The 230686-nt window shown below is 59.5% G+C and carries 200 protein-coding genes, 2 tRNA genes and 2 pseudogenes (2 of these 204 only partly in view); 123 read left to right on the forward strand and 81 right to left on the reverse strand.

Annotated elements, in window-relative coordinates; translation table 11 throughout:
* Positions 1–56, reverse strand: the 5' end (the start) of a protein-coding gene (locus tag IPP95_04390; protein ID QQS73469.1) for an alpha/beta hydrolase. It extends 775 nt beyond the left edge of the window; the window shows 56 of its 831 coding nt (coding positions 1–56); it begins with the start codon at positions 54–56; the stop codon falls past the left edge of the window.
* A 40-nt stretch (positions 57–96) separates the two neighbouring features.
* The gene (gene yaaA, locus IPP95_04395; GenBank protein QQS73470.1) at positions 97–855 is read right to left on the reverse strand and encodes a peroxide stress protein YaaA; all 759 of its coding nucleotides are present in this window, start codon (positions 853–855) and stop codon (positions 97–99) included.
* A gap of 99 nt (positions 856–954) precedes the next feature.
* Between yaaA and IPP95_04400 the strand changes: the two genes are divergently transcribed.
* Positions 955–1458: a phosphoribosyltransferase gene (locus IPP95_04400; protein ID QQS73471.1), complete on the forward strand. Its 504-nt coding sequence runs from the start codon at positions 955–957 to the stop codon at positions 1456–1458.
* On the opposite strand, the gene IPP95_04405 is transcribed toward IPP95_04400, so the two are convergent.
* A complete protein-coding gene (locus IPP95_04405; GenBank protein QQS73472.1) occupies positions 1446–1961 on the reverse strand; it encodes a shikimate kinase in 516 nt (171 codons plus the stop codon). The two genes, IPP95_04400 and IPP95_04405, sit on opposite strands and share 13 nt — an antisense overlap.
* Positions 1962–2094: 133 nt before the next feature.
* Between IPP95_04405 and IPP95_04410 the strand changes: the two genes are divergently transcribed.
* From IPP95_04410 to IPP95_04440, 7 genes are all read left to right on the forward strand, one after another.
* Positions 2095–3285, forward strand: coding sequence for a hypothetical protein (locus IPP95_04410; protein QQS73473.1), 1191 nt, complete (start codon positions 2095–2097; stop codon positions 3283–3285).
* Positions 3286–3364: 79 nt separating this feature from the next.
* Positions 3365–3437 (forward strand) — tRNA-Lys (locus IPP95_04415).
* A gap of 429 nt (positions 3438–3866) precedes the next feature.
* Positions 3867–4220, forward strand: a complete 354-nt coding sequence (locus tag IPP95_04420) for a hypothetical protein (GenBank protein QQS73474.1) — start codon at positions 3867–3869, stop codon at positions 4218–4220.
* Positions 4221–4364: 144 nt separating this feature from the next.
* Positions 4365–8708 (forward strand): CusA/CzcA family heavy metal efflux RND transporter, encoded by a 4344-nt coding sequence (locus IPP95_04425; protein ID QQS73475.1) that lies wholly within the window; start codon positions 4365–4367, stop codon positions 8706–8708.
* 11 nt (positions 8709–8719) lie between these two features.
* A complete protein-coding gene (locus IPP95_04430) occupies positions 8720–9937 on the forward strand; it encodes an efflux RND transporter periplasmic adaptor subunit (GenBank protein ID QQS73476.1) in 1218 nt (405 codons plus the stop codon).
* A 60-nt stretch (positions 9938–9997) separates the two neighbouring features.
* Complete coding sequence (locus IPP95_04435) at positions 9998–10924, forward strand: class I SAM-dependent methyltransferase (GenBank protein QQS73477.1); 927 nt, start codon at positions 9998–10000, stop codon at positions 10922–10924.
* Between the two features lie 36 nt (positions 10925–10960).
* The gene (locus IPP95_04440; GenBank protein ID QQS73478.1) at positions 10961–11476 is read left to right on the forward strand and encodes a hypothetical protein; all 516 of its coding nucleotides are present in this window, start codon (positions 10961–10963) and stop codon (positions 11474–11476) included.
* A gap of 27 nt (positions 11477–11503) precedes the next feature.
* Here IPP95_04440 and IPP95_04445 read toward each other — a convergent pair whose 3' ends face one another.
* The 5 genes from IPP95_04445 to IPP95_04465 all read right to left on the reverse strand — a co-directional run bounded on the left by IPP95_04445 (position 11504) and on the right by IPP95_04465 (position 15403).
* A complete protein-coding gene (locus IPP95_04445) occupies positions 11504–12310 on the reverse strand; it encodes an FKBP-type peptidyl-prolyl cis-trans isomerase (protein QQS73479.1) in 807 nt (268 codons plus the stop codon).
* A 62-nt stretch (positions 12311–12372) separates the two neighbouring features.
* A complete protein-coding gene (locus IPP95_04450) occupies positions 12373–12897 on the reverse strand; it encodes an FKBP-type peptidyl-prolyl cis-trans isomerase (protein ID QQS73480.1) in 525 nt (174 codons plus the stop codon).
* Positions 12894–13919 carry a DHH family phosphoesterase gene (locus tag IPP95_04455; protein QQS73481.1) on the reverse strand — a complete coding sequence of 342 codons (1026 nt, stop codon included), beginning with the start codon at positions 13917–13919 and terminating at the stop codon, positions 12894–12896. The genes IPP95_04450 and IPP95_04455 overlap by 4 nt, the downstream gene beginning before the upstream one ends.
* Positions 13920–13977: 58 nt before the next feature.
* On the reverse strand, positions 13978–14526 hold the full coding sequence (locus IPP95_04460) for a hypothetical protein (GenBank protein ID QQS73482.1): 549 nt from the start codon (positions 14524–14526) through the stop codon (positions 13978–13980).
* A 4-nt stretch (positions 14527–14530) separates the two neighbouring features.
* Positions 14531–15403, reverse strand: coding sequence for a hypothetical protein (locus IPP95_04465; protein ID QQS73483.1), 873 nt, complete (start codon positions 15401–15403; stop codon positions 14531–14533).
* A 152-nt stretch (positions 15404–15555) separates the two neighbouring features.
* On the opposite strand from IPP95_04465, the gene IPP95_04470 reads away from it, so the two are divergent.
* Positions 15556–15975 carry a nucleoside-diphosphate kinase gene (locus IPP95_04470; GenBank protein QQS73484.1) on the forward strand — a complete coding sequence of 140 codons (420 nt, stop codon included), beginning with the start codon at positions 15556–15558 and terminating at the stop codon, positions 15973–15975.
* Positions 15976–15995: 20 nt separating this feature from the next.
* On the opposite strand, the gene IPP95_04475 is transcribed toward IPP95_04470, so the two are convergent.
* On the reverse strand, positions 15996–16286 hold the full coding sequence (locus IPP95_04475) for a DUF721 domain-containing protein (protein QQS73485.1): 291 nt from the start codon (positions 16284–16286) through the stop codon (positions 15996–15998).
* A complete protein-coding gene (gene recF, locus IPP95_04480; protein QQS73486.1) occupies positions 16283–17413 on the reverse strand; it encodes a DNA replication and repair protein RecF in 1131 nt (376 codons plus the stop codon). The genes IPP95_04475 and recF overlap by 4 nt, the downstream gene beginning before the upstream one ends.
* Before the next feature lie 160 nt (positions 17414–17573).
* On the opposite strand from recF, the gene IPP95_04485 reads away from it, so the two are divergent.
* Positions 17574–18254 (forward strand): tetratricopeptide repeat protein, encoded by a 681-nt coding sequence (locus IPP95_04485; protein QQS73487.1) that lies wholly within the window; start codon positions 17574–17576, stop codon positions 18252–18254.
* A gap of 2 nt (positions 18255–18256) precedes the next feature.
* Complete coding sequence (locus IPP95_04490) at positions 18257–18745, forward strand: 6,7-dimethyl-8-ribityllumazine synthase (protein QQS73488.1); 489 nt, start codon at positions 18257–18259, stop codon at positions 18743–18745.
* A gap of 103 nt (positions 18746–18848) precedes the next feature.
* On the opposite strand, the gene IPP95_04495 is transcribed toward IPP95_04490, so the two are convergent.
* The 8 genes from IPP95_04495 to ffh all read right to left on the reverse strand — a co-directional run bounded on the left by IPP95_04495 (position 18849) and on the right by ffh (position 24733).
* Positions 18849–19502 (reverse strand): carbonic anhydrase, encoded by a 654-nt coding sequence (locus IPP95_04495; protein ID QQS73489.1) that lies wholly within the window; start codon positions 19500–19502, stop codon positions 18849–18851.
* An 87-nt stretch (positions 19503–19589) separates the two neighbouring features.
* Positions 19590–20477, reverse strand: a complete 888-nt coding sequence (locus IPP95_04500; protein QQS73490.1) for a bifunctional 5,10-methylenetetrahydrofolate dehydrogenase/5,10-methenyltetrahydrofolate cyclohydrolase — start codon at positions 20475–20477, stop codon at positions 19590–19592.
* Between the two features lie 66 nt (positions 20478–20543).
* The gene (locus tag IPP95_04505; GenBank protein ID QQS73491.1) at positions 20544–20975 is read right to left on the reverse strand and encodes a PIN domain-containing protein; all 432 of its coding nucleotides are present in this window, start codon (positions 20973–20975) and stop codon (positions 20544–20546) included.
* Positions 20976–21086: 111 nt separating this feature from the next.
* Complete coding sequence (locus tag IPP95_04510; protein ID QQS73492.1) at positions 21087–21347, reverse strand: hypothetical protein; 261 nt, start codon at positions 21345–21347, stop codon at positions 21087–21089.
* Positions 21348–21554: 207 nt separating this feature from the next.
* Positions 21555–21980: an IS110 family transposase gene (locus IPP95_04515; GenBank protein QQS73493.1), complete on the reverse strand. Its 426-nt coding sequence runs from the start codon at positions 21978–21980 to the stop codon at positions 21555–21557.
* On the reverse strand, positions 21965–22552 hold the full coding sequence (locus IPP95_04520; GenBank protein QQS73494.1) for a transposase: 588 nt from the start codon (positions 22550–22552) through the stop codon (positions 21965–21967). Before IPP95_04520 ends, IPP95_04515 begins: the two co-directional genes overlap by 16 nt.
* A 444-nt stretch (positions 22553–22996) precedes the next feature.
* Positions 22997–23332 carry a hypothetical protein gene (locus tag IPP95_04525; protein QQS73495.1) on the reverse strand — a complete coding sequence of 112 codons (336 nt, stop codon included), beginning with the start codon at positions 23330–23332 and terminating at the stop codon, positions 22997–22999.
* Positions 23333–23392: 60 nt separating this feature from the next.
* Positions 23393–24733 carry a signal recognition particle protein gene (ffh, locus tag IPP95_04530; GenBank protein ID QQS73496.1) on the reverse strand — a complete coding sequence of 447 codons (1341 nt, stop codon included), beginning with the start codon at positions 24731–24733 and terminating at the stop codon, positions 23393–23395.
* Positions 24734–24944: 211 nt separating this feature from the next.
* Between ffh and IPP95_04535 the strand changes: the two genes are divergently transcribed.
* Complete coding sequence (locus IPP95_04535; protein ID QQS73497.1) at positions 24945–25328, forward strand: hypothetical protein; 384 nt, start codon at positions 24945–24947, stop codon at positions 25326–25328.
* A 660-nt stretch (positions 25329–25988) separates the two neighbouring features.
* On the opposite strand, the gene IPP95_04540 is transcribed toward IPP95_04535, so the two are convergent.
* Positions 25989–26150 carry a hypothetical protein gene (locus IPP95_04540; GenBank protein ID QQS73498.1) on the reverse strand — a complete coding sequence of 54 codons (162 nt, stop codon included), beginning with the start codon at positions 26148–26150 and terminating at the stop codon, positions 25989–25991.
* A 259-nt stretch (positions 26151–26409) separates the two neighbouring features.
* On the opposite strand from IPP95_04540, the gene IPP95_04545 reads away from it, so the two are divergent.
* Both IPP95_04545 and IPP95_04550 read left to right on the forward strand, forming a co-directional pair.
* Positions 26410–31227, forward strand: a complete 4818-nt coding sequence (locus IPP95_04545; protein QQS73499.1) for a gliding motility-associated C-terminal domain-containing protein — start codon at positions 26410–26412, stop codon at positions 31225–31227.
* Positions 31228–31230: 3 nt separating this feature from the next.
* Positions 31231–32232: a type IX secretion system membrane protein PorP/SprF gene (locus IPP95_04550; protein ID QQS73500.1), complete on the forward strand. Its 1002-nt coding sequence runs from the start codon at positions 31231–31233 to the stop codon at positions 32230–32232.
* 81 nt (positions 32233–32313) lie between these two features.
* Here the strand turns inward: IPP95_04550 and IPP95_04555 are convergent, their stop codons facing one another.
* From IPP95_04555 to nhaA, 4 genes are all read right to left on the reverse strand, one after another.
* Positions 32314–34122 carry an arginine--tRNA ligase gene (locus IPP95_04555; GenBank protein QQS73501.1) on the reverse strand — a complete coding sequence of 603 codons (1809 nt, stop codon included), beginning with the start codon at positions 34120–34122 and terminating at the stop codon, positions 32314–32316.
* 17 nt (positions 34123–34139) lie between these two features.
* Positions 34140–35084, reverse strand: coding sequence for an amidinotransferase (locus IPP95_04560; protein ID QQS73502.1), 945 nt, complete (start codon positions 35082–35084; stop codon positions 34140–34142).
* Between the two features lie 11 nt (positions 35085–35095).
* On the reverse strand, positions 35096–36037 hold the full coding sequence (rocF, locus tag IPP95_04565) for an arginase (protein QQS73503.1): 942 nt from the start codon (positions 36035–36037) through the stop codon (positions 35096–35098).
* Between the two features lie 62 nt (positions 36038–36099).
* Positions 36100–37281, reverse strand: coding sequence for a Na+/H+ antiporter NhaA (nhaA, locus tag IPP95_04570; protein ID QQS74193.1), 1182 nt, complete (start codon positions 37279–37281; stop codon positions 36100–36102).
* 73 nt (positions 37282–37354) lie between these two features.
* On the opposite strand from nhaA, the gene IPP95_04575 reads away from it, so the two are divergent.
* From IPP95_04575 to IPP95_04610, 8 genes are all read left to right on the forward strand, one after another.
* Positions 37355–38344, forward strand: coding sequence for a cation transporter (locus tag IPP95_04575; GenBank protein QQS73504.1), 990 nt, complete (start codon positions 37355–37357; stop codon positions 38342–38344).
* A gap of 309 nt (positions 38345–38653) precedes the next feature.
* A complete protein-coding gene (locus IPP95_04580) occupies positions 38654–42637 on the forward strand; it encodes a response regulator (GenBank protein QQS73505.1) in 3984 nt (1327 codons plus the stop codon).
* Between the two features lie 190 nt (positions 42638–42827).
* Complete coding sequence (locus IPP95_04585; protein QQS73506.1) at positions 42828–43331, forward strand: hypothetical protein; 504 nt, start codon at positions 42828–42830, stop codon at positions 43329–43331.
* A gap of 28 nt (positions 43332–43359) precedes the next feature.
* Positions 43360–43812: an RDD family protein gene (locus IPP95_04590; GenBank protein QQS73507.1), complete on the forward strand. Its 453-nt coding sequence runs from the start codon at positions 43360–43362 to the stop codon at positions 43810–43812.
* 39 nt (positions 43813–43851) lie between these two features.
* Positions 43852–44643 (forward strand): hypothetical protein, encoded by a 792-nt coding sequence (locus IPP95_04595; GenBank protein ID QQS73508.1) that lies wholly within the window; start codon positions 43852–43854, stop codon positions 44641–44643.
* Between the two features lie 79 nt (positions 44644–44722).
* Entirely contained in the window at positions 44723–46468 is a 1746-nt protein-coding gene (locus IPP95_04600) for a T9SS type A sorting domain-containing protein (protein QQS73509.1), read from the forward strand.
* A gap of 148 nt (positions 46469–46616) precedes the next feature.
* Complete coding sequence (locus IPP95_04605) at positions 46617–47039, forward strand: hypothetical protein (protein ID QQS73510.1); 423 nt, start codon at positions 46617–46619, stop codon at positions 47037–47039.
* Positions 47040–47041: 2 nt separating this feature from the next.
* The gene (locus tag IPP95_04610; GenBank protein QQS73511.1) at positions 47042–47743 is read left to right on the forward strand and encodes a hypothetical protein; all 702 of its coding nucleotides are present in this window, start codon (positions 47042–47044) and stop codon (positions 47741–47743) included.
* Positions 47744–47877: 134 nt separating this feature from the next.
* On the opposite strand, the gene IPP95_04615 is transcribed toward IPP95_04610, so the two are convergent.
* A tRNA-His gene (locus IPP95_04615) sits at positions 47878–47953 on the reverse strand.
* Between the two features lie 73 nt (positions 47954–48026).
* Here IPP95_04615 and IPP95_04620 point away from each other — a divergent pair.
* The 10 genes from IPP95_04620 to IPP95_04665 all read left to right on the forward strand — a co-directional run bounded on the left by IPP95_04620 (position 48027) and on the right by IPP95_04665 (position 56767).
* On the forward strand, positions 48027–49181 hold the full coding sequence (locus tag IPP95_04620; GenBank protein QQS73512.1) for a glycosyltransferase: 1155 nt from the start codon (positions 48027–48029) through the stop codon (positions 49179–49181).
* Positions 49174–50814, forward strand: a complete 1641-nt coding sequence (locus IPP95_04625; GenBank protein ID QQS73513.1) for a hypothetical protein — start codon at positions 49174–49176, stop codon at positions 50812–50814. The genes IPP95_04620 and IPP95_04625 overlap by 8 nt, the downstream gene beginning before the upstream one ends.
* 3 nt (positions 50815–50817) lie before the next feature.
* Positions 50818–52077 carry a polysaccharide biosynthesis C-terminal domain-containing protein gene (locus IPP95_04630; GenBank protein ID QQS73514.1) on the forward strand — a complete coding sequence of 420 codons (1260 nt, stop codon included), beginning with the start codon at positions 50818–50820 and terminating at the stop codon, positions 52075–52077.
* Positions 52078–52147: 70 nt separating this feature from the next.
* Positions 52148–52978 carry a hypothetical protein gene (locus IPP95_04635; protein ID QQS73515.1) on the forward strand — a complete coding sequence of 277 codons (831 nt, stop codon included), beginning with the start codon at positions 52148–52150 and terminating at the stop codon, positions 52976–52978.
* Positions 52953–53366: a hypothetical protein gene (locus tag IPP95_04640; GenBank protein QQS73516.1), complete on the forward strand. Its 414-nt coding sequence runs from the start codon at positions 52953–52955 to the stop codon at positions 53364–53366. The genes IPP95_04635 and IPP95_04640 overlap by 26 nt, the downstream gene beginning before the upstream one ends.
* 128 nt (positions 53367–53494) lie before the next feature.
* Entirely contained in the window at positions 53495–53947 is a 453-nt protein-coding gene (locus IPP95_04645) for a hypothetical protein (GenBank protein QQS73517.1), read from the forward strand.
* 17 nt (positions 53948–53964) lie between these two features.
* Positions 53965–54315: a T9SS type A sorting domain-containing protein gene (locus IPP95_04650; GenBank protein ID QQS73518.1), complete on the forward strand. Its 351-nt coding sequence runs from the start codon at positions 53965–53967 to the stop codon at positions 54313–54315.
* An 87-nt stretch (positions 54316–54402) separates the two neighbouring features.
* Positions 54403–55227, forward strand: a complete 825-nt coding sequence (locus tag IPP95_04655; GenBank protein QQS73519.1) for a T9SS type A sorting domain-containing protein — start codon at positions 54403–54405, stop codon at positions 55225–55227.
* Between the two features lie 25 nt (positions 55228–55252).
* Positions 55253–56119: a hypothetical protein gene (locus IPP95_04660; protein ID QQS73520.1), complete on the forward strand. Its 867-nt coding sequence runs from the start codon at positions 55253–55255 to the stop codon at positions 56117–56119.
* Between the two features lie 81 nt (positions 56120–56200).
* Complete coding sequence (locus tag IPP95_04665; protein QQS73521.1) at positions 56201–56767, forward strand: transposase; 567 nt, start codon at positions 56201–56203, stop codon at positions 56765–56767.
* 169 nt (positions 56768–56936) lie between these two features.
* Here the strand turns inward: IPP95_04665 and IPP95_04670 are convergent, their stop codons facing one another.
* From IPP95_04670 to IPP95_04680, 3 genes are all read right to left on the reverse strand, one after another.
* Complete coding sequence (locus IPP95_04670; GenBank protein ID QQS73522.1) at positions 56937–57692, reverse strand: hypothetical protein; 756 nt, start codon at positions 57690–57692, stop codon at positions 56937–56939.
* Positions 57693–57765: 73 nt separating this feature from the next.
* Positions 57766–58737 carry a hypothetical protein gene (locus IPP95_04675; GenBank protein ID QQS73523.1) on the reverse strand — a complete coding sequence of 324 codons (972 nt, stop codon included), beginning with the start codon at positions 58735–58737 and terminating at the stop codon, positions 57766–57768.
* Positions 58738–58796: 59 nt separating this feature from the next.
* The gene (locus tag IPP95_04680) at positions 58797–59168 is read right to left on the reverse strand and encodes a hypothetical protein (protein QQS73524.1); all 372 of its coding nucleotides are present in this window, start codon (positions 59166–59168) and stop codon (positions 58797–58799) included.
* A 411-nt stretch (positions 59169–59579) separates the two neighbouring features.
* Between IPP95_04680 and IPP95_04685 the strand changes: the two genes are divergently transcribed.
* The 9 genes from IPP95_04685 to IPP95_04725 all read left to right on the forward strand — a co-directional run bounded on the left by IPP95_04685 (position 59580) and on the right by IPP95_04725 (position 71591).
* On the forward strand, positions 59580–61916 hold the full coding sequence (locus IPP95_04685; protein ID QQS73525.1) for a TonB-dependent receptor: 2337 nt from the start codon (positions 59580–59582) through the stop codon (positions 61914–61916).
* A gap of 5 nt (positions 61917–61921) precedes the next feature.
* On the forward strand, positions 61922–62287 hold the full coding sequence (locus tag IPP95_04690) for a transmembrane 220 family protein (GenBank protein QQS73526.1): 366 nt from the start codon (positions 61922–61924) through the stop codon (positions 62285–62287).
* Between the two features lie 153 nt (positions 62288–62440).
* Positions 62441–64102, forward strand: a complete 1662-nt coding sequence (locus IPP95_04695; GenBank protein QQS73527.1) for a DUF1800 family protein — start codon at positions 62441–62443, stop codon at positions 64100–64102.
* Positions 64103–64114: 12 nt separating this feature from the next.
* Positions 64115–65701 carry a DUF1501 domain-containing protein gene (locus tag IPP95_04700; GenBank protein QQS73528.1) on the forward strand — a complete coding sequence of 529 codons (1587 nt, stop codon included), beginning with the start codon at positions 64115–64117 and terminating at the stop codon, positions 65699–65701.
* A 71-nt stretch (positions 65702–65772) separates the two neighbouring features.
* Positions 65773–66165, forward strand: a complete 393-nt coding sequence (locus IPP95_04705; protein QQS73529.1) for a hypothetical protein — start codon at positions 65773–65775, stop codon at positions 66163–66165.
* 114 nt (positions 66166–66279) lie between these two features.
* Entirely contained in the window at positions 66280–68571 is a 2292-nt protein-coding gene (gene pbpC, locus IPP95_04710) for a penicillin-binding protein 1C (GenBank protein ID QQS73530.1), read from the forward strand.
* Positions 68561–69082: a hypothetical protein gene (locus IPP95_04715; GenBank protein ID QQS73531.1), complete on the forward strand. Its 522-nt coding sequence runs from the start codon at positions 68561–68563 to the stop codon at positions 69080–69082. The genes pbpC and IPP95_04715 overlap by 11 nt, the downstream gene beginning before the upstream one ends.
* Before the next feature lie 273 nt (positions 69083–69355).
* Positions 69356–70942, forward strand: a complete 1587-nt coding sequence (locus tag IPP95_04720; GenBank protein QQS73532.1) for a PDZ domain-containing protein — start codon at positions 69356–69358, stop codon at positions 70940–70942.
* A gap of 304 nt (positions 70943–71246) precedes the next feature.
* Positions 71247–71591, forward strand: a complete 345-nt coding sequence (locus IPP95_04725; GenBank protein QQS74194.1) for a DUF1573 domain-containing protein — start codon at positions 71247–71249, stop codon at positions 71589–71591.
* Between the two features lie 174 nt (positions 71592–71765).
* Here IPP95_04725 and IPP95_04730 read toward each other — a convergent pair whose 3' ends face one another.
* Positions 71766–73955 carry a S46 family peptidase gene (locus IPP95_04730; GenBank protein QQS73533.1) on the reverse strand — a complete coding sequence of 730 codons (2190 nt, stop codon included), beginning with the start codon at positions 73953–73955 and terminating at the stop codon, positions 71766–71768.
* A 364-nt stretch (positions 73956–74319) separates the two neighbouring features.
* On the opposite strand from IPP95_04730, the gene IPP95_04735 reads away from it, so the two are divergent.
* The 17 genes from IPP95_04735 to IPP95_04815 all read left to right on the forward strand — a co-directional run bounded on the left by IPP95_04735 (position 74320) and on the right by IPP95_04815 (position 104791).
* Complete coding sequence (locus IPP95_04735; GenBank protein QQS73534.1) at positions 74320–81603, forward strand: HYR domain-containing protein; 7284 nt, start codon at positions 74320–74322, stop codon at positions 81601–81603.
* Complete coding sequence (locus tag IPP95_04740; protein ID QQS73535.1) at positions 81600–82523, forward strand: type IX secretion system membrane protein PorP/SprF; 924 nt, start codon at positions 81600–81602, stop codon at positions 82521–82523. Before IPP95_04735 ends, IPP95_04740 begins: the two co-directional genes overlap by 4 nt.
* A 38-nt stretch (positions 82524–82561) precedes the next feature.
* A complete protein-coding gene (locus IPP95_04745; protein ID QQS73536.1) occupies positions 82562–84697 on the forward strand; it encodes an OmpA family protein in 2136 nt (711 codons plus the stop codon).
* On the forward strand, positions 84694–85665 hold the full coding sequence (locus IPP95_04750) for a hypothetical protein (GenBank protein ID QQS73537.1): 972 nt from the start codon (positions 84694–84696) through the stop codon (positions 85663–85665). Before IPP95_04745 ends, IPP95_04750 begins: the two co-directional genes overlap by 4 nt.
* Positions 85662–88802: a SpoIIE family protein phosphatase gene (locus IPP95_04755; GenBank protein QQS73538.1), complete on the forward strand. Its 3141-nt coding sequence runs from the start codon at positions 85662–85664 to the stop codon at positions 88800–88802. Before IPP95_04750 ends, IPP95_04755 begins: the two co-directional genes overlap by 4 nt.
* A 139-nt stretch (positions 88803–88941) precedes the next feature.
* Entirely contained in the window at positions 88942–92463 is a 3522-nt protein-coding gene (locus IPP95_04760) for a gliding motility-associated C-terminal domain-containing protein (protein QQS73539.1), read from the forward strand.
* A gap of 86 nt (positions 92464–92549) precedes the next feature.
* Positions 92550–93542 carry a PorP/SprF family type IX secretion system membrane protein gene (locus IPP95_04765; protein QQS73540.1) on the forward strand — a complete coding sequence of 331 codons (993 nt, stop codon included), beginning with the start codon at positions 92550–92552 and terminating at the stop codon, positions 93540–93542.
* Between the two features lie 383 nt (positions 93543–93925).
* Complete coding sequence (locus IPP95_04770; protein QQS73541.1) at positions 93926–95827, forward strand: hypothetical protein; 1902 nt, start codon at positions 93926–93928, stop codon at positions 95825–95827.
* A gap of 187 nt (positions 95828–96014) precedes the next feature.
* Positions 96015–96722, forward strand: coding sequence for a dipeptidase PepE (pepE, locus tag IPP95_04775; GenBank protein QQS73542.1), 708 nt, complete (start codon positions 96015–96017; stop codon positions 96720–96722).
* A 63-nt stretch (positions 96723–96785) separates the two neighbouring features.
* Positions 96786–97703, forward strand: a complete 918-nt coding sequence (locus IPP95_04780; protein QQS73543.1) for a mechanosensitive ion channel family protein — start codon at positions 96786–96788, stop codon at positions 97701–97703.
* Entirely contained in the window at positions 97684–98739 is a 1056-nt protein-coding gene (gene corA, locus IPP95_04785; GenBank protein QQS73544.1) for a magnesium/cobalt transporter CorA, read from the forward strand. The genes IPP95_04780 and corA overlap by 20 nt, the downstream gene beginning before the upstream one ends.
* Positions 98740–98900: 161 nt before the next feature.
* A complete protein-coding gene (locus IPP95_04790; protein ID QQS73545.1) occupies positions 98901–99674 on the forward strand; it encodes a hypothetical protein in 774 nt (257 codons plus the stop codon).
* Between the two features lie 374 nt (positions 99675–100048).
* Complete coding sequence (locus tag IPP95_04795; GenBank protein QQS73546.1) at positions 100049–101464, forward strand: arginine decarboxylase; 1416 nt, start codon at positions 100049–100051, stop codon at positions 101462–101464.
* Positions 101465–101683: 219 nt separating this feature from the next.
* A complete protein-coding gene (locus tag IPP95_04800) occupies positions 101684–102658 on the forward strand; it encodes a deoxyhypusine synthase family protein (GenBank protein QQS73547.1) in 975 nt (324 codons plus the stop codon).
* A 10-nt stretch (positions 102659–102668) separates the two neighbouring features.
* On the forward strand, positions 102669–103037 hold the full coding sequence (locus IPP95_04805; GenBank protein ID QQS73548.1) for a hypothetical protein: 369 nt from the start codon (positions 102669–102671) through the stop codon (positions 103035–103037).
* 82 nt (positions 103038–103119) lie between these two features.
* Positions 103120–103539 carry a VOC family protein gene (locus IPP95_04810; GenBank protein QQS73549.1) on the forward strand — a complete coding sequence of 140 codons (420 nt, stop codon included), beginning with the start codon at positions 103120–103122 and terminating at the stop codon, positions 103537–103539.
* 307 nt (positions 103540–103846) lie between these two features.
* Positions 103847–104791: a trypsin-like peptidase domain-containing protein gene (locus IPP95_04815; protein ID QQS73550.1), complete on the forward strand. Its 945-nt coding sequence runs from the start codon at positions 103847–103849 to the stop codon at positions 104789–104791.
* 356 nt (positions 104792–105147) lie between these two features.
* Here the strand turns inward: IPP95_04815 and IPP95_04820 are convergent, their stop codons facing one another.
* Both IPP95_04820 and IPP95_04825 read right to left on the reverse strand, forming a co-directional pair.
* Positions 105148–105441, reverse strand: a complete 294-nt coding sequence (locus tag IPP95_04820; GenBank protein ID QQS73551.1) for a type II toxin-antitoxin system RelE/ParE family toxin — start codon at positions 105439–105441, stop codon at positions 105148–105150.
* Positions 105438–105674, reverse strand: a complete 237-nt coding sequence (locus tag IPP95_04825) for a hypothetical protein (protein ID QQS73552.1) — start codon at positions 105672–105674, stop codon at positions 105438–105440. Before IPP95_04825 ends, IPP95_04820 begins: the two co-directional genes overlap by 4 nt.
* 165 nt (positions 105675–105839) lie before the next feature.
* Between IPP95_04825 and IPP95_04830 the strand changes: the two genes are divergently transcribed.
* The 7 genes from IPP95_04830 to IPP95_04860 all read left to right on the forward strand — a co-directional run bounded on the left by IPP95_04830 (position 105840) and on the right by IPP95_04860 (position 112350).
* A complete protein-coding gene (locus IPP95_04830) occupies positions 105840–106715 on the forward strand; it encodes a transketolase (GenBank protein ID QQS73553.1) in 876 nt (291 codons plus the stop codon).
* Between the two features lie 326 nt (positions 106716–107041).
* Entirely contained in the window at positions 107042–108334 is a 1293-nt protein-coding gene (locus tag IPP95_04835) for a VWA domain-containing protein (GenBank protein ID QQS73554.1), read from the forward strand.
* Positions 108335–108429: 95 nt separating this feature from the next.
* Positions 108430–109383, forward strand: a complete 954-nt coding sequence (locus IPP95_04840; GenBank protein ID QQS73555.1) for a transketolase family protein — start codon at positions 108430–108432, stop codon at positions 109381–109383.
* Positions 109384–109447: 64 nt separating this feature from the next.
* The gene (locus tag IPP95_04845) at positions 109448–110020 is read left to right on the forward strand and encodes a sigma-70 family RNA polymerase sigma factor (GenBank protein ID QQS73556.1); all 573 of its coding nucleotides are present in this window, start codon (positions 109448–109450) and stop codon (positions 110018–110020) included.
* An 8-nt stretch (positions 110021–110028) separates the two neighbouring features.
* Positions 110029–110511, forward strand: a complete 483-nt coding sequence (locus tag IPP95_04850; protein ID QQS73557.1) for a hypothetical protein — start codon at positions 110029–110031, stop codon at positions 110509–110511.
* Positions 110508–110981, forward strand: coding sequence for a hypothetical protein (locus IPP95_04855; protein QQS73558.1), 474 nt, complete (start codon positions 110508–110510; stop codon positions 110979–110981). Before IPP95_04850 ends, IPP95_04855 begins: the two co-directional genes overlap by 4 nt.
* Before the next feature lie 184 nt (positions 110982–111165).
* On the forward strand, positions 111166–112350 hold the full coding sequence (locus tag IPP95_04860) for an aspartate aminotransferase family protein (protein ID QQS73559.1): 1185 nt from the start codon (positions 111166–111168) through the stop codon (positions 112348–112350).
* A gap of 49 nt (positions 112351–112399) precedes the next feature.
* On the opposite strand, the gene IPP95_04865 is transcribed toward IPP95_04860, so the two are convergent.
* The 4 genes from IPP95_04865 to IPP95_04880 all read right to left on the reverse strand — a co-directional run bounded on the left by IPP95_04865 (position 112400) and on the right by IPP95_04880 (position 114979).
* Positions 112400–112768: a CoA-binding protein gene (locus tag IPP95_04865; GenBank protein QQS73560.1), complete on the reverse strand. Its 369-nt coding sequence runs from the start codon at positions 112766–112768 to the stop codon at positions 112400–112402.
* A 12-nt stretch (positions 112769–112780) separates the two neighbouring features.
* Entirely contained in the window at positions 112781–114328 is a 1548-nt protein-coding gene (rny, locus tag IPP95_04870) for a ribonuclease Y (protein ID QQS73561.1), read from the reverse strand.
* Positions 114329–114389: 61 nt separating this feature from the next.
* Positions 114390–114671, reverse strand: a complete 282-nt coding sequence (locus IPP95_04875; protein QQS73562.1) for a cell division protein ZapA — start codon at positions 114669–114671, stop codon at positions 114390–114392.
* A 20-nt stretch (positions 114672–114691) separates the two neighbouring features.
* A complete protein-coding gene (locus tag IPP95_04880; protein QQS73563.1) occupies positions 114692–114979 on the reverse strand; it encodes a hypothetical protein in 288 nt (95 codons plus the stop codon).
* A 436-nt stretch (positions 114980–115415) separates the two neighbouring features.
* Between IPP95_04880 and IPP95_04885 the strand changes: the two genes are divergently transcribed.
* The 3 genes from IPP95_04885 (at position 115416) to IPP95_04895 (ending at position 120486) form a co-directional block, all read left to right on the forward strand.
* Complete coding sequence (locus tag IPP95_04885) at positions 115416–116918, forward strand: M23 family metallopeptidase (GenBank protein QQS74195.1); 1503 nt, start codon at positions 115416–115418, stop codon at positions 116916–116918.
* 61 nt (positions 116919–116979) lie between these two features.
* Positions 116980–117690, forward strand: coding sequence for a hypothetical protein (locus tag IPP95_04890; GenBank protein QQS73564.1), 711 nt, complete (start codon positions 116980–116982; stop codon positions 117688–117690).
* A 258-nt stretch (positions 117691–117948) separates the two neighbouring features.
* Positions 117949–120486: a DNA translocase FtsK 4TM domain-containing protein gene (locus IPP95_04895; GenBank protein QQS74196.1), complete on the forward strand. Its 2538-nt coding sequence runs from the start codon at positions 117949–117951 to the stop codon at positions 120484–120486.
* A 104-nt stretch (positions 120487–120590) separates the two neighbouring features.
* On the opposite strand, the gene IPP95_04900 is transcribed toward IPP95_04895, so the two are convergent.
* The 3 genes from IPP95_04900 to IPP95_04910 form a co-directional block, all read right to left on the reverse strand.
* Positions 120591–121817 (reverse strand): glycosyltransferase family 39 protein, encoded by a 1227-nt coding sequence (locus IPP95_04900; GenBank protein QQS73565.1) that lies wholly within the window; start codon positions 121815–121817, stop codon positions 120591–120593.
* Positions 121818–122019: 202 nt separating this feature from the next.
* Complete coding sequence (locus IPP95_04905) at positions 122020–122466, reverse strand: SET domain-containing protein (GenBank protein QQS73566.1); 447 nt, start codon at positions 122464–122466, stop codon at positions 122020–122022.
* A 122-nt stretch (positions 122467–122588) separates the two neighbouring features.
* Entirely contained in the window at positions 122589–123482 is an 894-nt protein-coding gene (locus tag IPP95_04910) for an OmpA family protein (protein QQS73567.1), read from the reverse strand.
* Positions 123483–123648: 166 nt separating this feature from the next.
* On the opposite strand from IPP95_04910, the gene IPP95_04915 reads away from it, so the two are divergent.
* From IPP95_04915 to IPP95_04935, 5 genes and pseudogenes are all read left to right on the forward strand, one after another.
* The gene (locus IPP95_04915; protein QQS73568.1) at positions 123649–125076 is read left to right on the forward strand and encodes a spore maturation protein; all 1428 of its coding nucleotides are present in this window, start codon (positions 123649–123651) and stop codon (positions 125074–125076) included.
* 80 nt (positions 125077–125156) lie between these two features.
* Positions 125157–125648 carry an SET domain-containing protein-lysine N-methyltransferase gene (locus IPP95_04920; protein QQS73569.1) on the forward strand — a complete coding sequence of 164 codons (492 nt, stop codon included), beginning with the start codon at positions 125157–125159 and terminating at the stop codon, positions 125646–125648.
* Between the two features lie 3 nt (positions 125649–125651).
* Positions 125652–126137 (forward strand): annotated as a pseudogene (locus tag IPP95_04925) (SET domain-containing protein-lysine N-methyltransferase).
* A gap of 74 nt (positions 126138–126211) precedes the next feature.
* Positions 126212–126856, forward strand: coding sequence for an outer membrane lipoprotein carrier protein LolA (locus tag IPP95_04930; GenBank protein QQS73570.1), 645 nt, complete (start codon positions 126212–126214; stop codon positions 126854–126856).
* Between the two features lie 164 nt (positions 126857–127020).
* Positions 127021–129006 carry a KUP/HAK/KT family potassium transporter gene (locus tag IPP95_04935; GenBank protein ID QQS73571.1) on the forward strand — a complete coding sequence of 662 codons (1986 nt, stop codon included), beginning with the start codon at positions 127021–127023 and terminating at the stop codon, positions 129004–129006.
* Positions 129007–129117: 111 nt separating this feature from the next.
* Here IPP95_04935 and IPP95_04940 read toward each other — a convergent pair whose 3' ends face one another.
* From IPP95_04940 to IPP95_04970, 7 genes are all read right to left on the reverse strand, one after another.
* Positions 129118–129873 carry a TerB family tellurite resistance protein gene (locus tag IPP95_04940; GenBank protein ID QQS73572.1) on the reverse strand — a complete coding sequence of 252 codons (756 nt, stop codon included), beginning with the start codon at positions 129871–129873 and terminating at the stop codon, positions 129118–129120.
* Positions 129874–129881: 8 nt separating this feature from the next.
* A complete protein-coding gene (locus IPP95_04945; GenBank protein ID QQS74197.1) occupies positions 129882–130685 on the reverse strand; it encodes a TPM domain-containing protein in 804 nt (267 codons plus the stop codon).
* Positions 130686–130687: 2 nt separating this feature from the next.
* Complete coding sequence (locus IPP95_04950) at positions 130688–131119, reverse strand: TPM domain-containing protein (GenBank protein ID QQS74198.1); 432 nt, start codon at positions 131117–131119, stop codon at positions 130688–130690.
* Between the two features lie 14 nt (positions 131120–131133).
* Positions 131134–131721, reverse strand: a complete 588-nt coding sequence (locus tag IPP95_04955) for a LemA family protein (GenBank protein ID QQS73573.1) — start codon at positions 131719–131721, stop codon at positions 131134–131136.
* Positions 131722–131942: 221 nt separating this feature from the next.
* Positions 131943–132488 carry a transposase gene (locus IPP95_04960; protein ID QQS73574.1) on the reverse strand — a complete coding sequence of 182 codons (546 nt, stop codon included), beginning with the start codon at positions 132486–132488 and terminating at the stop codon, positions 131943–131945.
* 145 nt (positions 132489–132633) lie between these two features.
* Positions 132634–133566, reverse strand: coding sequence for an isoaspartyl peptidase/L-asparaginase (locus IPP95_04965; GenBank protein ID QQS73575.1), 933 nt, complete (start codon positions 133564–133566; stop codon positions 132634–132636).
* Complete coding sequence (locus IPP95_04970; protein QQS74199.1) at positions 133566–133913, reverse strand: DUF4920 domain-containing protein; 348 nt, start codon at positions 133911–133913, stop codon at positions 133566–133568. The genes IPP95_04965 and IPP95_04970 overlap by 1 nt, the downstream gene beginning before the upstream one ends.
* Positions 133914–134194: 281 nt before the next feature.
* Here IPP95_04970 and IPP95_04975 point away from each other — a divergent pair, with 281 nt between their 5' ends.
* The 6 genes from IPP95_04975 (at position 134195) to IPP95_05000 (ending at position 142635) form a co-directional block, all read left to right on the forward strand.
* Complete coding sequence (locus IPP95_04975) at positions 134195–136243, forward strand: M13 family metallopeptidase (protein QQS73576.1); 2049 nt, start codon at positions 134195–134197, stop codon at positions 136241–136243.
* Positions 136244–136646: 403 nt separating this feature from the next.
* Positions 136647–137537 carry a T9SS type A sorting domain-containing protein gene (locus tag IPP95_04980; protein ID QQS73577.1) on the forward strand — a complete coding sequence of 297 codons (891 nt, stop codon included), beginning with the start codon at positions 136647–136649 and terminating at the stop codon, positions 137535–137537.
* Between the two features lie 167 nt (positions 137538–137704).
* Positions 137705–139516 carry a DNA mismatch repair endonuclease MutL gene (gene mutL / locus IPP95_04985; protein QQS73578.1) on the forward strand — a complete coding sequence of 604 codons (1812 nt, stop codon included), beginning with the start codon at positions 137705–137707 and terminating at the stop codon, positions 139514–139516.
* A 5-nt stretch (positions 139517–139521) separates the two neighbouring features.
* On the forward strand, positions 139522–140340 hold the full coding sequence (locus IPP95_04990) for a rhomboid family intramembrane serine protease (protein ID QQS73579.1): 819 nt from the start codon (positions 139522–139524) through the stop codon (positions 140338–140340).
* A gap of 254 nt (positions 140341–140594) precedes the next feature.
* Positions 140595–141497, forward strand: coding sequence for a rhomboid family intramembrane serine protease (locus tag IPP95_04995; GenBank protein ID QQS73580.1), 903 nt, complete (start codon positions 140595–140597; stop codon positions 141495–141497).
* Positions 141487–142635, forward strand: coding sequence for an endonuclease/exonuclease/phosphatase family protein (locus IPP95_05000; protein QQS73581.1), 1149 nt, complete (start codon positions 141487–141489; stop codon positions 142633–142635). The genes IPP95_04995 and IPP95_05000 overlap by 11 nt, the downstream gene beginning before the upstream one ends.
* A 14-nt stretch (positions 142636–142649) precedes the next feature.
* Here IPP95_05000 and IPP95_05005 read toward each other — a convergent pair whose 3' ends face one another.
* Positions 142650–143531 (reverse strand): TraB/GumN family protein, encoded by an 882-nt coding sequence (locus tag IPP95_05005; protein QQS73582.1) that lies wholly within the window; start codon positions 143529–143531, stop codon positions 142650–142652.
* A 582-nt stretch (positions 143532–144113) separates the two neighbouring features.
* Positions 144114–146633 carry a T9SS type A sorting domain-containing protein gene (locus tag IPP95_05010; GenBank protein ID QQS73583.1) on the reverse strand — a complete coding sequence of 840 codons (2520 nt, stop codon included), beginning with the start codon at positions 146631–146633 and terminating at the stop codon, positions 144114–144116.
* A gap of 220 nt (positions 146634–146853) precedes the next feature.
* Here IPP95_05010 and mtaB point away from each other — a divergent pair, with 220 nt between their 5' ends.
* The 4 genes from mtaB to IPP95_05030 all read left to right on the forward strand — a co-directional run bounded on the left by mtaB (position 146854) and on the right by IPP95_05030 (position 151108).
* On the forward strand, positions 146854–148278 hold the full coding sequence (gene mtaB / locus IPP95_05015) for a tRNA (N(6)-L-threonylcarbamoyladenosine(37)-C(2))-methylthiotransferase MtaB (GenBank protein QQS73584.1): 1425 nt from the start codon (positions 146854–146856) through the stop codon (positions 148276–148278).
* A 29-nt stretch (positions 148279–148307) separates the two neighbouring features.
* A complete protein-coding gene (locus tag IPP95_05020) occupies positions 148308–149504 on the forward strand; it encodes a prolipoprotein diacylglyceryl transferase (GenBank protein ID QQS73585.1) in 1197 nt (398 codons plus the stop codon).
* The gene (locus IPP95_05025) at positions 149479–150279 is read left to right on the forward strand and encodes an inositol monophosphatase (GenBank protein ID QQS73586.1); all 801 of its coding nucleotides are present in this window, start codon (positions 149479–149481) and stop codon (positions 150277–150279) included. Before IPP95_05020 ends, IPP95_05025 begins: the two co-directional genes overlap by 26 nt.
* Before the next feature lie 100 nt (positions 150280–150379).
* The gene (locus tag IPP95_05030) at positions 150380–151108 is read left to right on the forward strand and encodes a hypothetical protein (protein ID QQS73587.1); all 729 of its coding nucleotides are present in this window, start codon (positions 150380–150382) and stop codon (positions 151106–151108) included.
* A gap of 165 nt (positions 151109–151273) precedes the next feature.
* Here the strand turns inward: IPP95_05030 and IPP95_05035 are convergent, their stop codons facing one another.
* Entirely contained in the window at positions 151274–152260 is a 987-nt protein-coding gene (locus IPP95_05035) for a hypothetical protein (GenBank protein QQS73588.1), read from the reverse strand.
* 146 nt (positions 152261–152406) lie between these two features.
* On the opposite strand from IPP95_05035, the gene IPP95_05040 reads away from it, so the two are divergent.
* Together IPP95_05040 and IPP95_05045 are read left to right on the forward strand one after the other, a co-directional pair.
* Positions 152407–153201 carry a TIGR02757 family protein gene (locus IPP95_05040; protein QQS73589.1) on the forward strand — a complete coding sequence of 265 codons (795 nt, stop codon included), beginning with the start codon at positions 152407–152409 and terminating at the stop codon, positions 153199–153201.
* A 53-nt stretch (positions 153202–153254) separates the two neighbouring features.
* On the forward strand, positions 153255–154157 hold the full coding sequence (locus tag IPP95_05045) for a hypothetical protein (protein QQS73590.1): 903 nt from the start codon (positions 153255–153257) through the stop codon (positions 154155–154157).
* 43 nt (positions 154158–154200) lie between these two features.
* Here IPP95_05045 and guaB read toward each other — a convergent pair whose 3' ends face one another.
* The 3 genes from guaB to IPP95_05060 form a co-directional block, all read right to left on the reverse strand.
* Positions 154201–155730, reverse strand: coding sequence for an IMP dehydrogenase (guaB, locus tag IPP95_05050; GenBank protein QQS73591.1), 1530 nt, complete (start codon positions 155728–155730; stop codon positions 154201–154203).
* A gap of 78 nt (positions 155731–155808) precedes the next feature.
* Positions 155809–157938 carry a gliding motility-associated C-terminal domain-containing protein gene (locus tag IPP95_05055; protein ID QQS73592.1) on the reverse strand — a complete coding sequence of 710 codons (2130 nt, stop codon included), beginning with the start codon at positions 157936–157938 and terminating at the stop codon, positions 155809–155811.
* Positions 157939–157961: 23 nt separating this feature from the next.
* Positions 157962–158912, reverse strand: a complete 951-nt coding sequence (locus IPP95_05060) for a nitronate monooxygenase (GenBank protein ID QQS73593.1) — start codon at positions 158910–158912, stop codon at positions 157962–157964.
* A gap of 142 nt (positions 158913–159054) precedes the next feature.
* On the opposite strand from IPP95_05060, the gene IPP95_05065 reads away from it, so the two are divergent.
* On the forward strand, positions 159055–159984 hold the full coding sequence (locus IPP95_05065) for a hypothetical protein (GenBank protein QQS73594.1): 930 nt from the start codon (positions 159055–159057) through the stop codon (positions 159982–159984).
* 303 nt (positions 159985–160287) lie between these two features.
* Here the strand turns inward: IPP95_05065 and asnB (IPP95_05070) are convergent, their stop codons facing one another.
* From asnB (IPP95_05070) to IPP95_05090, 5 genes are all read right to left on the reverse strand, one after another.
* A complete protein-coding gene (gene asnB, locus IPP95_05070; protein ID QQS73595.1) occupies positions 160288–162174 on the reverse strand; it encodes an asparagine synthase (glutamine-hydrolyzing) in 1887 nt (628 codons plus the stop codon).
* A 9-nt stretch (positions 162175–162183) separates the two neighbouring features.
* Positions 162184–163122 (reverse strand): NAD-dependent epimerase/dehydratase family protein, encoded by a 939-nt coding sequence (locus IPP95_05075; protein QQS73596.1) that lies wholly within the window; start codon positions 163120–163122, stop codon positions 162184–162186.
* A 31-nt stretch (positions 163123–163153) separates the two neighbouring features.
* The gene (locus IPP95_05080; protein ID QQS73597.1) at positions 163154–164527 is read right to left on the reverse strand and encodes an O-antigen ligase family protein; all 1374 of its coding nucleotides are present in this window, start codon (positions 164525–164527) and stop codon (positions 163154–163156) included.
* Positions 164528–164694: 167 nt separating this feature from the next.
* Positions 164695–165732 (reverse strand): glycosyltransferase family 4 protein, encoded by a 1038-nt coding sequence (locus IPP95_05085; protein QQS73598.1) that lies wholly within the window; start codon positions 165730–165732, stop codon positions 164695–164697.
* Between the two features lie 13 nt (positions 165733–165745).
* Entirely contained in the window at positions 165746–166756 is a 1011-nt protein-coding gene (locus IPP95_05090) for a GDP-mannose 4,6-dehydratase (protein QQS73599.1), read from the reverse strand.
* A gap of 78 nt (positions 166757–166834) precedes the next feature.
* On the opposite strand from IPP95_05090, the gene IPP95_05095 reads away from it, so the two are divergent.
* Entirely contained in the window at positions 166835–168112 is a 1278-nt protein-coding gene (locus IPP95_05095) for a glycosyltransferase (GenBank protein ID QQS73600.1), read from the forward strand.
* Between the two features lie 18 nt (positions 168113–168130).
* Positions 168131–169420, forward strand: a complete 1290-nt coding sequence (locus IPP95_05100; protein ID QQS73601.1) for a glycosyltransferase — start codon at positions 168131–168133, stop codon at positions 169418–169420.
* Here IPP95_05100 and IPP95_05105 read toward each other — a convergent pair.
* The 11 genes from IPP95_05105 to IPP95_05155 all read right to left on the reverse strand — a co-directional run bounded on the left by IPP95_05105 (position 169401) and on the right by IPP95_05155 (position 178935).
* Positions 169401–170552, reverse strand: coding sequence for a glycosyltransferase family 4 protein (locus tag IPP95_05105; protein ID QQS73602.1), 1152 nt, complete (start codon positions 170550–170552; stop codon positions 169401–169403). The genes IPP95_05100 and IPP95_05105 overlap by 20 nt on opposite strands.
* Positions 170553–170559: 7 nt before the next feature.
* Positions 170560–171489, reverse strand: a complete 930-nt coding sequence (locus tag IPP95_05110; protein ID QQS73603.1) for a GDP-mannose 4,6-dehydratase — start codon at positions 171487–171489, stop codon at positions 170560–170562.
* A 351-nt stretch (positions 171490–171840) separates the two neighbouring features.
* Positions 171841–172959, reverse strand: coding sequence for a hypothetical protein (locus tag IPP95_05115; GenBank protein ID QQS73604.1), 1119 nt, complete (start codon positions 172957–172959; stop codon positions 171841–171843).
* The gene (wecB, locus tag IPP95_05120) at positions 172956–174041 is read right to left on the reverse strand and encodes a UDP-N-acetylglucosamine 2-epimerase (non-hydrolyzing) (GenBank protein ID QQS73605.1); all 1086 of its coding nucleotides are present in this window, start codon (positions 174039–174041) and stop codon (positions 172956–172958) included. The genes IPP95_05115 and wecB overlap by 4 nt, the downstream gene beginning before the upstream one ends.
* Positions 174042–174345: 304 nt before the next feature.
* Positions 174346–174708, reverse strand: coding sequence for a DUF559 domain-containing protein (locus tag IPP95_05125; protein QQS73606.1), 363 nt, complete (start codon positions 174706–174708; stop codon positions 174346–174348).
* 206 nt (positions 174709–174914) lie between these two features.
* Positions 174915–175277 carry a DUF559 domain-containing protein gene (locus IPP95_05130; GenBank protein ID QQS73607.1) on the reverse strand — a complete coding sequence of 121 codons (363 nt, stop codon included), beginning with the start codon at positions 175275–175277 and terminating at the stop codon, positions 174915–174917.
* 231 nt (positions 175278–175508) lie between these two features.
* The gene (asnB, locus tag IPP95_05135; GenBank protein QQS73608.1) at positions 175509–176933 is read right to left on the reverse strand and encodes an asparagine synthase (glutamine-hydrolyzing); all 1425 of its coding nucleotides are present in this window, start codon (positions 176931–176933) and stop codon (positions 175509–175511) included.
* A 436-nt stretch (positions 176934–177369) separates the two neighbouring features.
* The gene (locus tag IPP95_05140) at positions 177370–177519 is read right to left on the reverse strand and encodes a hypothetical protein (protein QQS73609.1); all 150 of its coding nucleotides are present in this window, start codon (positions 177517–177519) and stop codon (positions 177370–177372) included.
* A gap of 128 nt (positions 177520–177647) precedes the next feature.
* The gene (locus IPP95_05145; protein QQS73610.1) at positions 177648–178169 is read right to left on the reverse strand and encodes a hypothetical protein; all 522 of its coding nucleotides are present in this window, start codon (positions 178167–178169) and stop codon (positions 177648–177650) included.
* A complete protein-coding gene (locus IPP95_05150) occupies positions 178166–178693 on the reverse strand; it encodes a hypothetical protein (GenBank protein QQS73611.1) in 528 nt (175 codons plus the stop codon). Before IPP95_05150 ends, IPP95_05145 begins: the two co-directional genes overlap by 4 nt.
* A 23-nt stretch (positions 178694–178716) precedes the next feature.
* Complete coding sequence (locus IPP95_05155) at positions 178717–178935, reverse strand: hypothetical protein (protein QQS73612.1); 219 nt, start codon at positions 178933–178935, stop codon at positions 178717–178719.
* 224 nt (positions 178936–179159) lie between these two features.
* On the opposite strand from IPP95_05155, the gene IPP95_05160 reads away from it, so the two are divergent.
* From IPP95_05160 to IPP95_05190, 7 genes are all read left to right on the forward strand, one after another.
* Positions 179160–181577 carry a polysaccharide biosynthesis tyrosine autokinase gene (locus IPP95_05160; protein ID QQS73613.1) on the forward strand — a complete coding sequence of 806 codons (2418 nt, stop codon included), beginning with the start codon at positions 179160–179162 and terminating at the stop codon, positions 181575–181577.
* A gap of 56 nt (positions 181578–181633) precedes the next feature.
* Positions 181634–182461 (forward strand): ABC transporter permease, encoded by an 828-nt coding sequence (locus IPP95_05165; GenBank protein ID QQS73614.1) that lies wholly within the window; start codon positions 181634–181636, stop codon positions 182459–182461.
* Positions 182462–182613: 152 nt separating this feature from the next.
* The gene (locus IPP95_05170; GenBank protein ID QQS74200.1) at positions 182614–183858 is read left to right on the forward strand and encodes an ATP-binding cassette domain-containing protein; all 1245 of its coding nucleotides are present in this window, start codon (positions 182614–182616) and stop codon (positions 183856–183858) included.
* A gap of 75 nt (positions 183859–183933) precedes the next feature.
* Entirely contained in the window at positions 183934–184701 is a 768-nt protein-coding gene (locus tag IPP95_05175; GenBank protein QQS73615.1) for a sulfotransferase, read from the forward strand.
* Between the two features lie 31 nt (positions 184702–184732).
* Entirely contained in the window at positions 184733–185836 is a 1104-nt protein-coding gene (locus IPP95_05180; protein ID QQS74201.1) for a DegT/DnrJ/EryC1/StrS family aminotransferase, read from the forward strand.
* A 1-nt stretch (position 185837) separates the two neighbouring features.
* Entirely contained in the window at positions 185838–186446 is a 609-nt protein-coding gene (locus tag IPP95_05185; GenBank protein QQS73616.1) for an acetyltransferase, read from the forward strand.
* Positions 186443–187387: a glycosyltransferase gene (locus IPP95_05190; GenBank protein ID QQS73617.1), complete on the forward strand. Its 945-nt coding sequence runs from the start codon at positions 186443–186445 to the stop codon at positions 187385–187387. The genes IPP95_05185 and IPP95_05190 overlap by 4 nt, the downstream gene beginning before the upstream one ends.
* Before the next feature lie 458 nt (positions 187388–187845).
* On the opposite strand, the gene IPP95_05195 is transcribed toward IPP95_05190, so the two are convergent.
* Positions 187846–188886, reverse strand: a complete 1041-nt coding sequence (locus tag IPP95_05195) for an IS5 family transposase (GenBank protein ID QQS73618.1) — start codon at positions 188884–188886, stop codon at positions 187846–187848.
* 202 nt (positions 188887–189088) lie between these two features.
* Between IPP95_05195 and IPP95_05200 the strand changes: the two genes are divergently transcribed.
* The 5 genes from IPP95_05200 (at position 189089) to IPP95_05220 (ending at position 192791) form a co-directional block, all read left to right on the forward strand.
* Positions 189089–189775 carry a hypothetical protein gene (locus IPP95_05200; protein ID QQS73619.1) on the forward strand — a complete coding sequence of 229 codons (687 nt, stop codon included), beginning with the start codon at positions 189089–189091 and terminating at the stop codon, positions 189773–189775.
* Between the two features lie 121 nt (positions 189776–189896).
* Positions 189897–190700 (forward strand): hypothetical protein, encoded by an 804-nt coding sequence (locus IPP95_05205; protein ID QQS73620.1) that lies wholly within the window; start codon positions 189897–189899, stop codon positions 190698–190700.
* Between the two features lie 320 nt (positions 190701–191020).
* Positions 191021–191416, forward strand: a complete 396-nt coding sequence (locus IPP95_05210) for a hypothetical protein (protein ID QQS73621.1) — start codon at positions 191021–191023, stop codon at positions 191414–191416.
* Positions 191413–191667, forward strand: a complete 255-nt coding sequence (locus IPP95_05215; GenBank protein ID QQS73622.1) for a hypothetical protein — start codon at positions 191413–191415, stop codon at positions 191665–191667. Before IPP95_05210 ends, IPP95_05215 begins: the two co-directional genes overlap by 4 nt.
* On the forward strand, positions 191664–192791 hold the full coding sequence (locus tag IPP95_05220) for a glycosyltransferase (GenBank protein ID QQS73623.1): 1128 nt from the start codon (positions 191664–191666) through the stop codon (positions 192789–192791). Before IPP95_05215 ends, IPP95_05220 begins: the two co-directional genes overlap by 4 nt.
* A 679-nt stretch (positions 192792–193470) precedes the next feature.
* On the opposite strand, the gene IPP95_05225 is transcribed toward IPP95_05220, so the two are convergent.
* Positions 193471–194088, reverse strand: a complete 618-nt coding sequence (locus IPP95_05225) for a fibronectin type III domain-containing protein (GenBank protein QQS73624.1) — start codon at positions 194086–194088, stop codon at positions 193471–193473.
* A gap of 217 nt (positions 194089–194305) precedes the next feature.
* Between IPP95_05225 and IPP95_05230 the strand changes: the two genes are divergently transcribed.
* The 16 genes and pseudogenes from IPP95_05230 (at position 194306) to IPP95_05305 (ending at position 214883) form a co-directional block, all read left to right on the forward strand.
* Positions 194306–194632 carry a hypothetical protein gene (locus IPP95_05230; protein QQS73625.1) on the forward strand — a complete coding sequence of 109 codons (327 nt, stop codon included), beginning with the start codon at positions 194306–194308 and terminating at the stop codon, positions 194630–194632.
* Positions 194633–195268: 636 nt separating this feature from the next.
* Positions 195269–196705: an MBOAT family protein gene (locus tag IPP95_05235; protein QQS73626.1), complete on the forward strand. Its 1437-nt coding sequence runs from the start codon at positions 195269–195271 to the stop codon at positions 196703–196705.
* Complete coding sequence (locus IPP95_05240) at positions 196705–197646, forward strand: hypothetical protein (GenBank protein QQS73627.1); 942 nt, start codon at positions 196705–196707, stop codon at positions 197644–197646. Before IPP95_05235 ends, IPP95_05240 begins: the two co-directional genes overlap by 1 nt.
* A gap of 85 nt (positions 197647–197731) precedes the next feature.
* On the forward strand, positions 197732–198748 hold the full coding sequence (locus IPP95_05245) for a glycosyltransferase family 2 protein (protein ID QQS73628.1): 1017 nt from the start codon (positions 197732–197734) through the stop codon (positions 198746–198748).
* A complete protein-coding gene (locus IPP95_05250; protein ID QQS73629.1) occupies positions 198745–199752 on the forward strand; it encodes a glycosyltransferase family 2 protein in 1008 nt (335 codons plus the stop codon). Before IPP95_05245 ends, IPP95_05250 begins: the two co-directional genes overlap by 4 nt.
* A gap of 3 nt (positions 199753–199755) precedes the next feature.
* Positions 199756–200976 carry a glycosyltransferase gene (locus IPP95_05255; GenBank protein ID QQS73630.1) on the forward strand — a complete coding sequence of 407 codons (1221 nt, stop codon included), beginning with the start codon at positions 199756–199758 and terminating at the stop codon, positions 200974–200976.
* 121 nt (positions 200977–201097) lie between these two features.
* Entirely contained in the window at positions 201098–201982 is an 885-nt protein-coding gene (locus tag IPP95_05260) for a sulfotransferase (GenBank protein ID QQS73631.1), read from the forward strand.
* Between the two features lie 50 nt (positions 201983–202032).
* Positions 202033–203501, forward strand: a pseudogene (locus IPP95_05265) (MBOAT family protein).
* The gene (locus IPP95_05270) at positions 203501–204496 is read left to right on the forward strand and encodes a hypothetical protein (protein ID QQS73632.1); all 996 of its coding nucleotides are present in this window, start codon (positions 203501–203503) and stop codon (positions 204494–204496) included. Before IPP95_05265 ends, IPP95_05270 begins: the two are co-directional and overlap by 1 nt.
* 245 nt (positions 204497–204741) lie before the next feature.
* Complete coding sequence (locus IPP95_05275; GenBank protein QQS73633.1) at positions 204742–206211, forward strand: MBOAT family protein; 1470 nt, start codon at positions 204742–204744, stop codon at positions 206209–206211.
* The gene (locus tag IPP95_05280) at positions 206211–207143 is read left to right on the forward strand and encodes a hypothetical protein (GenBank protein ID QQS73634.1); all 933 of its coding nucleotides are present in this window, start codon (positions 206211–206213) and stop codon (positions 207141–207143) included. The genes IPP95_05275 and IPP95_05280 overlap by 1 nt, the downstream gene beginning before the upstream one ends.
* Positions 207144–207232: 89 nt before the next feature.
* Entirely contained in the window at positions 207233–208537 is a 1305-nt protein-coding gene (locus IPP95_05285; GenBank protein ID QQS73635.1) for a serine hydroxymethyltransferase, read from the forward strand.
* A gap of 108 nt (positions 208538–208645) precedes the next feature.
* Positions 208646–209458 carry a hypothetical protein gene (locus tag IPP95_05290; protein QQS73636.1) on the forward strand — a complete coding sequence of 271 codons (813 nt, stop codon included), beginning with the start codon at positions 208646–208648 and terminating at the stop codon, positions 209456–209458.
* A 104-nt stretch (positions 209459–209562) separates the two neighbouring features.
* Entirely contained in the window at positions 209563–211161 is a 1599-nt protein-coding gene (locus IPP95_05295) for a glycosyltransferase family 39 protein (protein ID QQS73637.1), read from the forward strand.
* Positions 211162–211284: 123 nt separating this feature from the next.
* A complete protein-coding gene (fahA, locus tag IPP95_05300; protein QQS73638.1) occupies positions 211285–212568 on the forward strand; it encodes a fumarylacetoacetase in 1284 nt (427 codons plus the stop codon).
* Positions 212569–212657: 89 nt separating this feature from the next.
* Positions 212658–214883: a bifunctional (p)ppGpp synthetase/guanosine-3',5'-bis(diphosphate) 3'-pyrophosphohydrolase gene (locus IPP95_05305; GenBank protein QQS73639.1), complete on the forward strand. Its 2226-nt coding sequence runs from the start codon at positions 212658–212660 to the stop codon at positions 214881–214883.
* A gap of 127 nt (positions 214884–215010) precedes the next feature.
* On the opposite strand, the gene IPP95_05310 is transcribed toward IPP95_05305, so the two are convergent.
* Positions 215011–215421, reverse strand: coding sequence for a hypothetical protein (locus IPP95_05310; GenBank protein ID QQS73640.1), 411 nt, complete (start codon positions 215419–215421; stop codon positions 215011–215013).
* A 110-nt stretch (positions 215422–215531) separates the two neighbouring features.
* Between IPP95_05310 and IPP95_05315 the strand changes: the two genes are divergently transcribed.
* The 3 genes from IPP95_05315 to IPP95_05325 all read left to right on the forward strand — a co-directional run bounded on the left by IPP95_05315 (position 215532) and on the right by IPP95_05325 (position 218123).
* The gene (locus IPP95_05315; protein QQS73641.1) at positions 215532–216563 is read left to right on the forward strand and encodes a tetratricopeptide repeat protein; all 1032 of its coding nucleotides are present in this window, start codon (positions 215532–215534) and stop codon (positions 216561–216563) included.
* Positions 216564–216611: 48 nt separating this feature from the next.
* The gene (locus tag IPP95_05320; protein ID QQS73642.1) at positions 216612–217490 is read left to right on the forward strand and encodes an SDR family oxidoreductase; all 879 of its coding nucleotides are present in this window, start codon (positions 216612–216614) and stop codon (positions 217488–217490) included.
* A 180-nt stretch (positions 217491–217670) separates the two neighbouring features.
* The gene (locus IPP95_05325) at positions 217671–218123 is read left to right on the forward strand and encodes a hypothetical protein (GenBank protein ID QQS73643.1); all 453 of its coding nucleotides are present in this window, start codon (positions 217671–217673) and stop codon (positions 218121–218123) included.
* A 106-nt stretch (positions 218124–218229) separates the two neighbouring features.
* Here IPP95_05325 and IPP95_05330 read toward each other — a convergent pair whose 3' ends face one another.
* The gene (locus IPP95_05330; GenBank protein QQS73644.1) at positions 218230–219078 is read right to left on the reverse strand and encodes a hypothetical protein; all 849 of its coding nucleotides are present in this window, start codon (positions 219076–219078) and stop codon (positions 218230–218232) included.
* A gap of 145 nt (positions 219079–219223) precedes the next feature.
* Here IPP95_05330 and IPP95_05335 point away from each other — a divergent pair, with 145 nt between their 5' ends.
* The gene (locus IPP95_05335) at positions 219224–220063 is read left to right on the forward strand and encodes a hypothetical protein (GenBank protein ID QQS73645.1); all 840 of its coding nucleotides are present in this window, start codon (positions 219224–219226) and stop codon (positions 220061–220063) included.
* On the opposite strand, the gene IPP95_05340 is transcribed toward IPP95_05335, so the two are convergent.
* A complete protein-coding gene (locus IPP95_05340) occupies positions 220053–220439 on the reverse strand; it encodes a DUF1987 domain-containing protein (GenBank protein ID QQS73646.1) in 387 nt (128 codons plus the stop codon). The two genes, IPP95_05335 and IPP95_05340, sit on opposite strands and share 11 nt — an antisense overlap.
* Before the next feature lie 130 nt (positions 220440–220569).
* Here IPP95_05340 and IPP95_05345 point away from each other — a divergent pair, with 130 nt between their 5' ends.
* The 3 genes from IPP95_05345 to IPP95_05355 all read left to right on the forward strand — a co-directional run bounded on the left by IPP95_05345 (position 220570) and on the right by IPP95_05355 (position 222525).
* Complete coding sequence (locus IPP95_05345; GenBank protein ID QQS73647.1) at positions 220570–221370, forward strand: universal stress protein; 801 nt, start codon at positions 220570–220572, stop codon at positions 221368–221370.
* Between the two features lie 68 nt (positions 221371–221438).
* The gene (locus IPP95_05350; GenBank protein ID QQS73648.1) at positions 221439–221795 is read left to right on the forward strand and encodes a DUF1883 domain-containing protein; all 357 of its coding nucleotides are present in this window, start codon (positions 221439–221441) and stop codon (positions 221793–221795) included.
* Positions 221796–221817: 22 nt separating this feature from the next.
* Positions 221818–222525, forward strand: a complete 708-nt coding sequence (locus IPP95_05355; protein QQS73649.1) for a hypothetical protein — start codon at positions 221818–221820, stop codon at positions 222523–222525.
* Here IPP95_05355 and IPP95_05360 read toward each other — a convergent pair.
* From IPP95_05360 to IPP95_05405, 10 genes are all read right to left on the reverse strand, one after another.
* Complete coding sequence (locus IPP95_05360) at positions 222518–222739, reverse strand: hypothetical protein (protein QQS73650.1); 222 nt, start codon at positions 222737–222739, stop codon at positions 222518–222520. The two genes, IPP95_05355 and IPP95_05360, sit on opposite strands and share 8 nt — an antisense overlap.
* A 146-nt stretch (positions 222740–222885) precedes the next feature.
* Complete coding sequence (locus IPP95_05365) at positions 222886–223326, reverse strand: Hsp20/alpha crystallin family protein (protein QQS73651.1); 441 nt, start codon at positions 223324–223326, stop codon at positions 222886–222888.
* Between the two features lie 333 nt (positions 223327–223659).
* Positions 223660–224115: an IS200/IS605 family transposase gene (gene tnpA, locus IPP95_05370; GenBank protein ID QQS73652.1), complete on the reverse strand. Its 456-nt coding sequence runs from the start codon at positions 224113–224115 to the stop codon at positions 223660–223662.
* Positions 224116–224400: 285 nt separating this feature from the next.
* On the reverse strand, positions 224401–225141 hold the full coding sequence (locus tag IPP95_05375; GenBank protein QQS73653.1) for an energy transducer TonB: 741 nt from the start codon (positions 225139–225141) through the stop codon (positions 224401–224403).
* 33 nt (positions 225142–225174) lie between these two features.
* The gene (locus IPP95_05380; protein QQS73654.1) at positions 225175–226536 is read right to left on the reverse strand and encodes an rRNA cytosine-C5-methyltransferase; all 1362 of its coding nucleotides are present in this window, start codon (positions 226534–226536) and stop codon (positions 225175–225177) included.
* 9 nt (positions 226537–226545) lie between these two features.
* A complete protein-coding gene (locus IPP95_05385; GenBank protein ID QQS73655.1) occupies positions 226546–227823 on the reverse strand; it encodes an adenylosuccinate synthase in 1278 nt (425 codons plus the stop codon).
* Positions 227824–227826: 3 nt separating this feature from the next.
* Complete coding sequence (locus IPP95_05390) at positions 227827–228201, reverse strand: STAS domain-containing protein (GenBank protein QQS73656.1); 375 nt, start codon at positions 228199–228201, stop codon at positions 227827–227829.
* Positions 228198–228659 (reverse strand): transcriptional repressor, encoded by a 462-nt coding sequence (locus tag IPP95_05395; protein QQS73657.1) that lies wholly within the window; start codon positions 228657–228659, stop codon positions 228198–228200. The genes IPP95_05390 and IPP95_05395 overlap by 4 nt, the downstream gene beginning before the upstream one ends.
* Positions 228660–228767: 108 nt before the next feature.
* Positions 228768–230267 (reverse strand): sigma 54-interacting transcriptional regulator, encoded by a 1500-nt coding sequence (locus tag IPP95_05400; GenBank protein QQS73658.1) that lies wholly within the window; start codon positions 230265–230267, stop codon positions 228768–228770.
* 49 nt (positions 230268–230316) lie between these two features.
* Positions 230317–230686, reverse strand: the 3' end of a protein-coding gene (locus IPP95_05405; GenBank protein QQS73659.1) for a VWA domain-containing protein. Its footprint extends 719 nt past the window's final position; 370 of the gene's 1089 nt are visible here — the last part of the coding sequence; the start codon falls outside the window, past its right edge; its stop codon occupies positions 230317–230319.

Raw genomic sequence — 230686 nt, forward strand, 5'->3', positions numbered from 1 at the left:
ATCCCCGAGTAGGCCAGCAACAGCAGGCCAAGGGCGGAAAGGATGAAGAGTGCCACGCTGCAAAATTACCCTACCAAGGTCCGGAACGCTAAAAACTCACCGCACAAAAAGCCAATCATTGGCCGAGCCGCCCTTCGGATCGAACCTATAACCGTCGCCATCGTAGTGTTTGAGGCCCTCCGGCTCCACCAGCCGGTGCTTGATGATCCAGCGGCACATCGCCCCGCGCTGGTGCTTGGCGTAGACCGCCACCATCTTCAGCCCTTTGACCGTATGCTCTTTGAATACGGGCGTGATCACCCGGGCAGCGAGCTTTTCGGCCCGCACACTTTTGAAGTATTCGGCCGAGGCGAGGTTCACCAGCACCTTCTCCCCGTTCTTCCGCAAGGTCGCGTTCAATTCCTCAGTGATGCGATCCCCCCAGAAGGCATAAAGGTCCTTCCTGCCCCGGCCCATCGAAAGCTTCGTGCCCATCTCCAGTCGGTGAGGGGCGATGATATCCATGGGCCGCAGAACCCCGTACAGGCCGCTGAGCATGCGCAGGTGGCGCTGTGCGAAACGCAGGTCGGCGGTATCGAGCGTCTTCGCGTCCAGGCCGCGGTAGGCTTCGCCATTGAACAGCAGCGCTGCAGGTTTCTTCAGCGGTGCGGAAGCCCATTCCTGATAGCGCGCATTGTTCAACGCGGCCAGCTCCGGGCTGATGTCCATGAGCTTTTTCAGCCGTGCCGGGGAAAGGGTTTTCAGCTTCTCCGCCAATAGCGCGCTTTCCGACGCAAAGACGGGCGTGGTCGTAGCGCGCATGATTGAAATGGGCGTTTCGTCCAAACTCTTAGCGGGGGAAAGAACAATGAGCATGACGGATGAAGCGAGGGTTTGCTGAAAGTACAAAGGACGCTTCACGCGCGATGTCCACCAAATCACCGCCGGTGCGCACTTGCCATTTACTTTCGGCCCATGGCCGCCGAACGCACCGTGGTATTGGAACACGACCGGATCCAGCGCAAACTGCGCCGGATGGCGTTCCGCCTGTACGAGGACAATGTGCATGAGACCGGTTTGGTGCTGGTCGGTGTGGCACCACGGGGAGCCAAGCTGGCCGTGCGTATCAAATTGCTGCTTGAGGAAATATCCCCGTTGAAGATCGACCTGCTCGAGCTCGCGCTGGATAAGGACGATCCGTTGAACAAGCCCGTTCGGTTCAACGTGAAGGACGGAGAGCTGGACGGCCGGGTGGTAATACTCGTGGATGATGTGCTGATGAGCGGACGCACATTGATGCATGCGGCGGCACATCTGGTGAAGTCCCCATTGAAGCGGCTGACCACCGTGGTGCTGGTGGACCGGCTGCACCGGGCCTACCCCATCCGTGCGGACATCGTGGGCCTCACGCTCAGCACCACCTTGCAGGAGCACATCAGCGTGGAACTGGGAAAGAAGGACACCGTCTACCTTTCCTGAAGGCCGAGCATCTCCGCCATCTGCTTTGCGGTTTCGGCAGGCGTGCCACCGCCCGGCACATGCACCGGGGCCCGCCGGTATTTCGGCTCCCTAACCAGCATCAGCTCCTTGATCCGATCGCTCAGGGCATCGTCCTTCAGTCCGAAAAGCAAGGGCCTGTCGCCACCGGAGCGCCGCGCACGTTCCACCAGGATCTCATGTGGCACGTCCAGATACACCACGGTGCCCGCAGCGAGCATCCGTTCCATGTTGTCCGAGGCCATGGGCGTTCCTCCCCCGCACGCCACCAGCACATCCTCCTCCTGCAAGAGCTCGGCGAGCACTTCGCTTTCCACCTCCCGGAATTTGGCCTCTCCGTGCTGCTTCATCCACGGCAGGATCGGGCCGATGCGCTGCTCGATCACCCGGTCGATATCCGCGAACCGGCGCCCCGTCATGGTGGCCAACTCGCGCCCCACGATGCTCTTGCCGCTGCACATAAAGCCGATGATGAACACGCGCATGGGGACAAGGTAGGAACGGTATCGGGTACTGAGTACAGGGTCTGGGGTACTCCAGCCGTACTGCCGGCACCCTGTACTCGGTACTCAATTCTACCCAGTACCATTCCAACCAGCAACACCGATCTTCGCGCCGATGAAAATTGTTGAGGCCACTGAAGGAAAGGCTCTGCACGACTGGATGCGCGTGCCTTGGAGGATCTACGCCGACGACAGCAATTGGGTGCCGCACCTGAAGCAAGACGTGGAGAAAGTCTTCGACCCCGGGAAGAATAAGCTGCTGCAAGCCCGCAAGGACCGCAAAGCCGGTGCGATCAAGCGCTGGGTGCTGTGTGATGATGCCGGTAAGGCCGCAGGGAGGATCGCGGCGTTCATTGACCCCAAAACGGCTTGGACCGACAAGCAGCAACCCACCGGCGGCTGCGGCTTCTTTGAGTGCATCGACGACCAAAAAGCCGCCGACCTGCTGTTCGACACCGCCCGCGATTGGCTGAAGGCCCAAGGCATGGAGGCCATGGACGGCCCGGTGAACCTCGGCGAGCGCAACATGTTCTGGGGCCTGCTGACCGAGAATTTCACGGACCTACCCATCTACGGCACCAACTACAACCCGCAGTATTACGTGAAGCTGTTCGAGGCCTATGGCTTCCAGATCTACTTCAAGCAGCTCTTTTTCAAGCGTTCCGCCATCACCCCGGTGCAACCCATCTTCCATCGCAAGTACCAGCAGTTCGAGGATGACCCGGACATCACCGTGCGCGATGTTCGGGGCATGACCCCGGAAAAGCTCGCGGAGGATTTCCGCACCGTGCTCAACGCCGCCTGGGTGGACCACGAGAACTTCAAGCCCATGCCGAAGGAGGTGGCGTTGAAGACCATCAAGCAGATGAAGCCCGTGATGGACCCACGCATCGTCGTGTTCGTCTACCACAAGGAAAATCCCATCGCCTTCTTCGTGAACCTGCCGGAGCTGAACGAGATCTTCCGCTACGTGGACGGCGACTTGAACTGGCTTGGCAAACTGAAATTCCTTTGGCACAAATGGAAGGGCACGGCCAAGACCATGACCGGGATCGTGTTCGGCGTGGTGAAGGAATGGCAGGGCAAAGGCGTGGAGGGCGTGATGATCGTCCACCTGAGCAAATGGTTGATGGAGACGGGCCGCTACGATGACACGGTGCTCACCTGGATCGGTGATTTCAACCCGAAGATGCTGCGGGTCTGCGAGAGCCTTGGCGCCACCAACTACAGGACTTTGGCCACGTTCCGCTACCTCTTCGACCGATCAAAGCCCTTCGAGCGGCTGCCCTTGATCGCGAAGAATTGAACAGGTGTTTGCCGAAGTGGACCGGATGTTTACCTTCGCGCCCTCAAATCGCAGAACACCCTTGGTGGGAAGCGTTTTTGATCCTGTAGCTCAGCTGGTAGAGCATTACACTTTTAATGTAAGGGTCCTGGGTTCGAGCCCCAGCGGGATCACAGAAACCTCGGCTTTTCGCCGGGGTTTCTTCTTTTCAACAGGGGGCAAGAAGTTTATCCCGGGCGACGAAGGAATCGGGAAGCCCCAGCGGGATCACAAAGACCTCGGTGAAAGCCGGAGTCTTTGTCGTTTATGGAGAAACCGCTGACCTTGCTTCGCCGAAGCGGCAACGCGAAGGCGCGTGGACGCGGATGAACGCAGGTCCAGACGTGATTTTTTGACAGGATTACAGGATTGACAGGATTGGATCCGCCTTGCGGCGGAGTGACTTCGCCTGATCCACTTCATATCTGGTGCGAGAGTTAGGCGCCAAAAAGCATCTCCGCCAAAGAAGCGCCGTCCTCTCGTGCCTACCCTTCGATCCAACCGCCTTGTGACATCCATCACCATTCAACCCGACCAACACGGGTTACATTTGCGCCACCATCATGCGCACCGTCCTCTTTTCCCTCGTTCTCGCTCTCTATGGCTTCAGTGCCTTGGAGCTGCATGAATGGGTGCGCGTGCCACAAGCCGTGCTGCACGTGCTGGAGCACCACAGCGATCTCGGCCATCACGATAAGCAGGTACACGGACACGATGAACACGATGGTGACCACAATCCCTTTGATGACGGCTGTGACGAGCTGCTTTGTGCGTGTGCTTCACCGGCATTTTTCCCGGAGTGGCCAACAGAGTTCGTGCTATTGAACCCGGCTGTACAGGTCTTGGCCTGCCCGGATGTTCCGATGGCACTGAGCGCGTTTTCCGGGAATATTTGGAACCCGCCAAAGCGGGCATAGGGCGGCTTTCCGCCCGGCACGGTGTGGCTTTGCCCCGTGCATTTTCCATGTAATTGCATCCAGTCGCGCCAATGGCTCGACGCTACGGATGCCCTGCACGGGCCGATCGCCAAAATTCATCCTCAATAGAATTAGATCCATCGCATGATCGATCGCATCATCACATTCAGCGTCCGCAACAAGCTCATCATCGGCCTGTTGCTTTTGGCCTTCATCGGCTGGGGCGCCTGGTCCGTAACGCAATTGCCCATCGACGCGCTGCCGGACGTCACCAACAACCAGGTGCTGGTGAACACCATCGCGCCCAACCTCGCCACGCAGGAGGTGGAGCAGTTCATCACCTTCCCGCTGGAGCAGGCCTTCAAGAACCTGCCCGACGTGGTGCAATTGCGCAGTGTTTCGCGCAGCGGCCTCTCGGTGATCACCGTGGTGTTCAAGGACGAGGTACCGCTCTACCTCACGCGGCAGTTGGTCGCGGAGCGCATCACGGAGGTGCAGGCGCAGATCCCGCCCGGTTACGGTACACCGGAGATCGCCCCGCCCACCACCGGTACGGGTGAGATCTTCCAATACACCCTCGCCGTGGACAGCGCTCATAAGGACAAGTACGACCTGTTGGAACTGCGTACGCTGCAAGATTGGGTGGTGCGCAAACACTTGCTGGGCGTACCCGGGGTGATCGATGTGAGCAGCTTCGGCGGCCTGTTGAAACAGTACGAGGTGAGCGTGGATGCGCGCCGCTTGGCCGGTGCAGGGTTCTCGCTGATGGACGTGTTCAACGCCCTGGAGAACAACAACGCCAACACCGGTGGCAGCTACATCGAAAAAGGACCGAACATCTATTTCATCCGTGGCGAAGGCGTGATCTCCTCGCTGAAGGACGTGGAGAACATCGTGATCAGCGCGCGCGGCGGCAGTCCGGTGCGCGTGCGCGATGTGGCCGAAGTGCGCTTTGGGCATGCGGTGCGCTACGGCGCGATGACGCGCAACGGCGAGGGCGAGGCCGTGGGCGGCGTGGTGTTGATGCTGAAGGGCGCCAACGCCATGGCCACAGTCACCGCCGTGAAGGAACGGGTGAAGGAGATCCAGCACAGCCTGCCGAAAGGCGTACACATCGATGCTTTCGTCGACCGCTCGAAACTGGTGGACCAGACCATCGGCACCGTGGAGCACAACCTGCTGATGGGCGCGCTGATCGTGATCGCGGTGCTGGTGCTGCTGCTGGGCAACTGGCGCGCGGGCCTCATCGTGGCCAGTGTGATCCCGCTCGCACTGCTCTTCGCCATTGGCTGCATGGTATTGGCCGGGCAAAGCGCCAACCTGATGAGCATGGGCGCGCTGGACTTCGGTCTGATCGTGGACGGCGCGGTGATCGTGGTGGAAGGCATGATGTTCGCCTTGCACCAACGCTACGCGGGCCAGCGCATAACCGCTGAGAACATGAACGATGAGACGATCCGTGGCGCAGGCGGCATCATGAAGAGCGCGGTGTTCGGGCAGGTGATCATCCTTATCGTCTACGTCCCCATTTTCGCGCTGATCGGCGTGGAGGGCAAGATGTTCCGCCCCATGGCCTTTACCGTGAGCTTTGCGATCATCGGCGCCTTGATCCTGAGCCTCACCTACGTGCCGTGGGCTGTCTCCATTTTCATGGGGAAAAAGATCCCGAAAGGTGAGAGCTGGAGCGAACGCATGATCCATCGCTTGCAGAACTGGTACGCTCCGAAGTTGCGCGGGCTCCTGCATCATCGGCGCATCGCCATCGGCGGCGCGTTGGTACTGATGGTAGCGGCGTTCTTTGTCTTCAGCCGTTTGGGTGGCGAGTTCATCCCGGAATTGGATGAAGGCGATTTCGCCACCAATGTCACCATTAGGCAGGGCAGCAACCTCAGTCAAAGCATTGAAGTGAGCGACCAACTGGCCCGTATCCTGCTGAAGGACTTTCCCGAGGTGAAGGAGGTGGTCGGCAAGATCGGGAGCAGTGAGATACCCACGGACCCCATGCCCATCGAAAGTCAGGACCTGATCATCGTGATGAAGGACCGGAAGGATTGGAAAACGACGAAGGACAGGGAGCAGATGGCGGAACTGATGAATGAGAAGCTCAGTGTGATCCCCGGCATGAACCTCAGCTTCGAGCAGCCGATCCAGATGCGCTTCAACGAGCTGATCGCCGGGGTGAAGAGCGATATCGCGTTGAAGATCTACGGCGACGACCTTGACGAACTCTTCAAATCGGCCAATGCCGCCGCCGCGTTGATCGCCACTGTACCCGGTGCCACGGACATCAAGGTGGAGCAGGTCACCGGCATGCCGCAGCTCGTGGTGAAGTACGACCGGGCGCGCATCGCACAGTACGGCCTGAACATCGCCGACCTGAACCGGGTGCTGAACACCGCGCTGGCCGGCGGAACGGCGGGCGTGGTCTACGAGGACGAGCGACGTTTCAATCTCGTGGTGCGCATGGCCGACATGCGCGACGCCGACCCGGATAAGTTGAAGAACCTCTTGGTGCCGTTGCCGAACGGTTCACAGATGCCGATGGGCCAACTGGCGGAGATCGGTTTTCAAAGCGCCGCCGCACAGGTTAGCCGCGAGGACGGTGCCCGACGGATCGTGGTGGAGACGAACGTCCGGGGCCGCGACATCCAAGGCGTTGCGGAGGACATCCAAGCCTTGATCAAACAGAAACTGCCCTTGCCAACAGGCTACTTCGTTGCCTACGGCGGGACCTTCAAGAACCTGCAGGAAGCCAGCGCGCGGCTGATGATCTCCGTGCCCTTGGCGCTGGCGCTGATATTTGTGCTGCTCTTCTTCGCATTCAAGTCTTTCGCCGAGGCGCTCATCATCTTCAGCGCGGTGCCCATGGCGGCCGTGGGCGGCGTGTTCGCCCTGTGGATGCGCGGGCTGGACTTCAGCATTAGCGCGGGTGTGGGCTTCATCGCGCTCTTCGGCGTGGCGGTGCTGAACGGCATCGTCCTCATCAGCTATTTCAACCAGTTGCACCGTGAAGGCATCTCGGATGTGACGGACCGTGTGGTAAGTGGCACGCTTGCCCGCTTGCGCCCCGTACTGGCCACGGCGGCGGTGGCCTCGCTCGGCTTCCTGCCCATGGCGATCAGCACCAGTCCGGGAAGTGAGGTGCAGCGTCCTTTGGCCACGGTGGTCATCGGTGGTTTGATCACTTCGACGTTGCTCACGCTGGCTGTGCTTCCGGTGCTTTATCACTTGGTGTTTTCGCGCAGGAGGAAAGAGGAAGGAGGTGATGGAGGTAAGGGTGGTAATGGAGGTAAGGGAGGACGTGGGATCGGTACGGCTTCCGTGATCGCACTGCTGTTCCTCGGAAACTCCGTGCAGGCGCAGGCTCCGGTGCTTTCACTTGATAGCGCCGTGGCCCGGGCGTTGCGCACACATCCTGCGATCACAGCGGCTGAGTTGGAAGTCCGGCAACAGGAAGCGCTTCGGAAAACCGCCTTTCAGCTGGAACCGCTCGGTGCACAACTGCAAGGTGGACAGATCAACAGTTCCGTCCATGACATCAGTATCCAGGCCACCACGGGCATTCCCTTCCCCACTGCCATCGCGCATCGCGCCCGCTACTTGAAGGAAAGTGTGCTGTTGGCAGAGACCGGAAGGACCGGCACCCGTGCGCTGGTGAAGGAGAGCGCGGCCAGTGCCTACCTGCAATGGGCCATGGGCATGGAAAACCTGCGCCTGATGCAGCTGATGGACAGCTCCTACTCCACCCTCGCGGCCTTCGCGGCACACAAATTCGAAGCAGGTGAAAGCGGCCGCTTGGAAAAAGTGAGCGCACAAAGCACCGCCGATGAGGCCCATGTGCAACTGAAGAAGGCACAGGCCGACATCGCCATCTACGCCACTGAACTGGAGCAATGGACCGGTCCCTTGGGCGGTGCGGCGCCGGACACTTCGGCGCTCAGCGCATTGTCCCGCGCACCGGACCCCGGCGGCGGAACGGACCCGCTGCTGGCGCAGGAACAGCAACGGGCATCGCTCGCGGAAGAAGCCTGGAAAATGGAGCGCAGCCAATGGGCGCCAACGCTTCAAGGCGGTGGCTTCTACCAGACCATCGACGGGGCTTCACCCTTCACTGGCTACCTCATCGGCACTTCGATCCCGTTACCCGGCAGCGGGCAGGGCGCACGCACCAAGGCCGCTCGCATTCGCAGCAAGATCGCGATGCAGCGGCTGGAGGAACTGCGCCGTAGCCGCGCCACTGAACTGGCCCGCACACAGGCACGCTCGGCACAACTTCGCGAAAGCTTGGCCTACTACGAAAGCTCAGGTGCCACGCTCGCCACCACTTTGCGCAATGATGCGCAACGCGCCTACCTCAACGGCGACGCAGGCTATCTCGAGTTCATCCAAGGCATCGACCAGGCCCGCCGCATCGATGCGGAACACCTCCGCATCCGGTATGAACTCGGCCTCACCATGATCCACCTCAACGCCCTGATTGGGCTTTAATGCACTTGCAGATGAAGAACGAAAATGCGGATCAGATGATCATGCTCCATGAAGGCCTCGCGAAGCGGACATTGATGCCATCAGCCATCGTGCTGATACTTTTCGCTTTGGTCGCCTGTGGCGGAGGAACAACCGCTCCTGCTGCCGATGAACACGCACATGAAGCACCCGGCGCACACGGTCCCGAAGTGGCGCTCACCACTGAGCAGATCAAGGCCATTGGGCTGGTTACCGGCACGATGGAAAAGCGCGGACTGAGCACTTCATTGAAAGCCAATGGGCGACTTGTGCTTCCTCCGGACAAGAGCGCACAGGTGAGCGTGCTGGCCGGTGGCTTAGTACGCGGGATCCCTGTGCGTGAAGGACAGGTCGTCAGTAAAGGGCAAGTGCTGGCTACCGTTGAGAACATGGAATTCCTGCAACTACAGCAAGACTACTTGGAGACCAGCGCCGAACTGCGCGCGCTGAACGCGGACCTTAAGCGGCAACAGGATCTGCACGACGAGCGCATCAATGCCACCAAGACCTTGGAGCGGGCAGAGGCCGATGCCGACGTGGCCCGCGCTAAACAGGCCGGGATGGCAGCGAAGCTGCGCGTCTTCGGCACGGACCCCGCTCGGCTCTCAGCGCAAGACATCAGCTCCACGTATTCCGTTCGTTCGCCGATCGCAGGAACCTTGCAGCACATCGCGATCACCTTGGGCCAGTTCGCGGAGCCGAACACTCCGCTCTTCATGGTGGTGGATAATAGCGGCCTGCACATCGACCTCAATCTCTTTGAGCAGGACGTGGCCCGGGTGCATGCCGGGCAGAAGGTGGTCTTCGGCCATGCCGGCGAACCCGTAGGGCAACACAGCGCTACGATCTACGCGGTGAACAAGGCCTTCGAGCGCGATCAGCAGGCCGTGCTGGCCCATGGCAAACTGGATGACAACGGCGAGGAGCTTATGCCCGGCATGTACATCGAGGCGTTGATCATGACCGACAGCACCTCGGCCTGGAGCCTGCCTAACGAGGCCGTGGTGAGCAATGGCGACGAGCACTACATCTTCGTGGAGGCAGGGCCGAACACGTTTAAACAGGTGGCGGTGCGCATCGGCGCCAGCGAGTTGGGCTACACGGAAGTGGTGCCTTTGGAACCCGTGGATCCAATAGCACGGATAGTAGTGAAGGGTGCCTACTACCTGTTGAGCGAGCTGACGAAAGGAACCGGGGAACACGATCATTGATGCCAAAGCCCTGAACGTGCGTCCCCCAGCGCCTACATTCGCCACCCGAAAAACATCCACATGGCAGATCAGCAGGACCTCGACGCGCACTACACCACGATGGACAAGATCTTCCGGCTCAGCCTGGGAGAGAAAGGCGGTTACAGCGGCGCGCGTTTCGATGGCGACTTCAGCCTAACGCTGGAGCAGGCCCAGGAGAAGAAGCACAAATTCATCTGGGACAATCTGAACATCAAGAAGGGTGACAAGGTGCTGGACATCGGCTGCGGCTGGGGCGCTTTCGTAAACTACCTCGGTGAGCATGGCGCGGATGCGTACGGTGTGGTGCTCGCGCAAGGGCAGGCCGATGCTTGCAAGAAGAACGGCTTGAACGTCCACCAGATGAATTCCAAGGACATCACGCCGACCACCTTCGGGAAATTCGATGCGGTGGCGGCCATGGGCAGTCCGGAACACTTGTGTTCCATCGAGGAATACAAAGCCGGCAAACAGGAGGAGATCTATAAGACCTACTTCAAGCAAATGAGCGACCTGCTCCCGGTGGGTGGCCGTTTCTATTGCCAGACCATGGTCTTCGGCCCCAACATGGTGAAGTTCGAGGACATCAAATTCGGGCAGACCAACGTGTACAAGAAGAAGTACGACTACAGCAATGAGGAGCTGATGGACCTCGTCTGCGACGTCTTCCCCGGCTCCTGGCTGCCCTACGGAAGCGAAGGCATGATCGAACCGGCGAAGGAACACTTCAAGCTCGTCTCCATCGACAGCGGCCGCTTGGACTACATCGAGACCATCGACCGGTGGACCAAGGCTTTCAACAAATTCCAGTGGGAGAAGTACATGCTCTACGGCACCCTACTACCGAAGCTCTTCAGCAGCGATTTCCGCAAGTGGGTGCGCCGCTACCGCATCCAGCCCAACCTGCAGGTGTTCGAGAAGGAGGTGTTCGAGCATTACCGCATGGTGTTCGAGAAGGTGAAGGATTGACCCTGCGGAGCCGTTCAACGCAATAACCGATCGGTGATGTTCGACGATGATGATTTTAACGCGGATGCCTTCGGGGACGAAGCGTTCGAGGACCGCAAAGACCACCGCGACACGCCTTTGTTCAAAAAGGCCATGGAGATCACGGAACTGGCCTTGGCCATCGTAACGGCCGCTCCCGACGAGATCAAGGACAAGCAAAAGGAGCACGGCGGTTTCGAGGACGAAATGCTCGAGGGCACAAAGCGTGACATGGTTGAATATGCCTATACCATTTCAGGAAAACTGGCAGGGGCACAAAGCATGAACATGTACGACCTGCAGATGGAATACGCTGCATTGGTCCGCCGGGCATGCCGGGAACTGGTGACCTGTTTGCGCGGCTTGGAGATCGCCGGGCATTTGGAGGAAGACCATTTCAACCTGCTGCGCCAAGCGGTGAGCGAATTCCAACCCCTGTTCGCGGAATGGGTGGCCACTTTCAAGGATTCCGACTACTTCTGGGACGATTGGGGGCTGTTCAACCCACCGGGCGCGATCCGGGACAATAATTGAAAGGGGACAGCCCCAAAGTCGATAGGACTAGGATGGCCCCGCTGCACTCAATTCCACCGTCACCACCCGCACCTCGTACAACACTGGTGTCCACGGCGGAACGATGCCCGATGTTGAACCCTTCGGCCCGAAAGCCAAATTGGAGGAAATGACGAAACGGCCCTTCCCCCCATTGCGTGGCAACAGGTGTGCCGCGGCCTCCAACCCCTTGATCACTTGATCGGGGTCGCCCAAGCGGAACGTGAGCCCATCTTCTTCCTCATCAAAGACCCTCCCATTGTCCAGGAAGGATGCGGTGTAGGCCAAGGTCACTAGTTGGCCGCTTTGGATGCGCGGCCCCGCCTCATTGGTGGAGTCCAGAACGTAGTACACACCCAAGGCCTGCTTCCATTCGGCATTGGATCCCGAGAAGAAATCCGCAAGTATCCGCTGTTCATCGGACCCGGTCCGTGCCATCAGCACGGCCCGTTGCAGTTCACGGGATCCCGCCATCGAGCGGAGCTTCAGCATGGACAGTTCCATGGTGACCCAACCGGTGTCCTTTCCTGATCCCGGCGAAGTGGCCCCGAGGTCTTTCCAAGGTGTGGCACCGGAAAGGAGCATCACGGTGGCACTGTCGCCCTCTCTCAAACGCGCGAAATACTTCGACGTGCCTTTCTCCCCGCCCATGCCGTACCAACGTTCCGTGCTGTAAACTGAGCCTGCGAAAGCACCTGGCCTGGCCACGCGTACGCGCACCAACACACTATCGCTGTCCGTCGGGGTCCGCTCGCCATCGCCCAGCGCGTTCAAGCGCCAATAGACATCCTCCGCGATCTTGCTCCCTCCGCGCAAGGGTGAACGATCGCAGCCTGCGAGCAAGGCCAGAATTAATAAGCTTCCGAAGCACGCACGGATCATTTTTCCAGCGCCACCAGGCCGATGTGATACACCACGGTGCTCCTCATGGGGATCTTGTTCCGATCGCCCAGCAGGCCGAACGCAAGCGCACTGGGGATCACCAGCACGGCGCTATCGCCCACGGAAAGATGCTGCACACCTTCCTGCAGGCCGCTTTCCACGTCGGCATGCTCGATGCGGAACGAGCTCGGAGTGCCCGGTGTGGAGGCGTAGCACGTATCGCCGTTCAGCAGATAGACGGCGTAGTTCAGCACGGCTAATTGGCCCGGTCTCGCCGTGTCCCCCGGCATGTCACGCACCAGCTTGTACCGCAGTCCGGTCCCGGTAGAGACCATGGGGACGCCTTGCCGCTCCACCCAATCGCGGATATCGTTCTCCTCGCGTTCTGCCATGCGCTTGTTCTCGTCCAACAAGCTGTTGTCGGGTGGGGCAATGCGATGTCCAATGCGTGCCGGTGGCGGCGTGCGGCCTTCGCCGCAGGCGACGAACAACAATGCAAGAATGAAGGCCGGATGCTTCATTCCGGATGCTTGGCCAAGAAAGCCGGAAGTTCCCGGACGAGGGTGGCTACGGTTTCTTCCAAGGATGAGGTTGATCGTCCACCGGCGGCATTGGCATGCCCACCGCCTTCGAAATGGGCGGCCAAGAACTCATTCACGGGCAAATTGCCTTTGGAGCGCAGGCTGATCTTGATGAGGTCCTTACGCTCTGCCAGGAAGGCGGAAAGACGGACACCCCGTACACCGAGCCCATAATTCACAAGTCCCTCCGTATCGCCGGGGACATAGTTGAACCGGTCCAGATCGGCCATGGAAAGCGCGATCACCGTTGCTGTTCCTCCGTCCAGAACCTGCAACCGTTCGCTGAGCGCAAAGCCCGTCAACCGAAGCCGGTCCACGGTATTGTCCTCCATGATGGCGGCATGGATCAAGTGGGGAACGGCCCCCCGATCCAAAAGATCGGCGGCCACACGCAACGTGTGCGGCGTGGTACTGGAGAATCGGAAGGAGCCGGAATCCGTCATGATTCCGGCATACAAGCAGTTGGCCGTATCCCTGTCGATCAGATCACCATGGCCCATCGCCATGATCACGTCATGCACCATCTGGCAGGTGGAAGATGCCGTGATGTCGCTGAAGTTTACCCTGAAGCATGTGTCCGGGTCGCGGTGATGATCAATAAGGACCTTCACCGGGGCCGCACGTACAACCTGTTCCAATCCTTGCACGCGGTCAGGCCTGTTGAAGTCCAGACAGAACAGGATCTCCGCTTCCCGCACGGCCGTTTCGCTCGCTTCCTTGGCCGTATCATGGTCGATCGCCAGATCATGGCCGGGCATCCAACGCAGATTTCCAGGTGCAGTATTGGGCAGGACCACCTGGACGGAATGGCCCAGTGCTTTCAGGACATGCGACAAACCAAGGCTGCTGCCCATGGCGTCGCCGTCCGGATTGAAGTGCGTCGTGATGGCGATGCGCTTCGGGGCATCGAGCAGTGCGACTAATGCGGCAATGGCCGCCGGAGGAGCCGAGGGGAACTTCATTGGCACCAAAAGTAGCCCGGTCCGCTCCATACGGCCCTGACCTTCCTCCTAAGTCTTCTCAGAAACCGATGGCAGGCGTCGGCATATGCTCGATCAAGATCCCCAAGCAACCGATATCGGTCATCTTCTTCCCGCTATTCTTGCTCTTGGGATCCTCCGGTATGCCCGGGGCGGTGACCTCAATGGCGATCCGCTTGGTGGAGGTGGCGGTGAACTCCACAGCATCGGTCATTTCATGGTCCTGATTGTCCCAGATCACCTTGGTGTTGTCCTCGAAGACGGGCTTCCCCTGATCAGCTTGCCCATGAGCGTCCTTCACGGGCTTGGGCTGGCGCACCTTTTCAATGATGCGGGCGATCACATGGTCCCCGATGATCTTTTCATCATAGACGAAGGATACCCGATAGTCCTGCCCTTTGTAGATGATGACGTTGAGCTCGGTGGGCACCCCCACTTGGATACTGGCCCCCCTGCTTTGCCCATTCACCGTGAATCGGCTGTCCCCGGAGCGCGGGGCCGATTTCCAGTATTCGGAACATTCACTTTGTGCCATGCCCAAGGTGACCAAGGTGATGGCGGCGGCGCTAAGAATGGATCGCAGTTGCATGAGTTCAGGAATTGGGCTGGGTGTCGACACTGTCCTCCGGCTTGATGATGTTTTCCCGCATGGTCTCCAATGTATCGACCAGGTCGTTGAATCCCTCGGGGGTAATGATCACAGTGACATCGTCCCCCAGGATCTGCCTGCCGCTCGGGGACGCACCTTGGTGCTGGCTGCGGATCACCGGGAAGGTATCATAAATGTCCCGCAACTGGATCAGGTCGTTCCTTGTTCCGGCCACACCGGGATCGTTCTTGTACTGTTCCATCAGATCGATCAAGTGGTCCAAGCTGGTCTTTTGCTCAGCCACGCGCATCACCAAGGGGTCGGCGGCATCGAAATGAAGCACCTGCCGGGTGACGAGGTGCATGCTCTCCATCCATCCACCGGCCAGTACCAAGGCCAAGGTCGGTCCCATGCGATCGTCCTGCATGCGGCGGTAGGCTCTTTCGTAGGCGTCATTGCTGATCACGTCCAAGGAATCACCGTGGGTAAGATTCCGCTCCAAACGGGAAAAATCGGTATCGCTGAACGCTCCACCAAGTCCAAGGTCGTCCCCCAGTTTTTTGCACGTGAGGTAATAACGCACCACCTCACTGGTGACCTTGTAATTGCTGGCATAGACCAGATCCGTGGCATACACCCCGAAATTCAGGGCCTTTTTCTGCATCGTGGCATAACGGTCCACGTTCTTGGCCGGGCTCATCATGCGCTTCTGCCCCTCCCCGGACATGGTCTTCACGATCTGGAACAGCTCGTTCGGCGTCGGCATCTGGTAGAGGTTCTCGGTAAGGTCCGAGGCATCGTCCCCTCCGATCACGAGGGTGTCGGGCTTACTTTCATCCTTGTTGGCCGGTGAGCCGCAGGAGCAAAGGGTTGCCACAAGGGCAATGAGAACATATCTGGGTTGCATCATCAGGCTGGTGTCTCCGCTGCGGCGGGGCTGTCGCAGGATCCCGCGAAGAAAACAAGGGTCGGGGTCAATTTGAACGGCACGAGCGGCTACTTTTGCGCTCGATTTTCAACGATCATACGATGGCAAGCAACAGAACGTTCACCATGATCAAGCCTGAAGCGATGGCCGCAGGGCACGCCGGCAAGATCCTGGACATGGTCCTTTCCCGCGGATTCCGCCTGGTCTCCCTGAAGTACACGCAACTTTCCGAGCAGGAAGCGGGCCGCTTTTATGAGGTCCACAAGGAGCGCCCCTTCTATGGAGAACTGGTGAGCTACATGGCGAGCGGCCCCGTTTTGGCCGCGATCCTGGAGAAGGACAACGCGGTAAAGGACTTCCGCGACCTGATCGGCGCCACCGACCCCGCCGAGGCCGCGGAAGGCACACTGCGAAAGCGCTTTGCCGAGAGCAAGGCGAAGAACGCGGTGCATGGCAGCGACAGTGATGAGAACGCCGCCATTGAAGGGGCCTTCTTCTTCACCGGTCGCGAGCAGTACTGATCTCAGGCCGGTGCCCGGCCTCAGTCCAAGTGGACCTGGTCCACCACTTTCCGGCCCAACTTCTCGTTGATGGTGTTGGCCAGGCCCTCGCGCATAAAAGTGAGTTCCTGCCGCAGTGGTGCGCTGTCCACCTTGATGTGCAGTTTTCCCCGGCGCAGCTTCACGGCCACCGTGTGCTTGGCCACCATGCCCCCGGCGAGCTCGTCCCAAAGGCTGGCCACGGCCTGTTCATCCAGCTTTTCCCGTAGGCCGTAAGCGTCCACCAGCCGGTCCACGGCCTCTTTCATGGTCTGGTCGTTCTTGCGCTTCATGCCTTTTGCATGGTCTGTTGCGGGCCTTGGGCAACAATGCCCTGATGGTCCAGGAGGAAGAATCGGGTGTCAAGGTCAAGGCCGTCCAGTGCGCGGTGCATGCGGGGGGCGTCCGTATCGGTGATGATGACCTGGCCGAAGCGTCCATCACCCAACAGTTTTAGCAGGTGGCGCATGCGCTGCGGATCGATCTTGTCGAAGATGTCGTCCAGCAGAAGGATCGGCTTGGTACCGGAGCGATCCGCAGTAAGGTCGAACTGGGCCAACTTCAGCGCGATGAGGAAGGTCTTTTGCTGGCCTTGGCTGCCAAAGCGTTTCAACGGCCGACCGTCGATGGCGAATAGCAGGTCGTCCTTGTGGACCCCGCCCGTGGTGTATTGCGCCATGAGGTCGCGCTGCCATTGCCGGTCCAGCACCTCGGCCATCCGTGCCTCCCCCAGTTCGCTGCGGTAGTTCAGATCCACCTGCTCCGGGCCACTCGTAATGCCTGCGTAGTGCCGGACGAGCAAAGGTGCCATGTCCGCCATGAAGGCTTTGCGTACTGCGTGTACCGCTTCTCCATGGGTGATCAGTTGCTCGTCCCAAGGCTCGGCCATGCTCCGGGAAAGTGGGCCGTTCATCTGTTTCAACAACAAATTCCGCTGTGCCAGCGCCCGATTGTAGCGCATCAGGTGCTCCAGATAGGCCCGGTCGAACTGGGCAATGAGGCCGTCCAGGAACCGGCGGCGCACCTCGCTCCCTTCCAGCACCAATTGGCCGTCGTACGGTGTGATCATCACAGCGGGATAGCGCCCCACATGATCGGCCAGGCGTTCATACTCCTTGCGGTTCCGTGTGAAGACCTTTCGCTGGCCCTTGCGCACCGCGCATGAAAGTTCATCATCGCCGGAGGGGGTCTCCATAGTCCCCTTTACCATGAACCACTCCTCCCCGTGCAGCACGTTGTGCATGTCCTGCGGCTCGAAATAGCTCTTGCACATGGACAGGTAGTACACCGCGTCAAGCAGGTTCGTCTTGCCCGCGCCATTGGGCCCGATGAGGCAATTCACCTGCTTTCCCAGTTCCAGGCCTGCCTCGCGGTGATTGCGGAACTGGAGCACGGAAAGGCGACTGAGCAGGACGTCCATGGGAATGGACCAAAGATAGGACCGGCCATCCCGTGCATCCTCCTCTCTCCCTGAAGAGTGCGCCCTGAAACCGTACGCGTGCCGGTCGTTGACGGGCGATGTCGCGGGTTCGCCCTGAACACCTACTTTTGCGCACCACAAAAAAATCGGCTGATCGCACATGTCGAAGGAAGTAAACGAGGGCAAGGACCTGGATATCGGTGAGATCTACACCAAGAGCGAATTGTTCCTGGAGAAGAACAAGACCCCGGTCACCATTGCGGTGGTGGCCGTGCTAGTGATCGTCGGCGGCCTGTTGGGCTACAAGAAGTTCGTCTCGGAGCCACGTGCCAAGGAGGCCCAGGACATGATCTGGAAGGCCCAGTACTATTTCGAGATCGATTCGTTGGACCTCGCGCTCAATGGTGACGGGAATTTTCTCGGCTTCGCACAGGTGGCGGACGAATATGGTTCCACCACCACCGGCAACTTGGCCAAGTTCTACGTTGCGGTGATCAACCACCAGAAGGGCGAGTACGAAGCTGCGTTGCAGTATTACAAGGACGCAGACCTCGGCGACGACGTGCTTCGCGTGATGGCCACGGGCAACCAGGGCGATGTGCTGGTGGAACTCGGCAAGCCTGTTGAGGCTGCCACGCAGTTCATGAAGGCCGCCGACATGGTGAAGAGCGATTACACCACCCCGATGTTCCTGATGAAGGCCGGCATCGTGTACCAGCAGCAGAACGATTGGAAGAACGCGGCGAAGTGCTTCGGGCGCATCGCCTCCGACTACCCCGGCTCGCCGGACGCCAACACGGCGAAGAAGTATGCGGCCCGTGCCAAAGCCATGGCGGGTTAGGCATGGCGACCACGGACCTGTCGAACTATGACGCTGCCGGTGTCCCTCGGGGCACCGGTCTGCGTTTGGGGCTGGTGGTGAGCGCTTGGAACCCGGAGATCACCGGGGCCATGCGCGACGGCGCGGTGGAGACCCTGCTCAAACACGGCGTCACCTTGAAGGATATTCATGAGGAACTCGTACCTGGCAGTTTTGAGCTGGCCTTGGGCGCACAGTTACTGCTGGAGCACCGTCCGCTGGACGGCGTGATCTGCATCGGCAGCGTGGTACGCGGCGAAACCCCTCACTTCGACTTCGTATGCCAGGCCACCGCCCAGGGCATCATGGACGTGGGTTTGAAGACCGGTCGCCCGGCGGTCTTCTGCGTGCTCACGGATGACAACATCGAGCAGGCCCGCGCACGAAGCGGCGGCAAACATGGCAACAAGGGCGTGGATGCCGCAGTGGCCCTGCTACGGATGGCGGCTTTGCGCCGGAAGCTTTCGGCGTAGTTGTCCATCATTCATTGCCGGGGGACTCGCCCAACGGTATTGCCCGGACATCACTTTTCGGTGGAATGCCGAGATCATCCGCCCGCAATACCGGCATTTCCCCTCAAACCTCCGCCCCTAGGTCATAGATCTGTCGGACCTCCTCCAGTTTTCCCGGGAAATCGAAGTGCAGGTCAACCAGCTCACCGGTACGCATGTCGAACACCCAGGCATGTACCGTGGGCGTCTTGTTGCGCAGGTATGACTTCTGAAGCACTGCGGTCTTGATCACGTTGATGCATTGCTCCTCTACATTCAATTCCACCAGTCGTCGATAGCGTTGTTCATCGTCTTTGATGGCGTCAAGCTCCACCCGGTGAAGGCGGTACGCGTCCCGGACGTGTCGGAGCCACGGATTTAACAGGCCCATGTCTTTCGCCTCCATGGCCGCCTTTACCCCTCCGCAACCATAATGGCCGCAGACCACCACATGCTTCACCTTCAGCGCACTGATGGCAAAATTGATCACGCTCAGCGCGTTCAGGTCGGCACTGCCCACAATGTTGGCGATGTTGCGATGGACGAAAACCTCGCCCGGACCTGCTCCCATGAGTTCCTCCGCCGTGGCGCGGCTATCGCTGCAACCGATATAGAGGATCTCCGGGTTCTGGCCCTCGGCCAACCGGGTGAAATAATCCTTGTCGACGGCCTTTTTCTCCGCGATCCATTTCCGGTTGTTTTCAAAAACTCGCTTGTAGAAATGATCGTTCTCAGCCATGTTGCAGGTCCAGTTTGGTTCAGTACGTGATCGCGCCCAAAGATCGGGGAAATGCCGTTGGGTTCCTCCAAATCGTCCCAAGGGGATCTAGGAGCGTGCGGCCTTCAACGTGTTCAGGAGAAGGCTGGTCACCGTCATGGGTCCTACACCGCCGGGGACGGGTGTGATCCATGCACACTTTGGGGCCACCTCACTGAAGTTCACGTCGCCGGAGAGGCGATAGCCCCGTTTCCGGGATGGATCGTCGACCCGGTGGATGCCTACGTCCACCACCACTGCGCCCTTCTTCACCATATCCGCCGTGATGAAGCCCGGCTTACCGATGGCCACGATGAGTATGTCCGCTTGGCGGGTGATGGAAGGCAGGTCCTGGGTACGGCTGTGGGTGATGGTAACAGTACAGTTGCCTGGGTCGGCATTACGGCTCATCAGGATGCTCATGGGCGTGCCCACGATGTTGCTCCGCCCCACTACCACGCAATGCTTGCCCGAAGTGGGGATCTCGTAAAACTTCAGCAATTCCACGATGCCGTTAGGCGTGGCGGGCAGGAATCCCGGGAGCCCGAGCATCATGCGGCCCAGGTTCTGCGGATGGAAACCGTCGACGTCCTTCGAGGGGTCGATGGCCAAGGTGACGCGCTCCTCATCAATGTGCTTGGGCAGTGGCAATTGCACGATGAAGCCATCAACTTCCGCGTCCGCGTTCAGTTGCGCCACCAGTGCAAGCAACTCTACTTCGGTGGTGTCTACAGGCTTACGCAGCAATGTGCTCCGGAAACCCACTTCCTCGCAGGACTTCACTTTGCTGGACACATAGGTCTGGCTGGCGGCATCCTCACCCACAAGTACGGCGGCTAAGTGCGGTGACCTATTGCGCTTCCTCGTCACAAGGACCGCTTCGATCTTGATCTGTTCACGGATCGCGCTCGATGCACGCACGCCATCGAGGAGTTGATGGGTTTCCACTTCATTCATGGCCCGCGAAGGTATGTGTTGCGGCCTCCGTTAGCCCGGGATCGACCTCCATCAGCCTCCGAACCCTCAAAGCTTCACCGCATGCTTCAACAGAAATTCGCGAGCACCCAGCACTTCCATTTCCGAGAAGTGGAAATCGTTCTTGTCGTAGGTCACGATGCAGGTACACTTCGCATCAACGGCCGAGTAGTACTCAAGGCCGTCCTCAAAGTCATGTACCTTCTTGTTCGCGATGGTCCGCTTGGCCGAAGTGCCGTCCACTTTGGTGATCTTCAGCTTCTCCAACAGCAACGCGATCTTTTTCTTGGCCAACTGCTTGCCGTTCTTCTTCTCCGCGAAATAGGCTCCGATGGCGAGGCAAAGCGGCGACGTGTAGACCTCGAAGCGGTTATCGTCCGCCAAGCTCAGCACACGGGCAGATTCCGTGAATCGCGGGTACTCGTTGCAGAGCACCGTGACGAGGATGTTGGCGTCAAGAAAGATGCGTTGGGTTGGCATGGGGAAGAATTTACCGCCACGACGCAAAGGCGCAACGGGAACGCCACGTTGGTATTTGAATTTGTGTTGCGACCTCATTGCGTTCGTTGCGTCGTGGCGGTGAAGTGAATTTCAACGCCGCTTCCGGCTTTCGAGGTAATCCTTCTTCACGCTCTTCGCGCTGTTCTTGCGCACGTATTCCACCTCGCCTTCGCTGACCATGTTCACCCAATCGGAAACGGGCAGGTCATCCAAGCTGCGGTACTGGCGATCGACCACCTTGCTGAGCAGGAACTCAGTAAGCCGTGAGAGGCTGATGTTATTGGCTTCCGCAAAGGCCTTCGCTTGCGCGATGACCTGCTGATCGAAGCTGAGGGTGATCTTGGAATCCATGGCTGCGGTGTTTATACGGCGAATGTATACATTTAATACGTATAAAATGCTAAACCGAACGAGCGCAAATATTTCGTCAGAACGCAGGTACTGTGTTAACATGCAAGTGTCCTGTCGATTTATTTTCAACTATCTTTAAACCTCCAAAGGAAGTTGCTGCAAAGCACTATCCTGTGTAGCCTGGGCATTGTTCCGGGCTACCTTTTTTTAGTGGTAGTCCTTCTCATAGACCAAGTCGTTTTTCCAGAGGGTGTACATCAGGATCAGTAGTTTACGCTGGACGGCCACCTGCGCCTTCATCGGTATCCCCGTTTTGGCCTTAATGCGCTCTTTCAACGCTTTGAACTCGGGAATGTGCTTGGATGCGCTCAAGGCGGGCATGTGCATGTGGTGGCGCATGTACCTGTTGCCCTTCTTGGAGATACGCGTCTTGCTTAGCACTGATGTGCCCGATTCATTGTGTACGATGTCGTAGCCAGCATAGCTGGTGAGCTGCTTGGCGCTTTTGAACTCTTTGAACCCGTTGGTCTCCGCCACTATGGCCGCCACTGTGGTGATGCCGCATCCCGGAATGGTGCGAAGTTTGTTCACCTTGGCTTCAATTTCCGGATCGCTCTTCACCACTTTCTCCATTCCTTACTGAGTATCGCGATTTCCTTTTCCAGCACGGCAATGACCTTCTTGCTGCTCTTCTTGATATCCGCTGGTACACCATGCGCATAATCCTTGCTATGAAGGATGTTGGTGATGGCCGTCTTCTGTTCTTGTAGCTGTACCCGGTAGCGACTGAAATCGCGCATCCGCTTGATGACGAGTTCAGCCGGATTCCATGGCCGATGCTCTCGCTCCACACCGAAGCGGGCCAACAACTTGGCATCGATCGCATCGGTCTTCGACTTCGAATTCAGGCTTGCTGCGAAGTGCTTGAATTTGTTGGGCAGCACTACATGCACCTGCTTGCCGGCACGATGAAGGTGATGTGCCAGCTTTTCATGATACACTCCTGTGGCCTCCATCAGGAACACCAATGGTGCATTTTTGTCCATCTCACTGGTTGCCCATCTCACCAGTTGGTTGAAGCCTGTCTTCGCATTGTCGAACTTCTTCGCCGTGGTACAGGACAGCTTGTTATCTTCTCCTTTGGTGGCAAAGGCCACTTTGAAGTCATTTTTGGCGATGTCTACTCCTACGCATTGTACTTTCATCGTGTTGGGGGTTTGAACTGTGATCGAACGGATCCACGACATGTCACCCATCTCCCTATCGAAATTCCTTTTACTTTATTCGGGCTCGATCGCTCGGCCTTAAGTACTGTTCCTTCTCTTGAAGATGCCAAGCGTGCAGGCCATTCCTGCGTCACGGTGTAGCGGAGTGCTCACCTAGGGTCCCATGGCCTTACACGCCGAGGCGGCACATCATGTATGAACATCAATGTAACCACCCGGATCGGACTGAACGGAGAACTCCGTCGTCTTCACTTCGGCAAACATAAAAGGGTCCCGAAACGGAGACCCTGCGAGAGGGTAAAGGCAGATGGCACACTGACGAGGCCCCGTCTTAAGGCCGGGGTGAGTATGCACCCAACTCCCGCGTTCCTCGAACTGCTATCAGCTTGTTCACTGCCTCCGCATGTTGCCACAACCCTTGGATCAATGCTTTGGCTTGCGCATCACCCAGACGTATTCTGTGGTGCCATAGGTGGACGTGCTGTAGACATATACATCCGTGTCAAAAAGCGACCATCCCTGTGCTTCCATTTCCTGGACTCGCTTGAAGAACTCCTGCAGGTCTGATGAGAAGTCCTTCGACTCCGTCTTCTTCATGTCGATTGCCTCCGTGGGCATTCCATTGGAAGTAATCGTGATCTGGCGCACTTTCAACGCGTAGTTGTTGCTGTAGTTCACGGTCAAGTAGTCGTACACCGTGTTCTGTGCGGAAGCGTAGCATGCGAAAAGCGCAAACGCTAGAGTCAAGATGGTCTTCATTCTGTTCCAAGGATTGCGTTTAGGGATTTGAGCAACACCGTCTCGACCTCGAAGATACAATCACCTCCGCATCCCTTGCGCCTGTTGCATCCGTTGCATCATCGCTTGCATTTTGCTCTTGTCGCCCATCATCTTCATCATCTTGCGGGTCTCGTCGAACTGCTTCATCAGCTTGTTCACCTCGGCCACATTGGTACCGCTGCCTGCCGCAATGCGCTGGCGGCGGCTGCCGTTGATCACGCTCGGAGTGTTCCGCTCCGTGGGCGTCATGCTGCGGATGATGGCCTCGATGCCTTTGAACGCGTCGTCGGGGATGTCCAAATTCTTCATGGCCTTGCCCACGCCGGGGATCATGCCCATGAGGTCCTTCATGTTGCCCATCTTTTTGATCTGCTGGATCTGCTCCAAGAAATCATCGAAGCCGAACTGGTCCTTGGCGATCTTCTTCTGCAGCGCCCGCGCCTGCTGCTCATCGAACTGCTCCTGTGCGCGTTCCACCAACGACACCACGTCACCCATGCCGAGGATGCGCCCCGCCATACGGTCCGGGTGGAACTCGTCCAGCGCTTCCATCTTCTCGCCGGTGCCGATGAACTTGATCGGCTTGTCCACAACGCTACGAATGGTGAGTGCCGCACCACCGCGGGTATCGCCGTCGAGCTTCGTCAGCACCACACCGTCGATATTCAACCGGTCATTGAACGCTTTGGCCGTGTTCACCGCGTCCTGACCCGTCATGGCATCCACCACGAAGAGCGTCTCCTGCGGATCGATCGCCTTCTTGATCGCGGCGATCTCGTCCATCATCTTCTCATCGATGGCCAACCGGCCGGCGGTGTCGATGATGACGGCGGTGAAACCGTGCTGCTTGGCGTGCGCGATGGCGTTCTTCGCAATGCTGACAGGGTCTTTGTTCTCGCGCTCGCTGTACACTTCGATCTCCAACTGCTTGCCTAATGTTTCCAACTGGTCAATAGCGGCCGGGCGATACACGTCGGCTGCGGTGAGCAATACGCGCTTGCCCTTCTTTCGGATATAGTTGCCGAGCTTTCCGCTGAAGGTGGTCTTCCCCGATCCTTGGAGGCCGCTCATCAAGATCACTGTGGGGTTTCCACCGAGGTTGATGCCAGCGTTCTTGCCGCCCATCAGCGCGGCCAGCTCGTCGTTGGTGATCTTGGTGAGGAGCTGCCCCGGGCTCACGGACGTCAGCACGTTCTGCCCCAGCGCTTTGGTCTTCACACGGTCGGTGAAGTCCTTGGCGGTCTTGAAATTCACGTCGGCGTCCAATAAGGCGCGCCGCACCTCCTTCATGGTCTCGGCCACATTGATCTCCGTGATCTGCCCGTGGCCCTTCAGTACTTTGAAGGCACGCTCCAACTTGTCACTTAAATTCTCGAACATCGGCTTGCTTTTCTAAAGGACCGCGAAGATAACCGGTGGAATGGCGAACATCCTTCCCCAGCAAGGTCTTCGCTTCAGGACCTTGCGCCACCTCTATTTCATGGAACCTCTCCATGACCGAGAACGTCCGCGCGCGCATGCCGAAGGAGATCTGTGCTACTTTCGTATAGCTTGACCGTCCACTGAGCTATACACCTCCAGTCGAACACCCATGAAGACCTTTGCTCTCCTCGCAGCCGTCCCTGCCCTCTTCTGTCTTTCGGCCAGCATACCTGGCAGTGATGTATCCACCTCCACCTTCCAACCCGGCATCTACGGTGTTTGTGGTTGTGCGGAGGATGCGCAAAGGGCCGCGCAAGTGGCGCTCACCATCAACGCGGACGGCACGTTCCGTTTCGTGGATGCTTCCGACCCCGCGCGTCCCACGGACAGGAGCGGCCAATGGGAGTTGAACGGTCGCAAGTTGACGTTGCATGCGGTAGCGGCCAACGGCACGAAGGAGTTCACGTGGACCACGGACAAGAACCATCCTTGCGTGCGCACCCGCACCGGGATGAAGTTCACGCGCCTCTGCCAATTGGAGGCGTGCAAGTGATCCAAGGCCCGTGATGCATCCGTGGTTGAACCCATTGTTCCTTCGCGTGTAACGCGTCACAAGCGCATCACAAGCGCATCACCATTCTTTCTTTCCTTCATTTTCGCCGCCAGTGTCGCCATCGCCCAATGCTGCTGTGCCGACCTCAAGATCGGACTGCGCACCCCAGTGCCCGCGTACGACGGTGAAAAATCGCATCGTCCTCGGGGCGCCACGCCCGACCCGGGCATCGGTCGCTACCGAGACTTCGAGGTGGGCCAATGATAGCAGCCTAACATTGGATAGCTGTGCGGTTCTTGGCATCTGCATTCGAAATGATCAACGGCGCTGACCTTGATCGCAGTGTGAATCACCTCAGGAGTGTCTCGGCCCATACATAGATGCACGTTCGGTGCGTTAATATGAACATGAGACGCTTCCTCCTGCTCGCATTGTTATTTGCGCTGCTCACCTCCTGCGCCTCCTCGCATGGCATGGTGCGCAAATGCGATGGCCATATGGGCCAGCGAGTGCCGATGGGCGTGCTGTGAGCGGTACGCACAGCTGAAGTTCGTGATCGGGAACAAGCAGGTGATGCCTACCGGTTGACCGGCCCCGGGCGCGTGGTGATCCAACGGTGATCTTACCCCGTATGAGAAAGCCTTTCCAAGGTGCCTGACCCTACCCCATCATCGCCGCTTGCATCGAGAGCAAAGTGACCATGGTCGCCACGGCCAGCACGACCTTCCACCACGTCTCGCTGAGGATGTTGGCCACCACCCCTTCGCATAGGAACACCTCTACCACCCCGGCTGCCAGAACAAACAGTTGCGCGGCGGCCACCAAAGGCGGGACCTTGGATTTGCTCCAAGCGGAAGAATTCGCCGAGACAACGTAACAGTGCGAGGAACTGTACGCCAAGCCCTCCCCACGCACAGCGAAGGGAACTTGTGCTCAAGGATGGCAGCTCAGGTAGATGTTGACAGTCCGTGCCGTTGATCTAAGAAATACCTGTCATGAAAGATGGAGTTGGCGGCGATCGGCATTGAAACCTCCCGGCCAGTGACCCGTAGGAGTGTCGGGGAAGCCAAGTTCCGCCCACATGCTTCGAAATCTCCTCATCTCCGTCCTGTTGTGCCTGCTGATCGCCACCACGGCGCGCGCCACGCACATCTCCGGGGGTGAGATCTATTACGATTGCTTGGGTGGGAACCAGTACCGGATCACCTTGGTGGTGTACCGGGACTGTGCGGGGATCCAACTGGACAACTCCTACCCGTTGGACATCCAAAGTCCGTGCGGCCCTCCCACCACCATGACGGTGACCACGCCCGGAGGCGTGGAGATCTCCCAACTGTGCGACCTGGAACTGCCGAACAGCACATGCAACGGCGGAAGCCTTCCCGGCATCCAACAATTCATTTACACCGGCACGGTAACCCTTCCGCAATGCGACTCCTGGACGATCTCCTGGACCAAGAACTGGCGGAACGGCGCGATCGCGAACCTAGTGCAACCCGGTAACAAGAACGTGTACATCGAGGCAAAGCTCAACAACCTGATCGCGCCCTGCGACGATTCCCCGCAGTTCACCAACACGGCGATCCCTTACGTCTGTGCCGGATATCCGATATCGTACAGCTACGGTGCATACGACCCGGCAGGCGATTCCTTGACCTACACGTTCATCAGTGCGATGAACACCGGTGCAGTGAACCTGCCCTATGTCGCGGGTTTCAGTGGCACTGAGCCCATCACCGGCATCACGCTGGACCCACATTCGGGGCAGGTGAACTTCACCTTGAACCAGACGGGTAACTGGGTGGTGGTGGTCCGCGTGGACCAATATGACGAGAACGGGAACTGGATAGGATCCGTGATGCGCGACATGCAGTTCATCGCGTATCCCTGCACCAACATCCCTCCCGATCCCGCGACCGGCATCGTAGACAACCTCAGCGGGCTGGCCACCCAGACCGGTCCACGTGCGATCGAGATCTGTGAATCTGGTGATTTCTGCTTTGATGCGGTGATCACCGATGCGAACGCCAACAATGTCATCACGGCGACCTCGAACGTGACCCAGAACCTTCCGGGCGCGACTTTCTCCTACACCGGCACGAACCCGATCACCGTCCACGTCTGCTGGACCGGTATCGCAGGCACCTCCGGCTTCTTCCCGTTCATCATCACTGCGAACGACGGCGCATGCCCGATCCCTGCTCAACAGACCTACGTTTATTCGATCCACGTATTGCCCGGTATCAGTTATTTCGGCCCTGACATCATCGACGAGTCCTGTGCAGGGAACGGGGACGGCAGCGCGTCCGTCAGCGTCGACGTGGGCACGGAGCCCTTCCATTTCTTATGGAACACCGGCGATACCACGCCCTACATCGTAGCCGGTGCAGGCGATTATACGGTGACGATCAGCGATGGCAACGGCTGCGTGAACGGGCCGATCGACGCCACCATCGGCGAAGCCAACCAAGCCAGCACAGCCCTTGCCGGGCCCGATCTGGTGGCCTGTCAGGGTGCATTGCCCGTAGCCCTCCATGGAGCGGTGACCAACGCGCCCGGAGGCACATGGTCAGGTGGCCTTGGCACCATCACGGGCATGGACGTGGATGCCACCTACATGCCGACCCCAGCGGAGATCGCCAGCGGTGGAGTGGATCTTTACTTCACCACCACGGGTGAATCGCCGTGCGGACCGGCACAGGACACCGTGCACATCGTCTTCTCGAGCAGCTTCAATAACGCCAGTATCGGTTCCACGGACATTCTTTGCCTCGGCAACGCCAACGGCACGGCCACTTTCACCCCGAACAGTGCAGCGCTCACCTATCTCTGGGATGATCCCGCCGCCCAGGCCACAGCCACAGCATCGGGGCTTTCGCCGGGACCGTACAGTGTCCTGGTGACGGACAGCTACGGCTGTGACACCACCATGAGCGTGTCGATCTCGGCACCTGCCGCGCTGGCCATCACGAGCCTGGACGTAGTGGACGAGCAATGTGCCGGCAACGGCGATGGCAGCATCACGGCGAACGTGACCGGAGGAACGGCTCCCTACCACTATAGCTGGAGCAATGGGGACACTACCGTAATGATCCAAGCGGGCGCAGGCAACTACACGCTCGACGTTACGGATGCCAATGGTTGTGCCGCCGCGCAAAGCAGCGCGACCATCGATGCGCTGGGACAGCCCAACGTGGCCGATGCGGGCGCGGACTTGACCGGCTGCTTCGCCTCCTTGCCGGTGCAGCTCAACGGCAGTGTTACCAATGCTACCGGCGGTACTTGGGGCGGCGGGACCGGCACGTTCGCCGGTACCGGGCTCGAGCAGACCTATATGCCAACGTCTGCGGAGATCATGGCGAACGGCGTGGACCTTGTGCTCACCACCACCGGTAACACCACCTGCCCGCCCGATCAGGACACCGTCCACATCACCCTGCCCACCAGCTTCTTCAGTGCCGGCGTGGCTTCCGTAAACGCAACTTGTAACGCTACTGCGACCGGTTCTGCCAGTTTCACGCCGAACGACCCCGGCTTCACCTATCTCTGGAGCGATCCCACCGCGCAGTCCACCGCCAATGCCACAGGACTGGTCGCCGGCGGTTACAGCGTGCTGGTGACGGACAGTTACGGTTGTGATACCAGCATGAGCGTATCGATCAAGGCACCCGACGCGATCGCCATTGCCGACCTGAGCGTGGTGGATGAGCAATGCGCGGGCAATGGTGACGGCAGCATCACCGCGACGGTGACAGGCGGAACAACACCCTACCACTACACTTGGAGCAACGGGGATACCACGGCCATCCTTCATGCCGGCGCTGGCACCTATACGCTCAGCGTGACCGACGCCAACGGTTGTGTTGCGGCGCAAAGCAGTGCCACCATCCAAGCGCTTGGGCAGCCGAATCTGGCCAATGCAGGCGCGGACCTGATCGGCTGTTTCTCCTCCCTGCCTGTGCAGATCAACGGCGCGGTTACCAATGCCACGGGTGGAACGTGGAGCGGCGGGAACGGGACCTTTAGCGGTGCTGGCCTCCAGCAGAACTACATGCCCAGTCCGGCGGAGATCATGGCCAATGGCATCGATCTCGTCCTAACCACCACGGGCAATACCACCTGCCCCGCCGACCAGGACACGATACACATCACCTTGCCCACCAGTTTCTTCGGGTCAGCCGTGAGCAGCAGCGCACTGGCCTGCAACAACGATCATTCAGGGAGCGCACAGTTCAGTCCGAACGATCCCGCGTTCATCTATCTCTGGGATGATGCTTCAGCACAAACCACGGCAACGGCCAGCGGCCTCGCGGCAGGGACCTACACGGTGCATGTGACCGATAACTACGGTTGTGACACCACGGCATCGGTCGTGATCACGGAGCCTTCCGCCTTGAACGCGGCCAATGCTTCCGGCACTCCGCCTTCATGCTTAGGCGGGGTCAACGGCTCGGCCACCGTGCAACCCATGGGAGGAACACCGGGTTACAGCTATCAGTGGAGCAGCAATGCAAATTCACAGACCACGCCGACAGCGTACGGGCTTCCTTCGGGTGCCTACACCGTTGTGGTGACGGACGCGAACGGCTGCCACGCGCAAGCCACCACCACCTTGGCAGCTCCGACAGCGATAACGCTAACGGCACAAGTGGCAGATACTGTCTGCGTGAACACACCGGTCCTGCTCACCGCACAAGCTTCCGGCGGGGCAGGTGGCTACACCATCACTTGGGCAGGCATCGGCACGGGGGATACGGTCCAATTCTCCTTCCCCGCTTCGCAAGTGGTGAATGTATCGGTAGTGGACCAAGCGGGATGCCCCGGTCCCATGCTGGAATTTCCCGTGACGGTGCTGGACCTCTCGCAGGCCGTCCTGCACACGTATGGCGACACCGCGTTCTGCCCGGGAGGAACAGCCACCGTGGGTGCTTGGCTCACGGGCTATCCCGGCAACGCATCGATCTCCTGGCCGCAGCTTCCCGCCACGGGGAACGGGCCTTTCAGCGTGCCGGCTAATTCCAGCAGGAACTTGACCGTGACGGCAACGGACGCTTGCGCGAACACCCTACAAGGCAACGTCGCCATCACCGTGGAAACACCACCGGCCATCACATTGCCTCCGATCATCGCGGAAGGCTGCGCCCCGGTCACCGCGCACTTCCCTGCGGGCCTCACGAACCAGCCCGTCTCCTACCTCTGGCACTTCGGTGACGGCAGCACCAGCACCTCGATCTCACCCGTCCACGTCTATCCCGCCGGTGATTATACCGTTTCTCTGACCGTGACCACGCCGTTGGGCTGCATCGCGGATGCCCAGAACACGAGCATGGTCCATTCGTATTCGCTTCCCGTAGCCGCTTTCACCGCAGACCCCTGGGAGACGGACGCCGACCATGCCGACGTGCAATTCACCGACCAATCCACTGGGTCGATCAGCACATGGGACTGGACCTTCGGTGATGGCGGCATCAGCATCGATCCCGATCCGGCTTATCACTACATCGAGCCGGGGACCTGGCAGGTCGTGCTGTACGTGACCGATGAACACGGTTGCACGGCCAATGTTGATCACACCGTGAAGATCAACCCCATCTATGACGTGACCATACCGAATGCGTTCACGCCGGACCCGAACGGTGGTGGCGGAGGAACGTTCAACCCCACCGACCTCAGCAATGACGTGTTCTACCCCTTCATCCGCTTCGTGAAGGACTTCCGCATGCGGGTGTTCAACCGCTGGGGCGAGCTGGTGTTCGAGAGCCACGATATCAAACAGGGCTGGGATGGTTACTACAAGGGCAAGATCAGCCCGCAGGACGTCTACGTGTACCAGGTCTGGGTGCGCTTCACCGACAACAAGGAGGTCCAACGCACCGGTGACCTGACGCTCTTCCGGTAGATCATGAGCTTGCGTTCACATATCCTGTTCACCACCGCCATGCTCTCGGGCCTGGGCGCGATCGCGCAGGATCCGCAGCTCTCGCAGTTCTATGCGGCACCGCTGTATTTGAACCCCGCGCTCACCGGCAACACGTACCAGGACCGTATCGGATTGAACTACCGCTTACAGTGGCCTGCCATCGGACCCGGGTACAAGACCTACGCAGTAACCTACGACCATCGCAGTCCGGCCATGAACAGCGGCATCGGGGCGATGGTGATGCGCGACCAGGCCGGTTCTTTCGGGCTTTCATTCACCCAAGCGGCCGTGAGCTACTCCTATGAAGCCCGGCTGAACAGGCGGCAAGCCTTTCGTGGCGGCGTCCGGATGGGGTATACCATGCGCTCCTATGATCCCAAGAACTTGCTCTTCGCCGACCAAGTGATCAGGGACAACGCCCCCACGTCCATCGAGCCGACCATGCTGCAAAGTGTCTCCTACATCGACTTCTCGGCAGGTCTGCTCTACTACTCGGAGCAATTTTGGGCCGGTGCGTCAGTGAACCATGTGAACCAGCCACAAGAGACCTTCTTTCTGGACGGAGATGCCAGGCTACCCATGCGCATCAGCGTACATACAGGCTACCGTTTCGCCTTGGACGGCCGTTCCTTCCGCCACAGCGAGACGCAGATGACCCTTGCCGCGCACTATAAGGCCCAAGACAAGTGGGACCAGTTGGACATCGGCGGGTACATCGATCACAGCTCCATCACCTTCGGAATGTGGTATCGCGGCCTGCCGGGCCTGAAAGCCTACCAACCGGGATACCCTAACGATGACGCAGTGATCTTGATGTTCGGGTATGAGACGCCCTATCAATTGCGGATGGTCTACAGCTATGATGTGACGGTGTCCAAACTGACGATGAAGAGCGGCGGCGCGCACGAGATCTCCGTGATCTACGAGTGGCCGAAGCACAATAAGAACCGTAGGTACAGGGCGGTGCCCTGCCCGAAGTTCTGACCAGAAGAAGTACCACGAAGAACACGAAGGGCGCAAAGGGTCATGGATGCCCATGCACGGATGTTTCCGGTGAAACGGTCCTCACATCCGCTCGGGCACCTCGATGCCCAAGCACCACATCGCTTTCTTCACGGCCGTTCCCACCGCAGCGCTGAGGGCCAAGCGGTAGTCCCGTTTCGCGGGATCCTCCTCCTTCAACACCGGCACCGTCTGGTAGAAGCTGTTGTAGGCCTTCACCAGTTCATAGGCGTGGTTGGCCAGCGAGGAGGGATCGAGCCTTGTTGCCGCCTCGTTCAGCACCGCCGGGAGCTGATGCAGCAGCTTGATCACTGCGCGTTCCTCTTGGAGCAGTTGATAGTTGTCCCGATATTCATCGGGAGTTGTCAGTTGTCCGGGAGCGCCCGTCCCATCCGATTTTCGTAAGAGACTCCGGATCCGCGCATAGGTGTATTGAATGAACGGCCCCGTATGCCCTTGCAGATCGATGCTCGCAGCGGGGTCGAAGAGCATGCGCTTCTTCGGGTCCACCTTCAGGAGGTAGTATTTCAGCGCCGCGAGACCGATCATGCGGAACAGCTCCTTCTTCTCGTCAGCACTGAACTCATCGAGCTTGCCCAATGATTCCGTGGCCTTGCCCGCGTCCGAGATCACTTCGGCGATGAGGTCGTCTGCATCCACCACGGTCCCTTCCCGGCTTTTCATCTTCCCGGTGGGCAGGTCCACCATCCCGTAACTGAGATGATGAAGCTCGTCCGCCCAGGTGTATCCGAGTTTTTTCAGGATCAGGAAAAGCACCTTGAAGTGGTAGTCCTGTTCGTTGCCCACGGTGTAGATCAAGCGCTTCAGGTCGGGATATTCCTCGAAACGGCGGATGGCCGTGCCCACGTCCTGGGTCATATACACGCTGGTGCCATCACCGCGTAGCAGGAGCTTTTCATCCAATCCGTCCGGGGTAAGGTCCACCCAAACTGAGCCGTCCGGCTTGCGGAAGAAAATGCCTTTCTCAACACCGTCAAGCACGTCCTGCTTGCCGAGCAGATAGGTCTGGCTTTCGTAGTAGAGCTTGTCGAATTCCACGCCCATGGCGGCATAGGTGGCATTGAAGCCCTCGTACACCCAGGCGTTCATCTTCTCCCACAAGGCACGCACCTCTGGGTCGTTGGTTTCCCACTGGCGAAGCATTTCCTGGGCCGCCAGCATGATCGGCGCCTGCTTTGCGGCCTCGTCCTCTTTCTTTCCAGCAGCCATCTGCTCCGCCACTTCGGCCTTGAACGCTTTGTCGAAGGCCACATAATACTTTCCTACAAGCTTGTCGCCTTTGAGGCCGGTGCTTGCAGGGGTCTCGCCATTGCCGAACTTCTGCCAGGCCACCATGCTCTTGCAGATGTGGATGCCCCGGTCGTTGATGATCTGCACCCGCACCACCTCATTCCCGGCGGTTTCCAGGATCCGGCTCACGGAATGCCCGAGGAAGTTGTTCCGAAGGTGACCGAGGTGCAAAGGCTTGTTGGTGTTGGGGGAAGAGTATTCCACCATCACTTGGTCGCCGGTGGAAGCGAAATGCAGAATGTCCCGTACTCCCGCTTCCCGCAGAAAGCCATGCCAATAGCTGTCCGCGATCACGACATTGAGGAAGCCCTTCACCACGTTGAAGCGCTCCACCACGTCCACATTGGCCTGCAGGTACTCCCCGATGGCCGTAGCGGTCTGCTCAGGTCCCTTGCCAGTGATCTTCAGGAACGGGAAGACGTTGATGGTGACATCGCCCTCGAACTCCGGGCGCGTGGGCTGGAATGCGATGACATTGGGATCCAGCGTATGCTGGAACAGGTCCTGGAAGGCAGTCTGTAATGCTGGCAGTAACTGCGCTTGAAGGCGGTCTTGGAACATGAGGTGCGATGGATCGGCTATGAGCGCAAAGGAAGAAAGTTCTCCGCAAGCATGCAGCGGACGCTCCCTCCACCGATGGTTTCAATGGTCGGGATGGCCACGGGCACCAGTTCCCCGTGCTTTCCCAATTGGCGGACCTGGTCGGGCCGCAATGACCGCTGGGCCTGCTCTGAAAGAAAAATGAAGTCGCCCTTCCCGCTTCGGAGTTGCAGGATATTCCCCGCGAAGGCATGCATTTGCCCGAGGGTGATCTGGATGAGCTCCCTGCCGGACTTCGCCAGCTCGGCTGCTGCGTGGTGCCGCTCATTCAGGTCCGGGAGGGCCTCCATGCAGATCAGTGCAAAGCGCTCCCCGATGCTCATCAGGACATTAGTGTGGTAGATGGGCTGGCCCTCAGGGGTGCCGTCCATGGTAGCGGTAAAGGTGATGGGGGCATACTGCATCTCCTTGCACCACGCATCCAGTACCTGCTCCGATGTCCGAGGCGAAAGCGCAGCGTAGGCCGTATGTGATTTCCGGTCCAGTACCATGCTCCCGGTCCCTTCCAAGGCTTGGCCCTGCGCTTCCCAGCCGCTCAGGTCGAACGTTCCCTTGTTCTCAAATCCGAGATCGGCCAACGCGACACCCAAGCCCGGATCTCGTTCTGTCCGCCGGGATCCCGTGGCCATGGGATAGAGCACAATTCGTCCATCCTCATCGGTACTGAACCAGTTGTTGGGAAAAACCGCATCCGGGGCTGAAGGGTCTTTGGGATCGAGCACCGTAAGGCCAATTCCACAGGCGGTCAACGCCTTGATGAGCGCATCGAACTCCTGTTCCACCTTGTGCTGCACATCCGGTGCGGAAAGATCCTGTTGGAATCCATTGCTGGCCGCGGTTTCCTTGGAGTACCGGAAGCCTACCGGCCTTACCAGGATCACGTTCCGGGCAAGCTGTTCATGAGGTTTGACAGGAGCGCGCACGAGGTTTCCGATCAGCGGGCGCGAAGGATGGGGAACAGCGGTTCCATGACGGTGAGCACGTTCTCGGCCATGGAGTTCTTGGTATCCAGCGCGGGGTTGATCTCCACCACGTCCAAGGTCACGGTTTTGGGGTCGGAGCAGAAGCCGGTGAGCAGTTCGCGGGCCTCGTCCAAGAAAAGCCCGTCGGGCACCGGGGTACCGGTACCGACGGAAATGGAGGGGTCGAGGCTGTCCACATCGAAGCTCACATGGACCTTATCGCAGGTGCTGAGGTGCGCCAATGTCTCCGCCACCACGGCTTTGGCTCCCTTTTCACGCAATTCCTTCACTGTGATCACCTTGATGTTGTGCTCCTCGATAATGGCCCTTTCCTCCTCCTCATAATCCCGGAGTCCGATGAAAACCAGGTCCGAAGGGAGCACTTTGGGGCCGCTTGAGCCGATCTTCCGAAGCCGGTCCCAAACGTCCAGAGTGAACATCTTGGGCCGGTTCTGGCCCTTCATTTCGATGTTCATCAGCAGGGACAAAGGCATACCGTGGACATTTCCGCTGGGCGTGGTCCAAGGGCTATGGAGGTCGGCATGGGCATCGATCCAAACCACGCCGACACGCTCGTTCGGGAAGGCCATCTTGGTGCCGGAAACAGACCCGATCGCGATCGAATGATCACCTCCGATAACAATAGGAAATATGTTGTTTCTCAGAAACTTGTACACTTCATATGCGAGATCTGATTCAAAGCGGATCAAGCCGTCGATATGGTGGGCATTGGGTGACTCCTTATCGTCCTCGTAAAGCACATCGTTCTCATCCCGGAGGATGCTTTCCTCGGCATGGCCGAAGAGTTCGCTGCCCTTTTTCCAAGCGGCCACGCGCAGTGCACACATGCCCATGCTGGTCCCCCTCGTTCCCGCCCCGATCTCCGAGGCGGCTTCGATCAATCTGACTTCCATCTGTCCTGTTTTCGGCTATGGCCTCAAAGGTAAAGGGTACCGAGGACCGAGGACCAAACAAGTCAACTCTGCGCTTCCTCCACGTCCTCGTATCCGCCTTCCTCCGGGGACAGATGCGGGAGCACCGACCTAAGCCAAACATAACCGAGGATACCCGCAACAAGTGATGACAGCAGGATGGTGGTCTTCGACATCAGGATATGCTCGGCATCATCGAACGCCAGGGTGGTGACGAAAATGCTCATGGTGAAGCCGATGCCGGCCAAGCACGCGACACCAAAGAGTTTCTTCCAACTGATACCTGTAGGCAGGGTGCATAGGCCAAGGCCGATGGCAGCCGCACAGAATAACGTGATCCCAAAAGGCTTACCTACCACAAGGCCGAGGAAAATGCCGTAGCTGTTCAGGGTAAGGAGATGTTCATACCAATCGGATCCCAGCACGATGCAGGTATTCGCCAAGGCGAAGAGCGGCATGATGATGAAGGCCACGGGCTTGTGGAGAAAGTGCTGAAGCTTCCAGGAAATGGTATCGGGCTTGCCATCGCCGAACGGTATCGCAAAGGCCACCAGCACGCCGGTGACCGTGGCATGGACGCCGGAATGGAGCATGAACCACCACATCACTGCGCCCAAGGTCAAGTAAGGTATCAGATTGAACACCTTGAGCCGGTTGAGTGCCAACAGCACCGCAAAGATCCCCATGGCCCCGCCGAAGTAGGCCCACTGGATGCCGCCGGAATAGAAGACCGCGATGGTGAAGATGGCCCCGAGGTCGTCGATCACGGCCAATGCGGTGAGGAAGACCTTCAAGGAAAACGGGACGCGGTCCCCCAGTAGTGAAAGGATGCCGATGGCAAAGGCGATGTCCGTGGCCATGGGGATGCCCGCCCCGGCCTGCGTGGGCGTACCGTGGTTGAAGAGCAGGTGTATCCCTGCCGGAACGAGCATTCCGCCGAAGGCCGCGATCACCGGCAGGGCGGCCTTCTTCATGTTCGAGAGCTCGCCGATGTAGACCTCCCGTTCCAGCTCCAGGCCGATCATCAGGAAGAAGATGGCCATCAGACCATCGTTGATCCAATGCGTTACCGAGTGGCTGGCGAATTGCTGATCCCAAAAAGCCACGTATTCGGGGCCCGCAGGCGAATTGGTGAGCCACAGCGAGATAGCGGTGCATATCACAAGCAACAGACCTGCGGTCCGCTCGTTGTTGAGCAGGTCGAGGAAGAGGTTGACCGGCTTCATCAGCACCGGTTTCTTGGCTTTGGTCATTGGGGTCGCAAGTTTACGGCTTGCTCCGGTCTGCTACCTTGGCCGCATGTCCGAAAAGATCGGAAATATCCGGTTGCAGGCGTGGGTGCTGGTAGCCGGTGTGCTGTTGATGGCCGTGAAGTTCGTCGCTTGGCGGATCACCCATAGCAACACGGTGCTGAGCGATGCCATGGAAAGCATCGTGAACGTGGCCGCAGGTTCCTTCGCGCTGTACAGCCTGATATTGGCGGCCAAACCCCGCGACAGGGAGCATCCGTACGGCCATGGCAAGGTGGAATTCATCAGCGCGGCGATCGAGGGGACCTTGGTGGCAGTAGCGGGCACGATCATCATCTACCGCGCCACGGTTGCGCTGTTCCAAGGGGTGGAGATCCATCATTTGGGCCCCGGCACCGCATTGATCGCCTTCACGGGCGTAGCCAATCTGGCTCTTGGGCTGTTGTTGCGCAACAAAGGGAAACGGACGCATTCATTGACCATGGAGGCCGGGGGCACGCACCTGCTCTCCGATGCATGGAGCAGCGCCGCTTTGGTATTGGGCCTCCTAGTGATACAGGCCACGGGGCTGAACTGGTTGGACAGCCTGTTCGCGGTCGGCTTCGCGGCCTTCATCATCCGGCAGGGCGTGCAGGTGGTGCGGCGCAGCATCGGCGGCATCATGGACGAGACCGATATGGCGGTGGCCTCGGACCTGGTGCGGATCATCGAAATGAATCGTCGTCCCGCATGGATCGACATGCACAACTTCCGTGTGATCACCTTCGGCAGCACCCTGCACATCGACTGCCACGTCACCCTGCCCTACTACTATTCCTTGGATAAGGCCCATTCGGAGATCTCCGCACTGGATGAGCTTGTGAACCAGCGCTCAGGGCGCGAAGTGGAGTTCTTCATCCACATGGACCCTTGTATCCCGGCGTCGTGCCCCGTATGCCAGATCATGGATTGCCCGGTGCGCCAAGCCCCGTTCGTCAAGCGCATCCCGTGGACCTTGGCCACGGTGCTGAAGAATGCGAAGCACGGGGCGGAAGGCTGAAGGAGAGGGCGAAACGAGTACAGGTACAGCGAAGTACCTCTATATCAACTTAAGAATTCCATCGCCGCGTGATCATCCTCGTGATGATCGGGTCTGGCAATATCAATGCCTCCTGCGAAGACGATCCAAACATATTCCATTCAAAGATCCGTATTCCGGAACAGAACTGTAATTTCCACCTCGGTTGAATTAACCCAACAAGAACCTGCCATGTCCGCGCTGCTCAGAGCGATCTTATACGGGACGTTTTTATTGAGCAGCATGCTATCCAGTACGCCGGGACATGCTCAAACCGGTCCGCGGCAATGGATGACCCGAAACTGGTCCGCACGGGACGGGCTTTCTCAAACAACTGTTTCAAGTGTTGTCCAAGACGATCTTGGATTCCTCTGGATCAGCACGGAAGATGGCGTGGACCGCTTTGACGGGAAGGAATTCAAGGTTTTCAGGCGGTTCCTACGGGACACGACCGAAGTGGGGGTCGCACGTATTTACAAGCTGATCTATACATCCGGAGGGTATCTGCTGGGAGGGACCGATGAGGCCGGGATCATCCTGTTCGACCGTGATCGGGAATTGTTCAACGTACTTCCGCTATACCCTGATCATGCCAATGATCCAGGAGCAAACACAGTGCGCTTCCTGTTCGATCGCGGGAATGGGACGGTGCTGTTGGGAACGGACGCGGGGCTCTATCAGTTCGACCCCGTTTCCCGGTCCATCGTCAACATACATTCACTTCTTCACGTCGTCCCTGAGAAGGCGCAAGTGGTCAGTATCGCCGGAACAGGCGACAACGTGATGTTCACCGCCAGACTGGCACCGGATACGGGGATGCTGTTCGAGCTTTCCGATGATCTGGGAACGGCCACATTACTGGACCCGGCCCGAATGGGCCTGCCTGATATAAGAAGGGAGTACCTTCAAATGAGCGCAGGAATGGACATGGAGGTCTATGCCGCCACTCCTGATGCCTTTTTCAGACGCCATGGACACGAGGACCGATTCAGCAAGATGAGCCTGCTGGACGGCCAGGTCATCCGAAAAATGTTCCCGCTACCGCATGGTCACTTGGGGATGACAGCCACCGGCCTGTATTTCATGGACCCCGACGGCTCGTCAGAGCGGATCAAATTGCCCCTTCCACGGCATTCGGACGTGAACATCCAGTTGACCGATCTTACCGAAGGAACGGACGGGGCCATCTGGGTCGGCAGCTACGAAGGCCTCTTCCAGATCGATCCCATATCGGCGAAATTCCACCACTTCGGCCCAGGCGGTGATCACGACCTGCCATTCTGTGACACCAAGATCCGCTCTATACTGAAAGATCCATTGGGCAGGATCTGGGTCGGAATGCAGCGGGGCTTGGACTTGATACAGCCTGATCTGAGGTCGGTGATGAACCTTGTGCCGAACCGGCCCAATTCCGAAGAGGTCGCCTTTCAGGGACTTGCCTTGGACCACAGGGGGAATGTGTGGGGAAGAACCCGTGCGAACGGCTTGTTCTGCTGGCACCCGGACCTGTCACGACCAAGACCATACGAAGCCGGTCCGGAACGATCCGTAGCATGGGGCAAATCGCTTTGCGTCAACCCGGATGGAAGCATGTTCACGGGTCACCGGATGGACCTGATCGCGCCGGACGGGATGCTTTTGTCCACGAAAGAGCTATCGGGGTCCGTTTTGCGGCTAGAACTCGACGACCCCTTCAGCACATACAGGGATAGGACCGGCACCTATTGGTTCGGGACGATGAACAAGGGGGTGTACACGTTCACCTTCAACGCAAAGGAGCGTTCGATCGCGGACCTGAAGGTGCATTCGCCTGACCCGGATGTTCCCGGAAGCCTCTCCAATGGCTTCGTCACCTCTGTTCGGGAAGACGGCCGGGGCATGATCTGGCTGGGGACCTATGGTGGTGGATTGAACCGGTACGACCGGGCGACCGGCCTGTTCTCGGCACTGACCACCAAAACCGGTCTACCGAACAACGTGATCTATGCCATCGAAATTGATCGCCTTGATCGGGTCTGGTTCACCTCGAACGCAGGGATCGGTTGTTTGGACCAACGTGACGGGGGCATTCGCACGTATGATGAACGTGACCGGGTGCAAAGCCTGGAATTCAACGCAACGGTGTCCTTCCAGGCCGCCGACGGCGAGATCTTCTTCGGCGGTGTCAACGGGTTCAACTCCTTCTACCCGGATTCGATCCAATTGAACCCGCATCGCCCACGGATAGCCTTCACCGGATTGATGGTGGGCAACACCGCTATGGGGGTCGGTGCGCCGGGTTCGCCTCTGCACCGTTCGATCGTTTATCAGGATTCGCTCGAACTGAGCCATGAGCAGAACGACCTCACGGTACAATTCGCAGCGCTCAGTTTCATCTCGCCGGAGAAGAACCGCTTCGCGTACATGTTGCACGGATATGCCGATGAGTGGGTGCAGCTCGGCACGCAGAACCAAGTGTCATTCACCAACCTCGATCCCGGCAGGTACGAACTGCGGGTGAAAGCCGCCAATAATGACGGTGTATGGAACGACCAGTATCGCTCGCTCCATCTGATCATCGCGCCACCGTGGTACCGTACCTCCACGGCCACGGCCCTGTTCATCGTGTGCGGCGCATCCTTCCTGTTCGGTCTGGGCTGGATCGTCCTGAGCCGGATCCGCCTGCGTTATCAAGTCGGCTTCGAACACGATGAGGCGGTCCGGGCAAAGGCCGAGGATCAACGCAGGGCCCGTTTCTTCATCAACCTCGCACACGACCTACGGACTCCCTTGACGCTGATCAAGCAACGCGTGGAGCAACTCGCCAGCCATCCGAACGGGCACATGGATGAACCCACCACACAAGTGTTGCGCCGCAGTGTGGACAAGCTCACGGGCCGGATCACCGCGTTGTTGGAGACCGCCCGCCTGGAGCGCGACCACATCGCACTGGACACCCGACCGACCAGTATCAATGAACTGGTACACGTCATCCTGGCGGACTTCCGGCCGATGGCCGCCGATCGTTCCATCGAACTCTCATTCGTGCCCGCACCGGGCGATCCGATCGCGGAGCTCGATCGCACCAAGATCACCATGGCCGTGGAGAACCTGTTGACGAACGCGTTCAAGTTCACCCCGGACGGCGGGAGGATCACCGCCTCTGTTTCGAGCATCCACACAGGCGACGGTGCCGATGCGGCAAGGATCACCGTGCAGGATACCGGCCCGGGGATCGCAGCGGAGGACCATCAACGCATTTTTGAATTGTACGAGCGCACCGACGGCCCGCAAGTGACCGGGAAGGTGGGCGCAGGCGTCGGACTCTTCCATGTGAGGCAGATCATGGAAATGCACGGTGGAAAGTGGTCCGTGGAAAGCGCCGTCGGGCAGGGCACGTCCATTCATCTGGAGCTTCCCTTGAAGGTCGGCCGGGACGTGGTCGCGACGCCCGTAAATCCAATTGCTGCGGCCAACCCGGCTTCAAGCGAAAGGACGATCGCGGACGAGGAACCCACCGACAACGGTCCGGACGGCAGGCCGATCGCTTTGGTGATCGAGGACGACCACGACCTGAACGCCGCCATCGCCGAACTGCTCCGGACGGAGTTCCGCACCTTCAGCGCGTTCAATGGCGAAGAAGGTATAGCGAAGGCGTTCGACCTGGTGCCCGACGTGGTCATCACGGACGTGATGATGCCGCTGAAGGACGGTTTCGAGGTCTGCCGCACACTGAAGAACGACATACGCACCTCGCACGTGCCGGTGATCATGCTCACCGCGATCACGGACATGGAGGAGCGCATCCGCGGGCTGCATGAGGGAGCGGACGACTTCCTGCCCAAGCCCTACGAGCCGCGCGAATTGCTGGCCCGCGCCCGCAACGCCATCCTGCGCACGCGGAAAGTGATGGACCTGAACCGGGCAGCGATCGGCACCGTGCCGGCACAAGCACTGGACCCCGTGCGCGACATGGACCGGATCTTCCTTGAACAGGTCCATCATTTGATCGGGCAACACTTCCACGAGCCGGGCCTGAGCGTGGAAAGCTTGGCCGACATGGTGGCGATGAGCCGGGGCAACTTGAGCCGCAAGCTCACCGCCCTGATCGACCGGCCGCCGAAGGACCTGATCCGCGAGAAGCGCATGAAGGCCGCGCGCGAGCTGCTGGAACGCGGCGTATGCAACGTGACCGAGGCCATGGAGCGGTCGGGCTATGAGAACCCGTCCTCGTTCTCCAATGCCTTCAAGGATTTCTGGGGGCAGCCGCCCAGCTCCTTCCTGCGGCGCACCTGACAGCGCAACCGCCTGAACGACAGGCTGTTACTTTTTGCGACAAAATCGAATTCTTGCGCCATTTCCGCAAGTGCTACATCGTCGCAAGTCTTTGCGACGAACTCGAAAACACGATGGTGCGGCATGCCCCGAACCTTGCATCGCCGACGGATCGGACCCCGGCGAAACCACCAACAAACCACCATCGACCATGAAAGCATTTGCCGCCCTCCGCCTCGCCACTCTGCCCTTGCTGCTTTTGCCCCTGCTCGCCACCGCCCAGCAGAAGCAGCAGTTCAACGTCACCGACCCGCTCAAGCACAGCACCTACGGCGAGCGCCCCGTGTTCGGGATGAAAGGAAAGGAGCTCAAAGCGATCTTCATGGCCACGGGCGATGAGCAGATCGTGCGGAACATGCGCAAGATCTCCACGAAGCGCGCAGTGAGCCTGACGGGCATCATCATCGGCGACCTGGTGATGGCCGGCGGCCTGGCGATCACCCTCTCCGGCAACGACGGAGGCACCGGGCTGCTCGCGGGCGGGGCCGGCATCCTGCTCATCGGCGCCATCGCCGGGTCCGGCCAAAAAGGCCTTATCAAAAGGTCCATGCTCCGCTACAATGAAGTGACGGGCGGCAGCACGTCGTTCCTGCCCGGCACCACGACCATCAATGGCCAGACCGCCCTGGGCGGAACACTCTCCTTCACATTTTGAGATCAGGACCAACAGCATCATTCCGACCATGAACAACCCAGCGATCATCCATCAGGCAGCCCGACCTTACGCCGGGTTCTGGAAGCGATTCGCCGCCCTGATGATCGATCTGGTGGTGCTGATCGGCGTCGGCGCGATGATCAAACTTGCCGGTGGCGAGGCGCTGATAAGCCTCTCGCGCCCCGATGCCCCGGTGGCCGGCATGGTCGCCGCGCTCACCTTCCTGCTCGCCGTGTGCTGGAGCTACTGGAGCGGCTTCGAATGTTCGCCCCTGCAGGCCACGCCCGGGAAACTCGCCGTGGGCATCTACGTCACCGACCTCCACGGCGACCGCTTGGATTTCATGTCCGCATCCGCCCGGTTCTATGGCAAGGCCCTCTCCACGCTCACCCTCGGTATCGGCTACCTCATGGCCGGAACAACAAAAAAGCATCAAGCGCTTCACGATCTCGTGTCGGGCTGCTTAGTGCTCAGCCACTGATCGAACCATTCCCCAAAGACCAAACAAATACCGACCTCCATGACCTTCCCGAACATCCGCACCTGGTACATTCTTCTGGCGACGTTGGCCACCCTCAACATGGCCGCACAAACCACCGTCGACGTGGTGGAACTGAAGAACGGGTCCATACTGCGCGGCACGATCATCGAACAGGTACCCAGCGAAAGCCTGAAGTTGAAGACCGCCGACGGCAGCGTATTCGTCTACCCCATGGACGAGGTCGCCCGCATCACACGCGAGACCCTTACGGACCCGCTCGAAGAAAAACCCGACATGTCGCAGTACGGTGGCGTTTTCGGCTTAGGCGTGGCCCTCGGCGGCGGCGGCATTGTCGGATTCCCGGTGCGCAGCTACGTGGCCAAGAACGTGGTGCTGGAAGCGGGAATTTTCTTACGGCCATCGCTTGTCGCCCGCCGAACCACCTATTACGATGGCTATGGGAATCTGCTCGGGGATGACCGGGATACGCGTTTCACCGTCACACCCTTCTTTGCCGGCGGCTTCGATGTGATGCTCGGCGAACGCTACGACAAGTATGACCGGAAGATCGTGCGCAACGGCATCGCCATTCGCGGCGGCACCAACTTGAGCGCCCAAGTGGACGAGAGCATGTTCGCCCTGGGCTGGGTGCGCGAGCGCTTCAACCGTGAACGCAAGAGCGCATCCTATAACATGGAGCTCGGCCTCGGCGCCGTGTTCTACGCCGATGAAGAAGACAACCCCTTGAGCGAGCTGGACGTGAACCTGTCCTTTCTGCCCATGATCTACTGGAAACTGCACTGGAACTGGTATGTGGTGAAAAGGAAGTGACATCTGGCGCGGCACTGAACAGTTTGTAAACCACCAGAAAAAGAAGAGCTTTACATAATCCACTAAAACACCGAATAAGATGAAGCAACTACTACTCACTCTCATCCTTGCTACACTGGCAAGTCTGAACGGAAGTGCGCAAACACATGTCTCCGGCAATATCGTTGGTCAAACTTGGACCGCAGCTGGGTCGCCATACTTCTTGGATGATGATCTACAAATCAGCCATCTCGTGATCGAGCCTGGTGTCACTGTCTTGAGCACAGGGGACTACATGATCGAGGTGACCGGTACGTTGATCTCGGACGCGTCGGCCAGCCCATGTGACTCCATTGTCTTTTCCAAAGTTGATTCGATCAGCGGCTGGCAAGGAATCCTGTTCACGTTCTCACCACCCGGCTCTATCATGAAGTACTGCCGAGTAAGTAACGCTACGAATAGCGCGGTCAGGATCGACAACGCAGAGCCGACCATCGCGCATTGCACATTCTCTAACAATACCGCAGCTGATGGCGGAGGATTGAGCTTTATCGGTCCCGGCGCGCATGAACTCACAGACTGTCTCATTGAGAAGAATTCCTGTGTTAGCAGTGGATGGGTACTTGGTGGCGGTGTTTATCTCGGCATGGGCTCACTTACAATGATCCGTTGTATCATTCGAGATAATTACATATACTCAGGATATGGGGTCGCGAGTACCGCTGCCGGTGGCGGCATTGCAGCTGTCGGTGACCTCGTGATCAGGAACTCACTTCTTACCGATAATCTGGCCCAAGCAAATGCGAATGGGATCTACGCCGCCGCAGTTACTCTGGGAGGGGGGGTGTACGTGCAAGGAACGTTGGATATGTCAAACTGTATCGTTTCACACAGTCGCTTCATCGCAACGCACAGCGGCCTGGGGTCGGTTGCCCATCCCGATGGGAGCGCCATTCGTGCCGATTGTACGGGTCTTGCAAGCGTGGTGAACTGCACGTTCGCGTTCAACGATGCCGACTGCATTCGAAGTATCACGGATACTCTACGCATCGTCAACTCGATCATATGGGACAATACCGCTCCATTGCTTTCGCTCGCAGTGGATGTGGCTCACACAGACATTCAGGGCGGATGGGCGGGCGCAGGAAACATCAACTATGACCCACAATTCCTCAACGACTCAACTCTCACGTTGCTGGCCTTCTCACCTTGTATCAATGCGGGCGATCCAAATCCTCAATACAACGACGCTTGTTTTCCCCCTTCCCAAGGAACCGCCGTCAATGACATCGGCTATGAGGGAGGCCCAGGGAGCTGTGATGGTTCACCATACATTCCACTTGAGGTCAGCGTGGGAATACCGACACCTGCTAGCACCGGATCTTCCTATGATGGGGCAATTTCCTTGAACTTGTGGGGTGGCACAATTCCATATCAAGTGAGCTGGACCGGCCCTAATGGTTTTACTTCAAGCAACCAGAGTCTCGGAGCCCTTGTTACGGGCGACTACATCTACACCATACAAGATATTTGTGGGTCTTTGAGCGACACTGTCCACGTGGACTTCTTTACCCACCTCAGTGAACGGCCATTGTCACAGATGACCGTGCTGCCCAATCCATTCTCAGCATCACTGAACATCAAGTTATCAGCCATTGGCATGACTGAAGTGAGAATTACGGATGCCCTTGGAGCGCCTCTGTTTAGCCAGCATTCCGGAAATGGCATCGAGGTTGTTTGGGACGGCCGCACCACCTCCGGTGCCGAAGTCCCACCCGGCATGTACTTCGTAACCGTAATCACTGCGGATGGCCAGCGGTACACGCAGCGGGTGGTGAAGCAGTGAACCTACATGACCGTCCCATCAAAGAGTGCATTGAGCACCTCGAAAGGATCGGTCATGTGACCCTGGCCAGATAACTTCAGCCCAATACGTCCAAAAGAGCCGACCCGAACCTGTTCCCACCCGACCACCTTACCAAATCTTCCCCGCCATGACCACCAACACCTACGGGATCCAGCCCATGATGAAGTTCATGCTCATCTTCCGCCCCTTGGCCTCCATCGTATTGATCGGGTTCGGAATCTTCATCATCGCCGACCCGGACCTTGATCTGACGTACGGTCCGGTCGCTCTTCTGGCCATTGGTGGTTTTGCCGTGTATGAGATCTCGAAGCTCGTCAAGTGGTATGAATTCACCGTTTCCGTGGATGATGAACAGATCGCGATCGGGGGAACATCGATCCCATGGGGAGAGATCACCTCCGCCAAGGCGGTTTCCGCTCAGCAGTTCAGCACGTTCATTACCATCATATCGGCAGATGGCAAGGAGCACAGCATACCCGGTGCCATTCAGGAATCCGCTTACATTCTGACCATGGTGAAAAAGCACTTCCCCGGCCTGACAACCGAATAAAGATGGAGGACTTCTTGCAATTCGTCCTCCCGATCGTCGGCCTCATGTTGGCCGCTCTGCTCGGCCAATACCTCCGCAAGCGCCGGGCCTTGGCTGTTGTGGACAACATGCCGGAGTATGCACAACGCAAGGAATACCTCCGCACCATCAAGGAGATGCGTAAAAAAGGCAGCAGCCAACCAGCGATCAAAGCGCAGCTCGTGGAACAAGGACTGTTGAAGGGCGTGGCCGATGTATTGATCAATCATGTTGAGCTGCAACAGGACCCGGACCTGCTTCATCCAAAAAGCAAGACATGGGGACGGATCAGCTTCAACTATCCGGGCAATTGGAAAGTGGAACCCTTGGTCGCTGGATCGGAAGAGCACGGCATTTCCGTGGATGGCACAAGTGGTTGCGGCATCCTGTTGGTCAAGGTGATCGATACAGTGGCCACGGAGAAGTACCAACAGGAGTTCATTGCCAAGTTGAAGGATGTGAAGAAGGAGCCGGTGAAGAGCTACCATGACCTTCCTTTTTCCGGGACAAGGCACAACGGTATCGATCGGGCGAACAAAGTCCCCACTTCCATCGATGTTCTGACCGCTTCGATCGGCGAGGAAAAGATCATGCTTGTTGAGATCCGAAGTGAAGAGGATGAGGAGTTAGATGGGCAGGGTCTCGACCTCGTGGGCACATCCATGAGGATCGACATCATCACGTAGGATGGGTGGAAGACCGGGCTTCCCGCGTCAAGCGCGGGATAAATTTCAATCCACCGCTCGCTGCGCGGCCGGTAGCCGCTTTGCGGCTTTTCTTTCCCCCAAATGCAAAAAGCCCCTCTCGGGGCTTCATGCTTGGGTGGAAGACCGGGCTTGAACCGGCGACCTCCGGAATCACAATCCGGCGCTCTAACCAACTGAGCTACATCCACCATTTCCGCCGGGCAATGCGCCAAACGGGCCGCAAATATAATCCGAGCCGCGCCACCGCGTTACTTTGCCATGCATGCATGTCCTCGTCCTGCCCAAATGGTACCCGGGCCGCCCCGATCCGCAATTGGGCGACTTCATCCGGAAACAGATGCTGGCCGTGGCCGAGCGGCACAAGGTGAGCGTGATCTACCCCTGCCCGGTGAAGGACTTGGAGAACACCTACGAAGAAGTGCTGGATGAAAGCGCCGGAGCATGGGAGCTGCGCTGCTATTACCGGCCCAGCACGTTGAACGCCGCCCCATTGCGAAAAGCGGTGAACTTCTTCCTGTACCGCCGCACCGTCCGGAGCGGGATCGACCGGTTGATCCGCGAACGCGGCCTGCCGGACCTGATCCATGCCCATATCCTCACCCGCCCGGTCTGGATGGCGTGGCGGCTCAGCCGGAAATGGGGCGTACCCTTCGTATCGAGCGAGCAGAGCAGCGTCCACTTGGACGGCACGTGGATGCGGAAAAGCCCGGTGGCCAGAGCGACCGACCGCTTTCTCTTCAAGCAGGCCGCAGCGCTGACCGCTGTTAGCCCGCACTTGGCCGCAGCATTGGTGAAGGCAGACCTGGGAACGACCCATGCAGTGGTACCGAACGTGGTGCCGGGTATGGACCGTGCTCTTACGCCGCGCGGCCCGGCAGGACATTTCATGATGGTGGCCGACCTGGTGGACCGCACGAAGAACGTCAGCGGGGTACTTCGCGCGCTGGCGACGGCACGCGCCCAAGGCCACGACTTCAAACTGGAAATCATCGGCGACGGACCGGACCGGAACATGCTGCACGCCTTGGCGGAACAGCTTGGCATTGAAGCACAGGTCCGCTGGCACGGAAGGCTGGCGCACGCTGATGTGCTTCCCGCCTTGGCCTCCACCGGCACGGTGATCATCAATAGCAATTTCGAGACCTTCAGCGTGGTGACGGGTGAGGCGCTGGCTTCGGGAAAGCCGGTGATCGCGACCCGCTGCGGCGGCCCGGAGGCCTTCATCACTGCGCAGAACGGCATGCTGATCCCTGTTGCGGACGATGACGCGCTCACGCAGGCCATGGTGCGCATAGCGAAGGACCATGCGAACTACGCCCCTGCCACCGTGCGTGAAAGTGTGAGCCACCACTTCAGCCCGAAGGCGGTCGCGGATGGCTTTGATGCGGTCTACCAAAAAGCCCTTGCTAATGGCTGAAAGCAGACTGCGCATCGGCATCATCGGGGAAGCGGAAAAACTGCGGCACTGGCAGGGGCAGTGCATGCAGGCGCTTTTGGAAGTGCCCGGAATCGAGCTCGTATTCCTCGCCGAAACCGCTGATGCCCAGCACGAGGAAAAGACTTCCATCCTATACCGCCGGTGGTCCGGAAGACGCTCCCCCGCAAAGGCATTGGAGCGTGCGGGATCTCCCGGCCTCTTGAACGGACTTCCCCGCATCCCGTTCGGGGGCGGCCCTTCCTCCGCGGAACTTGAAAAACTGCGAGGCTTTCACCCGGACGTGCTCTTGCAACTTTCTTCCGCTGAACTTCCGGAAAGTTTCCACAACCTTCCGCGCTTAGGAACCTGGCGGTTCATCCATGGTGAACGGCTTCCCGGTGCCGATGAGATACCCGGCCTACGCGAGACACTGAACGGAGACCCCGTTGTCTCGGTCTCTCTCCAACGCTCGCCCAACGGCCAAGGGAGCGGGTCTGTACTACGCAGTGGCTGCTTCGGGGCGGGCGGACGTTCCGTGGACGAGATCGCGGAGACCGTGCTTCAATGCTGTGCGGAGTGGCCGGCCCAGGTCTGCTGGGCGCTCATATCCGGCGATCCGGAAGCCGCGATCGGCACCGAGGCAGACCCGTTAACCCCGTCCGCCCCTTCTCCCTCCAATGTGGAAATGCTCCAGCTATGGTGGAAACAGCTTGTCGGCGGAAAACGGTCCACCAGGGCATCCGGACCGGAGGAATGGAACTTCGGCGTGCTTCCACAACCCATTGCGTCACTGCTGGAGGACAGACCGAGCCTGAACGTGCGCTGGCTGCCGCCGCCGGGCAACGGCCGATGGCGATCGACACCCTTCGGGATCTTCACGGACGGCAAGTTGAGCACGCTGTACGAGAAGCATGATCACGAGCAAGGGAGATCCGTGATCGGAAGGCTGCGCCCCAAGCGGGACAACAACCTCAAGCGCTCCCGTGATCTGCTGACCGGGGGTGGCCGCCTCTCCTATCCGTTCATCGTGGAGCATGAAGGCGCGGTATATGTGGTCCCGGAGAATGGCAGCGGAGGGCAGGTCGTTCTGTACAGTTTGAATGAGGATCAGACGGCCTTGACGCCGGTCCGGACGTTGCTGGATGAAGCACTGTGCTCCCCCACCCTTTTCCGCCATGACGGACGGTGGTGGCTGTTCGGCACGAAAGCGCCATTGGAGAACACGTCGCTCTACGCCTACCATGCCGAGCACGTTGAAGGGCCGTACACGCCCCATGCCCTGAACCCGATCAAGACGGACATCCGCTCGGCACGCCCCGGCGGAACCCCTTTCCGGCGTGGCGAGGAACTGTGGCGCCCTGCCCAGGACCACAGCGTCGCGGGAACGGTGCGGATCGCGCTCAACCGCGTCACGCAACTCTCACCTTCCGGCTTTGCCGAAGAGACCGTCCGCTACTTCGAGCCGCTGAAGGCCCCTTGGTCCAAAGGGATCCGGACCCTCAGCGCGGTCGGCGACATCACGCTGGTGGACGGGATGCGGCACTCTAATGGTAAAAGTGACCGCAAGAAGGGCCCTAAACGCACCGCGAAGAAAAGCCGCGAGAGCGAACACGATGACCTCAACGAGCTGTAAGCCATGCTGAAGGTCATCACGGGCACCATCGCAGCGCGCATCATCACCACGGCGATGGGCCTGCTGATCTCCGTGATCGCCGGGCACCGCCTCGGCTTGGAAGGCCTGGGCACCATCGGCTTGATCGTGCTCGGCATCACGCTGATCCGCTTGGGCATGGACCTCGTTGGCGGCAGCGCCTTGGTGTACCTCGTGCCGCGTGTGGCTTTGGGGCGCCTGCTGCGGCCGGGCTACCTGTGGGCGGTACTGGCAGCAGGCGTGGGTTACGGCATCGTGCGCGTGTTCAAGCTGGTGCCGGAAGGCTATGCAGGCGATGTTGCGGTGCTGGCCTTCCTGCAAGGCATCCACGCGATCCACCTCAGCGTGCTCATCGGGCAGCAGCGGATCCGGGCGAACAACATCATCGCCGTGGTGCAGGCCGTGGTGCTGGTGGCGGCGTTCGGCGTATTGGCCCGTGCCCCGGAAGCCGATGCCCATGCCTTCATCACGGCCTCCTACATCTCCATCGGGGCCGCCTTGTTGCTCAGCATTTTTTCCATGCGCAAGCATGTGAAGCCGCATGCGGAAGCGCCACAGCACGTGATCCGCCTGCTCCTCCGGCAAGGCGCCTACGTGCAGGTGGCGAATGGCATGCAGTTGATGAACTACCGCCTGGCCTACTGGCTGATCGAGAAATTCCAGAACACGGCAGCGCTTGGGATCTACACCGTGGCCAACCAACTGGCGGAAGGTGCTTGGCTGGTGCCGAAGAGCCTGGCCGTGGTGCTCTACAGCAAGATCAGCAACACCGAAGGGCCGGAAGGACAACGCCTGTTGACGCTCACCTTCCTCAAGACCTCCATGGCCTGTGCCTCCGCCGTGGTGCTCGTGCTCGTACTCTTACCGTCCACCGTGTTCCAATGGGTCTTCGGGCCGGAAGTGGTCGGCATCACGCCACTGATCCTACTCTTGGTGCCGGGCATCCTCAGCATGGCCGCTTCACAGGCGTACAGCCACTTCTTCAGCGGCACGGCGCGCAACGTCCACAACGTGATCGGCTCCGGGCTGGGGCTGGTGGCCACGGTGGTGGCCGGGCTGCTGTTGATCCCGGCCTACGGCCTCTTCGGTGCCGCGATCTCCGCCACACTGGCCTATTCCATCAACGCCGTGTACCAGACCATCGCCTTCATGCGCATTACCGGTTCGTCGTTCACGGACCTGTGGCCGAATGCGGCGGATGGGCGGCGGTTGCGGGGGATGTTCTTACGTCAGGGATCGGATTGAAAGGTTGATTCTTGGGGGCATGGTGACCGCACAAGAAAACTAACTTCGTTCATCTCCAAGCCCGCACCTCATGCCCCGCAACCTTCTCCTCGTCCTCGCCTATACTCTTGCTATTGCTGTGGCAGCGCAGCCCACATGGCGCTTCCACTTGGCTTTTGAAGATGGAACCGGGGCCAAGGATACGCTCTGGTTCATCTATGATACAGCTGTAACGCAAACCCAATCGCATTGGCCGTTGGATTCGGCCGCATATGTGCAAAGCCAAAGCCTTCTAAACTATGGAGACGGTAGTTTCCACGTCTTCACCATTAATGATTTTATCGATTCAACAAATACGATGGCGTTTCCATACATATGGTTTCCGATTTTTGAAACAGGGGACAACATCGACGCCATCAACTGGACCCCCCCCATGACCATCCGTTGGGACACCAGCCTGTTTCATGCCCCTTACCTACCATACGCGCAGGGGAGCGTCAATAGAGCATACTTGGATGGAAATTATTTCTTCTTTCACTCCAATGATGGCTCCGGTGATGGATTCAATATGCTCACTACGAACAGTGTGTTCGTGGATGAAGACGTACAGATTTTATTCCCCTTCAGCCTCTACTTTTCAGGTGAAGGAAGCACGATCGGCATAGAGGAGAGTCCGGCGTCGACAAAGCTCAATGTGTGGCCCAATCCGGCATCCCACTGGCTGCACTTCCCCTTGATCGATGGCGCGGCACGGTTCACCGTGCGTGACCAGTTGGGCCGGTTGGTCCATTCGGAAATGCTTACCGGGCACGCCGCGCATTATGTGTGGGATATTTCGTCCTTGCCTCCTGAAACCTACCACATCACTCTGGAATCACCTCAAAAACCAATGCGCCATGCAGAATTCCAAAAAGTGGAGTAACCTACTGTGGTTTGTGCTGTTCGCAGCCACCACGGCCAACGGACAGTGCCTCTATGATGACCCGTTCCCCGGCAACGGGCAAATGAACGGAGGAGCACAGGGCGGACAATTGTACGAAAGCCAAAATGGCGAATACATATACCCGCACGGCACGTTGAGGGCATTGGTCATCCTTGTGGAATTGGACTATGCGGACCCTACGGACGACCCTGCTCCTACTGGAACCCCAAATTGGCCGCTGCATGCACTGCCTGACTGGGTGAACAACCCGGTTCCGGACCAGAATCTTTTTGATTGGAACGTGCCCACCGGGACCGCCACTGGGCTGATGACCCGTTATTTTCAGGTGCCTCATCCGGGCAATTTAATGTGGTGGCCGATTACCTAAAGCCGGACAGCGAGGCCATATTCCACACCGGTCGGGGGAGCCACCAAGGGAGAGTTGTGAACAAATGCCCAGCACCAAGCAGCGAAAACACTCCTTACCTTGTCTGACCCCAAGCAACCCCTCCTGCCATGCGCTTCATCCTCGCTCTGGTCGTCTTGGCCCTCTCACTTACCACCATCGCCCAGCCCACCTGGCGCTTCCACCTGGCCTTTGAGGATGGAACCGGGGCGAGGGATACCATTTGGATGGTGTATGACACCACGGCCACATTGGGTTCTAATCCTTGGCCAGGTCCTAATGTGGACACCTTACTGGGTGAAGGGCCGGTAGATGTAGATGATGGCTTATTCCATGTATTCAGGACAAATGCCATCGGTGATACTACTAATACAAACGCCTACCCCTATTCCCAATACCCCAATTTCGATGGCACTAGCATTGATGCCATAAACTGGACCCCTCCCATGACCATCACGTGGGACACCAGCCTGTTCCATGCGCCGTATTTGCCCTATGCGCAGGGGCACTTCGGCATAGCGCTCATGGACGGTATCGCCTTTTCCAGTTCTCCACCGGATTAGGGTTCGGCCAGTACAACATGCTGACCAACGACAGCGTCACCATTGACTTTTTATGGGACTACCTCTTTCCTTTCCCAGTGTACTTCGGCCCAGTGGACCATACGGGTATTTTAGGCCCGGAAGAGTCCGGTGGATCGCTCCGGATCTGGCCCAACCCGGCCACCAAGATGATCCGGATAACGTCCCCCGAAGGTTACGCCAAGGAAATTGTCATTGCGGACATTTCCGGTCGGCAACTCGTGCATCGCAGCAGTTCACCCCCCATGGACGCAGTGGATATTTCCACACTTGCCCCGGGTCGCTATTTCATTCGCATCGTTACCAACCAAAACCACATTCAACATGGCACCTTCGAAAAGATGAGGTAGCGCAACCGCCGCCATCATTCTTTTCGCGACCATCTCAATGAGCAGCGAAACCGCACATACCCTTGTCTTCCTATGAAAGCGCACCCTATGTCCCGCAACCTCCTCCTCGCCCTCGCCTGTGGCCTCGCTGTTGTTGCGGCAGCGCAGCCCACTTGGCGCTTCCACCTGGCCTTTGAAGATGGTGCCGGAGCAAGGGACACCATTTGGATGGTGTATGATACCGCAGCAACAACAGGGACCTTCCCTTATCCGGGACCCAATGTGGACACATTGCTCGGAGAAGGTCCTGTGGTTGTGAACGACGGACAATTTCATGTTTTCTTGACGAATGCTTTGGGGGATACTACCCGTACCAATGCATATCCCTATTTCATTTATCCTTCATTCGACGGGACAATAATCGATGCCATAAACTGGACCCCACCCATGACCATCCGGTGGGACACGAGCCTGTTTCATGCGCCTTATTTACCGTATGCAGAGGGGAGTTTTGGCTTGGCTTTTTTGGACGGAGGCTATTTCTTCTTTCATTCCAATACAGGCAATGAAACGGGGTATAGCATGCTCATCACCGATTCTGCATTCGTGAATGAGGATCTCGATTATCTCTTCCCAATACCCGTGTATTTTGACGCAGATAACACCATTGGTGTCGGGGAACACCAGAGCGCCGAAACAGCATTACGGCTATGGCCCAACCCCGCCCAGAGGGTGGTCCATGTACAAGCCCCCGGAAGCGAATCCGGGGAAGTGCTTGTTTCGGACCTGATGGGCCGGCGCGTCCTCAATGTGGAGCACATGCCCGCCAATGGTCCATTGGATGTTTCCTCGCTCCATCCGGGCATCTACCTCATCCGTGTCCGTACCCAACAAAATCACGTTTTCCATGGCACATTCGAAAAGATCCCTTAGCGCTGCAGTTGCCTGCTTGATCGGAATGGCTGCTGCATTCAGCCAGGAATGCCAGTTCGTGGACCCGCCGCCTCCGCCCCAGATGCTGGGCGGCGGGGGTGGCGGGAATTATGCCAGCTGGAACGGCTGGTACTTGCCCACCAACAATACGTTGCGGATCCTGATGGTGCTGATCGAACAGGACGGTGCCGCTGGTAGTGCGGACTGGCCCGCTCATACTTTGCCTGTTTGGGTGAACAACCCCGACCCCAACATCAACCTGTTCGACTACAACGTGCCTTCCGGAACAGCCACAGGCCTGCTTACCCGTTACTTTCAGGATGCGTCATCCAGCCAGTTCAATGTGATCGCGGATTACCTGTTGGCGCCGAACAATGGCGGCATCTTCCATACCAACGGAACCCTTGGGTCGATCTCCGCTGCCATCACCGCCGTGAACAATGAACTGGGCAGCACCATTGTGACGGGACATGGATTTACGAGCATAGGTGATTTCGACAAGTGGGAAACCGCCACTTCCACCACCGGGCCGGGCCAGCCCAAGATCAATGCCGGGGATGGCAACTATGACCATGTGATGTTCATCTGGCGGACCGATGGGACGAACAACAATACCGGCTCTGCCTCTCCCGGCGGTTTCCTGACGCCCTTATTGGGCCATGCTGCAAACACGTACAGTCTCTTCTATTCTCACAACGGCCTGCCCATCGACATCATGCGCCACGAGTTCAGCCATCTGCTGTACGGCGGCAACAACTTCCATACCGGTGGCGGAGGATGGAGCTATGGGACGGAATACTTCATCACCTTGGGCAACGGATGGAGCAATATGGGCTTCCCCTCGCGCAGGGTCTCCGCCTCGGGACCCTGCGCTTCCCTATTTTTACCATAGTACCTTCCCTATTTCCCCTCGCGCAGGGTCTCCGCCTCGGGACCCTGCGCTTCCCTATTTTTACCATAGTACCTTCCCGAAATGTCCGTACGTACCCGCCAGCGCACTGACGGCGCTATCTTCTATTGCACCTTCACCTGTTGGCAGTGGTTACCCCTTATCGAGCGGACTTCCACCTATGACCACATCTATAGCTGGATGCATATCGCCAAGACCAAAGGCTTCCGCATCTTCGGCTATGTGATCATGCCCAACCATGTACATCTGGTCATCCATGCTGCGGAAGGACTGTCCATAAATGCGCTACTGGCCAATGCGAAGCGATTCCTTGCCTATGAGATCCGCGACAGACTGATCAAACAAGGTGATATGGTACTGCTCGAAATGCTGAAGGCCGCTGTCCGCCCAAGCGATGCAGCCCGCGGCCAGGAATACCGGGTATTCATGCCTTCATCCGATATCCGTGAGTGCTTCGATGAGGCGATGATCCAACAGAAGCTGGACTACATTCACACCAACCCGGTAAAGGGGAAGTGGATGCTCGCGGACAACTACTTGGACTATCCGCATTCCAGCGCGGGCTTCTATGAGCGGGGCGATGCTGCGACAGTACCTGTGGAACACTACCAGTTGGCATTGAGATCATGAACTGCGCAATGACCGCAGGGTCCCGAAACGGAGACCCTGCGGGAGGAGAAATGGCCGAACGCGGCGGATGGGCGGCGGTTGAAAGGTTTGTTCAGCGGACTTTACGGGCGCTGAATGCAAAAGGGTCCGCCCCTTTCGAGGCAGACCCTTTCAGTTTACGATCATCTGATCACTCCATCCCGTCGATCCCGGCGGACAGGTTGAGCATCATCCTGGCGCATTCCGGGCCGTGCATGTTCGGGGTGGGCGCGGTGGCGAGGTCCAGCCCGGCAAAGATCCCGTTCAGATCCACGTTGATCTGTGCGGTATAGGTATCACCGTCGGCGAGGTCGTGATGGACGTGCGCATGGGCTTCGGTCAGCGCCGCGTTCATGCCGCACTCAAACCGCACCGGGTCTTCAAAAACACCATCGCCATCCACGTCCGCATGGCCAACGACCACCAAGAACTTGTACCCCATCTGCTGGCTGACAAAGTACATCGACAAGTCATCCAACGGTGGCGCTGCCGTGGCGGGGTCAGCCGCATTGGCCGTCGCATCCACACCGAGGTTGAAGTGGAACTGGTGGATGTGCGGAACATGGATCTCGCCCAACAGGAAGTCGTTGGTCATCTGCGAGGCGTCCACCAACATGTACACGCTTTCGTATTGGCCGATGGAATTGTCCGCATTGTCCATGGCGTTGACGCCACTGCCGAAAAAGCGCACCGAATCCAATTTCACGGCAACGCCGTTCGTGTCCTGGAGCACGGTGCTGTTCAATGCGAACGCTTCGGTGCCGTTCATGAACATGTAGTTCATGCGCACGGTGGCCGTTATCGTGTTATCGGGTGTTTCCACAGGCGGGTCCACCGTGTCCTTCTTGCATCCTGCGCTGGCAAGGAGCATTACCGCCGTGATGGCGATCATCGAGATCTGCTTCATCTGTTGAATGTTCTGTTGTTTGTGTGTTTGATCGATCGTCCACGGCATGAAGCCATGGACAGGAGCGTCTAATTCAGTCGCGCTCAAAACTGTAGGTGATGCCCGCCAGGAAACGCTCCCGGTTGGGGATCATCAACGAACCGATGTCGTTGACCAAGGCGTGCTGCCAGGTGAAGGAGACACCAAATTGGTGCCACCAGAGGCGGGCGCCGAGGTGGCTGAAGAGCGTATTGCCCCCGGTGGTCGCGTCTTCCACGCCGTTCATATCATCGGGCAAGGCGGCTTCCACGTACGCGCCGGCCGAAGGAAGTAAACTGAATTCCTTCAAGGGGATGATGCGGAAGACCTCACCGGTGAAGCTGGCGCTGTGGCCCATGCGGTGCCCGCCTTCCATCTCGCCGTTGTAGCGTCCCATCGCACCGAAGCTGGTGCCCCAGCTCCTGCCGCGCACCATGTATTCCAGGCTCAGCATCCCGTCCCAGGTGCCGGTGCCGGGCTGCAGATCATGGTCGAGGACTTCGCCGTACTGCTCCATGTCGGTGCGGCCCAACGGCACTTTCACGCCGAGCCCCACGGTGAAGCGGTGGCGCAGGCGCGTGGTGTCCGGGCCGCTTTTGGAGCCCAACAGCACATAGCGGCCCAGCAACATGGGGTCGCCGACGCCGTAGATGTCCGCGTGCCGTATGCCGTTCACCGCTTGGAAGTTGTTCAACAGCGGAATGCTGGCCGTAAGGCTTACGCGCTGCCCGAACCAGAACTGGCCGCGGGCCTCCAGCACCGTGTAGGTCTCGGTGTAGGAAAGCGGACCGGCCGGGGCGTTTTCCACGGCCCCACCATGTTTGGTCATGTCGTGCCCGGCCATGCTCATCGCGGTGGGCGCGGTGATGTCGCCATGGAGGTAGCGCATGCGCCATTGCAGACTGAAGTTATTGGCGTGATCTTGGGGCTGCACCCCCAACAGGAGCCCGCAGCCGCATTGATCACAGGCCATACCGGTGAGCGCGCATTGCAGCAGCACCCCCAGCATGAGGATCTTTCTCATCATCAAGGTTTTGGTATTGGAACGAAGAACGGGGCGCTCCTTGTGGAGCGATCAAGAGCCGTTCAGCACCAAGGCACCAGCGCGTGCGGACGCGGATGGCCTTCACGGGGTTCTTCGGTCAGCGTGGCCCAGGCCAGCTTCGCCCCGTCCGGGGGAATGACCAAGGCCAATGTGCCATCGTCAGTGATCATGTCACTGATACGTACCGCGCGAAGTTCAGCAGGCAGGTTCTGCTCCCTTTCGCCGCTTTTCTCCAAGCGCTTCATCAGACTGCATTCACCATGGCAGGTGCGCTGTTCATCGGGCACCATCCGTTGCACGCATAACTCCCGTTCGATGCGATCGCGCTCCACCATGAAGTCGGCGACGATCCATGCCGGGGCCAGCGTCACCGCAAGAAAGTGGAGGAGCAGGAAGGCGGATATGCCACGCATCTTGATGGTGCAAACTTAAGCGCGGTGCCGGGCGTCGACTTGATGGTCGTCAACTCGAAGCGGACATCCGGACTGTTTTGCTTGTCATTGGATGAACGGTCATGCTTGATGGTCACAAATGGGACATTGATGGCTGGCCAGATCCCTCTCTGGCCCTCCCGCCGTACGGAGGGGACCCTGAGCTCCATGCATGAAAGGGACAGGATCTCAGGTCCGATACGTATCGGACGACGGGATCACCCGCCTTGCGGCGGCATTGGAGGCAAGATCGTTGCGCCACAGGCGCGGGCGGGCTATCCGTGTGTATCCGTGTGTATCCGTGGTTGAAGAATTGCGGCCAACTGGCGCAAAAGACCCGATGGGCCTGCGGCCCCCGTTCTACTGCATTTCCAAAGTCCGTAACATCGCGGGATGTTCCACCGGCTGAATTGCACAATGCACCACTTGGCTTGCTTGTTCATTCTCGCTCCGCTCTTCAGCTACGCGCAGCCTCCCATGGCCACGCTGGTCGGCCATGTGGTGGACGGCAGTTCCGGCGGGCCGGTCCCGGGCGCATCCGTTTTTCTTGTGCCGGGCAACATTTCGCTCACGGCCACCACCGACAGCGCGGGCTACTTCCGCATGGCGGCCATACCCGTGGGGCACTATGCGTTGCGTGCGGCCGCCGTGGGCTTCGATACGCTGGAGGTGCCCGAGCTGTGGCTGCGCACGGGGAAGCAGGTCCAGCAGCGCCTGGAACTTTCACCGGCAACTGCGCTGCTCGGCTCGGTGACCGTGAGCGCCATGGCCCGGGAGCAGCTATCGCCCTTGGGCTTGAGAGCTTTCACCGTGGAGCAAAGCCTGCGCTGGCCGGCCACCTTCTTCGATCCCGGAAGACTGGTGGCAGCCCTGCCCGGAGTGGTGGACGCCAACGACCAGGCCAACCATTTGATCATCCGCGGCAACTCGCCCAATGCCAATGCATGGACCTTGGAAGGCGTGGAGATCGTGAACCCCGGCCACACCGGTAATGCGGGCACCGCCAGTGACCTGCCCACGCTCAGCGGCGGCGGGGTGAACATCCTCAGCGCACAGATGCTCGGCACTTCCCAATTGCTCACCGGTGTTCTCCCTATCGCGAACGACAATGCCTTGGGCGGCATCCTGGACATGCACCTGCGCAACGGCAACATGCGCGAGCAGGAATGGACAGCACAAGCAGGACTCATAGGCATCGACCTCTCCACCGAAGGCCCCATCGGTAAGAACGGCCGCTCCTCGTATCTGGTCAATTACCGCTACTCCACGGTGGGGATCCTCGGTGCGCTGGGCGTGGACCTTGGGGACGAGGCCATCAACTTCCAGGACCTCTCCTTCCATGTCACAATGGGCGTGGGCAAACGGGGCGAAGCGCATCTCTTCGGCCTCGGCGGCAACAGCAGCAACGTCTTCGAAGCCATCCACGATACCACGCAATGGGAAGTGGACAAGGACAGCAGGAACATCGACTACCGCTCCAGCATGGGCGCCGTGGGCGGAAGCATCCGCGTACCCATAGGCGGAAAGAACACCTTCACGTCCACGATCGCGGTCTCCGAGATCGACCAAGAGCGCACGGAGGAGCGGTTGTTATCGGACTATTCCGAGGGCTCGCGTTACGATGTGGAATTGAGCGAGCGGAAACTCTCCGGCGTGGCACAGGTGGACGGGGCCGTGGGTGCCCGCCTTCACTACACCGTCGGCGGAAGCGCGATGCAACAGCGCATCAACACCTCCATGGACCCGGACCTGACCGGCTGGCTGATACGCCCTTGGCTGAGCGGACGCTGGAGCTTCACCGATCGCTTGCAGGCCACGGTCGGCCTGGCGTGGTCCTGGTTCACCTTCAACGATGACAATACGCCGGAGCCGCGTGCGACGCTGGAATGGCGCATGCCGCACAACCGCAAAGTGGCCTTGGCGTATGGCCTCCGCTCGCAATTGCCGGCATGGCAGGTGATGCGCGTGGGCACCGTCGGCGCACCGAACAACAATGCGGGGATCGGGTTTATGCGCGCACAGGATGTGGTGTTGGGCTACGACCATCCCGTGAACGATCGTTTCTCGTTGCACGCCGAGGCGTACTACCAGCTGCTGTTCAATGTCCCCGTCCTGAACAGCGCTTATCTGGATCCGCAACTGAACACCTTCAGCATGGTGAACTCGTGGGATGAGCCTTTGTATTTCCCGCTAAGCAATACCGGCACCGCCACCAACGCCGGCGTGGAGATCTCCATGCGCCACGACTTCGCGAACAACATCTTCTATCATGCCAATGTTTCGCTCTACAGCAGCCAATGCACGGATATCACCGGTTCCACGGAAGATTCCCGTTGGGACGGCCGATACATCATCAACCTGTTCGGCGGAAAGGAATTCAAAAAGGTGAAGGAAGATCGCGTGCGCACTTGGGGTATCAGCGGGAGACTGAACGTGAACGGCGGACCACGGGGAAATCCGATCAATATCCGACTCTCAAAAGCGCTTGGCGGAACGGTCTATGATGGGCCTCCATGGTCCGAGCCACTTGGCACCGTTTACCGGATCGATCTGCGTGTTTACCTGAAGAAGGACCGGAAAAGCCGCACCGGCATGTGGTCCTTGGACCTGCAGAATGTGACGAACGCCCAAAATCCCGCATTTCGTTACTTCGACAGCCGCAAGGGCGAAGTGGTAACGAAATACCAGCTCGGCATCATCCCCAACCTTAGCTACCGCATCGAATTCTGACCCCCATGAAGATCCTCTACCTCGTCCTCTCCGTGATGTTCCTCGTGTTCGCCGGGCTCCAGTGGAACGACCCGGACCCGATCCATTGGACCCTATGTTATTTGGCCATCGCGGTTTCCTGCGCACTGGCCGCCTTCGGGCAGTATCCGAAATGGTGGCTGTGGGGCGTCACCATCATCATCGGGGTTTGGATGCTCATCGCCTCCCCGGCATTCTTCCGTTGGATGCAGGGCGGCTTTCCGAACATCGCCGGACAGATGAAGGACACGCGGCCGATCATTGAAGAGACGCGGGAATTCGGCGGACTGGTCATGGCTTTCTTGGTGATGCTCTTCATCGCCCTGCGAGGCGCAAGGGGGCGCCTGAAGTAGCAAACGCCCAAGATCCCGTTGTCCTTTTCGTTTCCTATCGGTTCAGCGCAACTTGGGATGCCGAACGGGGCCTTGACCGTTCAAAACTTTTGGACATGTAAAATGTCCTAAGCGGGAAAATTGCCACCTTCACGGCACCGAACCCAGTCCACCATGCCGCTGCAACCCTACGCTGGACCTTTCGGCGCCCCGGAACTGCGCCATCTTCTGCGACGCACGCTTTTCGGCGCCAGCAACGCGGACCTCGCTCATTTTGCGGGCATGTCGTTGACGGATGTGGTGGACGAACTGCTCACCTTCACCAATAACACCACGCCACCGATCAAGGCGTATTCGATCCCGGACGGGAGCAACCAGCCGGACCCGACGCTCGTGGACCCCGATGTTCCGTTCGGCAGTACATGGACCACCGTGGTGCGTGACCCCGGACTGGTCCCGAACCCGAACATTCAACGGGTAACAAGTTTTCAGCAATGGTGGACGGGGCTCTTGGTCGGTCAAGACCGCAACGTCCGGGAGAAGATGGTGCTCTTCTGGCATACCAACTTGGCCACGCAGGCATCCACGGTGCAATTGGCGGAGCCCCTGTACGTGATGAACCAACTGCTGCGTGACCAGTGCTTGGGGAACTTCCGCAGCATGATGTTCGACGTGACGGTGGATGCCTCCATGTTGATCTACCTCAACGGCTACGTCAACACCAATCTGGCCCCGGACGAGAATTATGGCCGTGAGCTGATGGAACTCTTCACCTTGGGCGAGGGCACGGGCTACACGGAGGAGGACGTGCATACCGCGGCCCGTGTGCTCACCGGGTGGACCGTCCAAATCCAGAACGGAGGCGCGCCGATCCTGCCAGCGGTGGGGTACTTTCCTTTTCTCCACGACGCCACGGACAAGCAGTTCTCGGCTTTTTTCAACAACACCGTGATACAGGGCCAGACAGGGGCCGGCGGCGGCACAACGGAGATCAACGCGCTGCTGGACATGATCTTCGCCAAGGAGGAAGCGGGCCTGCGCATGGCGCGCAAGCTCTACCACTTCTTCGTCCACGGCGAGATCTCAGCGGAAGTGGAGACGGACGTGATCCAACCCTTGGCGCAGATCTTCCGCGACAACGCCTCCGCACCGGACCAGATGCGCATCGTGCTCCAAGCGCTGCTCACCAGTGACCACTTCTTCAGCGCGGATGTCCGGGCCTGCATGATCACCAGCCCCACGGACTTCATCATCGGCACCTTGCGCGAACTGGAACTGCCCATGCCCACCACCGCGCAGTTCGAGGCGCAGTACTATATCTGGAATTCCATCTTCAGCCTCTTGTACGCCACCGGACAGGCGGTCAGTGAGCCGCCGAACGTGGCCGGATGGGTCGCTTATTACCAAGCTCCTGTGTATGACGGGATCTGGATGGACACCGCCTCCTACGTCTATCGCCTGTACACCTATCAGGTCATTACCTACCTCGGCCTCTCCACGCCGAACAACCTGTACCAACCGCAAAGCCGCAACCTCCAGCTCACGATCGACCTCATCGCGCTCACCCAGCAGTTCACTACGCCGGAGGATCCCAATGCCTTGGTGGCACAGGCGGCGGAGCTGCTGTTCCGCGTGGACGTCTCGCAACAGGTGAAGGACCAGTTGAAGACCAACTACCTCCTGTTCGGGCAGCAAAGCGACCACTATTGGACCGATGCTTATCTGATCTACGTGGCGGACCCGAACACCCAGAACACAACGGCGCAATTGGTCCCCATCCTGCTGATGGGGCTCTTCCTCGACATGCAAGGGGCCGCTGAACACCAATTGGTTTAACGCTACCTCACGATGGACAGAAGGGATTTCATCCGAAGCACCTCGCTCGCCACGCTGGGCGGCTTTGCCTTGCGCGGCATGAGCAGCCCGCTTTTCGCGCCCCTGCTCGCGGCCGGCGTGGAGGAGGGCCGCGTGTTGGTGATGGTCCAATTGTACGGCGGCAATGACGGGCTGAACACCGTGATCCCGCTGGACCAGTATTCGCTGCTTTCGCAGTTCCGCAGCAACATCCTCATCCCTGAAGGACAAGTACTGGGCCTGTCCGGCACTGGCGGTGCCACCGGGCTGCACCCTTCACTCACCGGGCTTCAGGACCTTTGGAACGACGGCAAGCTCTCCATCGTGCAAGGCGTGAGCTATCCGGACCCGAGCTATTCCCATTTCCGGGCAACGGACATCTGGGAGACCGGCTCGGACACGGACCAGACGCTGGAATCGGGTTGGGTGGGGCGCTACCTCAACAACGAGTTCCCCAATTATCCGGCGGGATTTCCGAACGCGGACATGCCCGATCCGTTGGCGATCCGGATCGGGGGGCCTGTCACCATCGGCCTGCAGAACATGGGGGTGAGCATGGGCGTGGCGATCAACAACACCGAGGACCCGCTCAACCTCACGGGCAGCCTGTACGTGGACCCCATCACCCCGGACTGCCGTGGCGAGAGGCTCGATCTCGTGCGCACCGTTCAGCGCCAGACCGACCTGTACGGCAATGTGATCAATGCTGCGGCCGTGCAAGGCTGCAACCAGAGCACGCTTTATCCCACCGGGAACGAGCCCGGCGCAAAGCTGGCCCAGGCCTTGAAGATCGTAGCGCAGTTGATCTGCGGTGGCCTGAAGACCCGCGTGTACTGGGTCAGTTTGAACGGCTTCGACACGCATGCCGAACAGACCGATACCGGGGACCACACCATCGGCGCGCACGCTACACTGCTCCAAGGTGTCAGCGATTCGATCCGCGCGTTCCAGGACGACCTGCACCTGCTCAACTTGGAGGACCGCGTGATCGGGATGACCTTCTCGGAGTTCGGCCGCCGCATCATGAGCAACGGCTCCGGTGGCACGGACCATGGTTCGGCGGAACCGATCTTCATGTTCGGCACGCAGGTGGTGCCGGGCATGCTGGGCCAGAACCCGCAGATCGACCCGAACACCACCTACAACACGAACCTGCCGATGCAGTACGACTTCCGCAGCGTCTATGCCTCGGTCCTGAAGGACTGGTTCTGCGTACCGCAAGCGGAGATCGACCAAGTACTGCTCGACTTCTACCAACCGCTCACCTTGGTGGATCCGGCCGGTTGCCTTAGCGCAGGGCTTCATGAGCTGAACCAAGGTGCCGGCGAATCCCTATTGGACGTTTGGCCGAACCCGTTCACGGAGACCACCTCCGTTCGCTTCACCAGTAACGGCGGGCGCGTCATCCTTCAAGTGTTCAACGAGGAGGGCCGGATCATGCGCGTATTGGTGAACCAGGACATGCCCGCCGGAACCCATACTTCCGGCTGTGATCTGGGCGACATGCCCGCTGGCGTCTACTACTGCCGTTTGCAGAACGGAAGTCGGCAGCAAGTGAAGAGCATGCTGAAGGTGCGTTGAAGCATATCACCGTTCATCACTGGACAGAGGTATCCACCTACGGCCCCATCTTTGCATTTCAACGGGTCACCATGAGAACACTGCACTTCCTTCTATCTGCCGCTTTCCTCACTTGCTCAACGGCCGTGTCCGCGCAGAACACCATCTACAGCTATGCGATCGGCAATTGGAGGACCGGTCCCACGGTGGAGATCTCGCCCTTGTTCGAGACCACCGAGATGTTCACCACGCCGCAATTGATCGCCTGGGTACGGCACGAATGGCCGGAGTCGTTCACCGACACCACGGACATCGACGTACAGCGCTTTGCCACCATCGAGGAGGGCAGTGAGAGCCGCTCCATATTAAAGGCCAAATACGGTGTTCGCAAGCTACCGGTACACATATTCGAAAAGGACCCCATGCCACGGACACCGGCGGCACCGGCAAAGCCCGCCATGCAGTCCACGGGCGCACCCCGGTGAGGGGCGCGGACCATGCGAAGCAGGTTGCGGAACTGGGCCGTTGCACACCGCCGTGGTCTTGGCATCGCGGCACTCATTGCGGTATTGCTCTTCGTTTGGGTGAGATGGGGGCCGATGTCACCCCTCTTCGATGCACCTTGTTCCACGGTGCTGCTTGATCGAGATGGGAACCTGCTCGGCGCAACTGTAGCAACGGACGGTCAATGGCGATTCCCGCCCGCAGGGCGCGTACCGGAGCGCTTTGCCACCTGCCTCATCCAGTTCGAGGACCGGCATTTCCGCAGCCACTTCGGCATCCGGCCGCAGTCGTTGGTGCGGGCCTGGCAACAGAACCGCAAGGCGGGGCATGTGGTGAGCGGAGGCAGCACCTTGACCATGCAGGTGGCCCGGCTGGCGCGCGATAACAGGCGCCGCACCTATGGGGAGAAATCGATCGAGGCCGTGCTGGCTTTACGGATCGAACTGCGCTGGGACAAGGACCGGATCTTGGCGTTCTTCGCGGACCATGCACCGTTCGGCGGCAACGTGGTGGGCCTGGACGCCGCAGCATGGCGCTACTATGGTCGCCCGGCGGAACGGTTGAGCTGGAGCGAAAGTGCAACCCTCGCGGTGCTCCCCAATGCTCCTTCGGCGATCTACCCCGGCAAAGGGCACGCCGCCCTTCGCGCGAAACGCGATCGGCTCTTGGACCGGCTGTTGCTCATCCATGCCATCGACAGCTTGGAGTGGTCGTTGGCCAAAGAAGAGCCGTTGCCAGGGGCGACCAGGCCGCTGCCACAACGTGCCCCGCATCTGCTCACCACGCTGAAGGGCCAAGGCCACGACGGCCAACTGCTCCGCACCACGTTGCAAGGCCACCTGCAGGATCGCGCCACTGAAGCCGCGGACCGCTACGCCTCCCGATTGGTCGCCAACGAAGTGCATAACGCGGCGGCGATCATCATGGACGTGCCCACCGGCGCCGTCCTTGCGTATGTGGGCAACCTCAGCGATGCGGGCCGCGATCACGCGGGCGACGTCGACATCATCCGGGCACGGCGCAGCACCGGTAGCGTGCTGAAGCCCTTCCTCTATGCGGACATGCTACAGAGCGGGGAACTCCTGCCGGACATGCTACTGGCCGATGTACCCACACGCTACAACGACTTTTCGCCGCGCAACTACGATGAGCAATACAGCGGTGCCGTACCTGCTTCCGAAGCTTTGGCCCGCTCGCTGAACGTCCCAACGGTGCGGGCCTTACACACCCATGGCGTGGACCGCACCCTGCTGATGTTGCGCGCCATGGGCCTGAAGAGCATCGATCGGAGCGCCGCCGACTACGGATTGTCTCTGATCGTGGGCGGTGCGGAATCCACAGCATGGGAGCTGGCCGGTGCGTATGCCAGCATGGGCCGTGTACTGAACAATTATGGCCGCATGGGCGTGCCCTACCTGAAAGGCGATATCCGTCCGCCGCATGTGTTGATCTCGGAAACTGCCAAGGCGGACAGCACAATCGCACTCGACGGTACGCCTGCGCTCAGTGCTAACTCGATCTACTTCACGTTGAAGGCCCTGCGCGAGGTGGCGAGGCCTGCGGACGAGCAGGGCTGGAGCCATTTCACCGGGCAGAAGCACATCGCCTGGAAGACCGGCACCAGCTACGGCCACCGCGACGCCTGGGCCATCGGGCTCACCGGCAAGTATTGCGTGGCGGTGTGGACGGGCAATGCCAGTGGTGAGGGACGTCCCGGGCTCACGGGCACCTTGGCAGCTGCCCCCCTGCTCTTCGATCTTTTCGGCCTTCTCCCGAGCAGCCCAAGCTATGATCCGCCCTACGACGAAATGGTGCGGGCGGCCATGTGCCGCACCACCGGTTTCCGCGCCGGTATCGATTGCCCGCAACCGGACACTACCTGGATCCCGCGCGAGGGCATGCGTACACCGGTATGTCCATACCATCACCGTATCCTGATAGACCCCACGGGTACCTTTCGTGTAAGCGGTGGCCAAGGCATCCCCACATCGTGGTTCGTGCTTCCACCCGGGATGGAGTATTATTTCGCACAGCGCAGCCCGAGCTACCGCCCGCTGCCTCCTTGGAAGGACGGCGCGCAACATGCCGACAGCCCCATGGAGATCCTCTATCCCGATGCCAATTCCACCTTGCTGATCCCCGTGCAGTTGGACGGCAGCCGGGGGAACATGGTGGTGGAAGTGGCGCACCGCGACCCCAAGGCCACGCTGTTCTGGGACCTTGACGGCACCTTCGTCGGTACCACTTCCGATGAACACCGCATGGCACTTTCACCTGCGGACGGACCGCACCGGCTAACTTTGACCGACGGTGACGGCCATGTGCTTCACCGATCTTTCACCATCGTCACCGGGGCCAAGAACGCCTCATCCACGCATGCTCCGTAAGCTCCTCTTCCCCGCCGCGCTGCTGCTCGGCACCCTCCTGCACGCTCAGCCTGATTCGCTCTACATCACCGAGAACGGTACCACCGTGGCCTACGCGGTCACCTATGCGCCCTTGCAGGATGTGGAACGCTACCGCCTCATCGGCAAATACGCCTTCGACACCAGCCGCGTAGCGGTCCAGCTTGACTATAAGCGGGGCAAGCCCAGCGGCATCTACCGCGCCTTCTACCCGGACGGCAAGCAGCTCATCTTCGCGGTGTACGGCTGGGGCTCTCTTCACGGCGACTGGACGGAATACGACCCCACCGGCCGCATCACCGTGAAAGGCCAGTACCGCATGGGCAAGCGGGACGGCACGTGGGCCTTCCGCGACCAAGGCATCGTGGGCCATTACAAGGAAGGCCGGAAGAACGGCAGTTGGAAGTATTTTCAGAACGGCAAACTGGTGAAGAAGGAAAAGTGGCGCAAGGGGGAGATCAAGAAAGGCGGGACATTCCTGTTCGGGCTATAAGGGGGGATCAAAGGATCTGACACTTCGGCTGCGCTCAGTGCGGGCGATCAGGTATGGAATGCTTAGACCGCGACAATAGGCCGATGACCGTAAAAAGCGGACCCTGTCTTGGTGTTCTTTGTGGTAGAGCCTTCCATCATGCTTAACATCACTTAACCGCACTTCGGCCAACCTCTTTCCCGCGCTCTCGTTAAATTCGTGCGATCCGGGAGATCTGTCGGATGCCTTGATCGGTGCCTATGCCCGATCTACCGACCTCCCCGCCCCCAGCACATGAAGAAGCTCCTGCTCGCCCTCGCCGTTCTTGCGGCTGTTCCCGTTTTTTCCCAGCCCAGCCCAGCCTCCACGAAGTTGCAGGCCCTGCTGTACCAGATCGAACACATGTACGTGGACAGTGTGGATGACAACAAACTGGTGAACTCCGCCATCGTGAGCATGCTTGCGGACCTCGACCCGCACAGCGTCTACATCCCGAAGGAGGACCTCGAAGAGGTGAACGAACCGCTGAAGGGCAACTTCGAGGGTGTGGGGATCCAGTTCAACATCGTGCGTGACACCATCTATGTGGTGGACGCCATCGCCAGCGGCCCTAGTGAGCGCGTAGGCATCCGGGCGGGCGACCGCGTTGTGAAGGTGGACAGTGAGACCGTGGCCGGCACGGGCGTGAAGAACGCCGACGTGATCAAGTTGCTCCGCGGTCCCAAGGGCACCAAGGTGAACGTCAGCATTGTGAGACAGGGGGAAAAAGCACCGCTGGATTTTACGATCACGCGGGACAAGATCCCCATTTACAGCGTAGAGGCCGCTTACATGGCAGCCCCCGGTGTAGGCTACATCAAGGTGAGCCGCTTCGGTGCCACCACCACCAAGGAATTTTCGGACAAGCTGGACATGCTGAAGAAGCAAGGCATGAAGGACCTTGTGCTCGACCTGCAAGGCAATGGCGGCGGATACCTGCGCGCCGCACAGGAGATGGCGGACCAGTTCTTGGACGACCGGAAGCTGATCGTGTACACGGAGGGGCGCACCTCTCCACGAGAGGACCTGTACGCCTCGTCCACCGGCAAATTCGAAAAAGGCCGCTTGGTGGTGATGGTGGACGAGGGTAGCGCCTCGGCGAGTGAGATCGTCACCGGTGCGATGCAGGATTGGGACCGTGCGGTGGTCGTCGGCCGTCGCTCCTTCGGAAAGGGTCTGGTGCAGCGTCCCGTGATGCTGCCGGACGGCTCGGCGGTGCGCCTCACCGTGGCACGTTATTACACGCCCAGCGGCCGCTGCATACAGAAGTCGTACGCTGACGGGCTGGATGCCTATCGCCACGAGGGCATGGACCGCCTGCGCGACGGGGAACTCACCAGCGCGGACAGCATCCATATCCAGGACACCGTGAAATACTACACCAATAACAAGCGCATCGTTTATGGCGGCGGCGGTATCGTGCCGGACGTCTTCGTGCCCATCGACACCTCGCTCAGCTCAGCCTGGTTCGGCCAGCTCGTGCGCAAAGGCATCACCAACACCGCAGCGATCAACTACGTGGACAAGCACCGAGCAGAGATCCAGCGCCAGTACAAGGACGTGGACGCCTTCCGGAAGAACTTTACCGTGGCCCCCGACCTGACCAATGCCATGGAGAAACTGGCTGAAGAGGCCAAGATCGAGCCGGACAGCGCGGGCATGGCCCGTTCCCAACGCTTGGTGGACCTCCGGCTGAAAGCACTGATCGCCCGTGATGTTTGGAACACCTCGGCCTATTGGCAAGTGATCAATGCGGACAATCCGGTGGACCTCAGCTATGAGGAGGCCTTGCGCGTGATCACCGACGATGAGCTCCAGCGCACCAAGCTGGCTGAACGCTGAGCGGCGAGGCTTCATTCCACGCCCTAAGGATCAAAATACCTGTTAATGGACGGAACGGTGATGGCACTGACCCCATCGCTTCCCTTATTTTTGCGCCACGCATCCAAGACATAACCAAATGAAGGAGAACATCAAGATCGCTCTACTGGCCATCATCGCTGCCACCGTGGTGTTCATGGCCGTTGACCAGCGAAAGGCCGCTACCACGGTCCCCACCTTCGCTCCGCTGCCGGCCGCTGCGAAAACGCCCCCGGTCTCCGTGGCGGACAAGAGCACCTTCGACCCCCTGACGCCGCCCGCACCCATGCCCCCGTCGGGCTATGACGGCCCCACGACCACCATCGGTTACGCTGCGGCCACCCACGATTTCGGAAAGATCAAGCAGGACAGCGAGAACAAGTATGTCTTCAAATTCACCAATACCGGCAAGGAACCCTTGGTGATCACCAACGCCGTGGGCAGCTGCGGCTGTACCGTCCCCGACTACCCCAAGCACCCCATCGCCCCGGGTGAGAGCGGCGACCTCAGCGTGGTATACAAGCCTGGAAAGCAGGAAGGCCAACAGAGCAAGACCGTGACGGTGACCGCGAACACGGAACCCTCGCAGACCGTGCTGCGCATCAGCGCCGAGGTGCTGAAGGTGGATTGAGACGCTTCTCTCCTTAGTTGTCAGTTGTTGGTCCGATAAGTATCGGACGTCAGTTGTCCGGCTGCATTGCAGGGCGACGGGCTTTCTCGGACATCTCGTGACTACCCTGACAACTCTATGCTGGCGCTCGCGCTTCGCGAGTACCAGCATGGGAACCAACAACCGACAACCAAGTTAATGATGCAGCGGAAGCTCGATCACATGCGGGGGCGCATCCAGCCCCACCAGCTCCATTTCATCCACTAAATGCTGCCCCCCGAGGTACTTGTCGATGATGAAGAGCACGTATTTGATGTCCACCGAGATGTTGCGGCACTTGGCAGGATCGAAGAGGATGTCGCTCATGGTGCTTTCCCAGGTGCGGTCGAAGTTGATGCCGATCAGCTCGCCCTTGCCGTTGAAGACAGGGCTGCCGCTGTTTCCACCGGTGGTGTGCAGGGAGGAAAGGAAGCAAGTGCGTATTTCCCCGTCCGTTGCATAGGGACCATAGTCCTTGGCGTGGTACAGATCGATGAGCTTTTGTGGCACGGTGAACTCCGGGTTTCCGGGATCATTCTTTTCCATCACACCGGTCAGGGTGGTGTACGGCAGATAGGCGATACCGTCCCGTGGACAGGTTCCTTCCACCTTGCCATAGCTTAGGCGCAGCGTGAGGTTCGCATCCGGCCACCAGGTCCTTTCCGGGAACAGCGTGACCAGCCCTTTGGACCATGCACGCAATGCGGCGTCCAGGCTGTCACCGATGGCATTGTAGCGTGGGGCCACCTTTTCCGCATAGGTCGAACTGTACGACTTACCCAACCGGTAGGCCGGGTCCTGGGCCATGCGCTTGGCGCTCCTTTTGGAATAACCGTCGAGCAGTCGGAAGAGCTTCACACTATCGGCAAAGACGCTGCGCGCGTAGAGGTCATCCGCAAAACGCATGGCATCACCATTGAACTTGCCGTCCACGACCTGTAGCTCGGGCGGGGCAAGCGATGGAACTTGCTGTTGAAGGACAATGGGCAATTGCGCGGCGAAGACATCATGGTCCACCGCGGCGTTGTAGTTCTTAAGAAAGGCACTTGCATTTGCTCTCAGCCGCTTCACCTCGGCATCGGAAACGGCCTTCGTGATCGTATCGCGGCCTTCGATCAGCTTACTGAAGCCCATGGCAAAGCGCGGTAGGTCGGCACCGGTATGGATGAATTCACTGAACAGGTTGCGTGCCCGCGCATAGGGCATCCGATCCGTATACAGTTTCTCCAATCGCGGCAGGATCCCGGCGTACTCCGGCATGCCTTCGGACCTGCGGAGGAACTCGGCTTCCTCGGCCTGCTTCTTTCCTACGGCGTCCAGTTCCTTCAGGCCACGGACCTCGCCCTGCCACTTCTTCCAACCGTTGGCGGTACGGCGTTGCCGGGAAGCGTACTGCAGCTTGGTGGCCTCACTGGCATTCATAGCGGCATCGATCACGTTGAGGCTTGCTGTGCGCATGGTGATGCGGAGCGGGTCGTCATCCTCCATCACCTGCTTCACGGCGAAGCTGGGGATGTAATACTCCGTGGTACCGGGGAAGCCGAAGATCATGGCGAACTCGCCTTCATGCGCGCCGCTCATGTCGATGGCAAATGACCGGCGTGGCGTGAATGGCTTGTTCCCGGCGGCATATACCTCCGGTTCATTTTCCGGAGATGCATAGATGCGGAACACGCCGAAATCACCGGTGTGGCGGGGCCACATCCAGTTGTCGGTATCGCCGCCGAACCCGCCGACGCCCGCGGGAGGTGCGGCCACAAGGCGGATATCGCGGAAGGTCTCGCTGACGATAAGGAACCAGCTGTTGCTGTAGTTGAACGGACGGACCACGGCATCCCGCAACGTGCCTTTCACAGCCTCCGAAGCGATCGCATCCCCTTCGCGCCGCGCAATGGCATCGCGCTCCTCCTCTCCCATTCCCGCCTTCAGCAGCGCGTTGATACGGTCCGAGACATCCTCCATGCGCACGATAAAGGTGACGGAGAGGCCGGGGCTAGGCAGCTCATCGGCGAGCGTGGCGGCCATGAAACCATCGCGGAGGTAGTTGTGCTCCAACGTGCTGTGGGCCTGTATCGCGCTGTGGCCGCAATGGTGGTTGGTGAGGATGAGGCCCTGTGTGCTGACCACCTCGGCCGTGCAACCGCTGCCGAAAAGGGCGACGGCATCCTTCAGCGATCCGTTGTTGATGCTGTAGATGTCCTCTGCGGAGATCTGCAACCCTTCCGTGCGCATATCGCCCTCAATGGCCTTGAGCAATGTGGGCACCCACATACCTTCATGAGCGTTGGTGGTGAGGATGGTGAGAACGGAAAGAAGGGTGAGGATGGAGGAGCGTGCGCGGATCATATCGATCATATATGTGGTTGCGTGCCAAGATACCAGCACCGGTGGAATGCAGTGGTCCGGGTCGTGTTTGGAGCAGAGTTCGCATAGGAGGACCTGCTCCGCTCAGCGATACACAGCAGTGGTTCGTCGATCCGAATTAACCCTTCGTCACCTCCAAAATGGAACATAGAAGGCTCCACGCCGTATGAACCGACCGACCATGGTGCCCGATGCTCCGATCGGCATCCTTGTACACGTATAAGCTCCTATTTTGAACCACGCCTCCACAAACCGTTGCACAGGACAAGATCGCCTACTTGGCATCGGGTTCTTTCCGCACCGGTGCCGCCTGCTTAACCGCGATCGATCATGGAGGCTATTGGCGATGGGGATCCTCTCCGTGGTATTCTGGGCACCCAGCATCTCGGCCCAAACACCGGACGAATGGGAATGGTCCCGCAAATTGGCCACCAGCCAAAATGAATTCGCATCCAGTATCGCCGTGGACCGGCTGAACAACGCGGTGTACACCGCCGGCCAAGCGGATAAAGCGTTCAGCGGCGTACTGGGCGGCCCGTGGGCGGTCATGTACGGGAGCAACACGGGCAGCGATGGTTATTTGGTGAAACATAGTCTGGACGGCACCCTGCAATGGCAGATCGTCGTTGGGGCCGGTGGGAATGACGGTATTACCGGTGTCTGCACCGATATGCTGGGCCGTGTCTATGTGACGGGGTACTTCTCCGCGACCAATGCCTCCTTTACCGGTGCCGCCGGAAGCAGCCAGACGATGTCCTCCACCGGCGGGGAGGACATCTTCGTGGCCTGCTACAATGCGAACGGTGCGCTGCAATGGAACATAAGGGCAGGCGGGGCCGGCAACGACAGAGGTAATGGTATCTGCTATGCGAACGGGAAGATCTTTGTGGGTGGTTCATATAGTGGATCAGCCGTCATCGCCGGCATGGCAACAACGTCCACGTCGGCGGGCAACGCTAACACCTCCCATGCATTCCTGACGGCCTTGCAGGCATCTGATGGAAGCGGTGAATGGCTTGCCGCCGGTTTCAATGGGGAGAACAGCACGTTCAACGCCGTCGCCACCGACGGGACCCAGGTCTATGCGCTTGGCGTCCACACAGGCACGTCGTACACCTTCGGAAGCAGCACCGGCCCGGCGACCCTCCCCTTATCGACCACCTGGAACAACCTGAGCGCGGATGTGCTGGCTGTTAGTGCCACAGGCCAGTTGAACTGGGCCCAGGCGGTGGCCAACTCCGCAAGTGACGCCATCACTGCGTTGGGGTTGGCTGCGTCAACAACAGCGGTCTACATCTCCGGTAGCAGTCATAATAATTCCGTGTTCCCCGGCGGAGTGGTGGTGGCAGGTACCGGAAGCCCGCACGATTATGGCTACCTCGCACGGTTGAACAAGAACAGCGGTCAGACCGCTTGGGTGCGCACGTTCTCCGGATCGAGCAACCATGATCAAGTGGGCCGCGCCCTGGCCACGGACAGCCATGGTGACGTCCTGCTTGCGGGAACCTATAAACAGTCCCTCACATTGCCTAATGGCACGCCGCTCAGCGGTGCCAATGACGTTCAGGTCTTCGTGTCCAAATTCAACGGCAGCGGAGGCTTAAAGTGGGCGATCACACCCATGGGTGATAAGGATGACCGGCCAAACGGGGTGGCCTTGGACGGCAACGGTGGTGTGTACGCAGCGGGCAGCTATCAGAAAGAGATCACTTTCAATACGTTCTTTTCCGACGATAACTCGGAAAATCTGTTCGTTGCCAAGCTGCACGACATGGACTTCGATGTGGCCGAATTCCGCGATCCTTCCAGGTTCATCGCTCCGGGACCCTTCTGCATGACCGATGGCCCCTTGAACTTAGCTTCCCTCCTGATCCCCGAACGATCGGGAACCGGCATTGCCGTATTCTCCTCTTCCGGTATCGGATCCAGCGGTAGTAACGGGCCTGGCGGCGCCTTGGGTATGTCGCCAGGAGGCGTGGCCGTGTTCGACAATTCAGGCGATCAGATCGTGATCGATCTGGGCAACACGATCCCTGTCGGGGAAAAACTGATCATCCGCTGGAGAAGCACCGGCGGTGCGGCGATGATGAACGTGCAAGGCTCATTTGCCGGGGCCGGCGGTTTCACTGATCACGGCATGATCACCACCAGTTCCACGGTGATGGTATTGACCGCCGTCGTGGCAACGGCACCGATGCGCTTCATCAAACTGACACGTGCCGGTAGTACCACCTGTGAAGTGGACGGTGTATTCTACAATTTCGGAAGCGCGACCGACGGCACCTGGTCCGGGGACGGTGTTACCGGCACCACCTTCGACCCCTCGGGAATCAGCGGCAATGCGAACATCACCTATACGGCAAATGGTCATAGCACTACGATCACGGTCACGGTCAGTCCGGTCTCCGTCGTCGGCATCCTGACCGGCGGCGGAACGTTCTGCCCCGGTTCCGATGTGCCCTTCTCTCTCGCCGGTCCCATCAGTGGGTCCATCGTATGGCAGACCAGTACGAATGGAGGCACTACGTGGACAAATAACTTCTCCAACCTGACGGTGGACACTCTCATCGGTGTGACCCAGGCCACGTCTGTCAAGGTAAAAGTCACCAGCGGAGCTTGCCCGGCCGCGACAAGCAACACCGTGAACGTCATACCGTTGGACACGGACGCTCCTGTCATTTCGGGCTGCCCCGGCAACATCAACGTGAACGGGTTCACGAACAACTCGGTGGTCAACTGGACCGTACCTACTGCTTTGGACAACTGCACGGGAGTTTCCATTGTCCGCACCTCGGGACCCGCACCGGGAAGCACGTTCACCATGGGCACCACGCCCATCACCTATGTGGCCAGCGACGGTTCGGGCAACACGGCCAGTTGCAACTTCACTGTGACCGTATCCTTCAAGGATCCCAGCGCATTCACGGCCCCGGGTCCGTTCTGCGCCGCCGATGCGCCAGTGGACCTCACTTCCTTCCTCCTCCCGATCGTGCAAGGCCATGGGGCCTCGGTTTTCTCTTCCAGCGGCGTAGCTACCCCAGGCTCGGCCCTCGGTTCAGGTGCGTACGGCACCGGGGCGCTCTTCGACGATCCCGGAGATGAGATCATCATCGACCTCGGTGTCACCATCCCCTCCGGAGGGTCCGTGGTGATCCGCTGGCGGGCGGTCAGCGGCACCGCCGTACTGAACGTGGGCGGAGCCTCCGCAGGAAGTGGCCCTTTTACCGACCTGGGCGATATCACTACCGTTTCATCATCGATGATCTTCACCGCGGTCACCACCACGGTTCCCATGCGCTACCTCCGGATGAGGATGACCGGCAGCGGCAACCTTCGGGTGGATGCGGTACTGTACGACTTCGGCAGCTTGCCCGGCGGCACATGGGGCGGTCCCGGTGTCAGCGGCAATGTGTTCGACCCGGCCGGAATGAGCGGGAACCTCAACGTGACCTACTCCGTCGATGGCCATACCACCACGCATACCGTATCGGTCAGTCCGGTCTCTGTCGCGGGGGTCCTGTCAGGCGGCGGAATGATCTGTCCGGGTTCCGATGCGCCCTTGTCACTCTCAAGCCCCATCAGTGGATCGATCGTGTGGCAAACCAGCACGGACGGAGGCACCTCTTGGACAAGCGACCCCTCCGGGCTGACTGTCGACACGCTTCACGGCGTCATCCAAGCCACGGCTGTCCGGGTGCGGGTTACCAGTGGTATTTGCCCGGCGGATACCAGCAATACCGTACACGTTATACCGATGGACACGAACTCCCCAGTGCTTTCGGGCTGTCCGGGTAACATCACCGTGGGAACTGACGCTTCGGAATGCGGTGCCATCGTGGCCTACACCGCCCCAACGGCAACGGACAATTGCACAGCCCTGGTCACCGTGGAAAACAGCGATGTGGCACAGGTCTCCGGAAGTTTCTTTCCCGTGGGCACCTCATCGGTGGAATTCCGCTCCACTGATGCCTCCGGCAATACCGGCACCTGTTCCTTCACCATCACCGTGACCGATGATGAGGCCCCGGCATTCATCTGCCCTTCGGACACTGTGATCGCTACAGAACCGGGGCTGTGTGGCGCTCACGTGAGCTATGCGTTGCCCACCGCTACCGATCAGTGCGATGGCACCGTTACCGTGACCGCAACGCAAAGTGCGAACGCCCCTGAAAGTCTCTTCCCCGTCGGAACGACCACGGTAGTGCTCACGGCCACCGACGCAGCAGGCAACAGCAGCACCTGCTCCTTCTCCGTCACGGTGAACGACGTGCAGGCCCCGGATTTCACCGCACCGGCCGACACCGTACTGGCAACAGCCCCGGGCCTCTGTGGCGCGATCCTGGACTACACCATCCCCAGCGCCAATGATGCCTGTGATGGCATGCTCGCGGTGATGGTGGTGAACAGTGCCCAGACCCCCGGAAGCACTTTCCCAATCGGAAGTACATCGGTCCTGCTCCGCGCCACGGATATCGCCGGAAACAACACGGAGCACAGCTTCACCGTGACCGTATTGGACGATGAAGCTCCCCTGATCGCCTGCCCTACCGACATCTCCGTTCTTTCGGGATCACCTGATTGTGGAGCACATGTCCACTATTCGATACCCACGGCCATGGACAATTGTGCCACACTGGTCCCCGTGGTGAACAGCGACGCTACCCAAGCTCCGGACAGTCTTTTCCCGGTGGGGGTCACTATTGTCCAATTGGTGGCCAGCGACAATTCCGGCAATACCGGCACCTGCTCCTTCAGCATCACCGTGATCGACGTTTCCCCGCCCACGTTCACCGCCCCAACCGCGGACACCTTGTACATGGACGCGAACGGGCAGGCGGCCATGCCGGACCTGCATGGCCAGTTGGTCGGCTTGTCGGACTGCTCCGGCATGGGGCCGCACGACCAAACGCCCGATGCCGGTTCTGTTGTGACCGGGGATACCACGGCCACCTTGCACTTGTCCGACGGCGTGGGGAACGACACCACGATCTCGGTGCAGATCGTTCTGCTGGACACCATTTCACCCACCATCTCTTGCCCGGACACGATCCACGGCGCGGTCACACCGGGTCAATGCGGTGTGGTATTGAACATCCCCCCTCCTCAATACGGGGACAATAGTGGAATAGCGATCCTGGACAGCACAGGAACGATATTCTCCGGGGATCTATTCCCCGCAGGGACTTACACGGTGAATTACACGGTGACGGACCCCTCCGGTCTTACGGCGAGTTGCCCTACCACAGTGATCGTTCTATCGCCGGTCCTTGAGCTAACCTATCCGGTGGACACGATCTGCTCCTCCGCAGGTCCGATCTCGCCGCTGGGAATGATTACCGGAGGGACCTTCAGCGCCAGTCCGGCCGGATTGAACGTGGACGCTTCCATGGGAGTGATCGCACCGCTGACGAGCACGGCGGGCAGCTATACCATTTACATGGTGTTCGCAGGGCCCTGCCCGGATACGGCAAGCACCACGATCACCATTGAGGCGCAACCGAACGCGGGCACCGATGCCACAACCACCATCTGTTCCATCGGCGACCCTGTTGACCTCTTCGCACTGCTCGGCAACGGAGCTGATGCAGGAGGAACATGGAGCGTCGGGAACGGCACCTATGATCCAGCAATGGACAGTCCCGGCACCTTCACTTACACGGTATCCGGCGGCCTGACTTGCGCGGATGCTCAGGCCAGCATAACCGTGACCGAGACCTTAACGATGAACGCCGGGGCGGACAGCACGATCACCCTTTGCGGGAACGGCACCCTCGTGGATCTCTCAACACTGCTCAACGGCGCCGATGCCGGAGGGGATTGGAGCAACGGAAGCGGACAGTACGATCCGGTCAACGACGATCCCGGAACGGTGATGTACATCGTTGTCGGTAGCGGCCAATGCCCTTCGGACACCGCATTCATCACTGTGCTGGAGCAAACACCTCCGAACGCGGGGGCCGATGCATCCACCACTGTTTGCACCATCGGCGACCCTGTTGACCTCTTCGCCCTGCTCGGCAACGGAGCTGATGCAGGAGGAACATGGAGCGCCGGAAACGGCATCTATGATCCAGCAACGGACAACCCCGGCACATTCACCTACACGGTTTCCGGCGGCCTGACTTGCGCGGATGCTCAGGCCAGTATTACTGTGACCGAGACCTTGGCGATGAACGCCGGGGCGGACAGCACCATCACCCTTTGCGGGAACGGCACTCCTGTGGATCTCTCGACCCTGCTCAACGGCGCCGATGCCGGAGGGGATTGGAGCAACGGCAGCGGACAGTACGATCCGGTCAACGACGATCCCGGAACGGTGATGTACATCGTTGACGATAGCGGCCAATGCCCTTCGGACACCGCATTCATCACTGTGCTGGAGCAAACACCTCCGAACGCGGGGATCTCCGCAGATCTCGCCCTGTGCAGTAACGGCATCGCCGTCAACCTCTTCACTGCCTTAGGTGGGGCACCGGACAATGGCGGTCAATGGAGCCAAAGCGACGGCACGTTGATCGATGGGATCTTCGACCCTGCCTCTGACCTTGCGGACAGCTTCACGTACACGGTGGATGCCATGGCGCCTTGTTCCGCAGCGAGCAGCGTTGTCACCGTTACCGTGGCCAATGCTCCTTCAGCGGCGTGGGCCAGCCCTGCTGCGCTGTGCAATGCAGCGCAGCCCATAGACCTGAGCAATACCTTGACCGGTGAGAGCGGCGGCACCTGGTCGGGCCCCGGCATCGCACCCGACGGCCAACACTTTGACCCCTCTTCATTAACGCCTCAAGGCAGCAGCGAAGATTTCACCGTGACCTATTCCGTGACGATGGGCGGATGCACCAGTGCCCAAAGCGGCCCCATCACAGTACTGGCAAGCCCCGTGGCCAATGCCGGAACGGACGGCGTGGTGTGCGGGCTGGAACATACGCTCGCAGCCAGCTTGACCATTGGCAGCGGCACTTGGAGCGCGACAAGCGGCATAACGTTCAACGATCCGGAGGCACCGACCACGGCGGTCCATGTACCCGGACCAGGCAATTATGCCTTGGTATGGACGGTCACCAATGGCCCATGCAGCGCCTTCGACACGGTGATGATCACCTTCCATCTCCCGGAAGAGCTGACCGCCATGGATGCCGGGCCTGACCAAGAGCAGAACATATCCCGCAGCGCCATGTTGAACGGCGTGGCCGAGGGTGCCACCGAAGTACATTGGTCGGTGATCAGCGGATCCGGAAGCATTGTCGCACCAGACCAAACAAGCACCGGGATCGATGGACTATCTATCGGCACCAACTTGATCATGCTGAGCGCACGCGTAGGAGTTTGCCCCTTCGCGAGCGACACAACGGCCATCACGGTTCGCGATCTGTTCATCCCCTCGGGCTTCTCACCGAACGGCGATGGCGTGAACGACTCTTTCGAGGTGACCGGGATCGATGCATACCCGGGCAATGAGCTGACGGTGTTCAACCGCTATGGGCAACAGGTCTTCCATGTCACAGGCTACGCCAACGGATGGGACGGCAAGGATGAAAACGGAAAAGAACTGGCGGACGGCACCTACTTCTATGTGCTCGGCCTCACTGCGGAAGAGACGTACCACGGACAGGTCATCATCAAGCGATGAAAGGACAACGGAACATAACACTGGCGTTCGCCGCACTGCTATCGGTGGGGCTGCACGCGCAGCATACACCGCTGACCACGCAGTACCTGTTCAATGGCCTGCTGATCAATCCGGCCTATGCGGGAAGTCGCGATGCGCTCACGGCCAACCTCACCTATCGTCAGCAATGGGTGGGCTTCGAAGGTGCACCGACCACGCAAATACTGAGCGTCCATTCACCCGTGAACGGTAAGCACATCGGCTTGGGCCTAATGGTCTACAACGACCGCATCGGCGTGAGCCGAGAGACCGGTGTGATGACCAACTATGCTTACCGGCTACGGCTTGGCACGGGTAAGTTGGCGTTGGGCATCGGGGCGGGGCTGAAAGTATTGCAGGCGGATTGGACCAGTGTGCGCACCACCACGGCAGGCGATGCGGAATTCGCCACCAACAGCCACGGCGTGGTGAAACCCAACTTCAGTGCTGGGGCCTATTACTACAACAAGCGCTGGTTCGCCGGCCTTTCCGTTCCGTTCATCCTCAGTCAGGCCTACAATGTGCAGACTGAAAGCTGGGAGGTGAAGAACGACACACGCCACTACCAACCGATGCTTACCGCAGGCATGGTGGTGGAACTCGAACACGACCTGAAGCTGAAGCCGTCGGTGCTGTTGCGCAAAGCCGGTGGCAACCCGGTACAGGCCGACCTGAACATGAACATGATCTGGAAGGACAGCTTCTGGCTCGGGGTGAGCTATCGCACGAGCGACGCGGTCTGCTTCTCCGTGGAAGTATTGCCCACCAAGCAATTCCGTATCGGCTATGCTTACGATCTCGGCATCAACGCGCTAAGGACCTACCACCAGGGCTCGCATGAGGTGATGCTCCAGTATGAGTTCGGTTATCACGTTAAAGCCAAGGACCCGCGCTATTTCTGATGGGAGCCCGCAGCGCACCTTTCCTTCTTCTCGCTGCCTTGACCCTGCATGGCCAGGCCCAAGTGACGTATACCGTGGAAGCGCTCAACCTTCGGCCCGCAGGCGAGGACTATGCCCCCACACTGGTGGACAGCATCCTTGTTTTCACTTCGGTCCGGGCACGTGATCAGGCCATCGCCTACACGGACGCCAAGACCAATAAGCCATTGGCCGACCTGTACAGCGTACAGCTCCGCGGCGGAAAGCCCGGGACGCCAAGCTTGATGGACGGCTCCTTGTGCAGCAAGTTCAATGACGGACCAGCGGCGTTCACGGCAAGCGGCGACACGATCTGCTTCACACGCAATGCGGCGAGCGGCAAGCGCGGCATGGCGGACAAGCTGGCGCTGTACTTTGCCCTGAAACAGGGAAAAGTGTGGTCGGAGCCCGAGGCGTTCGCATACAACGGCAGTGACTTCTCCACCATGTCGGCCGGTTTCAGCCGGGACGGGCAACAGCTCTTCTTCGCATCCGACAGGCCGGGCGGTATAGGCGGCATGGACATCTATGTGAGCCGCAAGGAAGGCAATGGATGGGGGACACCTGAGAACTTGGGTCCTGAAGTGAACAGTACCGCCAACGAGGCCTATCCTTCAGTGGATACCAATGGTGAACTTTTCTTTTCGTCGGACCGCGCCGGGGGTCTGGGACAATTAGACATCTTCTCCTGCGTGCAGGAATATGGCGAATACTCGATACCGTTGCCGCTGAAGGCCCCGTTGAACTCCCCCGGTAATGACCTCGGGTACACGACCTATCCGGACGGCCAGTCCGGCTACTTCAGTTCGAACAGGGACGGAACGGACAAGATCTACCACTTCACGCAACGGCCGGAACTATTCCGCAATTGCAGTGAACAGCTGCAGAACAGCTACTGCTACCATTTCGAGGATGCGGGATCGGTGAGCACGGACACCCTGCCCCTGCGCTACGAATGGGACTTCGGCGATGGCTCCAAGGTGGCAGCACCCAGCACGGATCATTGCTTCCCGCGTCCCGGCACCTACACCGTGAAACTGAACCTGATCGACACGGTGAGCGAAAGCGTGTACTTCAACCAAGTGCAATACGACCTGGAGGTGACCGACGAGGAGCAGGCGAACATCAACGCATCGGACAGCGCGGGCACCGATCAGCTCATTGTGTTTGATACGGAACACACCAACCTGCCGGGGTTCGTCGCCAATGAAATTCATTGGGACCTTGGCGACAGCACGTCCATGACAGGTGATCGCATCGAGCACGTCTATGCCCAGGCCGGCAACTACACCATCAAGCTCGACCTGCTCGGCGGGCCGGACGGCCATGGCGGCTTTGAGAACCACTGTGTCTTCAGGCAGTTGGAAGTGATCGACGGCTTGATCCAGACATCTGCCACTGCGGCTTCCGGGCCGGTGCGTTCGCCCCAAGGAGGGCCTCCCGGTTTCACTTACAAAGAACTGCCACAGGACTCCGCCGGTATGGACAAGGTGGTCGCCACGGATGTGAGCTTCACCGTGCAACTGTTCGCATCGGCCGACCGCGTGGGGTTGGACGATGCACGCTTCCTGCCGATCCGTCCTTACTACACCATAACGGAGCGGTTCGTACCGGCGCTCCATCACTACACCTATTCCATCGGTTCGGGCAAAACACCGCTCTCGGTCCTCGCCGCATTCCAACTGGCGCGCCGCTCCGGCTTCACCGGTTCCGTGGTGGAAAAGGTGCATGCCGACAAGGACATGGACTTGGCCGAGGCGGAGGTGCTCCCCCTGGAAGCCTTGAACAACGGCGTGCTCCGCTTCTCCACCGTCCGGTTCAAGACCGGGGAAAGCGATTTCGAAAGCACCTTCAATGCCTCTCTGGACCGCGTGCTGGCATTGCTGCGCAAGTATCCCGAGGTGGACCTGGTGATCGAGGCGCACACCGACGGCGTGGGCACCGCGCAGAACAACATGGCCCTCTCACAGGCCCGAGCACAAGGGATGGTGGATTATTTCAAGCAGCGACAGATCGCACCGGAGCGGCTTTCACCGGTGGGTTATGGTGAGGACCGTCCCGTGGCCGACAATGAAACAGCCGCCGGCCGAGCGAAGAACCGTCGGGTCGAATTCCATCTTTCCGTACGCAGCAATTCCGAGACCGCACATCCATGAAACGCCCGGATCATTTGCTTCTCGCGTTGATGGTCGCCTCTCCCCTGCTCTGCCGCGCACAGCCCGTGCCCGCCGCCGATGAGAACATCCCCTATCTCGTCACCTTCGGCGCGAACAGCCTCGCGTCCTGGGGCGATGACGACTTCTGCCAGACCTTCTTCTTCGTGGTGCCAAAAACCACCATCGTGCCTGTCTACATCCGTGTGTACGACCCCGACTGCTACGGAGCGATCGATGAGGGAAAAGGACCGTTCAACACTGTCACCAACTTCTCGGTCTATGCCGGGAAGGGCTGCATCTCCGAACCTGACGCCCGCGAAACCGGGCCGACCGGCAACTTCCGGAGCGGGAACATGCTCGCCACCCGGGATTTCGGTGCCGACGCCAAGTATGACAAGCATTGGTATGCTTTCGGCCCCTTCGACCCGAGCTCCGGGGAGGACATGCCCGAATACGGCGGCCGCGTCTTCAAGGTGATCGCGCAAGGCAAGAGCGGCGACGATGGCAATCTGTACCGCTACTTCATGAGCTCGAAACCCGACGCCAACGAAGCGATCGAGGGCGGCAACGCCTTCACCTTCGAGTACAGCTTCCGCTTGCATGACGACCCGGCGGAGGTCTCCCACATCTATCCCTATGTGGACGACCGGGTGATCAGCGTCAAGCAAAGCAATTTCGATTGGGACGGCGACGGCTCCATCCGCGTGGTGTCCGTTGCGAAGAAGGGCGACATGGTGACGGCCAGCGGCGATGACCAATGGGTGAACAGCGTACACCCGATCGTGAAGCAGGAGCTGAACACCTCGCTGGACATCCGCTTCATCAAACGTCCGGACGGAGCGATCAAGAACAACAACGTGGTGTTCTATGTGCGCAACCAGTACGGCGCGTTGCTTCCGTTCTTCACCGTGCCCATCGGTGGCGTGCCCCAATACAAACCCACCATCGCCATCAGCAAGATCCGATGAGAGCAGCCCTCGAGCGCCTCTTGATCTTGTTGCTTGTCTTGGCGGGAACGGCACCTCTGCGGGCACAGACGTACAAGCTGAAACCGGTCGGCAGCGCCGACGGGCTGACCAACTCCTTTGTGCATGCCCTTGCGCAGGATGCCACCGGCCGATTATGGATCGGCACCGGGGAAGGTGCCGGTCGTTACGATGGCAGGCAAGTCACCATGTACACCACGGCCGATAGCCTTTCGGAGAACTTCGTGGCCAGCATCCACCCTGCGAAGGACGGCTGTATTTGGTTCGGGCACAATGAAGGCGGCATAAGCCGGTACATCGATGGCGTTTTCCATAAGGTGAACACAGCTGATATCACCAGTAGCAGTATCAATGCCATCATCGACGACGGCAACGGAGGGATCTGGGCGGCCGCACAGAACAACGGGATCATCCATGTCAGCGCCGACGGCACCTGCCGCCCCGGAGCGACAATGGAAGGTGTGCTCTGGTACAGCCTGTTGGCCTTGAACGATGGGCTGTTGCTCGCGGGCGCAAGCGACGGGTTGCACCTGCTGCAGATCTCCCCCGATGGCACGTTGATCTTCACCGGCAACCTCAGCAACGTCACCCGTTCGTCCGTGAATGCCATGGTGGCACGGCCAGGGAGCAACAGGATATGCGCGGGAACCGGCGACGAAGGTGTCATTTCATTCTCCATGGCGGGGATGTCCCCTTCCATGATCTCATCCATTGGCGCAAAGGCCGGACTTGGTGAACTACAGGTCCGCGACCTCGCCATCGGTGCCTATGGGCAGTTGATCGTTGGCACGTTCGGCCAAGGTGCCTACGAGATCGACCTGCAAGGGGACAGCATCAAGTCGTTATTGCATTACGACTTAGGGAACGGGCTGGGCAGCGACAACGTGGACGTGGTGTTTCCGGACACTGAGAACAACCTGTGGTTTGCGCGATTCGGCCTGGGACTGGCCCGTTTGCTGGACCGCTCTGTGGTGTACTATGCCGCAAAAGCCGGCTCGGCGAAGGATGTCCGGGCCATTGCCTTCCACGGCAATGACGTCTGGTTCGGCATCCGCGGCGCGATCCTTCATGCCCTGAACAACGACATGCGCCAGCTGGACACGTTAGGCGCTGCGAACGGGATCCCGCCCGAGGCCATCACCGCCCTGATCGCCGGAGAGGACGGGCGGCTTTGCATCGGAACGGCCACCAGCGGCGCACTTCAGCAGGATGCCACCGGGCATTTCAAAGCCATTCCCACCGAACGTGACCGCATGAGCCTCCAGGTACATGCCCTGGCCGCTATTGGTGATGAGACCTGGATCGGTACGAGCAACGGTGTATACGTGATCTCAACTGCACGAAAACGCCATCTCACAACGGAGAACGGATTGCTGCACAATGAAGTGAACGCCTTGTTCAAGGATGCACTGGGGCGCATGTGGATCGCCTGCAACAACGGCGGTGTGAGCATGGTCTCCGGCGATGAGGTGAAGAGCTTCACCCTGACCGAACAGGGCAACGCCTTCCATGTCTCAGGTATCGCACAGGACAGCACGGGCAGGATCTGGTTCAGCACCAACGGGAGCGGCCTGCGCTACCTGAAGGACGATCTGGTGATGGGCTTGGGCACCGCGCAAGGTCTTCAGTCGGACTATTGTTATGCGATCGCGGCGGACGGCCACGGTGGCATTTGGACCTGTCATCGGGGCGGGGTCAGCCGGATAGACAGGGCGACCTTGAAAGTGCGCACCTACGACCGCCAGTTCGGCCTGGAACCGGACCGCCGCATGAACACGGTCGCAGCTGGACCGGATGGGGATATCTGGTTCGGTAGCGACAAAGGAATGCTCCGCTATGCCACGGGAAGGGATATCCGAAGTTCATTGCCACCCACGGCGATGATCACCGCCATGAAGGTCTCCGGAAAAGATTGGCCGCTCTCCGGTACCATCGAACTACCGCCAGACGATTATCGCCTCCAGTTCGACTTCCTGGGCACCAGCCTGCGTGACCCGGATGCTGTCCGCTACCGCTATATGCTCGAAGGACATGACCTGGAATGGACGGAGACCTCCCAAAACTCCGCTTACTACATGCGCATCGCCGATGGTCGCTATGTCATGCTGGTGCAGGCCGCCATGGCCGGTGGCGATTTCACGGGGAACACCGCCCGGCTTCAACTCTATGTAGGTGCGCCGATCTGGAAGCGCCCTTGGTTCATCACCGCTAGCATCGTGCTGCTATTGTTCGCCATTTATGGCATCATCCGCCTGCGGGAGCGCAGCCAGCGCTTGATGCGGGAGCTGCTCAAGCGAAAGCTGGACGAGCGTACGCACGAGCTTCAACGGAAAAAGGAGGAACTCGAAGAGAAGAACAAGGACATCACGGACAGCATCACCTATGCACGAAGGATCCAACAGGCCATTCTACCGCAGGTCGAGGAACTGGAAGCGCAACTCCCGGGCTCGTTCGTGTTCTATCGCCCGCGCGACATCGTCAGCGGGGACTTCTACTGGTTCCGTCGATCCGGGAACAAGATCATCCTGGCCTGCGCGGACTGCACGGGCCATGGGGTGCCCGGTGCTTTGATGAGCATGATCGGCGGCATGCTGCTCCGCGAAGTGAGCGTAGTATACGAATTGAATTTTTCTGATATTCTGTTGCGGGATCTCGACAACGAGCTGCGTGCCGTGCTTCAATACCAGGCGGACGACCTGAGCAGCCACGACGGCATGGACATCAGCCTCTGCGAGTTCGACATGGCCACAAAGCATCTCCGTGCTTCCGCCGCGATGCACGACCTGCTCATCCTCAGCAACGGCAAGCTCCGGCGGGAACGCGGGACGCGCCATTCCATCGGTGGTGCACTGGGGAATGACACGACCCAAGTGTTCTCCATGATCGAGGCCCCGCTCGAGGCCGGGGACCGCGTCTATCTGTTCAGCGACGGCATTCAGGACCAGTTCGGTGGACCGCAAAGTAAAAAGCTCAAAGTGAGCGGGCTGTTCGCCTGGATCGAAGAGACGGCCACGCTGCCCATGGCCGAACAGGCCGAGCAGTTGCGCCTCCGGTTCGACGCGTGGATCGGCGACCAGGATCAAGTGGACGACGTGCTGCTGATCGGCATCGAGATGTGAACGAATGAGGGTTGCCTCGATGGTTGAAGTTCTCCCCTCCTTCCTTCAAGGAGGGGCTGGGGTGGTCCGGATCCCATAGCCTTGGATCTTTGCAAGTCCATTCCCGCGAACATGGTTACTTTGGGACTGCCAACCGCCCATGTCCCACCGCATTCTTCCCGTCCTTGCGCTGTTCATCACCGCGTTCGCCGCACATGGTCAATCGGCACTGCGCTTTATTGAAAACCGCGGGCAATGGCCGGAAACCGTTTTCTTCCGCGCGGAAATGCCCGAAGCCACGCTCTGGTGCGAACGCGGTTCACTGGTGATCGACCGCTTTGATGCCGGGGCCATCGCAAGGCTGCATGCGGGCAACACCGGCGCGTATGAACCGGACGCCTCGCGCGTGATCCGGCACCATGCATTGCGCCTGCGATTTGCGAACGCCACCGGCCCGGTACGCAGCGAAGGGATCGGCGTGCAGGGCGGCGCATACAACTACTTCATCGGGAACGACCGGCGCCACTGGGCCTCCAATGCACACGCCTTCTCCGCCGTGGTGCAGCATGACCTGTATCCCGGCATCGACCTGCGTTTGCGCCGTGGTGGCGAGGTGTTGAAATACGACGTGATAGTGGCCGCAGGTACGGACCCGAAGCAGGTAAAATTCACCTACGAAGGAGCCAACGGGATCACGCTGAAGGACGGCCTTTTGTGCATATCGACCTCCATGGGTGAAATGATCGAGGCGGTGCCCTTGGCCTACCAGATCAAGAACGGGCAAGAGGTGAAGGTGGATTGCCGCTATGCGCTGAAAGGTCCGGAGGTCTCCTTCGTGCTCGGTGCCTATGATCGGACCCAGGAGCTGGTGATCGACCCTGTGCTCTCATTCGCCAGCTATTCAGGATCCACCACGGACAATTTCGGCTATTCCGCGACCTTCGACCAGGACGGCTTTTTATATTCCGGCAGCAGCGCCTTCGGTCAAGGCTATCCCACCACCATGGGCGCATACGATGTCACTTGGAACGGTGGCGACGGCAACCAGAACCCCGGCACGGACATCGCATTGAGCAAGTGGGACACCACGGGAACGACATTGATCTGGAGCACATTTCTCGGCGGCAGTGGCGATGACCTTCCGCACAGCCTGATCGTGAACAGCGCGAATGAGTTGATCGTGCTCGGCACCACGGGTTCGACGGATTTTCCCACCACGGCGAACGCCTTCCAAAGCACTTTCGGCGGTGGCACCCTCTTCACACCGCAAGGCATCGGTACCACCTACCCGAACGGCACGGACATGATATTGGCACGGCTGAGCGCGAACGGCTCACAATTGTTGGCGAGCACCTACATGGGCGGCAACGCCAATGACGGCATCAACAGCGCGGCTGCCTTGAAGTTCAATTATGCGGACGAGATGCGCGGCGAGGTGGAGGTGACGCCCAACGGCAACATCCTTGTGGCAAGCTGCACGCAAAGCGCGGACTTCCCCACGACGGCCGGAGCATACCGGGAATACTTTACCGGAGGAAGCCATGATGCCGTCCTCTTCGAGCTGACCCAGGACCTGAGCAATTTGGTGTGGAGCACCATGTTCGGCGGTTCGCTGGCGGACGCGGCCTATTCCCTGGAACAGGACAGCAACGGCAACATCTTCATCGCCGGCGGCACCGTCTCGCAGAACCTGCCCATCACACCGGGCACCGTGGGACCCATGAACCACGGCGGGCAGGCCGATGCCTTCGTGGCCTCCTTCAGCCCGGACGGGAGCAGCTTGTTGGCCTCCACTTATTTCGGCAGCACCGGCTACGACCAGTTCTACTTCGTGGACCTGGACGGTGCGGACAACGTGTATCTGTTCGGCCAAACGAACGCTCCCGCGGGCGAACTCGTCTCGGGTGCCACCTATTTCGTAAGCACCGGCGGACAGCTGTTGGCCAAGCTATCGAACAACCTCACGAGCACCTTGTGGAGTTCCCGTTCCGGCACATTGTCAGGTGCAGGCGTCGGCGTACCGAACATCTCCCCGACCGCGTTCCTAGTGGACTACTGCGACAAGATCTACATCAGCGGCTGGGGCAGTGCCGTGTTGGGAACGCTCACCACGAACGGCCTTCCAGTGTCACCGGACGCCTTCCAAGGCACCACCGACGGCAACGACTTCTATCTCGCCGTATTCGACATCGACATGAGCGGGCTTTCCTACGCCACCTACTTCGGCGGCCCCCAAAGCCTCGAGCACGTGGACGGCGGAACGAGCCGCTTCGACCGGCGCGGGCGCGTGTACGGAGCAGTGTGCGCGGGCTGCGGCAACCATGATGATTTCCCTTCCACGCCCGGGGCCTGGAGCAATACCAACAACTCCAACAACTGCAACTTGGGCGTGTTCAAATTCGATTTTGAGGCGCCCTTGGTGATCGCCGGCCTGGCCGCGACGGCACCGCTCTGTGCAGACAGCGAGATCCAGTTCACCAACTTGAGCAACCTCGGTGCCACTTGGCATTGGGACTTCGGCGATGGCGGAACTTCAACAGCTGAAGCCCCGACGCACATTTATGACACATCCGGATCCTATACCGTGACCTTGGTCGCGACCAACCCTGTCGCCTGCAACCACGCGGATTCAGCCAGTATCGTGGTGAACGTCCTTCCGGCAGCGCCCTTGCTTCAGCCCTTGGACGACATCATCATATGCGGCCCGCTCGGCAGTGTTGTGCTTACCGCTTCCGCGCAAGGCACCGCCACGGAATGGGTCTGGTCCAGCAACCCGCTCTTCACCGATACGCTCAACACCCCACCTTCCGACAGCACGGCCACGCTCGACCCGGTGACGCCTGGCACCTACTACGTGCAAGCGGCGAACAGCGGTGGTTGCGCGGCAACCGGCCAGTTGACGGTCGCGTCCGCGTTGGCACAGGCCACCATCACACCGGACGTATCGATCTGCTCGGATGACAGCGCGACGATCACGTTAAGCGGTATCGATGCCGGCTCCGTGATCACTTGGTCACCGCCGGACATGATCCTCTCCGGACAAGGCACGGCCCAGATCACGGTGAGCCCGCAGAACGCGACCTACTTCGTCGCGACGGTGACCAGTCCCTCCGGTTGTACATGGACCGATAGCGCATTGGTGGATGTATCCTTGATGAACGGTAGCGGCGTCACTGTGAGCGTGGACCAAAGCGTGGTGCTCGGCGGCACGACGGTACACCTGTTGGCCACGCCAAGCAGCGGCGTCACCTATTTATGGCAACCGGCAGCCGCGGTGAGCGACCCTACGATCGCCGCGCCCACGGCCGTTGTGAACGAGACCACGACCTTCTATGTCACCGTGAGCGACGGCACCTGTTCGCGCACCGATTCGGTGAAGGTGCTGGTGCATGAACTGCTCTGTGATGAACCGGACATCTTCGTCCCGGACGCCTTCACGCCCAACGGCGACGGCAACAACGACGTGCTCTTCGTGCGCGGCCGCAACATCGCCGACCTGGACTTCAAGGTGTTCGACCGTTGGGGCGAAGTGGTGTTCCAAACGACCGATCAAGCAGCGGGCTGGGACGGCGCGTACAAAGGCAAGCCCGTAGACCCTGCGGTGTACGTGTATTGGCTCACCGTGCATTGCGTGGACGGCCAGGAGTTCTTCACCAAGGGTAACGTTTCGGTGATCCGATGATCTGGTTTAAGAAGCCTCAAGCTGTAAGCTTCAAGCCACAAGTTTTGGCCCGAAAGTCTACGGCTATCAAGCTTGTGGCTTCTGGCTTGTGGCTGATCGCAGCCCTCACGAGCGGCTCAACAGTCGCACAAGACATCCACTTCTCCCAGTTCTTCAACGCGCCATACGCGCAAAGCCCGGCCAACATCGGACAGTTCGACGGGGACTACCGTGCGGGAGCGATCTACCGGCAGCAATGGCGCAGCGTCACCACACCCTACAGCACCTTCGGCATCGGCGGCGATGCGGCGCACTTCGTGGGCGTGGACGGCCTTGGGCTTGGCGCATGGATCTACAACGACAAGGCCGGTGATTCACGCTTGAACACCTTCCACGCGGACCTCGGGGCCAGTTGGACAGAGCGCTTTGGCGGAACAAAAGAACACAGCCTCACCGGCGGCGTGCAAGTGGGCATCACGGCGGTGAGCATCGACTACAGCGCGCTCCGCTTCGATGCACAGTACAACGGCTTCAGCTATGATCCATCGCTGGGTAACGACGAAAAGTTCACCCGCGATTCACGCTCACACCCGGACCTCCATGCCGGCATCACCTATCGCTACACACCGGAGAAACGGCGCAACTTCGAGGCCGGTATCGCCTTCTTCAACCTCACCAATCCGGACGTTTCGCTCTTCGACGCCGCCCCTTCGCCGCTGGACACCCGCGCCAACCTTCACCTGAAAGGACAATTCCCCGTGAGCGAAAAGCTGGACGTGCTGCCCATGCTGCAATGGCAGGCTCAGGGAAAATTCCGCGAGTTCGACCTCGGCGGCATGGTGCGTTACATCATGCTGGACCGCTGGAACCTGATGCGGGCGGTGCAGGCCGGGGTCTTCTGGCGCACGAAGGACGCGGGATATCTCTACGCGGGACTGGAGCATGACGATTGGACTTTCGGGCTGAGCTATGACATCAACCTGAGCCGCTTGGAACCCGCGAGCCTCAACCGTGGCGGTTTCGAGGTGACGGCGATCAAAGTATTCCGCAAGCGGCCACCCGTACCGGTGCGATACAAAGCTTGCCCCGACCAGATGTGATAGCGATGCGGATGCTGAAAACCAACGCAGTGCTGCGACCCTTTCAGGGTCGGTTCGCGCGTTGGATTTTGTCGAATTCTAATCGCTGTGACCCTTTCAGGGTCGAACATGAAGAACCTTCCGACCCTGAAGGGGTCGCAGAAATAGGAGCGCGTTGGGGATATTCGCTAATTGCTGTGACCCCGCCGTACGGTGGGTCGAACGCAGTCCAATTGTGCCATGCCGAAGGATTTCAACATGCAGAAATTTCCGGCCCTGAAAGGGTCGAAGAAATTAGAAATGTTGAACACAACGCGTTTCTTCCGACCCTGAAAGGGTCGCAGCCGCATTCCCGGAACCACGTTTTTCGGATCGGTTTCTGCTTTGCCATACTGCTTTGCTGGATGCTGCAGCAATTGCATGCGCAGAGCGCAACGCAATTCATCACTTGGGGCGACCGTGCGATGGCGCTGAAGGATGTCTACGGTGCCTCCCGTTACTACGGCGAAGCGTTGAAGGTGGAACCCGGCATCATGGAGACGCAATGGAAATATGCCGAGGCCTGCCGCTTGAGCAACCAATACGGCGAGGCCGCGCTGTTCTATGACAAGGTGGAACGGAAGGACCGGGGCGTGAAGCATCCGGAAGCGTTGCGCTGGCTTGCGGAAATGCAGATGTCCACAGGGCATTACGACGATGCGGAGCAGACCTGGCCCAAGGTCAAGCGCAAGGAACGGCACAAGGACTCCATGGTCGCACAGCGAGCGGACAACGGGATCGAGGGCTGCCGCTTGGCAAAGGCGATGATGGCGGATCCGGACAGCCTGGTGGAGATCGAGCATTTGCCGATGCCGGTGAACAGCTATGATAGCGAATTCGGTGCGCGTACCGGGCCGGACAGCGCTTTGTACTTCACGTCGTTGCGCGGTGAAGTGAACGCCGAGGGTGCGGTGAAGGACACGACGGATTACCATGCGCGCATCTTCCGGACGCAGGAAGTGAACGGTACGTGGAATGCACCCACAGCCCTGGCCGACAACGTGAACAACAGCGTCAACAACGCCAACAGCACCTGGTCCACTGACGGGCGATGGTCCTACTTTTCGCGGGAGGACGGGCCGGGGAACTTCAGCATCCGCGCGGTGGATCTGCGCAACGCCAACGACACCGGCACCGTGGTGCTCCGCGTGCCCGGAAGCACCGTGACCCAACCGATGGTGGCTTCCTACGAGAACACCGACATGCTTTTCTTCGCCTCCAACATGCCCGGCGGACAAGGCGGCATGGACATCTGGTGGGGGCGCATCGTTGGCGCAGAGCTGTTTGAGAAGAAACCGCTGGGGCCACCGGTGAACACGCCCGGGAACGAGACCGGCCCTTACCTGGACGCGACGGACAACACGCTCTACTTCGGCTCGGATTTCCTGCCCGGCATGGGCGGTTACGACCTCTTCAAAAGCCTGTTGAGCAACAACGCTCCGGGGCATCCGATCAACATGGGCGTCCCGTTCAACAGCCCTGCAAACGACCTCTATCCTGCCGTGAGCGCAGCCACCATGTCCGGCTGGTTCACCAGCAACCGCGCGGGTGCCTTCGCTGAAAAAGGCGAGACCTGCTGCAACGACCTCTTCCGGTTCAGCTATCCCCATCAAGTGATCACGGAAATACTTCCGCCGGACAGTTCGCTACCCGCGCTGGACACGGCGAAGCTGTCCGTCATCCGCCTCAAGCGCATCACCTCGCTCCGCGAAAAGCTGCCCATCCGCCTGTATTTCCACAACGACGAGCCGGACCCGCGCAGCTGGGACACCACCACCACGTTGGACTACGCCGGGACCTACCGGAGCTACAGCGCGAAAAAGCCTGCTTACGACTCGGCTTGGGCGGCGACCTCCACGGGCACATCGGCCATCGACGCCTTCTTCGCGCAGCAGGTGGACCAAGGCTTCGCGCAGCTCAATGACTTCATCGCGTTGCTGAAACAGGCACTGGGCGAAGGTCAGCAGATCACGTTACAAGTGCGCGGGTACGCCAGCCCATTGGCCAAAAGCGACTACAATAAGAACCTCTCGCTGCGGCGCATCAACACGCTGGTGCATTACATGGAGCGCTCCGGGAACGGCGAGTTGCTTCCCTATCTGAACGGCACGGCGGAGAACGGCGGCAAGCTCACGGTGTGGAAGTCACCGTTCGGGAAAAGCACTGCCGACGCCTCGGTCAGCGACCGCTTGGACGACCTACGGCATTCGGTGTACAGCGTGGGCGCAGCGAAAGAACGGAGGATCGAGATCGAGCAGGTGCAATAGAACCCTGATCACGCTGAAAGAGCTGGTCTACTCTGATAGCGCCATGTGTGGATGGTGACCGGACGTTCGCGGACTCACGACTCCAGACTCAAGACTCCGGACACAAAACAACTCAGTGCCTCTGGCAACTGCAACTGCCACCACCATCTGCCCCCAACAAACTACCTTGGCCCCACAACGCCACCGCATGCAATTACTCCTCCTTTCCAACTCCACCCTTCCCGGCGAAAAGTATCTGGGCTGGCCCGAGGAACACCTCAAGCAATTCTTAGGCGTACCGAAGCGCATCGCGTTCGTTCCTTTCGCAGCCGTCACCATGAGCTTGGATGATTATGCGAAACGCACGCAAGAGGCTTTTGCGGCATTGGGCCATGAGCTCTTCAGCCTGCATTCGGAAATCGACAAGGTGAAGGCATTGAAGACCGCTGAGGCCGTGGCCGTGGGCGGCGGCAACTCCTTCCAGCTGCTGCGCACGCTGTACAGCACCGAGCTTGTCCGTGCGTTGCGCGTGCGGGTGATGGGCGGACTGCCGTACGTGGGCTGGAGCGCCGGCAGCAACGTGGCCTGCCCTACCATCATGACCACCAACGACATGCCCATCACCGAGGTGCCCACCATGCGCGCCATGGGACTCGTGCCCTTCCAGATCAATCCGCACTACACCGAGGCGACCATCGCCGGGCATGGCGGCGAGAGCCGGGATGCGCGCATCGCGGAATACCTGGAACTGAACCAACGGTCCGTGGTAGTCGGGTTACGTGAAGGCACGCTGTTGAACGTGGACGGCGACCGCTTGACCGTGGAGGGCAACGGGATGCGTGTGTTCCGCCATGGCAAAGAATCCAAGGACGTGGCCGGCGGAGTTGAACTGCGCACTTCGTTGGCGGACGCGTGACCCACTTTTCAACTTTCAACTTTCAACTTTCAACTTTCAAGTTCCAGGTTTCAATAGAGCGGCATGAAGGAGGAATCCGGCACATTCGAGACCCTGATGCGCAGCCTCGGCATGGACCTGCTGATGCTGCTGAAGGTGATAGCCATCCTCTTCGCGGCGTGGTTCGTGGAGCGGCTGATCTACTTCGCACTGCGGCGGGGCTACGCTAAGGCCAAGGCCCAAGGTCGTGAGGAGATGACGCGCTACCGCTTCTTCCGCAACGGTGTGCGCACCATGATGGTGATCCTCGCCCTGGTCGCGATCATCTACACCATACCCTCGTTGCGCTCCTTCGCGCTCACGCTCTTCGCCGGTGCCGGTATCCTGGCGGTGGTCATCGGTTTCGCGGCCCAGAAGGCCTTCAGCGACATCATCAGTGGCGCTTTCATCGTGGCCTTCAAACCCTTCCGCGTCGGTGACTTTATCCAAGCGGGGGAAGCCAGCGTGTTCGGCACCGTGGAGGACATCAACCTGCGGCACACCACCATCCTCACTTTCGAGAACCGCCGCTTGGTGATCCCCAACTCCATCCTCAGCGAGGACCGCATCCTCAACAGCAGCATCAAGGACGAGAGCACATGCGAGTTCATCGAGTTTGAGCTGGCGCTGCATGCTGACGTTGAACTGGCGATCAGCCTGCTCCAACACCAAGCCTTGTTGCACCCGGACCGGATCAAAAGTCCGGACGTCACCAACATGGAAAAGCCGGGCGAGGCCATCACCGTGCGGTTGGTGAAGATCAACGAGGGCGCCATCACCCTCCGCACGTACGTCTGGGCCAAAGACCCCGTGACCGCGCGGCGCATGCACTACGACATGAACGAGGCGATGCTGCGGATCTTCAACGAGAACAACGTCCCCTTCTCGCTGCCCATCCGCCGTTCGATCCAATCGGACCATACCCGCGCGAACCCGCCCCACCATGGCCAAGCTCCGCAGTGAAAAAGCGGGTTTGCCGCCCGGCTCGCTCGTGCCCGTGAGCGAGGACCCGGAGGTGGCCACCACCATCCAGGTGATGGTGTACAATGCGGACACCTTCTCGGAGCATTGCGCGGTGGCTGCGGACAAGATCGACGTGGGAGACCCCGGCAAGAGCGTGACCTGGATCGACGTGGCCGGGCTGGCGGACCTGAAGGCCATCACCGCCATCGGCGAGCGCTTCGGGCTGCACCAACTGCTGCTGGAGGACGTGCTGAATACCGACCACCGGCCCAAGATCGACGAATTCCAGGACAACCTTTTCGTGGTGGTGAAGATGCTCACCATGGACCCGGAGAGTGAGGACGTTGGGAGCGAGCAGGTCAGCTTTGTGCTGGGCCAAGGGGTGGTGATCAGCTTCCAGAGCGAGCCCGGCGACGTGATGGACCCCGTGCGCGAACGCCTGCGGAACAACATCGGCCGCCTGCGGAAAAAGGGCGCGGACTTCCTACTTTACTCCTTGCTGGACGTGATCGTGGACAACTACTTCGTCATCGTGGAGGACCTTGGGAAGCGCATCGAGACGATGGAAGAGCGCGTGGTGAAGAGGCCACGGGAGAAAGACTTGCTGGACATGCAGGCGCTTCGCCGACAGCTCGTCGGCATCAGCCGGCAAGTGACGCCGACGCGGGAATTGGCCGGCCGCATGAACATCATCCCCAGCAAGCTGATCGACAAAAACACCCGGCGTTACATCAACGACCTGCAGGACCACACGGTGTACATCTCGGAGAGCATCGCCATGTTCCGCGACCAGCTGACCAACTTGGAGAACACCTACCATGCCGGGCTGAACATGCGCATGGGCCAGGTGATGAAGCTGCTCACGGTGATCAGCACCATCTTCATCCCGCTCACCTTCATCGTGGGCGTCTACGGCATGAACTTCCAGAACATGCCCGAGCTGCATTGGCGCTACGGCTACTATGCCGTGATGGGCGCCATGCTGCTGATCTCACTGGTGATGCTTGTACTTTTCCGTCGCAAGGGTTGGCTGTAATGTCCGATCGGCTTCCGGCCGGGCCACCTTTCGATCGGCCTATTTTCGCCTCCGCCGCTGCCACCACCCGCGCATCGGCCCCGAGCAAAATGATCCAAGGCGCAATACGGAAAGCTACGCGGAGCGCGACCCACGTGGTCCTCCGCGCGATCTGGGGCGGTATGCGGAAATCCACCAAGGTCTTCCATTTCGCGGGGCTGCGCCGCTCGGGGAACCACGCCTGCATCAACTGGCTGGTGAACTCGATCTATGGAAGTTCCGTGGAGTACCGGCAACTGGACCACTACCTCTTCCGCGAATTTCCGGAGGGCCGCGTCTTCCTGATCAACTCCTACGCGCAGGAGCCGGCCCTCTCCGTATTCCGCTACGTCTGGAAATACCGGCGGAAGATCGCCCGCTGCGAATACCTCTTCCTCAGCTTGGAGGATGAACCGCCGTCCTTCACCCACTTTTTGCGCCCCAAGGACAATACGCCGGGCGTGGTCAACATCCACATCGACCGCACTGTGTTCAACCTGCTTTCCAGCCGGGCCAAGAAGATCGACGTGGAGACCGGCAAGCCGAAGACGGGGATCGCCGGCAACTTCCACATGGAGGAAAAACTGTGGGAGGGCTTTTTCCAATATCGCCGGGCAGCACTGCTACACTGGGAATACGATCAATGGCTGATCGACCCGGAATGGCGCCAGGCCTTCCTGCGAAGCGTGGGGTTGTTGCATGACATCATGCCCGGCATGAGCATTGAGGCCGGAGGGTCCAGCTTCGGCGATACCAGCACTGAGCAGATGAAGGACGCGGGAAAGGCACGCTACAAGGCACAAGCCGTACCCGCGGAATGGTTGGACCTGATCGAACAGCGGTTCCTCAATGATCTTACGCTCAAGGAAAGGGAACAACTGACCGAACTCCGTGCCGCCGCCACGCAGCCAGGTTGAGCACGCAATGTCCGACCGGCTGCAAGCCGGTCATCATCCTCGAAAAGGAATTTCGGCAACCTGTCGCTTGGCGGTGCGCCAACCTTTTACTTTGCACCGTCCCTACGGCATGACCTCCCCGCGCGTCACTTCCACCCTGAGCTTCCAGCATCGCTGCGGCTCCGCGTTTTCCATGAAGGCCATGGTCCCTTTGGGCGCCCTCTCCCCTTTCCGCTGATGTGCGTGCTCCACCCTCCCGGAATTTCCCGCGCCACCTGCGCGGTTCCCGGTCCCGAGGTGGAGTTCGTCATGTGCCCGCTTTTCCGCCGTCGAGGACGCACCGTTCTTGCCGACCCCTCCTTCACGCCCATTCCCAAACCCTTCCGCGCCGTTCCATGAAGACCCGTTACATCGACCTGATCGAGCAGACCTTCGACTTCCCGCAGCGCGAATTCAAGTTCGACAACGAACTGCTGACGTGGAACGATCTGCCGTTGACGGAGATCATCGCGAAGCACGGCACGCCGCTGCGCATCATGTACCTCCCGAAGATCGGCGAGAAGATCGACCAGGCACGGGAGTACTTCGCCAAGGCTTTCAAGGAGCACGACTACAACGGCACGTACGAATACTTCTACTGCACCAAGAGCAACCAGTTCAGCTATGTGATGACCGAGGTGCTGAAGAAGGGCGTGAGCCTGGAGACCAGCAGCGCGTACGACATCGATATCATCGAACGGTTGATGGGGACGGGCGAAATGCCGCGCACCTCCACCGTCCTCTGCAACGGCTACAAGGACGAGCGATACATCCGGAACATCGGCCGCTTGGCGAACGGCGGCGTGCGCACCATCCCCATCATCGACAACATGAGCGAGCTGTGGGCGCTGGACGAAGCCATCACCGGCCCGTGCGACATCGGCATCCGCATCGCGGCGGAAGAAGCCCCCAAGTTCGAATTCTACACCAGCCGCCTCGGCGTGGGCTACAAGGACATCATCCCCTTCTACATGCGCAACGTGATGAAGCAGCGCAAGTTCAAGCTGAAGCTCATGCACTTCTTCATCAACACCGGCATCAGCGACAGTGCCTACTACTGGAACGAGCTCACCAAGTGCGTCAACGTGTATTGCGACCTGAAGAAGCTCTGCCCCACGCTGGACACGCTCGACATCGGCGGCGGACTGCCCATCGACAACAGCCTCAACCGCCACTTCGACGTGGACTACATGATCGGCGAGATCGTGGGCCGCATCAAGGACATCTGCGAAGAAAACGGCGTGCAGGAGCCCAACCTCTACAGCGAGTTCGGCAGCTACACCGTGGGCGAAAGCGGCGCCACTTTCTTCAGCATCCTCAACCAGAAGAAGCAGAACGAAAAGGAGCGCTGGAACATGATCGACGGCAGCTTCATGACCACGTTGCCCGACACCTGGGCCATCAACCGCCGCTTCCTCATGCTGCCCATCAACAACTGGACGGACGAGTACGAGCGTGTCTTCCTCGGCGGCATGACCTGCGACAGCGACGACTACTACAACAGCGAGCAGCACGTCAACGCCATCTACCTGCCACGCTTCCGCGAAGACCGCCCGCAGTACTTGGGCTTCTTCAACACCGGTGCGTACCAAGACACGCTCGGCGGCTACGGCGGCATCCAGCACTGCCTCATCCCCAAGCCCAAATACGTCCTCATCGACCGCCTGCCGGATGGCACCCTCAACGATCGCGTCTTCAGTGAAATGCAGACCGCCGACCAAATGCTGGGGCTGTTGGGTTATGCGGCGAAGGAAAAGGCTGTGGTGAAGTGAGTGTCTCGGTGATAGGTGGCTGGTGATAAGTGACTGGACGTTCTAGGACCTAGCCACAAGCCATAAGCCATAAGCTTGCGCGCACAGCTTGAGGCTTGAAGCTTGTGGCTCCCGACTCACAGACTCACGACTCAAGACTCCCGACTCAAGACTCGCGACTCAAAGACTGCCATTAACTTTCCCCCACGAAAAAAACACAAGCGCCTCCCGGCACACATCATGAGCAATACCCGTCCGATATCGGCCTTCATGGAAAAGCACTACCTGCACTTCAATGCAGCAGCGCTGATGGACGCCGCCAAAGCATACAAGGTCCACAAGAAGAGCGGCAAGAAAATGCTGATCTCGTTAGCGGGCGCCATGAGCACCGCCGAGCTTGGCAAGAGCCTCGCCGAGATGATCCGCGCGGGACAAGTCGATATCATCAGTTGCACCGGTGCCAACCTGGAAGAGGACGTGATGAACCTCGTGGCGCACGACCACTACGAGCGCGTGCCGAACTACCGCGACCTCACGCCCACTGAGGAGCGCGCCCTGCTGGACCGTGGCATGAACCGCGTCACCGACACCTGCATCCCCGAGCACGAGGCATTCCGCCGCTTGGAGAAGCACGTCGTGGACCTTTGGACAGCCGACGACAAGAGCGGCAACCGCCGCTTTCCGCACCAGTACTTCTACGAGATGATCAACTCCGGCGTGCTGAAGCAATATTATCAGATCGATCCGAAGGACAGCTGGATGGTGGCCGCCGCCGAGCGCAACCTGCCCATCATCTGCCCCGGCTGGGAGGACAGCACCTTGGGCAACATCTTCGCAGGCCACTGCTTGAGCGGCGACTGCAAGCCGGGCATGATGAAGAGCGGCATCGAATACATGATGTTCCTCGCCGACTGGTACACGGAGAACGCCGGCACCGAAGGCATCGGCTTCTTCCAGATCGGTGGCGGCATCGCGGGCGATTTCCCCATCTGCGTAGTGCCCATGCTGCAGCAGGACCTCCAGCGCGAAACGCCCTTCTGGAGCTACTTCTGCCAGATCAGCGACAGCACCACCAGCTACGGCAGCTACAGCGGCGCCGTGCCCAACGAAAAGATCACCTGGGGAAAACTCGACATCGGCACCCCGAAGTTCATCATCGAAAGTGATGCTACTATTGTGGCACCACTGGTCTTCGCCTACATCCTTGATATGTAATAACACAACCATGGAACGCCGCATCCGATCCTTCGATACCCTGACGGAAGAACTGCGCGAAAAGCTGCAGGAGCAATACCCCGACGGAATAGAGAACAGCCACATCCGCACCGTGAGCACGCCCAAAGGGGAGAACCTCCGCGTGATCGAACTCACCACGCCCGAGGTCATGTACCTCATCAAGGTGAACCCCGCAAGCCGCGAGGAGATGGATGAATTCTTGGACCAGGACAACGACAGCAGCGACGATCGCGACGACCGCGACAGTGACGACCGCGAAAGCAACGACGACCTCGAAGGCGCCGACGAAGAGGAGGAAGAAGAAGTGGACAAGGACGCCCCGCTCGCGGACGACGGCGACGACGACGACGAGGATTGAAATGCTGGCGAGCCGCGCCGATCGGGCGGCTCGCACCTGTACCGTCGACCCATCGGGTCGACCCCACTAATAAAATCCCACCATGCTACACGGCCCCTTCCACCTCGCCTTCGCCACCACCGACCTCAAGCGCATCAAAGCCTTCTACGGCGGCCTGCTAGGCTGCGCGGAAGGCCGCAGCGCCGAGACCTGGGTGGACTACGACTTCTTCGGGCACCAGCTCACCATCCAGCAAGTGCCCATGGTGACCAAGACCGCCGGCACCTACAACCCGCAAAGCCAAGTGCCCAGCAACCACTGGGGCATCGTGCTGGAGCTGGCCGACTGGCGCAAGATGCGCGACAAGTGCAAAAAGCTCGGCGTGCGCTTCTTCATCGAACCCCAGCTGGTGATGAAGGGCGAAGTGGGCGAGCAACGCAGCTTCTTCATCGAAGACCCGGACGGCCACGCCATCGAGTTCAAGGCGTTTGAGGATGCGGGGAGCTTGTTCCGGAAGGGGTAGGTTGGAATTTGGGCTCTGATCGAGACCCTTTTTGCATGTAGTTGCGAAGTCCGAAGACTTCACGGTTAAGCATGGATAAGCGTTGGTACATCACCCACAAGTCGCCCCGGCCGTTCATGCTGGAGCGCCAAGCTTGGCTGGCCGGGAAGACCTGCGGGAGCGTGGCACGGGTGGACGGGTGGACAGTTGGTGGAATTCTCCATTTCCGAATATTCGAGGAAACTGATTTCGTGTTCATATTAGAGTCGCAAATCCAATGTTCAGAAAAAGCAACGAAAATAATTTTCTGTAATTCCAATTTTAAATAATGCCGGATGCAACTTCTTCAACTAGTGTAACTGGGATTATAACAGAAGATCCGGCATTAAATATGCCTGCTGGTTCTGAGTTGCATTTTAATCCAGCGCTCATTACTGGCGAATTTGAATCACCGATTGTAAGATTAGAAAATTGGGGCTCCTTTCAAGGCATACTACTACTAGTGCATTTGAATCTTGCAAATTCACATAGTGTAGATGGATCTGCAGTTTTAGTTGCGCCCGGAATTGCATTATCAGCTAAACACATATTTGAAGACAGCCTGAATCACATCAAGAATGGAGGGAAAAGCACGATGTGTTCAGCAATCACTACAGATGGGCTACAATTATGGCGTATTAGTAAAATTACTTTGGTCGGCAATTCTGATTTAGTGATTTTAGGTCTGACTTATTGCTCCAAACTTCCACAGGGAAACTTGTTTAACCTTGCAACAATTACAACAAGATTTCCAAAAATCGGAGAAAAACTGCTTCTTACAGGCTTCCGCGCTTCTGACTATAATTTTGGAATAGCCGATAATGAACGTGGTGATAAGGTAATAAATTTTTCTGGACTTGTTTTAGCTTCGAATGGCCCCGTTTCTAACCGATTTCCTACCGGACGAGATACTTGCATGTTACCATGGCCTACATTGGAAGTCGACTGTCCGTCATTTGGAGGAATGAGCGGCGGACCTGTCTTTGACTCAACCGGTTTACTAGTTGGCTTACTGTCTTCTTCTTTTGATGAAGGACCATCTTATGTTTCACTGCTATGGCCAGCACTAGTAGCAGAATTTGAAGGCGGATGGCCTAATTCAATGTTTAAAAACAAATCCACCTTAGTTGGTTTAACACCACCATTATGCGCTATCGATCGGCCTTCTGCCATAAGTCTAAATCAAAATCAAGATAATTCAAGCAGTCTAACATATGAAATTTGGGAAGAATGAATAGCTCCTCCTACGCTCCCGCAAGTCTTCCCGGCCCAACGATAAAGTGAGCTCCTGACCAGAACAGGCCGGGGCGACTTGTGGGCATGCTCTCAGAAGCCCATCAAGGCACAGAAGCTTCCCCCGCTCCCGCACGTCTTCCCGGCCCAACGATAAAGTGAGCTCCTGAACCAAACAGGCCGGGCCCGCCTGCCGCAGGCACGGGCGACTTGTGGGCATGCTCTCAGAAGCCGAACAAGGCAACGAAGCTTCCTTGCCCTGAGGCGGTCGAAGAGCGGCAGTCTTCAGACTGCAAATAGGAATCAACTTCCAGAGCCAAGCGATCGAGCCAATTCTGCGAGGAAGTCCCACAACGGTCAAGGCCCGAAGCGGCTACTTGGCTTGCGACTGGTGTGTCGGACCTGGTAGACATAAATGTCCGTCCCTTCCACTTGATAGACCACCCGGTAAGGGAACCGCTTAAGCTGTGCATGTCGGTAGGGTCCCGTCCGGTACTGGAAGCCGCCCGGATGATCCAAAATGGAATGATAGCAGGCTTGCAGTTCGTTCAGGAACTCCGTGCCCAAGCCACTTCGCTCCTTGTCATACCGCCGGGCCACATTGGAATAATCCTCGATAGCGTCCATGCGCACATGGAGGCGGAACTTCATTTCTTCAATGCCTCGCGGGCTATGCGCATCGCTTCATCCAGCGGAACGTAAGCATCCGTGCCATCCGACCGTCGCCTTTGCAATTCATCCAATTCCGCGGCTTCCTCATCCGTGAGATCCGGATACGCTCCCACTTCCTTGTCCAGGAACTCCTTCAATCGCTGCAGCACGCCATTGTCATGCACCAATATGAGACGTTCCAAGAGGTTCAACTTTAATTCGGAGGTGTTCATGATCGCTTGCTTGTTCGTCAAAGTTAAGCGGTGAAGAATGGCGTTGCCAGTTCAGATGGCAGGAAGAACGGAAATGGCACACGCCCACTTTTCAAAAGTTTTCCACGCGCACCAAGGCCCGCAAGCCCACCGGGTACCTTCGCGCACCTATCAGTGACAAAGCCCATGACCTCTACATCACAGGCCACCGCCAAAAGCACTTCCGTCGAAGAGCTCCAGTCCATCGCCAGCCAAGTGCGCCGCGACATTGTGCGCATGGTACACGGCTGCCAGAGCGGCCACCCCGGCGGTTCGCTCGGTTGCACGGACTTCCTCGTCGCACTGTACTTCCACCAGATGCGCCATGATGCGGAAAATTTCACCATGGACGGCATCGGCGAGGACCTCTTCTTCCTCAGCAACGGCCACATCAGTCCGGTGTTCTACAGCGTGCTGGCGCGCAACGGCTACTTCCCATTGGAAGAGCTGAAGACTTTCCGCCAGATCAACTCGCGCCTGCAAGGGCATCCCACCACGCACGAGGGCCTGCCCGGCGTACGTATCGCCAGCGGTTCGCTCGGCCAGGGGCTGAGCGTGGGTCTCGGCGCGGCCATGGCGAAGAAGATGAACGACGACCCTTCCCTCGTCTACACCCTGCACGGCGACGGCGAACTACAGGAAGGCCAGATCTGGGAAGCCGCCATCGCAGGCCCCGGCAAAAAGGTGGACAACCTCATTGCCACAGTGGACTGGAACGGCCGCCAGATCGACGGTGATGTGGACGACGTAATGCCTTTGGGCGACCTGAACGCCAAGTGGAAAGCCTTCGGCTGGGACGTGTTGGAGATGCAGGGCAACGACATGGCCGCCGTGCTGAAAGGCCTCGACGAAGCCAAGAGCCGCACGGGCAAAGGCAAGCCGGTAATGATCCTGATGCGTACCGAAATGGGCTTCGGCGTCGACTTCATGGTGGGCAGCCACGCGTGGCACGGCATCGCCCCGAACGACGCACAGCTGGCCGATGCGCTGAAGCAGCTTCCTGAGACTTTAGGAGATTATTGATCGTGCGCTTTGGCTGCTCTGATGGTTTTCGGCACGCTTTTGCCTTGTCTCGCGTTATGAGGCTTGAAATGGGAGTTGTCCGTTGTCCGCCTGCCCCGGGCTTTGACCCGGGGTCAGTTGTCAGGCCGGCACCGCCGAAGCGCTTTGGCGAAGGCTTGCGTTGCCGCGTCGGGCTCCGACATGTCGCACGCAGTTGCGAATTGGCACGGCATCAGAGTCGGCCTATTCTACATTCTACATTCTACATTCTAAATTTTACATTCCTTCTTCTGGCCTTACTATCCACGACATCAGCGTATTCCCAAAAAACCGACCAGAAGAAGGAGTTGACCCGCATTCTCTTCGTGATGGACGCCAGCAACAGCATGAACGCTTTCTGGGGCAACGAGCCGAAGATCATCGCCGCCCGCCGGGTGCTGCTGGAATCATTGGGACCTATTGAGGAAGTGCCGAACGTGGAGATCGCCCTTCGGCTTTATGGCCATCAAACGCGCATCGAGCCGGGCAAGCAGGACTGCGACGACACCAAATTGGAAGTGCCTTTCGGGCCGCACAGCGGAAAAGCCATCCGCGAAAAGATGAACGCCGTGCAATGCCTCGGCACCACGCCTATTGCGCGTTCCTTGGAAAAAGCCGCCGGGGATTTCCCGGACCGGAATTCGCGGAACGTCATCATCTTGATCACGGACGGCATCGAGGCCTGCGACGAGGACCCGTGCGCCGTCAGCCGGGCCTTGCAGGCGAAGGGCATCATCCTGAAGCCGTTCGTGATCGGCATCGGGCTGGAGGACGCCACCAAATTCAGCCTGAAGTGCGTGGGCAACTACTACGACGCCGGCACGCCCGAGATGTTCGACCGCGTGCTGAAGGTGGTGATCGATCAGGCGCTGAACAGCACCACCACACAATTGCTGCTGCTCACCGACGACAGCAAGCCCACCGGGACCGACGTCCCGGTCACCTTCTACGACCAGCGCACCGGCGAGGACCGCTACGACTTTGTGCATACCATGAACCTGCGCGGCGAGCCGGACACGCTGAACATCGACCCCGTCTTCACCTACCGCATCGTAGCGCACACGGTGCCGCCGAGCGTGAAGGAGAACGTCACCATTGAACCGGGGCAGCACAATGTGATCGCGTTGGTGGCCGGGCAAGGCCGCTTGGAATTGAAGATCGAAGGCGCGGTGACCGCGGAGTTCCCGGTGGCGTGCATCGTACGCAAGCAAGGCGAAACGGCCACGCTGAACGCCCAGCCGATGAACAGCTCGCAGCTGTACCGAACCGGCACGTACGACCTGGAGGTGCTCACGCTGCCGCGGCTGTACATCCCCGGCGTGGTCATCAAGCAGAGCGGCGTCACCCCGGTGAGCATCCCGAAGAGCGGCGTGCTGAACGTCGTGGCCAGCGTGGCCGGGCCCGGCGCCATCTTCCAGAAGGAAGGCAACGAGCTCAAGTGGGTCGTGGACCTGGACACACGGACTCCGCGCAACCAATTCAAACTGCTACCCGGCGACTACCGCGTGATCTATCGCCCCGGCGGCGCGCACGAAACAGCGTTCTCCATCGTAAAGGATGTGACGGTGGTGAGCGGAAGAGCGGTCAACATCGAACTTTGAGGCAGATAAGGAATGCGGTTAGTCTTGAGTCGGGAGTCTTTAAGTCGTGAGTCTTGAGTCGGAGTACGTCCAATCACCATCCACCAATCACCAAAATGACCACTTACCCTGTACTTGACAAGAAAGACACGCGCAGCGGATTCGGCGAAGGGCTGCTGGAGATCGGCCGAGCGGACGACCGTGTGGTGGCGCTTTGCGCGGACCTCACCGGCTCGCTGAAGATGGACGCTTTCGCCAAGGAATTCCCGGAGCGCTTCATCCAAGTGGGCATCGCCGAGGCGAACATGATGGGCATGGCCGCAGGGCTTACCATCGGCGGGAAGATCCCGTACACGGGCACCTTCGCGAACTTCAGCACCGGGCGGGTGTACGACCAGATCCGCCAAAGCATCGCCTACGCTGGCAAGAACGTGAAGATCTGCGCCAGCCACGCGGGTCTCACCCTCGGCGAGGACGGCGCCACGCACCAGATCTTGGAGGACATCGGCCTGATGAAGATGCTGCCGGGCATGACGGTGATCGTGCCTTGCGACCACAACCAGACCAAGCAGGCCACCATCGCCATCGCCGATCATGAAGGCCCGGTCTACCTGCGTTTCGGTCGCCCGAAGTGGCCGGTTTTCATTGCGCCGGACATGCCGTTCGAGATCGGCAAAGCACAACTGTTGAGCGAAGGCACGGACGTGAGCATCTTCGCCTGCGGGCACTTGGTGTGGAAAGCGTTGCAGGCCGCTGAGGAACTGGAGAAGGCGGGCATCAGCGCCGAGGTGATCAACATCCACACGATCAAACCCTTGGACAACGCTGCCGTCCTAGCTTCCGCAAGGAAGACCGGATGCGTAGTGACCTGCGAGGAACACCAGCGGAACGGCGGCTTGGGCGACAGCATCGCGCAACTGCTCGCGCGGGAACTGCCCACGCCCATGGAGTACGTGGCGGTGAACGACAGCTTCGGCGAGAGCGGCACCCCGGAAGAACTTCTGGCGAAGTACGGGCTGGACACCCCGGACGTTGTAGCGGCCGTGAAGCGGGTGCTGAAGCGGAAGTGAGAGCGGAAAGTGTGTGGCCATTGTTCATCTCGGAGTCCAGTGATCGCCTGATCGTCTGATCCAAATGGACGAGCATACCGACGAGGAGTTGATCGCTCTCTTCCGCAAGGAGGAAAGTCGTCACTACGCATTCAACCTGCTCGTGCGCAAGCACCAGCGGAGACTCTACACTTTCATCCGGCGCATGGTCACCGATCCGGATGAGACAAAGGACGTGCTACAGAACGTATTCCTGAAGGCTTGGACGGGCTTGGACAAGTTCCGGGAGGATGCGCAGCTCTACAGCTGGTTGTACCGCATCGCGCACAACGAGAGCATCACGCACCTCAAGCGCATGCGACGCGGGTTTTTCACCAGTGATGCCGCAGTGACCGAACGTCTCGTTGGCACTTTGGATTCCAGTGAACACTTCTCCGGAGACATGATCCAGCGCAAACTGCAAAGCGCCGTGATGACCTTACCGCCGAAGCAGCGCGCCGTATTCACCCTGAAATACTTCGACGAGCTGAAATACGAGGAGATGAGCCGCGTGACCGGCACCAGCGTGGGCGCATTGAAATCCAGCTATCACATTGCTGTGAAGAAGATCGAGGCCGAGCTGACCAAAGTCGGCCGGTCCGGCGATCAAACCTTATGATGCGCCGCATGTCCAATCACCGCACACTGATGAAAGAGCTGAACGACAACGAAGAACTGCAACGAAGCGCACCGACCCTTTTCGGCCTGCCGAAGCAGGATCCGTTCGTGATGGAGGATGGCTTCTTCGCCCGCTTCCCGCACGTGGTACAGGCCCTTGTGAGCGCGCCACGAAGCACGCACTACGGCATCTGGTTGAAGCGTGCGGCCTTTGCCTTGCCGGTGGTCGCCTTGATCGCGTTCGGCATCCACCGCCTCTCGGACGATACGCTGCCAAGCGGGAACGCCGTTACTTCCATCACTATTTCACCCGACGAGGCCGACCAATACATGGCGAGCACTGATCTGGACACCCAGGAACTATTGGCGGACCTCCCAGCCAGCGCATGGCCTGATCTGGGCACCGTCACCGTACAACTTTCCCCCGATGAAGCCTTGGCCTACGTGGACCAGGAGAACATCGACCTCACCGATCTTATCCTCGCCCAATGAACACCCGAATGCTCCGCCCGCTGCTCTTTCTGCTGCTCACGCCCATGGCCTTTAGCACGTTGCACGCCCAGGACGATGACACGGAACAACCGGCCATTTCCGCTGACCGCCTTCAGCAGATCAAGGCCCAAAAGAGTGCTTTCATCACTCAGCGGCTGAGCCTCACTGCGGAGGAAGCCCGGACCTTCTGGCCGATCTACGACAAGTACGACACCGAGATCGCGGCGGTCCGGAAGGAAATGCGCTCCGACCGGCGGAACCGCAAAAGCTCCGGCACGCTCACCGATGCGGAAGCTTCCAAGGCCATTGACGCCAACCTGCAGAACAAACAGGACCAGTTGGATATCCGCAAACGCTACGTGACGGAGTTCAAGAAGAGCATCGGTGCGTTGAAGACCTTGCAACTCGAAGGTGCTGAACGGGATTTCAATCGGGAGTTGCTGAAGCAGATCCAGAACCGCAAGCGTTGAGGGAAGAAAACCGCAGATGGCGCAGATGAGCGCAGGTAATGCCTTTGAGGGCGCGGCTTGAGGTTGAACACTTTCGTGCGCATTCTCTTTGAGACACCGCTAAAACGTCCTCCTCATCTGTGCTCATCTGCGCCATCTGCGGTTAGCATGAAACTGGATCCGTGACCGCACCGATCTTTGCGACATGTCGGATCTTCGAACGTCCTTCCTTGCCCATCTGGCGCAGACGAGTCCCTTCCCCATTGCCTTGGACATCGTGGGTGCAGAAGGCTGTCACCTGCAAACCCGTGATGGCAAACGCTATTTAGATCTTGTGGCGGGACTAGCGGTGAACAATGTGGGGCACCGGCAACCGAAGGTGGTGGCGGCCATCAAGGCGCAGGCGGACAAATACCTGCATGTGATCCCGTACGGTGAGTTCATCCAGGGGCCACAGGTGCGCTTCGCGGAAACCCTTACCAGTCTGTTGCCTGCGGGACTGGACAGCATCTACCTCGTGAACAGCGGTACCGAAGCCAACGAGGCTGCACTGAAGCTCGCCAAGCGCATCACCGGGCGCACCCGGCTGGTGGCCTGCCATAAAAGCTATCACGGCAGCACGCACGGCTCGCTCAGCATCACCGGGAACGAGGAGAAGAAGTTCCGCAACCGGCCTTTGTTGCCGGGCGTTCGTTTCATGCACTTCAACAACACGGATGATCTTTCGTTGATCGATGACGAAACTGCGGCCGTGATCGTGGAGCCGATCCAAGGGGATTCGGGCATCCGGGTGCCGGAGCGAGCGTGGATGCTGGCGTTGCGGAAGCGCTGCGACAAGGCGGGCGCAATGCTGATATTCGATGAGGTGCAAACAGGCTTCGGGCGCACTGGGAAGCTCTTCGCGTTCGAACATTTCGACGTGGTGCCGGACATTCTGGTGCTGGGGAAAGCCTTGGGCGGCGGTATGCCGATGGGGGCTTTTGTCAGCTCAAGGGAGCGCATGCACCTGCTCACGCACGATCCGGTGCTGGGGCATATCACCACCTTCGGCGGGCATCCGATCCCTTGCGTGGCGGGCTTGGCAGCGCTGGAAGTGTTGCAGGAGGAGCAATTGGCCGCGAATGCGGAGCGCATGGGCGCGCTCTTCAAGGAACTGCTCGTTCACCCTGCCATCAACGAAGTGCGCGGCATGGGCTTGATGCTCGCCGTGGACCTGGGCGATGCCGAGAAAGTGCAGCACGTAGTGATGGGCTGTTTGGATCGGGGCGTTTTGGGTTTCTGGTTCCTGAGCTGCCCCACAGCCTTTCGCATTGCGCCGCCGTTGTGCATCACTGAGGAACTGGTCCGGGAGGCTTGTGCCGCGATCTTGGCGGAGGTTGAGACGTTCTAGGAGATCGGTCGGCACGCGCGACACGTGAGCGCTTGCATCAGACCTCCGCTCAGAACTGCCCGGTGCTTAACATCACCAGCGTACAAGCCTCCAGTGTTTCGATGCCCGCCACTTCGGCCTTCTTGGCGAACGCCGGGTTCTCCGCTCCGGGATTGAAGATGATGCGTCTTGGTCGCAGGCCGATGAGTTCATCCTCCCACGCAGACTGGTTCTCGGCGTTCAGGTACATCGTCACCGTATCCACTTGGGTTCCCTGCGGGATCGCCTTCACCAGGAGCACATCATCCACCCTGCCTTCGCGCAGGCCCACCGCCACCACGGGATGCCCGTGCTGGCGCAGCGCGTGGATGGCCCGGTTGGAATAACGGTCCACCTTCAGGCTCGCGCCCATGACCAATGTCGGCAGTTCCTTGCTCATTCAACCTGTAACCTACTTGGCCACGGCCATTGAGCGCTTCTCGCGGATCACCACGATCTTCACTTGGCCGGGGTATGTCATCTCGTTCTGGATACGGTCGGCGATGCTCATGCTGATGGTATCGGCCTCGCCGTCGGACACATGTTCGCTCTCCACCATCACGCGCAGCTCGCGGCCTGCTTGGATGGCATAGGCCTTGGAAACGCCATTGTAGCTCATGGCGATGCTCTCCAGGTCCTTCAACCGCTTGATGTACTGCTCCACGGCTTCGCGGCGGGCACCGGGGCGGGCACCGCTGATGGCGTCGCAGGCCTGTACGATCGGTGAGAGCAGACCGGTCATCTCGATCTCGTCGTGGTGGGCACCGATGGCGTTGCAGACATCGGGCTTCTCGCCGTACCTCTCGGCCAATTGCATGCCTAACAGTGCGTGCGGCAGTTCGGGCTGGTCCTCGGGCACCTTGCCGATGTCGTGCAGCAGTCCGGCACGCTTGGCGGCCTTCACATTGAGGCCGAGCTCGGCGGCCATGGTGGCGCAAAGGTTGGCGGTCTCGCGGCTGTGCTGCAGCAGGTTCTGGCCATAGCTGCTGCGGTAGCGCATACGGCCCACCATCCGCATCAGCTCAACGTGCAGGCCGTGGATGCCCATGTCGATGCAGGTGCGCTTGCCGATCTCCATGATCTCCTCTTCGAGGTGCTTTTTCGTCTTGGCAACGATCTCCTCGATCCGTCCCGGATGGATGCGGCCGTCCTTCACCAACTGGTGCAGTGCCAAGCGCGCCATTTCGCGGCGGACGGGGTCGAAGCAGCTGAGAATGATGGCGCCGGGGGTGTCGTCCACCACGATCTCCACGCCAGTGGCTTCTTCCAGAGCGCGGATGTTCCGGCCTTCACGACCGATGATGCGGCCCTTCAATTCATCGTTCTCGATGTGGAAGGTGCTCACTGCGTTCTCCACGGCATGCTCCGTAGCCACGCGCTGAATGGTCTGGATGATGATGCGCTTGGCATCCTTGTTGGCGGTGAGCTTGGCCTCCTCCACGACGTCCTTCACCAGGGCCATGGCCCCTGTCCTGGCCTCATCCTGCAACGAGTCCATCAGCTGCTTCTTGGCCTCTTCAGCGTTCAGGCCGCTGATACGTTCCAACTGTGCCACCTGCTTCTCATGGGCCTTCTCCACTTCTTGACGGCGTACCTCCAAGCCTTGCACACGCTGGTCAATGTCCTTTTGCTCCGCATCCACCTTCTTCTCTTTGACGCTCAGTTCCTGCTGCTGTCGGCTAAGCTGTTGCTCGCGTTGCTTGTGCTTCTCCAGGCCTTGTTGAATGCGCTTATCCTTTTCACGGGCATCACGTTCATGTTCATCCTTCATCTGAAGGAATTTTTCTTTGGCCTGCAGGATCTTCTCCTTTTTCAGGGCTTCGCCCTCGGCCTCGGCCTCGCGCAGGATGCTCCTGCTGCGTTTCTTCATCAGGTTGTTGAGCACCACGTACACGATGCCTCCGCCTGCGATGAGACCGACGATGGTCCCGATCAATGTTGCAACGATGTCAATGTCCATTTTCCACTGTTGTTTATATGGTTCAGTGGACCATGGGTGCTCCGGGGAGCGAAAGCGGGATCTATCCGTTGAGGTCGTTCAGCAATCGTTCCAGTTCGTCCAGCACCTCCTTGTCGATGGATGATGGCTGGGGCTTTGCCACATTGAGGGCACGTGTAGTGACTTCCAACGCGGCCATGGCCAATAGGTCCTGCTTGTCGGTGAGCGGATAGCTCGCCTTCAAACGGGTGATGCTTTCATTTATCTCTTGGGCGGCCGCACGGATATTCTCCTCCTCATCCGGGTGGATGGTGAGGGGGTAGGCCCGTCCGGCCAGTTCGATCCTTATCGATCGCTCTTCCATGGTGTCTGTTGCCGGTGGGGTCACGCGTTCAGCAGTGCCAGGCATCGGTCTATTTCGTTCACCAGTTCGTCGATCTTTTCCTTCGTCCCTGCCCGCTCCGGCTGCTCAGGTGCAGCTTTCACGGTCCGGAGTACCTCGTTCTCCTGTTCAAGTTCCTTGATCCGGGCCTTGAGCACATCAGCTTCGCGGTTCCCTTCGCGGGAATGGGCCTCCAAGGCCTCAATTGCCGCTGTGGCACGGGTTTGCTCATGGAGCAATCCTTTTACCTGCGTGCGTGCCACACTGATCCGTTCAAGCAATCCTTCCATCTCTCTTGGACAAGAGACCGTTATGGTCCGAGGCCAAAGATAGCGGGGACTGGCATTGTGCCCATCCGTTTGTTTGCACGCCGTATTGTTCATCACCGGCCCGGTAAGGAATGGATGGCCCGGATCTTGGCCGGTAGCTTGCACCCTCATTATTGGCCGGACCAGAAGTACCCGCGACCGGTGAAGCACGGCGACATAGATCCAACCTGAAAGCAAAGTGAATACGATCAAAGTCCTAATGGTCAGCATTTTGTGCGCGACCATTCTCAACATCCACGCACAGGATAAGAACCCGGATTTCCGACATCCGATGGACCTGCCGATCGAGGTGGCGGGCAACTTCATGGAGCTGCGGACCAACCATTTTCACTCGGGGTTGGACATGAAGACGAACGGACGCATCGGGCTCCCTGTGATGTCCGTAGCCGACGGCTGGGTGAGCCGGATCAAGATCAGCCCCTGGGGCTATGGGAAGGCGGTGTATGTGGATCATCCCTCGGGCTACACCACGGTCTATGGCCACTTGGACCGTCTGAACGGCAAATTGGCCTCCACCCTGCTCGACCTGCAATATGCGGAACGCAGCTTCAGCGTGGACCGCTACTTCAAGCAAGGCGAGCTTCCGGTCTCCAAGGGCGAGGTCATTGCATACAGCGGCAATACCGGCGGATCCACGGCCCCACACCTGCACTTTGAGGTGCGCCGCAGCTCGGACCAGCGCGCATTGGACCCACAGGCCTATGGCATGACGGTGCAGGACCGGGTACACCCAACCATCACAGGCATCCGGATCTATCCGCTGGACAGCAGCGCCCGTGTCAGCCCCTATCCGACCGGTGCTGTGGGATTCGTGGTCTCGGAGGTGAACGACTCCACCTTCGTGCTGAAGCCTGGCACTTTGGCGAAAGCCTTTGGTACCGTGGGCATTGCGGTGAACACGACCGACCGTTACAGCAACAGCAACAATACATGCGGGATCCGTACGCTTTCGGTGAGCGTGGACGGGGGCACGGTCTTCAGTGCCGGCTTGAACGAGATCGACTTCGGGACCACGCGCTACGCCAACGCCTACATGGATCACAGTCTGTTCAAGGACAACAACATGCACTACAACCGGTGCTACAAGTTGCCGAACAACCAACTGAACGTCTATGGCAAGGAAGCGGCACAGGGCCGGATCCAAGTGGAACCGGGCAAGGACCATGCGGTGCAAGTGATCGCCACGGATGCCGCCGGCAACCGCTCCATGCTCACCTTCGTGCTGCATGGCGCCAAAGCTGACGAGTCCGCAACTTGGCCAGTGGACCAGCCTCCGGGCCAGCTTTACCACTACGACCGATCGAACGTGATCATGGGATCCGGTATGCGTTTCTCGCTGCCGCCCAATGCGTTATACGACGACACTCACATCATCACGTCGGTCTCGGCAGCTCCAGCCCATGCCCTTTCCCCGCTCTTCCAGGTCCAGGACGAGCTGACGCCTTTGCAGAAGTCCGGCGAGCTCACTCTTGATGTGACCGGTGAATATCCCGCAGCACAAGCCTCTAAGCTGCTGGTGGTGCGGATGGTGAAAGGACGGCCTTCCGCAGAGGGCGGAACGTTTTCCAACGGCAAGGTGACGGCAAGCGTACGGGCGCTCGGAGCCTTCACGGTGATGATGGACACCGTGGCACCGGTGATCACGCCCCTCGACCTGCGGGCGGACATGAAGGGACGAAGTAGTTTCCGGATCCGTGTTCGGGACAATTTGGCCGGCATGGACCAATGGTCGGGCAAGATCGATGGCCAATGGATCCTGCTGGAATACGAGCCTAATAGTGCCACATTGGAGCACACTTTCGACAAGAACACGGACAAACCGGGGAGCCACGAATTCACCTTGGAGGTGAGCGATGAGCGGGGCAACCGCAGCCAGATCTCGCGGGCATTCACCCGTTAGCGAAGGGCCGGATGCAACGATTTCATCAGGACCCGCGTACCATGGCCGTCTGAACGCAACCATGCGCCGCTTTCTCCCCATCCTTTCCATCACGTTGGTTACCGGACTAATGCTGCTGGCCGCCGGTTGCGGCCACTCCTTTATGGGCGGCGGCGTGAGCGAGGGAGAGATCGAGTACAAGATGACCTTCCCGGACATGGACCCCGACGGCCTCATGGCGGACATGCTTCCGGAAAAGACCGTCCTGAGCTTCAACAGGGAGAATCAATCGCTTGACCTGAGCGCGGGTATGGGCGTGTTCCGCACCAGCATGGTGGTGAACACCATGAAGAAGGTCGTGGACTACCACATGAGCGTGATGGGCAAGAACCTGGTAGCGGCACTGCGTCAGCACGATCTGATGAACCTGAGCAAGACCCCGCCCAACATCGCGGTATTGTTCACCGATGCAAGGGACACCATAGCGGGGTACCCTTGCAAGCAGGCCTATTTGATCTATGAGGACATCGCCATACCGGAGGCGGAAGTGTGGTATACCGATGCCATTTCCATGGAAACCCCGAACTGGTACGGGCCGTACAGCGAGATACCGGGGGTTTTGATGCGCTACGAACTGGTGCAGCACAAGATCCGGATGCGACTGGAGGCCACGAGTGTGAGGCCCGGGCCGGTGGATGCCGACAAATTCATCTTACGCCCTGATCATCAGGAGGTAAGCCCCCAAGTACTCTACCAGCAGCTCGACGAGGTCCTGGGTTCCTTCAGCAACTGACGGTCAATTGGGACCGCCCGCGTTGCGGCGTCCATCGCCTGCTGCGCAGACCCGAAACCGGGCAAGCAGCCGACCTATCACATCCGATTGTTGATAATAGAAGGGGCCGGAAGGGCGTTCCAGCCTTGCGGGGCCAATAGTTTTGCTACGACCGCCACGGCTGCGGGCACCGATGGTGCCAGCGGCCCGTTGTGGTCATAGACCCCGCGCCTGAGCCCCCCATCCCCGTTTCCCGTGGCTAACGAACGAAAGAATAAAGTGCGCGAGCAAGAGCCCGCCGAGGACGAACGCCCTGCCCGCAAGGCCAAGTCCAAGAAGTCCAAGGGCGCTTCGGGACCGTCTTCGGAAAGCCGTTTTGCCAAGCTGCGTGCGTTCCTGAGCGATGAGCGCGTACACAAGGTCAGCGGGCTTTTTCTCATCCTCGCCTCTTTCTATCTGCTCGTGGCCTTCACCAGTTACCTGTTCACGTGGCGGATCGACCAGGACCTGATGAGCCGGAGCTGGGGTGAGATCTTCAGCCCGGAGGTGCGCGTGGAGAACTGGCTCGGAAAGATCGGTGCGCTGCTCAGTCACCAGTTCATCTTCCGCTGGTTCGGCGTGGCGGCGTTCATTTTCGTGCTTTGGACCTTCTTGGCAGGCGTGCGTATCACGCTGAACACGTGGCTCTTGCCTGCGGGAAAGGCGCTGCGCTGGAGCGTGATGGGGCTCTTCTGGCTGCCTACGTTGCTGGGCTTTTTCTTCCCTAAGGGCGGCTGGCAGATCATGGGCGGCGGCATCGGCTATGCCATCAACCACCACCTTTCCGGCTGGTTAGGCTCCTTCGGCGCGGGTGCGGCCATTCTCTTCGCGGCCGCAGCCTTCGTGGTATTCACCTTCAATCCGTCCTTGCACTGGGTGATGGCCCTGTTCGAGCGCAAACCGAAGGCAGACGTGGAAGCATCGGAAGCCGAAAGCGTGGACGGTTGGTCCGAGGTGCGTGGGAACCGGGTGAAGGAGGCGGACTTGGACGATGCCGACGTGACCGTGGTGGAACCCATGGTCGCCGAAGCCACTGCTGAAGCTGACCTGGAGTTGGAGATGGAACCTGCCACTGAAGATGAGGTGATCGAGGAGCCTGAAGAAACGGAGCTGGACCCGACATCCGTGGGCGGGAACACCGACCTGAGCGGCATCAACGACGAGGAGAACGGCTTCAGTGTGGAAGCGACGGTGAAGGAGGAAGCCCTGAGTGAGGCGGAGATCGAGACCAAGCTGAAGGAATTCGGGGAATATGACCCCACGCTGGACCTCAGCAGCTACGTCCCTCCTACCCTGGACCTGCTGGCCGAGCACAGCACCGGCGAGCTCACCGTGACCAAGGAGGAGCTGGAGGAGAACAAGAACAAGATCGTCACCACGCTGAACAACTACAACATCGGCATCGAAAAGATCAAGGCCACCATCGGGCCTACGGTGACGTTGTACGAGATCGTGCCGCAGGCCGGGGTGCGCATCAGCAAGATCAAGAACCTGGAGGACGACATCGCCTTGAGCTTGGCGGCATTGGGCATCCGCATTATCGCGCCGATCCCCGGCAAGGGCACCATCGGCATCGAAGTGCCCAACAGCAATCCGCAGATCGTGAGCATGCGCGCCGTGGTGGCCAGCGAGAAGTTCCAGAACAGCAAATATGATCTGCCCATCGTATTGGGCAAGACCATCAGCAACGAGACCTTCGTGACGGATCTTGCGAAGATGCCCCACCTGCTGATGGCCGGTGCCACGGGCCAGGGGAAATCGGTGGGCCTGAACGCGATCCTCGTCTCGCTCCTTTACAAGAAGCACCCGAGCCAGATCAAGTTCGTGCTGGTGGATCCGAAGAAGGTGGAGCTCACCCTCTTCAACAAGATCGAGCGGCACTTCTTGGCCAAGCTGCCGGGCGAGGGCGAAGCGATCATCACCGACACGAAGAAGGTGGTGGCCACGCTGAACAGCCTTTGCATTGAAATGGACGAGCGCTACGAGCTGCTCAAGGATGCCGAGGTGCGCAACATCAAGGAGTACAACGCCAAGTTCGTCAGCCGGCGCCTGAACCCGGAGAACGGCCACCGCTTCCTCCCTTACATCGTGCTTGTGGTTGACGAGTTCGCGGACCTGATCATGACGGCGGGCCGCGAGGTGGAAACGCCCATCGCCCGCTTGGCGCAGCTGGCACGGGCCATCGGCATCCACCTCATCATCGCTACGCAGCGCCCCAGCGTGAACATCATCACCGGCACCATCAAGGCCAACTTCCCGGCCCGCATCGCCTTCCGCGTCACCAGCAAGATCGACAGCCGCACTATCTTGGATACCGGCGGCGCCGACCAGCTGATCGGTCGTGGCGATATGCTGCTGAGCACCGGCAACGACCTGATCCGCATCCAATGTGCTTTCGTTGACACGCCGGAGGTGGAGGACATCACCGCCTTCATCGGCAACCAGCGCGGCTACCCCGATGCCCTGATCCTGCCCGAGGTGCCCACCGACGACAATGAAGGCGGCGGTGTGGATGACGGCGAGCGCGACAGCATGTTCGAGGACGCCGCCCGCGTGGTGGTACAAACGCAGCAAGGCAGCACCAGCCTGATCCAACGCAAGCTGAAGCTGGGCTACAACCGCGCAGGCCGCATCGTGGACCAGTTGGAGGCCGCGGGCATCCTCGGCGGTTTCGAAGGCTCCAAGGCCAGGAAGGTGCTGGTGCCTACCGAGGCGGCGCTGGACGAGATGCTGCACCCGGCGGGTACGGCGGCGGGGGCGGGCTCTTCAGGGTATTGACCAGCCCCATCGCCGGGTCGGCTGGGCTCCAGGGGTATCTGTGGGCGTGAACTGCAAGGATCCCATTATCCACCGCCTCACGGCTCATATCAACCGACCATCTGTCAACGGCCTTGTAGGGGCTTTCGGCAGCTGACCCCCCACAACCATGCTGCGCCTGTGAAAGCCACGAGCATCAAAACAGGTTCCACCACCAGACGGTGCCGGGTTTCCACATAGAAAAAGGCTTGCGCGATGGAATAGAGGAAGAGCGTGATCAACAACAAACGGATGGAGTTGTTGGCCTGGCGCATAGCAAGGATCAACATCACGAACACCACCGCAGCATATGCTTGGTACAACGTCGCTGCCCACGCCCCGATGCCTGCATGATGCATCCCGAGGTGGGTCCGGAAGACCCAGAAGTTGCGGAGCTTCACCCCCATCATCCTGAACCACAGCATCGGCTTCGCGCTTATCGCTTCCTTCCACCGGCGAGTGAAAAACGTGGACTGCTCCACGGGCGACATGCCGCTCAAAGCCAACAGGTCCGTTGGTTCCAACAACGCGGTGTAGTTCTGCCCATCAGCGAGTTGAGCCGTGCCTTCGGTGGTTTCTTGCACACCCAACCATAGGTTCTGCCCGGTGGCGGAATTCAAACTCCAAGCACCAAGAAGCGAATGGTTCCTCACCATCCAGGATCCGGTGGGCAGGACCAACAGGATCAACATGGCCTGCTTCAAGCGAAGGTGCTTCAGGTCGAATAGTAAAGCGCGTTGCCGCCAAACGAAAGGCAACAGGAAGACCACTGCCGTAGGTCTGTTCAACAGTGCGACACCGGCCAACACTGCATAACCGATCAACGCCTGCCAATTTGCCCACCGGACCGCCCAAGCACCAGTGAGCAAGGCCAGCGCAAAGAGCATATCCAATGCAAAAGGATGTACCATCCGCACTTGGTACACCGCAATGAAAGGACTTAGGCCGGTGCAGAGGGCGACAAGCAAAGCGGTAGGCCGGTTCTTTGCCTCATCATCAAGCACAAGCCGCGCCAAATGGTAGACGAGCCAAGCCGATGCTGCGCCACAAAGCACCTGGAACACAAGCACGCCGTATATACCAATGCCACTCGCCAACAGCGCTGCAACAAGGGCCGGGTAAACCGGGAACTGGTAGTTCGGGTTCCATACACCAAGGTGACCATAGCGGAACTCGCCCGTCCGAAGCCATTCAACAGCGATGGTATGCGGCTCGAACAAGTCCACGGGTTCCAGTACGAAAAGCTTGATCAGCACCGGCAACGCGATCACCCAAAACAGCGGGTCGGTGAGCAAAGATCGTGGCGGGCGCATGGCGATGCGAAGGTGTGGTAAAACACCCCCATCTTCACCTCCGTCCCATCATAGGGTCCGCTTTATGTTGGAGATGCCGGTCGGCGGGGGCCGCCAGGCGGCGCTGGACGAGATGCTGCGAACTGCGGTTGGACGGCTGATGAAGGGACCGCTCGTATTACGTTGGTCTCCTCCGAACATGTACTTCGAAGTCCCCGCAGTATCATCTCCTCAGGACTTTGCTTTGGGACTGCTCCCCATGCCGCACCCAATACCGTTTGCCATAGCCGCACAATACCTCCTCTCCCACCCGGATCCGTCGCGTAACTCGCAAACACACCCGATCTCGATCATCCAACGCGATCACGGCATTGTTGCGCAATTCGGTGCATGCACTCCCCTGCGCATCGTTGGCGAACTTGGCGAAGCCCTCCACGCCCATGGCATCCAAGGTGGTGCCGTCCGGCAGTTCCATGAAGTAACGGTCCAGCCCGTTTGCGGCACGATCGCTGGCTTCCTTGGCGGATAGCCGTTCGCCGTGGAAGATGGCGATCACCTCGTCCTTGTAGAGGGTAATGGCGGTAAATAGGCCTTGCCCGGCACCCGGCAAACCGGAAGGGGCCGTGTAGAGGTAATCCTCTTCCTCTATCTGAATTCCATCGGGGTCCATGCAGGTGCGAACATAGCCCGATGCTCCTGAAAAATTTCGAAGTCCCCGTATGCTGATCCAGAGACCAAATAAGAAAACGCCCCGGAAAGAGATCCGGGGCGTTCCAAAAGATCGAGGTGAGATCAATTCCCTCCCTCCATCTCCGTCGCCTTCTTCAGTCCGTCCTCGATCATGTTGTAGAACTGGTCCATTTTAGGCAGGATCACGATGCGGGTGCGGCGGTTCTTGGAACGGTCCGCAGGAGTGTCGTTCGGCACGAGCGGCACGAATTGGGAACGGCCTCCTGCGGTGATGCGCGCTGGGTCCACACCGAGGTCGTCCGTGAGCACCCGGGTGATCGCCGTGGCGCGCAGCACGCTCAGGTCCCAGTTGTCCTTGATACAATCCTTGCTGATGGGCACGTTGTCCGTATGGCCTTCCACGAGGACGTCCATCTGGGGCTTGTCGTTCAGCACGGTGGCCACTTTGCCCAGCACGTTCTTCGCGTTGGGCCCGATCGTGGTGCTGCCGCTGGGGAAGAGCATCTTGTCACTGAGGGAGATGAAGACCACGCTCTTCTCCACGTTGATGGTGACGTCCGTGTCGTTGAGGTTGCCGAGCGAGCTCTTCAGGCTGATCACCAACGCCAGTGTCACGGAGTCCTTTTTAGTCAGGGCGTCGCTCATGTTGCGGATCTGGAGGTCCTTTTCCTTGATGCTCTCCAACGATTTTTCCAGATTGGAGGCTTCCTTCGCGCTGAGCGTTGCCATGTTGCCCACGTTGTTCAGGAGTGCTTGGTTGGTCACGCTCATCTCTGCCACCTGGTCCTTGAGGTGGTCGATGCTGGTCTGCAGGTTGCTGTTCTTGGATTCCATGGCAGCCTTGGCGGCGTTGCATTCATCCAAGGCGCGGTTCGCGTCATCAAGCTTGCCGTGCAGCGTTTCATTGGATAGCTGGATGGCGGTGTATTTCTTTTTGGAAACACAGGAGCCGAGCGCGAGGGATACGGCCAAGAGAAGGAGAAGTGGTTTGTTCATGGGGGATGGATGAGGCCTCGAAGATAGCGCGCATGCAGTGCCGGCATTCGTGCCTTGTTCAAGCCTGAGGAAGCATTGTCTTGCACATCCCATTGTTCACCATGGAGCCATCCGTGGGCGCGTGCGGCACCACAAACGCCGCTTCTTTGCATGGCAACACCTGCGCATGGCACTCAGTCGTTTTTGGACGTTCATCCTCATCCTCAGCATCGGCTATGTGCTGGTGATGCTGGCGGCGGGCAGGCAGCACAGCCTCGGCACGCTGGTGAACGGGAACCAGGGCGACCCGATGTTGGTGGCGGAGAAGGACAGTGCGGACCTGCACGGTACCGGACTGTTGGTGGAATTGCGCGCCGCAGGTGAAAATGGCGTGATGCGCGGCGACACGCTGATCACCCTCGGCAAGGGCGGCATGGTGCGCTACACCCATGGCACCCAGGCGGCTGACGGTCTGTTCGAGACGTGCAAGAACACGGTGATGGACCTGTGGCTACCGCTGATCGGTTACCTCACCTTCTTCTGCGGCCTGATGAACCTGCTGGTGGACTCGCGTGCCATGGAGAAACTGGCCCACTTCCTCTCCCCGATATTCCGCCGCATTTTCCCGGATCTGCCGAAGGACCATCCGGCCTACGGCTACATGACGCTGAACTTCGCCGCCAACTTCCTCGGCCTGGACAATGCCGCCACGCCCTTCGGCCTGAAGGCGATGGAGAGCATGCAGGAGAGCAATCCCACGCCGGACCGCGCCACGAACAGCCAGATCATGTTCCTCTGCTTGCACGCGGCGGGCCTCACGCTACTGCCCACCAGCATCATCGGGTACCGGGCGGCGATGGGCGCGGCGAACCCGGCGGACATCATGATCCCCTGCATCGTAACCAGCTTCGTGGGGACGCTCGCGGCCATGATCTTTGTCAGCATCCGCCAGCGCATCAACCTCTTCAACCTTCCGGTGATGCTCTTCGTGGTGGGCATCAGCGTCACCATCGGCGGGTTGATGGCGTACATCAGCGGGCTGTCGGGCGCGGCCAAGTTCCACTTCACGGACAACCTTGGCAACGGGATGCTGCTCGGGATCATCCTGCTGATCGTCGCCTATGCCTTCGTGCATGAGCGGTTTTTCAAGGAGAAAGGCACCAACATGTTCGACTCGTTCATCCAAGGGTCGAAAGACGGCTGGACCACCGGCCTACGCGTGCTGCCCTACATGCTGGCGATGCTGGCGGCGCTGAGTATTTTCCGCAACAGCGGGCTGATGACGATCGTGATGGACGGCTTCTCGAGCGCATTGGCCTTTTTCAATGTGGACCGGGAGATCATTGACGCCATCCCGGTAGCCCTGATGCGCCCCTTCAGTGCGGGCGGCTCACGGGGCTTCATGCTGGACGCGATGAAGACCTATGGAGCGGACAGCCTCACCGGGCAACTTTCCTCCGTGCTGCAGGGCGCCGCCGAGACCACCTTCTATGTGATCGCGCTCTACTTCGGCTCGGTGAACGTGAAGGACACGCGCTACACCTTGGGCATCATGCTGCTGGTGGACCTGGTCTGCGTGCTGACGGCGATCGCGGTGTGTACGCTGTACTTCTAACGTCCCAACTCACCGTTTTTTACCGTTCTCACCGTTCGCGCTGTTGGCACTGTAAATTCGTGCCTCTTTTCCGCTTCCCCATGTCCAGCAAGATCGTCCAGCGCAACTCCAAGATCCATGGCCAAGGCGTGTTCGCCACAGCTCCCATCGCAGCCGGCGAGGAGGTGATCGAGTACAAGGGGAAGCTGCGCACCCATGCGGATGTGGACGATGAATACGGCGGCAAGGATACCGGCCACACCTTCCTCTTCATCCTGAACGACACCTATGTGATCGATGCCAACATCGGCGGCAATGTGGCGCGATGGCTGAACCATGGCTGCGCACCGAACTGCCAGGCCTTCGTGATCGAAGATGAAAGCGGCGACCCGCGCAAGGACAGTGTGGTGATCGAGGCGCTGCGCGATATTGAAGAAGGCGAAGAGCTCACCTATGACTACGACATCCGGATCGAGGAGCCCATCACTGCGGAAGAGCGCCGGTTGTGGGCCTGCCATTGCGGTGCACCGGGCTGCACCGGAACGATGATCCGGAGCGCAAAGACCGGCAAACGGGCCGCCGTCACGGCCTGAGCGATGGGATGCCCCATCATCGTGCGCCGATCACGGATCCACGGCCATGGGGTCTTCGCCGCACGTGACCTTCCAGAACGCACGGAGCTGATCGAATACACGGGACGGCTCATCACCTTCACCGAAGCCGATCTATCGTACGACGAGATCTATAAGGGGCACACCTTCCTGTTCACGCTGAACGATGCATGGATCATCGATGGCAACGTGGGCGGCAACGATGCGCGCTGGTTCAACCACGGCTGCGAGCCCAACTGCATCCCCTACCTGCACGCCCACCCCCGCGACAGGCGCAAGGACCGTGTCATCATCGAGACGCTTCGGGATGTGGACGAGGGCGAATAGCTGAGCTACGACTACGGCATCAGTTTCGATGTGCCCTATTCCGCAAGGCTGAAGAGGATCTGGGCATGCCGCTGCGGCGCAGCCTCCTGTTCCGGCACCCTGCTGAAGCCCATGAGCCATATCCGGCAGCCGGAACCCTGCTGAACTTGGCACGCCGCTTGCCGTTCCGGCACCGTCCTAACTTTGCACACCATCCGGGAAACCTTGCCGATTACCTTATGAAACAAACACTCCTCCTCCTCGCCACGCTGCTGTTCACCCTGCACGCCATCGGCCAGGACGACCCCAAGAGCAAGGCCATCGTGGATGCGCTGATCGCGAAGAACAAGAGCTACACCAGCTTCGACGCGGACTTTAGCAGCCGATTGGTCAACACGGACAGTAAATTGGACATCAAGCAGGATGGCAACGTAAAAGTCAAGGGCCGCAAGTTCCGGCTCACCCTGTTGGACAACATCGTGATCAACGACGGCACCGCACTCTGGACGTACAGCAAGAAGAGCAACGAGGTGAGCATCAGCGACCCGAAGGAAATGGACGAGACGCTGGACCCCGCCAACCTCTTCAACGTGTACGAGAAGGGCTTCAAGAGCCAGTATGTGGGCACCAGCACCGAGGGCGGAGTGGCGGTGGAGACGATCAAGCTCTTCCCGCTGGACCCCTCCAAAAAGCCTTTCCACACCGTGATCCTTACGGTGGACAAGAACAAGATGGAACCACGCAAAGTGGAGATGAAGTACAAGGACGGCAACGAGGTGACCTATGTACTGAAGAACTTCAGGCCCAATGCCGATATGGTGGAGGCGCTCTTCGCTTTCGACAAAAGCAAATTCCCCGGTGTGGAGGTGAACGATATGCGGTGATCTCGCCCAGGGTCCCACGAAGTGGACCTTGAGTTCGAATATCCGGTGATCGGGCGGCTACCGACCGCTACTGCTGACCGCCACTATCTACTCCCACTTCCAGCCGTCTCCCTACATTCGCCGCCCGTTGCCGGACCAGGCCCTCCGGCCGCCATTCACGGCCCATGCAAAAAGCGCACACGCATCCCTTGTCCTGGGCGGGCATGCTGGTCACGCTGGGGATCATCTTCGGCGACATCGGTACTTCACCGTTGTATGTGTTCAAAGCGATCATGGGCGAGACCACGCCCATCAGCGAGCGCGTGGTGCTGGGCGCCTTGAGCTGCATTTTCTGGACGCTCACCCTACAGACCACCTTCAAGTACATCCTCATCACCCTTCGCGCTGACAACCGCGGGGAAGGTGGCGTCTTCTCCCTGTACACGCTGGTGCGCCGCTTCGGGAAATGGGTCTGGATGCCGGCCATCATCGGTGCGGCCACCTTGTTGGCGGACGGGATCCTCACCCCGCCGATCTCCGTGGCGGCCGCCATCGAGGGCTTGGGCGGCGTTGAGGTGTTCGCGGGCATCATCGCCCCGGGCAACACGGCCACGGTGCTCATCGTGGTGGCCATCATCAGCCTGTTGTTCTTCTTCCAGCGCTTCGGCACCAAGGTGGTGGGCCTGGCATTCGGCCCCATCATGTTCGTCTGGTTCGGCATGCTGCTGATGCTGGGCCTGTCGCACCTGGTACGGACGCCGCACGTATTGGCCAGCCTCAACCCCATGTACGCGGTGGACCTGCTCACGCGGTACCCCGGCGGCTTCTGGTTGCTCGGCGCGGTGTTCCTATGCACCACCGGTGCTGAAGGGCTGTACAATGACATGGGCCATTGCGGCCGCCGCAACATCCAGAGCACATGGATCTTCGTGAAGACGGCCTTGGTGTGCAACTACATGGGCCAAGGTGCATGGCTGCTGGAGCATCAGGGCATGTTGCTGGAAGGGCGCAACCCGTTCTATGAGGTGATGCCGCAGTGGTTCCTTCTCACGGGCGTCGGCATCGCGACCTTGGCGGCCATCGTTGCTTGCCAAGCGGTGATCAGCGGGTCGTTCACCTTGATCAACGAGGCCATCACATTGAACTTCTGGCCCCGGGTGAAGGTGAAGTTCCCCACCGTGGTGCGCGGGCAGATCTACATCCCCAGCGTGAATTGGCTGCTCTGGGCGGGCTGTGTCGGCGTGATGTTCTACTTCCGCAGCAGCGGCAACATGGAAGCTGCTTACGGCTTCTTCATCGTGGTGGCCATGCTGATGACCACCGTGCTGCTCTTCGGCTACCTGCGCTTCGTGCGGCGCTGGCACATGGCGCTGGTGCTCCTGGTGATCGGCGTGTTCTTCACCTTGGAGCTCGCCAACTTCGTGGCGAATGCCGTGAAGATCCTGCACCGGCCCTGGTTGGTGGTGGCGGTGTTGCTGGTGTTCGGGGTGATGTTCACCTGGTACAGGGCGCGTAAGATCATCAACCGCTTCATCAAATTCGTGCCGTTGATGGATCACGCCCAAGCGCTGCGCGACCTCAGCGCCGACCGCGACCTGCCCAAGTTCGCCACGCACCTGGTCTACCTCACCAAGGCGAACAACCCCGGCCAAGTGGAGAGCCAGATCATCAACAGCATCCTGGCGCGGAAAGTGAAGCGGGCCGAGATCTACTGGTTCGTTCACGTGAACTACACGGACGAGCCGTACACCATGGAATACCGTGTCTCGGAGCTGATCGACGACAAGGTGATCCGCGTGGACTTCGACCTGGGCTTCCGTGTGCAACCACGCGTGAACCTGCTGTTCCGCCGGGTGCTGGAGGAACTGGACGCCGACCACGAACTGAACTTCCGGAACAAGTACGAAAGCATCAAGAAAGGCGACTTCCACACGGACATCTGCTACGTGATCACCGAGCGCATCCTCTCGGTTGAGAACGAGTTCAGCGTGCGTGACAACTTCATTCTGGACGTGTACTACAGTTTGAAGCACCTGGCCTTGAGCGACCGGGAGGCCATGGGACTGGACCCGAACGTAACGGTGGTGGAGCAGGTCCCGCTGGTGATCCAGGCCGTGCGGGAGATCCCGCTGAAGCGCGTCAGCATGACGCGGCAGGGGAAGCGGGAGTGAGGATCGAGGGATTTCTTTGGTACAGGGTATAGGGTACAATGCCGCACATTCGGTATTCAGTACCCTGTACCCTGTACCCTGTACTCGATACCCGGTACCCTGTACCAGCAATTACTTCAACCCTCTCTCCCGCTCGATCCGCTCCCAGGCCTCCTGCACCTTCTTGAATTTTTCGGAAGCCGCTTTCTGGAACTCCTCGCCGAGGTGGGCCACACGGTCGGGGTGGTGCTTCATGGCGGCGCGGCGATAGGCCTTCTTCACCTCCTCGTCGCTGGCTTTGGGATCCACTTCAATGATGGTGTATGCCGATGCCGCTGACGGCCCCCCGAACATGGCATCGAGCGAGGCCAGGTCCTTCTGACTGATGCCCATGTCCGCGGCGATGCGCTCCAGTACTTGGTGTTCGGCAATATGGACCCTGCCGTCGGCGTGTGCCAGGCCGATGAGGTAATGCATCACCTGCAGGCGCTCCGGATGGGACAAATGCCCACGGATCTGCGCACAGACATCGCGGAGCGGGATGTCGCGCTTCAGCACATCACGCAGGAGGCGCAGCAGTTCCGCGCTGTGCTGCGGTCCGAACTGTTGGACAAAGAACTTGCGGACATGGCCCAGTTCGCCGTGGGTCGGCTTGCCATCGGCCTTCATCACCGCGGCGGTGAGCACCACCAAGCTGAGGGCCAGATCCCCGGACGTGGCCGGCCCCTGCGTAGGCCGTGCCCGTTGCCCTGCACCCGGTTTGGCCACTACGATGCCTTGGGCGTTGTCCATCAACGCGCCGAGCGCAAAGCCCACCACGGCGCCGATGGGCGTGCCCGTGAGCGCGAAGCCCAAGCTCCCGAAGATCCACTTGTTGTAACCGGCCATACGATACGTTACCAGGAACCACCGGCCCCACCGCCGCCGAAGCCGCCGCCACCGAAACCGCCAAAGCCTCCCCCGCCCCCACCGAAGCCTCCTCCGCCGCCGCCGGAGAAGCCGCCCCAGCGTCCGCTATGCGAGGAACCGGCCGCGTTCATCAGCGCCCAAGCGGCCCAGAAATCGAGGCTGTTCACCCGGGCGTATTTCCGCGTACGGCGCACCATCGACCAGAAAATGAACAGGAATAACGCGAGGATCATCAGCAGCGGCACCCAAGGCACGGGCTTCTCACCGTAGCTCTTCGCGTTGATCTCGCCCTTGGCCAAGGCCATCAGCACGTCGGTGGCTTTGTCCATGCCGCCGTAGAAGTCGCCATTGCGGAACCGCGGCAGCACTTCCTCGTCCACGATGCGCTTGGCGATGAGGTCAGGGATGGCACCTTCCAGCCCATAGCCCACGGCGATGAACACATGGCGGTCGCCGGCCCTGCCGTTGGGCTTCACCAAGATCAGCACCCCGTTGTCGATGCCCTTCTTGCCAAAACCCCAGGCCTGGCCCAATTCGAAGGCGAAGTCGGAAGCGGGATAGCCGCAGAGCGTGTCCACGGCCACGATGGCGATCCGGTTGCTGGTCTCGCGGGCGAAATTCACCAGCTTGTTGTTCAGGTCCGCCTCTTGTTGCTTGTCCAAGAAGTTGGTGTACTGAAAAACAAGTTGATCCTCATTCGCGGGTTTGGGAGGGAAGCAAGGGTCCATTTCCGCCGCGGATCCCCACACGGTGATCGAAGCGAACGCAAAGAGAAGCAGGGACCGCAGCACTTTCATATTCCGAAGCTCACGTCGTCGTTCAGTTCGTTCACGTCGTCGCGCTGGTGGGGAAAATGCTCGCGGAGCTGCTCGCCGAGCCGTTCCACTCCGGCGCACAGGCCTTCGCAGAAACGGTCCTGCTTGAAATCCTCCAGGATCAGGTCCAGCACACCGTGCCAATAATCATCGCCCAGTTTGGCGTGGATGGCCACATCACCGATCACGGCCACCTTCCGCCCGGGAATGCTCACATAGATCAGCACGCCGTTGCGGTCCTTCGTCCTGGCCATCCCGAGGTCGTCGAAGACGAAGGCCGCGTGATCGAGCACATCCTCCATGATGGCCACGTCGAGGTGTACGCGGATCTCGCCACTGGTGCGCTTCTCCGCGGCACGGACGGCATCACGTACCCGGCCCAGCTCCTCGGCCGTAAGCCACTCCTCGATGTCCACCCGCTGCTTCACTTGCCGAAGTCGATGTCGGGTGCGGTATCAGTGCCTTCTTGCGCCGTGAAGTAACCTTTCTCGGTAAAGCCGAAGATGCCCGCGAGGAAATTGTTGGGGATCTGCTTGATCTTGGAGTTGTATGCCCGTGCCAGGTCGTTGAACTTGCGGCGCTCCACGCCGATGCGGTTCTCCATGCCCTCGTACTGCGCTTGGAAATCGCGGAAGGCCGTAGTGGTCTTCAGGTCGGGGTAGCGTTCCACGGTGACCATGAGGCGGCTGAGCGCGCCGGTGAGCTGCTGCTGGGCCTGCTCGAACTGCGCCATCTTCTCCGGAGTAAGGTCATTCGCGTTCAGCTGGATGCTGGTGGCCTTGGCGCGGGCGTTGATCACGTCGGTAAGGGTGGTCTTCTCGAAATCCGCCGAGCCCTTGATGATCTCCACGATGTTCTTCGTCTTGTCAGCACGCAACTGGTATGCGTTCTCCACGTTGCTCCATTGGGCTTTCACGCCCTCGTCCATGCCCACCATGCCCCGTTGGAAGCTGATGGCCCAGAGAACGACGGCGGCAATGGCCACGAGAATGATGATGGTGGAACGTTTCATGTTCAAGGATCGCAGGGTTGATGATCCGTACAAAGATGCACGGCTTGCCGGAACCGGCCATCAGGATCAGGGTGAACGGTCGGAGAAAGTGAATAGCGGTGTGTGGAGCGACCGCTTAGGTTGAACCGCAACGCTCGCAACGGACGCAACGGGAACAATGGCTACCGTATCGAAGGTCCGCTGGCCGAGCAGTGCATTCCGTTGGGCATTCGTTGAGAGCGTTAAACCAACTCCACCTTGACCAAGCCATTTCCATTGGCATAGTCGATCGCGGAGCTGTGCAAATAGTGTTCGGGCAGCCTAACAAAGTGTGCCTTCACCGGGTTGTTATGGATGTAATCGATCACATTGGTCCTGTGTTCAACATCTTCGATCAGCACGGCATGACTGTCGTCCTCCCAGAGTTTGAACTCATCGGATCGGGCTACTTGTCGTGCCCGGAAAGCCATCCTGTCAAGAAGCCAGTGGCGCCTGCTTTCTATCCCGGTCTGAATGTGTTCGCGGATCGAGCGTGAGGTGAATTTCTTCAGGTCCCGTGTAATATCGCTCAGCCGAAAACCCTCACGCGCATAACCCAATAGGTGCAGGTGATTGGACATGAGCACCCAAGCATTGATCGAAAACCCCTTGTTGGCGACACAAAAGTTGAGCGAATCCACGACGATCGCCATGTGCTCCTTGCGTGTGAACACATCCATCCAATCGATCACGGTGAACGTGAGGAAATAAAGATCGTTTTGACGATGGATGCGGTAGGCTTCGCCCATGGTCGGAAATTAAATACATAATCCCGATCGGAGATCGGCTTCCCGTCCGGTCGCGTCTGAGACGCCGACCGAGATCCGAGAACCCTCCATCGGCCGCCATCGGACACGTCTCCGACGTGTCCGGCCGGGAAAAGCGTCTCTGACGCTAAAATATCCCCACCTCCTCCCCGCGCCCGTCGATCCGCGCGCGGTACATGCCGGTGCAGTTGAAGTCCAGCACGATGTGCCCGTGTTTGTCCACGGCGATCAGGCCGCCCTCGCCGTCCAGCGGTGGCAGTTTTTCATGCACCACGATGTGCACCGCTTCTTCCAGCGAAAGGCCCTTGTAGGCCATCAACGCGTGAACGTCGTGAGCGGCCACGGCACGCAGGAAAGCCTCGCCATTGCCGGTGCAGCTGATGGCGCAGGTGGCGTCATTGGCGTATGTGCCGGCACCGATCACCGGGCTGTCGCCGATGCGTTGCCAGCGTTTGTTCGTCATGCCGCCGGTGCTGGTGGCGGCCGCCAAGTGGCCTTGCGCGTCAAGCGCCACGGCACCTACCGTCCCGAATTTCTTTTCGCCCGCGCTGTGGTCCAAGCGTACTTCGGCACTGCCGCGCACCTCCTGCCATTGGTCGTGGCGCAGTTGGTCGAAGAAATATTCGTCGTCCTCCAGTTCCACTTTCTGTTCGTGCGCGAATTCGAAAGCACCGCGCCCGCCGAGCATCACATGGCCGCTCTTCTCCATCACCAAGCGCGCTAGGCCAACGGGGTTCTTCACGTTCCCCACGCCGGCCACGGCACCCGCGCGCAGGTCGCTGCCTTGCATGATCGCGGCGTCCATCTCGTGCGTGCCACCCGCTGTGAAAACAGCACCACGCCCTGCATTGAACAGCGGTGTGTCCTCCAGCACGCGCACGGCGGCCTCCACGGCATCCAATGCGCTTCCGCCGGCAGTGAGCACGGCATGGCCGCGCCGGACAGCGGCGGAGAGCGCGCCTCGATAAGCACTTTCTTTCTCCGGCGTCAAGGCCGAAGGGTCCAACGTGCCCGCGCCCCCGTGGACGGCAATGGCCACAGGGCTGTGAGCAGCGGACATCACTCTTTGATCAGCACGCCGTCCGCCTCGAACGTCCAGCTCATCTCCGGCTCGGTGATCGCGGCGATCTCCTCCTTGCTCTTGCCGGCGTCCTCCGCATAGTGCTGCAGCATGGCCACGCTGGTCACGTCCTTCTTGGCGCGGCCTTGCATCACCACTTCCTTGCCTTCCAGGCCTTTGGTGGGCACGAAGAAGCCATAGTCACGGAAGCGGACCTTCATGGAAGACCCGTCGGCCATCTTCACGTCCATCCAGCAGCCTTTCTTGCCGCAGCTTTCAATGATCTCCGTCGTCACCTTGGTCGCGAGGGAATCCATCTCGGCGGCAGCTTTCGTGAATTCGGCCATGGTGATGGCACCGTCCGCGGTGATGGCATCGCCGTAGCTGACATAATCGCCTTTTTGGACTGCAGGGCTGGCGGAATCCTGTGCGCAAACGGTAAGTGCGGCCGGCGCGAGGAGGAGGAAAAGTAGGTGCTTCATGGGGATTGTTTGGGTCCGCGAAGATAGCTCCTCCCGGTGTCCCGCACTGAATGTCTCACGTAGCGGACACTGAGCGGGATTCCGTAGCTGGCTTTCAGCACTCCGTGTCCGCTTCGCGAGAGTGACACTCCGAGTACTTTCGCACCATGCACCACCATTTTCCCCTCTCCATCCTGCTGCTCCTCGCCGCTTGCGGCACCTCCACCGACACCAAGCAGGCGGAGGCCCCGCCGCGCGCCGACCTCCTCGCCTCCCACATCGACAGCACGGTGAACCCCGGTGACGACTTCTTCGATTTCGCCAACGGAGGCTGGATCCAGGCCAACCCGATCCCCGGCACCGAATCCGCCTGGGGCATCGGCAACTTGATCGTGGAGGAACTGCGGGAGAAGACCCGCAGCATCAACGAGGAAGCCGCCAAGGCCAATGCCGCCAACGGCTCCGACCAGCAGAAGATCGGCGACTTCTGGTCCACCGGCATGGACAGCGCCAAAGCCGATCGGCTGGGCACTACGCCGCTGATCGACCTGCTCCGGCAGATCGATGGGATCACCAATGCGAAGGACGCATTCACCGTGGCCGGCGTTTTGAACCGCGCCGGTGCGGACGTCCTCTACAGTGGTAGCGTGGACCAAGACCCCAAGAACAGCGAGAAGATGGCGGTGAGCCTGTGGCAGGGCGGCCTCGGCCTACCGGACCGCGACTACTACTTCAACAACGAGGCGGGCGTGGCCAAGAACCGCGCCGCCTATCCGGGCCACATCGCCCGTATGCTGCGCTTCCTCGGGCAGGACAGCGCCACTGCGGCCAAAGACGGAGCCGCCGTGATGGCCTTCGAAACCGCGCTCGCCAAGAAGAGCCGAACGCTGGACCAGCAACGTGATCCCTACGCCAACTATAACAAGATGGCCGTAGGCGGTAAGCTCCGCCAGACCACACCGCACATGGACTGGCGCGCCCTTTTAGACAGCTACGGCCTCCAAAAATGTGACACGGTGATCGTGGGCCAGCCGGAATTCCTCGCCGCCGTGGACGGTCTGTTGCAGACCACGTCCGTGCCCACCCTTAAGAACTATTTCCGCTATCACCTGCTCTCCGCCTTCGCGGGCAACCTCAGCAGCCCCATCGACCAGGAGGACTTCAACTTCTACGCCACGAAGCTCTACGGACAGGAACAACAGCGCCCGCGTTGGAAGCGGGTCATCAACGAGGAAGGCGGCTCCATTGGGATGATCGTGGGCAAGGTCTTCGTGAAGGACTACTTCCCCGAGCGCTCCAAAAAGCGCTATGACGGCTTGGTGGAAGCGATCCGCAGCGCCTACCGCGAGCGCATCAAGAACCTGGACTGGATGAGCGACCCCACCAAGGAAAAAGCCTTGGAAAAACTCAACACCATGACCAAGAAAGTGGGCTATCCCGACGTGTGGAAGGACTACAGCACGCTGAAGATCGACACCGTGAGCTATGCCGCCAACGTGCTGGCCGCCAACCGCTGGCACTTCGACGATGAGATGGGCAAATGGGGCAAGCCGGTGGACCGCACCGAATGGGATATGACGCCCCAGACCTACAACGCCTACTACAACCCCAGCAACAACGAGATCGTACTGCCCGCCGGCATCTTCATGCTGCCCGGCCTGCCGGATTCCCTGGCGGACGACGCCATGGTCTACGGTTATGCAGCCGCCAGCACCATCGGGCACGAGATCACCCACGGCTTCGACGATGAAGGCCGCCAGTCCGATGCCAAAGGGAACCTCGCACCCTGGTGGACCCCGGAGGACAGTGCCCACTTCACACAACGGGCCGAGGTGATGGCCAAGCAGTTCGACACCTACGAGCCGATCCCCGGCATCCACATCAACGGCCATGCCACCTTGGGTGAGAACATCGCCGACTTCGGCGGCATCCAGCTGGGCCTTGACGCGTTCAAGAAGACCAACGAGTACAAGAGCGGCAAAAAGATCGCGGGGTACACGCCGTTGCAGCGCTACTTCTTGGGCTACGCGCTGGGATGGCTGGGCCACCAGAAAGAGGAAAGCCTTCGCAGCCGCCTGCTCAGCGACGTCCACAGCCCCGGAAAATACCGCGTGAACGGACCCTTCGCAAACGTGCCGGAATTCTACGAGGCTTTCAACATCAAGGAAGGCCAGCCGATGTGGCGTGCGGACAGCGTGCGGGTAAAGATCTGGTGAGCCCCTTCTCAGGGATCATTCTGGTCGCGGGTATATTTCTTCATCGTTGGCTAACCACCGACGGCTCCATAGCAGCATCTGCTTCAAGCACGCGACCGCTTGGATGCGGTGCTCATTGAGAGCGGCCGAATTCAGGTTCTTGGAGCCGTTTGTTCTCAAGCAAAGGCATGATCCAAGGATCGCGCCGATCCGTCGACACATGTATGCCGGGTCAATAGTGTGTTCATCATGTCGATCCATCCTAGGCCAGGACAGTTCCAGATCCCATGTTCACGTGTTGATAATTCCAGATCTCACCGCGTTCAAAATGGAGTTCGGGGCGATTTATTTTTGTTGCAAGCGCCCATAGTGAAACCACTCTCGGTGCAGATCAAAAAACTTCACCACAACACCGTCCTATCGTATGAAAACGATCACTACTCCCCTTGCCTGCCTGATCCTTTCCTCCCTTTCGGCACAGGTCACCATTCAATACTCCGACTTGAGCGCGTTCGGCGCAGCCACCGATATGCACCAGATGACGGCACCGGCCGCGCTCCCGACCCTCAGCGACGGCAGCAACCAGACCTGGGACCTCAGCGGCATCACGCTCCAGAACATCGGCACCTTGAATTTCAATACTGCGTTGGGCACACCGTACGCCAGCACCTATCCCAACGCGAATTGGGTATGGGCGCAAAATGTCACCGGGGTGGGCACCTCGTACACCTACCTCACCATTGCTGCAAGCGGCATTGACGTGGTGGCCCGGAACGTGCCTTTCTCCACGGTGAACTACTCCGACCCTTCCCGCGTAATGCAATTTCCGCTGGCATACGGCGGGGTCTTTTCCGACCCGTACGTGAACGATAACGGGAGCGGCACGGTGGTCTGGACCTATTCCGGGCACGGCACCGCGATAACCCCGTTGGGTACTTTTCCAGATGTGGCGAAGCTTGTGAGCAACGAGGGCGACCTGCTGCTTTGGAACACCGACCCGCTCTATCCCATCTTGATCGACGACGGGGACAACACGCTCTTCTTCGCCCAGAACAACGTGGGGATCGCCGAACAAGCTGATGCTTCGGTGCTCACATATCCCAATCCGTGCCACAACCGGATCACCTTGGCTGGCACTTCGCCCGGTAGCAAATGGATCATCTTGGACGACCAAGGACGCAACGTTGCCCAAGGAAGCCTTGTGGCAACGGGGACGGACACGCGGGTTGACGTGAGCGCGCTTGTCGCGGGGCACTATACGATCGTTTTGAACGACAACAGTCGTCCGCGGCATTCCGGCTTTATCAAGCAATAACAAGCGCACGGCCCTCGGCCCCGGCGGCGTTGGGGAATTCCGGGAAAACGGAGGAGCGTTCCGCCCCCCTTCCTCCTGAAAGAATGCCAACATCCTCCGGCCCATTCCGCTTTGGCCCGCATCTTTGCGGACCTGCCGCACACAACTGAAGAGGTGTCGGCCATTGCATGAGCGACATCATCCGTCTCCTCCCCGACCATGTGGCGAACCAGATCGCTGCGGGCGAGGTGGTGCAGCGCCCGGCCAGCGTGGTGAAGGAGCTGCTGGAGAACAGTGTGGACGCGGGCGCAACGCAGATCACCGTGGTGGTGAAGGACGCAGGGCGCACGTTGATCCAAGTGACGGACGACGGACAAGGCATGAGCCCCACCGATGCGCGCACGAGCTTCGAGCGCCATGCCACCAGCAAGATCCGGCAGGCGGAAGAGCTACAGACAATCCGCACCAAGGGCTTCCGGGGCGAGGCGCTGGCCAGCATCGCGGCCATCGCGCAGGTGGAATTGAAAACACGGCAGGCCGACCACGAGCTGGGCACGCGGGTGCTGATCGAAGGCAGCCGGGTGCAGGCACAGGAGGCGGTGGCCTGTCCGGTGGGCACCTCATTGCATGTGCGGAGCCTGTTCTACAACGTGCCGGCGCGGCGCCAGTTCCTCAAGAGCGACCCGGTGGAGATGAAGCATGTGATCGAGGAGGTCCAGCGCGTGGCATTGGCGCATCCGGGCATCCGCTTCCGCTTGCTGCACAACGAGCAGGAGCTGTTCCACCTGGAACCGGGGAACGAGCGGCAGCGCATTGTCCACATCTTCGGCCGCAAGCATGACGAGCGCTTGGTGCCGGTGGAAGAAGCCACGGAATTCCTTCGCGTGGAGGGCTTTATCACCAAACCGGAATTCGCCAAGCGCAGCCGTGGAGAGCAGTACTTCTTCGTGAACCGCCGCTTCATCCGCAGCCCTTACTTGGAACATGCCGTGCGGCGCGCCTACGAGGAGCTGATCGCGCGCGACAACTACCCCGGCTGGTTCCTCTTTTTGGAACTTGACCCGTCGTGGATCGACATCAACATCCATCCGACGAAGACGGAGATCAAGTTCCGCGACGACCGCGCCGTGTATGCGATCGTGCATGCGGCCGTGCGGCGCGCTTTGGGGAGGCACAACCTCACGCCGAGCATCGACTTTGAGCCGGAGCCCGCGTTGCTGATGGGTGCCATGAGCAGCGGCCCCGTGCAGGGCGAACCGCCGATCTCCTCCGGGCGTTGGCGGCCCACGGACCTGCCGCCGCACACCTCTTCCGCTGGCTGGCAACAACTGTTCGACCTGGGCGGCCCCCGGGTGACGCAGCATGATGAGCGCCTGCCGGGCACAGCGCCCACGGAGGAGGTACTGCCCACCCGCGAGTTGGGCGAGTGGAACAACCACCGCCCGGTGTTCCAACTGCTGGGCCGCTACATCCTGGCGCAGTTGAAGAGCGGCTTCGTGGTGGTGGACCAGCAACGGGCACTGGAGCGGATCATGTACGAGCGGGCGATGCGCAGCTTGGAGAAAGGCAGTGGCACCAGCCAGGCGCAGCTCTTCCCGGTGACGATGGAATTGAGCGCGCCGGACCATGCGTTGCTGCTGGCGATCCTGCCGGAGCTGCACGCTTTGGGTTTCCAGGTGGAACCGTTGAGCGGGCGCAGCGTGGCGGTGAACGGCATGCCGGCGGAAAGCGGCGCGGACGACCCGGCGGAGCTGCTGGGCCAACTGCTGGAACAGGTCCACAACGAACGCGGCTCGCTGAAGGCCGAGCGCCATGCCACCCTCGCGCGGGGCATGGCCCGCAGCGCGATGAACCAGCCGGTGAAGGTGCTGGGGAGCGTGGAGATGCACGACCTCATCGACCGCCTCTTCGCCTGCGAAATGCCTTACTTCACACCGGGCGGAAAACCGGTCCTGATCACCTACGGGCTGAAGGAGCTCGATGAACGTTTTGAACGCTGACGAACATGTTCGGAAATCCCGCTTCCCGCTTGCCCGTGGTGGTGAAAAACCTCTTGATCATCAACGGGCTTATGCTGCTGTTAAAGATCGCCATGGGCAACGACCTGCTGGGCCGGAGCATCCTGGACACCTGGCTCGGCCTGCACGCCATCGGCTCCCCGGATTTCAAGCCGTGGCAGATCGTGACGCACATGTTCATGCACGCCGGGCCCAACAGCGGCGGTGGCTGGTATTGGCACATCGCATCCAACATGTTCGCCGTGTTCATGTTCGGCGCCCCCATCGAACGGGTGATGGGTCCCAAGCGCTTCCTGAACTACTACCTGTTATGCGGCCTCGGTGCCGCCGCATTGCAGATGGGCGTGAGCTACATGGAGACCCAAGGGACCGTGACCGCGCTGGAGCTCACCGGGGCCACCACGGACGATGTGCGGCGGATGGTGGAGGCCAGCCACATTTCCATGGACAATGCCAACGCGGTGATGAACGAGATCGTGGACCAGCATCCCGGCAGCGGACCCGCCGTGGAGGCGATGTTCTGGGATTATTCCGGGGTGATGATCGGTGCCAGCGGCGCCATCTTCGGCATCCTGATCGCCTTCGGCATGCTCTTTCCCAATGTGGAGCTCTTCCTGCTCTTCCTGCCCATACCGATCAAGGCAAAATACTTCGTGGCGCTGTACGGACTGTGGGAACTTTTCTCCGGAGTAAGGCAACAGGCCGGCGACAACGTGGCGCACTACGCGCACTTGGGCGGCTTGATCTTCGGGTTCTTCCTCATTAGGTATTGGCGGAAGAAAGGGGTGTTGGGAGGTACGTATTGAATTTCACCACAGAGACACGGAGACACAGAGAAATGCAGGTTTTGACCGGAGCGGTGCAGGGTACTGGGTATAGGGTACCGGGTACTGCCGACGCAGTACTCACAACTCAATGCTGGTGATCGGACAACCTACGACCCAAGACTAGCGTTCCCATCGCGGCAACGCCTGACAACTGATAACGAACAACTGACAACTTCCCTTAGCGCCCTCCGTGTCTCTGTGACTCTGTGGTGAAAAGCACACCTATTCTCCTCATGTCCATCACTGACGATATCAAGCAACAATGGGCCACCGGCGGGATGCTCAAGCGGCTGCTGATCATCAACGTCGGGGTCTTCCTCACCGTTTGGGCCGTGGAGCTCGTGGGCTGGCTCTTCGGCACCAAGGGAGCGAGCTTGTACCTGTTGGACCAGTTGATGGCCAGCAACGACGCTTCCCTGCTGCGCAAGCCGTGGTCGCCGGTGACGTACATGTTCACGCACCAGGCCCCGATGCACCTGTTCTGGAACATGGTGATGTTCTGGTTCAGCGCGCAGCTCTTTCAAGGCATCCTCGGCGAGAAACGGTTGTTGGGGAATTATCTGCTGGGGGGCCTCTCTGGTTTTCTCTTCTATGCCTTGGGCTCTTTTGCCCCCGCGCATTTGGCCTTGGGCAGCAATGGTCCCATCCTCGGCGCTTCGGCGGCGGTGATGAGCGTGTTGATCGGTATCGCCAGCTACCGCCCGGACATGCTGGTGAACCTGTTCCTGATCGGGCCGGTGAAGCTGAAGTATGTCGGCATCGCCATCCTGGTGCTGGACCTCATCGGCATCCGCGAGGGCGGCAATACGGGCGGGCATGTGGCCCACTTGGGCGGTGCGCTTTACGGCTTCCTCGCCGCGCGGCAATTGGCGAACGGAACGGACTGGTCGGGCGCTTTCGTGGACCGCTTGGACCGGATCCGCTTGTTTTTCGTGCGGAAGAGAGGGCCTCGGATGCGGGTGGAGAAACGTCCGCACCGGCCCAACGGCACCATCACGGACGCGGATTTCAACGCGGCCAAAAAGCAGAAGCAGGAGCGCATCGACGCCATCCTCGACAAGATCTCCCGCTCCGGCTACGACAGTCTGAGCAAGGCCGAGCGCGACTTCCTTTTCAAGAACGGCAATGACCACTGAACCAGCTCCCGGAAAGGGAAAACGCAAGCGGCCTTCGCGATGGCACCTGCCGATCTGGTGGGCCAACGGGGCGGCTGTGCTGGCACTGCTCCTCTCCTATTTGAGCACCCGGGTGGACCCTGCCGGGTTCTGGCCGCTGGCGCTGTTCGGCATGGTCTACCCGTTCCTGCTGTTGGCCAACCTGCTCTGCATAGGCTGGTGGCTGGTGTTCCGCCGCAAGCGGATCTGGCCCTCGCTGATCGTCATCCTCATCGGCTGGGGGCATTTGGGGGAATATGTGCAATTGTCCGGTGCCTCCAAGCCCGCCAAGGAAGTCCGCACCCCCTTCACCTTGATGAGCTGGAACGTGCGCCTCTTCGACCTGTACAACTGGACGCACAACCAGCAGACGCGGGATGAGATGATGGAGCTGATCCGCGTGGAGGACCCGGACATCCTGTGCATGCAGGAGTTCCTGAACGTGGCCCCCGGCAATCCGCTGATGGTAAAGGACACCCTGCTGACGAGCTATCGCTTTACCGCCTGCGCGGACGCGTACACAGTGCGTGCCCGCGGCGACCTGGACATCGGCATCGCCATCTTCAGCACCTGGCCCATCGTGGCGCAGGGGACCATCCAATTCCCGGACGACCTGAACAACCTGAGCCTTTGGGCGGACATCGCCGTGGGGCAGGATACGATACGGGTCTACACGGCCCATCTGGCCAGCCTGCGCTTCGGGGACAAGGACTATGATTTCATCCGGACGATCGAGCAGGGCGGCGGGAGCGATTCCCTCGCCACCGCTGGCAGCCGCATCCTGGGCCGCATGAAGGATGCCTTCATCCGGCGGTCGGGGGAAGTGTCCAAGATCCTGGCACACATGGAGAAGAGCCCATGGCCGGTGGTGTATTGCGGGGACCTGAACGACACCCCGATGAGCTACAGCTACCACCAGCTGGTCCGTTCAGGCCTTTCGGACGCATTCATGGAAGGCGGTCAGGGGTTCGGGCATACTTATATCGGCGCCTTCCCCAGTTTTCGGATCGACCATGTTCTGCACGGGTCCCGTTTCCGTTCGTGGAACTTCCGGACCTTGCCGGATGAGCTCAGTGACCACCGGGCCATCACCTGTTCACTCGGTCTGACAGGGCCGTAGCGCGGGCCTGTTCCTCAAGGAGGCGACCGCGGCAGGACAGCGGGCAGAGGCACGGGATCCACCACGTAGCCCATTCGCTGCAATTGGTCCAGCAGACCTTTGTCCCCCGGCAAGTGCGCCGCACCCAGCGCGAAGAGGAAGGTGCGCCCGCCCTGCATCAGGCTGTCCACGCGCGCGGCCATCACCTTGTTCCGGTCCGTGAGCAGGCGGGCACTGAAACTGTCCGGCAGGCCGCCCAACGTGGCGATCTTGGTGAGCCGGTCGAGGTCCTGTGAAGCATAGGCGTCCATCATGTTCTCCATGTCCACGCGGTAGAGGTCGTGCTCCACGAGTTCATAGAGCATGTCAGCCTGTTCCTGCAAGGGCAGGTCGTTCACGGCCGCCATCTGCTCTTCGGCCGTCTCGATGCCTACGACCTCCTTGCCCATCGCTTTGGCCTTCACTTCCAGATACTGGTCCAGCACCATGGCACTGTCGTCGCGCATCACGGTCTCGCTGAGCATCGCCATGAGGAAGAACGGCTTGATGCGCCCGGCCATCATCGCCATGGGGCCGAGTTCCTGCTGCACGGCGTCCTGCACCCGCTTGAGCTTCCGCTTGGTGTAGAAGTCCGCCAGTTCCTTTCCCTCCGGCAGCATCATGGCCATGGCGAGGTCCATCGAGGCCCCCATGGCCCCGGTCAGGTCCAGTTCACCGGCCACGGCATCCTGCCCTTCGATGATCCCCAACAATTGAGGCACTTGGCCGAAAGCCCGGGCATCGCGGCTGTGTACCGTTCCCACCACATAGCTGGGGCGGCTCAAGCCTTGACCGCTGATCTTCCACAGCAGGGCCTTGGGCGGCTGGGGCCAGCCCAGCAAGGGAAGCAGAAAGAGGGAGAGCGAAAAGGAGCGCACGGCCGAAAGTTAGGCCGCTGCACTGGATCTTGATCGGCGGGCGGCTACAATGGCACGTAGGCCAACATGAGCAACACCGTGGCAAGAACGGCACTGATGAGACCGCCCATGAAGATCACCTGGCTGCGGTCGATGGAGGGACTTTGCTGCATTGTATAACGTGTTCGGAACCTATAGACGGAAGACCATTGGCAGGGTTGCCGGGCCAAGGAAAAATACGGGCATCACAGTAGCAGCCACACCGTCCAGTTATACCATTTCGCATTACAATAACGCCCGAAGTAGCTGGTGGATCCGCAGGTCCTACGGATCCGCAAATTCCTGATTCCTAATTTCGACAGACCTCGTCGTCGGTCGGAATTAGGAATCAGCGGATCAGGAATTTGCATCGCTGCCATCACCATTAAAAAATCAGTTGCTTCTGTATTGTGAAAAGGTATTAGCCACCGCGGGACTGCTATTCCCTTCGTTGTGGAGCGCACAAAGGCACACGCCGAAAGGCATCGGCAACGCGATGCATGCAACTGGCGCACCGGGCGACCCCAGGCTACCGCCCGCGAAGGCTGAACAGCTACCTACTTCTCAAGGTCGCTGGATGATGAATGTTGCGTGCCGGATGCTTCCCTTACTGTCCTCGACAAGAAGGACATAGGAACCGGGTGCAAGTGCCTGCACGTTCAACCTGGCTTGTGATGCACCCACAGAGCGGGAAAGCACCTCCCTCCCATCAGCGGTCATGCCCCGTACCGTTTTGATCCATCCCTCATCCGTCGTCACGTGCAACACATCGCTCACCGGGTTCGGCCAAAGGCTCATGTTCACGTCTTCCGGGCCTTGCACCGTAGCCGTGGCATCCACCGTAAAAACCGCTTCATTGGTGATGATCGGGGCGTTGAAGTCGAAGTAGATGTTTGCGACGTTACCCACGCTCTCGCCCAGCAACAACGAATTCACGGGCTTCATGGAGAACTTCACGAAGCCGTGGCTCCCCAATTCGTCGCTCGTGCTGTCCGGCAGGTTGATGTTGTTGAACAGCACATGCAGCACACCATGCCGGATGTACCATGAGTTCTCATGGCTGCTGGAAACCAGCTGCATGGAACTCCACTGTAGGTCCTCGCTCAAGGTGTCGGTGATCAGCACGCGCTCCGCCAGATAGGTGCCCGTGTTCTGGAAACGCACTGTGTAATCCACGCGCTTGCCATCGGTCACTTGTTGCGGCGAGAGCAGCCGTGGTTCCACATGCTTGTCGTTCGGGTCGTAGCTGCCCACCACGGTGTCTGTGAAGTTGACGATGTTGTCCGCTGGCGTCAGGTCCGCCTGGTCCGGAGTGGCGAGGGCCGTATGGTCGATGGCCGTTCCGAGCGGCACGGTCACGGGTGTCAGGAAGGTGACATTCGCCGTCCATGTGTTTCCCGGATAGAGCGTGCCACTGTTCCATTCGATCACGTTACCGTTCACCGAGCTCGGGGTGTAGCTGCTGCTCTGGTACTGCAGGTCTTGATCGAAGGTGAACTGCACCAGCGCGTCCGTCGGTTCCGTTCCCGCATTGTGTACGCTGACCCATGCGCTGGAATAGAAGCCGGGGCGCACCACCATGCCCGCCATTTCCGTCACCAGGTCATAGATCCCCGGCACGTGCTCATAGCCGACATGGTTCAACGAATCCACTTCACCCGTTCCGGTGAATGTCACCGTGTGCGGTGCCGTGGTGATCGGCTCGTACTGTGATGGAATACCGGTGACGGTGAATGTGCCGGTGTCCAAAGGCAGCACATAGCGGCCATTGATATCGGACCCGGCCATAAAATCCCCGGGTTGCGCACTGACGATGCCGTATGAGCGCGGTGCCTCGCCCGTGCCGAAGATGCCGTCGGTATTCGCATCATTGAAAATGATCCCAGTGGCGTACGGTGTGAGCAGTTGGCAGGCGCTGTTCGTCAGGTCACAGTAGTTGGGCGCGATACCCAGATTGTCCTGCCCACCGGTAGTGTTCAGGTTCGGCGGGATATTCGGCAGGCAGGCCACCCCGCTGTTGTACAATTGGAGCGTTACAAGTGACTGTGGCAATTGGGGCAGGCACTCCAGCGCGGCACAGTTCTTCAACTGCAACGTGGTCATTCCGGCAGGGAGTGCAGGCAATTGCGTGAGCGGATTGTCGGAGAGCTTCAAGGTGGTCAGGCCGCTGCCCAATGGACCGATGGTGGTGAACAGGCAGCTATCGGCATAAAGTGAGCTCAAACTGCTCGGCATGCTGGGCAACGATGAGAGCGGGTTCTTCCGGATATACAACGTGGTCAGGTTCGGCGGAAGCGCACCGATGGACGTGAGCTCGTTCTCCATCAGGAACAAATTGGTCAATGACGTGGGCAAGGCCGGTAAGGCTGTGAGGCCGTTCCGTGGGAAATATAGAATGGACAAGGTGGCCGACAGCGTGGGAAGGTAAGAGAGCCCGACATTATCCGCATACAGGGAGAAGAGGCCCGTGGGCAGGTTCGTCCAGTCCGTTAACGGGTTGTTACTGACGGTGAGCTGGCTTACGTTCGGGCATGGGGGGATCTGCGTCAGACCACAGTTGGTCAAAGAGAGCGAGACGACCGAGTTGGGGATCACCACGGTCTGTCCGCTCAGGTCAATGTTCTCGAACGTCAATACAACCCCATTAAAATCCGGCACGTTGGTCAATCCGCACGCATCACAGGACAGGTTCAACAACCCGGAGGACAACGGGAGAAAGTTCGTGAACAAACCCACATCGATGTTGTCCAGATACATGTTCTGATTCACCCGTGGAGGCCCCGGCCAGATCACATTGATGTTGCTCTGCGAACCGTCATGGATACCCAGGTTGCCGGCCTTCAAGTACTGGATGCCCGTGAGGTCCACCGTGGATCCGTCCGGCAAACTATTGAAATAGATGCTGATCGCGGTCGGTGGAACCGCGTTCCAGCTCACCGTATCGCAGTAACCGCTCGCGTCCACTATGCCCGGCTTGGCATTGTTCAGCCACGTGCGCAGGTTCAGGTCCGGAATGAACATCGTCTGGGCGGAGGCTGCTCCGGTGAACAAGACAACCAATGAAACGAGTAGTGCATTTTTCATGTGCATGTATATCAAGTGGCTGGTCAAGGTATGGGGGATGGTGCCTTCGTGAATTGAAACGTACCAATTGGATATGTAAAAGACGCATTGAACGCTAAAGGATGCCTGCTCCGAATTGATGCCGAGGGAATTCGCCATCTTCCGCCAACGGGTACCTTTGCCACCCTTCAAGCTTTTCGCCCTCCGCAGAAGGTCCTGAAGCCGCTCGCAGAACTGTTTCATGCGCCACACCCGCACCGCCGCTTTCCATACCCTGGGCTGCAAGCTCAATTTCGCTGAGACGAGCACCTTGTCGCGCTCGCTGGAAGAAGCGGGCTATGCACGGGTGCGCGTAGAGGAAAGGCCGGACGTCTTCGTGCTGAACACGTGCAGCGTTACGGAGAACGCGGACAAGGAATGCCGCCGCCATGTCCGCCGCTTCCGGGAGATCAACCCCGAAGCCTTCATCGCCGTGGTGGGCTGCTACGCGCAGTTGAAGCCGGAGGAGATCGTGTCTATCGAAGGCGTGGACCTGGTGCTGGGCGCCAATGAAAAATTCGACCTCGCTGCGCACATCGAGGCACGTTACTCGGGGCTGGACCCGGAGTCCCGGCTCCCTACCGCGGTCTTCTCCCCCATCAAGGACGTGAAGACCTTCATTCCGTCGTACAACGCCAACGATCGCACGCGCACTTTCCTAAAAGTCCAGGACGGCTGCGACTATTTCTGTTCCTTCTGCACCATCCCCTTGGCGCGTGGAAGAAGCCGCAGCGCCACCATCGCGGAAACGCTTCAGCACGCGAAGGCGATCGCCGCATCCGGCGTGAAGGAGATCGTGCTCACCGGCGTGAACACCGGAGATTTCGGTCGACAACACGGTGAAAGTTTCATTCAATTGATCGAAGCGCTGGACCGTGTGGAAGGCATCGACCGCTTTCGGATCAGCAGCATAGAGCCGAACCTGTGCAGTGATGAGGTGATCGACTTCGTAGCCGGCAGCCAACGCTTCATGCCACACCTGCACATGCCCTTGCAAAGCGGCAGCGATGCGATCCTGGAGCGCATGCGCCGCCGTTACGACACCGCGCTCTATGCCGACCGTGTGGCGCATATCAAGCGCGTGATGCCGCATGCCTGCATCGGCGTGGACGTGATCACCGGTACACCGGGCGAAACGGACGAGGAGTTCCTGAAGACGCACACTTTTCTGCGTTCGATCTCCGCCTGCCCCGGAGCCTCATCCGGGGTGGACTACCTGCACGTCTTCACCTACAGCGAGCGCGCCAACACCACCGCCGTGCGCATGGTCCGGAATGCTCCGGACGACAGCATACCGATGAACATCCGCCGCGAGCGCACCAAGCAACTTCGGATCCTCAGCAGCAAGCTGCAACGTGCGTTCTACGAAAGGCACATCGGGGACACACGCCCTGTGCTTTTCGAGCACGGCGATGAGCCTGCTGAAAGCCTCGCCACCGAGCAGCTCTTCGGTTACACGGACAACTACATCCGCGTAGCCATACCGTACGACCGGAACCTCTTCAATTCCATTGAAACCGTGCAATTGGGCCACATCAACGCCGATGGGCATGTGGACTGCACGATCACCCAGATCGCCACCGAAGCCGAGCGGCACTGCAACCTGACAACTGCCAACTCCCGATGAATATCGGGACAACTGGCAACTGACCCACCATGTACCCTACCCTCTACCACGCCCTCTTCGATCTCACCGGTCTGGATTGGCCCGTCCTGAAATTCCTGAACAGCTTCGGCTTCTTCGTGGCCTTGGCCTTCATGGGCGCCTACTGGACGCTGGTTCAGGAGCTGAAGCGCAAAGAGGGCATCGGCCTAATCAAAGCCACCACCCGCACGGTGATGGTGGGCGAAGGCGCGAAGCCCGCCGAACTGGCCATGCAGGGCCTCATGGGCTTCATCGTAGGCTGGAAAGGGCTATACATTCTGCTGAATACGGCCGAGGTCACTGCGGACCCGCCCGGATTCCTGCTCAGCGGAACAGGCAGTTTTATCGGCGGCATCGCCGTGGCGGCGCTCTTCGTCTGGCTGCTCTGGCGCGAGAAGGAAAAGCAACGGCTGAAGGAGCCGAAGAAGGAAACGGTGACCATACATCCCGCGCAGCACGGCGGCAACATCACGATCACGGCCGCGCTATGGGGCTTCATCGGCGCCAAAGTCTTCCACTGGATAGAAAGCCCGCGTGACTTCCTGGACCTGATCAACACGGGCAACATCCGCGACCTGATCTCCGGCCTCACGATGTACGGCGGCCTCATCGTCGCAGGCATCATGGTGATCCGTTACTTCAAGAAGAACGGCATGGCCATCCTGCCTTCCATGGATGCTGCCGCACCGGGCTTGATGCTGGCCTATGGCATCGGCAGGCTGGGTTGCCAAGTGGCCGGCGATGGCGACTGGGGGATCGCGAACACCGCGCCCAAGCCGGGCTGGATCCCACAGTGGCTTTGGAGCTACGACTATCCGAACAACGTGAACGCCGTCCTTGGTGCGCACCGTGGCGGCTATGTAGGCGAGCACATGACCAGCGGCACCATCTTTCCGGGCTACGGCACACATCTGGTGCCGGGCGTCTTCCCAACCCCGCTGTATGAAGTGATCATGTGCCTGCTGCTCTTCGGCGTACTGTGGGGCATCCGCAAACGCATCGCACTGCCCGGCGTGCTCTTCTGCATCTACCTGATCATGAACGGTGTGGAGCGCTTCCTCATCGAACATATCCGGGTCAATAATTTGTTCATAGGAACTTGGACACAGGCGGAGATCATCAGCCTCGGTCTGGTCATCATCGGCGTCGGGGGCATCCTCTGGCTCCGCAAACGCAACAGCAATGGACAACCTGAAAGAGCTCACTGAACGCGTCGCGCTGCTGAGCAAGGAGATCGCGGCCTTCATCCGTGCGGAGAGCCCGAGCTTCACCGAGGCCAGCGTGGAGAGCAAGAGCCTGAACAACCTCGTGAGCTACGTGGACAAACAGGCGGAGCAACGCTTCGTGGACGGCCTGAAGGACCTGTTGCCGGAAGCGGGCTTCATCGCCGAGGAAGGCACGGGGGAGCAGGTTGAAGGCCTCAACTGGGTTATCGATCCACTGGACGGCACCACCAACTTCGTTCATGGCGTACCGTGCTACTGCACCAGCGTGGCCTTGATCAAGGACGGTGACATCCAGCTCGGCGTGGTGCTTGAGGTGAACCGCGATGAATGCTTCGCCGCATACCGCGGTGGCGGCACCACCATGAACGGCAAACCGGTCAAGGTCTCCACCCGTGCGAATTTGCAGGAGAGCCTGTTGGCCACCGGATTCCCGTATGACGACTTCGGTTTCGAGAGCGAGTACATGGACCTGCTGCGCGAACTGATGCACCGCACGCGCGGCATCCGCCGTTTGGGCAGCGCCGCCGCCGACCTCGCCTATGTGGCCTGTGGCCGCTTTGAGGCCTTCTATGAGTACGGCCTCAACAGCTGGGACGTCGCGGCCGGCGTGCTCTTGGTCCGCGAAGCCGGGGGCAAGGTCAGCGGCTTCCATCCCAGCAAGGACCCCGTGTTCGACGAGGAGATCGTCGCCAGCAACAGCGCCATACACGAGGAACTGCTGGAGGTGATCGAAAAGAATTGGCAACGGCAGGACTAAGAGAGTGCCTCTTCGCCGCGTCAGTAGTGGGCATTTCGGCCCAATTTGCATTTCGCGTTCCGGTGTCCTTATCTTGTGTTGGAATCAACACCACACACCCATGCGCAAGTTGACCATCCTGCTGCTCATGGCCGCGCTTACCGCGACCGCGTCAAAACCAAAGAAGATGTTCGTGGTGATCCATACCACGGACAAGGTGATCGTGAATTATGTCTGTGCTGAAGAATCGGAGAACACGGCGGACGTCCCGGTCCTGGGCAGCTGCATAAAGTCCACCGGTGGATACATGTGGCACGTGGTGGGCGGAGTGGCACCGTACACGGTCTTGAAGAACGAGTTGCGCACCATGACCAGCGGATGCATCACGGTGATGGACGCGGAGGGGACCATCGCCACGAGTTGCGGTGTGATCGGCGTTCTGCAAGAGAAACTGGCGGTGGATTGTTATGCGAAGAAGGACTTGGACGATGGGCCTTACGGACTTGTACCGAACGACTCCACCGACGCGGCCCGGGTGGGCTGGAAGACCCCACCGGTCGAACACGACCCCGGCGACACGTATGTGCCTCCCGTGAGAGGTCCCATTCCCACTGTGGACCCTCCTGTCGACCCCGATCCGATCACCACCAAGCCTGAAGGTCGTACGCCAAGGACAAGCAAAGGCCCCGGCAACCCGCCGCCCGTGAACCACAAGGCTGTCCTTCCTCCGGCCAAAAACCCGCTGGAAGGCTCGGGGCAAGGGCCGAAGAGCTTAGGCAACAAACCTGGCCGCTTATCCAGCGACCAATGCGATCAACCGAACAGGACGAAGGCCCTAAAAGATCGTTGAGGACCGATGGGCAAAATGGTCCGTTGAGCAGATCCGACCGTCCACGCATCAGAAGTGTCCAATGCACGAAAGCATAAATTGACAAGCGGATATCGGTGTTCACAGAACGCCACAAATGCAAAAGGACCCGGTCGGGTCCTTTCGCATTTCCACACCAATCAGCACCTACAGTCCATCCAGGTCTGCTTGGTACTGTGATAAGGAGGTGGGCTGCATAGTGATCGCCTGCTCATGGTCCATCGCAATGGTGATCGGCGTGAATGAGGAATAGTACTGTCCATTCTGTTGCGAGAGCGCCACAATGGTGCCCTGCAGGCCAACACGGACCGGAAAGCCCGCGCGGATCCCGGTCGCCGAGGAAGCTTCCAAATAGACCATGCAGTTGATCGCAGGGAGCACGACCCAGACCATGGTATTGTTCGCGAATCCAACAGGAAGGTTGATCGTGACGTCCGTGCTATCGCCTCCCGGAGGGATCGGATGATCGCAATTGATGAAATCGTAGGGTGGCCAGGTGGAACTTCCGAAATTTCCAGCAGGCCATGGTGCATTGTAGTAGTTACCGGTGATCCAGCCTCCTGCACTGTCAGGTAGAAAGATCGCGGAATCCGCCGCCAATGCAACAGGGTCCTGCCAAAGCACATCTCCATTTCCATCCTCGACCCCTGCATATTGAAGCATCGCCGGATCGAGCGCGTTCGCAGGAAAATTCACCATCGCGGCCCCGGGGGCCACGGTTACTTGTTCCCCGCTAGCCGTGGCTCGCAAGCGTACCGCCCCTCCACTCTCAAGCATGTATTTCGTGCCATTCGCGATTGCGACGGTCCGGATGTTCGTACGCACCATTTCGGAAACGGACATCACTTCCATGAGATCGATCGTCACAACTCCGTTGACAACACCTCCTTGATGATCCCGGAACGCATGCGGAGCGAAGGTGAGCACGGTGCCGTGGCTGCCCACGAACACCCCGCCGAATGAAGCATTCACCGTAAAGATTTGCGTGGCGTTCATACGGGCATCCGTAATGATCGCCCGTACCGGATCGCTCGTAGTGGGTGTGGGCGAATAACCTTGGGATTCCTCCTTCTTACATCCTCCCGCCACCGCCAACGCGATGATGAGGGTGATCACTGTTCCTGTGGTTTTCATGAGATGGGGTTCGGGGTGGGTCCTTTGTAACACTACACGCATGAGCGTGGCTCGAGGTTGGGTACCTGAAAATTAAAACAATCCGCTACAGCCCCGGAGCCGCATGAGCATGATGAGGCATCCCCGGTATGAATGACCTTTGGACCATGTCTCAATCGCTATCATCAAAGGAGATCCATGGCCTGCTGGACGAGGCCTACGAGCGTTTCGCCACGCCCGTGTTCATCGCGCTCGATCCCATCCAAGTGCCTCGCTCGTTCAGCAAGCGTGAGGATGCGGAGACCATCGGCTTCATCACCGCCACCATCGCATGGGGCCAACGGAAGACGATCATCTCCAATGCTTGGAAGCTGGTGCGATCGATGGATGAGGAACCGTTCGACTTCGTGATGCATGCCTCGGAAGCGGAGCTTGACCGGCTGGACCACTTCGTCCATCGCACCTTCAACGCCACCGACCTGCGCCACTTCATCCTGGGCCTTCGTCATCTTCACACCACGTTCGGCGGACTGGAAGCGGCCTTTTTGCCCAGCACGCCCGATGCTCCCCTTCCGGCCATGGCCGATATGATCGCCAGCTTTCGGGAACGTTTCTTCGAACCTGCTCATGAAGCGCGGACACGCAAACATGTCGCCGATCCCTCTCGTGGCAGCAATGCCAAGCGCATCAACATGTTCCTGCGTTGGATGGTGCGGCCCAACGACCGTGGCGTGGACCTCGGCCTGTGGAAGCGCATCCCAACGCACGCATTACATGTGCCGTTGGACGTCCATACCGGCCGCATGGCCCGCGAGCTGGGACTATTGCGGCGGAAACAGGACGATTGGAAAAGCGTGATGGAGCTCACCGAAGCCCTTCGGCTCTTCGACGCGGAGGATCCCGTGAAGTATGACATCGCGCTGTTCGCGCTCGGCGTGGAAGCCGGTCGTACACGACTTTGATCAGGTTTCCATCATGCCCACGGCCGTATCTTCGCCAAAGCAACCCAAGCCCCATGCACACCATCCAACGGACCCTTTCACTGCTCTTCGCCGCTGCCGCGCTATCCGCCACCCTGCACGCGCAGGACAAGTTGAAGGACGGCACTTCCCTCACTTGGGACAAAACGATCGGCGTGGGCCAAGACTCCCTGATGAACGACACGGTGATGGTGCCCGCGCGCACGGTCCCCGTCTATGAGGCCGACGATTCCCAAGTGGCGAAACTGCTGGAGAAGGTCATTCCCGGCTCCTCTTTCAAAAAGCAGGGCAAATTGCTGAGCGCTTCCGATGTGATTTTCCCGGCCGCCTCGGAAAGTCCGGTGCAACTGCTGGCGGGCATCGAGAGGGACAAGAAGGCCAACCTCAGTACGTTGAAGTTAGCATTCCTTCAAGCCGGAACCCCTTTGGTCGGGAACGACGCGAAGTTGAACGAAGCGGTGCGTGACCTCGGGGTCAAGCTGAACAAAGGGGTTGTGCAGGAGCAGATAGACGACTGGAACAAGCAGTTGGACAAGGCCGGAAATAAGGCCGAGAGCGCCAGCAAAGCCAGCGATAAGACGCAGGGGAAATTGAACAAAAGCCAATCCAAGGTGGCCAAGGCCAGCAAGGAAAGAAGCAAATTGCAAGGGGATCACGCGGTACTGCAGAAGGAGATCGATCTGCTGAACCAGAAATGGACGCTCAGTCAAGACCCGAAGGACTTGAACAAGCTGACAAAGGCCCGGGGCAAGATCACCAAGAACGAATCGAAGATGGCCAAGGCGATGAAGGCCGAGGCCGATGGGCAGAAGGACGTCTCCAAGTACACCGAGGCCTTACCGGACGCACAGAAGACGGAACAGGCCAAAGCGGCCACGCAGGCTGAAGTCCAGCGCACGGTGGACGCCCTGCAGCGAAAGATGGAGAGTATCCGGTGATCGCACCGGACGAGTCCTGCTCAGCCGGCTCCGGGGTCCGGACCTATCCTACGCTATAGTTCGGCGCTTCCCGCGTGATGAATACATCGTGCGGATGGCTCTCTTTCATGCCGGCGCTGGTGATGCGCATGAAGGTCGCGTGCTGCAAGGCTGCGATATCCGCCGCTCCGCAGTAACCCATCCCTGCACGCAGACCACCTTCCATCTGGTGGACCACCTCATGTAACGGGCCTTTGAAGGGTACGCGCCCGCTGATGCCTTCCGGCACGAGTTTCTTGATGTCGTCTTCCATGTCCTGGAAGTAGCGGTCCTTGCTGCCGCGCTGCATGGCCTCGATGCTGCCCATGCCGCGGTAGGTCTTGAAGCGACGGCCTTCGTAGATCACGGTTTCGCCGGGACTTTCCTCCACGCCTGCGAAGAGCGACCCGATCATCACGCTGTCCGCACCGCCCGCGATGGCCTTCACCATGTCGCCAGTGTAGCGGATGCCGCCATCGGCGATCACGGGAACGCCGCTACCCGCGATGGCCTGAGCACAATCATGCACAGCGGTCAGTTGTGGCACGCCCACGCCCGCAATGACGCGCGTGGTGCAGATGCTCCCGGGACCGATGCCCACTTTTACGGCGTCGGCACCGGCGTCCACCAAGGCTTTTGCGGCGGCACCGGTGGCCACGTTGCCCACCACGAGGTCCACCTTTGGAAAGGCTTTGCGGATGCTGCGCAGCATGTCCTGCACGCCAATGTGGTGGCCGTGCGCGGTATCGATCACCAGCGCGTCAACACCGGCGGCCACCAATGCTTTGGCGCGTTCCAGGCTGTCGCCGGTGACGCCGATAGCGGCAGCAACGCGCAAGCGACCCAGATGATCCTTGCAAGCATTGGGGCTTTGCTTCAGCTTGATGATGTCCTTGTACGTGACCAAGCCCACGAGCTTGCCCTTGGCATCCACCACGGGAAGTTTTTCGATCTTGAATTCCTGCAGGATGTCGGCGGCTTGGGCCATGGTGACATCCGGCTTGGCGGTGATGACCTTATCACTGGTCATCACTTCGGCCACGGGCTTGGCCATTTTCTTCTCGAAGCGCAGGTCCCGGTTGGTAACGATGCCCACGAGCTTATCGGCCTTGTCCACCACGGGAATGCCGCCGATGCCGTGCTCGGCCATCAGGCGGAGCGCATCGCCCACGGTGGCGCCTTCGAGCAGTTTCACCGGGTCGGTGATCATGCCGCTCTCGCTGCGCTTCACCCTTCGCACCTCGTTGGCCTGTTCCGCGATCGATTGGTTCTTGTGGACCACACCGATACCGCCCTGCTGGGCGATGGCGATAGCGAGGTCGGCGCCCGTCACCGTGTCCATGGCGGCGGAGACGATGGGGAGGTTCAGCGTGATGTTGCGGCTGAACCGGGTGCGGATGTCCACAGCGCGGGGCAGCACTTCGGAGTATGCCGGCACAAGCAGGACGTCGTCATAGGTGAAGCCTTGTGCAGCAAAGCGATCGGAAAAGGAATTGGCCGCTGGGACCGGGCGTTCGCTCCGTTCGGGAGCGAGGGCGGAGGTGGATCGTTCCATGCACAAAAGTACGGTCCGGGCGCGATCATCACGATGTCCGCAACTTCCTCTATTTGTGAACAGCCCGTGGACAACCGGTCAAAGGCCCGGCAGGAACGTGACCGTCCCACGGCGCTCCACGGTCTTCCCGGCACCGTTCAGAAAGGAACAGTAGTAGGCATAGACGCCCTGGGGCACAAGCCGTCCTTCCACCCGGCCATCCCAAGCCTCGTAGCGGTCCGAGGTGGTCCAGATCTGTTGCCCCCAACGGTTGAAAATGGTGAACTCGTATCGTTCCACATCGGCATAGGAAAGCACCGGTTGGAACGTATTGTTGTAGCCACCCTCGATGAATGCGTTCGGGATCCAGACCTCCTCCTGCTGGATGGCACAAGCGATATTGCTGGTGGAGATCGCATCGATGCCGGAGGTATTGCCCGCTTCGTTCGCCACCACATAGTAGCAGAACTTGCCGGGCGTGGATGCCAGGCCTTGCACGTCGTCATCGAACTCCCATTCCCCCATCGCCGTGTTGCCGATCAGCTGGAACGGTCCGTCGGCGACGCTGCGGTAGACCGCATAACCGGCCACCGCCCCCGCCCACTGCACGTAACCGTTCCAGCGCAACCGGTTGAACCCGTCCAGGTCCGGTGATGCCGTCAGTAGTATGGTCGTTCCCAGGTTGCTGGTGACCACGGTGTTCCCGCAGCTGTCCTCCACCAGTACGCGGTAGGTATAACTGCGTTCCGAGGTCAGCACGTCCTGGTCGTCGAAGGTGATCACCGGGCCGGTCCCACCGGGCACGCTTGCCACGTCTTCCCATGGCAGGCCGTTGTTGGTCCGCTGAAGCACAAGCCGCCGGGTAAATGCGTTCAGGTCCACACTGTCCGTTACCTGCACATGGTCCTTCCCCAGCAACGTCGCGGTGCGCACGTAGTTCCATTGGGGTACCGGCGGGTACGAAGTAGTACGGCATGCCATGTTGGAAAGGGAGACATGGCCGGGTTCCGTACCGATGGCCTTGAGGACATAGCAGTAGGTATGACCGGCGATCACGTTGGAGCTCAGGTACTGGTCCGTGACCGGGTCCAGCGTGGCCAAGAGGTTCATTGGTCCTGCATTATCGATCCGGCCATAGAGCTCATAATGGTCCACGGGCCAACCCACGTACGGGGTGCGCGCCACGAGGACGGTCCCTGCGCAACGATCGTAAATGGTGGAGAGGTGGACCGTGGTGTGGGGATCGCGGGTGGCGCTGGTGTTGGGGCTTGGCGGAGTTCCCTTCCAGCAGGTGTCGATAGCCGCGATGGTGTACGATTCCGGCCCTGCGCCGGCATCGCTGAACGGCCAGATGAAGGTGGTGTTCAGCCGTCCGTAGAGCGTATCGAGGATCACATTCCCCCCGGGTGTGGACAGCACGATGATATAGCCGTCCGTATCCAATTCCGGGCTGGGGTCCCAGTGTACCACGGTCTGGTTGGTGGTCGTGTCCACGGTAACGTCCACCATGTTCGGCACCGAGGGCGGGGTGATGTCCTGGAAGTTGGCACCGGCGGTATTGCTGGTGGACACGCAGCCGGACGCATCAGGTATTTGGACACGGAAATTCAATGTGTCCTCGCAGATGGAAACCTCTTGGGACCAGTGGTGGACCGTATTCGCCACACTGTCCGTCAGCGCCCAGGTCCCGAGGGGATATTCCCGATCGATGCGCGTTTCACTTCCGGAGGAACTCAGCGGTGGCTGATGTGGAAAATTCCAGTCCACCACGGAACTTCCCAATGGAACGCTCTGCGATACCTGGAGAAAGAGGGTGGCCAGCGTATCGCTCGGAACGGACGAGTTCGGCGCACCGGAAGTGGAGACGGTGACGAGGTAGTAGTACTGTACCGCCGCGTTCGCTCCCGCCGCCACATGGGTGTAGCTGGTCTGCGCATACACGGGCACAGGTGCCACCAAGGCATAGGGCCCGGCAAGGGAAGCAGCGTGGTACACTTCGTAGTGTAGGAATTCTGCCGTGGGATCGGGAGGAATGACCCATGTGAGCACGGCGCTGCCCCCCGGGCCTACCGAGGCGCAGCGCAGGGACGGCGGGTCCAGCACGGTGGCGCGCAGGACGACCGGAAAAAACAGGAGCAGGATCAAGCTCAGGTCACGCACATTCCTCCAACGCGGTTCCATGGGGATCGGTATCGGGGAATAGACGTTGTGGACCATCGATCGGTTCATCGGGGACCTGACATTTTCACGGGTCAGCCGAAATGAAGCGATGCGAGTTCCTGCTGCGCCGCCTTGAACTCGTTCATGACCTTCTCCACGATCGTGGCGGCGGGAAGCACATCTTTCAGGGTTGCCCCCACTTGTCCGATCTCCAGCTCGCCCTGTTCCAGATCGCCTTCGAACATGCCCCGTTTGGCGCGGGCCCGGCCCAGCAGGGCTTTCAGCTCCTCGGGCGTGGCGCAGCGGGCATAGGCCTGCCGCACTTCCTCGAAGAAGGGGTTACGCATCATGCGCACGGGCGCCAGTTCCTTCAATGTGAGCAGGGTGTCCCCTTCCTTGCTGTCCAGCACATATTGCTTGAAAGCCGCATGACCGCTGGATTCCTCCGAGCAGACGAAGCGGCTGCCCATCTGTACGCCATCCGCGCCTAAGGCCATGGCCGCCAGCATGGCGCGGCCATCACCGATACCGCCTGCGGCGATCACCGGCACCTGCACGGCATCCCGGACCATCGGGACCAGCACCATGGTGGTCGTTTCCTCGCGCCCATTGTGGCCTCCGGCTTCAAATCCTTCGGCCACCACGGCGTCCACGCCGGCATCCTCGGCCTTGCGGGCGAACTTCACGCTTGCAGTGACATGCACCACGATGATGCCCGCATCCTTCAGCTTGCGCGTCCACGTCCCCGGGTTGCCCGCACTGGTGAACACGATCGGGACGCCCTCCTCGATCACGGTATGGATGTGCTTGTCCACATCGGGGTAGAGCATGGGGATGTTCACCGCGAACGGCAGGGAGGTGGCCGCCTTGCACTTACGAACATGTTCCAACAGGACATCCGGATACATGGACCCGGAGCCGATGACGCCCAAGCCGCCCGCATTGCTCACTGCGGCGGCCAAACGCCAGCCGGAGTTCCAGATCATGCCCGCTTGCACCAAGGGATAGCGGACGCCGAACAGGGATGTGACGCGGTTGGACAAGGAGCCGAGGGGTCTAATTGAAGTGGGCTGCGAAGGTAGGACGGCCCTCCTCATGGATATTGTTGATATCCAATGCGAGACTAATTCCGTTGAACGTGGCTTGTTTTTCCTAAGTTTGCCAGTCAATCCGAGAACCCATCGCATGAAGGCAGGAAGAATACACATGGCACTGGTGGTGCTTATGACGGTCGCCCTGGCGGGTGAGGCCCGTGCCCAGTACGATTGGGACATCGGTGCCCATCTGGGCGGTGCCAATTATCTGGGTGAGTTCGGTGGCAAGGAGAAGACGCGCCAGGATTTCATCTGGGACATGAAGCTGGCACAAACCCGCTGGGCAGTGGGCGGTTTTGCGCGCAGGAAGCTCAACCGCAGTTTCTCCGTCAGCGCAGGCCTCATGTACTACAGGATCCAAGGTGGGGACTATCTGAGCACCAACCCTGAGCGCGTAGGGCGCAATTTGAGCTTCCGCAACGACATGTTCGAGCTTTACGCCCGTCCCGAATTCACCGTTTTCCAGGACAATGACCTCGGCGGCCGGGGCCGGTACCGCACGGACTTCCGCCTATTCGTTTACGTGGGAGGTGCGGTCTACTACAGCAATCCCAAAGGCCAGATCAACCATACCGGTGAATACTACAAGCTGCGTGACCTCACCACGGAGATGGAGAACTATTCCAGCTTGGGCTTCGCCATCCCTGCGGGCATGGGCTTCCACTTCACCTTCCAACGCCGCCATCGCATCGGCTGGGACTTCGGTTGGCGCACCACGTTCAGCGATTACATCGACGATGCCAGCACCGTTTATGCCGATCCGAACGACCTTCCCAGCCAGCTCTCGGTAGATCTCGCCAGCCAATCCACCTATGTGGACGATGGCAGCGGCCCCATCCCTGACCCGAGACAGTATTCCGCCGGGACCAAGCGTGGAGACCCCACCCACAACGACAGCTACCTGACCATGACCCTTACGTACAGCTACGTCCTGCGGGGGCAGTCCAACTTCTACCGCCAGCGCTACAACTGGATGCGCGGCAAGAAGCGGATCGGTCGTAAGAGCCGTGCGAAATTCTGATCACCGGACAGATCTAATGAAAGAGGGGCTTCGGCCCCTTTTTTTATTGGGCATTCACCTTATACCGCTTCGCGATCACTGGCTTCCGAAATGATCATAGCCAACACTTCCGCCCCCGGCGTTACCGGGGCCAGATCAAGCCCGGAATGACGGTTGCTCTTGGGTCGGGTGCTCGAATAGCCGCGCCCAGCGCGGCCATTCGAGCACCCGACCCTCCCATGGTTGTCACCCCGGCCCCCGAGCCGGGGTCGCGAAAAAGCTTGGAGAATAATTATCTCGGACGTCAGTGATCGGGCATACGCCCTACTCGATCCGGTTGGCGTGCAGCCACTCCTCCAAAACCACCAGCGTCCAGATGCGGCTCCATGTCACCGCGGGGTCACCTGCGAGAAAGCGCTGCCACAGCCCGCTCACGCCGACGGCGTTGAACTGGGGCCTTAGCGCTAAAGCCTCCATGCGCGCTTCGCAGAATGATCGCAGTTGGTCACGCATCCATTGGTCCCATGGCAAGGTGAAGCCCATTTTGGGCCGGTGCGTCACTTCGCGGGGCAAGAGGTCTCCCAATGCGTCCGTGAGCAATTTCTTGGGCGTGTGCGGGTATTTCAGATCGTCCGGCACGCCCAGCACAAAGTCCGTGAGGTCGTGGTCCAGGAACGGCACCCGGACCTCCAAGGCATGTGCCATGGACATCTGGTCGGTGTCCCGTAGCAGCACGTCTGGCAGGTAGGTGCTCAGTTCCGCGATGCTGACCCGGCTCAAAGGTTCAAGCCGGGAACCGCCCATGGTGTTCATTAAGTGGCGCACGTCCGCGGCCACGGCATCCGGGCGAAGCTCAATGGCCAGTAACTTCTTGCGCAGCTCCATGTCGCTATAGGCCAAACGTGCCAGCGGATACGTGTCTTCAATATTCCATGATGACAGCTTGAGCAATTCGGCCGCCTTCCAACCCGCGGCGCCCGGCTTCCGGCTCTTCACGGCCATGCCGATCAATGCCCGCAGCGGCCGCGGGACCGCCATGATACCCTTCTTCCGCAACAAGGCCACGGAGCGTTTGAAGACCTCATAACCCGCAAAGACCTCATCGCCTCCCAGTCCGCTCAAGGCCATGGTGATGCCGGCCTCCTTGGTCATCTTGCTCACCACCCAGGTATTGGGCCCGTCCGCGCTGGGGTGGTCCATATCCGCCAAAGCCTGAGGCAGAAATCGCAGCATATCATCCGGCCGCAGGCGGATCTCCGTGTGCTTGGTACCGAACTTCTTAGCGATGAGCTTCGCAAAGCGTGCCTCACTGAATTCCGCCTCGTCGAACGTGACGGTGAAGGTGTGTACCCGTGCCTGTGTGGCTTGGGCCATGGCCCCAACGACCGCACTGCTGTCAATGCCACCACTTAGAAAGGCCCCGAAGGGAACATCGGCCACCATGCGCTTCTCCACCGCACGCGAAAACCGGTCACGCACTTCCCGGAGCACTTCCCCCGGGGCTAGGTCCAGCGAAGCATCGCTCGTGCTGGCCACCATGTTCCACCATGGCTTGATCGCGGTCCCGGCTTTGGACCAGCGGAGCGAATGGCCTGGCAATAGCATTTGGACATCCTGCACGATCGTGGCCGGCGCATGCACGGCCCCGTGGCGCAGGTGATCGCACAGCGCGGACTCATCGAGTTTTCGGGGCACCAGTTCCGAGGCTAGAAGAGACCTCACTTCACTGGAGAAAAATAGTCTTCCGCCCAATGAGCAGTGATAGAGCGGTTTGATCCCGAAGCGGTCCCGGGCGATGAACAACTCTTCTTTACGGACATCCCAAACGGCAAATGCGAACATGCCTTCCAGCCGGTTCAGGCTTTCCTCTCCCCACTCCCTCCATGCGGCCAGCAGTACTTCCGTATCGCTTTTGGTCCTGAACACGTGGCCGACAAGGCTTTCACGCAACTCGCGAAAATTGTAGATCTCCCCGTTGAAGATGATCACATGCCCGCCATCGTCACTGTGGAAAGGTTGGTGGCTGGCGGGCTCAGGGTCGATGATGCTGAGCCGCCGATGGCCGAGCACTACCTGTGTGCCCTGCCAAACGCCTTGGGCATCGGGCCCACGGTGGGCCAAGGCATCGGTCATACGACGCACTGCGGCTTCCCCGGATCCCGGGAGCGCCCCGTCAAGATCCAATGAAGCGATCCCGGCAATGCCGCACATGGTCCGCGCTCAGCCCAAGATGAATGAAGTATCCGCCAGCACCCGTTCCAATCCTTGGCGCAACGGTAACAGGTCACGGCCAAGCAAGGTGCGCATCCGGGCGATGTCCGGCATCCTGCGGGTCATGTCGCCTTCCTCCAACGGCGGCAAGTGGACGATGCGGGAGGAGCTACCGGTAAGTTCGATCACCAGTTGGGCAAGGTCCAGAATGGTGGTCTCCAAGTCATTACCGATGTTCGCCACATCATTGATAACCTTGTTGTTCCTAAAGGCCGCCACGGTGGCATCGATGTTATCGTCGATATAGCAGAAGGTCCGGGTCTGGCCTCCGTCCCCGTAGACGGGGATGTCCTCCCCCTTCAAGGCCGCGCGAATGAACTTACTGACGACGAAGTCCTTGCTTTGCTTGGGCCCGAAGGTGTTGAAGAAACGGAAGGTGGTGTATTCCAGGCCGAATTCCTTGTAATAGCTGCGCAGGAACGCCTCCCCGATATTCTTCACGATAGCGTAGGGCAGCTTGCTGTTCAGCGGGGTGGTGTGCTCATTTTGCGGAAACTCCACGGGCTCGCCGTACACCTCGCTGCTGCTGCTGAAGAACACGCGCTTCACGCCGGTGTTCTTGCACAGGTCCAGCACGTTCCGTATGCCATCGATGTCGTGGAGCACGCTCACGGGATTGTCCGTGGTGCGCTTCACCCCCACCACGGCGGCGTAGTGGAAAACATAGTCGAACCGATAGGCATAGAACACACCGCTGATATCCTCGAAACGGTTGGCGTCGCACTTGATGAAATGGATGCCGGGATGCTTTGGCAGTTCCAATTTGTTGAGGTCACCGGTGGAAAGGTTGTCCACGGCGACGACATCCGTATCCGGCAGGCCTGCAAGGCGTATGGCCAGCGCGCTGGGAATAAAGCCGGCACCGCCGGTCACTAGGATTCTTGGCATTGGGAATGAATTTGGCGCGTGAAGCTAACGGTTAGCGTGCAGGCAGGACCAAAGGCTCCATGGCCGGGTCGACCTCCTCCTGTAGCGGCACAGGTTGGTCCCCTTGGTCAGCGGAGATCATGATCTCGTCCTCGGAGACGATCGTGAGGATGATCAGCAACATGGTGGTATAGGGGCTGAGCGACCCGGCGAGCCAGCTTTCATAAAGGATGGAGAAGAGCACGGAGAACATGATCGCCATGGAGATGGGGGTGTTCTTGCTGGCCTTGATGAAGATCAGCACGAAGCTCCGCAAGAAGAGGATCAACCCCACGATGCCGGTATTGAGCCAGAATGCCAGATACGTGTTATGCACACCGCCCTGATGCCCCAGGCTTTCCAAGTAGGCGCGCGCCTCCTTCATCACCCAAGCCTCATTGTCAAAGCCGCCCCCGAACAAGAAGAAGCCCTGGGTATTGAGCTCCTGCCATGCGAAATTCCATGCGAAATACCTCCCCGAACCGTCCGCCAGGGAATCCACGCGCAAGTAGTCCTGCAGGCCCATGGCGGTGATGATGGCGGGAAGGTTGCTCGATACCAGCTCACCAATACCAACAAAAGCAACAAAGGAGATGATGCCCAGAAAGGTGGAGATCCGGAAGAATTGAATGAAGAGCACGAACATCAACGTGGACATCAGAGAGGTACGCGCGCCGCAAGTGATGACGTAATAGATCAACAGCGCATAAATGAAGAACTTGGCCGGGGTGGAGAAAAGGTCCTTCCGCAAGTGATTGATGACCGTGAAAAGGACAAAGGCCAAGTAGGTGAAAATGGCCAGACCGTTAGGGTTGCCGAAATACCCACGGAACCGGTCCGCGATATAGGCCCACTTCACCGGCCCGAGGTACGGAAGTAAATGCTGCGTAAGGAGAACAAGGACGATGAACCAGATCAGATTCCGGAAAAAATCCCAACCGTGCCGCCTGTAGTTGAACAGCACATAATTCGGGACGACCAGAAATATCAACGCGTAGGAAATTGTTTTTTCAACGGCAACAACGGGTACGGAGGAATTGAGCACCGGGAAGAAGGCGTAAATGAAAAACGGCAGGAACACCCCGAACACCTTTGCCACCGGGCGCATCCGGGCCTGATCCAGAATGATAATGAGAGCCATTGCCAGGATATAGGTGTACTTGGCCGTTTTCATCACGGCCATCTCCCGGATGTCGATGTTCATGTCGGAAAATATCAGGCATATGAGAAATCCTAACATGATGTCCTGCCACATATCGCTCCGGCGCATGAGGAATACACTGATGGGCAGGACCGCGTATAGCAGGAGCCCGGCATATGCCGCCACGATCACCCAGATGAAGATGAAGATCAATAACGGGTAATGTTCTCGGAGGAACTGCTTCATGGCCAAACGGAAGGGCTGTTCAGCCTGGGGGGCGGTAAATGTAACCGGTGGCCCATGTAGCAGGCCCCGCGAGCAGGGCATTCAGCGGTCGGGGCCCCGCCCATTGAACAACCCGGAACATCAAGTCTGACCGCAATGGTGATGACCGCTGCCTATCGCAGTCCTGCTTAGCGGCCACCCAACGCCTTGTCATACAACTTGATCAGGGCCGCATTCCGCACTTCCAAGGTGAAGCGCTCCGCAATGATGGCACCGTTGGCATTCCCCATCCTCCCGCGCAGCGCCGGATCATCCATCAACTGCAAGATGCGCGCGCCGGTCTCCTCCGCGATGTCATCGCTGTTCCTTCCGGTCACGGGCAGCACCCAACCGTTCACACCGTCCCGTGCCACTTCCGGTATGGCCCCGGCGTCCGAACAGATCACCGGCAGACCGGTGCCCATGGCCTCCAGCACTGTATTGTTGAACGGGTCCAGGAACGTGGTACTGACGAAAAGGTCCGCGGAGCGCATTTGGTCGATAAGCTGATCGTGGGGGAGCTTCGCGTGCAGGGTGATCCGGGGATCTTCAGCTATGGTGCGTTCGGCCCATGCGATCAACTCCTGCTCGGGGAAGACGCCCCAATCGACCTCCAGGGTGCTGATGATGACGAGCCGTGCTTCCGGCCTTCCCAAGCTCTTAAACGCTTTCAACAACTCCACGCCGCCTTTCCTGTAAAAGCCATTGCCCGCAAAAACAATGGTGAAAAAACGTTCATCGCGCGGCTTGGGGGCGTACTGCTCCACTGCTCGGTAGACCACGGACATCTTGCCGATGTCCACGCCCGCCGCGAGCAAGTGCTCCTTATTGCGGCGCATGGCGTTCCGGCTTGTGAAGATCATGGCCTTGCAATCGTTCCCCTCCAGCCGCCGCAGCGCCCATTTGTACAAGGGGTTCCGCGGGCTCATGGTCTCATACCGCGGCATGTAATCCTCCACTTCGATCACCCAGGGCCTGGGGTTCGCGACCACGCCATTGTACGTGTGAAGCAGATCAGCGCGGGAAAAGGGCATGAAGAACTTGGTGTTTGCCAGAAATTCCGCTTTGACCCCCATCATGTGCCAGGGAATATCAAGCTTCCGCTCATAGCGATAGCCAGCAGGCGGGTTGGAGAAGCAGTAATGCTGCCAGTACCGTGTCTTATGGCTGATCCCGATGGTACGCATGAATGCCTCCGATCTACGGTTTGTTCACGGTGCTGCGGGCAGCCGCCATTTCATCGTACCACCGGTGGAAATGCCTGAGGCCTTGTGTGATACCGGTGACGGGCACATAGCCGAGGTGCTCCTTGGCCTTTTCCACGCTTGCAAAGGTCTGTGGCACATCGCCGGGCTGTTCGGGCCGGACCTCGATAATGGCTTTCCGTCCGGCCTCCTTCTCGATCGCGGCGATCAAGTCGCGCAGGGGAACGGTGGCCGAATTGCCCAGGTTGAAGATCTCGAACGCGCCCCTACCGTCCTCCGTCCGGAGGGACCTGTCCATGGCACCGCGCACCCCGCTGATGATATCGTCCACGAAAGTGTAGTCCCTACGTGTGGAGCCATCCCCGAACTGCTGGATGGGCGTGCCTTCGATCACCTTCTTGAAGAACGCATGGATGGCGAGGTCGGGGCGTTGGCGCGGCCCGTAAACGGTGAAAAACCGCAGCGCCGTGGTATTCAGCCCATGAAGATGGGCGTACATCCGCGTGTACTGCTCCGCGGCCAATTTCGTGGCGGCGTACGGACTGATCGGTGCCAGACCGGTCAAGGATTCCTTCCAGGGGACATGGGGATCTTCCCCATAAACACTGCTGCTGCTGGCGAGCACGAAATGGGCCACCTTGTTGGAACGCGCCTTCTCGAGCAGTTTCAACGTTCCGGTGACGTTGACACGATGATAGGCCAGTGGATCGGCGATACTGGGGCGGACCCCGGCCAAGGCCGCCAGATGCACCACGGTCGTATCCGCACCGGAGGCCATTGCGAATGCCTTGTCCAACGTCTCCTCATCCACGATATCCCCCTCCAGAAGCGTGTAGGACGGGTGGGAGCGGTGAGCAAGTACGTTGGCCTCCTTGACGGCACGCGGGTAGAAGGGATGAAAATTGTCCACCACGGTCACCTTCCAGCCTCCTTCATCCAGCAGTCTGTCCACCAGATGGCTGCCGATAAAACCGGCCCCCCCGGTGATGATCGCGTGTTTTGACATCTCTCTTTATACGGGCCGCCAAGCTAACCAAAACATGTAGTGCATACTTCCTCTACACTCATCTACCTTCGCGAACAAATGCGCCCCGGAGAGCCGATCCTGATCATCTGCCATTCGTTTCCTCCGAATTCCGGGATCGGGGGACGCAGGTGGGCAAAATTTGCCAAGGAGCTGGCGCACAGGGGTTATACGGTGCATGTGATCCGCAATTCCACAACGGCCAGGGTTCGGACCTCGCTGTGGACGAATGACGTCAAGAACCCCAATATTATCGCCCATCCGCTGCCCGACCGCTATCCCGGCGCAATGACCCGGTGGCCGGCCACAACGTTGTGGGATAAGTTGGGCTATGGGTTGTGGAAGCGCATACTGCCCCTCTGTACCAAAGGCAACTGGTATGACCGGGGGCTGTTCTGGAGGAAGCCCTTGCTGGACGTCGCCGGCGAGCTCATCAGCGAGCACGGCATCCGCAATGTGATCGTCACCGGTGCCCCGTTCAGCCTGATGGCCTACGCCACGGAACTGAAGGAACGTTTCCCGGGCATCCATCTGGTCTCCGATTTCCGCGACATGTGGACGTGGGGCAACTACTACGGCTATCAGACCATCGGGGCCAAGCGCCTGCGACATGAGCAGCACTTGGAAGCCTTGGTGGCCAGGGTCAGTGATAGGCTCATTTCACCGCATCCCGCCGTCATCGATCATTTGCGGCAAGCACATGGGGTTCCAGCGGAACGCCTAGGCGTACTGGCCCATGCCATCGACCCAGAGGATCTGGAGAGGCCCGCGACAAAGGTCCGGGACGGTCAGTTCAAAATGATCTATGCGGGCAGCATGTACGGCACAAAAGAGGCCCAGCACTATTTCGCGCTGCTGCTCGAAGCCTTTGCGTCACTGAAGGAGGCCAAGCCGGAACGGTTCGCCAAATGCCGGTTCGATCTGTACATCACCGACCATGGAACCCAGGCCTTGGAGCAACAGGTGAAGGATAAAGGACTGGAGGGGACGGTGCGCTTCCATGCACCCTTGCCTCCCAAGGAGATCATGAAGCGGATTGCGGCCTCCGATATCGAGATGGCCTTCCTGCCCCGGGACAAGAAGAACACGATGGTCACGAAATTCGCGGAGATCTTTTACTTGGGCTGCCCCATTCTTCATATCGGGGACCCGGGCTTGGTGAGCAGGACGATCACGGACCGGCGGATGGGGGATTCGCTACGCCTCGATGAATTGGTGAGCGAATTACCGAAGATCATCAGTGGGGAACGCGCGATCGAGATCGACCTGAACGCGGACCACGGTGGGAACTTGCTGGCGAACCTCACCGACCAGTTGGTGGAAGAGGTGCTGGTATAAGTAGATCTTCGCCGAACCTTGAGCCGCACCATGTCGCAATACGGACCGATACTGCTGATCTGCCATGGCTTTCCCCCTGTGCGGGGGATCGGTGGCCGACGCTGGGCCAAATTCGCCAAAGAGCTTGCACGGCGCGGGTACACGGTGCACGTGATCCGCAGTGCGGGCAGCAAAGGCCGCATGGATTCGCTTTGGAGCGAGGATACCCGGCACGAGGGGATCGTCCACCATCCGTTGCCCCACGCCTACCCCGCCGTAATGACCAAGCGACCGCTCACTTCCGTAGTGGAAAAAGTGATGTACCGGGTCTGGTCGAACCTACTTCCTTTCCTGGTGCGGGGCAACATCTACGACCCCGGCGTATTCTGGAGACGTCGGCTCTTGGCGGAAAGCCGTCGGTTGATACGCGGACACGACATCCGTACCGTGATCGTCACCGGCGCGCCTTTCAGCCTGATGGCCTTCGCTGCGGAACTGAAAACGCCGTTCCCGGAACTGCACCTGGTGGCTGACTTCAGGGACCCGTGGACTTGGGGGACCGACTATGGCTTCGGTACGCTGGCCCCCGAGCGAATGCGTCATGAGCAGGACCGGGAAGCCATGGTGGCCAGAACTTTTGACAAGCTCATCGCGTCCACCTCCTCCATCACGGAGCACCTTCGTTCAACGTATGGTGGTGCCCCTGAACAGTATGCGACCATCCCCCACGCCGTGGACCCTGACGACCTTCATGTGGCACCATCACCTGTGGATGACGGGATGTTCAAGATGATCTATGCGGGCAGCCTCTACAGCAGCATGGAGGCGGAACGCTATCTCCAAGCCCTGATGGAAGCCTTCAAAGCGCTGCGGGAAAAGCACCCGGCCGTTTTCGCTAAATGCCGGTTCGATCTGTTCATCACCGGGGATGGGACCAGGCCGTATGAGCAACTGGCCAAAGACCATGGCTTGGAAAAGCAGATCCACTTCCACAGCCCTTTACCTCCGAAGGAGATCCTGGAACGCATCGCGGGATCTGATCTCGTGCTCGCTTTTCTTCCCGGGAACAAGAAAGACATCATGGTGACAAAGTTCAATGAGATCTTCCATCTGCGGCGGCCCATCCTGCACATCGGCGAGCCCGGCGTGGTCAGCCGCACCATCGTGGGGCGCAAGCTCGGCGATTCACTGCGCGTGGAGGAACTCGTGACCGAGCTGCCGCGCATCATCAGCGGTGAACGCACGATCGAGATCGATCGGAACGCCGATCATAGCGAACACCTGCTGGCCACGATCACGGACAAGCTGATCAGCGAGGTGTTAGCCTGACCACTTCGCGGAACAAGCGCAGGAATTGCATGGTCGCAGCGGGCCAACTGAACAACTCCCCCACCCGGTCGAAGCTCTGACGACCCATCTTGCCGCGGCTTTCCGGGGATAGTGCACAAAAGGACCGAATGGCCTGATGGAGCGCTTCGACATCGCCCGGGGGCAACAGGTAGCCGTTGAGCCGGTCCACCTGCTCGGCCGTGGCGCCCACATCGCTTACGAAGACGGGCTTCGCCTGGGCCATGGCCTCCAGCACCACCGTTGGCATGCCCTCGAAACGGGTGGGCAGGACAAATGCGTCGCAAGTGGAATAGAGGGAGACCAGTTCGGCATCGTCCACACGGCCCAGCAAGCTGACGTTCGGTGGGACCCCTTCCGCCTTGATCCCCTGATACAAAGGACCCGTACCGGCCAGGTCGAAGCGGACCTCATTCCCCTTTCCTTCGGCGACCAGCCTTTTGGCCACTTCCAATAGCACGTCGATGCCCTTGTTGAAGGCGAAGCGCCCCACAAAGAGCAGAACAAGTGGCCCGGGAACATGGTCCGTGGCGTTGTTGGACTTATCGTGCGCACTTCCCAACGCGCCCTCTTCCTCTGGCACGTCCACCGCATTGGGGATCACCACCACCTTACATGCGGAACCGCGGGCAACACCTTCCAAGATCCCTGTGAGCTTTCCGCCCAAGGAGACCACGGCATGGCTTCGACGCACGATATGACGCAATGCCATCCGGAAGGGTGCGCCCAATGCACGTTCCTTGCGGGTAAGGCCTTGGAACATCTCCAGCCCGTGCGGATGCGTGATCAGCTTTTCACTGAACCGGCCAATGCCCTGCCAGACACAAAATCCTTGCGACAGCACCACGTCCGGAACTACTGCTTCCAACGCTTCACCCATCCGCTTGCTGTACCGCCAAAGCTCCCGCAGGTAGAACTTTTCCGTGTCCATGGGCGGCACATGGACCTCGCGAATGCCAAGATCAGCGCTGAATAAGCCCACGGGATGCGGGTGCAGCACCGTGAGCTCGACCTCCCCGGTGCGTGCAAGGTGCTCCGCCAACAGCCGCGAATGGCGCTGCATGCCGCCCATGGCCTCGGGGAATACGCCGTCCGTGGCGATCGCGACCTTCATCCGTGGATCAAGTGGCGACGTTCTCCTTCAGCAGGGTGGCCACGCCCTCATCGATGCCCCAGCGGGGCTCCCAGCCGGTGGCTTGCTTCAATTTGGCCACGTCGGCCAACAGGTGCATGCGTTCCACATGCCGCACCCTTGCCGGGTCCACCTCGATGGAAAGTGTTTCGCCGAGCTGCCGTTCAAAGGCCTGCACCACTTCGCGCACGCTGTATTCGATGCCACGCCCGATGTTGTAGACGCCGCAACCTTTCGGCGCGCGGTCCAGCAGGGCCTCGATGGCACGGCTCATATCCTCCGTGTGGATGTAGTCCCGCTTGGGGTCGAGGTTGCCTAAGCGCAGCGCTCGCGCACCCTCCAGCACTTGACGCTGGATCTCCGGGAAGAGGTGCGGGTTGGTCTCGTTCGGCCCAAAGGCATTGAAAAAGCGTCCGATGACCAAGGGGACGCCTACCCGGTAGTGGAATTCCCGAGCGATCTTCTCCGTGGCCAGTTTGGTTGTCCCGTAGATGTCCATCGGCCCCAGCGGATGGTCCTCCGCCATGGCGCCATCGGCGATGGGGTATACGGCTGCGGTACTTGCCACGAACACCTGCTCCACGTCCGAACAGGTCTCCACGGCATCGAGCACCTGCACGGTCCCGTTGATGTTGATGTCGGCGGCTTCCGCAGGGTGCTGATTGCAATAGGGAATGAAGTGGACGGCAGCCAGATGGAGCACGCGTTGGGGGCGCACTTCGGCCAGGATCCGGCGCATCGCCGCCCCATCGCGGATATCCGCCTTGAAGAAGCGCTCGTCCGGCACCCCGGCCAGCTCACGCCGCCCGAAGGAGAGGTCGTCCACCACGGAAATTTCATCGCCCGCCCCTTGTAAATGCTTGCTCAATGCGGACCCGATGAAACCCGCACCACCGGTGATCAATGTTTTTCTGGCCATGGGCCGCGAAATTAGCCCTTTGGCGGACAGGGATAAAAAGCGCAGCCTTCAGGAAAAGGTTGGCCACCGGATCCCTTACGGATATCCGAGAGAATAGGGCCTTGATTCAATGGATAACCCCTGTCCGTTCTTTTGCGATACCGGGTCAAGGCCCGGAATGACATTCGCTCTTGAAGTTGCTGCTTGGAAAGCCGCGCTGGGCGCAGCTTCCCAAGCAGCAACTTCCCCTATAGTTGTCACCCCGGCCTTTTGAGCCGGGGTCGCAACAGAACGTGGCTATGGTTTTCCCGGACGCCAGTGAAGGACGAATAAAACCAGAGGCGATAGTCCTGTGCCGCAACGTCTTCGAACTTACCGCAGCGCCTCCAACACTCGGCGGTACTCGCCATCGAACGCGCTCTTCGTCAGCGTTGTCAATGCCAGTTGCTCCAGACGACGGCGGTCCTCCGGGCTTACCCGTTTGAACGGGGCCAACGGCAGCCCCGGTCGCCAGACGCATCCGAGGTCCTCACGTTCCACCCGGGCGGAGACGTCCCCGAGGTGTTCCGGGGCCACCACCTTCAGGCCGGCACGGAGGTATTCGGCAAATTTCGTGGGCGATGCCACGCGGTTGGTGATGCTGTTCTCGCGCACCAGTATGCCATGGTCGCATTCGGCGAGGATCGCCGCCACTTCCGCCGGCCTCACCCATTGGCGGTCCACCCTGCCGGGGAAGGCTTGGCCCAAGGCATCGATGCGCGGGTCAGGGCGGCTCAGGAACAAGACCTTCACCTGTGGTTGTGCGATCAGGGCTTCCTTCATCAAGTTCTCCAACAATTCGAACGATTGCCATCCGGCCGTTGACCCCGAGTAGACGAGCACTACGTCCTCCCCGTTCCGTTCTGTGGGCTTTTCTGCGACCACTTCCAAATGGTCCTCGCCCAAGGTGCAGGGGATCACCACATGATCATTCCCTGCGTACCCATAACGTTCCCGCCAGTGGTCAACCAGCGCCTGGCTCACGGCCAAGCGGAAATCGCTTTGGGCCACTGCTTCATTTTCCACGGGCCGGAACTGGGCGATCAGCGCGTCGTCGTCGATGATGCGGTATTCCTCCCATTCGGCAGCGTACGCACCGCGGGCATCGAAGCAGACTTTCTTGACCAGGCCCCTGTCCCGCGCACGTAGGGCCAACCATGTGCCCAAGGCACCGCGCACCATCAGACCCGTGGGCCGCAAAAGGCGGCAGACCATATTCACGATGGAGGCATTGTTCCGCCAACGCTTCATCTGCGGTACCATCGGCAGCACAAGGGCATCGGGGCAGTGCGCCCGGATGTTTCGCCGGGTGGAGCGCAGATCGCGGACGCTCACCAACGCCACCAGCCGCACGCGCGGGCCGCCCAAGGTGTTCAGGTGCGCCACCACGTCCGTCACCTGGCTCCAGTAGACGCCCGAGGGCTGGTCGTTATAAGTGAGATAGACGATCACAGCGTTTCGATCACGTCAAAGACCCGTTCGGTGGCGTGGCCGTCCCACAGGGGCGGCACCTCCCCTTTTTTGGCGCGGCCTTCGGTGATGTCGGCGATGGCCGCCTGCAACAGCGGCAGGTCGAAGCCGATGAGGCGGTTGGACCCCATGGTGATGGTGATGGGCCTTTCGGTGTTGGGACGCAGAGTGAGGCAAGGCACACGGCGATACGTGGTCTCCTCTTGGATGCCGCCGCTGTCGGTGATCACGAAGGCGCAGGTGGCGATCAGTTTTTGGAAGTTGAAGTAGTCCATCGGCCCGGTCATCACCAAGTGCTTCAGCGCCTTCAGGCCTTGCATCAGGCCGGTGGCCTCCAGCTTGGCCGTGGTGCGCGGATGCACCGGGAACACCACAGGGCGGTCCTTCGCCACAAAAGCGATCAGCTCGGTCAGCTTGGCCAAGCCTTCGGCGGAATCCACGGTGGCGGGGCGATGGATGGTCATTAATACATGGCCTCCATCCTTCAGGCCGAGTTCTTGGAGCACAGGCGCCGCCTGCACCTGTTCGTCATAGGCCACCAAGGTGTCGATCATGGTATTGCCGGTGAAATGGATGCTCTCCTCCGGTCGTCCTTCCGCCTTCAGGTGGTCGATGCCGCTTTGCTCTGTGACGAAGAAATGGTCGGTGATGCGGTCCGTGAGGATGCGGTTGATCTCCTCCGGCATGCCGAGGTCGCCGCTACGGAGGCCGCTTTCGAGATGCCCCAAGGGGATGCCCATCTTATTGGCCACCAGCGCACCGGCAAGGGTGCTGTTCACATCCCCGGGCACGATCATCAGGTCCGGCCGCATCTCTGTGGCCGCGGCCTCCAAGGCGATCATGATATGGCCCATCTGGGCGGCCGGGCTGGCTTGTGGGGTATTCAAAAAGTGGTCCGGCAGCAGGCCGAACTGATCAAAGAAGACGGTGCTCATCTTCTCGTCATAATGCTGGCCGGTATGCACCAGCTGTACCTCCATGCCGCGTTCGGCGGCCACCGCCTTGAAGCGGGTCACCTTGATGAAATTCGGGCGCGTGCCCACCACCACCATCAACTTCTTCATCTTTGATCTGCTCACCATGCACCGTCCAGAGTAAGGCGCCGGTCAGGTCGGCGCGAAAGTAGAGCGGATGGTCCGGAACGGCTCAGGTCGATACGTGCCGGACCCATGCTCGGGGCTCCCTTCCATTTTAAAAGGAAGGGTTGGGTGTGGTTCGAGCGGCACAAATGCACCACCCCTGCCTCACTTGAAAAAAGGAGGGGAAAACCAAGACTATCTGATCGAGGGTCGTATGAGGATCGTCTCCCCTCCTTCCTAAAAGGAAGGGACGGGGGTGGTCCTAACCAATGATCCAGGTCCGATCAAACTAAGGCTGAAACCTACTGCGGATCAGATCGAGAACCCCAGGAAGATCATCAATGATGCTCTTGTTGTCAATGCGAAGCACTCGGATGTTCTTGGCATTCATGTATTCATCCCGCAATCCATCATTAGCTGATGCAGTGGGGTTATCGTGAGACGCTCCGTCCACTTCGATCACCAAACGTTCCGAAGGACAGTAGAGATCAGCGATGAAAGGACCGATCCCGTGCTGCCTTCTGAATTTCCTTCCATCCAGCTGTTTACCGCTCAATGCTTTCCAGAGTGTGGCCTCGGAGGAGGTCAACATTCCTCTGAGAGCCTGACGCTCACCTTTCTGGTCGGTGCGGTTGTGGTATCTCTCGGGCATGGGTCATCAATCAAGGAGCAGAAGTGGATCGATCAACAAAGCAACTTCATATTTATCCAAAGGGAATGCACCACCCCTGCCCCTCCTTGAAAAAAGGAGGGGAAAACCAAGACTATCTGATCGAGGGTCGTATGAGGGTCGTCTCCCCTCCTTCCTAAAAGGAGGGGACGGGGGTGGTCCTAACCAATGATCCAGGTCCGATCAAACTAAGGCTGAAACCAACTGCGGATCAGATCGAGAACCCCAGGAAGATCATCAATGATGCTCTTGTTGTCAATGCGAAGCACTCGGATGTTCTTGGCATTCATGTATTCATCCCGCAATCCATCATTAGCTGATGCAGTGGGGTTATCGTGAGACGCTCCGTCCACTTCGATCACCAAACGTTCCGAAGGACAGTAGAGATCAGCGATGAAAGGACCGATCCCGTGCTGCCTTCTGAATTTCCTTCCATCCAGCTGTTTACCGCTCAATGCTTTCCAGAGTGTGGCCTCGGAGGAGGTCAACATTCCTCTGAGAGCCTGACGCTCACCTTTCTGGTCGGTGCGGTTGTGGTATCTCTCGGGCATGGGTCATCAATCAAGGAGCAGAAGTGGATCGATCAACAAAGCAACTTCATATTTATCCAAAGGGAATGCACCACCCCTGCCCCTCCTTGAAAAAAGGAGGGGAAAACCAAGACTATCTGATCGAGGGTCGTATGAGGATCGTCTCCCCTCCTTCCTTCAAGGAGGGGTTGGGGGTGGTTCGAGCGAGCGAATGCACCACCCTTGCCTCACTTGAAAAAAGGATAGGATAACCTATCGTGCCTGCACATGAATGGACCACCACTTGGCCAATGCGTAGTGCGGCCATAGGTCCTTGCCGGTAACCTCGCCGCGCCCGATCCGCGTGCGGAAGTCATTGGAATAGATACGCAGGTCATCGTCCATCCCCAGGATGAGCTCCTTCTGGCGCATGGCCTCCGCCGGGTTCAAGATCTCGTGCAGCGGGATGGTGAAACCGTCCTTCTTTCGCTCAATGATGGAGCTGGGCAGGATCTGGCGTGCGAAATTCTTCAATGCCAATTTCTCCCCTTGCGCGGAAACCAACTGGTCCACCGGTATGCGCATCGCCGTTTCCACCAGCCGATGATCGAGAAAAGGAACACGCGCCTCCAAGGAAGCGGCCATGGACATGCGGTCCACACGGGCCAGCAGGTTTTCCGGCAAGCGGAACTGCAGGTCCAACGCGCTGACGCGCTGGAGGAAGTCGGCATGGCGCATGTCGGGCAGGATCAAATTCCTTTGCACCGCCGCGTACGGGTTCAGTGCCTCCGCCAGAAAGCGGGCATTGAACATCTGGCCTCCGCTGTCATTCGCTATCGCGTCCGTGCCGCCCCAAAGGATGAAACGGCCCCGCATGCGCCGCCTTGCCCACCGCACCCAGTCCGGTTTACGGCCGGCAAGGCCGGGCGCCCCGATGGCGAGGTAGGCCCGCACTGCGGCCTTGGGCATCCGGCGGAGCCAGCGGTCCACCAAGTAGGCATCATGCCAATGGCGGTAACCGATGAAGAGCTCGTCCGACCCCTCCCCGCTCAAACACACCGTAACACCGTTGGCCCGGGCCAGTTCGGACAGCAGCAGCAACGGGCCGCACGCGGTATCGGCGATGGGCTCGTCCAGCACTTTGAACGCCCTTTCCTGCGCGGCCAGATACTCAGCCGGGGAGATGGTGATGGGGAAATGCCGAGCGCCCACATGTTGCGCCACCAGCTTGGCATACGGAAGTTCGCTGACATAGCCGGGGACGGAATCATCGAAGCCGATGCTGAACGCGTTCACTTGCCTTCCCCGGGAGGCCAGCGCCGTGATCACGGAGGAATCGAGGCCGCCCGAGAGGTAGGTGCCCACCTCCACATCGGCCTCCATCTGCAGGTCCACCGCGTCCTTCAGCAGGTCGAAACAGGAGGCCACGTCCACCAGGTCACGGCCCCGGTTCCCTTGCAGCGGATGCCAATAGCGCTCAGTGCGCATTCTTCCGTGCTCATCGATCTCGAAGAAGTGCGCGGCGGGGAGTTTGTTGATGCTTTCGTAGAACGTCCGGGCACCCTCCACTTGGAGAAAGCGGAAATACTGGAGCAACGCATCGCGGTCCACCGTCCGCTTTCCAAGGATGCCCTTGGGCTCACTGGCGAAGGTGAAGGTGCCGCCGGCCATGCGGTAGTACAGGGGTTTGATGCCCATGCGGTCCCGCGCCCCCAAGCGCGCCCCGTGCGGTTGTCCAACAGCACGAAGGCGAACATCCCGTTGAGCCGGGCAAGTGCTTCCGGCCCCCAGGCGATGCAAGCGTTCAGCAACACCTCGCTGTCCGAATGGTCCGTCCGGAAGGTGAAGCCCATACCCTCCAGTTCCTGCCGCAGCGGCCGGTGGTTGTAGATCTCCCCGTTGAACACGAGCCAATAACGCCCGTCGGTCGAGCTCATCGGCTGGTTGGCGGTAACAGCCAGGTCCAGGATGGAGAGCCTTGCATGGGAGAGCTTCCAGCGGAGACCGCGCGGAGGGTCGGCGATCTCGGCGGAGCGGGTGGTACAGAGCGCATCCGGTCCCCGATAGGCCAAATGGGCGATATCGAAACCGTCCAGTTCCGCATCGGGTCCGTTCCCCCACAAGATCGCGCCCGCTATGCCGCACATGCGTTGTTCAGGCCTTGAAGGAAATACGGAGTTGTCTTCTCCATGATCGAACGGTCCTCCGCCGCACCTGCGAGAAAGAGGACGTCCACGGTCCGGACACCGTTCCAAGTCAATTGCTGTCGCTCTTTGATGTTCACAGGTCCGATCGTAGGACCGCGAAAGTACCGCCGAAGCTCATGGGTCAGGGCCGAGATGATGGGAAATACCAAAGTTTCTCATGGCACAGGGCCATGGTCGGGTCCGCATGGTCCTGGTCTCCAACAGATCACTCCCCGATGGACGGACCGCTTTGGCCCGCATCCTTTTCATCCCTTCGGCCATCACGTGGCAACGTTGCGGCGATGAGGACGAAGAGCAGGAGCACGGGGTATTGGAGCATGTGCGAAAGGCGCACGGACACCAGTTCGAAGGGCGGTGCCCAACGCGCTAATCCGTGCATCGCCAAGGAAAGCACGGCGAAACCCGTGAAGCCGGCCAATATGGGTAGTGCGTGCCTCCAGGACCCGATCAGGATACGCGCCAACAAAATGCACAGCCCTGCCATCACCGCCATGGAAAGAAGGGCCAAAGACCATTTCAATGCGAGCAGCCCGTCCATGCCGATGCCGCGCGTCCAACCTTGTACTAAGGAGTGTGCATAGGAAAAGGGCGTGTGGTGGGCGATATGGTCGATCTGGTAATTGAGGTTTATGAATGCGAATTCACGCCATGCCCCAAATAAGATCCCCGCCATCAGCACCAAGGCGGCCTTCCACCGTCGACCCGGATAAATACCGCTCGAGCTCATCGCTTCCGGCCAACCGTGGCGAAACGCTTCACCCAAACAAACCAAAGGAGGAACACCCAGCCATAGACGATGACGTAGAAGGTGTAGTCATGGTTGAAGTTGAGCCATTCATAGTTGATGCTCACCACGATGCAGAGCACGGCGACGCGCAAAGCGTTCACGAGGTGGATGGAGAGAATGCCGAGGATGCCGAACCAGACCTTGTGGCGCCACGGTCCGCCGTAGGCGATGAGAAAGATGAGGAAGACCGCAAAGAGGCCCACGCCGTTGCAGGGGTCGCCGATCCACAGGAGGTGCCCGCCTTCCACACCGATGGTGCGGATGTGGTCAGCATTCACCGGTTCGGGGATCAGGTCGTAGCCCAAGATGGTCAGGACCAGCCCGGCCACAGTGATCAGGTTGTCGATCACCGCATGATCAAGCACACCCCAAGGATGGAAGACGAAGGCATAGAGCAGATACCACGCTCCATAGAGCGAACCGGCAATGATCAAAAAACGGAAGAGCGGGTCACGTGCCGCCATTCGGGACGGCGCGCCGAGAGGCATCAGATCGTTGACCTGCGGGCCTTTCGGGCGTCCAAGGCTTTCTTAGTACCGAGCAGCGCACCGGCACCGATCAGCAGGGAAAGCCCTCCATCGATGGGGATGCAGGGGGGCGGCCAGCAGGGAGGTCCGCCGCCTGGGCCGGGCTGCGCCATCAATGCACCGATCAACGGCGCCACCAGCAGGAAGCAGAGAAGCAGAAGGCGGAGCGATACTTTCATAGTTGAGCGTCAAGCGGAAAAGGAGGCCAAATATAGAACGATCCCGGCAATTTAAGGTTGCCTCCTGACGAGTGTTCCGTACTTGTTGACCCGGACGGTCGACGGACCGAGGGATATCAGGATGGAACTGGTCGGCGCAGCGCCTTGTATGGCTATATTTGCCGCCCTTCAAAAGCCGCCACCCCGCACCCTGCCGGGCAACGGCCGGTACCAGCGATCAACACATGGCAGCAGCCCCAGGCCCCAAAGGGGGTATCATCGAGGTGAATGACCTGCGGACCGTGCTCCGCATCTTCTCGAAGAACTGGTATTTCGTGGCGGTGGCGCTGGTGTTGTCCGCGGTCCTGTCCTACCTCTATTCATACAAGATCCCCAATGTCTTCGGGGCCAGTACCCAGATCCTCTTGAAGGACAAGGAGTCCTACGATTACCAGAACCAGGTCTTCAAGAATATCGGCTACATCAGTGCCTATGGCGACATCGTGAACCAGAAGCGGGTGCTCACGAGCTATGACCTGATCGACCGTGCCCTGAACAGATTGGATTTCGAGGTCTCCTATTACATCATCGGCCGCTTCAAGACCACCGAGGTCTATGGGAACCTGCCCTTCTCGGTAGAGATGCAGGTGCTCAACAACAGCCTGTACGAGAAGCCCATCGACCTGCGCATCGTCGACCCGGGGCACTTCACCATCAGCTATGACGGGGGCCAGGGCATCGTGACCAAGAATTTCCCCTTTAAGAAGGACATCGCCGACAGCGACTTCACCTTGCGGGTGGACCCCAATGTGGACCTGAAGTCCTCCACCATTGACCGGTACACCGCGAGCGACTACCGCTTCGTTCGGCACGAGCGGTCCCGCCAAGTGGCCAAGTACGCCGGCAGACTGGCCGTGGAGAACCTCCCCTACACCACGATCCTCCAAGTGAACGTGGAGGACGAGATATCCGAGCGGGCGAAGATGTTCCTCGACACCCTCAGCAACGAGTATATCAAATACACGCTCCAAGGGGACTTCGACATCAATGAGAACACCTTGGGGTATATCGACAAGCAATTGGACGAGGTCTCAGGCATCCTTAACCAGTACGAGGACGATCTACAGAATTTCCTGCGCAGCAAGAATATCCTCGACCTGAACAGGGAGAACAGCCAATACTTCAATCAACTGGTAAAGTTCGATGCCCAAAAGCGCGAGTACGAGCTGATGGTGGAGAGCGTGGACCAATTGAACGATTACGTGCTGAACATCGGCGATGCCAAGCTGCTGCCGCCATCCTTCTACATTCTGGAGGGTGATGATTTTCTGAGGAAAACACTGTCATCGCTCTATGACATGCAGATGGACGTGAACCGGTATCTGTATTCCGCGGAACCGGGGAACCCGGCGATCGAAGAGGCTAAGAACACCATCCAGCTCACGCGTGCCAACCTGTTGATCTATCTGAAGAACACCCGGATCGCCATTGTGCAGAAGATCGGTGATGTGGGAAGGCAGATCAATGACTATACCGGATTGATCCAGGCCGTGCCCCAGAACCAGCGCGATGTTGAGAACTACCAACGAAAGGTGGCGGTGAACGAGAAGCTCTACGAATTTCTCTTGGAGAAACGGGCGAACACGGTGATCGCAAGGGCCGGTATCATCCCGCAGACGAAGGTGATCGAGGCGGCGCGTTCCATCGGCATCGTGCGGCCCAACAAGACCAAAATACTGTACACCTTCTTAGTGGGCGGCGGCCTGATCTCCCTCCTCTTGGTCTTTGTCCGCGTGCTGTTCTATGACCGGATCGACAATGCGGAGCAATTGCGAAGTACCACGAACGCACCGGTGTTCGGGGAAGTGATCGCCAGTGAAAAGGCGGAGGAGAACTACGTGGTGGTGGACAGCGACCCGAAGGCCGCGATCACCGAGAGCTTCCGCACCATCCGCACCAACTTGGAGTACCTCCCCGCCACCGACACCGGCAGAGCAGTGATGGTGACGAGCTACCGACCCAACGAGGGCAAGACCTTCTGCTCGGTGAACTTGAGCGCCATCTTGGCCAAGGCCGGCAAAAAGGTGCTGCTGTTGGAGCTGGACCTGCACAAGCCCAAGGTGGGCACGGGCCTCGGCATGACCAGCAACATCGGCATCAGCACCATCCTCGTGGGCAAGAACAACATCGAGGAGTGCGTGCAACACACGCAGATCGAGAACTTCGACGTGATCCTCGCCGGGGCCACGCCGCCGAACGCCTCCGAGCTGGTGCTCAGTAAAAAACTCCCCGAGCTTTTCGAGTTCGGCCGCCAGCACTATGACTACGTGATGATCGACACGCCGCCTGTGGGCCTGATCACCGATGCCCTGCTGATGATGCGCCATGTGGACGCCACGCTCTTCGTGATCAACACCCGCTTCGCCAACAAGGACCACATCCGCAATGCCATGGACATCCATACGGCGAACCCGGCGAAGAATTTCGGCTTCATCCTCAACGGCGTACGGATGAAGAAGAGCAAGTACTACTACAACACCAACTACGGTTATGGCTACCGCTACGCCTACGGCTACGGCGGATACGGGTACGGCTACGGCAGCAAGCGCAAGAAGGAAACCCCAGGCGGAACGTCCACGGATGGCGACAATCAGAACTCCTGACCACACCACCAACGGACCGGCCTGCCGCAAGCCCCCGGACCTGAGGGATTGGGATCGTGATCGCACCGTCCTCGCCTTGGTGGCGCCTGAATCTCGGCGAGATCTGGCGCTACCGGGACTTGTTGAAGGAAATGGTGAAGCGCGACCTTACCGCCACCTACAAGCAGACCATCCTCGGCCCCATCTGGGTGCTCCTGCAACCCTTGATCACCTCCATCATGTTCGCCGTGATCTTCGGGCTGGTGGCCCGTATGTCCCTGCCGGGGATACCACCGCTCCTCTTCTACATGTCCGCTGTGGTGCCCTGGGCCTTTTTCGCGGGTGTGATCAACAAGACCGCCGCCACGCTCATTGCCAACTCGGCACTGATGACCAAGGTCTACTTCCCGCGCCTGATCCCACCGTTGTCCACCATGGCTTCCACGGCCTTCACGTTCTTCGTGCAGCTCGCCCTGTTCTTCATCTTCGCCACGGGCTACCGCATCTCGGGCAGCTATGCCTGGGCACCGGGTCTCACCCTATTGATGCTTCCAGTGATGATCCTGCTGGAGATGGGCTTGGCCTTGGGCACGGGCCTGATCGTAGCGGCACTCACCACCAAGTACAAGGACCTCGGCTTCCTGATCACGTTCGCCGTGCAGCTATTGATGTACATGAGCCCGGTGATCTTCCCTTTATCCAAGGTGGCGCCGGACAGCCCCGTGCGCCCCGTGCTGGAGGCCAATCCCATCACCCCGGTGATCGAAGGCTTCCGAGGCGCCTTGTTGGGCACACCCATGGATTGGAGCACCCTGTGGTATTCAGCGATCTGCGCAGTGGTACTGCTCGTTGTCGGTATCACGCTCTTCCAACGCGCGGAACGTTCCTTTGCTGATGTTGTTTGAAAGCTGAAAACTGAAACTTGAAATTTGAAGGCGGAAACACATCCAACAGCGTTGCACGGTACCCGGTACCCGATACCAGAAATTCCAGGCCCCCTTCTCCCTATCTTCACCGCCAGCAAGTTGAATACATGAGCGCACACGAACAACCCCTGATGGTACAGGTGCAGGGCGTGGGCAAACGCTACCGCCTTGGCACCATCAACCGTCAGCAGCTCACCGACGACGTGAAAGCTTGGACCGCCAGGCTGCTGGGCCGCCCGGACCCCACCGTGCCCGTCGGGGCGCAGGTGGACCCGCAACGGATCGGCGAGGATTTCTGGGCGCTACGGGACGTCTCCTTCGAGGTGCGTCGCGGCGAAGTGGTAGGCATCGTGGGCCACAACGGGGCTGGCAAGAGCACCATGCTGAAATTGCTCTCACGGATCACCCTTCCTACCGAAGGGACTATCAAGATGCGAGGCAAGATCTCCAGCCTGTTAGAGGTGGGCACCGGCTTCCATCCCGAGCTCACCGGCCGGGACAACATCTACCTCAACGGCGCCATCCTCGGCATGCGTAAGACCGAGGTGAACGCCAAGCTGGACGAGATCATCGCCTTCAGCGGTATCCAGCACCACATCGATACCCCGGTAAAACGCTACAGCAGCGGCATGCGGGTTCGCCTGGGCTTCGCCGTGGCCGCGCACCTCGAACCTGAGATCCTCATCGTGGACGAAGTGCTCTCGGTGGGCGATGCCGAATTCCAGCGCAAGAGCATGGGCAAAATGAAGGACAGTGCCGCCAGCGGCCGCACCGTCATCTTCGTCAGCCATAACATGACGGCCATGCGCGCTCTTTGCGAACGCGTGATCTGGCTGGAACACGGCCGTGTGCGCATGAGCGGCCCCACCGAGGAAGTGGTGGCTGCCTACCAGGCCAATTACAACCAAGTGACCACCGAAAGGACCTGGGCGGTGCACGAGGCCCCGGGAAATACGGTCGCGCACCTCCGCCATGTGAGGGCATGTCCCGCATCCGGCGGGGAGATCTTCCAGTGGGGGGATGCCGTGGACATTGAGGTCCATGTGGACAAACATGACCCCGGGCCTATCAACGTAACCCTCCAGGTGGTCAACAGTGACGACCTCGTTGTATTTACCACCGGCCTTGCGGAAAGCAACCCCGATATGCTGCAGGGGACCGGCAGTAAAATGGTGGCCTGTCGTTTCCCGCCCCATCTCTTCAACGCCGGTGAATTCCGGCTCAACATCGGTGTCATCAGCAATAAGGACTCAAGCTTTCAGGAAAGTCAAGCCGTGGCATTCACCGTGGTGGAACCGCCCAGGACCGGTACCTGGCACGGTCGTCGGAAAGGCATGTTCAGATTGAAAATCCCTTGGGAAATCCAGCATTCCTGAGCGGGCATTACCGTTCCGAAGCCCATGAACATGATCCATCGCATTCGCCGAAAAGTAGTCGGGATACGCCCTCGCGTGAAGCCCGGGCTCTTTATCATCGGGTCACAAAAGGCGGGAACGACCGCATTGTTCGAAATGCTGGCCCTGCACCCGCGGATCGGAGCGTCCACCCCCAAGGAACTCCGCTTTTTCAGTTCGGATAGCAACTATGCGCAGGGAATGAAGCATTACCTTTCGCACTTCCCCCCACAGTCGATCGTGGGCGTGCGAAAATTGGGGGTAGAGGCCACGGGATACATGTTCCAAGGGGAAAAAACGGCCGCTCGGATCAAATTCCATTTTCCCGATGCGGTCTGCCTGGCCACATTGCGTGATCCCGTGAAACGCGCCTACTCCGCATGGAACATGTACCATCGGTTCAAGGACCATCCGCAAAATGCCAAGAGGTACGATGCACGGACGTTTGCCCAAGCCGTGGAAGACGAGCTGGCGGGACGGCCCTATGCACCATACCCCTACCACAACTATTTGGCCTTGGGCTGTTATGCTGGGCAGATCGAGGCATACCAAAAACATTTCCCGGCCAAGCAACTGTTGGTTCGTTCGTACCTGGACCTTAAAAAGGACCCGGATGCCTTCGTGCATGACGTTTGCGTGAATGTGGGCATCCCCCCCATGGAAAAGAGCGTGTCCTTGAAGGAGGTGAAGCCCAACACGCATGCCTATCCGGCCCCCATGGACCCGGGCCTAGCGGCTGAGCTGTACCGTTGGTTCGCACCGGAGTTGGCCAAGCTGGACGAGGTACTCGGTTATCATCTGGAAATCTTGGAAAACCCGGCCTGACGCCATGGAACGGCCCATGCCCACACGAGCGATGAAAGAAGCCGCGAAACCCGGGGAGTCCATTTACGTTACCCGCACCTTCCTGCCGCCACGTGAGGAATACCTCCACTGGTTGGACAAAGCCTATAGCAGCCACGTGCTTACCAACAACGGGCCCATCCATCGTGAGTTGGAGGAAACCTTGCGTGCCCGCTTCGACGTGCCTCATTTACGTTTGATGGCCAACGGCACCTTGGCCCTGCAGCTCGCCATCCGGGCCTTGGGGGTGAAGGGTAAGGTGATCACCACCCCGTTCAGCTATGTGGCCACCACCAGCGCCATCCTCTGGGAAGGTTGCGAACCGGTCTTCGTCGACATTGACCCGAAGACGTGCTGCATCGACCCGAAAATGATCGAGGCGGCCATCACCCCTGATACCTCAGCGATCCTGGCCACCCACGTCTATGGTATTCCCTGCGATGTGGTGGCCATCGACGCCATTGCCAAGAAGCACGGACTGAAAGTGATCTACGATGCCGCGCACGCCTTCGATGTGGAGTACAAGGGGAAAAGCATCCTGAGTTATGGCGACGCCAGCACGCTGAGCTTCCACGCCACCAAGCTCTTCCATACCGTGGAGGGCGGGGCTGTTGTGTTGAGTAGTGCTATCGAAGATGAGAAACTGAGCCTCTTGCGGAGCTTCGGCCATACCTATGACATTCATAGCTGCCTTGGGATCAACGCAAAAATGAGCGAGGTACATGCCGCGATGGGCATGGCGGTGCTTCCTCATGTTCAAGAATTGATCCATGAACGCAGAGAACTTTCGGAACAATACGATGCCTTGTTGGGCGATCATTTGGAACGACCGACAATTCCGGAAAATACGGATTTCAACTACGGGTATTATCCGGTTCTATTGAAAAATCGATCTCAACTGGCCAACTTGATGTCCGTTTTGGCAACGGAGGGGATCCATGTCAGAAGATATTTTTACCCATCCTTGAACCTGCTTCCGTACGTGACCACGAGATCTTGCCCGATCAGCGAGGACAAGAGTGATCGTGCCATTTGCCTACCGCTCTATCCAGGACTTGGGGCGGACCAGGTCGAACGGATCGCTTCCATGATCCGAACTTTACTTCAATCCGGATAGGATGATCATTGCTGGTGCTGGTGGCCATGCCAAGGAACTTGTGGATGAGTGGCTCAAGGCCGGAGGAAGTCTGGACGATATTGAGTTTTTCGATGAGGTCGAGCCGGACCGCACATTATTGGGAAGACCGGTCAAAGGTCGAATTCAGGATTGGGCCGATAAGCAGGACTTCATACTTGCTGTAGGTTCTCCTGCTTTGCGTCGGGACCTGTTCGAAAGGTTCAAGAAGGCAGGGCATGATCCAGCCACATTGGTGTCTCATAGTGCTCAGGTGAGTACACTTACCAACAGTTTGGGCAGCGGATTGAACATTATGGCCCTGGCTGTGATAGGGCCGAATACGCAATTAGCGAATGGCGTCCTCGTGAACAGCGGGGCGCACATTCATCATGATGCGTGGATCGGGGAGTTCACGGAGATCTCACCACGCGTTTCAATTTTGGGCGGAGTCCGGATAGGATCCATGGCGCGTATCGGGGCCAGCGCGACGATCCTTCCAGGAATGCGGATCGGAGATGGTGCAATTGTAGGAGCCGGCGCAGTAGTGGACCGTGATGTCCCTCCGGAAACACTGGTCGTAGGCATACCGGCGAGGAAGATCGCAAGATGAGCGACATAGAGGACATTGACCGGATCCTTCATCCGGATCGGATCTTGGCCTCAATTTGCATGATCACCTATCGCCATGAGTCCTTCATCGCGGAGGCCATTGAAGGTGTTTTGGCCCAACAACTCAATGGCGCATTTGAGCTGGTGATCAGTGACGATAAGAGTCCCGATGGAACGCCCTCCATTTGCAGGCAATATCAGCAACGTTATCCAGAACAGATCCGGTTGCTGCTTCCACAGCGGAATCTGGGAATGGCAAGAAATTTGGAACTGGCATTGGATAAATGCAGAGGTCGCTATGTCGCCTTTTGTGAAGGGGATGATATTTGGTCCGATCCGTTCAAACTGGCGAAGCAGGTCGCGGTCTTGGAATCAGATGCGACCTGTTCGGGCAGCTATCATGAAACGCGCTTGATCTCGGAGAACGGTGAACGGACCGGGCACTTGTTCCGAACGCAACTCCCCGACCAGCTCAGCGTCCAGGATGTCATGTCTGAACTAGCCCCATTTCATACCTCTTCGTTTGTAATCAGAGCATCACCATTGTTGCATGCATTGCCCTCTTGGACAATGAAAGTAGCCAGTTTGGACATGGCGTTATTCGCTTTGGTCGCTGGAACTGGAACACTTCGCAAGGTGGATGGGGTCATGAGTTCGTACCGCAAACATCCCGGCGGGATCACAAGAAGCCAAACCCATACCGGCGCCACCTTCCACTATCAGCGAATTCTTCTCTGGCTCTTTTTGGACCGGCACTTTAACCATGCGCATGCGGACCGTTGCAGAGAGCTTTTTCTGTTCCACTGGCGTTTTATCATTAAACAGAGCACACCAAGGGCCAGACTTAAATTTCTGGCCTCCTTATGTCGCAATGTACCGACATGGTTCAGCCACAACCCATTTTTCATAGCGAAACGCATGTTTGAAGCTGTTCAACCATAACCTCCCATCGATCCAGTATCTCAAAGCCTCTTGGACCGATTCAAACCAGAGGGCATGGCCAGTTCACCTTGTGCGGCGTCTTAGAGTTCCCAAAGCACCACGGCATCCGTTTGGGTACCTCGAAGAATCCATTTGGAGCAAAGCATTACATCTTTTCTGACCATTCCGGCATAATCGACCGGCATTGCGAGTATTAGTTGGCTCTTAGATTGAAAAACCGCTGAACAAGTTAAAGCGATTCGTAACGTGCACGATCACTCCCTCCTGATCATTTCGAGGCCCATTGCACGTCTCGCAAAGGATAAAGGCAAATGATTCCTCAATTTATAAACCCCTCCTTGGGCCTGATGGGTAGTCCGAAGAACCACTGTTGACGGTTCTGGGCATTGGGGTTGAGTTGTCCATGGGTCATTTTGTGGTTTTCAGGCCGTGTTTCAGGCCCATTTCGATTCGTCAGGTCACACGATCCCCACGGTTGATCCAGGTATGAGATGCAAGGAGCGCAGGAAGTTGTAGCACAGGTTGGTGAGCCCCACGCGGAAGGTTGCACGCTCCAAGCCGATGCACCGCACGCTGAGTCCGTGCAGTTGCTTGTTCATGCTGCCGAAGACGTGCTCAACCCGTGCGCGGACACGGCTTAGTTCCTTGTTGCGTTGCTTGTCCTGTTCGCTGAGCGGCTTGTTCTTGCGGGGCTGCTTGAGCACGCAGTCCTTCATCTGGGCCAATGCGATCCCGTCCTTCACGTCCTGCCAATCATAGCCCTTGTCCCCGTAGAAGCTTTGTCCGTGATCGGCCTCATCCAGCAGTTCCCAAGCCATCTTGCCATCGCTCACCGATGCAGGCGTCACCACGTAATGGTCAATGACCTTGCTTCCCGCGTCCACCTTCACGTGGTTCTTGTAGCCATGGTAACTCTTGCCGTGCTTCTTGGTCCAATCGGCATCCAGGTCCTTTTGTGCCTTTTTGCGCGAGGACCAGTTCTCCGGGACCTCCCCGTTCTCCAACTTCTCCCGGTCATCCCGCCCATTGTGCTGGATGGGCGCATGTACCATGCTGGCATCAACGATCTTGCCTTCATTGACCACCAGGTTCGCCGCGCTTAGCCGAGCATGGTAGGCGGCAAAGAGCTGCTCCATCGCCTTGGCCTTGGTAAGGTGTTCGGCGAAGAGTCGGACCGTGGTGGAATCAGGTACTTGATGCTGTGGCTCCAAGCCCAGGAAACGCTGAAAACTCGCGCGGTCGTTGATCTGGTATTCCAAGGCTTCAGCACTCAACCCATAGAGTTCCATCAGCACGATGGCCTTGAACATCATCACACGGTCGTAACGTGGCTGTCCTCCCTTCTTCGGGTCTCGCACCGGGAAAGCCGAATCCAGTTGCACACGAAATGCCTCCCACCGGATCATCCGCGACAGGCGCGGCAACACATCGTTGATCTGCTCCAACTTTTGGTGCTTGAACTGCTCATCAAACAGGCTGCGCGAGGGTCGCTTCTTCATGCCCCAAAGAGATCGATCGCAGTTCAATTTGTCAAGATCCCAAACCGCTGAGTTGTCAACAGGTTCTTCGAACTACCCTGATGGTGGTGCCATCGGGCGGCACCGGGAAGCCTCGATGGTGGTCCTCTATGTCGCATCTCCGATTTAAACCAGACTCACCTATTTTTGCCGACCTTGAACCCCATCCCAGCAACCGAACAAAATGCCAATTCCTGACTATCTCACTCTCGATGAGTACGCCCAAAAGGTGAAAGCCCTAGAAGGCGGCCACTGGACGCCGCACACGATCACGGCCCGCTGGGACTATCATGCACGGGTCATCCATTTGATCCAGGCCTTGGGGCTGGATGAGGGCAAGGACATCCTGGAGATGGGTACGATGGGCGTACAGTGCGTGAAGAATGGACGGTCGATGGACTATGTGGAGAAGTGGGACTTTCCCGGCAAGAACCCCGACCTGGTACATGATGCACGCCATCTTCCATGGCCGGTGAAGGACAAGGAATACGGCCTCTTCGTGGCCTTGCGGGTATTCCAGCACTTGACACCCTTCCAGAAAGAATGCACTCTGGAAGTCATGCGTATAGCGAAAAAGGCGATCATTCTGGTACCTGCGACCTATGACAACCCCCAAATCCCCGATTCAAAAGGGATCGCCTATTCTGATTTCGTGGAGATGCTGGACGGGATCCATCCCAATCTTTATACCACGACCCGGTTCGGCAACCTTTATTATTGGGACACGGAACATCCTTCCTACATGGACATAGAAGGGGTCATGACGCCCCAAGAGCAAGAGCAGGAGCCGGCCAAGGCGAAAGCTCCGGTGCAGAACAGGAGCGTTGCACACCGTCTGGTCCGTCGGGTCAAGATGATCCTGGGTGGTTAGCCGATAGCCTCGCATTTTGGGGAATGTGAAGTCCATGGTCCTGCTTGGGATAACGGACCCCCGCGAGCCGTAGTGCTGTCCTGGACGAACAAGAAACTCTCCCGTACGCCAACCGATCATAATGAAATGGATCATTAAACGGCTATTTTCCGTGTTCGGCTACCGGTTGGCTAAAATGCGGCCCAAACCGGAAGAGAGACCGCAGCACCGGGGGGCCATTCGGGACCAACCGGTCTACATCGAATTCATCGGACCGTCCGGAGTTGGTAAAAGCACGTTGTACAACGCGTTCAAGCAACACCGCACGGACAAGGACACATGGATCGGGATCGACGAATTCCTAGGCACCTTGCCCGACCGGAAATTAACCAAAGAGGTACCCGCGATTTACAAACGCATCATCAAGCGGAAATGGGAGTTTGTGGCCAAGAGGGATCCAAGTTTCCGGGACCTGGATTTCTACATGAACTATTTCTTCCGCAACCTCAAGGAGGATATCCTCCAATTCTCGCACAACACCCAATCCATGGTTGTTTCCGATGAAGGATTGTTCCACAATTTCGGTGACTGCCTGATGGCCCTGCAAGCCGAAACCGAAGCGGAGGCACAGGTCAGGGCCATAACCCGGAACAGGGCCATCGTGCTATGCCATGGCGCACCGGAGACCATAGCCCGGCAAATACGGGATCGCGAAAGCCGAACCGGTGTGATCAATCCTCGGCATGTAGGGCTATCCGATGAGGAATTGATGGAGATGCACCGATCACTGGAGGATACTTATGCTGAACGGTCTTCTTTCATCACCAGCCTGGGAATACCCATTCTCGAGCTTCATACCGCAGACCTGCCGGATGACAACATGGAGAGGTTCCGGACTTTTCTGCGTACGCACTTCCGAGGAATGGATGAATCCGGCAGGCCTTAGCAAGGCGCCGTCTTTTTCTGAGGTTTCTGATAGACCTCAGGTGGACCGGGGCTTGCTTGTGGCCTCAAGGGTACCTCGAAAAATCTCACTCCGGCGGCATCAGCCCTACTGGCAAGCACTTCTCGTTTGGCCATCCGTTCGAGGTTCATCGAAGTACCCGCAAGCCTCTTGCCATCCTGAGCCGTTCACCGGAATGTATAGGAGGAAGTGCATAAAGTGAAGACCTTGAGCCTTTGTATTCCATCCGTTCCGCCAGGGACTCCGTCCGCATTCTTTTCTCCTTGCCGGAAAACCGGATACTTTCGCCGTGAACGACTACCATGCCCCAACACGAAGCCTTTCTGAACCCGAAGCTGTCGCTGGACATCCAGGACCGTTACATCGCGCGGAGCACCGTTCTGCATGCTTTGCCCGCGCAACCCCACCACTTTCACAGCACATTCTTGAGCATTGGCAGCGGCGTGCAACCATACCGGTCCCTCATCACCGCAGAGTCTATCCGCGAGGAGCACCATGTGGGCATGGACTTGGAAGATGAGCATGTGGACAGCACAATGGCCACCGAACTGCTGGAGGCTTGCCGGATCCAGCGGCGGTGTTCTGCGAGGTCCGCCGCGTATTGCGGCCCGGTGGCCTACTATTCCTCACCGTACCTTTTCCGGGGCCCTTGCTTGACGTTCCCCACGATGAATACCGATACACCCCTTTCGCGATGAAGCTACCGCTGAATAACGCGGGCTTCGGGGATGTGACGTTGCCCCCTTGGGGCGGCTGGAGCGCCAGCTTGGCCCAAATGCCTGCCCACTGGTCGATGCGGAACCCCATGTTGCCAAGGGACAGCAAATTGTTCCCCAACCTGTCACCGCCGCTCGTGGGGTATTTGCTGAAGGGTGACCGTATTCCGGATTCCATGTCCAACCCGATGATCACGGGTTTGGCCGGAGCTGCCCGAATACCAACTGCATGAACTCTCTTCTCCGCATCGCCATCGCCACCCCGTCCCGCGACACTTGGAGCGAGACCTTTATCGCTGCCCATTTGGAGCGATTGAAGGAAGTTGTGCTGGTGCTTTCGGACGGTTCCTTGCCGTATACGGCGAACGGTGCGCCCATGCTCACGCCGAGGAGCCTCAGCGGCAGGCTGGTCAATGTGTTCGAGCAGCGGGTCCGGAAGAAGAGTAATGCGATCCTGCTGCGTGAGCGGATCACGAAGGAACTACGCCACCACCGGACCGATGTGCTGCTGGCGGAATATGGCCCCACCGCGGAAGAACTGATCAAAAGCGCCCGCGCCGCCGGTGTGCCCTTGGTAGCGCATTTCCACGGTTACGACGCGCACAAGAAAGCGCCGCTGGAACGCTACGGCAACTACAAGCGGCTATTCTATGCGGCGGCCGCCATTGTGGTGGTGAGCCGCGCCATGGAGCAGCAGATGCTGGCACTGGGTGCGCCCCGCGAGCGGCTGCACTACATCGTTTACGGCACGGATACAGAGCGTTTCACTTCCGGCGACCCGGCAGCGAACCTGCCGCACTTTGTGGCCGTGGGCCGCTTCACCGATAAAAAAGCACCGCAGCTCACCTTGTTGGCCTTCCGGGAAGCTTGGCGGCAACGCCCGGATGCACGGCTCACCATGGTAGGTACCGGCCCTTTGTGGGAAGGCGTGCGCCAACTCGTTCAGAGTTACGGCATGGAGGATGTCGTTGACCTGCCGGGCGTGCTGCCGCCGGAGCAAGTGGCAGAACGCCTACGCGGGGCACGAGCGTTCGTGCAGCACAGCCTCACCACGGGCGAGCACGACATGGAAGGCACACCCTTAGCAGTGCTGGAGGCTATGGCCACCGGACTTCCCGTGGTTTCGACCTATCATGCCGGCATTCCCGATGTGGTGGCGCATGGCGAACGGGGGCTGCTGAGCGCTGAATACGATATCGATGCCATGGCAGACCATCTCGTGCAGCTGATCGACCACCCGGAGCAAGCAGCTTCGATGGGGCAAGCGGGCAGAGCATACGTACTAGCGCACCACCGCGTGGAGGATCGTATCGGGGTGCTGCAATCGCTGTTGGAGCAGGTGGCTGCTGGCGGTTAAGGAGCGAGGGTAGTGCTCCCCTCCTTGTCATTTCGAGCGCTAGTCGAGAAAGACAAGGAGGAGTTGGGGGTGGTTCAGTGAGAGTCGTTCTCCCCTCCTTCCTTCAAGGAGGGGTCGGGGGTGGTTCAGGCATTCAATCATATAGCCTCGAGCAAATGCACCACCCCTAGCCCCTCCTTAACCAAGGAGGGGAAACCGGTATCGAAGTGAGAGTCGTGTTAGACGGTCGTCTCCCCTCCTTGTCATTTCGAGCGCTAGTCGAGAAAGACAAGGAGGGATCGGGGGTGTTCAGCCAGACGACCATCCGATCTCGAGCAAATGCACCACCCCTGCCCCCTCCTTAAAAAAGGAGGGGAAACCACTATCGAAATGAGTATCGGTGCATGAGGGTCGGGCTCCCCTCCTTCCTTCAAGGAGGGGTTGGGGGTGGTTCAGCCATGCAACCAAATTAAGCCGATGAGTTTAGAACGCTCTCGGAATGCACCACCCCTGCCCCCTCCTTAAAAAAGGAGGGGAAACCAGTATCGAAATGAGTATTGTTCTAGGAGATCTGAAAGTGCTACCATTACCCCGAACGCAACGGCGGCCCTACTTTCGCAGGGCCGCCGTTCTTGAGGTGGTATGTTACGTGGCTTCGGAGCGTGCCGGGGGATCCTTCAGAGAACCCGGCCGCACCGGGCTACTTCACTAGGCTGTGGGCCACTTCGCTCACCGGTCCGATACCGGCGGTGCCCACGGCGCTCACCCGGAACCATGTGATACTTGCGGGCGTTAGGCCGGTCACCTTGAAGCTGGCCTTGGTGCTCGTGCCCGCCAATTGCCAGGCCGCAGCGTCAGCGGGATCGGTCCCGTTGCGGTGGATCTGGTAGGCTGCGGCATGCTGCACCGGTCTCCAGCGCAGGTCCACCCGGCCCGCGAAGGCGCTGATGGAAGCCTGTAGGTCCGGTGGTGCTGATAGTTCACCCGATGGCACCGGGGTGCGTTGCACGTCGAAGCCGCTGCTGAGGATGGCCAGGGTGTTGCCCTCCGCGAGGGAGGTCACGTAGCCGGCCAATTGGCTCAACATCAACTTCAATTCCTTGGTCCGCGCCCGTCGGATGGCCGTGGCTGTGCGCCCCCCGTCCATGGCCGCCGTGATGGCGGCCTCGAGGTTCGCACGCGCTGCGGCGATGTCCGCCAAGGCGGGTTCAGGTAAAGGGAAGGCCGGATTGTCTTTCATCCGTCCTTCTATGAACTTGCTCTTGTCCACCACTTGGGTGGCGTTGAGCCGATCGAGGTACTTGGCTAGTTTACCCATTGCTGAGTAGTTTTTCTTTGCTGTTGTCGGGCTGCACCAAGGCCCATGAATTCGGGTGCGGATCGTTCGCTTACTTGCAGGTAAGGTGTGCCCGTACGGCGGTGGCCGGGGGCGTGGAATGAGCAGTGGCGGCGGGGGGCGCGCTCGTGCGGGGGTTGGCCGCGACAACGCTGAAGCGCGACCCCAGGTCCATATGATCGCCTGTCTCAACCTCGGAATGGCCGCTGAACCGACCGGAACCGATGTTGAATGGATCCGATCAGCATCGGAATGCATGAACATCAGGATGAATTGGATCCGATCAAGGATGGATCCGATCGAAATGGATGCTATGCTGATCAAAAACGCGATCGTTTCAACCGGTTTCGTTCCGAAACCGGTTGAAACAGCATCGAATTCAATTGAATTCGGCACTGATCCGATCGGATCAGCATCGTTCTCGACCCAACCACGGAGTGATCGAATGGAACGAGCGATCCATTCAATGCACTTCGCTTGTGACCCAACCGGTTTTCGCCCCATGTTCGATGTTGACCCGGAGTGAGCCCATGCCTGCCCGTCGGCTAAGACACCAGCTTCCATAACAGGCCGGGTATGTGATCTACTTGCTCTCATTTTCGGTGGGCAAAGCACCCGCCTTGGGAGGGGTCGAAAAAGGACGATCGAGGAGTTGCCATTTAATTTTTGAAGGGCTGTGTCAATTCGCTGGTCGGTAGGGATCGGTTCCATGGCTGCGAAGAAATCCGGTGAGCAGGGGGGGTTCAAACGACAAATAGGCCTCCGTTTTGGGCTATTTCGGGGGTAAAACCTTCTCATGCAGGTACAAAGGACGGAGGAACGAAGACCGGGCGTGTGCGACTTATTCACATGATCCATCCCGTCCATCTAGGCTGCAGAGCGCCCGGGGTGGAATTGGGTACATTGGCCAGCACGCTCCGACATCCCAGAAAAGGGTCAGTTCGGGGCGTTCACCGGTGTCGTTTGAATCGGGTCGGCTATTTTCGCCACGATCCCGCCGCTCTGGCACCAATGAACTTATCTACCATACCCGCACTGGCGCATGCTTTCGGAGCAGCCAGCAGGAAACAGGAGCTGACGGGAATGCATTTGATCTCCGTCCCTTTGCGCGTGCATACCGCGAGAAGCATCACCCCTCGAAGCGGTCTTTGAAGATCTCAGGATGCTCTTCAACACCCTCCAGTTCGGGCTCTTCTTTATACTGATCTTCGTGCTGTACTGGTTCGCCACGCGCAAGTCGTTGCGCTTGCAGAACGTGATGCTGCTGGTGGCCAGCTACTACTTCTACGCCTGCTGGGACTGGCGCTTCCTCTTCCTCCTGATCTTCTCCACGGCACTGGACTATTTCAGTGGCCTACAGATCCACCGCACGCCCACGCGCAAGGGAAAGCGCTTCTGGTTGACCGTGAGCATCGGGATCAACCTGGGCTTTCTGGGCGTCTTCAAATACTACAATTTCTTCGCGGAGAGCTTCGCGGAACTCGTGGGTCGCTTCGGCCTTGATGCGCACCCTGTCTTCCTCTCCGTGGTGCTTCCGGTAGGCATCTCCTTCTACACCTTCCATGGCCTCTCCTATGTGATCGACATCTATTACGATCGGATCCAACCCACCCGCGACCCCTTCGACTATGCGCTCTTCGTGGGCTTCTTCCCCTTGCTGGTGGCGGGTCCCATTGAGCGGGCGTCCCACCTGTTGCCGCAATTGCAACGCCCCCGGCAGTTCAACCGCGCGCAAATGGTGGACGGCTGTAAGCAGGTGCTCTGGGGCTTGTTCAAGAAAGCGGTGATCGCCGACAACGCGGCGCCGATCGTGAACGCCATTTTTGCCGGCCAGGAGGATCTCGGCGGCAGCACGCTGCTCTACGGGGTACTGCTCTTCTCCCTTCAGATCTACGGCGACTTCTCCGGCTATTCGGACATCGCCCTCGGGGTGGCCCGCATGCTGGGGATCGAACTGCTGCAGAACTTCAATTTCCCCTACTTCTCGCGGGACATCGCCGAATTCTGGCGGCGCTGGCACATCAGCCTCTCCACTTGGTTCCGCGATTACCTCTACATCCCCTTGGGCGGCAGCCGCGGCGGCACTTGGATGAAGGTGCGCAACACCTTCATCATCTTTCTGGTGAGCGGCTTCTGGCACGGGGCCAACTGGACCTTCATAGCCTGGGGAGGCCTGCACGCGCTGTTCTTCCTGCCGCTGCTCCTCTCCGGCTCCAACCGTAGCCACATGGGCACCGTGGCCCAGGACCGCCTCCTGCCCACGTTGCGGGAGCTGGCCGGGATGACCGTCACCTTCACGTTGGTCACTTTGGCCTGGGTGTTCTTCCGCGCCGATGACCTGGCCCATGCGTTCAGCTATCTGGGTGGCATGTTGTCCATGTCGCTTTTTTCCTTCCCTGCCAAATACCTACCGTGGCTCACTTGGGCCATTGGCTTCTTCGTGGTGGTGGAATGGCTCGGCCGGCACGGGAAGTACGGCCTGCAGACCATCGGTGCGCGTTGGCCGCGCGTATTCCGTTGGGGGCTTTATTATTTCATCCTGTTCGTGATCTTCCGCTATTTTGGCGAGGGCGAGCAATTCATCTACTTCCAGTTCTGATGCGGGCCTTTCTGAAGACCTTTGCCCTGTTCATGGTCCTGCCGCTGGCGGTGTTCATCGCCACGGTCTACCGCGCCGATGGGAGGACGGACCCCTACTACCTGCGCTTCACCACGCCCCGGCAAGGCAGCTTGATCGTGGGTGATTCCCGGTCCGCGCAGGGCATCCATCCCCAAGTGCTGGATAGCGTGCTGCACGCAGGGGGCTGGCACGGGAAGGTGTTCAACTACAGCTTCGCGCTGTACAAGTCGAATTTCGGAAAAGCCTATTACGAAAGCATCCGGAAAAAACTGGACCCCGACTCCCGGGATGGCGTTTTTGTGGTCTCGGTGGACCCTTGGAATATTTCCCGGCACAAAACGATGACCGAAGCAGAAGAAGAGCAACGGGACCAAGATCGCTCGTTCGTAGCGCGGATGTGGTGCGTGAACATGTACCCCAACGTGGAATATCTGCTGCATGAATACCCCTATCCCTTCCTTACCATCCTGGCCCCCGCACGCGGCCAGCGTTCCGGCCAATTGGAACTCCACGAGGACGGATGGTTAGAGGTGCAGGTGGACCTCTCCCCAGAGGAGGTGGCCAAGCGGGTAGAGGGGAAGGCCCGGTTCTACTTGGACCATCACCTAGCAACGGATACCCTTTCTGTGCGGCGCATGGCATACCTCCGCAAAACGATCGACCTGCTCAAACAGCATGGCACCGTGCTCTTGGTGCGGCTCCCGGCCCACTCGGCCATTTATGCGAGCGAGGAGCTCTATATGCCGGACTTCGACCCGATCATGGAAAGCTTGGCCGAAAGCGAGGATGTCCCCTATCTCGTGATCCCCCCGGATGATGCCAAGTGGAGCTTTGTAGACGGGAACCACATGACCCCGGCATCCGGCGCGAAGGTCTCGCAGCTCATCGGCGAGGAGTTGTTGAAAGAGCTGCGGAAATAGCGGAGGCGCAAACGAGGGGCCGTATGCCTTGCAGATGGCCTGCTGGAGGCCATGGGATCTTACTGAATGGCTACATTCGCGACCGATGCCCACTGCCCCAGCGAAAGTCACCGTGCTGATGACCTTGTACAACAAGGCTCCCTTCGTGGCGGAGGCGGTACAGAGCATCCTGGATAACACGTTCACGGACTTGGAGCTTTTGGTGGTGGACGATGCCAGCACGGACGGCGGGTTGGAAGTGGTGAGGTCCATCGCCGACCCGCGCATCCGTCTCCTGGAAAGCCCCGTGAACACGGGCCGTGCCGCAGCGGCGAACCGTGGCTATGATGCAGCGCGTGGCGAATATGTGGCGGTGCTGGATGCGGACGACATTGCCCATCCGGAGCGGCTGGCCAAGCAGGTGGCCTTTATGGACACACATCCAGAGGTCGGCATCTCCGGGACCGCCTACCAGGTTCTGGGCCGGAGTGGTCCGGTCGCGCGCTGGCCGACAACGGATGCGGAATGCCGCGCAAAGCTGCTCTTCGGCGACCCGGTTCTCTATGGTTCGTCCATAATGCGCCGCTCTCTGCTGGCAAACCATGCCTTGCGCTGCGATCCCGCATGGCGGCATCCTGGCATGGACTATCTGTTCACGGTCCGGTTCGCCCAATATACGCGATACGCCAACCTCCCCGAGGCGCTACTACACTATCGAATGGGCAGCAATAACATGCGGCATGAACGGGACCCCGCGGAGGACAAGCGGAGGATCATCAAGGAAGTGTTCCGCATTTTCAGCCTGCCGATGACGGACCCCGAATTGGAACTGCAACTGGCGCTCCATGACCTGTTCCGCGTCCCGTTCACGGCCCGGCACGTAGTGGAGCTACGCTCGTGGACCCGTCGCTTGGCGGCCATGAACCGGGAACGGCGCTTATTCCCGGAGGACCTCTTCGAGGCTGAGCTGGAACGCCGCTGGATACGGCTCTTCCATCACTTCGCGGACCATGACCTCGGCGCCGGGCTGACCCATATGCGGCTTTCCGGCAGCTGGCCGATGTCGCGTTCGACCTATCTGGTGAAAGCCACCTTGAACCGCTGGACCGGCCGCAAGCGATGAAGGTGAGCGTTGTGATGCCCGTGTACAACAAGGCGGACTTCCTGCGTGAAGCGGTGGAGAGCATCTTGCATGGAACGTACAAGGACCTTGAACTGATCTGCGTGGACGACATGAGCACCGATGGCAGTGTGGCGGTGCTGCGCTCCATCAACGACCCCCGCCTGCGGATCCTGGAACTGCCGGAGAACGTCGGCCCAGGCCGGGCGGCCAATGCCGGCATGGACGCCGCCCTCGGAGAGTACATCGTACGCATGGACGCGGATGACATCGCAGTGCCTGAGCGGATCGCGTTGCAAACGGCCTTCATGGACGCACATCCCGAAGTGGGCGCCAGCGGCGGTCAATTGCAGCTCTTCGGTGCCGAGGATCAGCCGTGGATCTTCCCCTTGGACGCAGACCGTTGCGCCGCCGAGCTGCTCTTCGGTGTACCGGTGGCCCAGCCCGCTTCCATCCTTCGGCGCAGTGTGCTCTTGGCGCAACAGCTTCATTTCGACCCCGCTTGGCCGCGCATCGGGGAGGACTGGCTTTTCTGGCTGCGCATGGCCCCGCACACGCGGTTCGCCAATTTGCCGGAAGTGCTCGTGCGCTACCGTCGTGGGCCACAGAACATCGGCCATGGCAGTGACAAGGTCGCCAACTTCACATGGCTGCAACAGCAGGCGTTCCATGCCTTGGGCATCCCCTTGAACGAGGAGGAACTGGACCTTCACCTGATGGGTTCCACCATCTTCAAAGTGAAGCCGACCGTGGCACGGGTGCGGGCGCTACGCCGTTGGTATGACCGGTTGCTGGCGTTGAACGCGGAGCAGGGTTTCGCTCCTCGGAAAGCCTTCGCCGAGCGGGTGGAACAACAATGGAACAAACTCTTCCACTACCTGCCCCGCTATGGCCTTTCCGTTGCTTTGGCGCATCTTCGCCTCAACTCAGGACGGACCGTGGCCCAGCTGACCTACGCGCTGAAATACCGCGTGAACGCCCTCCGAGGCAAGCTTCCCAACGGCTGAACCATGATGAAGGAACTCTGGCTGTTCACCATCCGCTTCCCCTTTGGACATGGGGAGGCGTTCTTAGAGAATGAACTTCCCATCCTGGCGCAGGGCTTTGAACGGGTCCGGTTGTTCCCGCTGCTGCCTGGCGGCGAGCAACGTCCGCTGCCCCCCGGCGTGGAGGTGGAACGCCTGTTCAGCGAGGAGGAGGCTTATCGCCCTCTCGCCAAGTGGCGCATACTGATGGGCTTGCCGCGGGTGCTGAAGGTGTGGATGCAAGGCAAGCGTTCCGCACCGTCGCCGGAGGTCTTTGCAAAGCACCGGGCCAGATTCCAGAGCCAGCTTTGGCAAGCGCTGGAGCGTGAACGGCTGTTACATGTACGCATAGCCGCGCAGTACGATCCGAGCCGCATACGCCTCTACTCCTACTGGACCAGTGACTGGGCCACGGTACTGGGGCTGTGGAAGCTGCGTGATCCCCGTGTACGTTTCGTGAGCCGCATGATGGGCTTCGACATGTTCGACCACCGCGCACCCGGCCACTGGCAGCGTTTCCAAGCTTTCCATGTGGGGCAGGTGGAACATGTCTTCGTGATCGCCGAAGCTGGTCTGGCCCACATGCATGAGCGCTTCCCGGAGGTCACTGAGAAGTTCAGCATCTCGTATCTGGCCACTACGGACAATGGTCTTGGCCCCTGGGGGCCCGCGGAGGAATTGAGGATCGTCTCCTGCTCCAATTTCGTGGAGCTGAAGCGTGTGCCTTTGATCGCGGAGGCTTTGCACCATGTGCAAGGCCCTGTTCATTGGACACATTTCGGTGATGGCCCGGAACGTGCCCGTGTGGAGGTCGCGGTGAAGACCTTACCGCCCAACATCAAGGTGGACCTGATGGGCAGCAGGCCGAACGCGGAAGTGATCGCATGGTACAAGACCAACCCGGTGGACGTGTTCGTGCATGCCAGTTACACCGAGGGCGGCGCACCGGTGGCCCTGCAGGAAGCGGCGAGCTTCGGCATCCCGCTGGTGGCCGCTGATGCCGGCGGTGTCCGTGAGATCGTGAACGAGGCCACGGGTGTGCTGCTGCCCAACGCATTGAGCGCGGAACAGCTTGGGGAAACGCTGGACCGTTTCAAACGCTCGGACAAGTACGGCGCATTGGCACGGGACCGCGTCCGCGCCTTCTGGGCCTCGAAATTCAAGGCCTCGGAGGTCTATGGCGGCCTACTGAAGCAACTGATGTAGGTTTATGCACGACCTTCCCCACTGCTGAGCACGACCGGATGCGCCCCCAAGCCCACTTCAACACACTGGACGTTGCCTTTGGTCGGCACGAATGTCGTTCCATGCCGGATACATTTGGCCGATGCACGTGAACGCCATGGTGATCGGTGCGATGAAATGCAGCACCACTACCCTCGCCGACCTTCTCAAGGCCCATCCGCAGGTTTCGTTCTGCGCAAAGAAGGAGCCGGACCATTTCAGCAAACATCCGGATCCCTTGCAGGGCCTGGACGAATACCATGCGCTGTTCCCGCAGTGGGAAGGCGCGGTATACATGGAAGCCTCCACCAGCTACACGTTCCACCCCAACTTCAAAAGGGACGTTTGGAAGCTGTTGCACGCCTATTCCCCGGAACTCCGTTTCATCTACCTGGTCCGCGATCCGGTGGCCCGCATCGTTTCCCATTACATGCACATTTATCAGCGGGGGTATGTGGACCTTGGTTTCGAGGAAGCCATGCTCAGGATGCCTTTATTGACCAATGTTTCAAGGTACCACGCACAGGTATTGCCTTATGTGGAGCATTTTGGGCGCGAGCAGATCCTGATCCTCGAGTTCTCCGACCTGATCCACAAACAAGGGGAGACCTTGGAGCGGGTGGCGCGCCACATCGGCATCGACCCGGCACTCTTCCCCACGGCCCCGGCCAAACACAGCCATAAAAGCGTCGGTGAGGGAAAGTCGCACGTGAAGTTTGATGACCCACCTGCCTGGGCGCGGTTGCTGAAGAAAGCCACACCCTCCAGATACCGGGAAAAGGTCTGGCGGATGATCACTCAGGAACAAAAGCGCACCTTCAAGGAAAAGCCTGTGATGAGCCCGTTCTGGAAGGAGGCCACGCTGCGCAATTTGGAGGGCGACATCCTTGCCTTGGAAACCCTGATGGACCGCGACCTCACCGCTTGGTGGACGGACAACGGCATGCAACGCCCCGGTTCACGTCAACATGATACCAGGCCCGAATAGATCCGGACCTCCCCGCCGGACCGGGTGATCCACTGTGAAGTCACTGCTCCATGCTCTTCAACTCGTTCGAGTTCCTCTGCATCTTCTTCCCCTTGGTGACGGGGCTCTACTTCACCGTGCCCCATCACCGGCGCTGGATGGTCCTGCTGGCGGCCAGTTGCTGGTTCTACATGGCCTTTGTGCCCGTCTACATCCTCATCCTGGGCTTCACCATCGGGGTGGACTACTTCGCCGGCATCTGGATCGAGCGCAACGAAGGGAGAAAACGAAAGCTCCTGCTCGCCGCCAGCATCGTGGCGAACGTGAGCGTGCTGGCGTTCTTCAAGTACTTCAATTTCCTCAATGAGAGCATCGCCGCGGCGGTCCGCACCATGGGCTTCCATTACGGCGTGCCGGACCTGGGCATCATCCTGCCCATCGGCCTCTCCTTCCACACTTTCCAGAGCCTCAGCTACACCATCGAGGTGTACCGCAAGCACCAGAAGGCCGAACACCGCTTCGGCATCTTCGCCCTCTATGTGATGTTCTACCCGCAGTTAGTGGCGGGGCCCATCGAGCGGCCGGGCAACCTGCTCAACCAGATCAACTCCTCCACCGTGGGCGTAGGCATGCGGTCCGACTTCGACCACGATCGCGTGGTGGCGGGCCTCCGGCAGATGCTCTGGGGCTTCTTCAAAAGTGGGTGATCGCCGACCGGTGCGCCGTGGTGGTGGACCAGGTGTATAGTTCGCCCGATCACTACGGCAGTCTTTCCATCGCCTTGGCCACCTACCTCTTCGCCGTGCAGATCTATTGCGACTTCAGCGGTTACACGGACATCGCCCTGGGCGCCGCCCGCGTGATGGGCTTCAACCTGATGGTGAACTTCCGCACCCCATACCGTAGCGCCAACATCAGCGAGTTCTGGGGCCGGTGGCACATCAGCCTCAGCAGCTGGTTCCGCGATTACCTCTACATCCCATTGGGCGGCAACCGCGTGGTGAAATGGCGCTGGTACTACAACCTGATGATCGTGTTCCTGGTGAGCGGGCTGTGGCACGGCGCCAACTGGACCTACGTGATCTGGGGCGGACTGCACGGTGGCTACCTCATCCTGGCGATCATCTTCGCGCCCCTGACGGCGCGCTTCTCCGGCCTCATCGGGCTGGACGCCCGCCCTGAGCTCAAGCGTGCCCTCAACGTCTTCATCACCTTCCAACTCGTCTCCTTCGCTTGGATCTTCTTCCGCGCGGACAGCATCGGCGTGGCCAAAGAGCTCGTCCATCGCCTCGTCTCCACACCTATCGCCCTGGCCGACCTCGCGCGCCTCTACGCCGACGTGCCGCGCAGCATGCTCGATCTCACCGTGGTGCTGGTGGTGCTGTTCATGCTGATCGACCCGGTGTACGACGCTTGGATCAAGGGGGAAAGGCGCATTCCCCAAGGGCTCCCCGGCATGGCCTTCTTCGTGGCGCTGCTCGCGGGGATCCTGCTCTTCGGCTATTTCGGTTCCACCAGCTTCATTTACTTCCAGTTCTGATGGGCAGGCTGATCAAGAACGCGTTCGTGTTCCTGCTGGCCTTGGCGGCGGTGTACATCGTGGCCTTCGCCGTGATGGCGCACGTTCCGTTCCAAGGAAAACCCTTGATCTTCCGCACCGGCGACTACTACAATTGGCCGGGCGGCGATACCTGGCAACGCTTCCGGGAGTTCAATCCGCAGGAGCGCCAGGACGCGGTGATCATCGGATCCTCCCACGCCTACCGGGGCTATGACCCGTTCGTGTTCCAAGAACGCGGCCACAAGGTGTTCAACCTCGGCTCCAGTGCGCAGACCCCGCTGAACACCTATCCGCTCATCCAGCAGTACTTGGACAGCGCCCACTGCCCGATGCTGATCTACGATGTCTACGAGGGTTCATTCACGAACACGGGGCTGGAAAGCACCGCAGACCTCACCCAGAACCAGCCGAGCGACGCGGCCGCCTTGGACATGGCCTGGGCGATCCGCGACCTCCGGGGCCTGAACATGATGGCCTTGCGGATGCTCACGGGCCGTGAAAAACCCTACTACACCTCCACCTATTACCAAGGACTGGGCTTCTGCGCGATACCGGACAGCGTCAACAAACAAGCTCCACCGCCACCGGGCAAGCAGATCGAGCTCTCCCCCGTACAGCGCCATTTCTTTGAAGCCTGCATCCGGCTCTGCCACGAACGGGGCATCCGGCTGGTGGTGACCAGCCATTACGCAAGGCTCAACCGAAGGGGCAGTGCACATACCGTACTCGCCGCGTACATGGACAGCATCCTTGCTGGCACGGGCATTCCGTACTTGGACTATACGGACAACCCCGGGACCGATGACCGGCATTGGTTCGCTGACGACAGCCACCTGAACACCACCGGCGCACGCATCTTCACCGGGCACTTGGTGGACAGCCTGGAGAGCTTGGGGATCCTGAACACCGAACAGATGGCCTTGCCGCCCGGGGCCGCAGGGAACGTCGAGCGAAGCAGCACGCCCCGGAGATGATGCGGGCCTCGGCTTCCTTGAACGGGGATCAGACCTATTTTTCGGCGCGGAACTGCGCAAGCAGATAGATGCAATGAGGCCGGCCTGCATGGAAAACCACCTTTCGACCCTGAGCCAGCGGGACCTGTTTTCCGGGCGAAGGCCTTTCGGTCCCTTGACCGGCCGGTCCCACCTCGGCCACACCCTGTGCCCAGAGCTGAACACACCCGGCGGGTACATGAAGAACCGGATGAACGGGTAAGCCCATGCTCTTCAACTCGTTCGAGTTCCTCTGCATCTTCTTCCCCTTGGTGACGGGGCTCTACTTCACCGTGCCCCATCACCGGCGCTGGATGGTCCTGCTCGCGGCCAGTTGCTGGTTCTACATGGCCTTCGTGCCGGTCTACATCCTCATCCTGGGCTTCACCATCGGGGTGGACTACTTCGCCGGCATCTGGATCGAGCGCAACGAAGGGAGAAAACGAAAGCTCCTGCTCGCCGCCAGCATCGTGGCGAACGTGAGCGTGCTGGCGTTCTTCAAGTACTTCAATTTCCTCAATGAGAGCATCGCCGCGGCGGTCCGCACCATGGGCTTCCATTACGGCGTGCCGGACCTGGGCATCATCCTGCCCATCGGCCTCTCCTTCCACACTTTCCAGAGCCTCAGCTACACCATCGAGGTGTACCGCAAGCACCAGAAGGCCGAGCATCGCTTCGGCATCTTCGCCCTCTATGTGATGTTCTACCCGCAGTTAGTGGCGGGGCCCATCGAGCGGCCGGGCAACCTGCTCAACCAGATCAACTCCTCCACCGTGGGCGTAGGCATGCGGTCCGACTTCGACCATGATCGCGTGGTGGCGGGCCTCCGGCAGATGCTCTGGGGCTTCTTCAAAAAAGTGGTGATCGCCGACCGGTGCGCCGTGGTGGTGGACCAGGTGTATAGTTCGCCCGATCACTACGGAAGTCTTTCCATCGCCTTGGCCACCTACCTCTTCGCCGTGCAGATCTATTGCGACTTCAGCGGTTACACGGACATCGCCCTGGGCGCCGCCCGCGTGATGGGCTTCAACCTGATGGTGAACTTCCGAACACCCTACCGCAGCGCCAACATCAGCGAGTTCTGGGGCCGGTGGCACATCAGCCTCAGCAGCTGGTTCCGCGATTACCTCTACATCCCATTGGGCGGCAACCGCGTGGTGAAATGGCGCTGGTACTACAACCTGATGATCGTGTTCCTGGTGAGCGGGCTGTGGCACGGCGCCAACTGGACCTACGTGATCTGGGGCGGACTGCACGGTGGCTACCTCATCCTGGCGATCATCTTCGCGCCCCTGACGGCGCGCTTCTCCGGCCTCATCGGGCTGGACGCCCGCCCTGAGCTCAAGCGTGCCCTCAACGTCTTCATCACCTTCCAACTCGTCTCCTTCGCTTGGATCTTCTTCCGCGCGGACAGCATCGGCGTGGCCAAAGAGCTCGTCCATCGCCTCGTCTCCACACCTATCGCCCTGGCCGATCTGCTCCGATTGATCGGTGACGTGCCCGGCCGGATGCTCGACCCCACCTTGGGCCTGGTGATCCTCTTTGTGCTGATCGACCCGGTGTACGACGCTTGGACCAAGGGAGAGAAGCCGTTGCCCAAGGGCCTGTTGGGCATATCCCTGTATGCCGCGCTGGTGGCGGGCATCCTGATCTTCGGTTACTTCGGTTCGGCCAGCTTCATCTACTTCCAGTTCTGATGCGGTTCCTCAAGTACGCCCTCCTTTTCATTGCCGTATCCGCAGCCATGTATATCGGGGCATTCGTAGTGTTGTCGCGAGTGAAGGTGAAGGGCATGCCGCTGATCTTCCGCACGGCTGATTATTACAAACCACGTGGAGGGATCTCCTGGCACCGTTTTCAAGAGTTCGACCCCGCGGTCAGGCATGATGTGATCATCATGGGTTCCTCGCATGCCCATCGGGGCTATGATCCCCACGTGTTCGAGGCGCGCGGGTACAGTGCGTTCAATCTGGGGTCCAGTTCCCAATCGCCCATGAACAGTTATTACTTGATCCAAGCCTATCTCAATAGCAGCAACACGGGCTTGCTGATCATGGACGTCTATGACAACAACTTCATCAAGGACGGCCTGGAGAGCACCTCGGACCTCACCCAGAACGTGCCCGGTGCCGCCGTGGCCATCCGGATGGCATGGGGGCTCCGCGACCTGCGCGCGTTGAACATGTTGACCCTCCGGTTCACCAATCCGAACATGGGCGATTACTACGAGGACCTGGACTATCACGGTCTTGGTTATGCGTACAATACGGACAGCGTGAAAAAGGCCGAGGGAATCTACAACGACACCACGATCCAGATCTCACCCATGCAACGCCGGTACTTTGCCCAGTGCGTGGAGCTGTGCCGGGAGCGCGGTATCCGCATGGTGGTGAGCAGCCACTACGGCCGTGCCGCTTGGAACCGGACGCGCCACGCCAAGTTCGCCGCCTTCATCGACAGCACTCTGGCGGGGACCGGCATCCCGTACATCGACTATACGTTCGAGCCGGGGATCGACGACCTGAACAACTTCGCGGACCTGAGCCACTTGAACGACGCGGGGGCGCAGATCTTCACCGGGCATCTGGTGGACTCTCTGGGATCGTTGGGCTATCTGCGGAAGCCTTGAACCCGTTTGGCCAACGATAGACCTCACTTTCGGCCCACCGGGCCACCGTCCCATGGCCGGGCCTACTTTTGCCGCTTCAATCCAAGACCATGCAACCGACACAGGCCACCGGCTCCACCCTCACGCGCGACGCCGCGATCTTCGACATCATCGAGCAGGAACGTTGGCGACAGACCAAGGGACTGGAGATGATCGCCAGCGAGAACTACGTGAGCAACCAAGTGTTGGAAGCCATGGGTTCGGTGCTGACGAACAAATACGCGGAAGGCCTTCCCGGCAAGCGCTATTACGGCGGTTGCGAATTCGTGGACATGGCGGAGAACCTGGCCATCGAGCGGGTGAAGAAGCTCTTCGGCGCGGCTTGGGCGAACGTGCAGCCCCACAGCGGCGCGCAGGCCAACGCGGCGGTGATGCTGGCCTGCCTGCAGCCGGGCGATACCATCCTCGGTTTCGACCTCAGCCATGGCGGCCACCTCACCCACGGCTCACCGGTGAACTTCAGCGGCAAGCTGTACCGGGCCACCTTTTATGGCGTGAGCAAAGAGACCGGCCGGGTGGACATGGATACAGTGGCCGAGACCGCCCGCAAGGAGAAGCCCAAGCTGATCATTTGCGGGGCCAGCGCCTACAGCCGTGATTGGGAATACGCCCGTTTCCGTGCCATCGCGGACGAAGTGGGCGCATTGCTGCTGGCGGATATCGCGCACCCGGCCGGCCTCATCGCCGCCAAGCTGCTCAACGACCCGCTGCCCCATTGCCACATCGTCACCACCACCACGCACAAGACCCTGCGCGGCCCGCGCGGAGGCTTGATCATGATGGGGCAGGACTTTGAGAACCCTTGGGGATCGAAGACGCCGAAAGGTGCCACGCGGATGATGAGCTCGATCTTGGACTCCGGCGTATTCCCAGGTACCCAGGGCGGTCCGCTGGAGCATGTGATCGCCGCCAAGGCAGTGGCCTTCGGCGAGGCGCTGGACCCCTCGTTCAAGGTGTACGGCGAACGGGTCAAGGCCAATGCGGCAGCCATGGCCAAAGCACTGATGAGCAAAGGCTATGATGTGGTGAGCGGCGGCACGGACAACCATTGCATGCTGATCGACATGCGCAGCAAGGACCTCACCGGAAAAGAGGCAGAGGCCATACTCGGTGCGGTGGACATCACGGCGAACAAGAACATGGTACCCTTCGACACGCAAAGCCCTTTCGTCACCAGCGGCATCCGCATCGGCACCCCGGCGGTGACCACCCGCGGCCTGCGGGAGGCGGATTGCATGCAGATCGCAGAGCTGATGGACAGCGCTTTCAAGGGAGGAGGCGACCAAGCACAACTGGACCGGATACGCTTCCAGGTGAACGGGATGATGCGGCTGAAGCCGTTGTTCGGTTGGTGAGTGTTGGGAATGGAACACAGGACCTGGTCCGCTATCGGAATGACATTGGAAGGACTGATCAACGCTGATAGGAACAAGTCCCATCAAGGTCGCGCACGGCGGACCTTGATGTACACCGTACTGCTTCTCATCTCCACGCTCGTGTCCGCGCAATCCGCGCCGCACCTCAAGCACCGCGTGTTCGCCTATTGGGGATATAATCGCGCGCAGTTCACCGCCAGCAACATCCACTTTACCGGCACCGACTACGATTTCACCTTGAAGGATGTGACGGCCAAAGACAAGCCCGAGGCCTTCACATTGAACAATTATTTCAACCCCAAAAACATCTGGATCCCGCAGTACAACTACCGCGTCGGCTGGTTCCTCAATGACCGTTGGAGCTTCTCGCTCGGCCTGGACCACATGAAGTATGTGATGGTGCAGGATCAGGCCGTGAAGCTTACGGGCAGCATCAGCAGCGAGCGATCGGCCACCTATGCCAACTCCGGCGAGGCCGGCGAAGTGCGCCTCACCCCGGACCTGCTCACCTACGAGCACACTGACGGGTTGAACCTGCTGTGCGTGGATGCGGACCACTACGACCGCATCTGGGCGAGCAAGAACGGCAAGCAAGGGCTGTACCTCACGGAAGGGCTGTTCGCGGGGCCGGTGATCCCCCGCACGGACGTACGCCTGTTCGGCGAAGGCATCAACAACAAATTCCATCTCGCGGGCTACGGCGCGGGCGCACAGGTGGGCATTTTCGCCTTATTCCTCGATCGGGTATTCCTACGTACCAGTGTGCGTGCGGGCTACATCGGTCTGCCAAGCGTGCTCACCACCGGCAAGGATGAGGACCGGGCCAGCCAGCACTTTTGGTTTGTGCAGGAGAATGTGGTGTTGGGCGTGTTGATCGGCAAGGGGAAGCCCGCATCCTGAAGGGATCCGGCCATTGCCAACCATCCGGTCCGGATCACGTTCAAACCGGCCGCGACGGTCATTTCCGCTTTCGAGCGCGCCGGTTGTTCTATCTTGTCTTTTCCATGCGCCTCCAACCTGTTCGTTCCATCGCGGTCCTTATGGTCCTGTGGGCGGCCATCACGGCGATCGACTTCAATAAGGCGTTCCATATCGACGACACCTTCCACCTGAAGGCCGCACAATGGATCGAACACCATCCCGCGCACCCGATGTCCGGCACGGTGAACTGGGGCCAGGACCCCGAGCCGATCCATGACTTCAACCAACCGCCGGGCTTCTTCTACTTGGTGGCCGCCACGGGGCACTTGTTCGGGTATTCCGAAGGTCCGATGCATATGATGCGGTCCTTGTTCTCCCTGTTGGCCCTCCTATGCTTCCACCGGCTGGCCCGGCATAGGGCACCCCGCCATGCCCTGTGGCTCACCGCGCTCTTCGCGCTGTGCCCGGCCTTCATGGTGAACCAGGGCGTGATGACGGACGTGCCCCTGCTGGCGATGCAATTGCTCTTCTTTAACTTCTTGCTGGTGCCTGGAATACTGCCCACGGGAAGCCGCTATGCGCTGGCGGGTCTTACGCTGGCGGGGGCGTTGTTCATCAAATACACCGTGGCGCCGTTGCTGTTGGTGTTTCCGTTGGTGCTGGTGTTGCGCCGCGAATGGCGCAGGCTCCCGCACACATTGATCCCGGTGCTGCTCCTCGTGGCCTGGTCGCTATGGAACCTACAGGAATTCGGGCATATCCACCTGCTGGAACGCAAAGCGGGCGACCCGTCACTACGGGGTGTGTTCGTAAGGACCCTTGCACTGCTCACCGCCGTTGGTGCCGTGGCCCCCTTTACGCCGGTCTTCCTCCGGGCGCTGGTGCCCAAGCGTGCCGGATGGCTGTTCCCCGCTTGGGTCGCTGGCATTGCCGCTGCGCTGGCGTTCAGCCTCTGCGTGTACACCGGTCTGATCCCCGAAGCCGGGTCCGACCAGGCCCTGCGCGTGATCTTCACCTTGAACGGCGTGCTCACCACGGTGTACTGCGTGCGCTACCTGCCCCGCTCCTTGGCACCGACAACTGCCGATGCATGGGCCTTGGCGGTGTGGGCGGCCGGGCTGGCCTTTTTTCTTGCCGGCTTCTCACCGATGATGGCCACTCGCCATGTGCTGTTGATCATCCCCGCGGTACTGTTGCTGATCGCCCCGGCCATGGACACGGCACGCTTCCGGGAAAAAGCCATAGCCGTGGCCTGCACCACCACGTTGGGCGTGCTGCTCACCGTTTCGGACAAGGAGTTCGCCGGGTTCTACCGCGATCGTGCACCGCAGATCGCCCGAGAGATGAAAGCCCGCACCACGGGCACGGTGTGGAGCCTGGGGCACTGGGGCTGGCAATGGTATTCCGAGCAGGCCGGCATGGCGATCTATGCACAGGACCTGAGCCGCCCCATGGTAGGCGATATTCTGGTGATCCCGGAGGATTATGACACGCAGGATCTGGCACCGGGCATCGTGAAAGCACCGATCGCCACATGGGACGGCCCCCCTGGGCCGGCCACCTTCCTATGCGTGGAGCAGTACGCCGGCATGTACACTTCCAGCTATGGCAAATTGCCCTGGAACCTGAGCGTGTCGCACCACAAGGTCATCAAGGCCTACCGCATCACCGCTATGCGCTGAGCGGGCCCTGTTTCTGATCGCAAAGCACGCATCGCTTTCAGAGCGACATGTTCCAAACCCTTGGACGCCTTTCGTTGCGCACGTTGAAGCTTCCGTCCGGACCATGATGCCGACATTTGCGCCATGAGCGTTCCAAATTCTTCCACGAATAACCGAGCTATGACCTCATGGGTCCATGTGCCCGCCGACAGTGACTTCCCGATCCAGAACATCCCTTTCGGCATCTGCAGTTCCAGCGGCCGCCCGGCCCGCCCCTGCACCCGCATCGGCAACCATGTGATCGACCTGCAGGCCTTGGCACAGGCGGACCTGCTGAACGACCTCGGCATCGAGACGGCCGTGTTCGATGCTCCCGTGCTGAACCCCTTGATGAAGCACGGTAAACCGGCAGTTCGCCAACTGCGCCGACACCTCATGGAGCTTTTCCGTGCGGACAACGGCTTTCTCAAGGAACGCACGGACACGGTGAATGAAGCCGTACTGCCCATGACCGAGGTGACGATGCATCTGCCCGTGGAGGTTGGCGACTACACCGACTTTTACAGCAGCCGCGAGCACGCCACCAACGTGGGCACCATGTTCCGCAGTGCGGACAACGCCCTGATGCCGAACTGGCTCCATCTGCCCGTGGGCTACCACGGCCGCGCCTCCTCCATCGTAGTGAGCGGTACGGACATCCAGCGGCCCAAGGGACAGATGCGGCCCAAGCCCGATGAGCCACCGGTCTTCGGCCCGACCAATCAATTGGACATCGAACTGGAGACGGCCTTCATCACCTTCGAGGGACGGCCGCTGGGCGAGCATATCGAAGCGGATGAAGCCGAGGATTTCATCTTCGGCATGGTGCTGTTCAACGACTGGAGCGCGCGCGACATCCAGAGCTGGGAATATGTGCCTCTGGGGCCTTTCCTCGGTAAGAACTTCGGAAGCAGCATGAGCCCGTGGGTGGTGACGTTGGACGCGCTGGAACCCTTCCGCACGGCCACTCCCAAGCAGGATCCCATGCCCCTGCCTTACCTCCGGACCAGCGGCGAGCACAGCTTCGACATCGCGTTGGAGGCCTCCATTATCCCGAATAACGGGGAAGAGACCGTGATCTGCCGCAGCAACTTCAAGTACCTCTACTGGAGCATGCCGCAGCAACTGGCGCACCACACGGTGAACGGCTGCAACGTGCGGGCGGGCGACGTGATGGCCAGTGGCACTATCAGCGGCCCGGTGCCGGAGAGCTATGGCAGCCTGCTGGAACTCACTTGGCGCGGTACCAAGCCGTTGACACTGAAGGATGGCAGCGACCGGAAATTCCTGGAGGACGGGGACACCGTGGTGATCCGCGGACATGGCGAACGCGATGGTGTGCGCATCGGCTTCGGCGAAGTGCGCGGAGAGATCCTGCCTGCGGGGTAAATGTTGTCCATTATCCGATGCTGGCCGTCCGGATCTTGACCTACTTGGGCCACGCACAGGACATTCCCCACATCCCGTAATTTTGAGGCATGCCCGCGACCGCGCACACACCTGAGCCCATCGATCTGGAAGAGGAGAAGGAGCAGATCCTTCGGCGGTATCGTGGCCTGCTGCGCGCGGTGCGAGGCGATCGTACGCCGGACAGCACGCGCTTGATCCGCAAGGCGTTCAATATTGCGATGGAGGCCCATAAGGGTCAGCGACGCAAGAGCGGCGAGCCCTACATCTACCACCCCATCGCCGTGGCGCGGATCTGCGCGGAGGAGATCGGGCTGGGGATCACCAGCGTGGTGGCGGCACTACTTCACGATACCGTGGAGGACACCGACCTCACCTTGGAGGATGTGCGTGACATCTTCGGCGATACCGTGTCGACCATCATCGACGGGCTCACCAAGATCAGCGGGGTGAACTGGCAGACCGACAGCATGCAGGCGGAGAACTTCCGCAAAGTGCTGCTCACCCTGGCGCAGGACGTGCGCGTGATCCTGATCAAGCTGGCCGACCGCCTGCACAACATGCGCACCTTGGAGAGCATGCCGCGGGACAAACAGCTGAAGATCGCCAGCGAAACGCTCTTCCTCTACGCTCCCCTGGCGCACCGGCTCGGGCTGTACAGCACCAAGAGCGAGTTGGAAGACCTCACGCTACGGATCCAGGAACCGGCCATCTACCTCGACATCGAGCAGCGCCTCAAGAAGGGCGAGTCCGTGCGCAGGCGCTTCATCAGCCGCTTCATCCTGCCCATCCGCGAGGCCTTGGAAAAAGAGGGCTTTGACTTCGAGATCAAGGGCAGGCCCAAGAGCATTTACAGCATCTACCAGAAGATGCTCACCAAGCACGTCACCTTCGACGAGGTGTACGACCTCTTCGCCATCCGCATCATCGTGGAAAGCAAGCCCGAGCTGGAGAAGGCCGATTGCTGGAAGGTCTACTCCATCGTCACCGACTACTACCAGCCCAGCCCGGACCGGCTGCGGGATTGGATCAGCATGCCCAAGGCCAACGGCTACGAGAGCCTGCACACCACCGTGATGAGCCCCGGCGGCAAATGGGTGGAGGTGCAGATCCGCAGCCGCCGCATGGACCAAGTGGCGGAGATGGGCCTAGCGGCGCATTACCGCTACAAGGGCGAAGAGGAACATGCCAACGCCATGGACGGGATGCTGAACAAGATCCGCGAGATCCTCGCCGATCCCGGCAGCAACGCGCTCGACTTCGTACACGACTTCAAGCTGAACTTGTTCAACGACGTGATCATGGTCTTCACGCCGAAAGGCGAAATGCGCAACATGCCCGCGGGCGCCACCGCCTTGGACTTCGCCTTCGACATCCACAGCCAGATCGGCCGCCGGTGCATCGGTGCGAAAGTGAACCACAAGCTCGTGCCCATGAGCCAGCCCCTGCGGAACGGTGACCAAGTGGAGATCATCACCAGCCGCAAGCAGCAGCCCAAGGAGGAGTGGCTGAAATACGTGATGACCGCACGCGCGAAGCACAAGATCAAGCAGGCGCTGCGTGAGCAGAAGCGTAAGCTGGCCATCGTGGGCAAAGAGGCCGTGCAACGCAAGCTGCGCGCATGGGGCGCGAAGGTGAACGATGAGAACATCGGCGTGCTGGAGGATCACCTGCTCGCCTCATCGCCCATGGACCTTTACTGGAAGATCGCCCGCGAACGGCATGACCTGGACGCCATGGACACCCCGCCGGTGAAGAACGGCCGCTTGATCCTGCCCAAGGGCGTCCGCGCCAAGGACGAGCGCCCCTTGGAGGAGATCGTCGCTGAGATACGCGGCACGGAAGGCGGCACCTTCACCATCGGCGAAGAGCTGCTGAACATGGACTATAAGCTCTCGCCCTGCTGCCACCCCATTCCCGGCGACGACGTCTTCGGCTTCATCACCCCCGACGACGGCATCCGCATCCACCGCGTGAACTGCCCCAACGCCGTGCAGCTGATGAGCAACTTCGCCATGCGCATCGTGAAGGCCCGTTGGAAGGGCAAGGACGAAGTGGAGTTCTTGGCCGGCATCCAGTTCAGTGGCATTGATGCCGTGGGCTTGGTGAACCGCATCACCACCATCATCAGCCACGAGAACAACGTGAACATGCGCAGCATCAGCTTCGATAGCAAGGACGGCATCTTCGAGGGCAAAGTGATGGCCTACGTACACGACGCCGAGCACCTGCGGTCCTTGGTGGACAAGCTCCGCGATGTGCCGGAGGTGCGGCGCGTAGAGCGAGTGGACCATTAGTTGACAGCTTTCTGAAACAGGAAATTGGAAAGCTGAAAGCTGAAACCGGGCGCTCGACGATCCCCGTTTCAACTTTCACGTTTCAGCTTTCAACTTTCAGCCTTGAACAGGATGTCAACTGACGCCCTCACTCCCGGGAAAACTTGTGCGGATCGTTGTGGTCGTCCTCGATCTGCATCTTGATGGACCACATCTTCAGGCCCAGCATGGCCAGCTCACGGTGTTCGTTCTTCACCAGCCATTGGAAGGCCTCTTCATCCCCGCCGCACTCGGCCACCTTGCGCAGCACCAGCATGTCGTGCGCCTCCAACCATTCCAGCGCCTTGTCATCATCCTCGATGCCGCGGATCACCGCCATCAGATGCGGGTGCCCATGCTCCATCAGCCACTTGCGGGCATCGGCCTTCAGGTGCAGCGCGAACACAAAGATGCCCAGCTCCGGGTAGCCGTTCTTGATCAGCCAATCGCGGATCCGCACATTGCCGCTGATGGCCTCGCCCCATGCGAGGAGGATCTTGGCGGGGTATTCGGTGCGCATGGTATCCGGTCCGGTTCATTGGCAAAGGTATCCGGAGGCGCTCCGGATGACCCATGTGCGCAGATGTCGGCCGTCAGGAGCTACAGTCCTCCGGCCAGTATCTTCGCGGCATGCGCGTCAAGATCTTCGTGATATTCCTACTGGCTTCCTCCTGCGCGGCCGCTCAGGCCCAGACCCATCAAGAGCGCAAGGTGCGCAGGCTGCTCGCCAAGGGCAAAGCGTACCCGGCGATCCGCATTGCCTCGGGCGTATTGGGCAAGAACACGCACCCGGAGTTCTATGCGTTGCGTGCGGAAGGATACAACAGCATCAGTGAGTTCACGAAGGCGGAGGCGGACGCACGCACGGCGATACGCCTTCTGCCGGACAGCGTGGGCGGGCTGTTCCAACTCGCTGCGGCGGAGCAGGGGCTGGGACGGTTGGACAGTGCAGCGGTCCACTTCCGGCAGGTACTGCAACAACGTCCGGGTGTTGAGGCGCATTACCGGCTGGCCGTGGTGGAACAGATGCGGGGCGATCTTACCGGGGCTTCAAGGCAGATCGCCCAAGCCATCGCCATGGAAGAGAAAGCCGCTCCTTCATCGGCCCGCCTGCACCGGGTGAAGGGCGAGGTGGCGGCCATGGCCGGTGACAGTGCATTGGCACGCACCGAACTGGACCGCGCCGTGGAATTGGACCCTGACGACCCCGTGAACTACAACAGCCGCGGCTATTACGCGCACGCTTGGCGCGGCGACCATCGTGGGGCCATAGCGGACTATGACCGGGCCATCAAGCTGAACCCGAACTACAGCTACGCCTTCAACAACCGGGGTTGGAGCGAATACAAGAACGGGGAGACCGCCAAGGGGATCAAGGACATCCAGCGCGCACGGAAGAAGAAGATCCACAATCCTTTCGTGTACCGCAACCTCGGTGTGATCGCCTTGGAGACCGGGGATACGGCCAAGGCATGCATGCTCCTGCGCCAAGCCCTGGACCGCGACTTCACGGCGCTTTACGGCGATGAGGTGGAGCAACTGATGACCACCTCCTGCAGAGGCAGCGCTGACGGCAAACCAATGGTGCCCGTGCAACCCTCCCAAGGAACCATCGATCGGAAGACCGAACACCCTGTGCCGCGGACGAATGCACCTGAGTGAGCAAAGCGGATGGTGGAAAGCTGAAACCGGAAATTGGAAAAAGTAAAAATGGGAAACACGAGAAGCATGTTGCGCGAAGGCGCTTTGGACGGACAGGTGATCGTGATCACCGGTGGCGGAACGGGCTTGGGCCGCAGCATGGCGGAGGCCTTTCTGCGCTTGGGCGCGCAAGTCTGCATCACCAGCCGGAAAATGGAGGTGCTGGAGGCTACCGCGGCCGAGATGGAAAAAGCGACCGGCGGCACGGTACTTCCCGTGGCCTGCGACGTGCGCAAATGGCAGGACGTGGACCATTTGGTGGAGGAGGTAATGATGAAGTTCGGCAAGGTGGACGGCTTGGTGAACAACGCCGCGGGAAACTTCATCAGCCCCACGGAGCGCCTCAGCAGCAAGGCCTTCGAAACGATCATCGGCATCGTGCTGATGGGCACGGTGAATTGCACGCTCGCCTTCGGGAAGCACTGGATCGCCAAGGGTGAAAAAGAGAAGCGCGTGCTGAACATCACCACAACATATGCATGGACCGGCAGCGGCTACGTGGTGCCCAGTGCCTGTGCCAAGGCGGGCGTGCTCGCGCTCACACGCTCGTTGGCAGTGGAATGGGCGAAGTACGGCATCCGGACCAATGCCATCGCCCCCGGCCCCTTTCCCACCAAAGGCGCGTGGCAACGCTTGCTGCCCGGCGACATGGTCGAAAAGTTCGACATGGCCAAGCAGGTCCCTCTGGGCCGGGTGGGCGAGCACCATGAGCTCACGGACCTGGCCTCCTATCTGATCTCCACTTACAGCAGCTACATCAATGGCGAGGTGGTCACCATCGACGGAGGCGAATGGCTGAAGGGCGCGGGCCAGTTCAACATGCTGGAGATGGTGGAGCCGGAGATGTGGGATTCCATTGAACGGATGGTCAGAGGGACGAAGTCTTGAGTCCTTTGGTCCTGAGCCTAGGGGTGACCATTTCAGATAGTACTTGCTACTCCCGCATTTCCGGCACCCTATTTGCCTTAATGACGTAGCGATCGGTGTCGGCTTGGCAAAAAACAACACCTTGCCGGGAACCGGTCGACCAGAACATTCTATCTTCGTACCACAAAACCAAACATGCCCATGAGGACGTTCAAATTGTTCGCTGCCGCACTCTTGATCAGTGTAGCTTCACTGGCGAGCGCCCAATCCGAAAAGGAAACCGCCAAGGCTTGCGCTGATATGGCCAAGGCCAAGGCCGAGATGTTGACCAAGGAACTGGCCTTGACCGACGACCAGTCCGCCAAGGTGAGCGAGCTGCTGATGAAAAACGAGGAAAGCCTGATGGGCATGCGCGGCCATTGCGAAGTGATGGACGCGAAAGCCAAGAAACAGGACGAGGCCACCTACGCCTCCATCTCGGAGATCTTGAAGAAAGACCAGAAGACGAAGCTGGAGGAGCTCCAAGCTTCCGGCAAGCTGGAGAGCTGTGGTAAGGAAGGCGGCAAAGGCTGCTGCGCAGGTAAAAAAGGCGCGAAGACCGAGAAGGGAGAGACCCTGAAGAGCGCACAGCCCGCATCGAAGACCGCGGAGTAACACATCACTTCCAACATTAAAAAGGGCCGCTGATCGCGGCCCTTTTTAATGTGCTTTGTTGCCGTTCTGAAACGCCATCACTTGGGCGAACGGGGGCGCTCCGTTATCATTCAGCCTCAATGACCAAGTATTTGCTGAGGCTCCAGAAGGCGGCGGTGTCCTTGATGGTCAATTTCTCCACGCGGTCCTTTCCCACCAACTCGTAACTGCCCGCAGGGTGCGCGGTGATGATCTTGGCCTTCTTCGCGTCCACCGGGATCACCGATACCTTGGTGATGTCGATCTGCTTGAAGTAGTCCTTGTTGAGGTCGGTACTGTTCAGCTTCTTCACGCTGCCGATGCCGATCACACCACCCTCCTTGGTAAGGATCTTGTTATCCAGCAATTCCTTCTTTGTCCCTACGCAGTACCAAGCGGCGTTGAGCTCGCCCAATTGCATGTTGGCCTGCTGCTCCTTGTCCTGGTACATCTGGATCATGCTGGCCAAGGAGGCATTGGTGCTGGCAAGCTGCTCCTTGATCGAGCCGATCTCCGTATCCTTGTCCGCCAAGGAGCGCTCCATTTCCTCGATGGTCCTAGTGAGTTCCGAAAGCTTGCTGTTGTCCGCAGCGGAACTCTTTTTCATGCGGGCAATGATCTTCCGGTTCGCGGTCATCAGGGAATCGATGGCCCGGAGGTCGTCCACAATGCCCTGCTCCATGTCCGTACCGCTCTCCACGCCCAAACCGCTCTGTTTCAGCAGGCCCTGCTTTTCACGGATCTGGCGTAGATTCTCGCTGACCCTGTTGAATGCGCCGAACATCGCATTTATCGTGGAATCCTTCATGGTGCTCTGTTCGGCCACCACGGTCTTGTCCTGCTCCAATTGCTTGTACTGCTCACTCTGAGTGGGATCGCTGTGGCAAGCAGTGAACAAGATGGTGGTGGCGGCGCTTGCGATCAAGAGAGTTCTCATGGTAGGGTTGATTATGGATCCGGGTTGAACAGTTCCGTTCAGTTGCTGCACCCGGGGTTGACCGGAGCAGGACGGAACGAACGGGGCCGAAATTACGTATACCGACGTAGCGACCATTCCGCATCTTTGCAGGTGTGACCCGCCCATGAACTTCCGCCCCGCACTCCTTGTTCGCGTGGTGTGCCTCCTGTTGGCACCGGGATGGACCGTTCCTTGCGTGGCGCAAGGAGGGGACGGGAGCCTCACAGGCGATTTCAAGAAGCTATCCCCGAAGGAACGATCCAAGATAGCTGCCCGGGAAACCCACGAGGCTGCCGCCGACAGTGGCTACCAGGACATCATGAAACAGGCGGACGCCGCGTTCCGGGCCGGACGGTACGAGGACGCTTTGGCCGCCTTCCATGAAGCTCGAAGCATACGGCCATACAACGTGTATCCCAAGGTGAAGATCCAAGACCTGCAAGCGCTGATCAAGAAACAGGACGAGGAGCGCGTTGGACAAACGCCGGTAGTTCCCCCTCCCGCTGATCCGCCCGGGCCGGCCGTTGTGGCCACGCCATCGCCTCAGGAAACGCCTGAGCCACCTCTCAATACCCCCCACCCCCTTGTATCTCCCGACCCACAATTGGATACAACTGCTCCATCGGTAGCGCCCCTGCCATCCCCGGTGGAAACGGAAACCACCCCCGCTCCCATGGAAAAAAAACCGGTGCCTGCAGCGGATATGGCACCGCCCAATATCCCTGCGGCAGCTTCGGTTAACCAGACCCGGCGGGCATCAACGCCCGGACCGGATATCCGGCCCATCACCATCGGTGAACGGATCTACATGGAAGCAGGCGCTACGGTGACCGAGAGGACCGTTGAGGACGAAGGCCGACCGGTGGTGTACAAAAAGGTGGTACATCCGTGGGGGCAGACCTACCACTTCAAGGACGGCCTCGCGATCTCCGACCGGGAATGGAACGACCGGTTCAACGAGTAATGCCGCGGACGAGCGTCACCGGCATTTCCAGCAGGGCCTTGTAATCCCCCCCGGCCTCCTCCATGTCAAGGTCGCCTTGGTCATAATGCCATTCCATGGCGACCTTGCCTGCACCCGTGATATGTACCTCGTCCAATACTTTCAGCAGGTCCAAGATGTACTTGGAGCTGCTGGAGTTAAAGTAGGTCATGGTCAACTTCACCGTTGTCTCCGGAGCTGGCCTTTGGGCATAATCCTCTACCATTTCCAGCAAGGGCCTGAAAAAACCTTCGGCATTCTCATGGATGGAGCACCCGCGCATTTCAAGCATCCCCGTAGCCCGGTCGAAGAGGATCTCGGGTGTCTTTTCGGAAGCTGGGAGATGGAGGCGTGGCATGAGCGGCGGTGAAGTTAAATCGGGAACGGGGATCCCGGCTTGAGACAACCTCCGGACCGCCCGTTAGAGAGGAATAGTTTGTCGGGATCGCCACAACACTTAATTTCAGGCCGGACAGAACCCCCATATCATGGCCATCAACAACATCCTGGTCCCCTATGACTTCTCGGATTGTGCGACTGATGCCTTGCGCGTCGCGGCCAAGCTTTCCCGTCTCACCGGCGCGACGCTGCACTTGGTGCATGTCTATGAGGACATGACCGACTTCCATTCGAGCAACCACCGGATGCGCGAGGAAATTGAGCTGCGATTGGACAAGGTGCCCGAACTGCCTTTTCTGGTGGGTGTCCCCATGAAACGCTTCATGCTGCGCCAGTTCAACATCACGGAGATGTTCCGGAACGACCAACTGAAGAGCATGGACATGGTGGTGATGGGCAGCAACGGTGCCCAGGGCATGCGGGCCATGGTGGGCTCCAACACCCAGCGCGTGGTACGCATAGCGCCAATGCCCGTGCTGGTGATCAAGCACATCGTAGAGGATTTCGACGTGCAGGACCTGGTCTACGCATCCAATTTCACGCCTGCGGACATCAAGAAGTTCGATGCCTTCCTGCCGATCGTAAAGCTGTTCGACCCGAAGGTCCACCTATTAAAAGTGAACACACCGGGCAGCTTCCAGCGCAGTGCCGACAGCTATAAGGCGATCGACGCATTCCTCCAGCGACATGAGCTGCGCAAATTCAGCACCACCATCTACAACGACCTGAGCGTGGAGGAAGGCATACTGGACTTTGCACGGGGCATCGATGCGGACATGATCGCCATGGCCACCCACGGGCGCAAGGGATTCTTCCATGTGGTCAACGGCAGCGTTACCGAGGACATCGTCAATCACACCTCCTTCCCGGTCCTGAGTGTGAAGCTCTGAAAACATCTTCACGTCAGCGGTACGGTGCAAGGCAACGTATATTAGCGGTACAAACCATCCAACAGCACATGAAGTTCCTGTTCAGGAAATACCCGGCCAAGAGAGGGGAGATCATCGAGCTGGGCCCAAGCTCGCCCGCCCCTGTGAAATTCATGACCGCAGCGGAGTTCAAGAAGTACACCGGCAGCAGAACGCACACGTACTTCAAAGGCCAAGAGGAAGACGGCGTGATCCGTTTCACCCTTCCCTTCGACAGCATCTGGCATGCTGTGGTGGAAAAGGGGAATGACGCCATTACCGCGACGAGCAAACTTTGCCCCCCACTAACGCAGGAGAACCTGTTAGATGCGGGCCCTACCCAGCTCGGCGATGACCCGGAAAGTGAGATCGAAAGCTTGAGCATGGGCAGCCGGAGCGAAGGATAGATCCGTTCGATCCGTTGAAGGCATGTCCCGCACCCATGAAGATGAGCTCAGCGGCCTTCTAAGGGGGCAGGCGGTCATTGTACAGGAGGTGTACTCGATCCTTGAGGAGGAGCAGAAGAAGGATGAACTGCTGAGGGCCGCCGTGCTCAGCAGCATGAAGCATCGGGAGAACCGTGTTGCCGGCTTGGACCCGTTACGGACCTATGATGTGGAGGACATCCGCCGGGCCTGCGTGAAATATCGGCTTCGATTTTTGCCCGCCGGCCGGTTCAAAGGGAATATCCCGCGCGAGGCGATCTATACCTTGAGGCAATTGGAGGCCCGCTCGGACGCTCCTCTCGGCGGTTTCAAGATCATGGCGCCCGCCAAGCGTTTCAGGCTGTGTGATGGCAATGCGGACCCGCTGTTGTTCATCCCCCTCGGCGGAGGATCATACTACTTGGTGCATCAATGGGGGCGTTCGCTCGGTCCATGGCGCGCCGTGACCGGATGGCCCTTCAGAAACTGGAAAAACTTAGTGGTGACCGTGTTCTTGGCCTCGGTCATCATCGGAGCCTTGACACCCTCGATCTGGCTGTCAGCAGACCCCACAGTACCTTGGTGGGACGGGCACCGGTTGATGGCGGTCTTCTCCACCACGATCATCCTTTGCGCCGCCACGGCCTTTGGCTGGTTAGCCTTCTTCGGACAGTTCAGTGAAGAGGCTTGGGACAGCGAGACCTTCAACTAAGCTCGCTTGGACGGGGCACAGCCGTGCCCCCGACCTCCGGATCAAGCCCGGTCTTGCACACGCAGGCGGAGCGGAACCATTCCTTCAGGGTCTCCCTTTCAGCAGGTACCAATCGCCTGAACGCCTTGCGCAATTCCTTCCGAAAGACGGTCTGGTCCGCATAGCTGATCTTCGATAAGATCTCCTGATAATAATCGATCAATGGTTTAGCCATGTTAAGGGTGTTACGATGAATGACAGGTCAATGTTGCACGCCACTTCGAAAGAAAATGGACCGAAATTCGTGGCCGGTCCGACAGCTCTGGAATGCGCACCCGCTCCGGAAAGATCCGAGCGGGTGGCACGTTCCATTAATCCTGATCAGGCGATGCTGATCTCCTTCACTGCCGCCTTCACCTCCACCTTTTTCGGGATGCTCACGGTGAGGACGCCGTTCGCATGTTCAGCGGTGATGTTGTCCACGTCCGTATGCTCCGGAAGCTGGAAGCTGCGCTTGAAGGAAGGCAACGCGAATTCGCGGCGCGTATAGCGTTGCCCCTCCGGCATCTCGCTCTGCTTGGGATCCGCACTGAGGGTGAGGATGTCCTTCTCCACGTTAAGCTTGAGCTCGTCCTTGGCATATCCGGGGGCGAGCAGTTCCAGTTGGAATCCCTCCTTCGTCTCCAGGATGTTGGCACGGGTGTGGGCGTTCGGCAAGTTGTCGCTCCCCTGCATCTGGTCAATGTTGCCGAAGAATCGCTCGAGCACGCTGTTGAAGGGCAGCTGCTTCGTGGTGAACGGATGTTGTTTGGTGTAGTACATGGTGTGTTCCGTTTTTAATGGTCGGATGTCGGCGGTTCCGCCAAGGTGATGCCAACGTAAAAAAAGCTGACAAACCGGCTGTCCCTGTTGTTGCCCGATGACGTGTTGTCCGCTCTGGGTGCGGGTTTTCGCCATTCTGGCGCCGTTTCGTAATTTCGTAAGCACCCAATAGATCGGTCGATAACGAATTCGCGAACCTGCCTTGCCGCAGCTACGGTCTGTACGCAACTTTCATAGGGCCAACGGCCCGGGACATACCAGCCCATGGCGCTCATGGGCTGGTATGTCGAGTGGATGCCAAGGGCTGAAGGCCCGGCACATTCGAGCGCGATCTCAATCCCACACATAGCGTTCATCGAACTCGATCCCATGTTCGGTCATAAAGCCCCGATACTCATCTTGAAAGGTCGCCTTGCGATGATGCTCCTCTTGTCCATCAATGTATGCCAGCAGCTGGTGCAGATCAGGATAATACGCCGATATCGAAGCATAGCCCTTTTGCCATGCGAAATGTTCAAGTGCCCTATCCTGTTCCTTGATCCAGCGCGATGAACTCGTCTTCACCTTCTGCACCAGATCGGCGATAGTGATCGTACGTGAAAGGCGGATCGCCAGATGTACATGGTCCTCCACACCGCCTACGCGGTAGCACTCGCACCTTTCCAGATCACGGACGGTGCCTGCCATGTACGCATGAAGAGACTGCCGGATAGGAGCCTTCAACCAAGGCTGCCTGTTCTTGGTGCTGAATACAAGGTGTATAAGGACTTGGCTAAGGGACTGAGGCATGGTCGGTGATGGTTTCCATGAAGGGATAAATATCGTGATCAGCGATCAGGAGCGGATCCGCTCGTAGTAGTGATCTGTGCCATGCATCGGGCCTTCAGCCCTTTCTCCCGATATGCGCTCAACAGCCCATGGCGCCGCCATGGGCTGTAATGTGGCCGGGCCTTCAGCCCTGCCTATATCCATAGGGAGTTATGTACACACCCTGTAGCTGCCGGCAGGCAGGCATCACCAATTCTATATCCCAAAAGACCCTTTGGGCCATCTTGAATATAGAATTGGTATGGCCTACTGGGCCAGAAAAATGTAGGTGATCGTTCCGCGCTGCGGTTGGGGTGCCGCGGTGGAGCTGGAAAAGCGGGCACCACCGGCGGAGGAAAGTGCATTGTCCAGCATACACGCGTCCACGGTCGTGGTGGAGGCTTGGTCCAGTTCTGCCTTGCTCACTTGCCCAGTGCGGTCCACGGCCACGCGCACCACCACCTTGCCGCTGCCTTTGCAGAGATAAGCGGGCACCTCTAATACGATGTCGCTTCTTCCAACGAGATCGTAGGATACCGTTGTGAGCCCTTTCACCTTCACCGGTTTCGGGGCTTTTTCCATGTAGTTGCTCTTATCGAACTTGCTGGGATCCAGATTCGGCACGGTGATCTCCTTCCCCTCCGCTTTGCGTTTATCGGCCAAGCGATCGAACTCCTCCTTCTCCATATCGTGCAGGTCTTTATCCACGCGTTGGGCCAGTCGTTCCTGGGCCGCCTTGGACAAGTGTTGTTCCGCGGGGTCCGCAGTGGTATTGCTGGCGCGGTTGGTGACATCCTGCGCGGTGGCCTCACCGGGTTGTGGCTCCGGCGGGGCGGGTTCCGGCACATCGCTGGAGAGGTCGATCTCGATGGGTTCGGGCACTGCCGATGCGGTGCGGTTGTCCACGGTGCTGATGTTGAGGAAGAAGAGCAGCAGCGTATGGAGCATGAGCGTCCCGATGACGCCATACTTGTGGCGGTCGAACAGATCGAGAATGCGGTCAAGCATGGGCATCGCAAAGTAACCCCATGGTGTGTTGTACTAACGCATGCGGATGCGCCATGGTGCGGGCCAGCCGTTGTTCCAGCGCGTACCGGCCCCGTTGGCCCAGCCCAACCCGAGACCTTGATAGCGCATCAGTGCCGTGCCTTTCGCCGCTGTTGCGGAAAGTGCTTCGCCGCGCAAATACCGCAGCGCCTGTTCCCGGTCCAGGTCCAAGGCCGGGAATGCCCCATGGTCCAGCAGCGTGTTGAGGGCCAACGCGGCGTGCGGGACCCACGCTTCCCCTTTCCGCCGGGCCACTGGAATACCGGGTGCTATCATGCGCACCGTGGCCGTCAACGCCTCCGCAAGCTCCGCCCAGCGGGCCGAAATGGCATGCTGCACCCCTTCATGGTCGATCGGCGTGAAGCGGCCCGGATCTTTCAGCCAACTCATGATGTGGCCTGTTTCCGGACCATCGGACCACGACACACTTCTGTCGGTGGACCTATGATCAGTGCCGGATATATTGATCGTCTTGCGCAATGCCGCGATGAAAAAACCTTCGCCGTGCACGCGGTGCGGATAGCAACGCTGTCCGCGTTCCGTGGCCAGCACGCCCCATTCCGGCTCAACAGGAACGGGGATCACCTCGCCACCGCGCTGCATCATCCGCTCCACTTGATCCTCGTTCTCTCGTGCCTCCCACGTGCAAGTGCAATAGATCAGGTAGCCTCCGGGCCTTAGCGCGGCCCATGCCGCATCGAGGATCCCGTGCTGCCTTGCGGCGCAGGTTTCCACAAGCTGTTCGTTCCACTGGGCACGGGCGAAGGGATCCTTTCGGAACATGCCTTCCCCCGAGCAAGGGGCGTCCACTACGACCAGGTCGCAGAACGGCCCCAGTGGCTGAAAGGCCTCCGGCAAGCTACCGGTGATGATCGTATCCGGCCGGCCCCACTTCCACAGGTTTTCCGTGAGCGCGACCTGTCTGGAACGCACGGGCTCATTGGCGATCAGCACGGCTTCTTCCGGCAGCAGTGCAGCGAGGTGCGTGGACTTTCCGCCGGGGGCTGCACAGAGATCGAGCACCACGGCATCGGCCGGCAATGCGGAGCACGCTCGGAAAGCCTGTTCCAACAGCATGCTGCTGGCTTCCTGCACATAGTAAGCCCCGGCATGCAACAAGGGGTCCAGCGTGAAGACCGGGCGTTCTTCCAAGTACCGGCCTTGCGGGCACCAAGGCACGGGAATACCTTCAACCGTGGCTTCTTTCAAGGGATCCAGACGGATGCTCACCGGTGCGGGACCTTTCAAGGCCTCCAGCAGGAGTTCGGCCTCAGCGCCCAAGATCTCCCGGACGAACGGGGGGAGTTGCACCGATGCCTCGGAACTGCCGTGCTGGCGCGAGATCTTCCGCCCCATCGTGCCGGGTCAACGGGCCACGGCGGCGACCTCCCGGATCATCGTGGCGGAGCGGTCCGGCCCCACGGAAACAATGCGTACGGGCACCCCGGTGGCCTTTTCCACGAAACGGATGTACGCCTCGGCTTCCGGTGGCAACGGGCGCCCGGCATCCAATTCGCCCCAACCGGGAAGGTCCGTGTAGTGCGGTTCCATGTCCCCTGTGATGTCGAAGGGAAGGCGGTCCGTCTCCTTGCCATTGACGCGGTACCGGGTGCATACACGGATCGTCCCCATGCCGCTGAGGACATCCGCTTTCATCATGGCAAGCTCCGTGATGCCGTTGATCATCACGGCGTAGCGAAGTGCGGGCAGGTCCAGCCAACCGCAACGGCGCGGCCGGCCCGTGGTGCTGCCGAACTCATTGCCGGCCTTGCGGATATGTTCGCCCACATCATCATGCAGTTCAGTGGGGAACGGGCCGCTGCCCACGCGGGTGCAATAGGCCTTGAAGATGCCGATGACCGTGCCGATGCGGGAAGGCCCTACGCCTAATCCGGTGCAGGCCCCAGCGCTGATGGTATTGCTGGAGGTGACGAAGGGATAGGTACCGAAATCAATGTCCAGCAACGTTCCCTGTGCACCTTCTGCCAGGACGGACCTGCCGTCCCCGAGCTGTTGATCGAGCCAATGCTCGCTATCCACCAACGTAAAGCTGCGCAATGCCTGTACCGCGTCCAACCATTCCTTCTCCTGATCGCGCCATTCCACGTGATGATCGTAGATGGAGAAGAGCCGCTGGTGCTTGGCCACGAGCGTATCGTACCGCGCCTTGAGATCGGGCCGTTCGATATCGCCCACGCGTAAGCCGTTCCTGCCGGTCTTGTCCATATAGGTGGGACCGATGCCCTTGAGGGTGCTTCCGATCTTGCCCTTGCCCTTGTCAGCCTCGCTGGCCGCGTCCAATGCGCGGTGCGTGGGCAAGATCAGGTGGGCGCGCCTGCTGATCAGCAGCCTTGGGCGCACGTCCACACCGGCGGCGGCAAGTTCCTTCACTTCCCGGAGGAAGATCACCGGGTCGATCACCACGCCGTTGCCCACGAGGTTCCACACGCCCTCGCGGAACACGCCGCTCGGGATCGTGTGCAGCACATGCTTCTTACCGTCGAAGATGAGCGTATGCCCGGCGTTGGGCCCGCCTTGGAAACGTGCGATCACGTCGTAGTCGGGGGCTACCACGTCCACTACTTTTCCCTTGCCCTCATCGCCCCATTGGGCGCCGAGCAGCACGTCCACTTTTGCTGCCATGGCTCACACGCGCAGCTTCGCCAAAGCGAGTTCCACGGTGTCCAGGATCGGGAACACCGTGTCCAACTTCGTAACGATGAACAGTTGACGGACCCCGTGGGACATGTCGGCGAGCAACACCTGCCCGCCTTCCTTGCGCGTACGGGTGAGGACGCTGATCATGATGTTCAAGCCGGTGCTGTTCATGTAGAGCAGCTCCCCCATGTCGAGGATCACGTGTACCCCTTCGTTGCCTTCAAGGTGCTTGTCCAACACCTCCATGAGGTGGTCGGCCTGCTGCTGGTCCATCAGGCGGCCCTTCAGGTGGAAGACCTTCGCGCCTTCCTGGTCACTGACATTGAGTTCGAAGGTGGGCTTATCGGTTGCGGTGCTGGTCATTTCTTGTTGCGTTCTTTGAGGCAATCGGGGCAAAGCCCGTAGATGTGCAGTGCGTGGTGGCTTACTTCGAAGCCCATCACCTCGGCGATGGTGCTCCGGATGTTCTGGATGCGGGGGTCACAGAATTCCATGACCTTGTCGCAACCGGTGCAGATCACATGGTCGTGCTGGCGGAAGCTGTGCGCGCGCTCGAACTGTGCCTGGGCGGAGCCGAAGCGGTGCTTGCGTACCAATCGGCAGTCCAACAACAGGTCCATGGTATTGTACAACGTGGCGCGGCTCACCCGGTATTTCTTCCGCTTCATGCTCACGTAGAGCCGCTCGATATCGAAGTGCCCGCTTTGGGCATAGATCTCGTTGAGGATGGCAAAACGTTCAGGGGTCTTGCGATGGCCTTGCTTCTCAAGGTATTCGCTGAAGATGTGCTGAACGTTCTGCTGGATGTCCGGGGCCGTCATCGCGACGCGAAGGTAGTGGAGCCTGCGAATGAAAGAAACCAACGATCGCCCATGCCGCTGTTCGTAACGCGGGTCCGGCCAAAATGCGGTTCTCCTCCACGTATATCGCTATTGCAGCCCGAAGGGATCGGCCGCATCCTCCTCATCATCATCGGCATCATCGGAGAGCACCGAATTGAGCACATCCCCGAAGCGCACGCCGGTGGTGAAGTTGTTGCGGCCGATGCGGCTGTGCTCGGCCAGGCCGTGGAGGACGAACTCCATCCAAACTGACCGCTCGGCTTCGGCGACCGTGGATTTCTGAAGCTTCAGCACCTTGGGCAAGCCGCCCACGGCCTCCAATGCAGCGCGGTAGCTCATTGCATCACCATCGAGCAGCACATCGGTCTCGTTCTCGTTGAACCAGGTCACCACCTCAGCATAGGGGTCCGCAGCAGTGGCTGAGCGCCGCTTGGGCGAAGGGTCAGGAAAGTAGTCCTTGAAGGTTTTCCGTAGCGCGAGGCCGATCAGGTGCTGGGCCACTTTCTCCGGTCCCTCCTGTTCGCCCTCGTACACCAGTTCGATCTTTCCGGTGATGGCGGGCACCACGGCGAAAAGGTCACCGATGCGCACCATGGTGTGCTGCTCGTTGTTGTACAGCGCCCGTCGTTCGGCCGCGCTCACCACGCTTTCCAGCGCACCGATCGCCACGCGCGCGCTCACGCCGCTCTTCCGGTCCACGAACTCGCTGTCCCGCGCTTCCATGGCGATGCGCTCCACCAGCACACGCATCAGGTCGGGAACATCCACGGTGGCACGCTGCTCTTCCGACGAGCGCATTTCCTGCGCTGTGATCTTCATGCCCAGCTCGATGCTTTCGGGGTAGTGCGTGAGGATCTGGCTCTGGATACGGTCTTTCAGCGGCGTGATGATGGCGCCGCGATTGGTATAGTCCTCCGGATTGGCGGTGAAGATGAACTGGACGTCCAACGGCAGGCGCATCTTGAAACCGCGCACCTGCACATCGCCTTCCTGGAGGATGTTGAAGAGCGCCACCTGGATCCGCGGCTGCAGGTCCGGCAGTTCGTTGATGACGAAGATGCCGCGATTGCTGCGGGGCACGAGGCCGAAGTGGATCACGCGCTCGTCGCTGTAATCAAGCTTGAGGTTGGCGGCCTTGATGGGGTCGCTGTCGCCGATGAGGTCCGCCACGGTGACATCCGGCGTGGCGAGCTTCTCCGTGTAGCGTTCATCGCGATGCATCCAAGTGATCGGGGTGGCATCGCCTTTGGCGGCCACGAGGTCCTTCGCGTAGCGCGACACCGGCGCGAAGGGATCGTCGTTCAGCTCGCTGCCTTCTACCACGGGCATCCATTCGTCCAGCAGTTGCACCAGCGATCGGGCCATGCGCGTCTTCGCCTGCCCGCGCAGGCCGAGCAGATTGATGCTGTGGCCCGCGAGGATCGCGCGTTCCATGGCCGGCACCACCGTATCGGCATAGCCGTGAATGCCCTCAAAGAGCGGGTGCTTGGCGCGGATCCGTGCGATGAGGTTGGCGCGCAGCTCCTGCTTCACGGTGCGCGGCTTCCATCCGCTTTTTTTGAGTTCGCCGAGGTTCTTGGGGTTCATGTCGGGGCGGAAGATCTTCCGCCCTTACACGGCGGATCAGAGGGGTTTATCAAGAGGCTTTCCGGTTGCTCGCATGGTCGCGGAACACCATGTCCGCCAAGCCTTGCAGGCCGGTGTAAAAGGCGCGGCCTTGGTTCACCTCGGTGAAGCGCTCTATAAAGCGTTGCAGGTAGGGATCCTGCGCGATCATGAAGGTGGTGATGGGGATCTTCGCCTTGCGTGCCCGCATGGCGGCATCCAGCGTGCGCGCCACGATGAAGGGATCCAGCCCGATGCTGTTCATGTAATATTCGCCGTCACGTTTGATGCAGCTCGGCTTACCATCGGTGATCATCACGATGCGGCGGTTCTTCAGCTTGCGGCGGCGCAGAATGTCCATGGCCAGTTCCAGCCCGGCGACGGTGTTGGTATGGAACGGC

The sequence above is a fragment of the Flavobacteriales bacterium genome, assembly GCA_016700415.1.
In the GTDB taxonomy this organism is placed as follows: domain Bacteria; phylum Bacteroidota; class Bacteroidia; order Flavobacteriales_F; family PHOS-HE28; genus PHOS-HE28.

Bases quoted from the DNA above. Each gene is read 5' to 3' on its own strand.
- yaaA (QQS73470.1), bottom strand. From the start codon at position 855: ATGCTCATTGTTCTTTCCCCCGCTAAGAGTTTGGACGAAACGCCCATT.
- IPP95_04400 (QQS73471.1), top strand. From the start codon at position 955: ATGGCCGCCGAACGCACCGTGGTATTGGAACACGACCGGATCCAGCGC.
- IPP95_04405 (QQS73472.1), bottom strand. From the start codon at position 1,961: ATGCGCGTGTTCATCATCGGCTTTATGTGCAGCGGCAAGAGCATCGTG.
- IPP95_04410 (QQS73473.1), top strand. From the start codon at position 2,095: ATGAAAATTGTTGAGGCCACTGAAGGAAAGGCTCTGCACGACTGGATG.
- IPP95_04420 (QQS73474.1), top strand. From the start codon at position 3,867: ATGCGCACCGTCCTCTTTTCCCTCGTTCTCGCTCTCTATGGCTTCAGT.
- IPP95_04425 (QQS73475.1), top strand. From the start codon at position 4,365: ATGATCGATCGCATCATCACATTCAGCGTCCGCAACAAGCTCATCATC.
- IPP95_04430 (QQS73476.1), top strand. From the start codon at position 8,720: ATGAAGAACGAAAATGCGGATCAGATGATCATGCTCCATGAAGGCCTC.
- IPP95_04435 (QQS73477.1), top strand. From the start codon at position 9,998: ATGGCAGATCAGCAGGACCTCGACGCGCACTACACCACGATGGACAAG.
- IPP95_04440 (QQS73478.1), top strand. From the start codon at position 10,961: ATGTTCGACGATGATGATTTTAACGCGGATGCCTTCGGGGACGAAGCG.
- IPP95_04450 (QQS73480.1), bottom strand. From the start codon at position 12,897: ATGAAGCATCCGGCCTTCATTCTTGCATTGTTGTTCGTCGCCTGCGGC.
- IPP95_04455 (QQS73481.1), bottom strand. From the start codon at position 13,919: ATGAAGTTCCCCTCGGCTCCTCCGGCGGCCATTGCCGCATTAGTCGCA.
- IPP95_04460 (QQS73482.1), bottom strand. From the start codon at position 14,526: ATGCAACTGCGATCCATTCTTAGCGCCGCCGCCATCACCTTGGTCACC.
- IPP95_04470 (QQS73484.1), top strand. From the start codon at position 15,556: ATGGCAAGCAACAGAACGTTCACCATGATCAAGCCTGAAGCGATGGCC.
- IPP95_04475 (QQS73485.1), bottom strand. From the start codon at position 16,286: ATGAAGCGCAAGAACGACCAGACCATGAAAGAGGCCGTGGACCGGCTG.
- recF (QQS73486.1), bottom strand. From the start codon at position 17,413: ATGGACGTCCTGCTCAGTCGCCTTTCCGTGCTCCAGTTCCGCAATCAC.
- IPP95_04485 (QQS73487.1), top strand. From the start codon at position 17,574: ATGTCGAAGGAAGTAAACGAGGGCAAGGACCTGGATATCGGTGAGATC.
- IPP95_04490 (QQS73488.1), top strand. From the start codon at position 18,257: ATGGCGACCACGGACCTGTCGAACTATGACGCTGCCGGTGTCCCTCGG.
- IPP95_04495 (QQS73489.1), bottom strand. From the start codon at position 19,502: ATGGCTGAGAACGATCATTTCTACAAGCGAGTTTTTGAAAACAACCGG.
- IPP95_04500 (QQS73490.1), bottom strand. From the start codon at position 20,477: ATGAATGAAGTGGAAACCCATCAACTCCTCGATGGCGTGCGTGCATCG.
- IPP95_04505 (QQS73491.1), bottom strand. From the start codon at position 20,975: ATGCCAACCCAACGCATCTTTCTTGACGCCAACATCCTCGTCACGGTG.
- IPP95_04510 (QQS73492.1), bottom strand. From the start codon at position 21,347: ATGGATTCCAAGATCACCCTCAGCTTCGATCAGCAGGTCATCGCGCAA.
- IPP95_04515 (QQS73493.1), bottom strand. From the start codon at position 21,980: ATGGAGAAAGTGGTGAAGAGCGATCCGGAAATTGAAGCCAAGGTGAAC.
- IPP95_04520 (QQS73494.1), bottom strand. From the start codon at position 22,552: ATGAAAGTACAATGCGTAGGAGTAGACATCGCCAAAAATGACTTCAAA.
- IPP95_04525 (QQS73495.1), bottom strand. From the start codon at position 23,332: ATGAAGACCATCTTGACTCTAGCGTTTGCGCTTTTCGCATGCTACGCT.
- ffh (QQS73496.1), bottom strand. From the start codon at position 24,733: ATGTTCGAGAATTTAAGTGACAAGTTGGAGCGTGCCTTCAAAGTACTG.
- IPP95_04535 (QQS73497.1), top strand. From the start codon at position 24,945: ATGAAGACCTTTGCTCTCCTCGCAGCCGTCCCTGCCCTCTTCTGTCTT.
- IPP95_04545 (QQS73499.1), top strand. From the start codon at position 26,410: ATGCTTCGAAATCTCCTCATCTCCGTCCTGTTGTGCCTGCTGATCGCC.
- IPP95_04550 (QQS73500.1), top strand. From the start codon at position 31,231: ATGAGCTTGCGTTCACATATCCTGTTCACCACCGCCATGCTCTCGGGC.
- IPP95_04555 (QQS73501.1), bottom strand. From the start codon at position 34,122: ATGTTCCAAGACCGCCTTCAAGCGCAGTTACTGCCAGCATTACAGACT.
- rocF (QQS73503.1), bottom strand. From the start codon at position 36,037: ATGGAAGTCAGATTGATCGAAGCCGCCTCGGAGATCGGGGCGGGAACG.
- nhaA (QQS74193.1), bottom strand. From the start codon at position 37,281: ATGAAGCCGGTCAACCTCTTCCTCGACCTGCTCAACAACGAGCGGACC.
- IPP95_04575 (QQS73504.1), top strand. From the start codon at position 37,355: ATGTCCGAAAAGATCGGAAATATCCGGTTGCAGGCGTGGGTGCTGGTA.
- IPP95_04580 (QQS73505.1), top strand. From the start codon at position 38,654: ATGACCCGAAACTGGTCCGCACGGGACGGGCTTTCTCAAACAACTGTT.
- IPP95_04585 (QQS73506.1), top strand. From the start codon at position 42,828: ATGAAAGCATTTGCCGCCCTCCGCCTCGCCACTCTGCCCTTGCTGCTT.
- IPP95_04590 (QQS73507.1), top strand. From the start codon at position 43,360: ATGAACAACCCAGCGATCATCCATCAGGCAGCCCGACCTTACGCCGGG.
- IPP95_04595 (QQS73508.1), top strand. From the start codon at position 43,852: ATGACCTTCCCGAACATCCGCACCTGGTACATTCTTCTGGCGACGTTG.
- IPP95_04600 (QQS73509.1), top strand. From the start codon at position 44,723: ATGAAGCAACTACTACTCACTCTCATCCTTGCTACACTGGCAAGTCTG.
- IPP95_04605 (QQS73510.1), top strand. From the start codon at position 46,617: ATGACCACCAACACCTACGGGATCCAGCCCATGATGAAGTTCATGCTC.
- IPP95_04610 (QQS73511.1), top strand. From the start codon at position 47,042: ATGGAGGACTTCTTGCAATTCGTCCTCCCGATCGTCGGCCTCATGTTG.
- IPP95_04620 (QQS73512.1), top strand. From the start codon at position 48,027: ATGCATGTCCTCGTCCTGCCCAAATGGTACCCGGGCCGCCCCGATCCG.
- IPP95_04625 (QQS73513.1), top strand. From the start codon at position 49,174: ATGGCTGAAAGCAGACTGCGCATCGGCATCATCGGGGAAGCGGAAAAA.
- IPP95_04630 (QQS73514.1), top strand. From the start codon at position 50,818: ATGCTGAAGGTCATCACGGGCACCATCGCAGCGCGCATCATCACCACG.
- IPP95_04635 (QQS73515.1), top strand. From the start codon at position 52,148: ATGCCCCGCAACCTTCTCCTCGTCCTCGCCTATACTCTTGCTATTGCT.
- IPP95_04640 (QQS73516.1), top strand. From the start codon at position 52,953: ATGCAGAATTCCAAAAAGTGGAGTAACCTACTGTGGTTTGTGCTGTTC.
- IPP95_04645 (QQS73517.1), top strand. From the start codon at position 53,495: ATGCGCTTCATCCTCGCTCTGGTCGTCTTGGCCCTCTCACTTACCACC.
- IPP95_04650 (QQS73518.1), top strand. From the start codon at position 53,965: ATGCTGACCAACGACAGCGTCACCATTGACTTTTTATGGGACTACCTC.
- IPP95_04655 (QQS73519.1), top strand. From the start codon at position 54,403: ATGTCCCGCAACCTCCTCCTCGCCCTCGCCTGTGGCCTCGCTGTTGTT.
- IPP95_04660 (QQS73520.1), top strand. From the start codon at position 55,253: ATGGCTGCTGCATTCAGCCAGGAATGCCAGTTCGTGGACCCGCCGCCT.
- IPP95_04665 (QQS73521.1), top strand. From the start codon at position 56,201: ATGTCCGTACGTACCCGCCAGCGCACTGACGGCGCTATCTTCTATTGC.
- IPP95_04670 (QQS73522.1), bottom strand. From the start codon at position 57,692: ATGAAGCAGATCTCGATGATCGCCATCACGGCGGTAATGCTCCTTGCC.
- IPP95_04675 (QQS73523.1), bottom strand. From the start codon at position 58,737: ATGATGAGAAAGATCCTCATGCTGGGGGTGCTGCTGCAATGCGCGCTC.
- IPP95_04680 (QQS73524.1), bottom strand. From the start codon at position 59,168: ATGCGTGGCATATCCGCCTTCCTGCTCCTCCACTTTCTTGCGGTGACG.
- IPP95_04685 (QQS73525.1), top strand. From the start codon at position 59,580: ATGTTCCACCGGCTGAATTGCACAATGCACCACTTGGCTTGCTTGTTC.
- IPP95_04690 (QQS73526.1), top strand. From the start codon at position 61,922: ATGAAGATCCTCTACCTCGTCCTCTCCGTGATGTTCCTCGTGTTCGCC.
- IPP95_04695 (QQS73527.1), top strand. From the start codon at position 62,441: ATGCCGCTGCAACCCTACGCTGGACCTTTCGGCGCCCCGGAACTGCGC.
- IPP95_04700 (QQS73528.1), top strand. From the start codon at position 64,115: ATGGACAGAAGGGATTTCATCCGAAGCACCTCGCTCGCCACGCTGGGC.
- IPP95_04705 (QQS73529.1), top strand. From the start codon at position 65,773: ATGAGAACACTGCACTTCCTTCTATCTGCCGCTTTCCTCACTTGCTCA.
- pbpC (QQS73530.1), top strand. From the start codon at position 66,280: ATGTCACCCCTCTTCGATGCACCTTGTTCCACGGTGCTGCTTGATCGA.
- IPP95_04715 (QQS73531.1), top strand. From the start codon at position 68,561: ATGCTCCGTAAGCTCCTCTTCCCCGCCGCGCTGCTGCTCGGCACCCTC.
- IPP95_04720 (QQS73532.1), top strand. From the start codon at position 69,356: ATGAAGAAGCTCCTGCTCGCCCTCGCCGTTCTTGCGGCTGTTCCCGTT.
- IPP95_04725 (QQS74194.1), top strand. From the start codon at position 71,247: ATGCCCCCGTCGGGCTATGACGGCCCCACGACCACCATCGGTTACGCT.
- IPP95_04730 (QQS73533.1), bottom strand. From the start codon at position 73,955: ATGATCCGCGCACGCTCCTCCATCCTCACCCTTCTTTCCGTTCTCACC.
- IPP95_04735 (QQS73534.1), top strand. From the start codon at position 74,320: ATGGGGATCCTCTCCGTGGTATTCTGGGCACCCAGCATCTCGGCCCAA.
- IPP95_04740 (QQS73535.1), top strand. From the start codon at position 81,600: ATGAAAGGACAACGGAACATAACACTGGCGTTCGCCGCACTGCTATCG.
- IPP95_04750 (QQS73537.1), top strand. From the start codon at position 84,694: ATGAAACGCCCGGATCATTTGCTTCTCGCGTTGATGGTCGCCTCTCCC.
- IPP95_04755 (QQS73538.1), top strand. From the start codon at position 85,662: ATGAGAGCAGCCCTCGAGCGCCTCTTGATCTTGTTGCTTGTCTTGGCG.
- IPP95_04760 (QQS73539.1), top strand. From the start codon at position 88,942: ATGTCCCACCGCATTCTTCCCGTCCTTGCGCTGTTCATCACCGCGTTC.
- IPP95_04770 (QQS73541.1), top strand. From the start codon at position 93,926: ATGCTGCAGCAATTGCATGCGCAGAGCGCAACGCAATTCATCACTTGG.
- pepE (QQS73542.1), top strand. From the start codon at position 96,015: ATGCAATTACTCCTCCTTTCCAACTCCACCCTTCCCGGCGAAAAGTAT.
- IPP95_04780 (QQS73543.1), top strand. From the start codon at position 96,786: ATGAAGGAGGAATCCGGCACATTCGAGACCCTGATGCGCAGCCTCGGC.
- corA (QQS73544.1), top strand. From the start codon at position 97,684: ATGGCCAAGCTCCGCAGTGAAAAAGCGGGTTTGCCGCCCGGCTCGCTC.
- IPP95_04790 (QQS73545.1), top strand. From the start codon at position 98,901: ATGCGGAAATCCACCAAGGTCTTCCATTTCGCGGGGCTGCGCCGCTCG.
- IPP95_04795 (QQS73546.1), top strand. From the start codon at position 100,049: ATGAAGACCCGTTACATCGACCTGATCGAGCAGACCTTCGACTTCCCG.
- IPP95_04800 (QQS73547.1), top strand. From the start codon at position 101,684: ATGAGCAATACCCGTCCGATATCGGCCTTCATGGAAAAGCACTACCTG.
- IPP95_04805 (QQS73548.1), top strand. From the start codon at position 102,669: ATGGAACGCCGCATCCGATCCTTCGATACCCTGACGGAAGAACTGCGC.
- IPP95_04810 (QQS73549.1), top strand. From the start codon at position 103,120: ATGCTACACGGCCCCTTCCACCTCGCCTTCGCCACCACCGACCTCAAG.
- IPP95_04815 (QQS73550.1), top strand. From the start codon at position 103,847: ATGCCGGATGCAACTTCTTCAACTAGTGTAACTGGGATTATAACAGAA.
- IPP95_04820 (QQS73551.1), bottom strand. From the start codon at position 105,441: ATGAAGTTCCGCCTCCATGTGCGCATGGACGCTATCGAGGATTATTCC.
- IPP95_04825 (QQS73552.1), bottom strand. From the start codon at position 105,674: ATGAACACCTCCGAATTAAAGTTGAACCTCTTGGAACGTCTCATATTG.
- IPP95_04830 (QQS73553.1), top strand. From the start codon at position 105,840: ATGACCTCTACATCACAGGCCACCGCCAAAAGCACTTCCGTCGAAGAG.
- IPP95_04840 (QQS73555.1), top strand. From the start codon at position 108,430: ATGACCACTTACCCTGTACTTGACAAGAAAGACACGCGCAGCGGATTC.
- IPP95_04845 (QQS73556.1), top strand. From the start codon at position 109,448: ATGGACGAGCATACCGACGAGGAGTTGATCGCTCTCTTCCGCAAGGAG.
- IPP95_04850 (QQS73557.1), top strand. From the start codon at position 110,029: ATGTCCAATCACCGCACACTGATGAAAGAGCTGAACGACAACGAAGAA.
- IPP95_04855 (QQS73558.1), top strand. From the start codon at position 110,508: ATGAACACCCGAATGCTCCGCCCGCTGCTCTTTCTGCTGCTCACGCCC.
- IPP95_04860 (QQS73559.1), top strand. From the start codon at position 111,166: ATGTCGGATCTTCGAACGTCCTTCCTTGCCCATCTGGCGCAGACGAGT.
- IPP95_04865 (QQS73560.1), bottom strand. From the start codon at position 112,768: ATGAGCAAGGAACTGCCGACATTGGTCATGGGCGCGAGCCTGAAGGTG.
- rny (QQS73561.1), bottom strand. From the start codon at position 114,328: ATGGACATTGACATCGTTGCAACATTGATCGGGACCATCGTCGGTCTC.
- IPP95_04875 (QQS73562.1), bottom strand. From the start codon at position 114,671: ATGGAAGAGCGATCGATAAGGATCGAACTGGCCGGACGGGCCTACCCC.
- IPP95_04880 (QQS73563.1), bottom strand. From the start codon at position 114,979: ATGGAAGGATTGCTTGAACGGATCAGTGTGGCACGCACGCAGGTAAAA.
- IPP95_04890 (QQS73564.1), top strand. From the start codon at position 116,980: ATGCGCCGCTTTCTCCCCATCCTTTCCATCACGTTGGTTACCGGACTA.
- IPP95_04900 (QQS73565.1), bottom strand. From the start codon at position 121,817: ATGCGCCCGCCACGATCTTTGCTCACCGACCCGCTGTTTTGGGTGATC.
- IPP95_04905 (QQS73566.1), bottom strand. From the start codon at position 122,466: ATGGACCCCGATGGAATTCAGATAGAGGAAGAGGATTACCTCTACACG.
- IPP95_04910 (QQS73567.1), bottom strand. From the start codon at position 123,482: ATGAACAAACCACTTCTCCTTCTCTTGGCCGTATCCCTCGCGCTCGGC.
- IPP95_04915 (QQS73568.1), top strand. From the start codon at position 123,649: ATGGCACTCAGTCGTTTTTGGACGTTCATCCTCATCCTCAGCATCGGC.
- IPP95_04920 (QQS73569.1), top strand. From the start codon at position 125,157: ATGTCCAGCAAGATCGTCCAGCGCAACTCCAAGATCCATGGCCAAGGC.
- IPP95_04930 (QQS73570.1), top strand. From the start codon at position 126,212: ATGAAACAAACACTCCTCCTCCTCGCCACGCTGCTGTTCACCCTGCAC.
- IPP95_04935 (QQS73571.1), top strand. From the start codon at position 127,021: ATGCAAAAAGCGCACACGCATCCCTTGTCCTGGGCGGGCATGCTGGTC.
- IPP95_04940 (QQS73572.1), bottom strand. From the start codon at position 129,873: ATGGCCGGTTACAACAAGTGGATCTTCGGGAGCTTGGGCTTCGCGCTC.
- IPP95_04955 (QQS73573.1), bottom strand. From the start codon at position 131,721: ATGAAACGTTCCACCATCATCATTCTCGTGGCCATTGCCGCCGTCGTT.
- IPP95_04960 (QQS73574.1), bottom strand. From the start codon at position 132,488: ATGGGCGAAGCCTACCGCATCCATCGTCAAAACGATCTTTATTTCCTC.
- IPP95_04965 (QQS73575.1), bottom strand. From the start codon at position 133,566: ATGTCCGCTGCTCACAGCCCTGTGGCCATTGCCGTCCACGGGGGCGCG.
- IPP95_04970 (QQS74199.1), bottom strand. From the start codon at position 133,913: ATGGCCGAATTCACGAAAGCTGCCGCCGAGATGGATTCCCTCGCGACC.
- IPP95_04975 (QQS73576.1), top strand. From the start codon at position 134,195: ATGCACCACCATTTTCCCCTCTCCATCCTGCTGCTCCTCGCCGCTTGC.
- IPP95_04980 (QQS73577.1), top strand. From the start codon at position 136,647: ATGAAAACGATCACTACTCCCCTTGCCTGCCTGATCCTTTCCTCCCTT.
- mutL (QQS73578.1), top strand. From the start codon at position 137,705: ATGAGCGACATCATCCGTCTCCTCCCCGACCATGTGGCGAACCAGATC.
- IPP95_04990 (QQS73579.1), top strand. From the start codon at position 139,522: ATGTTCGGAAATCCCGCTTCCCGCTTGCCCGTGGTGGTGAAAAACCTC.
- IPP95_04995 (QQS73580.1), top strand. From the start codon at position 140,595: ATGTCCATCACTGACGATATCAAGCAACAATGGGCCACCGGCGGGATG.
- IPP95_05000 (QQS73581.1), top strand. From the start codon at position 141,487: ATGACCACTGAACCAGCTCCCGGAAAGGGAAAACGCAAGCGGCCTTCG.
- IPP95_05010 (QQS73583.1), bottom strand. From the start codon at position 146,633: ATGAAAAATGCACTACTCGTTTCATTGGTTGTCTTGTTCACCGGAGCA.
- mtaB (QQS73584.1), top strand. From the start codon at position 146,854: ATGCGCCACACCCGCACCGCCGCTTTCCATACCCTGGGCTGCAAGCTC.
- IPP95_05020 (QQS73585.1), top strand. From the start codon at position 148,308: ATGTACCCTACCCTCTACCACGCCCTCTTCGATCTCACCGGTCTGGAT.
- IPP95_05025 (QQS73586.1), top strand. From the start codon at position 149,479: ATGGACAACCTGAAAGAGCTCACTGAACGCGTCGCGCTGCTGAGCAAG.
- IPP95_05030 (QQS73587.1), top strand. From the start codon at position 150,380: ATGCGCAAGTTGACCATCCTGCTGCTCATGGCCGCGCTTACCGCGACC.
- IPP95_05035 (QQS73588.1), bottom strand. From the start codon at position 152,260: ATGAAAACCACAGGAACAGTGATCACCCTCATCATCGCGTTGGCGGTG.
- IPP95_05040 (QQS73589.1), top strand. From the start codon at position 152,407: ATGTCTCAATCGCTATCATCAAAGGAGATCCATGGCCTGCTGGACGAG.
- IPP95_05045 (QQS73590.1), top strand. From the start codon at position 153,255: ATGCACACCATCCAACGGACCCTTTCACTGCTCTTCGCCGCTGCCGCG.
- guaB (QQS73591.1), bottom strand. From the start codon at position 155,730: ATGGAACGATCCACCTCCGCCCTCGCTCCCGAACGGAGCGAACGCCCG.
- IPP95_05055 (QQS73592.1), bottom strand. From the start codon at position 157,938: ATGAACCGATCGATGGTCCACAACGTCTATTCCCCGATACCGATCCCC.
- IPP95_05065 (QQS73594.1), top strand. From the start codon at position 159,055: ATGAAGGCAGGAAGAATACACATGGCACTGGTGGTGCTTATGACGGTC.
- asnB (QQS73595.1), bottom strand. From the start codon at position 162,174: ATGTGCGGCATTGCCGGGATCGCTTCATTGGATCTTGACGGGGCGCTC.
- IPP95_05075 (QQS73596.1), bottom strand. From the start codon at position 163,122: ATGCCAAGAATCCTAGTGACCGGCGGTGCCGGCTTTATTCCCAGCGCG.
- IPP95_05080 (QQS73597.1), bottom strand. From the start codon at position 164,527: ATGAAGCAGTTCCTCCGAGAACATTACCCGTTATTGATCTTCATCTTC.
- IPP95_05085 (QQS73598.1), bottom strand. From the start codon at position 165,732: ATGCGTACCATCGGGATCAGCCATAAGACACGGTACTGGCAGCATTAC.
- IPP95_05090 (QQS73599.1), bottom strand. From the start codon at position 166,756: ATGTCAAAACACGCGATCATCACCGGGGGGGCCGGTTTTATCGGCAGC.
- IPP95_05095 (QQS73600.1), top strand. From the start codon at position 166,835: ATGCGCCCCGGAGAGCCGATCCTGATCATCTGCCATTCGTTTCCTCCG.
- IPP95_05105 (QQS73602.1), bottom strand. From the start codon at position 170,552: ATGAAGGTCGCGATCGCCACGGACGGCGTATTCCCCGAGGCCATGGGC.
- IPP95_05110 (QQS73603.1), bottom strand. From the start codon at position 171,489: ATGGCCAGAAAAACATTGATCACCGGTGGTGCGGGTTTCATCGGGTCC.
- wecB (QQS73605.1), bottom strand. From the start codon at position 174,041: ATGAAGAAGTTGATGGTGGTGGTGGGCACGCGCCCGAATTTCATCAAG.
- IPP95_05125 (QQS73606.1), bottom strand. From the start codon at position 174,708: ATGCCCGAGAGATACCACAACCGCACCGACCAGAAAGGTGAGCGTCAG.
- IPP95_05130 (QQS73607.1), bottom strand. From the start codon at position 175,277: ATGCCCGAGAGATACCACAACCGCACCGACCAGAAAGGTGAGCGTCAG.
- asnB (QQS73608.1), bottom strand. From the start codon at position 176,933: ATGGGCATCAAACCCCTGTACTACCGCATGGCCGGCGGCACCTTCACC.
- IPP95_05145 (QQS73610.1), bottom strand. From the start codon at position 178,169: ATGAGCTCGAGCGGTATTTATCCGGGTCGACGGTGGAAGGCCGCCTTG.
- IPP95_05150 (QQS73611.1), bottom strand. From the start codon at position 178,693: ATGGCGGCACGTGACCCGCTCTTCCGTTTTTTGATCATTGCCGGTTCG.
- IPP95_05155 (QQS73612.1), bottom strand. From the start codon at position 178,935: ATGAAAGTATCGCTCCGCCTTCTGCTTCTCTGCTTCCTGCTGGTGGCG.
- IPP95_05160 (QQS73613.1), top strand. From the start codon at position 179,160: ATGGCAGCAGCCCCAGGCCCCAAAGGGGGTATCATCGAGGTGAATGAC.
- IPP95_05170 (QQS74200.1), top strand. From the start codon at position 182,614: ATGGTACAGGTGCAGGGCGTGGGCAAACGCTACCGCCTTGGCACCATC.
- IPP95_05180 (QQS74201.1), top strand. From the start codon at position 184,733: ATGAAAGAAGCCGCGAAACCCGGGGAGTCCATTTACGTTACCCGCACC.
- IPP95_05185 (QQS73616.1), top strand. From the start codon at position 185,838: ATGATCATTGCTGGTGCTGGTGGCCATGCCAAGGAACTTGTGGATGAG.
- IPP95_05190 (QQS73617.1), top strand. From the start codon at position 186,443: ATGAGCGACATAGAGGACATTGACCGGATCCTTCATCCGGATCGGATC.
- IPP95_05195 (QQS73618.1), bottom strand. From the start codon at position 188,886: ATGAAGAAGCGACCCTCGCGCAGCCTGTTTGATGAGCAGTTCAAGCAC.
- IPP95_05200 (QQS73619.1), top strand. From the start codon at position 189,089: ATGCCAATTCCTGACTATCTCACTCTCGATGAGTACGCCCAAAAGGTG.
- IPP95_05205 (QQS73620.1), top strand. From the start codon at position 189,897: ATGAAATGGATCATTAAACGGCTATTTTCCGTGTTCGGCTACCGGTTG.
- IPP95_05210 (QQS73621.1), top strand. From the start codon at position 191,021: ATGCCCCAACACGAAGCCTTTCTGAACCCGAAGCTGTCGCTGGACATC.
- IPP95_05215 (QQS73622.1), top strand. From the start codon at position 191,413: ATGAAGCTACCGCTGAATAACGCGGGCTTCGGGGATGTGACGTTGCCC.
- IPP95_05220 (QQS73623.1), top strand. From the start codon at position 191,664: ATGAACTCTCTTCTCCGCATCGCCATCGCCACCCCGTCCCGCGACACT.
- IPP95_05225 (QQS73624.1), bottom strand. From the start codon at position 194,088: ATGGGTAAACTAGCCAAGTACCTCGATCGGCTCAACGCCACCCAAGTG.
- IPP95_05230 (QQS73625.1), top strand. From the start codon at position 194,306: ATGGCCGCTGAACCGACCGGAACCGATGTTGAATGGATCCGATCAGCA.
- IPP95_05235 (QQS73626.1), top strand. From the start codon at position 195,269: ATGCTCTTCAACACCCTCCAGTTCGGGCTCTTCTTTATACTGATCTTC.
- IPP95_05240 (QQS73627.1), top strand. From the start codon at position 196,705: ATGCGGGCCTTTCTGAAGACCTTTGCCCTGTTCATGGTCCTGCCGCTG.
- IPP95_05245 (QQS73628.1), top strand. From the start codon at position 197,732: ATGCCCACTGCCCCAGCGAAAGTCACCGTGCTGATGACCTTGTACAAC.
- IPP95_05250 (QQS73629.1), top strand. From the start codon at position 198,745: ATGAAGGTGAGCGTTGTGATGCCCGTGTACAACAAGGCGGACTTCCTG.
- IPP95_05255 (QQS73630.1), top strand. From the start codon at position 199,756: ATGATGAAGGAACTCTGGCTGTTCACCATCCGCTTCCCCTTTGGACAT.
- IPP95_05260 (QQS73631.1), top strand. From the start codon at position 201,098: ATGCACGTGAACGCCATGGTGATCGGTGCGATGAAATGCAGCACCACT.
- IPP95_05270 (QQS73632.1), top strand. From the start codon at position 203,501: ATGGGCAGGCTGATCAAGAACGCGTTCGTGTTCCTGCTGGCCTTGGCG.
- IPP95_05275 (QQS73633.1), top strand. From the start codon at position 204,742: ATGCTCTTCAACTCGTTCGAGTTCCTCTGCATCTTCTTCCCCTTGGTG.
- IPP95_05280 (QQS73634.1), top strand. From the start codon at position 206,211: ATGCGGTTCCTCAAGTACGCCCTCCTTTTCATTGCCGTATCCGCAGCC.
- IPP95_05285 (QQS73635.1), top strand. From the start codon at position 207,233: ATGCAACCGACACAGGCCACCGGCTCCACCCTCACGCGCGACGCCGCG.
- IPP95_05290 (QQS73636.1), top strand. From the start codon at position 208,646: ATGTACACCGTACTGCTTCTCATCTCCACGCTCGTGTCCGCGCAATCC.
- IPP95_05295 (QQS73637.1), top strand. From the start codon at position 209,563: ATGCGCCTCCAACCTGTTCGTTCCATCGCGGTCCTTATGGTCCTGTGG.
- fahA (QQS73638.1), top strand. From the start codon at position 211,285: ATGAGCGTTCCAAATTCTTCCACGAATAACCGAGCTATGACCTCATGG.
- IPP95_05305 (QQS73639.1), top strand. From the start codon at position 212,658: ATGCCCGCGACCGCGCACACACCTGAGCCCATCGATCTGGAAGAGGAG.
- IPP95_05310 (QQS73640.1), bottom strand. From the start codon at position 215,421: ATGCGCACCGAATACCCCGCCAAGATCCTCCTCGCATGGGGCGAGGCC.
- IPP95_05315 (QQS73641.1), top strand. From the start codon at position 215,532: ATGCGCGTCAAGATCTTCGTGATATTCCTACTGGCTTCCTCCTGCGCG.
- IPP95_05320 (QQS73642.1), top strand. From the start codon at position 216,612: ATGGGAAACACGAGAAGCATGTTGCGCGAAGGCGCTTTGGACGGACAG.
- IPP95_05325 (QQS73643.1), top strand. From the start codon at position 217,671: ATGAGGACGTTCAAATTGTTCGCTGCCGCACTCTTGATCAGTGTAGCT.
- IPP95_05330 (QQS73644.1), bottom strand. From the start codon at position 219,078: ATGAGAACTCTCTTGATCGCAAGCGCCGCCACCACCATCTTGTTCACT.
- IPP95_05335 (QQS73645.1), top strand. From the start codon at position 219,224: ATGAACTTCCGCCCCGCACTCCTTGTTCGCGTGGTGTGCCTCCTGTTG.
- IPP95_05340 (QQS73646.1), bottom strand. From the start codon at position 220,439: ATGCCACGCCTCCATCTCCCAGCTTCCGAAAAGACACCCGAGATCCTC.
- IPP95_05345 (QQS73647.1), top strand. From the start codon at position 220,570: ATGGCCATCAACAACATCCTGGTCCCCTATGACTTCTCGGATTGTGCG.
- IPP95_05350 (QQS73648.1), top strand. From the start codon at position 221,439: ATGAAGTTCCTGTTCAGGAAATACCCGGCCAAGAGAGGGGAGATCATC.
- IPP95_05355 (QQS73649.1), top strand. From the start codon at position 221,818: ATGTCCCGCACCCATGAAGATGAGCTCAGCGGCCTTCTAAGGGGGCAG.
- IPP95_05360 (QQS73650.1), bottom strand. From the start codon at position 222,739: ATGGCTAAACCATTGATCGATTATTATCAGGAGATCTTATCGAAGATC.
- IPP95_05365 (QQS73651.1), bottom strand. From the start codon at position 223,326: ATGTACTACACCAAACAACATCCGTTCACCACGAAGCAGCTGCCCTTC.
- tnpA (QQS73652.1), bottom strand. From the start codon at position 224,115: ATGCCTCAGTCCCTTAGCCAAGTCCTTATACACCTTGTATTCAGCACC.
- IPP95_05375 (QQS73653.1), bottom strand. From the start codon at position 225,141: ATGCTTGACCGCATTCTCGATCTGTTCGACCGCCACAAGTATGGCGTC.
- IPP95_05380 (QQS73654.1), bottom strand. From the start codon at position 226,536: ATGGGGCGGAAGATCTCGCGCCAGCACGGCAGTTCCGAGGCATCGGTG.
- IPP95_05385 (QQS73655.1), bottom strand. From the start codon at position 227,823: ATGGCAGCAAAAGTGGACGTGCTGCTCGGCGCCCAATGGGGCGATGAG.
- IPP95_05390 (QQS73656.1), bottom strand. From the start codon at position 228,201: ATGACCAGCACCGCAACCGATAAGCCCACCTTCGAACTCAATGTCAGT.
- IPP95_05395 (QQS73657.1), bottom strand. From the start codon at position 228,659: ATGACGGCCCCGGACATCCAGCAGAACGTTCAGCACATCTTCAGCGAA.
- IPP95_05400 (QQS73658.1), bottom strand. From the start codon at position 230,267: ATGAACCCCAAGAACCTCGGCGAACTCAAAAAAAGCGGATGGAAGCCG.